At 40.2% G+C, this 230,686-nt stretch carries 189 protein-coding genes, 1 tRNA gene and 1 pseudogene (1 of these 191 cut by a window edge); 109 read left to right on the top strand and 82 right to left on the bottom strand.

Going from position 1 to position 230,686, the window contains the following annotated elements:
- From QZ576_RS02255 to rimK, 6 genes and pseudogenes are all read left to right on the top strand, one after another.
- Nucleotides 1-136: the end of a hypothetical protein gene (locus QZ576_RS02255; RefSeq protein ID WP_297093766.1), read on the top strand. Its footprint begins 209 nt before the window's first position; the window shows 136 of its 345 coding nt (coding positions 210-345); its start codon lies off the left edge, out of view; it ends in the stop codon at nucleotides 134-136.
- Between the two features lie 10 nt (nucleotides 137-146).
- Complete coding sequence (locus QZ576_RS02250) at nucleotides 147-497, top strand: thioredoxin family protein (protein ID WP_297093765.1); 351 nt, start codon at nucleotides 147-149, stop codon at nucleotides 495-497.
- A gap of 14 nt (nucleotides 498-511) precedes the next feature.
- Nucleotides 512-931: an OsmC family protein gene (locus QZ576_RS02245; RefSeq protein ID WP_297093764.1), complete on the top strand. Its 420-nt coding sequence runs from the start codon at nucleotides 512-514 to the stop codon at nucleotides 929-931.
- A 4-nt stretch (nucleotides 932-935) separates the two neighbouring features.
- Nucleotides 936-1,358, top strand: coding sequence for a thioredoxin (gene trxA / locus QZ576_RS02240; protein ID WP_297093763.1), 423 nt, complete (start codon nucleotides 936-938; stop codon nucleotides 1,356-1,358).
- Nucleotides 1,359-1,818: 460 nt separating this feature from the next.
- Nucleotides 1,819-2,223 (top strand): annotated as a pseudogene (locus tag QZ576_RS22525) (ATP-dependent zinc protease); the annotation flags it as partial.
- A gap of 63 nt (nucleotides 2,224-2,286) precedes the next feature.
- On the top strand, nucleotides 2,287-3,201 hold the full coding sequence (rimK, locus tag QZ576_RS02235; RefSeq protein ID WP_367270438.1) for a 30S ribosomal protein S6--L-glutamate ligase: 915 nt from the start codon (nucleotides 2,287-2,289) through the stop codon (nucleotides 3,199-3,201).
- Between the two features lie 81 nt (nucleotides 3,202-3,282).
- On the opposite strand, the gene QZ576_RS02230 is transcribed toward rimK, so the two are convergent.
- The 4 genes from QZ576_RS02230 to QZ576_RS02215 are packed head-to-tail and all read right to left on the bottom strand — an operon-like array spanning nucleotide 3,283 to nucleotide 7,447.
- The gene (locus tag QZ576_RS02230) at nucleotides 3,283-4,155 is read right to left on the bottom strand and encodes a glycine betaine ABC transporter substrate-binding protein (RefSeq protein ID WP_297093761.1); all 873 of its coding nucleotides are present in this window, start codon (nucleotides 4,153-4,155) and stop codon (nucleotides 3,283-3,285) included.
- 25 nt (nucleotides 4,156-4,180) lie between these two features.
- Nucleotides 4,181-5,041, bottom strand: coding sequence for a proline/glycine betaine ABC transporter permease (locus QZ576_RS02225; RefSeq protein WP_297093760.1), 861 nt, complete (start codon nucleotides 5,039-5,041; stop codon nucleotides 4,181-4,183).
- Between the two features lies 1 nt (nucleotide 5,042).
- Nucleotides 5,043-6,287 (bottom strand): glycine betaine/L-proline ABC transporter ATP-binding protein, encoded by a 1,245-nt coding sequence (locus tag QZ576_RS02220; RefSeq protein WP_297093759.1) that lies wholly within the window; start codon nucleotides 6,285-6,287, stop codon nucleotides 5,043-5,045.
- Nucleotides 6,288-6,298: 11 nt separating this feature from the next.
- Entirely contained in the window at nucleotides 6,299-7,447 is a 1,149-nt protein-coding gene (locus tag QZ576_RS02215) for a hypothetical protein (RefSeq protein WP_297093758.1), read from the bottom strand.
- 617 nt (nucleotides 7,448-8,064) lie between these two features.
- On the opposite strand from QZ576_RS02215, the gene QZ576_RS02210 reads away from it, so the two are divergent.
- Nucleotides 8,065-9,333 (top strand): DUF418 domain-containing protein, encoded by a 1,269-nt coding sequence (locus QZ576_RS02210; RefSeq protein WP_297093757.1) that lies wholly within the window; start codon nucleotides 8,065-8,067, stop codon nucleotides 9,331-9,333.
- A gap of 15 nt (nucleotides 9,334-9,348) precedes the next feature.
- Here QZ576_RS02210 and QZ576_RS02205 read toward each other — a convergent pair whose 3' ends face one another.
- On the bottom strand, nucleotides 9,349-10,485 hold the full coding sequence (locus QZ576_RS02205) for a sorbosone dehydrogenase family protein (RefSeq protein WP_297093756.1): 1,137 nt from the start codon (nucleotides 10,483-10,485) through the stop codon (nucleotides 9,349-9,351).
- A 234-nt stretch (nucleotides 10,486-10,719) separates the two neighbouring features.
- On the opposite strand from QZ576_RS02205, the gene QZ576_RS02200 reads away from it, so the two are divergent.
- The 3 genes from QZ576_RS02200 (at nucleotide 10,720) to QZ576_RS02190 (ending at nucleotide 13,630) form a co-directional block, all read left to right on the top strand.
- Nucleotides 10,720-10,908: a hypothetical protein gene (locus tag QZ576_RS02200; protein ID WP_297093755.1), complete on the top strand. Its 189-nt coding sequence runs from the start codon at nucleotides 10,720-10,722 to the stop codon at nucleotides 10,906-10,908.
- A 2-nt stretch (nucleotides 10,909-10,910) separates the two neighbouring features.
- A complete protein-coding gene (locus QZ576_RS02195; protein WP_297093754.1) occupies nucleotides 10,911-12,083 on the top strand; it encodes a serine hydrolase in 1,173 nt (390 codons plus the stop codon).
- A 146-nt stretch (nucleotides 12,084-12,229) separates the two neighbouring features.
- Nucleotides 12,230-13,630, top strand: a complete 1,401-nt coding sequence (locus QZ576_RS02190; protein WP_297093753.1) for a Gfo/Idh/MocA family oxidoreductase — start codon at nucleotides 12,230-12,232, stop codon at nucleotides 13,628-13,630.
- Nucleotides 13,631-13,712: 82 nt separating this feature from the next.
- Here QZ576_RS02190 and QZ576_RS02185 read toward each other — a convergent pair whose 3' ends face one another.
- Entirely contained in the window at nucleotides 13,713-15,098 is a 1,386-nt protein-coding gene (locus QZ576_RS02185) for a T9SS type A sorting domain-containing protein (protein ID WP_297093752.1), read from the bottom strand.
- Nucleotides 15,099-15,806: 708 nt separating this feature from the next.
- On the opposite strand from QZ576_RS02185, the gene QZ576_RS02180 reads away from it, so the two are divergent.
- The gene (locus QZ576_RS02180; protein ID WP_297093751.1) at nucleotides 15,807-16,727 is read left to right on the top strand and encodes a CPBP family intramembrane glutamic endopeptidase; all 921 of its coding nucleotides are present in this window, start codon (nucleotides 15,807-15,809) and stop codon (nucleotides 16,725-16,727) included.
- Nucleotides 16,728-16,861: 134 nt separating this feature from the next.
- On the opposite strand, the gene QZ576_RS02175 is transcribed toward QZ576_RS02180, so the two are convergent.
- The gene (locus QZ576_RS02175) at nucleotides 16,862-18,550 is read right to left on the bottom strand and encodes a hypothetical protein (RefSeq protein ID WP_297093750.1); all 1,689 of its coding nucleotides are present in this window, start codon (nucleotides 18,548-18,550) and stop codon (nucleotides 16,862-16,864) included.
- Nucleotides 18,551-19,048: 498 nt separating this feature from the next.
- Here QZ576_RS02175 and QZ576_RS02170 point away from each other — a divergent pair, with 498 nt between their 5' ends.
- The 11 genes from QZ576_RS02170 (at nucleotide 19,049) to QZ576_RS02120 (ending at nucleotide 37,193) form a co-directional block, all read left to right on the top strand.
- On the top strand, nucleotides 19,049-21,130 hold the full coding sequence (locus tag QZ576_RS02170) for a prolyl oligopeptidase family serine peptidase (protein ID WP_297093749.1): 2,082 nt from the start codon (nucleotides 19,049-19,051) through the stop codon (nucleotides 21,128-21,130).
- A 134-nt stretch (nucleotides 21,131-21,264) separates the two neighbouring features.
- A complete protein-coding gene (locus QZ576_RS02165; RefSeq protein ID WP_297093748.1) occupies nucleotides 21,265-21,642 on the top strand; it encodes a hypothetical protein in 378 nt (125 codons plus the stop codon).
- Nucleotides 21,643-22,052: 410 nt separating this feature from the next.
- Nucleotides 22,053-23,060 (top strand): alpha/beta hydrolase, encoded by a 1,008-nt coding sequence (locus tag QZ576_RS02160; RefSeq protein ID WP_297093747.1) that lies wholly within the window; start codon nucleotides 22,053-22,055, stop codon nucleotides 23,058-23,060.
- Between the two features lie 339 nt (nucleotides 23,061-23,399).
- Nucleotides 23,400-26,645, top strand: coding sequence for a S41 family peptidase (locus tag QZ576_RS02155; protein ID WP_297093746.1), 3,246 nt, complete (start codon nucleotides 23,400-23,402; stop codon nucleotides 26,643-26,645).
- Nucleotides 26,646-27,273: 628 nt separating this feature from the next.
- Entirely contained in the window at nucleotides 27,274-28,443 is a 1,170-nt protein-coding gene (locus QZ576_RS02150; protein ID WP_297093745.1) for an aminopeptidase, read from the top strand.
- Between the two features lie 122 nt (nucleotides 28,444-28,565).
- Nucleotides 28,566-28,937 carry a hypothetical protein gene (locus QZ576_RS02145; protein ID WP_297093744.1) on the top strand — a complete coding sequence of 124 codons (372 nt, stop codon included), beginning with the start codon at nucleotides 28,566-28,568 and terminating at the stop codon, nucleotides 28,935-28,937.
- Nucleotides 28,938-29,111: 174 nt separating this feature from the next.
- Complete coding sequence (locus tag QZ576_RS02140; protein ID WP_297093743.1) at nucleotides 29,112-29,432, top strand: serine hydrolase; 321 nt, start codon at nucleotides 29,112-29,114, stop codon at nucleotides 29,430-29,432.
- Between the two features lie 794 nt (nucleotides 29,433-30,226).
- Entirely contained in the window at nucleotides 30,227-32,077 is a 1,851-nt protein-coding gene (locus QZ576_RS02135) for a helix-turn-helix domain-containing protein (RefSeq protein WP_297093742.1), read from the top strand.
- Nucleotides 32,078-32,242: 165 nt separating this feature from the next.
- Nucleotides 32,243-32,671, top strand: coding sequence for a hypothetical protein (locus QZ576_RS02130; protein WP_297093741.1), 429 nt, complete (start codon nucleotides 32,243-32,245; stop codon nucleotides 32,669-32,671).
- A gap of 37 nt (nucleotides 32,672-32,708) precedes the next feature.
- Complete coding sequence (locus QZ576_RS02125) at nucleotides 32,709-33,965, top strand: right-handed parallel beta-helix repeat-containing protein (protein ID WP_297093740.1); 1,257 nt, start codon at nucleotides 32,709-32,711, stop codon at nucleotides 33,963-33,965.
- A gap of 510 nt (nucleotides 33,966-34,475) precedes the next feature.
- The gene (locus QZ576_RS02120; RefSeq protein ID WP_297093739.1) at nucleotides 34,476-37,193 is read left to right on the top strand and encodes a hypothetical protein; all 2,718 of its coding nucleotides are present in this window, start codon (nucleotides 34,476-34,478) and stop codon (nucleotides 37,191-37,193) included.
- A gap of 111 nt (nucleotides 37,194-37,304) precedes the next feature.
- Here QZ576_RS02120 and QZ576_RS02115 read toward each other — a convergent pair whose 3' ends face one another.
- The 9 genes from QZ576_RS02115 to mnmE all read right to left on the bottom strand — a co-directional run bounded on the left by QZ576_RS02115 (nucleotide 37,305) and on the right by mnmE (nucleotide 45,241).
- Nucleotides 37,305-37,958 carry a hypothetical protein gene (locus QZ576_RS02115; protein ID WP_297093738.1) on the bottom strand — a complete coding sequence of 218 codons (654 nt, stop codon included), beginning with the start codon at nucleotides 37,956-37,958 and terminating at the stop codon, nucleotides 37,305-37,307.
- Between the two features lie 14 nt (nucleotides 37,959-37,972).
- A complete protein-coding gene (locus tag QZ576_RS02110; protein WP_297093737.1) occupies nucleotides 37,973-38,872 on the bottom strand; it encodes a relaxase/mobilization nuclease domain-containing protein in 900 nt (299 codons plus the stop codon).
- The gene (locus QZ576_RS02105; RefSeq protein ID WP_297093736.1) at nucleotides 38,869-39,213 is read right to left on the bottom strand and encodes a MobC family plasmid mobilization relaxosome protein; all 345 of its coding nucleotides are present in this window, start codon (nucleotides 39,211-39,213) and stop codon (nucleotides 38,869-38,871) included. Before QZ576_RS02105 ends, QZ576_RS02110 begins: the two co-directional genes overlap by 4 nt.
- Nucleotides 39,214-39,316: 103 nt before the next feature.
- Nucleotides 39,317-40,390, bottom strand: coding sequence for a DUF6371 domain-containing protein (locus tag QZ576_RS02100; protein ID WP_297093735.1), 1,074 nt, complete (start codon nucleotides 40,388-40,390; stop codon nucleotides 39,317-39,319).
- Nucleotides 40,391-40,402: 12 nt separating this feature from the next.
- Entirely contained in the window at nucleotides 40,403-40,774 is a 372-nt protein-coding gene (locus QZ576_RS02095) for a helix-turn-helix domain-containing protein (RefSeq protein ID WP_297093734.1), read from the bottom strand.
- Between the two features lie 102 nt (nucleotides 40,775-40,876).
- The gene (locus QZ576_RS02090) at nucleotides 40,877-41,575 is read right to left on the bottom strand and encodes a hypothetical protein (RefSeq protein WP_297093733.1); all 699 of its coding nucleotides are present in this window, start codon (nucleotides 41,573-41,575) and stop codon (nucleotides 40,877-40,879) included.
- Nucleotides 41,576-41,580: 5 nt separating this feature from the next.
- Nucleotides 41,581-42,681, bottom strand: a complete 1,101-nt coding sequence (locus QZ576_RS02085; protein ID WP_297093732.1) for a site-specific integrase — start codon at nucleotides 42,679-42,681, stop codon at nucleotides 41,581-41,583.
- A gap of 2 nt (nucleotides 42,682-42,683) precedes the next feature.
- Nucleotides 42,684-43,589: a helix-turn-helix domain-containing protein gene (locus QZ576_RS02080; RefSeq protein ID WP_297093731.1), complete on the bottom strand. Its 906-nt coding sequence runs from the start codon at nucleotides 43,587-43,589 to the stop codon at nucleotides 42,684-42,686.
- Nucleotides 43,590-43,843: 254 nt separating this feature from the next.
- Nucleotides 43,844-45,241, bottom strand: coding sequence for a tRNA uridine-5-carboxymethylaminomethyl(34) synthesis GTPase MnmE (gene mnmE / locus QZ576_RS02075; protein WP_297093730.1), 1,398 nt, complete (start codon nucleotides 45,239-45,241; stop codon nucleotides 43,844-43,846).
- Nucleotides 45,242-45,383: 142 nt separating this feature from the next.
- Here mnmE and glf point away from each other — a divergent pair, with 142 nt between their 5' ends.
- The 6 genes from glf to QZ576_RS02045 all read left to right on the top strand — a co-directional run bounded on the left by glf (nucleotide 45,384) and on the right by QZ576_RS02045 (nucleotide 52,123).
- Nucleotides 45,384-46,505 (top strand): UDP-galactopyranose mutase, encoded by a 1,122-nt coding sequence (gene glf, locus QZ576_RS02070; RefSeq protein ID WP_297093729.1) that lies wholly within the window; start codon nucleotides 45,384-45,386, stop codon nucleotides 46,503-46,505.
- A 26-nt stretch (nucleotides 46,506-46,531) separates the two neighbouring features.
- The gene (locus QZ576_RS02065) at nucleotides 46,532-47,503 is read left to right on the top strand and encodes a hypothetical protein (protein WP_297093728.1); all 972 of its coding nucleotides are present in this window, start codon (nucleotides 46,532-46,534) and stop codon (nucleotides 47,501-47,503) included.
- 39 nt (nucleotides 47,504-47,542) lie between these two features.
- Nucleotides 47,543-48,280 carry an NAD-dependent protein deacylase gene (locus tag QZ576_RS02060; RefSeq protein WP_297093727.1) on the top strand — a complete coding sequence of 246 codons (738 nt, stop codon included), beginning with the start codon at nucleotides 47,543-47,545 and terminating at the stop codon, nucleotides 48,278-48,280.
- 200 nt (nucleotides 48,281-48,480) lie between these two features.
- Nucleotides 48,481-49,227: a 3-oxoacyl-[acyl-carrier-protein] reductase gene (gene fabG / locus QZ576_RS02055; RefSeq protein WP_297093726.1), complete on the top strand. Its 747-nt coding sequence runs from the start codon at nucleotides 48,481-48,483 to the stop codon at nucleotides 49,225-49,227.
- A gap of 64 nt (nucleotides 49,228-49,291) precedes the next feature.
- Complete coding sequence (locus tag QZ576_RS02050; RefSeq protein WP_297093725.1) at nucleotides 49,292-50,161, top strand: PfkB family carbohydrate kinase; 870 nt, start codon at nucleotides 49,292-49,294, stop codon at nucleotides 50,159-50,161.
- Nucleotides 50,162-50,212: 51 nt separating this feature from the next.
- Nucleotides 50,213-52,123, top strand: coding sequence for a SpoIIE family protein phosphatase (locus QZ576_RS02045; RefSeq protein WP_297093724.1), 1,911 nt, complete (start codon nucleotides 50,213-50,215; stop codon nucleotides 52,121-52,123).
- A gap of 46 nt (nucleotides 52,124-52,169) precedes the next feature.
- Here the strand turns inward: QZ576_RS02045 and QZ576_RS02040 are convergent, their stop codons facing one another.
- The gene (locus QZ576_RS02040) at nucleotides 52,170-54,698 is read right to left on the bottom strand and encodes an ATP-dependent Clp protease ATP-binding subunit (RefSeq protein ID WP_297093723.1); all 2,529 of its coding nucleotides are present in this window, start codon (nucleotides 54,696-54,698) and stop codon (nucleotides 52,170-52,172) included.
- Between the two features lie 265 nt (nucleotides 54,699-54,963).
- On the opposite strand from QZ576_RS02040, the gene gyrA reads away from it, so the two are divergent.
- Both gyrA and QZ576_RS02030 read left to right on the top strand, forming a co-directional pair.
- Nucleotides 54,964-57,477 carry a DNA gyrase subunit A gene (gyrA, locus tag QZ576_RS02035; protein WP_297093722.1) on the top strand — a complete coding sequence of 838 codons (2,514 nt, stop codon included), beginning with the start codon at nucleotides 54,964-54,966 and terminating at the stop codon, nucleotides 57,475-57,477.
- A 109-nt stretch (nucleotides 57,478-57,586) separates the two neighbouring features.
- Complete coding sequence (locus tag QZ576_RS02030; protein WP_297093721.1) at nucleotides 57,587-58,762, top strand: lipopolysaccharide assembly protein LapB; 1,176 nt, start codon at nucleotides 57,587-57,589, stop codon at nucleotides 58,760-58,762.
- 501 nt (nucleotides 58,763-59,263) lie between these two features.
- Here the strand turns inward: QZ576_RS02030 and QZ576_RS02025 are convergent.
- Nucleotides 59,264-61,432 (bottom strand): DUF349 domain-containing protein, encoded by a 2,169-nt coding sequence (locus QZ576_RS02025; RefSeq protein ID WP_297093720.1) that lies wholly within the window; start codon nucleotides 61,430-61,432, stop codon nucleotides 59,264-59,266.
- Nucleotides 61,433-61,844: 412 nt separating this feature from the next.
- Here QZ576_RS02025 and QZ576_RS02020 point away from each other — a divergent pair, with 412 nt between their 5' ends.
- Nucleotides 61,845-62,276 (top strand): hypothetical protein, encoded by a 432-nt coding sequence (locus QZ576_RS02020; protein ID WP_367270437.1) that lies wholly within the window; start codon nucleotides 61,845-61,847, stop codon nucleotides 62,274-62,276.
- Nucleotides 62,277-62,297: 21 nt separating this feature from the next.
- Here QZ576_RS02020 and QZ576_RS02015 read toward each other — a convergent pair whose 3' ends face one another.
- Nucleotides 62,298-63,689 carry an aminopeptidase P family protein gene (locus tag QZ576_RS02015; protein ID WP_297093719.1) on the bottom strand — a complete coding sequence of 464 codons (1,392 nt, stop codon included), beginning with the start codon at nucleotides 63,687-63,689 and terminating at the stop codon, nucleotides 62,298-62,300.
- Nucleotides 63,690-63,986: 297 nt separating this feature from the next.
- On the opposite strand from QZ576_RS02015, the gene QZ576_RS02010 reads away from it, so the two are divergent.
- A complete protein-coding gene (locus tag QZ576_RS02010; RefSeq protein ID WP_297093718.1) occupies nucleotides 63,987-64,709 on the top strand; it encodes an AAA family ATPase in 723 nt (240 codons plus the stop codon).
- Nucleotides 64,710-64,775: 66 nt separating this feature from the next.
- On the opposite strand, the gene QZ576_RS02005 is transcribed toward QZ576_RS02010, so the two are convergent.
- Nucleotides 64,776-66,239, bottom strand: coding sequence for a family 16 glycoside hydrolase (locus QZ576_RS02005; protein WP_297093717.1), 1,464 nt, complete (start codon nucleotides 66,237-66,239; stop codon nucleotides 64,776-64,778).
- A gap of 127 nt (nucleotides 66,240-66,366) precedes the next feature.
- Nucleotides 66,367-67,923, bottom strand: a complete 1,557-nt coding sequence (locus QZ576_RS02000) for a M81 family metallopeptidase (RefSeq protein WP_297093716.1) — start codon at nucleotides 67,921-67,923, stop codon at nucleotides 66,367-66,369.
- Nucleotides 67,924-68,274: 351 nt separating this feature from the next.
- On the opposite strand from QZ576_RS02000, the gene QZ576_RS01995 reads away from it, so the two are divergent.
- Complete coding sequence (locus QZ576_RS01995; RefSeq protein WP_297093715.1) at nucleotides 68,275-69,516, top strand: radical SAM protein; 1,242 nt, start codon at nucleotides 68,275-68,277, stop codon at nucleotides 69,514-69,516.
- A 146-nt stretch (nucleotides 69,517-69,662) separates the two neighbouring features.
- Here QZ576_RS01995 and QZ576_RS01990 read toward each other — a convergent pair whose 3' ends face one another.
- The 8 genes from QZ576_RS01990 to QZ576_RS01955 all read right to left on the bottom strand — a co-directional run bounded on the left by QZ576_RS01990 (nucleotide 69,663) and on the right by QZ576_RS01955 (nucleotide 79,911).
- Nucleotides 69,663-70,997, bottom strand: a complete 1,335-nt coding sequence (locus QZ576_RS01990; RefSeq protein ID WP_297093781.1) for a nitrate/nitrite transporter — start codon at nucleotides 70,995-70,997, stop codon at nucleotides 69,663-69,665.
- Between the two features lie 316 nt (nucleotides 70,998-71,313).
- On the bottom strand, nucleotides 71,314-72,699 hold the full coding sequence (locus tag QZ576_RS01985; RefSeq protein ID WP_297093714.1) for a serine hydrolase: 1,386 nt from the start codon (nucleotides 72,697-72,699) through the stop codon (nucleotides 71,314-71,316).
- 121 nt (nucleotides 72,700-72,820) lie between these two features.
- Nucleotides 72,821-73,249, bottom strand: coding sequence for a VOC family protein (locus QZ576_RS01980; RefSeq protein WP_297093713.1), 429 nt, complete (start codon nucleotides 73,247-73,249; stop codon nucleotides 72,821-72,823).
- A 41-nt stretch (nucleotides 73,250-73,290) separates the two neighbouring features.
- Nucleotides 73,291-74,652, bottom strand: a complete 1,362-nt coding sequence (locus QZ576_RS01975; RefSeq protein WP_297093712.1) for a DUF6055 domain-containing protein — start codon at nucleotides 74,650-74,652, stop codon at nucleotides 73,291-73,293.
- Nucleotides 74,653-74,837: 185 nt separating this feature from the next.
- Nucleotides 74,838-75,176 carry a heavy-metal-associated domain-containing protein gene (locus QZ576_RS01970; protein WP_297093711.1) on the bottom strand — a complete coding sequence of 113 codons (339 nt, stop codon included), beginning with the start codon at nucleotides 75,174-75,176 and terminating at the stop codon, nucleotides 74,838-74,840.
- A 42-nt stretch (nucleotides 75,177-75,218) separates the two neighbouring features.
- On the bottom strand, nucleotides 75,219-77,441 hold the full coding sequence (locus tag QZ576_RS01965; RefSeq protein WP_297093710.1) for a TonB-dependent receptor: 2,223 nt from the start codon (nucleotides 77,439-77,441) through the stop codon (nucleotides 75,219-75,221).
- 102 nt (nucleotides 77,442-77,543) lie between these two features.
- Complete coding sequence (locus QZ576_RS01960; protein WP_297093709.1) at nucleotides 77,544-78,041, bottom strand: hypothetical protein; 498 nt, start codon at nucleotides 78,039-78,041, stop codon at nucleotides 77,544-77,546.
- Nucleotides 78,042-78,258: 217 nt separating this feature from the next.
- Complete coding sequence (locus QZ576_RS01955) at nucleotides 78,259-79,911, bottom strand: Zn-dependent hydrolase (RefSeq protein ID WP_297093708.1); 1,653 nt, start codon at nucleotides 79,909-79,911, stop codon at nucleotides 78,259-78,261.
- 301 nt (nucleotides 79,912-80,212) lie between these two features.
- Here QZ576_RS01955 and QZ576_RS01950 point away from each other — a divergent pair, with 301 nt between their 5' ends.
- Nucleotides 80,213-81,088 (top strand): SDR family oxidoreductase, encoded by an 876-nt coding sequence (locus QZ576_RS01950; protein ID WP_297093707.1) that lies wholly within the window; start codon nucleotides 80,213-80,215, stop codon nucleotides 81,086-81,088.
- Between the two features lie 162 nt (nucleotides 81,089-81,250).
- On the opposite strand, the gene QZ576_RS01945 is transcribed toward QZ576_RS01950, so the two are convergent.
- From QZ576_RS01945 to QZ576_RS01930, 4 genes are all read right to left on the bottom strand, one after another.
- Entirely contained in the window at nucleotides 81,251-81,988 is a 738-nt protein-coding gene (locus QZ576_RS01945) for a hypothetical protein (protein ID WP_297093706.1), read from the bottom strand.
- A 49-nt stretch (nucleotides 81,989-82,037) separates the two neighbouring features.
- Nucleotides 82,038-83,546: a RagB/SusD family nutrient uptake outer membrane protein gene (locus QZ576_RS01940; RefSeq protein WP_297093705.1), complete on the bottom strand. Its 1,509-nt coding sequence runs from the start codon at nucleotides 83,544-83,546 to the stop codon at nucleotides 82,038-82,040.
- 36 nt (nucleotides 83,547-83,582) lie between these two features.
- A complete protein-coding gene (locus QZ576_RS01935; protein WP_297093704.1) occupies nucleotides 83,583-86,804 on the bottom strand; it encodes a SusC/RagA family TonB-linked outer membrane protein in 3,222 nt (1,073 codons plus the stop codon).
- Nucleotides 86,805-87,193: 389 nt separating this feature from the next.
- Complete coding sequence (locus QZ576_RS01930; protein WP_297093703.1) at nucleotides 87,194-88,078, bottom strand: hypothetical protein; 885 nt, start codon at nucleotides 88,076-88,078, stop codon at nucleotides 87,194-87,196.
- A gap of 205 nt (nucleotides 88,079-88,283) precedes the next feature.
- Here QZ576_RS01930 and QZ576_RS01925 point away from each other — a divergent pair, with 205 nt between their 5' ends.
- Nucleotides 88,284-88,751: a DUF4268 domain-containing protein gene (locus tag QZ576_RS01925; RefSeq protein WP_297093702.1), complete on the top strand. Its 468-nt coding sequence runs from the start codon at nucleotides 88,284-88,286 to the stop codon at nucleotides 88,749-88,751.
- A gap of 37 nt (nucleotides 88,752-88,788) precedes the next feature.
- On the opposite strand, the gene QZ576_RS01920 is transcribed toward QZ576_RS01925, so the two are convergent.
- The 3 genes from QZ576_RS01920 to QZ576_RS01910 form a co-directional block, all read right to left on the bottom strand.
- Nucleotides 88,789-89,166 carry an SRPBCC domain-containing protein gene (locus tag QZ576_RS01920; protein ID WP_297093701.1) on the bottom strand — a complete coding sequence of 126 codons (378 nt, stop codon included), beginning with the start codon at nucleotides 89,164-89,166 and terminating at the stop codon, nucleotides 88,789-88,791.
- 78 nt (nucleotides 89,167-89,244) lie between these two features.
- Nucleotides 89,245-91,233: a DUF3078 domain-containing protein gene (locus tag QZ576_RS01915; protein ID WP_297093700.1), complete on the bottom strand. Its 1,989-nt coding sequence runs from the start codon at nucleotides 91,231-91,233 to the stop codon at nucleotides 89,245-89,247.
- Between the two features lie 124 nt (nucleotides 91,234-91,357).
- The gene (locus tag QZ576_RS01910; protein ID WP_297093699.1) at nucleotides 91,358-91,816 is read right to left on the bottom strand and encodes a CYTH domain-containing protein; all 459 of its coding nucleotides are present in this window, start codon (nucleotides 91,814-91,816) and stop codon (nucleotides 91,358-91,360) included.
- Nucleotides 91,817-91,891: 75 nt separating this feature from the next.
- Between QZ576_RS01910 and QZ576_RS01905 the strand changes: the two genes are divergently transcribed.
- Entirely contained in the window at nucleotides 91,892-92,446 is a 555-nt protein-coding gene (locus QZ576_RS01905) for an HDIG domain-containing metalloprotein (RefSeq protein WP_297093698.1), read from the top strand.
- Between the two features lie 78 nt (nucleotides 92,447-92,524).
- Nucleotides 92,525-95,185 carry a DUF5686 and carboxypeptidase regulatory-like domain-containing protein gene (locus tag QZ576_RS01900; protein ID WP_297093697.1) on the top strand — a complete coding sequence of 887 codons (2,661 nt, stop codon included), beginning with the start codon at nucleotides 92,525-92,527 and terminating at the stop codon, nucleotides 95,183-95,185.
- Nucleotides 95,186-95,240: 55 nt separating this feature from the next.
- On the opposite strand, the gene QZ576_RS01895 is transcribed toward QZ576_RS01900, so the two are convergent.
- Entirely contained in the window at nucleotides 95,241-95,792 is a 552-nt protein-coding gene (locus QZ576_RS01895) for a 1-acyl-sn-glycerol-3-phosphate acyltransferase (protein WP_297093696.1), read from the bottom strand.
- Nucleotides 95,792-96,460 (bottom strand): B3/4 domain-containing protein, encoded by a 669-nt coding sequence (locus QZ576_RS01890; protein ID WP_297093695.1) that lies wholly within the window; start codon nucleotides 96,458-96,460, stop codon nucleotides 95,792-95,794. Before QZ576_RS01890 ends, QZ576_RS01895 begins: the two co-directional genes overlap by 1 nt.
- A 346-nt stretch (nucleotides 96,461-96,806) precedes the next feature.
- Here QZ576_RS01890 and QZ576_RS01885 point away from each other — a divergent pair, with 346 nt between their 5' ends.
- A complete protein-coding gene (locus QZ576_RS01885) occupies nucleotides 96,807-97,328 on the top strand; it encodes a DUF4251 domain-containing protein (RefSeq protein WP_297093694.1) in 522 nt (173 codons plus the stop codon).
- Between the two features lie 51 nt (nucleotides 97,329-97,379).
- Here the strand turns inward: QZ576_RS01885 and sfsA are convergent, their stop codons facing one another.
- A complete protein-coding gene (gene sfsA / locus QZ576_RS01880; RefSeq protein ID WP_297093693.1) occupies nucleotides 97,380-98,072 on the bottom strand; it encodes a DNA/RNA nuclease SfsA in 693 nt (230 codons plus the stop codon).
- A gap of 27 nt (nucleotides 98,073-98,099) precedes the next feature.
- Complete coding sequence (tsaD, locus tag QZ576_RS01875) at nucleotides 98,100-99,128, bottom strand: tRNA (adenosine(37)-N6)-threonylcarbamoyltransferase complex transferase subunit TsaD (protein ID WP_297093692.1); 1,029 nt, start codon at nucleotides 99,126-99,128, stop codon at nucleotides 98,100-98,102.
- Between the two features lie 183 nt (nucleotides 99,129-99,311).
- Here tsaD and QZ576_RS01870 point away from each other — a divergent pair, with 183 nt between their 5' ends.
- From QZ576_RS01870 to QZ576_RS01825, 10 genes are all read left to right on the top strand, one after another.
- Nucleotides 99,312-103,685 carry a translocation/assembly module TamB domain-containing protein gene (locus tag QZ576_RS01870; RefSeq protein ID WP_297093691.1) on the top strand — a complete coding sequence of 1,458 codons (4,374 nt, stop codon included), beginning with the start codon at nucleotides 99,312-99,314 and terminating at the stop codon, nucleotides 103,683-103,685.
- 145 nt (nucleotides 103,686-103,830) lie between these two features.
- Complete coding sequence (gene nhaD, locus QZ576_RS01865; protein ID WP_297093690.1) at nucleotides 103,831-105,210, top strand: sodium:proton antiporter NhaD; 1,380 nt, start codon at nucleotides 103,831-103,833, stop codon at nucleotides 105,208-105,210.
- A 149-nt stretch (nucleotides 105,211-105,359) separates the two neighbouring features.
- Complete coding sequence (locus QZ576_RS01860; protein ID WP_297093689.1) at nucleotides 105,360-106,052, top strand: MotA/TolQ/ExbB proton channel family protein; 693 nt, start codon at nucleotides 105,360-105,362, stop codon at nucleotides 106,050-106,052.
- A 10-nt stretch (nucleotides 106,053-106,062) separates the two neighbouring features.
- Nucleotides 106,063-106,470, top strand: a complete 408-nt coding sequence (locus QZ576_RS01855) for a biopolymer transporter ExbD (RefSeq protein WP_297093688.1) — start codon at nucleotides 106,063-106,065, stop codon at nucleotides 106,468-106,470.
- Between the two features lie 7 nt (nucleotides 106,471-106,477).
- On the top strand, nucleotides 106,478-107,563 hold the full coding sequence (tolA, locus tag QZ576_RS01850) for a cell envelope integrity protein TolA (protein WP_297093687.1): 1,086 nt from the start codon (nucleotides 106,478-106,480) through the stop codon (nucleotides 107,561-107,563).
- A gap of 135 nt (nucleotides 107,564-107,698) precedes the next feature.
- A complete protein-coding gene (locus QZ576_RS01845) occupies nucleotides 107,699-108,622 on the top strand; it encodes a YitT family protein (RefSeq protein WP_297093686.1) in 924 nt (307 codons plus the stop codon).
- Nucleotides 108,623-108,758: 136 nt separating this feature from the next.
- Nucleotides 108,759-110,222: a sodium/proline symporter gene (locus QZ576_RS01840; protein ID WP_297093685.1), complete on the top strand. Its 1,464-nt coding sequence runs from the start codon at nucleotides 108,759-108,761 to the stop codon at nucleotides 110,220-110,222.
- Nucleotides 110,223-110,326: 104 nt separating this feature from the next.
- On the top strand, nucleotides 110,327-111,121 hold the full coding sequence (locus QZ576_RS01835) for an SDR family NAD(P)-dependent oxidoreductase (RefSeq protein ID WP_297093684.1): 795 nt from the start codon (nucleotides 110,327-110,329) through the stop codon (nucleotides 111,119-111,121).
- Nucleotides 111,122-111,232: 111 nt separating this feature from the next.
- Nucleotides 111,233-112,306, top strand: a complete 1,074-nt coding sequence (locus tag QZ576_RS01830) for a VOC family protein (RefSeq protein WP_297093683.1) — start codon at nucleotides 111,233-111,235, stop codon at nucleotides 112,304-112,306.
- 84 nt (nucleotides 112,307-112,390) lie between these two features.
- Complete coding sequence (locus QZ576_RS01825) at nucleotides 112,391-113,596, top strand: L-serine ammonia-lyase (RefSeq protein WP_297093682.1); 1,206 nt, start codon at nucleotides 112,391-112,393, stop codon at nucleotides 113,594-113,596.
- Nucleotides 113,597-113,598: 2 nt separating this feature from the next.
- On the opposite strand, the gene QZ576_RS01820 is transcribed toward QZ576_RS01825, so the two are convergent.
- Nucleotides 113,599-114,321, bottom strand: a complete 723-nt coding sequence (locus QZ576_RS01820; protein WP_297093681.1) for a beta-L-arabinofuranosidase domain-containing protein — start codon at nucleotides 114,319-114,321, stop codon at nucleotides 113,599-113,601.
- Nucleotides 114,322-114,591: 270 nt separating this feature from the next.
- Between QZ576_RS01820 and QZ576_RS01815 the strand changes: the two genes are divergently transcribed.
- The 6 genes from QZ576_RS01815 to QZ576_RS01790 all read left to right on the top strand — a co-directional run bounded on the left by QZ576_RS01815 (nucleotide 114,592) and on the right by QZ576_RS01790 (nucleotide 120,990).
- Entirely contained in the window at nucleotides 114,592-116,007 is a 1,416-nt protein-coding gene (locus QZ576_RS01815) for an MATE family efflux transporter (protein ID WP_297093680.1), read from the top strand.
- A gap of 23 nt (nucleotides 116,008-116,030) precedes the next feature.
- Nucleotides 116,031-117,092, top strand: coding sequence for a ribosome small subunit-dependent GTPase A (gene rsgA / locus QZ576_RS01810; protein WP_297093679.1), 1,062 nt, complete (start codon nucleotides 116,031-116,033; stop codon nucleotides 117,090-117,092).
- Between the two features lie 59 nt (nucleotides 117,093-117,151).
- Complete coding sequence (locus QZ576_RS01805) at nucleotides 117,152-117,628, top strand: DUF4199 domain-containing protein (protein ID WP_297093678.1); 477 nt, start codon at nucleotides 117,152-117,154, stop codon at nucleotides 117,626-117,628.
- Nucleotides 117,629-117,634: 6 nt separating this feature from the next.
- A complete protein-coding gene (locus QZ576_RS01800; RefSeq protein ID WP_297093677.1) occupies nucleotides 117,635-118,231 on the top strand; it encodes a DUF1801 domain-containing protein in 597 nt (198 codons plus the stop codon).
- A gap of 84 nt (nucleotides 118,232-118,315) precedes the next feature.
- A complete protein-coding gene (locus QZ576_RS01795) occupies nucleotides 118,316-119,350 on the top strand; it encodes a DUF2891 domain-containing protein (protein WP_297093676.1) in 1,035 nt (344 codons plus the stop codon).
- 23 nt (nucleotides 119,351-119,373) lie between these two features.
- A complete protein-coding gene (locus QZ576_RS01790) occupies nucleotides 119,374-120,990 on the top strand; it encodes a M1 family metallopeptidase (RefSeq protein WP_297093675.1) in 1,617 nt (538 codons plus the stop codon).
- A 100-nt stretch (nucleotides 120,991-121,090) separates the two neighbouring features.
- On the opposite strand, the gene rplT is transcribed toward QZ576_RS01790, so the two are convergent.
- From rplT to thrS, 4 genes are all read right to left on the bottom strand, one after another.
- Nucleotides 121,091-121,435 carry a 50S ribosomal protein L20 gene (gene rplT / locus QZ576_RS01785; RefSeq protein WP_045033027.1) on the bottom strand — a complete coding sequence of 115 codons (345 nt, stop codon included), beginning with the start codon at nucleotides 121,433-121,435 and terminating at the stop codon, nucleotides 121,091-121,093.
- Between the two features lie 135 nt (nucleotides 121,436-121,570).
- Nucleotides 121,571-121,768 carry a 50S ribosomal protein L35 gene (gene rpmI, locus QZ576_RS01780; protein ID WP_038562273.1) on the bottom strand — a complete coding sequence of 66 codons (198 nt, stop codon included), beginning with the start codon at nucleotides 121,766-121,768 and terminating at the stop codon, nucleotides 121,571-121,573.
- Nucleotides 121,769-121,848: 80 nt separating this feature from the next.
- Entirely contained in the window at nucleotides 121,849-122,406 is a 558-nt protein-coding gene (gene infC / locus QZ576_RS01775) for a translation initiation factor IF-3 (RefSeq protein WP_297093780.1), read from the bottom strand.
- A 24-nt stretch (nucleotides 122,407-122,430) separates the two neighbouring features.
- The gene (thrS, locus tag QZ576_RS01770) at nucleotides 122,431-124,380 is read right to left on the bottom strand and encodes a threonine--tRNA ligase (RefSeq protein ID WP_297093674.1); all 1,950 of its coding nucleotides are present in this window, start codon (nucleotides 124,378-124,380) and stop codon (nucleotides 122,431-122,433) included.
- A 428-nt stretch (nucleotides 124,381-124,808) separates the two neighbouring features.
- On the opposite strand from thrS, the gene QZ576_RS01765 reads away from it, so the two are divergent.
- The 6 genes from QZ576_RS01765 (at nucleotide 124,809) to QZ576_RS01740 (ending at nucleotide 134,559) form a co-directional block, all read left to right on the top strand.
- Nucleotides 124,809-125,114, top strand: coding sequence for a chorismate mutase (locus QZ576_RS01765; protein WP_297093673.1), 306 nt, complete (start codon nucleotides 124,809-124,811; stop codon nucleotides 125,112-125,114).
- Between the two features lie 2 nt (nucleotides 125,115-125,116).
- Nucleotides 125,117-126,067: an aldolase catalytic domain-containing protein gene (locus tag QZ576_RS01760; RefSeq protein WP_297093672.1), complete on the top strand. Its 951-nt coding sequence runs from the start codon at nucleotides 125,117-125,119 to the stop codon at nucleotides 126,065-126,067.
- A 324-nt stretch (nucleotides 126,068-126,391) separates the two neighbouring features.
- On the top strand, nucleotides 126,392-128,596 hold the full coding sequence (locus QZ576_RS01755; protein ID WP_297093671.1) for a S9 family peptidase: 2,205 nt from the start codon (nucleotides 126,392-126,394) through the stop codon (nucleotides 128,594-128,596).
- Between the two features lie 261 nt (nucleotides 128,597-128,857).
- On the top strand, nucleotides 128,858-129,991 hold the full coding sequence (locus tag QZ576_RS01750) for an efflux RND transporter periplasmic adaptor subunit (protein WP_297093670.1): 1,134 nt from the start codon (nucleotides 128,858-128,860) through the stop codon (nucleotides 129,989-129,991).
- A 9-nt stretch (nucleotides 129,992-130,000) separates the two neighbouring features.
- Nucleotides 130,001-133,168 carry an efflux RND transporter permease subunit gene (locus QZ576_RS01745; RefSeq protein WP_297093669.1) on the top strand — a complete coding sequence of 1,056 codons (3,168 nt, stop codon included), beginning with the start codon at nucleotides 130,001-130,003 and terminating at the stop codon, nucleotides 133,166-133,168.
- Between the two features lie 17 nt (nucleotides 133,169-133,185).
- A complete protein-coding gene (locus tag QZ576_RS01740; RefSeq protein WP_297093668.1) occupies nucleotides 133,186-134,559 on the top strand; it encodes an efflux transporter outer membrane subunit in 1,374 nt (457 codons plus the stop codon).
- A 44-nt stretch (nucleotides 134,560-134,603) separates the two neighbouring features.
- Here QZ576_RS01740 and QZ576_RS01735 read toward each other — a convergent pair whose 3' ends face one another.
- The 4 genes from QZ576_RS01735 to QZ576_RS01720 all read right to left on the bottom strand — a co-directional run bounded on the left by QZ576_RS01735 (nucleotide 134,604) and on the right by QZ576_RS01720 (nucleotide 138,287).
- The gene (locus QZ576_RS01735) at nucleotides 134,604-135,479 is read right to left on the bottom strand and encodes a hypothetical protein (protein WP_297093667.1); all 876 of its coding nucleotides are present in this window, start codon (nucleotides 135,477-135,479) and stop codon (nucleotides 134,604-134,606) included.
- A gap of 92 nt (nucleotides 135,480-135,571) precedes the next feature.
- Nucleotides 135,572-136,642 (bottom strand): hypothetical protein, encoded by a 1,071-nt coding sequence (locus QZ576_RS01730; protein WP_297093666.1) that lies wholly within the window; start codon nucleotides 136,640-136,642, stop codon nucleotides 135,572-135,574.
- A gap of 68 nt (nucleotides 136,643-136,710) precedes the next feature.
- Nucleotides 136,711-137,439 (bottom strand): alpha/beta hydrolase, encoded by a 729-nt coding sequence (locus tag QZ576_RS01725; RefSeq protein ID WP_297093665.1) that lies wholly within the window; start codon nucleotides 137,437-137,439, stop codon nucleotides 136,711-136,713.
- A gap of 14 nt (nucleotides 137,440-137,453) precedes the next feature.
- Complete coding sequence (locus tag QZ576_RS01720) at nucleotides 137,454-138,287, bottom strand: hypothetical protein (protein WP_297093664.1); 834 nt, start codon at nucleotides 138,285-138,287, stop codon at nucleotides 137,454-137,456.
- A 141-nt stretch (nucleotides 138,288-138,428) separates the two neighbouring features.
- On the opposite strand from QZ576_RS01720, the gene QZ576_RS01715 reads away from it, so the two are divergent.
- Both QZ576_RS01715 and QZ576_RS01710 read left to right on the top strand, forming a co-directional pair.
- Complete coding sequence (locus QZ576_RS01715; RefSeq protein WP_297093663.1) at nucleotides 138,429-139,109, top strand: hypothetical protein; 681 nt, start codon at nucleotides 138,429-138,431, stop codon at nucleotides 139,107-139,109.
- 66 nt (nucleotides 139,110-139,175) lie between these two features.
- Nucleotides 139,176-141,797 (top strand): DUF5916 domain-containing protein, encoded by a 2,622-nt coding sequence (locus tag QZ576_RS01710; RefSeq protein ID WP_297093662.1) that lies wholly within the window; start codon nucleotides 139,176-139,178, stop codon nucleotides 141,795-141,797.
- Between the two features lie 153 nt (nucleotides 141,798-141,950).
- Here QZ576_RS01710 and QZ576_RS01705 read toward each other — a convergent pair whose 3' ends face one another.
- Nucleotides 141,951-143,129: a S8 family serine peptidase gene (locus tag QZ576_RS01705; RefSeq protein WP_297093661.1), complete on the bottom strand. Its 1,179-nt coding sequence runs from the start codon at nucleotides 143,127-143,129 to the stop codon at nucleotides 141,951-141,953.
- Nucleotides 143,130-143,383: 254 nt separating this feature from the next.
- Nucleotides 143,384-145,996, bottom strand: a complete 2,613-nt coding sequence (locus tag QZ576_RS01700; protein ID WP_297093660.1) for a glycoside hydrolase family 3 C-terminal domain-containing protein — start codon at nucleotides 145,994-145,996, stop codon at nucleotides 143,384-143,386.
- Between the two features lie 171 nt (nucleotides 145,997-146,167).
- Here QZ576_RS01700 and QZ576_RS01695 point away from each other — a divergent pair, with 171 nt between their 5' ends.
- The gene (locus QZ576_RS01695) at nucleotides 146,168-146,680 is read left to right on the top strand and encodes a YkgJ family cysteine cluster protein (RefSeq protein ID WP_297093659.1); all 513 of its coding nucleotides are present in this window, start codon (nucleotides 146,168-146,170) and stop codon (nucleotides 146,678-146,680) included.
- A gap of 11 nt (nucleotides 146,681-146,691) precedes the next feature.
- Nucleotides 146,692-147,111 carry a DsrE family protein gene (locus QZ576_RS01690; protein WP_297093658.1) on the top strand — a complete coding sequence of 140 codons (420 nt, stop codon included), beginning with the start codon at nucleotides 146,692-146,694 and terminating at the stop codon, nucleotides 147,109-147,111.
- 59 nt (nucleotides 147,112-147,170) lie between these two features.
- On the opposite strand, the gene QZ576_RS01685 is transcribed toward QZ576_RS01690, so the two are convergent.
- The 3 genes from QZ576_RS01685 to QZ576_RS01675 all read right to left on the bottom strand — a co-directional run bounded on the left by QZ576_RS01685 (nucleotide 147,171) and on the right by QZ576_RS01675 (nucleotide 148,830).
- On the bottom strand, nucleotides 147,171-147,392 hold the full coding sequence (locus QZ576_RS01685; protein ID WP_038562297.1) for a DUF2795 domain-containing protein: 222 nt from the start codon (nucleotides 147,390-147,392) through the stop codon (nucleotides 147,171-147,173).
- Between the two features lie 94 nt (nucleotides 147,393-147,486).
- Nucleotides 147,487-148,044, bottom strand: a complete 558-nt coding sequence (locus tag QZ576_RS01680) for a cob(I)yrinic acid a,c-diamide adenosyltransferase (RefSeq protein ID WP_297093657.1) — start codon at nucleotides 148,042-148,044, stop codon at nucleotides 147,487-147,489.
- Between the two features lie 84 nt (nucleotides 148,045-148,128).
- The gene (locus QZ576_RS01675) at nucleotides 148,129-148,830 is read right to left on the bottom strand and encodes an ABC transporter ATP-binding protein (protein ID WP_297093656.1); all 702 of its coding nucleotides are present in this window, start codon (nucleotides 148,828-148,830) and stop codon (nucleotides 148,129-148,131) included.
- A 237-nt stretch (nucleotides 148,831-149,067) separates the two neighbouring features.
- Here QZ576_RS01675 and recG point away from each other — a divergent pair, with 237 nt between their 5' ends.
- Nucleotides 149,068-151,170, top strand: a complete 2,103-nt coding sequence (recG, locus tag QZ576_RS01670; RefSeq protein ID WP_297093655.1) for an ATP-dependent DNA helicase RecG — start codon at nucleotides 149,068-149,070, stop codon at nucleotides 151,168-151,170.
- A gap of 48 nt (nucleotides 151,171-151,218) precedes the next feature.
- The gene (locus QZ576_RS01665) at nucleotides 151,219-152,214 is read left to right on the top strand and encodes an aldo/keto reductase (protein ID WP_297093654.1); all 996 of its coding nucleotides are present in this window, start codon (nucleotides 151,219-151,221) and stop codon (nucleotides 152,212-152,214) included.
- Here QZ576_RS01665 and dat read toward each other — a convergent pair.
- The 9 genes from dat to QZ576_RS01620 form a co-directional block, all read right to left on the bottom strand.
- Nucleotides 152,211-153,044 (bottom strand): D-amino-acid transaminase, encoded by an 834-nt coding sequence (dat, locus tag QZ576_RS01660; RefSeq protein WP_297093653.1) that lies wholly within the window; start codon nucleotides 153,042-153,044, stop codon nucleotides 152,211-152,213. The genes QZ576_RS01665 and dat overlap by 4 nt on opposite strands.
- 125 nt (nucleotides 153,045-153,169) lie before the next feature.
- Nucleotides 153,170-153,484 carry an RNA-binding protein gene (locus QZ576_RS01655; RefSeq protein ID WP_297093652.1) on the bottom strand — a complete coding sequence of 105 codons (315 nt, stop codon included), beginning with the start codon at nucleotides 153,482-153,484 and terminating at the stop codon, nucleotides 153,170-153,172.
- A gap of 286 nt (nucleotides 153,485-153,770) precedes the next feature.
- Nucleotides 153,771-154,484 (bottom strand): tRNA threonylcarbamoyladenosine dehydratase, encoded by a 714-nt coding sequence (locus QZ576_RS01650; protein ID WP_297093651.1) that lies wholly within the window; start codon nucleotides 154,482-154,484, stop codon nucleotides 153,771-153,773.
- 46 nt (nucleotides 154,485-154,530) lie between these two features.
- A complete protein-coding gene (locus tag QZ576_RS01645; RefSeq protein WP_297093650.1) occupies nucleotides 154,531-155,220 on the bottom strand; it encodes a TatD family hydrolase in 690 nt (229 codons plus the stop codon).
- A gap of 31 nt (nucleotides 155,221-155,251) precedes the next feature.
- Entirely contained in the window at nucleotides 155,252-155,899 is a 648-nt protein-coding gene (gene elbB, locus QZ576_RS01640; RefSeq protein ID WP_297093649.1) for an isoprenoid biosynthesis glyoxalase ElbB, read from the bottom strand.
- A gap of 77 nt (nucleotides 155,900-155,976) precedes the next feature.
- Entirely contained in the window at nucleotides 155,977-156,894 is a 918-nt protein-coding gene (gene metA, locus QZ576_RS01635; RefSeq protein ID WP_297093648.1) for a homoserine O-succinyltransferase, read from the bottom strand.
- A gap of 151 nt (nucleotides 156,895-157,045) precedes the next feature.
- A complete protein-coding gene (locus QZ576_RS01630; RefSeq protein WP_297093647.1) occupies nucleotides 157,046-158,347 on the bottom strand; it encodes an O-acetylhomoserine aminocarboxypropyltransferase/cysteine synthase family protein in 1,302 nt (433 codons plus the stop codon).
- Nucleotides 158,348-158,392: 45 nt separating this feature from the next.
- On the bottom strand, nucleotides 158,393-159,745 hold the full coding sequence (locus QZ576_RS01625; RefSeq protein ID WP_297093646.1) for an ACT domain-containing protein: 1,353 nt from the start codon (nucleotides 159,743-159,745) through the stop codon (nucleotides 158,393-158,395).
- Between the two features lie 334 nt (nucleotides 159,746-160,079).
- Complete coding sequence (locus QZ576_RS01620; RefSeq protein ID WP_297093645.1) at nucleotides 160,080-160,640, bottom strand: zinc ribbon domain-containing protein; 561 nt, start codon at nucleotides 160,638-160,640, stop codon at nucleotides 160,080-160,082.
- A 352-nt stretch (nucleotides 160,641-160,992) separates the two neighbouring features.
- On the opposite strand from QZ576_RS01620, the gene nhaA reads away from it, so the two are divergent.
- The gene (gene nhaA, locus QZ576_RS01615; protein WP_297093644.1) at nucleotides 160,993-162,315 is read left to right on the top strand and encodes a Na+/H+ antiporter NhaA; all 1,323 of its coding nucleotides are present in this window, start codon (nucleotides 160,993-160,995) and stop codon (nucleotides 162,313-162,315) included.
- Between the two features lies 1 nt (nucleotide 162,316).
- On the opposite strand, the gene QZ576_RS01610 is transcribed toward nhaA, so the two are convergent.
- Together QZ576_RS01610 and QZ576_RS01605 are read right to left on the bottom strand one after the other, a co-directional pair.
- Nucleotides 162,317-162,919 carry a hypothetical protein gene (locus QZ576_RS01610; protein ID WP_297093643.1) on the bottom strand — a complete coding sequence of 201 codons (603 nt, stop codon included), beginning with the start codon at nucleotides 162,917-162,919 and terminating at the stop codon, nucleotides 162,317-162,319.
- Between the two features lie 247 nt (nucleotides 162,920-163,166).
- Nucleotides 163,167-163,240: transfer RNA gene (locus QZ576_RS01605), tRNA-Arg, on the bottom strand.
- Between the two features lie 182 nt (nucleotides 163,241-163,422).
- On the opposite strand from QZ576_RS01605, the gene QZ576_RS01600 reads away from it, so the two are divergent.
- Both QZ576_RS01600 and QZ576_RS01595 read left to right on the top strand, forming a co-directional pair.
- A complete protein-coding gene (locus QZ576_RS01600) occupies nucleotides 163,423-164,598 on the top strand; it encodes an MFS transporter (protein ID WP_297093642.1) in 1,176 nt (391 codons plus the stop codon).
- Nucleotides 164,598-165,218 (top strand): HAD family hydrolase, encoded by a 621-nt coding sequence (locus QZ576_RS01595; protein ID WP_297093641.1) that lies wholly within the window; start codon nucleotides 164,598-164,600, stop codon nucleotides 165,216-165,218. Before QZ576_RS01600 ends, QZ576_RS01595 begins: the two co-directional genes overlap by 1 nt.
- Here QZ576_RS01595 and QZ576_RS01590 read toward each other — a convergent pair.
- Nucleotides 165,215-165,997, bottom strand: a complete 783-nt coding sequence (locus QZ576_RS01590; protein WP_297093640.1) for an MBL fold metallo-hydrolase — start codon at nucleotides 165,995-165,997, stop codon at nucleotides 165,215-165,217. The genes QZ576_RS01595 and QZ576_RS01590 overlap by 4 nt on opposite strands.
- Before the next feature lie 70 nt (nucleotides 165,998-166,067).
- On the opposite strand from QZ576_RS01590, the gene QZ576_RS01585 reads away from it, so the two are divergent.
- Complete coding sequence (locus QZ576_RS01585; RefSeq protein ID WP_297093639.1) at nucleotides 166,068-166,769, top strand: SAM-dependent methyltransferase; 702 nt, start codon at nucleotides 166,068-166,070, stop codon at nucleotides 166,767-166,769.
- Between the two features lie 7 nt (nucleotides 166,770-166,776).
- Here QZ576_RS01585 and QZ576_RS01580 read toward each other — a convergent pair whose 3' ends face one another.
- The 4 genes from QZ576_RS01580 to QZ576_RS01565 are packed head-to-tail and all read right to left on the bottom strand — an operon-like array spanning nucleotide 166,777 to nucleotide 170,020.
- Nucleotides 166,777-167,844 (bottom strand): NUDIX domain-containing protein, encoded by a 1,068-nt coding sequence (locus QZ576_RS01580; protein ID WP_297093638.1) that lies wholly within the window; start codon nucleotides 167,842-167,844, stop codon nucleotides 166,777-166,779.
- Between the two features lie 20 nt (nucleotides 167,845-167,864).
- A complete protein-coding gene (locus tag QZ576_RS01575; protein WP_297093637.1) occupies nucleotides 167,865-168,401 on the bottom strand; it encodes an FKBP-type peptidyl-prolyl cis-trans isomerase in 537 nt (178 codons plus the stop codon).
- A gap of 60 nt (nucleotides 168,402-168,461) precedes the next feature.
- Nucleotides 168,462-168,977: an FKBP-type peptidyl-prolyl cis-trans isomerase gene (locus tag QZ576_RS01570; RefSeq protein ID WP_297093636.1), complete on the bottom strand. Its 516-nt coding sequence runs from the start codon at nucleotides 168,975-168,977 to the stop codon at nucleotides 168,462-168,464.
- Nucleotides 168,978-168,988: 11 nt separating this feature from the next.
- The gene (locus QZ576_RS01565) at nucleotides 168,989-170,020 is read right to left on the bottom strand and encodes a bifunctional oligoribonuclease/PAP phosphatase NrnA (RefSeq protein WP_297093635.1); all 1,032 of its coding nucleotides are present in this window, start codon (nucleotides 170,018-170,020) and stop codon (nucleotides 168,989-168,991) included.
- Nucleotides 170,021-170,151: 131 nt separating this feature from the next.
- Between QZ576_RS01565 and QZ576_RS01560 the strand changes: the two genes are divergently transcribed.
- A complete protein-coding gene (locus QZ576_RS01560; RefSeq protein ID WP_297093634.1) occupies nucleotides 170,152-170,583 on the top strand; it encodes a nucleoside-diphosphate kinase in 432 nt (143 codons plus the stop codon).
- 171 nt (nucleotides 170,584-170,754) lie between these two features.
- Here QZ576_RS01560 and QZ576_RS01555 read toward each other — a convergent pair whose 3' ends face one another.
- The 3 genes from QZ576_RS01555 to QZ576_RS01545 form a co-directional block, all read right to left on the bottom strand.
- Complete coding sequence (locus QZ576_RS01555; RefSeq protein ID WP_297093633.1) at nucleotides 170,755-171,651, bottom strand: D-hexose-6-phosphate mutarotase; 897 nt, start codon at nucleotides 171,649-171,651, stop codon at nucleotides 170,755-170,757.
- Between the two features lie 165 nt (nucleotides 171,652-171,816).
- On the bottom strand, nucleotides 171,817-172,107 hold the full coding sequence (locus QZ576_RS01550; protein WP_297093632.1) for a DUF721 domain-containing protein: 291 nt from the start codon (nucleotides 172,105-172,107) through the stop codon (nucleotides 171,817-171,819).
- Nucleotides 172,104-173,210, bottom strand: coding sequence for a DNA replication/repair protein RecF (locus QZ576_RS01545; protein WP_297093631.1), 1,107 nt, complete (start codon nucleotides 173,208-173,210; stop codon nucleotides 172,104-172,106). The genes QZ576_RS01550 and QZ576_RS01545 overlap by 4 nt, the downstream gene beginning before the upstream one ends.
- A gap of 181 nt (nucleotides 173,211-173,391) precedes the next feature.
- On the opposite strand from QZ576_RS01545, the gene QZ576_RS01540 reads away from it, so the two are divergent.
- The 26 genes from QZ576_RS01540 to QZ576_RS01415 all read left to right on the top strand — a co-directional run bounded on the left by QZ576_RS01540 (nucleotide 173,392) and on the right by QZ576_RS01415 (nucleotide 203,359).
- Entirely contained in the window at nucleotides 173,392-174,078 is a 687-nt protein-coding gene (locus QZ576_RS01540; RefSeq protein WP_297093630.1) for a tetratricopeptide repeat protein, read from the top strand.
- A gap of 96 nt (nucleotides 174,079-174,174) precedes the next feature.
- Nucleotides 174,175-174,660, top strand: a complete 486-nt coding sequence (gene ribH, locus QZ576_RS01535) for a 6,7-dimethyl-8-ribityllumazine synthase (protein ID WP_297093629.1) — start codon at nucleotides 174,175-174,177, stop codon at nucleotides 174,658-174,660.
- Nucleotides 174,661-174,709: 49 nt separating this feature from the next.
- Nucleotides 174,710-175,279 (top strand): AraC family transcriptional regulator, encoded by a 570-nt coding sequence (locus tag QZ576_RS01530; RefSeq protein ID WP_297093628.1) that lies wholly within the window; start codon nucleotides 174,710-174,712, stop codon nucleotides 175,277-175,279.
- A gap of 242 nt (nucleotides 175,280-175,521) precedes the next feature.
- Nucleotides 175,522-176,781, top strand: a complete 1,260-nt coding sequence (locus QZ576_RS01525; protein WP_297093627.1) for a permease — start codon at nucleotides 175,522-175,524, stop codon at nucleotides 176,779-176,781.
- A gap of 92 nt (nucleotides 176,782-176,873) precedes the next feature.
- Nucleotides 176,874-177,245, top strand: a complete 372-nt coding sequence (locus QZ576_RS01520) for a hypothetical protein (protein ID WP_297093626.1) — start codon at nucleotides 176,874-176,876, stop codon at nucleotides 177,243-177,245.
- Nucleotides 177,246-177,322: 77 nt separating this feature from the next.
- Complete coding sequence (locus QZ576_RS01515; protein WP_297093625.1) at nucleotides 177,323-181,171, top strand: efflux RND transporter permease subunit; 3,849 nt, start codon at nucleotides 177,323-177,325, stop codon at nucleotides 181,169-181,171.
- Between the two features lie 156 nt (nucleotides 181,172-181,327).
- Nucleotides 181,328-182,539: a TolC family protein gene (locus tag QZ576_RS01510; protein ID WP_297093624.1), complete on the top strand. Its 1,212-nt coding sequence runs from the start codon at nucleotides 181,328-181,330 to the stop codon at nucleotides 182,537-182,539.
- Between the two features lie 2 nt (nucleotides 182,540-182,541).
- Nucleotides 182,542-184,296 carry an efflux RND transporter periplasmic adaptor subunit gene (locus tag QZ576_RS01505; protein WP_297093623.1) on the top strand — a complete coding sequence of 585 codons (1,755 nt, stop codon included), beginning with the start codon at nucleotides 182,542-182,544 and terminating at the stop codon, nucleotides 184,294-184,296.
- Between the two features lie 33 nt (nucleotides 184,297-184,329).
- Complete coding sequence (locus QZ576_RS01500; RefSeq protein WP_297093622.1) at nucleotides 184,330-184,704, top strand: heavy-metal-associated domain-containing protein; 375 nt, start codon at nucleotides 184,330-184,332, stop codon at nucleotides 184,702-184,704.
- A gap of 202 nt (nucleotides 184,705-184,906) precedes the next feature.
- Nucleotides 184,907-185,296 (top strand): DUF302 domain-containing protein, encoded by a 390-nt coding sequence (locus QZ576_RS01495; RefSeq protein ID WP_297093621.1) that lies wholly within the window; start codon nucleotides 184,907-184,909, stop codon nucleotides 185,294-185,296.
- A gap of 85 nt (nucleotides 185,297-185,381) precedes the next feature.
- Entirely contained in the window at nucleotides 185,382-185,819 is a 438-nt protein-coding gene (locus tag QZ576_RS01490; RefSeq protein ID WP_297093620.1) for a hypothetical protein, read from the top strand.
- A gap of 146 nt (nucleotides 185,820-185,965) precedes the next feature.
- Entirely contained in the window at nucleotides 185,966-187,513 is a 1,548-nt protein-coding gene (locus tag QZ576_RS01485) for an efflux RND transporter periplasmic adaptor subunit (protein ID WP_297093619.1), read from the top strand.
- Nucleotides 187,514-187,525: 12 nt separating this feature from the next.
- Complete coding sequence (locus QZ576_RS01480; RefSeq protein ID WP_297093618.1) at nucleotides 187,526-190,633, top strand: efflux RND transporter permease subunit; 3,108 nt, start codon at nucleotides 187,526-187,528, stop codon at nucleotides 190,631-190,633.
- Nucleotides 190,634-190,774: 141 nt separating this feature from the next.
- The gene (locus QZ576_RS01475; RefSeq protein WP_297093617.1) at nucleotides 190,775-191,953 is read left to right on the top strand and encodes a TolC family protein; all 1,179 of its coding nucleotides are present in this window, start codon (nucleotides 190,775-190,777) and stop codon (nucleotides 191,951-191,953) included.
- A gap of 392 nt (nucleotides 191,954-192,345) precedes the next feature.
- Nucleotides 192,346-193,689, top strand: coding sequence for a TolC family protein (locus QZ576_RS01470; RefSeq protein WP_297093616.1), 1,344 nt, complete (start codon nucleotides 192,346-192,348; stop codon nucleotides 193,687-193,689).
- A gap of 13 nt (nucleotides 193,690-193,702) precedes the next feature.
- Nucleotides 193,703-194,794 (top strand): efflux RND transporter periplasmic adaptor subunit, encoded by a 1,092-nt coding sequence (locus QZ576_RS01465; RefSeq protein WP_297093615.1) that lies wholly within the window; start codon nucleotides 193,703-193,705, stop codon nucleotides 194,792-194,794.
- Between the two features lie 12 nt (nucleotides 194,795-194,806).
- On the top strand, nucleotides 194,807-198,064 hold the full coding sequence (locus tag QZ576_RS01460; RefSeq protein ID WP_297093614.1) for an efflux RND transporter permease subunit: 3,258 nt from the start codon (nucleotides 194,807-194,809) through the stop codon (nucleotides 198,062-198,064).
- A gap of 1 nt (nucleotide 198,065) precedes the next feature.
- The gene (locus QZ576_RS01455) at nucleotides 198,066-198,377 is read left to right on the top strand and encodes a hypothetical protein (RefSeq protein WP_297093613.1); all 312 of its coding nucleotides are present in this window, start codon (nucleotides 198,066-198,068) and stop codon (nucleotides 198,375-198,377) included.
- A 40-nt stretch (nucleotides 198,378-198,417) separates the two neighbouring features.
- Entirely contained in the window at nucleotides 198,418-198,600 is a 183-nt protein-coding gene (locus QZ576_RS01450; protein ID WP_297093612.1) for a DUF2892 domain-containing protein, read from the top strand.
- Nucleotides 198,601-199,006: 406 nt separating this feature from the next.
- Nucleotides 199,007-199,582: an HdeD family acid-resistance protein gene (locus QZ576_RS01445; protein WP_297093611.1), complete on the top strand. Its 576-nt coding sequence runs from the start codon at nucleotides 199,007-199,009 to the stop codon at nucleotides 199,580-199,582.
- A gap of 179 nt (nucleotides 199,583-199,761) precedes the next feature.
- Nucleotides 199,762-200,082 carry a NifB/NifX family molybdenum-iron cluster-binding protein gene (locus QZ576_RS01440; RefSeq protein WP_297093610.1) on the top strand — a complete coding sequence of 107 codons (321 nt, stop codon included), beginning with the start codon at nucleotides 199,762-199,764 and terminating at the stop codon, nucleotides 200,080-200,082.
- A gap of 5 nt (nucleotides 200,083-200,087) precedes the next feature.
- Nucleotides 200,088-200,315: a DUF5320 domain-containing protein gene (locus QZ576_RS01435; protein WP_297093609.1), complete on the top strand. Its 228-nt coding sequence runs from the start codon at nucleotides 200,088-200,090 to the stop codon at nucleotides 200,313-200,315.
- A gap of 15 nt (nucleotides 200,316-200,330) precedes the next feature.
- Complete coding sequence (locus tag QZ576_RS01430) at nucleotides 200,331-200,672, top strand: NifB/NifX family molybdenum-iron cluster-binding protein (RefSeq protein ID WP_297093608.1); 342 nt, start codon at nucleotides 200,331-200,333, stop codon at nucleotides 200,670-200,672.
- A 156-nt stretch (nucleotides 200,673-200,828) separates the two neighbouring features.
- Nucleotides 200,829-201,692 (top strand): ATP-binding protein, encoded by an 864-nt coding sequence (locus tag QZ576_RS01425; RefSeq protein WP_297093607.1) that lies wholly within the window; start codon nucleotides 200,829-200,831, stop codon nucleotides 201,690-201,692.
- 1 nt (nucleotide 201,693) lies between these two features.
- Nucleotides 201,694-202,563 carry an ATP-binding protein gene (locus tag QZ576_RS01420; RefSeq protein WP_297093606.1) on the top strand — a complete coding sequence of 290 codons (870 nt, stop codon included), beginning with the start codon at nucleotides 201,694-201,696 and terminating at the stop codon, nucleotides 202,561-202,563.
- A gap of 10 nt (nucleotides 202,564-202,573) precedes the next feature.
- Complete coding sequence (locus QZ576_RS01415) at nucleotides 202,574-203,359, top strand: MBL fold metallo-hydrolase (protein ID WP_297093605.1); 786 nt, start codon at nucleotides 202,574-202,576, stop codon at nucleotides 203,357-203,359.
- On the opposite strand, the gene QZ576_RS01410 is transcribed toward QZ576_RS01415, so the two are convergent.
- Nucleotides 203,356-204,732: a hypothetical protein gene (locus QZ576_RS01410; protein WP_297093604.1), complete on the bottom strand. Its 1,377-nt coding sequence runs from the start codon at nucleotides 204,730-204,732 to the stop codon at nucleotides 203,356-203,358. The two genes, QZ576_RS01415 and QZ576_RS01410, sit on opposite strands and share 4 nt — an antisense overlap.
- Before the next feature lie 296 nt (nucleotides 204,733-205,028).
- Here QZ576_RS01410 and QZ576_RS01405 point away from each other — a divergent pair, with 296 nt between their 5' ends.
- On the top strand, nucleotides 205,029-207,317 hold the full coding sequence (locus QZ576_RS01405) for a patatin-like phospholipase family protein (protein WP_297093603.1): 2,289 nt from the start codon (nucleotides 205,029-205,031) through the stop codon (nucleotides 207,315-207,317).
- A gap of 13 nt (nucleotides 207,318-207,330) precedes the next feature.
- Here the strand turns inward: QZ576_RS01405 and QZ576_RS01400 are convergent, their stop codons facing one another.
- Together QZ576_RS01400 and QZ576_RS01395 are read right to left on the bottom strand one after the other, a co-directional pair.
- The gene (locus QZ576_RS01400; protein WP_297093602.1) at nucleotides 207,331-207,684 is read right to left on the bottom strand and encodes a hypothetical protein; all 354 of its coding nucleotides are present in this window, start codon (nucleotides 207,682-207,684) and stop codon (nucleotides 207,331-207,333) included.
- Nucleotides 207,681-209,498 (bottom strand): hypothetical protein, encoded by a 1,818-nt coding sequence (locus QZ576_RS01395; protein WP_297093601.1) that lies wholly within the window; start codon nucleotides 209,496-209,498, stop codon nucleotides 207,681-207,683. Before QZ576_RS01395 ends, QZ576_RS01400 begins: the two co-directional genes overlap by 4 nt.
- A gap of 243 nt (nucleotides 209,499-209,741) precedes the next feature.
- Between QZ576_RS01395 and QZ576_RS01390 the strand changes: the two genes are divergently transcribed.
- Both QZ576_RS01390 and QZ576_RS01385 read left to right on the top strand, forming a co-directional pair.
- Nucleotides 209,742-210,611 (top strand): nucleoside phosphorylase, encoded by an 870-nt coding sequence (locus QZ576_RS01390; RefSeq protein WP_297093600.1) that lies wholly within the window; start codon nucleotides 209,742-209,744, stop codon nucleotides 210,609-210,611.
- Between the two features lie 2 nt (nucleotides 210,612-210,613).
- Nucleotides 210,614-211,486 (top strand): transglutaminase-like domain-containing protein, encoded by an 873-nt coding sequence (locus QZ576_RS01385; RefSeq protein WP_297093599.1) that lies wholly within the window; start codon nucleotides 210,614-210,616, stop codon nucleotides 211,484-211,486.
- A 201-nt stretch (nucleotides 211,487-211,687) separates the two neighbouring features.
- On the opposite strand, the gene rny is transcribed toward QZ576_RS01385, so the two are convergent.
- From rny to QZ576_RS01370, 3 genes are all read right to left on the bottom strand, one after another.
- Complete coding sequence (gene rny, locus QZ576_RS01380; protein WP_297093598.1) at nucleotides 211,688-213,241, bottom strand: ribonuclease Y; 1,554 nt, start codon at nucleotides 213,239-213,241, stop codon at nucleotides 211,688-211,690.
- Between the two features lie 94 nt (nucleotides 213,242-213,335).
- Complete coding sequence (locus QZ576_RS01375) at nucleotides 213,336-213,638, bottom strand: cell division protein ZapA (protein ID WP_297093597.1); 303 nt, start codon at nucleotides 213,636-213,638, stop codon at nucleotides 213,336-213,338.
- A 4-nt stretch (nucleotides 213,639-213,642) separates the two neighbouring features.
- On the bottom strand, nucleotides 213,643-213,936 hold the full coding sequence (locus QZ576_RS01370; RefSeq protein ID WP_297093596.1) for a hypothetical protein: 294 nt from the start codon (nucleotides 213,934-213,936) through the stop codon (nucleotides 213,643-213,645).
- Between the two features lie 343 nt (nucleotides 213,937-214,279).
- Here QZ576_RS01370 and QZ576_RS01365 point away from each other — a divergent pair, with 343 nt between their 5' ends.
- The 6 genes from QZ576_RS01365 (at nucleotide 214,280) to QZ576_RS01340 (ending at nucleotide 224,735) form a co-directional block, all read left to right on the top strand.
- On the top strand, nucleotides 214,280-215,977 hold the full coding sequence (locus tag QZ576_RS01365; protein ID WP_297093595.1) for a M23 family metallopeptidase: 1,698 nt from the start codon (nucleotides 214,280-214,282) through the stop codon (nucleotides 215,975-215,977).
- Between the two features lie 15 nt (nucleotides 215,978-215,992).
- Nucleotides 215,993-217,066 carry an anhydro-N-acetylmuramic acid kinase gene (locus QZ576_RS01360; protein WP_297093594.1) on the top strand — a complete coding sequence of 358 codons (1,074 nt, stop codon included), beginning with the start codon at nucleotides 215,993-215,995 and terminating at the stop codon, nucleotides 217,064-217,066.
- A gap of 117 nt (nucleotides 217,067-217,183) precedes the next feature.
- A complete protein-coding gene (locus QZ576_RS01355) occupies nucleotides 217,184-218,365 on the top strand; it encodes an aminotransferase class V-fold PLP-dependent enzyme (RefSeq protein ID WP_297093593.1) in 1,182 nt (393 codons plus the stop codon).
- A 77-nt stretch (nucleotides 218,366-218,442) separates the two neighbouring features.
- On the top strand, nucleotides 218,443-220,131 hold the full coding sequence (locus tag QZ576_RS01350; protein ID WP_297093592.1) for a C69 family dipeptidase: 1,689 nt from the start codon (nucleotides 218,443-218,445) through the stop codon (nucleotides 220,129-220,131).
- Between the two features lie 162 nt (nucleotides 220,132-220,293).
- Nucleotides 220,294-220,641, top strand: coding sequence for a 50S ribosomal protein L19 (gene rplS, locus QZ576_RS01345; protein WP_297093591.1), 348 nt, complete (start codon nucleotides 220,294-220,296; stop codon nucleotides 220,639-220,641).
- 842 nt (nucleotides 220,642-221,483) lie between these two features.
- Nucleotides 221,484-224,735, top strand: a complete 3,252-nt coding sequence (locus tag QZ576_RS01340; RefSeq protein ID WP_297093590.1) for a S41 family peptidase — start codon at nucleotides 221,484-221,486, stop codon at nucleotides 224,733-224,735.
- 245 nt (nucleotides 224,736-224,980) lie between these two features.
- On the opposite strand, the gene QZ576_RS01335 is transcribed toward QZ576_RS01340, so the two are convergent.
- The 3 genes from QZ576_RS01335 to QZ576_RS01325 all read right to left on the bottom strand — a co-directional run bounded on the left by QZ576_RS01335 (nucleotide 224,981) and on the right by QZ576_RS01325 (nucleotide 226,303).
- Nucleotides 224,981-225,328 (bottom strand): translation initiation factor, encoded by a 348-nt coding sequence (locus QZ576_RS01335; protein WP_297093589.1) that lies wholly within the window; start codon nucleotides 225,326-225,328, stop codon nucleotides 224,981-224,983.
- A 1-nt stretch (nucleotide 225,329) separates the two neighbouring features.
- Nucleotides 225,330-225,710, bottom strand: a complete 381-nt coding sequence (locus QZ576_RS01330) for a hypothetical protein (RefSeq protein ID WP_297093588.1) — start codon at nucleotides 225,708-225,710, stop codon at nucleotides 225,330-225,332.
- An 83-nt stretch (nucleotides 225,711-225,793) separates the two neighbouring features.
- Nucleotides 225,794-226,303 carry a DUF6702 family protein gene (locus tag QZ576_RS01325; protein ID WP_297093587.1) on the bottom strand — a complete coding sequence of 170 codons (510 nt, stop codon included), beginning with the start codon at nucleotides 226,301-226,303 and terminating at the stop codon, nucleotides 225,794-225,796.
- A gap of 34 nt (nucleotides 226,304-226,337) precedes the next feature.
- Between QZ576_RS01325 and QZ576_RS01320 the strand changes: the two genes are divergently transcribed.
- From QZ576_RS01320 to QZ576_RS01310, 3 genes are all read left to right on the top strand, one after another.
- Nucleotides 226,338-226,916: a HupE/UreJ family protein gene (locus QZ576_RS01320; RefSeq protein ID WP_297093586.1), complete on the top strand. Its 579-nt coding sequence runs from the start codon at nucleotides 226,338-226,340 to the stop codon at nucleotides 226,914-226,916.
- Nucleotides 226,917-227,062: 146 nt separating this feature from the next.
- Entirely contained in the window at nucleotides 227,063-229,384 is a 2,322-nt protein-coding gene (locus tag QZ576_RS01315) for a M1 family metallopeptidase (protein ID WP_297093585.1), read from the top strand.
- Nucleotides 229,385-230,118: 734 nt separating this feature from the next.
- Entirely contained in the window at nucleotides 230,119-230,619 is a 501-nt protein-coding gene (locus QZ576_RS01310; protein ID WP_297093584.1) for a hypothetical protein, read from the top strand.
- The last annotated feature ends 67 nt before the right edge of the window (nucleotides 230,620-230,686 follow it).

Genomic DNA, 230,686 nt, shown 5'->3' with positions numbered 1-230,686 from the left:
GATTGGAATTTTCACCTCAGAGAAAATGAATTTGTTTGTTGGTGTTCCTATGGTTTCGGCCGAGCAAATTATTGAGGCCTATAGTTGTGGAAAATTAGAATCGGATAAAAATATTATAACAGAAATAACAAATTAAAACGAATACGATGAAACTATTAAGAACAGGATTACCCGAAATAGAATCGGCAGCAGAATTGGAAAAAGTACTGGCAGAAAACGAGAATGTAATGGTATGTTGTGGCCGCATGGGCCCAATGTGTTTCCCGGTATACAACGTTATGGAACGCCTGGAGAAAGAGCGTAGCAACGTAAAATTTATGGTTATGGCTTTTGATAATCCGGAGGCTGCGCTAATTCGTAATGCGCCTGAGTGCAGTGGTTTTATGGGACTTCCGTTTACCATGTATTACAAAAACGGGAAAGTGGCCAAAGCGACTACAAGTATTCAAACACAAGATCAGGTTACAGCCATTCTCGACGAGCAGTTCGGTAACTAAAAAACGATTCAATTATGGCAAAACAAGAAGTAAAAGTTAGTTGGAAAGATAAAATGGCTTTTGAGGCCGAGGTAGACGGACACAAAATAATGCTCGATGCTGCCGAAGCAGTTGGTGGCGAAGATCAGGGACCACGCCCGAAACCGCTTATGCTTACTGCACTTGCCGGATGCACGGGAATGGACGTAGTATCTATTCTGAAAAAAATGCGTGTTGAGTTCGAAGATTTCGATGTAACTGTTGAAGGAGACTTGACCGACGAGCATCCGAAACAGTATTATAAAATGAATGTTATCTATACCTTTAAAGGTAAAGATCTTCCTTTGGAGAAACTAAAAAAAGCAGTTAGTTTGTCGGAAGAAAGATATTGTGGAGTAAGTGCGCTTTACCGAAAAGCGATTGAAGTTACTTCTGAAATTAAAATTATAGATTAAAGTTATGTCGACTACATTAATTGTAATTGCTGTTGTTTTGGCCGCTTTGGTGGCGCTAATTGCAGTAAATTATTTTCGAATGAAGAATGCCAAACCGGTGGCAAACAGCAAACGAATTAAAGTGCTGAATAATAAAAACTTTAAAGCGGCAACAAAACGCGGAGTTGTGTTGCTCGATTTTTGGGCTCCCTGGTGCGGACCATGCAAAATTATTGCACCTACATTAAACGAAATTGCCGACAGCCAAACCGATTTTATGGTGGCAAAAGTTAATGTAGACCACAACCAGCAGCTGGCACAAAAATTTAAGGTGCGCAATATTCCAACCATGCTGATTTTAAAAGACGGAAAAGAAGCCGGACGTATTGTTGGTGTAAAAACCAAACGTACCATTATGAAAGAGGTTGATGCTGTAATGGCAGGATAATTAGAAAATAAAAAACCACATATACAGAAAGCTGCTTAGCATTATTTGATAAGTGGCTTTCACTTTTTTAGCGCCTTGCTCATGTTTGGTTCAGAAAAGCTGATGATGGCTAGGCAATTTTGCCCGCATTTTCAAACCTTTTAATAGCTGAAATTAAGACAATTATTTGCTTTTATCTTCTGCAGATGCACTATTTTTGCAGCACAATTTAGAACACAAAACAAATCACAGATAGAGTCGCTTTCTCGACTAATTTACAAGCCTGAAATTTTTCAGGCTTTTTTTATGCCCAAATATTTCCTGTAACACATACTATCACTTTATTCAACATATTTTTTTTGTAACTGCTTTTTGATGTGTTTGCCGCATGAAAAAGATATTTATATTGCAGCGCTTAACTAAACCAATAAAATTTCAATTTGAGGCTACAAAAAAGCCTTATAATTAGTATTTTAGAAAAATGGATACAGAAAAAATAATTATTGGTAGTGAAGAGTGGTGCGGTTTGCCGCAATTAAATATTCCGGGAGTAAAAGCCCGGATCGATTCGGGGGCAAAAACTTCAGCACTGCATGCAGTAAATATTAGTCAGTTTAAAAAAAATGGTCAGCCGTGGATCAGTTTTGATGTGCATCCGCTGCAAAAAGATGGAAAAACAACCATTCATTGCGAGGCGCCATTGTTAGACAAACGAAAAGTAAAAAGCTCGAGTGGCAATAGCGAAGTCCGCTTCGTAATAAAAACGGTATTGTCGATCGCAGGTGAAGCGTGGGAAATTGAGGTTACGCTTACCAACCGCGACTCGATGGGTTACCGAATGCTGCTGGGGCGGCAAGCCATGTCGGGTAAAATACTGGTCGATCCGGAAGAATCGTTCCATTTGGGTGAGCTTTCCAAAGAGCGAATTGCATCGTTTTACTTTACAAATATTACACGCCCCACAGGCTTAAAAATAGGATTGCTGGCCAGTAATCCGGATTTGTACAGTAACACGCGAATTATGGAAGCCGGGCAGGAACATGGCCACGAAATGGAGTTTCTGAACCTTAAAGATTGTTACATAAAACTGGATGGTAAAAATCCGGAAATGCATTACCGTGGCGGACGGGTTTTAAATGAGTTTGATGCTATTATTCCGCGAATCAGACCAAGTGCCACTTTTTACGGTTGCGCACTTACGAGGCATTTCGAAGCAATGGGCGTTTATACACTCAATTCTGCATCGGCAATTACCCAATCGCGCGATAAATTGTATGCTTTGCAGCTACTCATTAATAATGGATTGCCAATTCCTACAACCGGCTTTGCCAATTCTCCGCTCGATACCAACGAATTGATACAAATGGTTGGCGGTGCGCCGCTAATCGTAAAACTGTTGGAAGGTACACAGGGGAAAGGAGTTGTTTTGGCCGAAACCAAAAAGGCTGCTGAGAGTTTGATTAACGCCTTTAAAAGCCTTCGTGCAAATATTCTGGTGCAAGAGTTTGTAAAAGAGGCCGATGGTAAAGATATCCGTTGTTTTGTGGTAAACGGGAAAGTGGTGGCAAGTATTATGCGGACTGCAGCCCCGGGCGAATTTCGTGCAAATATTCACATGGGAGGAACAGCATCGATTACCAAAATTACTGCTGAAGAACGCCGTATAGCAATTCTTGCTGCAAAAACCTTAAACCTGAAAGTTGCTGGTGTAGATATTATCCGTGGTAAAAACGGACCGCTGTTGCTGGAAGTAAATTCGTCGCCGGGCCTTGAAGGAGTAGAAGGCGCTTCGAATAAAGATATTGCCGGCAAAATGATAGAAGCTGTTGAGCGGGACTTAAAATACCATAAGAGAGCTATTTAAGCCGCTTTCGTTGGAAAAAAATGGCAGGATAGAAAATCTATCCTGCCATTTTTTGTATAAAATTTTGCGATCGAACCGGTTTTAGTTAAACCAGCCGTCGATCATTGTTTTGTTCGCATCGTAATATTGTTGCGCACCAGCTTCTTCACCAGCGTCCGAAATTTTACCCATCAGATCGTAAAGCTGAGCTTCTTCAAGGTTAAAGTTTTTAAAGAAAGTACCTGCTTTTGGCATATCTTCGGCAAAACCTCTGCGCGAAATAATTGCACAAACATCTTTTGGGTAAACACCTTTTGGATCGTCCAAATATTTCAAATCGTTTTTAGCCCACTTAAAGTGTGGTTTCCATCCGGTAACAACAATCCACTCGTCGTTTTTAATGGCTTTCTCAAGGCTGGCAACCATTGCCGGACCACTCGATGTAATTTGCTCGAAATCCAGACCATACGCTTCAATGGCTTTTTCAGTGTTGGCATGAATACCAGCACCACTACCAATTCCGATAATCTCGCCATCGAATTTGTCTTTGTTGGCGTTCATTTCCTCAATAGAGTTAATGGTTACATACGAAGGAACTACTAAACCTGTTGTACCGCCACTAAATGATTCACCCAATTTTACCAGTTTATCGCCATAATCGGCCCAGTAATCTTTGTGTGTATTCGGCAACCACGCATCCATAAAAACGTCACCTTTTGAATTGTCTTTTGATAATTCGCCGTAGATCAGTCCAGGTTCCAGATTGGTTAATTCCACCTCAAAACCATTGGCTTCAAGTGCCACCTTCGCCAGGTGAGTAAAAGCAATTCCTTCAGCCCAGTTGGGGTAAAGAATACTTACTTCCTTTTTTTGTTCGTCACTCGATTTTTTCGATCCGCTGTTTGAGCACGAAGTAATTGCAAACAATAGTGTTGCAGCAACAAACAGAGTTCCTAATTTTTTTACGTTCAGCATAATATAATTTTTTAAGATTTATAATTTATTTTTTTGCAACAGCCTGCGTAATACGGTCGAGAATAATGGCCAGCACCACAATACCAAGTCCCGATTCGAAACCTTTGGCAATGTCGTTTTGCTGAATTCCCTGGTAAACAATGCTACCCAAACCTTTTGCACCTACCATCGATGCAATTACAACCATCGACAGGGCAAGCAGAATTACCTGGTTTACACCGGCCAGAATAGTTGTTTTTGCCAGTGGCAATTGAATTTTAAACAGAATTTGTTTGTCGGTGGCTCCGAAAGCATGACCGGCCTCAATAACATCTTCAGGCACATTTCGTATTCCCAGACTTGTTAAACGCACCGCCGGCGGCAACGAGAAAATTACCGTTGCGATAACTCCCGGCGTATTTCCAACGCTAAAGAAGAAAATGGCAGGAATAAGATAAACGAATGCCGGCATGGTTTGCATAAAGTCGAGAACTGGCCGGATAATGGCATTGGCCATGTTACTGCGTGCCGCCCAAATTCCCAGAGGAATACCAAGCAACAAAGCAATAAGCGTGGCAACAATTACCAGTGTTGTTGTTTGAATGGCTTCTTTCCAGTAGCCCATTGCCCAAATCAGCAACAAACCAAGAACAACAAACAGTGCCAGGCTTGCGCCTTTTTTGAAACCTTCTTTTTTAAAGGCCAATTTACCGGCGTTTGCATAGTAAGCACCAAAAGTTACAAGGGCAATAATTACAATGAAAGGAATGGCCAGAAACGTGTCGTTTAAGAAATCTACCGTCCATGAAATTACATCATCGATAGCTCCCCAAAGACCTGAAAGGCTTTCTTCCAGTACGTTAATTCCCTGTTCAATATATTTTCCGAGGTCTATTAATTTATCCATACTATAATTCGTTAGCTTGTTCTTTCAATTTTATCACTTCTTTTTTCTCGAAGCGGGTAGCCTCAATAATCAGCGAGGTTTGTGTAACCAGGCCGAGGAATTTCCCTGTTTCTTCTTCAATTACCGCCAGCGGGTGCCTGATTCCGGTAATCAGTGGTAGCATTTCTTCAACTGTGTAGTGTTTGTAAACACTTGGTACGTTTGTGTTTATTACCTTTTCAATCGACTTGGCCTGTTCTTTTTCAAGCTCCAAAACATCCTGTAGCCAAACATGACCAAGGAATCTTTTGTGCTCATCAACAACCGGCAACTGATCGACAGCGATAGAACGCATTTTTCGAACAGCACCTTTCGGTCCGTCTTTGTGAACTTCAAGAGCAGTATGCTTTTTAAACATTAAAGTCTCGGCAGTAATAATCGTTTTCCGGTCTACTTTCTCAACAAAGGCCTCAACATATTCGCTGGCCGGGTTGGTAAGAATATCCTCGGCAGTACCAATTTGCTCCACCACACCATCTTTCATAATGGCAATGCGGTCGCCAATTTTAATGGCCTCGTCGAGGTCGTGCGTAATAAACACAATTGTTTTGTGCAGTTTATCCTGAATTTCAAGCAGCTCGTCCTGCATATCTGATTTAATCAGCGGGTCGAGTGCCGAGAATGCTTCGTCCATTAGCAGCACTTCCGGATCGTTTGCAAGTGCACGGGCCAAACCAACGCGCTGCTGCATACCGCCTGATAATTCGGCCGGATATTGCGCTTCGTATCCTCTTAATCCAACGGTTTCCAGTGCTTTTTTCGCTCTTTCGTCGCGTGCTTCTTTTTCTTCGCCACGAAGTTCGAGACCAAAACCTGCATTCTCCAGAATAGTACGGTGGGGAAGAAGTCCAAATTTTTGGAAAACCATACTCATTTCCGTTCTTCGCGTTTCCAGTAATTCTTTATTGGTATCGCGGGTTATGTCGTGATCATCGAAAATTACTTTCCCTGCCGTAGGCTCGTTCAAGCGGTTTAAGCAGCGAATTAAAGTCGATTTTCCACTACCCGAAAGTCCCATGATCACAAAAACTTCCCCTTCTTTTATTTCGAAACTTGCACGATTTACACCCACGGTGCACTTCGTCTTTTTCAGGATCTCTTCCTTCGAAACACCTTGTTCCAATAACTTCAGTGCCTCTTGTTTGCGTTTGCCGAAGATCAGTGTCAGGTCTTCAACCTTAATTTTTGTTTTTCTATTATCCGACATGATCAAATCAATTAAAAATAGTAACCAATGTTAATGTTGAAACGGGTTTCCCACTCGGCATCAGGTGTTCCGGCTGCCAGACCATTTGTCCATGCCGGCCCGATCCACGGGTGATCTTTTCCCTGCGCCAAATCAACGTATGTGTAAACGTTTCCGGCAGTTACCAAAACTCCCGTAATATTCATAAAACTGTCTTCGTACGAATCATTGGCCTTATCCATGTACCCAAAATCGTTGTAAAACTGCAGGTTCGAAATTGGTCCCCATTCAACCGGAACAGAGTAAGCAGGCCCAATGGTGTACGTTGTAGCTTCCGAAGCCACTAAATATGGTGCTCCGTAGGCGGTCATTGCCAAACCTTCGCTATCCTGATCGGCAGGATTTTCCGGGTTCATTTTATATTTCGTAGCCTGAACTTTCAAATTGAAGTTTCCGGCATTTAACTCGTAATGCGCTGCAATTGCATAACTGTCTCCGGTTTTCTCGGTGTCGAGGTTGTAAAGGCCGCCGTACTGCGCAGAAACTCCCAGCATATGATTGGTGTTACCCGACGCAAATTTTCTCGCCACCTTCAGGTTTACCTGGTTTACTTCTTTATTTCGGTACAAACCATCGGCCGACGAACTAACATCGTACGAGTAGCGACTGTCTGAAACATCGGAACCACTTCCAAAACGAAGCTCTTCGGCATTTTTAAAGAATGCGATGGCATACATCCAGTTCTCGTCGTTGTGGGTGTATTTTATCCCCATGTCGTGATCGTCCTCTAAACCAACGTAGTAGTTAATACCAAAAAACCAGTTGTGCGAGTTGTACTGAGTAATCCCGAAAGGCACCTGCGTTAAACCAATCTGAAGGTTATTTTCGGGGGTAAAATCGTACCCAACCCAACCTTGTTTTAGCATACCACCGCCAAAACCTTCGGAATACATCCGGTATTCAGCATTCAGTTTTACGCCTTTGTATTTGGCTTTTGCATTCACTCTGAAAACATCGTAGCCAAAATCGCCACCTCGGTTTTTCTGACCTTCTTTCCACGATGAAAGATTGTAATTAAAACGAAGGGCACCACCAATTGTAACCTCAGGTTTTTCCTGTGCAAACAAATTTGTGGCAAACAATAAAATAATGAAAAATAATGAACTAAATTTTCGTAACATATAAATTAGTTTAGTGAAAAAATCGGTAAAACAGGGAAGGGGGAAGAGAGAAATTAGAGTAGTGTTACAGGAGGGACAAACCTGTCGGATCGCATCTCATAGGCCATTTTGATAGCCATAAATGCCCGCTGATTATTTTGTTTGTATGTTTTTATACGTCTTCTAATCATGCGCCGCAAAAATAGAACTATCAATCGTAATAGCCTGTCCTTTATTGCCCTCCACTTGTTAATATAATGTATTGTTAACATCATTTCTGTACGAACATTTTCCAAATCGGAAGAAAATTATGCTACAATACAAAAGTGCTATTGCCTGGTAATAAGCTATTCAAACTTCAGTAATAATGACTGTTTTGGTCGCTCATCAATGGGAACGAACTGCTTTAATTCCTATAATCAGTTATTACCAGACTCAATTAAGTTTCTACAGAAAGCAACAGCCAACGAAGCTTATTGTTTTATTCCCGTTTTTCCGACAATAGATTAATATTTATTGAAAAATGAATGCTAAGTTGAACATTTTCCCTGCGTTTGGTTTATTATCGTTAAATCGAATAAAACGACAGAGGAAATTAAACGATGTGGACGGCTGTCGATCTATTTTAAAGAACACGCATGACAACAAGAATGGAGAACGAAAAAGCAAATGCGCCAATAAGTAAACAAAACCGCATTGAATACCTTGACTTGATCAGGGGGATTTCAATTTTTGGGATTTTGATTGTAAATCTTCGGTGGTTCTCACTTTATACACCCGGTTTTAACGGTATTTTTACTTTCCCCGAAATTGATCATGTAGTGCGCACGCTGCAGTACATTTTTATTGAAGGAAAATTTTATTCGATGTTCAGCCTGCTTTTCGGCTGGGGGATTGCCATTCAGATCGAACGCTCGCGAAAAGACGATGCGTCAACGGCTGCGTTTATCCGACGCCGACTTTGGTTTATGCTGCTTCTGGGCGGAATACACTTGTTTTTTATCTGGGAAGGCGACATTGTATTCATGTACGGACTGGCCGGATTTATACTGGTGGCACTGCGCAATTATTCGAACCGAACATTACTGACTACCGGTATTCTCTTGCTTCTGTCGCCAATTGTACTTTATTTCCTAAAAATGCAATTCTTGTGGCTCAACTGGCCGTCGGATATTTTATACGAGGCCGGCGAAAAGGTTTATCAAATGCAGGGATTAATCGATCAGGATACCAGCAGAACCCCGGTTTTAAGCGAAACGAAAAATATTTTTTCCATAATCGGAATTACATGGGCCGATGCACCTTATCGGTTTGCATACCTGTTTTTTGTAAGTCGTATTCCAAAAGTACTGGGAGCCATGTTAATTGGTTTTGTAATTGCCCGAACCGACTTTTATACAAAAGCGATGCAGCATAAAAAGAAACTGTTGTGGATTTTTGTTGTCGGTACACTGGTTTTTGTTCCGCTAAACGTTGTGCTTTTTCTGTTTGTAAAAAACGAAGAAGCCTTTTACGCGTTACAGTCGGAAGGTTTATATTATACCATTGTATATTCGTTTACCGTATTTCCGCTGGCCATTGTTTACATGATCGGGCTGGCTTTAGCGTTCGAAAAACCATGGATACATAAACTATTTAAACCGGTGCTTCCGGTCGGACGGACAGCTTTTAGTAATTACGTTGGGCAAAGTCTTATTGGTATTATTCTGTTTTATGGAATTGGTTTTGGCTGGGCCGAACAATTTGGTCCGCTGGCCTGGACAATATTGGCAGTAGTTATTTTTACCGGGCAGGTAATTGTCAGCTCCATATGGTTGAAATACTTTCGTTTTGGTCCACTGGAATGGATTTGGCGTAGTTTTACTTATGCCAAAATACAACCGCTGCGTGTTGTGGCAAAGAAGTAATTTAACAGGAGTAAATTAATCGTTGGAGTAAGTGATGTTATAAATTGTACCCGATGCATCGTCAGAAACAAGGATTGAACCATTGGGCATTTGAATCACATCCACAGGCCGTCCCCATGGACTTCCGTTTTGCATCCAACCATCGGCAAACGTTTCGTACGATGTCGCCGAATTACCATCCAACTCTACACGTGTAAGTCGATAACCAATAGGTTTTGAACGATTCCAGGAACCATGTTCCGCAATTAAAATACTATTTCTGTATTCATCTGGAAACATATCGCCGGTGTAAAAAAGCATGCCTAGTGCCGCCACATGTGGCCCCAAATCCTGTACCGGAAGGTTAAACTCGTCGCAGTTACGCTGGTCGCCAAATTCAGGATCTGAAATTCCTGAACCATGACAAAATGGATAACCAAAGTGCATGCCGGCCTCCGGAGCTCGGTTTAGCTCGTCGGGCGGCAGATCATCACCCATCCAATCGCGGCCATTATCGGTGAACCATAGTGTCCCGTCCTCAGGGTGCCAGTCGAAACCAACGGTATTTCGGATTCCGTGAGCGAAAATTTCATGATTGCTGCCATCGGGATTCATACGCGTAATTGATGCGTATATTTCATCGTCAGAAAGGCAAATATTACACGGTGCGCCAACGGGCACGTACAGTTTGCCATCGGGGCCAAAAGCGATGTATTTCCAGCCATGATGACCATCTGTAGGGAAATTGTCGCTAACAAGAACCGGATCAGGCGGCGAATTGAGATGATCTTCAATATTTTCGAATTTCCATATTTTACTGATTTCGGCTACATAAAGATCGCCATTCAAAAAAGCCACTCCATTGGGCTGATTCAAATTATTGGCAATTACAATTACCTGGTCGGCCTGGTAATCCTGATCTTTATCTATTATCGCATAAACATTTCCGGCAGTTCTTGACCCAACAAACAGCGTTCCTTTATCGCCCAATACCATCGATCGGGCATTGTCCACATCGTCGGCATAAACATGAATTTTAAAACCATCGGGTAAATTGATTTCCGGTACGGTTTCATAATCGGGCAATGCTGTTTCTGTTTTGTCGGATGAAGTACACGCCAATGTTGCGATAAAAATAAAAAGGAGTAGGGCTAAATCTTTCAAATGTTTCATAGTGCGAAATCGTTGTTTATTAATATAAACAGGAAAAGCATAACGATGTTTGTTTTGCCTTTTTTGAGCGTCTAAAATCACATCCTGCAACATAATTAATGGTGATGCTTCATAATTTATATCTCCTCACGAAACTTCATATGGTTTGACGCATAAATTATTGGTGCTGCGTCGGCGTTTGTCGGACCTTTACATCAACAAAAATTAACAACATATTATTAAAAACTGTAAATCATGAAAACAAAAAAGAAAAACGAAAACAAAGCTAGCTGGTTTACCGGAGGAACAACGATGATTGGATTGGGAGTAGGATTTATCTTATTAAAATATTCTGTGATGTATTTTCTGGCAGCACTATTAATAGGAATAGCTGTTGGTTTGGTGGTTACGCCATTTTTACCTGTAAATAAAAGTGCAAAATAATCATGAAAACACGAATTGAAATAACAGGAATAGCGATCATCTTTTTTGTTCTGGCCGCTGCCAGCTGTAACAGCACGAGCAGAAACTACAACTACAAAGTTCCGGAGCAAATAAAAGATGGGCTACAAGTTGAATCGCTGGGAATATCAGGCATTGATTCAACTCTGATAATTGATGCGGCAGAACGCATTGAGAAGGGGAAATACGGAGAAATACATTCGATGCTGATTTACAAAGATGATAAGTTGGTTTTTGAGGATTATTTCGAGGGACATAAATACCAGTGGGATGCACCGGGGCATAAAGGTGATTATATTACCTGGGATGCAACTACGCCGCATGTTCTACAATCGGCCAGCAAAAGTTTTGTGTCGATATGTTTTGGAATTGCCATTGAAAAGGGATTTATCGAAAGTGTTGATCAGTCGATTTTCGATTACCTGCCAAATTACCAAAACTATAATGCTGACAATAAAAACTATGTAACGATAAAAACCCTGCTAACTATGACATCGGGCTTTCAATGGGATGAATGGAGCGTTGCATTAAGCAGTACGCAAAACGATGCCATCGGTATTTATTTTTCCGAAAAAGATCCCGTTGAATTTGTACTGGAGAGACCTTTAATTGCTGTTCCCGGAACATATTTTACCTACTCGGGTGGCGACATGCAAATTCTGGGTGAAATTCTAAAGAATGCAACGGGAATGAATATTGACGAATTTTCGGAGAAGTATTTATTTGAGCCACTCGGAATTGAATCGAATGATTGGTGGTTAAAATTTGGAAACGGCGCAATCAGTACCGGCGGAGGTTTAAAACTCACTCCGCGCGACATGCTAAAAGTTGGCGTACTGTTTTTAAACGATGGCGTTTGGAACGGTCAGCAGATTATTTCAAAAGAGTGGGTAGAAAAATGTGGTCATCCATTTGGGCCGAATTATGGCATTAAAATCCCGGGAGAAGATTTGGGAACTGTTGGATACGGTTACACCTGGTGGACTAAACAGTACGAAGAATATGGCCGTATGTACTGTGCTCTTGGCTGGGGCGGACAGAAAATTATGGTTTTCCCGGATTTAAATGCGGTGGTTGTGTTTACCGGTGCTAACTTCAAATCGAAAGTAAAGCAAAACCGAATTCTTGAAAATTTCGTTTTACCTGCGCTTCAATGAGGATTTGAATAATCAGAAAACAAATAGCTCAAGACTTGTACTTTTCTTCTATCAGAATCTTTTATAACTTTGGTAGTAAAGTATAGACCGAACCTGAGAAATCAGGTTTTCGGCATTTTAAACTAACTAATACTAATATCTGAGTAATGAAAAGTAAAAGTCATTCATCGCGACGATCGTTTATTAAAAATACGGTCCTCGGAACAGCCCTCGTTTCCACCACTCCAACAGTTTTAGCCAATTCCTACAGCCAGCGGGTCATGCTGAAATCAAGAGAATTTGAACCGGTTCAGTTTTCGGCCAACGACCAGGTTCAATTGGCATTGATAGGAGCTGGAATACAAGGAATTTACGATACAACTTCGGCGCTTCGTGTTCCCGGCGTAAAATTGGTAGCTGCCTGCGATTTATATACAGGTCGTTTGCAGCGTGCGAAAGAGTTATGGGGCGATCATATTTTCGTAACCCGCGATTATCGCGAAATTCTTGATCGTGACGACGTTGATGCCGTCATCATTGCAACTCCCGATCACTGGCACATAAAAATCAGTACCGAGGCCTTAAAAGCCGGAAAGGCCGTTTATTGCGAGAAACCGATGGTGCAAAACTTCGACGAAGGTCATCCGCTGATTCAGGCCTGGAAAGATTCGGGAAAGGTGATGCAAATTGGAAGTCAGGGCATGTCGTCGCTGGGTAACGAAAAAGCAAAGCAGTTGTACGAAGATGGTGCGATTGGCGAAATTGTAATGCTCGACATGTTTAACGACCGTTATTCGGCTGAAGGTGCCTGGCAATATCCAATTCCGCCTGATGCCAATCCTGATACTGTTGATTATGACACATTCTTAGGACGCGCGCCTAAAGTTCCTTTTGAACTCAAGCGTTTTTTCCGCTGGCGAAATTACAAGGATTACGGAACCGGAGTTGCCGGCGACTTATTTGTACACGCATTTTCCACTTTGCACTATGTAATCAGCTCAAATGGTCCGAACAGGGCTCAGGCAACCGGCGGTTTGCGCTACTGGGACGACGGACGTGACGTTCCTGATGTATCCATTACACTTTATGATTTCCCGCAAACGAATACACATGCTGCTTTTAATGCCGCTTTCCGTGTAAATTTTATTGCCGGAAATGGTGGTGGCGGCGGTTTTCGCCTTGTAGGAACTGAAGGCGAAATGGAAATCGGATCAAACAGTGTAAAACTCATTCGTTCGAAACTGAACATGAAACCGCAGAGTTATTCGTTGATCGCGTACACCGAAGAGATGCAAAAGAAAATAAAGGAAGAGTACGACATGAAATACCTCAACGAAAGAAAAGCGGATCTGAATCTTGGCGAGACCACTTACGAAGCTCCACGCGATTACAAAGGTGCTCATTACGATCACTTCTATAATTTCTTCCAGGGTGTTCGCGGACAGAAGGAAATCGTTGAGGACCCGGTTTTCGGATTGCGTGCTGCCGGCGCAGCTTTGCTGGCTAACGAAAGTTATTACAATGCTAAACCGGTACTTTGGAATCCGGATACTATGAAGTTGGGATAAAGTCTTTATTAATTTCCGATTAAAAAAGTGCATTTCGTTGATGAGATGCACTTTTTGTTTTGATATAAGGTGATATCTAGTTTTAGTGTTGAATTACGACTTTCCCATTTTGAACAGTGCCAGCTAAAACCAACTTGTAACAATAAATACCATTTCTTAATGATTCTGTTGAAACTTGATTACAATCATATAGGTTTTGAACAAGCACTACCTTCCCATTTATATCAAATAGATAGAAGACGGCCCGTTCTCCTGATGAAAAATTATTGATATTGAGCGAATTGGAGGCTGGATTTGGGAAGATGTGGATTTGATTTATAGGTAAATCAGAAGTGGTTCCTGTAACTGTATGATTGGAGTAAAAATATGAGGTTTGATATGTAATATCGGAATTATAATCCTTGTGTATCTTTTGAACTAATTGATTATTGAACAAACGACTATCAATCTTTAGTTCATGTGGTAATATAAGCTCATTATACTCGTACGATAAATTGTACCACCATTCGTATTCTTCATAAAGATGCCAGGTACTTGTTGCATCACTTTTACCATAAGCTTTTTTCAAAACCTCATTGCTATTTGAGTCGTATTTATGTTCAACCTTGCTATAACCAGCCCAGTTATTAGTGGAGTTACTCCAATAAGATATAGCTTCAAGGATAATATTTCCGCCTGAATCATATGAGTATTCTGATTTATTTTGAAAATTCCACTTATCCAGTGAAGCATCCCATCCATACTGCTCATTTAATATTACATTTTGAAAAGAGTCGTAAGTAAATTTGTTTTGCATATCATAAATCCATTTTTTGTTTTGCTCATCCCAGAAATAATGAATATTAAATGTGGAATTTCCAATTGAATCATATTCAATAATAGATTTGTCTAGACCAATCCATTTATCGTTTTGGTTATCCCACCAGTAATGCATCATTGATGTTTTATTGCCAGTAGAATCATACGTGAAATCATATTTTTGAAAAAAGCCCCAACCGTTCGAAAGCCAGGCATATTCTATTTGAGAATCCTCATTTCCAGACTTATCATATTTGTATTCAATTTTGCATAACTCATGCCAATCAGTTCTATTTCCAAAAATATGATCAGATACCGTCCGCCACAAGTAAGACTCTGTCATTGAGATTCTTCCAATTGAGTCATAAGTGATTTGAGCCATCAAATTTCGATGCCATTCATTTGTTGCATCATCCCATGTATACCTAATTCTAGCCGTATCTTTTTCGTTTGAATCATAAAGAAATTCTGTTTTTAAACGATCCTCGTTCTGATACTGAACTGTAATTTCTATTATACTATCCAGTCCTTGTTTATCTATTTGTAATGACTTTATTTCAATACTATTATTTAACAAAAATATGCTGCTTTTTTGAGCTAGAATGTTTATTGAAATAATGCATAAAAAAAAGGTAATGATTATTCTAGTATGCTGGAGTTCTATTTTCATTTGATTTTTTCGGTTCTTTTGCGAAATATAGTTAACACACTTTTACTGTGCCTGTTAATTCAAATTTGGTTTTACAAATAAATTTTTACGAGCAAGACAGTATAAAGTTATATTTCTTCTTGTATTTGTGCGTGTAGAGCTTTAATTCTAAATCTTGCTCTTTATGCTATTAAGTCAAATGAGAAAAGTTTGAATCTCAAAGTTTTTGGAATCCAACATTCAATTGAAACGTTTGATTAGAGAGGGTTTATTTTGTATCGTTACTTTCCGATACAGAAGATTTAAATCACTTATAACTAAAGCATTAAAGAGTTTTGTGTACAAATACGAATCAAACAAAGCGCTTAACTGATTGACTGACAGGTGGTTGCTAATTTCTCCTTTGATTTCTGCAAGGTATTACATTTTTTTAAGTATCCTACAGTAGAATTAATTTTCAAAAATTGAACTATTTAATCTTGACTCTTTTATAATCTGCCTTTAACAATCCTTAATATTAGCTGCCCTGGCATAGGTGTTACTTTGGTAGAAAAATGTTAACATGGATGCAAATTCATTGCTTGATAACATATTGATTTTATGGAACAAATGATGTAAATTGATTAAAATTGTCAACTAATCTTCATGAACAGATTATTCAAATCGTATAAAATTTGGGGATTCATTTTAATAACCTTTTCATTCACTTTCATTTTTTGGTTTTTAATAATGATTCCTATTATTCCTAAGGATATTAAATTTGGGTTATTCTTATTAGGGGGCTGTGGTCCTTTGGTGGCAGGTTACCTGATGCAAATAATAAATTCTAATGCCAAACTAAACATTGGTCTTAACAGGATTTTTTTAATTGTAGCCACTGTTTCCACAATAGTCATAATTTTTCGATTATACTTGATAAAATTCGGGATGCCTGATACAGGAGGATTTTTTCCAACTTTGAATGAAATAAGTGCAGTAGGCTATTTCATTATTATCCTTAGTGTATTAATTCTCAGCATCAATGCAGGAAATGCGGTAAATCAGAACATTAAAGAGAATTATATACAATCATTTCTCTTCAATAGAAGATTACTCAATTGGTATCTTATCGCCTTTTTTGTATTTCCAATCATTTTTATAATTAGCTACTTTATTGGTAAACTTATTAATGCTCCAACAACTGACTACATTATCAAATCACCACCCTCACACATGCTTATTGGAGTATTAGCTGTATTTTACTTTTTTGGAGGTAATGAAGAATTTGGATTTCGAGGATATTTACAAAAGGAGTTGCAGAAAAAGATTAGTCCTCTGGTTACAGCGTTGATAATTTCAATTCTTTGGACTTTCTGGCATTTACCCCTTTATTACAATGGAATTTATTCAACAAATGGGATTAGCCTCATTCTTCCAAGACTGATTTTTACATTACCAATGAGTGTTATTTTTGTATGGTTTTACAATAAATCGTCATATTCAATATTGACTGTTATGATATTACATGCAATGATTAATAGCAGTTCTGGAATAATTGGCAATTCAGAATTAATTGCAATTATTCTGTATTCAATTTTATCTGTAGTATTAATTATTGAAAGTAAAATGTGGAAAAGAAAAAGTTTTGATTTTGTTTACAACGTAAATTAAAAGGTCACCAATCCTGGCAACCTTTTATCTTCTTTTTTTAGTGGCATTTTTTATGCATGTATATCCAAGTGAGAATACTCAACTATAAGGATACATTTAAACAAAAAATCGGTCTACTTGTCCTCTTTTTTTATTTAAACATCAAAGTTTTCCCATTTAGTTTTTGTTTCAGACATTAACTTTTTGAATCTTTCATCACCTCTTATATTAGCTAAAGAAGGATCATATACATTTAAGTATGGGTAATTGATGAAATTATTTTCAACAGCGTTGTTTAACCATTTTAACGCTATATCTTTTCTATCGGCTAGCGAAAGGAATGAAGCTAACCAGTAGGAGATCTGGCCATCTCTTAGTGCTACCCTTTTTATTTCTTCAGTTAGGTATTCATCAATTTTCTGGAAATCTTTTAGGATCGAGTATTTAAGAATGGCTGAAAGTTTACTAAAAGTATGCTCAGGATAAAATCTAAGCATTTTTTCAATTATTTCAAGCGAGCTCTTATTTGTGCCATTTAGCATATAAAACATCGCTAAATGAAATAGATATAAAATATTTAATGGATCTATCTTTTCAATTTTAAGGAGCGTCTTTAAAGCAGATTTAAAATTACCGTTGTAATAGAATTGATAGGCAAGCATTAAATATGACATGTGATTGAGAGGATCAACCTGATTGAATCTTTCAACAAGTGCTCCGATTTTGTCCATTTTTCCAACCATCATGTAGCCATGCGAAAGCCATAAAAGTATTTCTGGATTATTTGATTCTTGCTCATAAGCTAATGTTAGATGCTTAATTCCATCTTTTTTGTTTCCTTTAAATTCGGTATAGATTAAGCCTGTTAACATATGTCCTTGTGCTGAATTTGGATCAATTTCAAAGAGCTTTTGAATATATTCATCAACCTTGTTTATATATTCTGGTTTGTTTACCATATTTACTAATTGAAAATAAACGCTACCAATTCCAGCGAGTAATATTTTATTCTCACCTATTATTTCTATTGCGTTGTTCAATAACAGGAGGGCTTCATTCAATGATTTTTCATCTCCCCTCCATATTTTATCTACTGCTTTTCTGTAGACTTCATAAGCATTAATATTTTCGATTGGATGATTCTTAATCTCATTTAATTCGCCATCGCTTAATTTCAACTTTAATGCTTGGGCAATTGAAGTTGATACATCCTCCTGAATAACAAAAACATCTTCAAGATTCTTATTGTATTTCTCAGCCCATATATGTGTGTCAGTATGAGCATCAATCAACTGGGCAACAATGCGTAGGTTGTTTCCTGATTTCCGAACACTACCTTCCAGTACATACCTAACATTCACTTTGGCTGCAATTTTCTTTAGGGTTTGTTTTGAACCTTTAAAAGTCATAGCAGAGCTACGTGATATTACAAGTAGATCGTTAATATATGAAAGGTCTGTGATAATCTCTTCGGTTAACCCATCGCTGAAATATTCCTGCTCTTGGTCTGAGCTTATATTTTCAAATGGAAGAACAATAATTGATTTTTCTGATACTGTTTTAACCAAGCCAACCAGAGGTGTTTCTTTAGGTGCTGTTTTGGTAATTCCTTTTAAAGAGACATCAAAAATCCATGATAAAATAATGACAAAAGGGAATCCAATTAGTAAAAGTATAGTAATTACAGTATCAAACCATGGAGGAAGATTTAACGAGCTTTCAAATAAATTTGCAAGTTGAAGAAGGATAAATGCTGTTGTGGCGTAAACAATGATTACAGCAACAACTTTTCTTCGTCTTAATTCCTGCCAGAATTTGGCTAGTTTGTTAGGATGACCACCCATTTAAATTGGTTTGTATAAATATAGTTGATAATTGAGTTAATTACAAGAAGTTACCAACTCAAGATTAGTTTGGAAGCTATGAGGGTGTCTCTGTTTCAGTTGCTTCATTAATTAGGATATGCGAAAATCTTTTATGATTGCGCGAGCGATGATTCAGATGAGTGTATTGGATAAGTTATTCTTTGTCTTTAGAAGAATGTGACTAGGTAGCAATAGTAGGTCCAATACCCAGCCAGGAATAGAGCATTCGTTCAATAAAGACCCCTTTCTGAATCTTTTATTATCAGTTTTCGTAATTGAATAGAAAATCAAATTCTGTTAGCTTATAAATTAAAGCAAAGAATCTCTTGCTAATATACAATGTTCTTTAGATCGAATTTAGACAACAATAGACTTAATAGTATCAACTTACAACTGTAGAGTATTATAGAATGTTAGTTGCACTGCAACTACCGTATACCTTAGCTGCAAGCATAATAACCAATTAATAAATTACTCATGAAAAAAACACTATCAATCCTAACCTTTGCAATGTTTTTGCTAAATGTTCTTTTACTGAAAGCACAGGAAACCGATGATCCTTATTTATGGCTCGAAGATATTGAGAGCGTACAGTCCTTGGAATGGGTAAAAGCGCAAAACAGTGTCTCTGAAAAAACTTTTAAAGAAACGCCTTTGTTCAAATCCTTGAGCGAAAAGTTTCTGAATGTTTATAATGATGAAGAAAAAATTGCCATCCCAAATCTAGTCGGTAAATATGTTTATAATTTCTGGCAGGATGCGCAAAACGAACGTGGTGTTTGGCGCCGGATGCTGAAAGAAGATTACGTAGCCAGTAAAACCAACTGGGAAATTGTTCTTGATCTTGATGAGCTTTCAAAAAACGAAAATAAAAAGTGGGTTTTTGGAGGTGCAATTTGGTTCGAGCCCGATAATAATTTATGTCTGTTATCGCTTTCCGACGGCGGAACAGATAAAAGTGAATTCCGGGAATTTGATGCAGTAAAAAAAGAATTTGTTAAAGATGGTTTTTTTATTCCGGCATCTAAAGGCCAGGCCACTTGGATAGATATAAACACATTGCTTATAGCCACTGATTTTGGAGCTGGTTCTTCGACTCTTTCAGGCTATCCCCGAATTGTTAAGAAATGGAAACGCGGCACTACAATTGCCGATGCAAAAACAATTTTAGAGGCTGACTCCACAATAGTGGCATTGTGGCCATTTTCTTTTTACTCAAATAGTAAGCAACACGTAGGATTAATAAAAGCAATTACTTTTTACGAATCTGAAATTTATTATATACAAGAAAACGAGCCTAAAAAATTGAGTAACCCGGTTGATGCTGAAATTCATGGGTTTTATAACATGGAACTCATGTTGGCTCTTCAATCAGACTGGGAAGTTGATGACAAGACCTATCCATCAGGAGCTTTGGTAAGTATCGACATGGATGATGATTTAAAAGGGAAAATGAATGTTAAACTTATTTATATACCAGATGATAAATCAAGTATCGTTTCCATGAGCACCTCAAAAGATTTTATTATTGTTAATATCATGGAAAATGTCCAAAATAAGCTGATTAAGTACCGCTTGATTGATGATAAATGGGTAGGTGAAGAAATTACAGAATTACCTGATGTTGGAGGTATTAATCTGATTTCCTCCGATAACACAACCAATGATTACTTTTTTAGGTTTAGTAATTTTATTACTCCGTCTACCTTGTACTATGCACAAAATGAAAAAATACAAAAATCAACACAACTTAAAAGTTATTTCAACACATCGAACCTGATTGTGGAGCAAAATTGGGCCACCTCAAAAGACGGAACAAAAATTCCTTATTTTATTGTTCATAAAAAAGACCTGAAGTTGGATGGTAAAAATCCGTTGCTAATAGATGCTTATGGAGGATTTAACATTTCACGACAGCCTAATTACAGTGTAACAGTAGGACTCGGTTGGTTGGAGCAGGGAGGAACTTATGTTTTAGCTAATATCCGTGGTGGAGGAGAATTTGGCCCTTCATGGCATCAGGCAGCTGTAAAAGAAAAGAGGCAAAATGCCTATGATGATTTATTTGCTGTTTCTGAAGATCTAATTACAAGAAAAATAACTTCACCTGAACATTTGGGTCTATTTGGTTGGAGCAATGGTGGCTTATTAACCGGAGTTGCCTTCACCCAAAGACCTGATTTATACAAGGCGGTAATTGTTGGTGCTCCATTACTCGACATGAAAAGGTATAACAAATTACTTGCGGGGGCAAGTTGGATGGGTGAATACGGTAATCCAGATAAACCGGAAGACTGGGCTTATTTGAAGAAATATTCACCTTATCACAATCTGTTTAAAAATAAAAATTATCCAAAAGTCTTTTTTATAACTTCAATAAAAGATGATCGGGTACATCCTGGACATGCAAGGAAAATGGCTGCAAAAATGGCGGACATGGGACATCCATTTTTCTATCATGAGACAATTGAAGGCGGACATGGAGCTGCTTCGACAAATAAACAACAGGCAGAAATGCAGGCAATGATCTATACCTATTTGAATATGATGCTGAATTAGCAATAAATTTAATTGCTGGTAGATATAGTCAGTTACTAACAAAAGATTGTAGATTATTTTGATTGAGTTAAATGCCAGAAGCTGACACGCGGTATAGTTATGCCAGATAGAAGTAATAATTAAAACTCAAAATCATGGGAAAAAAAGGCGAAGAGTCATACTTAGAGGTGTATCCAGCATGGGCGTGGTCTTTATTAACGTTCTTTTTATCAATTATACTTCTTTTTATAGTCAGTGGGTTCCATGACTTTTTTGAAATAGTAGCATATACTTCGTATATTATTTTAATTGCCATTGCCTGTTTTTTTATCTGCAGGGCACACCCCGAAAGTGTTTGGTATACTCCGGTCATTTGCAATTTATTGGCTATCATTTCTATATTAGTGTTTGTTTTTAGAGAATTTGAAACATTATCAGAATTGATGTTTTGGGTGAGTAATTTTGTGGTGTCAGTAGTAGGAGCAATCGTTGGTGCAAAAATTGGAAGACGTAAATCTAATAAAGCAGAATAATTGATTTGAGTATTGCGATAAAAATTCTATCCTACAAGTAATATAAACCAATTACACTTATTATAAAGGTTCAAATAGTTCCTCAATCTGAACCAACTATAAAAGCATTTCAACTAAGTTGCAATAGTAGGTGCGATACTTGGGTAAGAGTAGAGCATTCGTTCAATAAAGATAATAGCTGAACCATTTGGGGTTTATTCATAAAACCAATTTGGGGTAACCTTAAGCCATTTTAAAATCTGTGCAAATTTCAGATAACTATATCCATGTTCGTCCTTAATCTCCACCAGATTTTCAGGTTGTTTGCTTTAAATAATCCAATGCTTTATAATTTGATAATTTCTCTAATATTCAGTATCTTACATGTGCTTGTCTGGCAATAATAAAAAACTATCGTTAAGATCAACATTATGAAAAAGAAAAGCATTTTTCTGAGAATATCTGTTCTTATTATAATTGGCGTTGTTAGCATGAATTTAACGTTAGCGCAGGATGTCAACGATAAGATTAAAGTGGAACAATATTATCAAAATCTTGGAGGTGTTGAACAATATATTGAAATTATGAAAACCTCAGATTCGAATCCTGTTTTATTATGGATTCATGGGGGGCCAGGGTTTCCAGATATACCCATTTTGAGATACTTTAATAAAGAAATTTCCAAGAATCTCACATTAGTTATTTGGGAGCAAAGAGGAGCTGGGAAATCATATCTAAAAAACCCGAATCCGGGTGATATGAGTACGGCACAAATCGTAGAGGATGGTCTTGAATTGGTTGAAATATTGAAGAAGAAGTTTTCAAAGGAAAAAATTTATTTGGCTGGAAATTCATGGGGTAGCATCATTGGCCTAAAAATGGCTCAGGCTCAACCTCAAAAGTTCCATTCCTATATTGGAATTTCACAAGTTATAAACAGCAAAAGGGGAAGAGAATTAACGAGAGATTGGCTCAGAGAACTTGCTTTAAAAAAAGGAGACTCAACTACTATTGCTGTGCTTGATAGTCTGGATGAGAAATCAATCACGAATGATCTCCAAGCATTAATGAAAGAATCTGAATTAGTTGCAAGATACAATGTGCACAACCAAGATGTCGAAATCCAAGTTGTAAAGGCAAGGTCATATTATGATGATTACAAATTAGAAGACATGATGAAAGGAGCTTTTTTTTCCATTGAGTTTCTAATTAATGATTTAACAGATATAAATTTTGATAATTTAACTGAACTTGACATACCTGTTTATCTAATCCATGGAAGAAATGACTGGACTTGTCCGACTTTGCTGGATAATGAATGGATTGAAAATTTGAGTGCGCCCAAAAAAGAAATTATTTGGATGGAAAACTCTACTCATGGCCCACCGATGGAGGAACCAAAATTGTTTAACAAGATTTTGATTGATTTATTACAGTAAATTGAATCTAACGCAGTACATGAATTCATAGCAATACAGATACACGAACCAAAGGATTCTTATTCTGAACGTTATAATTTGGGTTCAAAAAGTTCCCAAGTCGAACTAACTATAAAAGCATGTTGATTAGTTTGCAATAGTAGGTGCAATACTCGGCTAGGAGTAGAGCATTCGTTCAATAAAGACCAACGATGAACGCAGTAGGCGTTCGATTTTGGTCGCATGTTTAAGTGATCTGGGAGCTCTCAACCCGGCACGGAAGAGTTTTTTAATAAATATTGTAACCTATTAAATTGATTATGAGTAATGAATACTAATTATCTCAGAAAACTTATACCTATGAAATTAAAATTCTTCCCAACAATCGTATGTATTATAATTTTTAGTTTTAACAGCCTATCCCAGAATGAGCCGCTATGGCTACGTTATCCAGCTATTTCGCCTGATGGTTCAACTATTTTATTTAATTACAAAGGCGATATTTATAAAGTTTCGTCATCAGGAGGTATGGCAATTCCACTTACTTTAAGTGAAAGTTACGAATATTCTGCGGTATGGAGTAAAGACGGGGAAACCATTGCCTTTGCTTCTGATCGTTATGGAAACTTCGACATTTTTAAAATGCCTGCTAAGGGAGGAGAAGCTAAACGATTGACCTTTCATTCGACCAATGAAAAACCGAGTAGCTTTAGCATCAACAATTCCGAAATTGTATTTACAGCCTTAAGACAGGACCTACATACTAACGTACAGTTTCCAACCGGAGTAATGCCTGAGTTATATAGTGTTCCAGTGACTGGAGGAAGGATTAAACAAATAGTAACCACACCTGCCCATGATGCAACCTTTAGTCCAGATGGCAATAAAATTATTTTTCACGACCAGAAAGGATATGAAAATGACTGGCGAAAACATCATACTTCGTCGGTTACGCGTGACATTTGGGTTTATGATATAGTAAACAAATCATATAAGCAGTTGTCGCATTTTAATGGAGAAGACAGAAACCCTGTTTTTTACGACAACGATAAATTCTATTACCTAAGCGAAGAAAGTGGCTCATTCAATATCCATAAAAGTTCATTAAGCCAACCGGATATTAATGAGGCTATTACCACATTTAAGAGTCACCCAGTTCGTTTCCTAACAAGTTCTAAAAACAATACACTTTGCTTTAGTTATCATGGAGAGGTTTATACTTTAAAAGAAGGGGAAGAGGCAAAAAAGGTCAATGTAACTATCGCTTATGATGGAAGAGGAAATATTGAAAAAAGAATACCTGTTAACAACTTTACTGAAGCCAGGTTATCGCCCAACGGAAAAGAATTTGCCTATGTTTTTCGTGGTGAAATTTTTGTGAGCAGTATTGAAAATGGCACTACCAAAAGAATTACCAACACAGCCCGGCAGGAAAGAAGCGTGAGCTTTAGTCCCGATGGTAAATCCCTAATTTATGCTGCTGAATCAGATAGCAGTTGGAATATTTATACCAAATCTCTTATTCGGGAAGAAGAACCTTACTTCTATATGTCAACCATCCTGAAAGATGATGTTGTTACTGCAACAATAGAAGAAGAATTTCAACCTGAATATTCACCAGATGGGAAAGAAGTGGCTTACCTTGAAAACAGAACAACCTTAAAAATCATCAATATTGAATCGAAAAAATCAAGGGTGGTTCTTCCTTCAAGTTATAATTACTCCTATTCCGATGGTGACCAATATTTTACCTGGTCGCCTGACAGCAAATGGTTACTGGTGAGCTTTGGCCCGAAAGAAAACATATTTCAGCGAGAAATCGGATTGATAAATGCCTCTGGAAAAGGGGAATTAAAAAATTTAACACGAAGTGGCTATCAGGAAGTAGGCCCCAAATGGGTTATGGATGGCAAAATGATGCTATTTGGTTCTACACGAGAAGGAAACAAAACAGAACAGGGAGGAACCGGTTCCGGTAATATTTACGGTCTCTTTTTTACAAAAGCAGCATTCGATAAATTTAATTTGAGCAAGGAGGAAGCTGAGTTAGCAAAAGAACTCGAAGAGAAGGAGAAAGAAGACAAGGAAAACAAAGACGATTCTATAAAAGCTAATAAAGGGAAAGATGCAAATAAAGACAGTGAAGAAAAAGTTGAGGATCTTAAATTTGATTGGGAAAGTCTATTAGACAGGAAAACAACGTTAACAGTTCATACCTCGAATCTAAGTGATTGGCTACTTTCTAAAGAGGGCGATAAATTATTTTATATGACACGTTTTGAGGGTAAAAACAATCTGTGGACCACCGATTTAAAAACAAAAGAAACCAAACTCTTTTCAAAAATAAACGCTGGTAGAACATCCATGGAATTGTCAGACGATGGCAATTTCATTTTTATTCTGGCAGATGGTAAGCCAATGAAAGTTGATGTGAAAGATGGAAAAAGTAAATCGATTAAAACTTCAGGAGAAATGGTTCTCCAAACCGATAGGGAAAGAGCATATATTTTTGAACATTGCTGGCGACAGGTGCGTGAAAAGTTTTATGTTCCCGATCTGCAGGGAGTTGATTGGGATTTTTACTATTCTGAATACAAAAAATTTCTGCCATTTATCAATAACAACTACGATTATGCCGAATTTTTAAGCGAAATGTTAGGAGAGCTAAATGCCTCGCATACAGGTGGAAGATATCGACACGATGTACAGAATGGAGATCAAACCACTTCGCTGGGAATTCTTTATGATTATTCGCATTATGCTGATGGCTTAAAAGTTGCGGAAGTACTTAACGGCGGACCTGCCGACAAAGCGGCTTCAAAAATAGCAAAAGGTAATATTATTGAAAAGATTGATGGAAATGTTTTGTCGACTAATTTAGATTTCTACCAATTTCTTAACCGAAAAGCAAAAAAGAATACTCTCTTAGACTTGTATAATCCTGAAACCGGTGAACGCTGGCAGGAAGTGCTTAAACCAATTTCGTTGAGCGAAGAAAATGAATTGTTATACCAACGTTGGGTAAAATCAAGAAGAAAAGAAGTTGAAAAACTTTCAGATGGCCGCCTGGGATATGTCCATGTGCGTTCGATGAATGATGCCAGCATGAGAACGGTTTATGAAGATGCATTAGGAAAACATATTGGAGCAGAAGCTCTTGTGGTAGATACTCGTTTTAATGGCGGAGGAAACCTGCACGATGTATTGTCTGATTTTTTAAATGGAAAAAAATATATGGATATCATTCCTCATGGCCAGCATATTGGCTCGCAACCTCGCAACCGCTGGACAAAACCATCTATTGTAGTCATGGGAGAAAGTAACTATTCCGATGCTCACTTATTCCCGGTTGCCTATAAAATAAAAGATGTAGGTAAAAATTTAGGAATGCCGGTACCAGGTACGGGTACATTTGTTTGGTGGGAAGGCCAGATTGATCCAACAATTGTTTTTGGTATACCAATGGGGGGATGGAAACCGCTTAACGAGCCGTTTTTAGAAAACAATCAATTGGAACCAGATATTAAGGTTGCAAACGAGCCTGATAAAATGGCTGCAGGGCGCGACCAACAAATAGAGGAAGCTATAAAAGAACTGCAAAAATAGGCACTGTTTCATAAAAAACAGTAACCCATAAATATAGGAATAAGGTTCGCATCGTTTTTAATATAGACAAAAATTTGTGCGAAGTTTTACATTTTTTGTATCGTCCTTTAGGCGGTAACTAAGTGGGCATACATAAAATGGCTTTAGCCTTTAATTTTATTTTAAAAGCTAAAGCCGATTTATTCTGCCATAATTAATCGCCAAGCTAAAGCATGGCGCAAAAAGGTTAAAATAGTTTCCAATCTGAACCACCTATAAAAGCATTTCAACTAGGTTGTAATAGAAGGTGTGATTCTTGGTTGATACCGACCTATTTTGAATCAAGAAAATAATTCGATATATTTAATACGCATTTGGGAATTCATCCCATATTGTGTGTTTGGGGGTTAACATTTAGGAAGGAGACTATTGAGTCTCCTTTTTTCATTTTTTCAGAGGATTTTAATTTCATAAACTTCTCAGGGGAAAATCCGGCTCAAATAATGAAAAATATAGCATAAAGATTTGATTGTCTGATGTATATATTACAATTTAAATTGATTCTCTAGATGTTATTTCGTAACTTCTCTATTCTTTTCCCAATTTCATTTGTGATTACCAGTTAATTATAAACCAAAAATTAACTGCTATGTATAAATACTGTTTTCTCATTGTACTATGCATGTCCAGCGTGTTTTGTTTTTCACAGGAAGAATTATCTTATGTTACGCCAACTGATAAGATGGCAGATGTTCTAATCAATTATTCATTGGAATTACAGCCTCATGAAAGAATTGCGATTTTTACACAGTCAGAGGCTAATGAACTGAATATCGCATTATATAGAGAAGCTTTACTCGCAGGTGCTTATCCAGTAATTATTTGTGAGATTCCCAGCTCGAATGAGATATTTTACACCTACGCCAATAAAGACCAATTAGCTTATGAAGAAGATTATTTCCTTTACATTATAAATAACTTCGATGTTTTATTGAATATTGGAGCTACCTCAAATACCAAAAGTCTAAATAATGTAAATCCTGAACTTTTTCAAATTACTGCTAATGCCAATAAGAAAGTGACAGAACGGTTTATGGAAAGAGACGGTAATAACGAGCTTCGATGGTGTTATGCTACTTACCCAACTGATGCTCTTGCTCAGGAGGCAGAAATGGGCACAGTTGAATACAAAGAGTTTGTTTTTAATTCATGTAAACTCAACACTCCAGACCCTGCCCAATCATGGGAAGAAGATTCAAAACGACAACGTGAATTATCTGCCTGGTTAAAGGGGAAGGATAAAATAGAGTTAAAAGGACCCGAAATAGACCTTTCGCTTTCAATAAAAGACAGGGCATTTCTTGTAGCTGATGGAAAACTAAATTTTCCTGACGGAGAAATATATTGCTCTCCTATTGAAAACTCTGCTAATGGGTGGGTAAAATTCAGTTATCCAGCTATAGTGATGGGGAAGGAAATTAGAGATTTAGAATTGTGGTTTAAGAATGGCAAAGTTGTAAAGTGCAAGGCTTCAAAAGGTGAAGAATTATTTTCTGAGATGTTAAAAACAGATAAAGGTGCTAATGTTCTAGGTGAATTAGGAATTGGAACAAATTATAGTATTAAACGATTTACTAAAAATATGCTTTATGATGAAAAAATTGGAGGAACAATACATTTGGCGGTGGGTAATGGATTCCCTGATTCTGGTGGAAAAAATGTGTCATCAGTCCATACTGATATGGTCTGTAACATGAAATCCAGTGAAATTATCGTAGATGGGGAACTATTCTATAAAGATGGTGAATTTCTCAAATAAAGTCCTTTCTTCTTTAACTTAAAGAACACGATAAACGAATTATATTCTCTTGTAAAACAAGTTAATTAGCTATTTGAATTATGATTCTGTATCCTATATAATAAACATCAAACTCAACCTTAATGAAAAGATTAGTGCCTTTACTTATTGCTATCATGTGTATGCAGATTGTCTCAGCACAGAAAAAGAAGATGAAAGAAGATGAAAATGTTTTTGGCAAATACCAAATAACTGTACTTGATTCTCCGAGAGGTGACACAAAAGCAACTCTCAAAATATGGAAAAACGATGATGGAGAAGTTGAAGCGGAGTTTGTTGAAAATGGGAAAAAAATGCTAGCTGATAAAGTTGAAATTACTGGTAGTGAAATATACATTGAAAGATATTCTGAACAAGTAATGTATAACGAGGAGTGGGATTTGAAAGTTGAAGGTGATAAAATTTCAGGATATGGAAATTCTGAATTTAGAGTAACTGGTTACCGTATTAAATAAAATTAACCACCATCTCAGGCAACCTTACATTCCATTTTTTAATAGTATTTTTTATAATAACAAATATAGGAAAAACCTTCTCAATAAAAATATAATTAATTGAGTATGAGTAGTTTTGGGTTGTGATCCAGGGGGTTGTTCCGTAACTTAAGAATATAAACGAAATAAAGAGGTATGAAAGCTAAATCTTATTGTAATCCAATGAAATTAGGAAGTGTGTTACTTTTCCTTTTCTTTTTAATTACCACTGTTTCTTCCGGTCAAAGCAAGAAGGAAAAACTAGATGAATTAATTAAGTTATATTCAGAGTACGATAAGTTTAATGGTTCCGTTCTTGTTGCAGAACATGGGAATATTATTTTTAAGAAGGGGTATGGATTAGCCAATATAGAATGGAATATTCCTAATGCTCCAAATACAAAACACAGATTGGGATCCGTTACTAAACAATTTACTGCAATGTTGATTATGCAGTTAGTTTGGCCAAGAAATTAAGGGTAAAAAGCTAGAGGAATAATTATCTGAAATAATTATGAAAAGGTTACCATTACTGGCAATCTTTTATTCTTCTTTTTCAGTGGTATTTTATTCTGCTTGCATAAAAGCTGTCTTGCCCACCAATATAATAATAGTGCTAACGACTTGTCACAAAATAACTAAAATACAAAAACAATTAGTAAATAAAGGCAATTAGAAGAAACGTTTTATGAACATTATTCCGAATGATTATCCACCGGAATAAGGCTCATATTCCAAATCGTAAACACTCAAAAATCAATTTAATCCGAATTGCAAAAGGAATCGGAATAAACGGACGATGATAATCGAAGCGGGGGAGGCGCGTTAATAGTCAAGTGTTTTTACCGCTGTTTTGCAATGAATTTTCCTTTCGAAGTATGAGAAAGGTGTATTCATGCAAAAGTATAATCGTTTTCAAAAATTCTTGACTATTCATGCGCGGCGTTTATGCCGAAGTCTTTTGCAACCGCAGGCTTGTTTGGATTAAATTGAATACTTTCGTTTGTGATTTGGAATCACCTTTAAATTGAATGATGCACAATTTTATGAAGGCCCATATTGTATTGGTCAAAAGTTCATTATGATAATAAGTTTCATTTCACCCCAAACTACGCAAGTCGTTAATGTCCAAAATATAACATTCTGACAATTCATGTCAAACTATCCAGTTTTTCAATTTTATTTTCAAATATTGAATCAGAAAAATATCTCAATATTTTGTAAATTTGATTATTACAATTGTATAGTGAACAAAAGTAAGAATCTAGATAATGGGTAATTTATCATCAAAAGATAATGAATTCTTAAGTCAAGTTTATCAGAACATTGATGAAAACCTTGGTGATGAGTTATATACTGTTGAGAAGTTGTCTGAAGCTATGAATATAAGCCGTTCGATGTTGCACCGCAAACTCAAACGGTTAATAGGGAAATCAGCCACTGAAATAATTACAGAAAAACGGTTAGATAAAGCAAAAGATCTACTTGAAAAAAGCAACCTTACATCAGCAGAGATTGCCTATAAAACTGGATTTAACAGCCCTAGTTATTTCAACAAGGTTTTTAAAAAACACTATCAAATTTCTCCTGGCGAGGTGCGAAAGGGGAAGAAAGTGGTGATTAGTCAGCAGTTTGGAGATAAAACTAAAGTCAGAAGAAAAATAAAATGGTCGGTATTAATTTTCGTTTTTGTTTTATTGGCAACTTTTTTTACTTGGGCAGGACTTCATTTTTTTAAAGGAGAAACCGATCGTTCCGAAATTTCAATTGCCATTCTTCCTTTTGACAGTTTAAGTGAAATTGAAAACACACAGTATTTTGCCGATGGTGTGATGGAAGATTTGCTGAACCGCTTGTCAACCATTAAAGAAATAAAAGTGATTTCGAGAACATCGTCTGAAATGTTTCGTGATAAAGGAGAAAAAACAGTTCCTGAGATTGGGAAACTACTTGGGGCCAGTCATGTGGTGGAAGGTTCGGTTCAGCGGGTGAAAGACAATATCAGGATTTCAATTCAGCTAATTGATGCCAAAACCGACAACCACGTTTTATCGAAACAATACGACCGGAATTTGTCCGATTTTTTCAGCATTCAAAGTGAAATTGCCAGTAAAATTGCTTCTGAATTATCACTTGCTTTAACAAATACCGAATTAGCTAGTTTGAAAAAGGAAGAAACAAAAAGTGTACAGGCGTTTGAACTTTACAGATTGGGGCGTTTCCATTCCTCAAAACGAAGAGTAGAAGAGCTTCTAAAAGGAATTGAATATTACGAGAAAGCACTTGAAATTGATACTGAATATGCCCAGGCATACGCAGGATTGGCAGATAATTATTACCTGTTAACATTATATAGTCCTGATGATCGAAAAGCCAGGTTTAATAAGTCGAATGAAATGGCAGAAAAAGCTTTGGAGATTGACCCGGACTTGGCTGAGGCACATACAGTAGTCGCAGATATAAACAAGACATACAAACGAAAATGGAAAGAAGCGGAAAAAGAATTTCAAAAAGCATTGGAGGTTAAACCCAATTATTCAACTGCTCATCAGTATTATGCAGAACTTTTAAGCATTCTAGGGCGAAATGATGAAGCCCGGGAGCATATTGACAAGGCAATGCAGCTAGATCCGTTTTCCATAATCATTAGGTATCAAAGTGCTCGTTTCTATTACGATATGGAACAATTTGATGAAGCATTAAAAGATATACAAGTGTGTCTTGACCTGGATAGTGAGTTTATCCGTGCACTTAGCCTTGAATTTGATATATACCTTGCCTCAAAAAACGATTTTGGAGTTTTGGAATGTATGAGAAGATCAACCGATATAATTGGTTTATGGAGCAAAGAACAAGTTGACAGTGTTTATCAAGCAGGAGGTATCGACGAAATCAAAAGGTGGGTTACTTCGTTGCAGAATTTTGAACCTAAATGTACGAAGGCGATTTTTTATGCTATGCTAGGAGAGTATGAAAATGCTATGGATATGCTTGAAATAGCGTATGAAACTGGATATTTAGGAGCAACGTCTACCACTTTTCTTGAATATAAACCACTGCGGTCCAATCCCCGTTTTATGGCTATCCGTGAAAAAATGGGTTTGCCACAACTGGAGCCATAGTCAAATCAGAAAAATTCAACCAAAGTACAACTTTCAACATTTCTGCCCCAGAATTTACAAGCATTTGCAACCAGCTTTCTATGTACTGCCATTGGGGTTTTTAGAACTTGAATATGGATTAAGTCATATTAAATCCGCATTGTTTAACCTAAAAAATTTAATAAAATGAAAGCAAAAGTTTTTCTGTTGGTATGCCTTTTTATTGGTATGGCAACTGTTTCGATTCCGGCTCAGGATAAGGCAAATAATGCCGATCAGAGTTGGAAGATGAGTTCTTTCTGGTCGCCCGTTGTTTGTGACGGACAGTTAGTAGATATTCTTTCAGGTGGTGAAATAACAGTACATACTGTGTTTAAAACATTTAAAAATGGTTCTATTCTGGCTAAAGAAATTATCCAGATAAAGGGAACTGTAGAGAGCGAATCGGGTGAAGTATTTAAAATTAAAGAATTTGATAAATGGATTAAAACTGATCGCTGGGTAGGCTACTGGACATACAATTTAATTGGCGACCAGGGATCGCATTACATTGGGACACTATACCTTGACTACGGTACAGGCATGATTACCGTTGGTAAAACGGTTTGTAATTAGTGAAATGAGAAATTTTTAACCTTTAAAATCTTGAAAAATGAAATCGATTATAAAACTATTGTTTTTTGCTGCTTGTATTGGTCTAATTGCAAGCTGTGAAAAAGATGAGATGATCCCGGATCAAAACGATCCAATTCTGAAAAAGGCTGTTAAATTAATGGTTCAGCCCTGCTCTTCGGCTGATGTATTGACCAAAGCTGAAACCGACTGGCAAAACATTAGCGAGGCACTGCAAAATGCAGAGCCGGGCACGACGGTGCAACTGGCTGCCGGAACTTTTTACCTACACAAAAGTGTTGTTTGCTGGGATTTCAACGGAATACTAAAAGGTGCAGGAATGGGTAAAACCATTATCAGAACGGCACCGGGGATGGTATTCGACAGAACCGACAGTCCCCCAATAAATTGGAAATTGGAATCAAATGACGGGGGATTTATGTTTTGTTTTCCTCACCAATACAATACAGAAATTAGAACAGTTACGGTTTCAGATTTGGCTATTCAGGTGGATGAACCCTGTACTCCTTATCTTCGTTGGAAAGGAGAAGCTAAGGAAATGGAATTTAATTCGTTGCAAGCCATCAATGTTCACTATGTAAACCTAGACAACGATATGGAAAATCCTATTAATCTGAATGTTTGTTATAAAAATATTGCCATAATGGGTGATAAAGATGAAAAGTACAATTATAACAACTTTAGCGTTTTTTACGGGCTTGCCGCCTTTGGTTATTCAAGCGGAACATTTGAGGCTAAAAATGTAATGGTTGAAAATGCCAGCGGGTGCATAGCTCCCAGTGCTTTCTACCATGAGAATGCATTGGTGACTGTGAAAAACTCACATTTAAAATCGTGTCAATTTGGTGTCTTTTCTTTCCTAAACCATAGTTGGACAATCTTGGATAATGAGATTAAAGATGCTTGGAGGCCAGTTGTTCTTCTAAAAAGAAATGCCTGGGGCGTATCTGTTGATGGACCTGATGGACATTCAATTATTAAAAATAATTCCATCCAGTTTACCGGAGATCTGGGTATGGGTATTCAATTTGTGAGTAATGTTGAAGTGAAGAATAATTCTATCCAAGGTAGTGGAATGTATGGAGGAATTGCTTGTATTGTTGGTAATAACTGGGTAATCAAGGACAATGACCTTTGTGAAGTTACTGCACCCACAATACTATTAAATAATGTCAGAAACTCTGAGATTAAAAACAACTTCAATCAGGTTATTTTTGGACCTAGTGCTACCGAACCCACAAATATAATTGGCGAAGGATATGAATGCAATGAATAACAATAATTTCAAACATGAAATTAGAAAAACTGTAGTGGGAACCAGACCATTTATGATTTAATCCATTGGTTCTAGAAAACAAAACAGTTTCCCTCCGTTGTTTCGGTAACGGAGGTTTTTTATATGTTTTCACAAGCTGGCTCGTATCGGCGATTCGTGTCTGTCTTGCTTCACAAAAACAAAAGAATTAGAAATTACTTTTTTGTGTAGTGCATATAGGTTTTACGGATTTTAAGTTTTAAAATTTTGATTCTTTGTTTTCAATAAAAAGACACCAATTATAATTTGGCACCAGTGGCGTTTCAAAAAAGACTTGTGTTGAACCTTATGTAATAAGTTTTCGTAATTCAATAGAAAATCAAATTCTGTTTAAGCTTATAAATTAAAGCAATAAGTCTCTTACAAATATTAAAAGTTCTTTAGTTCGAATCTTGTACTATAACTATTAGAATAACAACGACGTGTAAAATTGTTTACAATTTTCAGATACTTATTTTTAAAACCAACGTTATGAAAATCGACAAATATTTCGTTACAATATTTATTTCATTTATCGTATCATTCAATATTGTAGCCCAAGAAGTTGGTAGTAATACATTTCAGGGGCCATTTTACAAAATTTTTCAGGAAACAAAAGAATGTGTATTAATCAAGCCTACTGCTGAAATAGATTCTGCAACATCAAGTTTCTTTGATATTTTTATTGATAGATTGAGCAACCAAATCCAAAGCTCACAGGTTGTTGCAGATTCTCAGGCTATTAATATGGATTTGAGTAATCAGAATGTTTTTACAGTGGGAAATCAAGATAATAATCTATGGATTAAGGATAACCTTCACTATTTTCCTTTCCAGGTTTCAAATACCCAAATTATAACAGACATCAATTACAATGGCACAGACATGCTGTTAACCAGTTGTATGCCGAATCCGGGCAATAACTTCAAAGGTTGGTTTTTCATACTTGGACAAACGAATAAGAGTTACTATTGTTTAGATACTGAGGATAATGGATTTGTATTAAGCGATTGGGCTGTTTTGGATACAACCGGGGCTATTGCATCAGGTAATTATCTAAAAAACGAAGACCGCTGGGAATTCCCCCCTTTCAAGGATGTTGATTATTCTGATAGCGCCAGGTGGATTTGGTATCCGGGAGATTTTGGAATTTTCCTCAATAAAAAAACATCCTTACTCAGGAAAGAACGAAACCAAATTTATCCTCCCTTGTGGCGTGTTGATGCACCTTATGGTAAAGTTTTATTCTCCAAAGAAGTTACGGTAAACAGGCCGGAAACCATTTCAATATACGCCGATGGTGATTTCACGCTAATGATCAACGGTGATCGAATTTATGATTTTGATCCCGAAAAAGTCCTAATTCCTGCAGGTACACACACTCTTCAAGTTGAAGTCGTAAATTATAAAAGTTTACCCTCGCTCCTGATAAAAGGCAAAACCGTAATAACCGATACCTCGTGGAATGCTAGTTTTGGTTGGCGCTTCAAACAGAATACACCAGGAGTCTGGACTTTTAACAAGCCTGACAAACCTCCGGGAGAATTCAGCTTATTAGAAAAAGAGATTGAACCTCTTAATTTGCAACGTAGTGACACCTCGGTTTTTGTCGATTTTGGACAAGAAACTTTTGGACGCGTTATATTGAAAGACATTAAAGGAAAGGGGAATATCCTAATCGTTTACGGCGAATCAAAAGAAGAAGCCCTTGCAGGTAAAATTGCAGAAACCTGGGAAACAAGAAGCATTGATTTTACTTCTCCAACCAATGACACGCTACCTGTACCAATGGCTTTTCGATATGTAAATATTCAACCTGATAGTGGAATAAGTATAGGTAATGTTTCTCATTTATACGAATATCTACCGATAAAAAAGAAAGGCACATTCGAGTGTTCTGATACTATACTAAACCAAATATTTAATGCATCATCAAGAACACTTGAATTGAACACCCGTGAATTAATGACAGATGGTATTAAACGTGACAGATGGTGCTGGTCGGGTGATGTGTTTATTGGCCTTCCATTAAATTATTACCACTATTTTGATGAAGATATTGTACGCCGTTCACTTATAGCTCTTAGGGGGCACGATCCAGTCATACATCACATAAACACCATACCGGAATATACTTTTTACTGGTTTATAAACAATTACAACCATTTCCTTTATACAGCAGATACCAGCTTTATTTATGCAAACTTCGATAATATGAAATCTATGATGGATTATTGTTTAGAAAAAACAAATGATGATGGTTTTTTTGAAGTAGATTGGAGTGTTGATTGGGTATTCATCGATTGGAGTAAAATCAGACCTGGTTATGGGATAATTTCCCTTGAGCAGGTGCTGTTTTGGAAAAGCCTTAGTTCGATGGCTGAAATGGCAAATATCATCGGTAAAAAAGAGGAAGCTGTTGTATACGATTCATTAGCATTCCGGTTAAAACCAAAAATTAAAGAAACACTTTGGAATGACAGCCTTAAAGGCTTTGTGCACCATGTCGTTGATACGGTTAAGGAAAAGGACAAAATGGAACAAAGTCCTTATAATCCCACTCTGGTAACGAGGTATGCAAATTACTATGCGCTTTTAATGGATTTGCTTGATGACCGGGAAAAATTACTGGTGAAAGAGCATGTGCTTTTAAACGATTCGATACCGGAAGTGAAAGCACCATTTCATAGATATTTTGAATGGTCTGCCCTTTGCGAAATGAACGAACATGAATATGCTGTCAATAAAATGATAGAGTATTGCAAGGGAATGCTGGAACTTGGCGCAACCACTTTTTGGGAAGATTTTGATTCCAGCCTTGCAGGCGCAAATCATTATAGATGGAGCGGACGACCGTACGGTAAAAGCCTCTGTCACTTGTGGAATGCAGGCCCTATTCTTATCACTGGTAAGTATATAGCCGGAATACGGCCATTAGAACCTGGATATACATCGTACCTTGTTGAACCAAACTTATCTGGTTTAGATTGGTTTGATGCATCGGTTCCGGTTAAACACGGATTTGTAAAAGTTTACATGGATAAAAATACCATTAAATTAAAAGCAGATATGCCAAATGGAATTTGTCGTTTCAGGTCTTCAAAAAAACCACAATCATCCGTTGGTGAAATTGTTAAGGTTGACAATAATTTATATGAAATTGTAATAACTGATAATATCGAATATCAAATAACATATAAACCGATGTAGATTATACACATCATGGTATTTATGCCGAAGTCTTTTGCAACCGCAGGCTTGTTTGGATTGAATTGAATACTTTTGTTTGTGATTTGGAATCACCTTTAAATTGAATGGAGTTCATTTTGGCAAGCTTTCATCAAAAGAATTTGCAGGTTCAGGATTGGTTACATTTCCTTTGTCCTTAAGCCCTTTTTTAACATTCAATTCGTATGTTTCCACAGCTTTTCGAATGTCATTTATAAATTCTTTGTCTCGCTTAATATGAAACACCGTTTCCATATTTCTCAAACCTATTGAATCAATTCCCTGAAGTGAGTTAATATATCTGTACTTCAGGTCATTATTCATTAGTCTTACATTTTGAATTTTTAGGGCGCCAATACACAACAGGAGCAATACAAATACAGTAGTTGATCCAATCTTCCATATTTTCAGCTCGCTGACCGCAAGGTTCCTTTTTTTCTTTTTAGGGAAACATTTTAAACTTTCGATACTTGTTTCTAACTGTTTAATACGATTTGTAATGTCAGATTTAGTTAGCTGAATTTCTGAGTTAGTCGTATCAATTTTTTTTTGAAACGAGATTTCTATTATCCGTTGGATTTGATTCAAAAATGTATGGGCCGAAACAAACTTCTGCCGTTCCTCTTGTTTTGGAGTATCTTCTTTAGGCTTTTGATCAGTGTTGTTGTTTCCCATCTCTTTTTCAATTGTTGATAGCCTCTTTTTGATTTCCTCAAACATGGCTGCTATTAAACTATTGTTACTCATATTCAATTATTTAATTACCTGCTTAATCCTCGATCCCCGTTTTTTCGCTTTTTCCTCAGATTTACAGAAGAACTATGGTTTTCTCTGTCAATATGCCTGTATTTATATGCCGATAATGATAGATCTACTAATGGATTCATTTCACGTCCACGGCTATATTTTGTATTGATGCGGGATTCGCGCGAAATATTTTGCTGTATTTGCCTGTTTATTTTGGAGAAACTAAATTGCCGGTCAACTTTAGAACCATTGAATTTGAAGTTGTTTTTTGTGAATATTATTCCCTGAACCTCGCCTGTACGCCCTTTATATTTAAAAGAAGTTTGTATTCCTTGTTCTTTCAAGGCTTGAATCAGAGCGTTCCATGACTTACAATTAGGTACAACCTCTTTTAGTGTATTGTATATTTCATATTTGGTTTTATCCGGCTCTCGCAGACGGTGTTCTTTTACATTCTCTTTTCCTTTCGCGAAATAGAGTCCGAAATCAAAAGTCAGGTCCTTACAGATCTTTTCGCTTCGAAAGCGATCATTTTTATCTGAAATGGTTTTGCCTTGATTATTTACTCTGTTAAAGACCAGGTGAACGTGTGGATGCTCCTTGTCATAGTGGCGAACGATTATATATTGGGTGTCTTTAATGTCCATTCTCTTCATGTAATCGTGAGCAATTTCCACTATTTTAGGATTACTAAGGTTGTCCTTGTCCTGCGCAGAAAAATCAAGAGAAATATGACCAACCGTTTTGGTCACTCTGGGATTCAGGTTTGTCTGTTGGATAAAACTCTGAATAATAGCTTTGGAGTTTTTGGTTCTAACTCCATCTGTGGAAAGAATTTCGGCTGCCTTCTTTTTGTCAAGTACATATTCCACCGCTCCTTTAAAACCTTTTCCTTTGATAATTTTTGCGATCATTTAATTTTGTCAATGATTTTGTCAATCTCACCAGCTAAATACAGATACTCTGTTCTGGCGTTTTTGTATCCTCCCGCATTAGCCTTCTTAGCTATTTGATTTAGATTGTTAGCCATTCCGCAAAGCTTTCTGATATGATCGTTCAGCTCAGGTGTCAACCTTTGAATAATCGTGCATGAAGCAATAGACTGTCGGATAATCTCACTCATGGATGTTTTGGCTTCTGAAGCTTTACCTTTTAGCGTATAATATTCTTCAGTTGACATCTTCAAACTGACGATATAAGTTTTCTTTTCGGAGACAATTTTTGTGGGTCTACCACCTTTTTTATAACTGTTCATTTTCTTCTACTTAGACCAGCGGGATGCAGAAGCAAGGGTTTTGGTAATACCAAAACATAAACTTGCTTCGCATAAAACTGACAGGGTATTAGCGTTTGAGGCCTTATAATTTCAGTTGTTTTCGTTGAGAGAAATTCAAGGTGATTTCCTCCTTCAGACTATCGTCCGGCACTAGTTCAAACTTTTTAATCAGCAATTTTAAAGCTGGATTTTGCTTTATCATTTGCTCTGTAATGTACCTTGTCTCCGGTGTTAGTTTTTCGATTAAATAGTCTGCAATATCGTAACCAGCTGGTAATTTTTCAGTCTTACTTAAGCCTTCCAAAAAGTCAGAAATTCGAATGTCGATGCCATATCTTTTCATTAGTTTGGCTTTTCTGTACCATGTTTTGAAAGCACCCTGATCAGGAAATAAAACCACTTTCTGATCTGATAGGATTTTAAAATTACTGGTATTCAGACTTCCATATTTTCCACCGGAAGCAATCCAACGGTAATCTTTTAAAAAATGGGCAGCAATTACAGCACTTTTTTCACTTTCTACTATTCCAATTGGTTTCGAAATATCTTCTTTAAGTAGGTGTTCGCCGAAAAAACACTGTTTGAGTTTAAAATCTTCGTGCTTAATTCGGAAATGTACCCAGGAGATGTGATTGAACGGATGTTTTATCCGTTTCCCTGTTTTGGGTGAGTATTGCATAATTTTACCGGTGCGAATATTTCCGTTGGAATCCACTTGCCAAAATATTGTTGCCCCATCCCATATTTTAGAAGTTCCAAGTTTGTACTTCGCAAATAGTTCCAGAGCTGCAGTTTCCCCAATTTGTGAACATAGAAACTGAAACAGATTATTATCCTTATAGGATCTTTGGCTTTGGTATAATAGATCATTATCGATAAAACTTATCGCCTGAATGGTTTCTGGAGCACTGTTGGAAGGGAGGGAGGTTCCACGTGTTTTAGGTAAAATGTAATTGTTATCCTGAAAGTATTGACTGGGCGTATAATGATAGCCGCATTTTTCTTCACGGTTACACCTCCCAACATTTTTGGGAAAGGTAATCTGCTTTTCTGTATCAATATATCTAACAAATACATTCTTCTTATTACAAGCAGGGCATGTATGTCGTGTTGAAGCTCCTTGATATGGTTCAAGTTTAAATCTAAAAGTATTCATCTTAGCTGGTGTTTATCGTTTTTTTGAAAATGGAATGGAATAGTCTTCTGAGAGAACTTCAGGTGTCATTATTGCAGGAATATGCGAATGAATACAGGCCGAACTATTTTTCCGGCCTGTATTTATCCATTCCAATAATTCATCCTCATAGAAATAGAGCTTCTTGCCACTTTTATAGCAGGGAATGCTTCCTTTTCGGACAAGAGTATAAACTGTTGATTTGGCTTTCATAAGAATTTTACAAGCCTCATTGATCTCGATTGGCCTTTTCGGAATATCCGGCCTTTGGATTTCTTCGATCAGATTTCTTAACTGCGTTACTTCATGAATTAGAAAGCCTACAGCTTCCGGTAACTTTTCGAATGTAATTTCATCTTTACACATGGCAACTGTTTTTAATTGTTTGTGTACAAATGAAAAAGGTGTTTTACAGGTGCCTTTAAGTCACCAAAAAAACACCATAGAAACACCGGAGATCGAGAATGTTTAGTTGCTGAGTTTATACTTGATTGGAATATTACAGTTGCTGTCAGGAATTCTCAGTTTTTTCTTGATTGTCTTTATTTCACTGACTTCCTGAAGGGTAGGGGCAAACACCATTTTAAGGAAATGGGAGATGGATAGTTGGTCTGTTAATCGAAAATGGTTCCAAATATTCCACCCATAATGATAGATGTCGTTAACCTTTAATTGCTTGTCAACTTTTATTGGTTGTATCGATTTTAATTCTTCACCATTTGAATACATTTCTACAAATGTACACAGTCTTAAAAGTTCAGAATCTGATGCATACGGAGCAAAAACTTCTTGGGAATATTGGAGAGCTTGTTTTAATAATTTTTGCTTTTTCTGATCTGATGTTTCCTGAAATGTTTCGCGTATTTCATTTGTCGGGACGTTGTTGGGAATATATTCCAAACCTGCTTTTATCTCATTATTAGCAGATTCTTTTCTCTCAAATACTTTAGAAGAAATTATCCGGGGTAGCAAAAAATTATCGATCAGGCTATTAATACTGATATACACAGCCACTGAAAATACAACGACAATTAAGAAAACGATATTCGCTGTAAATAAATCAAGTTTAGTTAATAAGCAGAAATACCTTGTTAATGTCGCCAAAACCAAAATGGCACAGCAAACAAGAAGAATAAGAATAATATTTTCCGGTTTCTTAATCGTCATAGAAACTATTTTAAACTAATCTTGTTGGCAGACTCCCGTTTCTTTTCATTAACTAAATCGGCATAAATCTGAGTAGTTGAAACGTTTTTATGAGTTAGCATTTTAGAAACGGTGTAAATATCTGTGCCAAGAGCTATCTGTAAGGTGGCAAAAGTATGTCGGAAACAGTGAAATGTTATCTTCTTCTTTATTCCGGCCGAGGCAACCCAATTCTTCAACGGTTGAAAAGTCATGCTTCTCTCCAGATCTTTAAAAACTCTTCCATTACTGCGTTTACCGCATAATTGCAGCGCTTCATTGCTTAGAGGTAATGTTGTTTCCGTATCGGTTTTTTCGGTTTTTAACCGCATACAAAATTCGCCTTCGGATGCTGGAATAATATTATCCCATCTTAAGTTTAAGATATCGCTGATCCGTAATCCGGTCAAACACGAGAATAATGAAGCAGATTTCAAAACAGATATGTCGCAAGGAGTTGCTGCAAGCGTTTTGAGTTCTTCTAATGTCAGGTATTCAATTTTGGTATCGACAGTTTCAATGCTTTCCAAAAAGTCGTTTATATTCTCAAATATTAATTTGTCCCGATAAGCCAGTTTTAATAGTGCCCTATATGTTGAGAAATATGAAGCTGCAGAGTTTTGAGAAATGGGCAATTTTGTATGTTTTAGCTGTTTTGCACTCAGTAGATATGACCTGAATTTTCTACTTAAATCAACCGTTATGTCCTCAAATAAGCATTTGCCATTCACGAATTTCTCAAAATGAGCATATACCATCATCCACTTCTGATCTTTCTTTAGGGCAATTTTGTAGAAGTAATCTAAAAAGTCTGCTTTAAGTTTATGCTTGTCCAGAAATCCAAATTGATCATTTATTAGCGATTGTACCCTGATTGCTCGAATACCTTCAGCTTTGTTCAGTACTTCGCGGTTGTATTCCTTCTCAAGCTCTGTTCTTGGCTTTTTGTAAATGTATATGCCGAGAAACTCTCTGCGTGTCAGTTTCATCGTATACGGATTCCTTATAGCAGGATAATAATCCAAATAAAGCGATAATCTTCCTTTTGAAATCGCACGTTTTCTTAAAGTAACTTTTACACAAGCCATAATTATTCAGTGTTTGTTGGTGAAAAAATTCTGTCTAACTCATCTTTTGCAATCTTTATGTATTTTCCTTCTTTGATCTTATCGATATTATTTCGCTTTATCAAGCCATACAGACCGTCTCGGCTAATGTTGAATTTTTGCATTGCCTCCTGGACAGTATAATATTCCATGAATGATTGCTCACTAAGACCTCGTGCAACTAGAATATGTTTCTTTGAATAGAGCACCGATAATCCTTCCTTTTTCTTAGGAATCTGATGTCTTGAAACTAGGGTGTAAGCTGCTGATGTGGTAATTGAGAATTCTGTACAGATTTCGGGAATACTTATCCACTCCGTTATTTCTTTATGGTTTGCGTCTCCTTTGCGTTTAAAAAATTTATCGATATGAAGCTTGTTATAATAGCTTCTTCCATTTTTTACAATTTTAGGAATATTGTTTTCCCTAATAATTTTATATACCCAGCTATCTTTTACTTTAAAGGTTTCTTTAATTTCAGAAATCGAATAATATTCAGGAGGCAATTGTTTTATTTTTTCAGGAGGAATATTTCTTACCATTGCCTTTTCCATCATATCGTCAATGTCGGTGCGTTTTACAAGCATGATTCTTGACGAAATTTTAGATACAGGTAGCTGTCCTGAATGAATTAGTTTATAAATGGTTTGTCTGCTCAATCCCAGATATATGCCAACCTCATTCACTCGCAAGAAGTCTTTTGAGCATATCTCATTATAAGAAGGTATTCTTCGAGAAATCAAACTGGTATTTTTTTGCTTCTCAATTTTTTCCTTTCTCTGTTGATCTTTATATGCTTGATTATTGCATCTATGAGAACAGTATTTTGTAGTTGTTTTTTGTGCTGTAAATTCTTTATTGCACCATAAACAATGTTTGCTTATTTCCATTTCGTCCTTCTTAAAGTATCCATTTATTGTAATCTATCGTAAACCAATACATATTACTGCATATAAACTACACTACTTTGCAATTTTTCATTTTTCAAGTTAAGAATATTTGTAGAAAAATACAAATGAGGTACAAAAATGAGCAAAACATTAAGGAATTTTGACTAAAAGCTGAAATTGCCTCCAAGTACACTGAAAAACAACACTTTGATTGATAGGTATTTGTGTGTTTTGGTGATTAAAAATATATGAATTTACTTGCCGATACAGAAATTCTTAAAAATATGCCCCAGAACCTCTTCTGTGCCAACCTCTCCGGTAATTTCAGCAAGATAATGCAAACATTCGCGAATATCCTGCGCAAGGAAGTCGCCGGTAATTTGCATGTCAAGGCCATTCAAAACACGTAATATTGCTTCATGTGCATTTTTCAATATTTCGTAATGACGTGCGTTGGTAACAATTACATCTTGTTGTTCGGCTTCCTCCATATCAATGGAATGGCTCATATAATCGATCAGTTCTTCCAGGTTTTCCTTTTGTTTGGCTGCAATGAAAACCGCTTTTTCGTTGTCGGTGAGTTCCATTACCTCAATTTGCTGAATAGTGTCGCGTAAACCGGAATCGATTTTATTGGCCACAATAATCAGCGTCTGATGTGGGGCAATTCGTTCGCGGATCTTCTGAATGCGGCTTTCCACAAGTGGGTAGGGATTATTGGTATCAACTACCAACAGAACCACAGTTGCCTGTTCTAATTTACTGTAACTTCGCTCAATCCCCAGGTTTTCAATATGATCTTCAGTTTCGCGAATACCGGCTGTATCGAAAAATCGAAAAGCCGTTCCGCGAATATTTACCACGTCTTCAATTACATCGCGCGTAGTTCCATGAATATCAGAAACAATTGCGCGGTCTTCATTCAATAACGCATTTAACAGCGTTGATTTCCCCACATTAGTTTCGCCAACAATAGCCACAGGAATTCCGTTTTTAATGGCATTTCCCAATTGAAACGAATCCTTTAGTTTTCGTAACAACTTTTCAATTTGCTCGGTTAGTTTGTGTAAAGCTGTCCGGTCGGCAAATTCCACATCTTCTTCACTAAAATCCAACTCTAGTTCCACCATTGCAGTAAAATGCAAAAGCTGGTCACGCAAAGCACTAATTTCTCTCGAGAATCCACCACGCATCTGGTTCATGGCCAGTTTATGAGCAGCAGCATTGGACGATGCGATAACATCCGCCACACCTTCTGCCTGCGAAAGATCCATTTTCCCGTTCAGAAATGCCCGTTGTGTAAATTCGCCAGGCAATGCCAATCGGGCTCCGTTTTCAACCAAAACATTCAAAATTCGCTGCTGAATATACACCGATCCATGACAGGATATTTCGATAATATCTTCGCCGGTAAACGAATGTGGCGCACGAAACAACGCAATAACCACTTCATCTATGGTTTCGTTGGCTGAAACTATTTTTCCAAAATGAAGAGTATTTGCAGCCTGATCGGCAAGTGATTTCCCAACTTTCGGACTTTCGTAAACCTTATCGCATATGGAAATGGCATCGCTACCGGAAAGACGGATTACTGCAATGGCTCCAACTCCCGGAGAGCTTGATATGGCGCATATTGTTGACTGATCGAGCATAATTTATTCTAAAAAATGTTGGCACAAATATATGGATAATTAAAGTGTTTTGGCTTTGTTGATTTATGTTATCATAATTTTTGAATAATCATTTAGGCATTTCCTTTCGCATTTATTACATTTGAATCCTCAAATACAGACAATGATGCCTAAAAACACTTATGATTTCCTAATTGTTGGAGCTGGATTATTTGGATCGGTGTTTGCCGCCGAAATGAAAAAAAGAGGCAAAAAATGCCTGGTAATAGACAAACGAAAACATGTTGCCGGAAACATTTACACCGAAAAACGAGAGGATATAAATGTACATGTGTATGGTGCACATATTTTTCATACCAGCAATAAACGGGTTTGGGATTACGTAAACAACCTCGTGGAATTTAACCGCTACACGAATTCTCCGGTGGCGAATTATAAAGGCCGGCTTTACAATCTCCCTTTTAACATGAATACTTTTTACCAGTTATGGGGAGTAACAACGCCCGAACAAGCCAGGCAAAAAATTGAAGAACAACGCGAAGCTTACAAACACATTCAAAATCCGAAAAACCTGGAAGAACAGGCGCTGGTACTGGGAGGTAAAGACATCTACGAGAAGCTGATAAAAGGATATACCGAAAAACAGTGGGGAAGGCCTGCTTCTCAAATTCCGGCTTTTATCATCCGCCGACTTCCTTTTCGTTTCACGTTTGATAACAACTATTTTAACGATCTATATCAGGGAATTCCGATTGGTGGTTACACTAAATTAGTGGAAAAACTGTTGGAAGGAGTGGAAGTTAGAACAGGCGTTAATTTCTTTGAAGACAAAACCAATCTGCTGGCATTAGCTGATAAAATCGTATTTACAGGAAAAATTGACGAGTATTTTGATTTTCAGTTTGGGAAGTTAGAATACCGAAGTCTGCATTTTGAGCATGAAATACTGGAAACAGAGAATTTTCAGGGAAATGCGGTTGTGAATTACACCGATAGAGAAGTGCCGTATACACGTATCTTAGAGCACAAACATTTTGAATTCGGGCAGCAGAAAAAGACTATCATAACACGCGAATATCCGCATGAATTCTCGAAAGACAATGAATCGTATTACCCGTTAAATGATGAGAAGAATCAAGCGATCTATGAAAAGTATTTAAAATTATCGCAAGAGAAAGACAATATAATTTTTGGTGGCCGTTTAGCAGAGTTTAAATACTATGATATGCACCAGGTTATTGAAAAAGCATTAGACAAAGCAGAACAAATTATCTCAGAAAACTAATAACTCCCCAAAAACACTATTTTTTTATGGACTTAACGCCTTCCTCAAATATTTATATTGCCTGTAAACCACAGGCTGCCACCGGAGGTCCGGAGCTTCTTCACCAGTTAGTAGCCAAATTAAATCAATCCGGTCATAAAGCCCGAATGTTTTATTTGAAAAAAATGGACGATCCGATTCATCCGAACTACAAAAAGTACATCGATGACTATGTATTTGAAATTGAAGATGATGCCAACAATATTCTCATTGTTCCGGAGACGCGTACATTTGAATTATATAAATACAAAAACATTCAAAAAATTATTTGGTGGCAAAGTGTAGACAACTATTATGTGTCGAAAAAACGGCTGAAAAACCGGGTGCTTGCTGCTTTTGGGGTAAAGAAATTTTTCAATATTGAAAACCCAAAACACCATAATACGATCGTCCATCACCTGGTACAATCGAAATATGCCGAGCTGCATCTAAAGCAATATAATATTGACAGCTGCTCATACCTCACAGATTATATTCGGGAAGATTTTATTTCAAAATCAAAAACAATATCAAGCGGAAAGAAAGACGATATTGTGCTTTACAACCCGCGCAAAGGCAAGAAATTCACAAAAAGAATTATCGAAGCTTACCCAGAAATAGAATGGGTTCCGCTAGTTAATTTAACGCCGGCACAGGTTGCTGACAAAATTGCAACAGCTAAAGTTTATATTGATTTTGGCAATCATCCCGGAAGAGACCGTTTTCCGCGCGAAGCAGCAGCTTTGTATAATTGCGTGATAACCGGAAAGCAAGGCGCTGCAAACAACCAGGTAGATATTCCGATTGATGATGAGTACAAGTTTGATGATGACGAACAGCAAATAAAACAAATTGGCGATAAAATTAAAGAATGCATTGAGGATTACGATGTTAAGATAAAACATTTTGAGCCGTACCGGAAAGCGATTGAAAAACAGGAAGAAATTTTTGAAGAAGAAATTAGAGAAATTTTCGCCTAATGACGACATTTGAATATATTTATCGAAATTCATTAAGTCATGGAACTGCTTCTAAAAGAATCAGCAAAAATAATTAAGGAATCAAAATTCACCATCGCTTTTACCGGCGCCGGAATTTCGGTTGAAAGCGGGATTCCGCCATTTCGTGGCGAACACGGACTCTGGAACAAATACGATCCGCAGGTGCTTGATTTGGGGTATTTCCTGAATAACTCTGAACGCAGCTGGTTGTATATTCGTGAAATATTCTACGATTTTTTTGCTGAAGCGGAACCCAACGATGCACACCGGGTGCTGGCAAAAATGGAAAGTAACAAACTGTTAAACGCTGTTGTTACCCAGAATATCGACAACTTACATTACGAAGCCGGAAGTGAGACCGTTTATGAGTTTCATGGCAATTCAAAAAAACTGAAGTGTTTAAAATGCGGACAAGTTTATGACGCAAAGGATATTGATTTCGAGAATATACCACCAAAGTGTAGTAAGGATGATGAAATACTAAAACCCGACTTTATTTTCTTTGGCGAAGGAATTCCGCACGATGCATATTCTGATTCGTTCGCAGCGGCCGAAAAAGCTGAAGTCTGTATTATTGTTGGTTCAACGGGCGAAGTAACACCGGCATCGTATGTGCCACGAACTGCTAAACAAGCCGGAGCTACAATTATCGAAATCAACCCCGATGAAACCATTTTTACTTCAGCAATCACCGATATTCATTTAAAAGGAAAAGCTGCCGAAGTTTTAAATCAGCTGGGCGAATTATTGTTTTGAACTTTTCAACCAAATGTTTGAAGTTTATTGTCGCGAGGCATATACTTTGACTGGAAAACAATTAATCTGCGGATCATTTTCGGTATAACTTGAAGAAAATTTATATTTGCGCTACGAAAACAAATAGGGTAACTTCGGTTTTAGCCCGACAATTTCTTGACAGGCTAAAATTGTTACCACTTTAATTAAAAAATAAACAAATGAAATTACTTGAAGGAAAAACAGCGATCATTACCGGCGCTTCTCGCGGTATTGGTAAAGCAATTGCTGTAAAGTATGCACAGGAAGGGTGCGATGTTGCCTTTACCGATCTTTTTGAAGATGACAATATGAAAGCCACGGAAGAGGAATTAAAAACTTATGGTATAAAAGCCAAAGGGTACGCTTCTGATGCAAGTAATTTTGAAGATACCGACCGTGTTGTAAGCGAGATCGTTAAAGAATTTGGCCGTATCGATGTATTGGTAAATAACGCAGGTATTACCAAAGACACTTTGTTGATGCGAATGACTGAAGACCAGTGGGATGCAGTTATTAACGTTAACCTGAAATCGGTATTTAACTTTACAAAAGCAGCTCAGCGCACCATGCTAAAACAACGCTCAGGTTCAATTATCAACATGAGTTCGGTTGTTGGAGTTAGCGGAAATGCAGGTCAGGCGAACTACTCGGCATCAAAAGCCGGTATTATCGGGTTTACCAAGTCGGTAGCACGCGAACTGGGTTCTCGTGGTGTTCGTTCAAATGCCATCGCACCTGGTTTTATTATTACTGAAATGACCGGTAAAATTCCGGAAGATGCACGTAAAGCATGGGAAGCTTCAATTCCATTAAAAAGAGGTGGAACTCCGGAAGAAGTAGCAGGTGTTGCAACATTCCTTGCTTCTGATCTTTCATCGTATGTAAGCGGACAGGTTATTACTGTTTGTGGAGCAATGAATACTTAAAAAACGTTATAAAATACAAGGAAAGCTGTCTGAAAGGGCAGCTTTTTTTGTTTCTTTGTGTTAGATGAAACACAGGGCCATATTTGTAGGACTCACTACAATTGATATTCAGTATTTTATAGATGAGATTCCGGTTGCCAACACCAAAATTAAAACCGACATTCCGGATATTTTAGTTGGCGGACCGGCAACTAATGCTGCTGTTGCATTTGCCTATCTGAATAAAACGGCAACGTTGGCCAGTCCGGCTGGTCTCAATGCTTTTTCCTCATTTATCGATCAGGATTTGAACAGTGTTGGGGTCGATCATTTTGATCTGGCTTATGGTCAGGATTTCGAAACAATTTTGGCTACTGTATTAACATCAAAAAATGGCGACAGAACCATTGTTACACATAATCCTACCGTAGTTAAAAGTACAATTTCGCCGCAAAAACTGATAGATCTGGTAGAGCCACAGGTTTTGCTTATTGATGGTTTTTACCCGGAATTCAGTCTTGAATGTGTGCGAATTTGTAAGGAGCGAGGAATACCTGTAGTTTCTGATTGTGGCAGCTGGAAACCGCAGTTTAACGAGCTTTTAGACTATATTGATATTGCCATATGCTCAGCCGACTTTATGCCACCCGGTTGTAAAAACAGTGAAGAATTATTTGATTTTATGGCAGCAAAAAACGTAAAATCGGTGGCCGTTTCAAACGGAGGATCTGCAATTGAATATGTATCGAACGAGAAAAAGGGGAGAGTTACAGTTCCAAAAGTGAAGGTAAAAGACACACTTGGCGCGGGAGATTTTCTTCATGGTGCTTTTTGCTACTATTTTCTTGAAAGTGCTGATTTCGAAAGAGCTATAAAAGAAGCAGCTTTATTGGCTTCGTTTACCTGCAGTTTTGAGGGAACGCGGAAATGGTTAAATTTTGATCATAATGCCTGACATCTAAAAAATAATCCGTAAATTGTTTTAATCGGGAACAGTAAAAGAATAATGTTAAATAAATCAATTGCATATCGATTGAGTGTTTATATCTCCCTGGCAGTAATAGGGGTATTTATTGCTTTTATTGGTATATTTTTTCTTTTCAATCAAACACTTATAAAAGAGAGTGTAAAGAATAAGGCGATGTCGCAAAGTACGCATGTAACAAGTCAGGTACAGCGTTACATTGTTACTACTTCGGAGGTTACCGGAAATATTGCCGACCAGGTTATTTTTTACGGACAACAAGATCATGCTGATTTATTCATTCAAAGTCTCGTTAATAAATATCCATTTATCAATGCCATTTATGTAAAGATTGATTCAACAGTTACCGACTTGCCGTATTGGAGCTATTTCACATACAGAGACGGTGATTCGACAGTAATACAACGGGGGAGTGGCAATATTTCTTCGTGCGCGAATGAGCAGGTTCAGTTTCAGAAACTGATGAAACAGAAAGTCGAAGGTTGGTCGGAACCCTATTTATGCGACCGAAACAATACGGTTGTTGCTGCCTATTGTGCTCCAATAATTTTAAAAAACTCATCAGGACTAGAAAAACGTGTTGGCGAAGTAATTTGCGAAATGTCAATAAATGAGCTGAATAAGCAGGTGAACAGTTTAAAAATAGGAAAAGGAGGGTTTGCTTTTCTGATGTCGCAAGATGGCATTTATATTACACATCCTGTTACCGAATGGATACTTAACCGCAGTATTTACGATATAAATGAAAAAGTTCTGCGCGAAGATATTAAAACTAGAAACGACCAGGTACTTTCAGACACAAAACCTGGAACATTAATAGCCTATCCCGAATTATTTGATTTCGAAAAGGCCTTGGTTTATTATGTTCCTATTCAGCAAAATGGTTGGGTTTTGGTTTCGGTTTTACCTTACAAAGAATTGTTCGAACCTTTGTACTTGCCGGTACTTCAGATGTTGTTCTTCTCGGTTCTGGGAATTCTGATCATTTATTTAACGGTTACTTACATTATCAACCGTCAGATTAAACCACTGAGTCTGGTTACCAAGCAGTTAAAGCGTTTTAGTAATTTAACCGGGCCGTATAAAGATATTCCGGATAACGAAGTTACTCAGGTAGCGGAGAGTTTGAATTACATGAAATCGTGGTACGAAAAATACCTGCAAACTCAATCCGACGAGCAAAAGAAAAAGCTGCAACGCCAGGAAGATATGAATCAGGCTTCCGAAATTCAGCAAAGTTTTATTAAATCAATTTATCCGGCTTTTCCCGACCGTACTGATATCGATATTTATTCCACTTATCAACCGGCCAGAGGTGTTAGCGGCGACTTGTTCGATTATTTCTTTATCGATGATGAGCACATGGTTCTAACAATGGGGGATGTTTCGGGGAAAGGTGTTCCGGCGGCATTTTTTATGAGTGTTGCACAAACAACAATTAAAACAAATGCCTTGGAACCAAAAGCGAATTTAATTGTAGAAAAAGTTAATAAAGAGTTGTGTACGAGCAATCATCATCAGTTCTTTCTGACATTGTTTTTAGGTGTTCTAAATGTAAAAACCGGCATCTTAGAATATTGTAATGCAGCCCACACTCCGGGTTATATTTTAAATAAAGATGGGGTAGTAACAGAATTGGCACAGTCGCACGGACTTCCGCTGGGACTTTATCCCGATAAATCTTATAGCTCAGCAAAAATCCAACTAAATGCGAATGACACCTTGGTTTTATACACCGATGGTGTTACCGAAATGCTAAACGAAAACCATGTTCAGTACGGTAATAAGCAACTTGTTGAGAACCTGAAATCGCTATCAGGACAAGGCCCCAAAGAAATGGTTGAACGTTTAGAAAAGAGTTTCAAAATGTATATGGGGCATGCTCCTCAAACTGACGACATTACGATGCTGATCCTTAATTACAAAGCATAAAAAAAGGAGGTTTTCACCTCCTTTTGAAATTTATCAGTTTCGTTTCTTATTCTTTCAGCGCTTTTTTATTCGATAAAATGCGCATCTGAAGTTTTTCATTCTTCTTATCAAAACCAACCGAAATTGTATCTCCTTCGGTAATCGATGCCTTGATAATTATTTCGGCCATTTCATCTTCCAGGTACTTCTGGATAGCTCTTTTTAATGGTCGTGCACCAAACTGAGGATCGTAACCTTTCTCGGCAATAAAATCTTTTGCTGCCGGAGAAATTTTCAGCTTATAATTCAGTGATTCAACACGTTTGTACAAACCTTCAATTTCGATGTCGATAATGCTGTGAATATGTTTTTTCTCCAGTTGGTTAAACATCACCACATCATCAATACGGTTCAGGAACTCCGGAGCAAATGCTTTTTTCAGTGCTTTCTGAATGATGTATTTTGTATGCTCATTTTCCTCTTCAGGCGTTTTAGCCGTTGCGAAACCAACACCTCGACCAAAGTCTTTTAATTGACGCGATCCGATATTCGATGTCATAATGATAATCGTATTCTTGAAATCAACATTGCGTCCCAAACTATCGGTTAAACGTCCTTCGTCCATCAACTGAAGCAAAATATTAAATACATCAGGATGCGCTTTCTCAATCTCATCGAGCAATACAACAGAGTACGGCTTACGTCTTACTTTTTCGGTCAACTGGCCACCTTCTTCGTAGCCCACATATCCCGGAGGCGCTCCAACCAATCTCGATACAGCAAATTTCTCCATGTATTCACTCATGTCAATACGAATCAGCGAATCCAGATTGTCGAACAAATAAGTAGTTAAAACTTTTGCCAACTGGGTTTTTCCAACACCTGTAGGTCCAAGGAATATAAATGTTCCGATTGGGCGGTTTGGATCTTTCAGTCCCGCGCGGTTACGTTGAATTGCTTTAACAATTTTGGCAATTGCCTCGTCTTGTCCAACAACCTTGCCTTTCAAGTCGTTGCCCATGTTCATCAGGCGTTTTCCTTCGGCCTGCGCAATACGCTGTACCGGAATTCCTGACATCATAGCAACAACCTCGGCAACTTTGTGTTCATCAACCGTTTCACGATGGTTCAACAGATCTTTTTCCCACTGTTCTTTTGCATCTTCCAAAAGAGTGAGCAGGTTTTTTTCTTTATCGCGATAGTTGGCTGCCAGCTCAAAATTCTGACTTTTAACCGCCGCAATTTTATCATCTTTGGTTTTCTCTATCTTTTCTTCCAGCTTAACAATGTTATCCGGAACGTTGATATTTGAGATATGAACACGCGAACCAGCTTCGTCAAGTGCATCGATGGCTTTGTCCGGTAAATAACGATCGGTAATATAGCGTGCGGTTAATTTCACACAGCTTTCAATCGCTTCCGGCGTAAAGGTTACGTTGTGGTGATCTTCGTAACGTTCCTTAATGTTATTCAGAATTTCGATGGTTTCGTCAACCGAAGTAGGGTCGACCATTACTTTCTGAAAACGACGTTCCAAAGCACCGTCTTTTTCAATTTGCTGACGGTATTCATCCAGCGTAGTAGCGCCAATACATTGAATGTCGCCACGTGCCAAAGCAGGTTTTAACATGTTGGCCGCATCCAGCGATCCGGTTGCGCCACCGGCACCTACAATGGTATGAATTTCGTCGATAAACAAAATTACATTGTTTACTTTCGAAAGCTCATTCAAAATAGCTTTCATACGCTCCTCGAACTGTCCGCGGTACTTTGTACCCGCCACAATCGAAGCAATATCAAGGCTTACAACGCGTTTGTCGAATAATATTCTCGATACTTTTTTGCCCACAATTCGTAGTGCCAATCCTTCGGCAATGGCTGATTTACCAACGCCCGGTTCTCCAATTAAAATTGGGTTGTTCTTTTTGCGTCGACTCAGGATTTGTGCCAGTCGCTCAATCTCTTTCTCGCGACCTACAATTGGGTCAAGACTGTTTTCTTCTGCCAGTTTGGTAATATCAATACCAAAGTTGTCGAGTACAGGTGTATCCGATTTGGCGCCGGCAGCTTTTTTCGAGCTTTGTCCGCCCGATGAAGGGCCTTTTCCAAAACCTTCGCCCGGCTCATCGTCATCGCTTTCAGGGAAATCCGATTTCGCTTCAGGCTGCTGGTAGTCTTGCAATTGCGACTTAACCATGTAGTAATTAATACCCAGTTCAACGAGCATTTGAGTTATCAAACTGTCGTTGTCTTTTAATATAGCCAGCAACAGGTGGCCGCTATTGGCCGTTGCACTTTTAAACGATCGTGCCTCCAAATAAATCAACTTCAACGTCTTTTCAGTCGATTTCAGCATAATCAAATCAGCTTTCTGATTTATATCTTTATCTGTGCGTACCTTGCTTTCGATTAGTTGTTTTACTTCAACCAGGTCGACACCCAGGTTTTCGAGAATATCAGTAGCAGTACCTTCGCCTTCTCTCAAAATTCCCAAAAAAAGATGCTCCTGGCCTATATAATCATTCCCCAAACGAATTGCCTCCTCCCGGCTATATCCGATAATGTCTTTAATTCTTGGTGAAAATTGTGAATCCATATATAGTCTCCTTTTTATCTCGGTTTAACAAATACTATTCCTAAAAGGTTGAAAGACTAAATTAAATAAATTTTGAAGCTGGGAAGTATCGAAATGGCAGAAGTTATCAAAGGTAACCTAAACATCATGAATAATTGTCAGTTGAAATGTTAATATCTTCTTGTCAAAAGTATGTAAAACACTACTAGATATGCGTGTTACACGAATGATTTTACTATTTTTGTGGGTCTTTAAATAGTGATAATTTATTTTGAAAGGAGATATAATGACAGAAGGTGAAAAGATTATCAGAATAAACATTGAGGAGCAGATGAAATCTGCCTATATTGATTATTCAATGTCGGTAATTGTTTCGCGTGCATTACCCGATGTACGCGATGGTTTTAAACCGGTACACCGCCGGGTTTTATTTGGTATGCACGAACTTGGAATTCTTTCCAATCGTCCGTATAAAAAGTCGGCCAGGATTGTTGGTGAGGTGCTTGGTAAGTACCACCCGCACGGCGACTCTTCAGTTTATTTTACCATGGTACGTATGGCGCAACATTGGTCGTTGCGTTACCCAATGGTCGATGGTCAGGGTAACTTTGGTTCTGTTGATGGCGACAGTCCGGCAGCAATGCGTTATACCGAGGCTCGTATGTCGAAGATTTCGGAAGAAACTTTGGCCGACCTGGACAAAAATACTGTTGATTTCCAGCCTAACTTCGATGAATCGTTGGGTGAGCCTACAGTTTTACCAACAAAAATCCCACAGTTGCTTGTAAATGGTGCTTCGGGTATTGCCGTTGGTATGGCTACAAACATGCCACCACACAACCTTAGCGATGTTATTGACGCTACAATAGCTTATGTAGATGACAATGACATTGAAATGGAGCAGCTTATCGAAATAGTGAAAGCTCCCGATTTTCCAACCGGAGGTATTATTTACGGTTACCAGGGCGTAAAAGATGCCTACGAAACCGGTAAAGGCCGAATTGTTATCCGGGGTAAAGCGCACATTGAAAACGAAGGTGGCCGCGAGAAGATCGTTGTAACCGAAATTCCATACATGGTTAACCGCGCAGAAATGATTCAGAAAACTGCCGACCTGGTTAACGAAAAGAAAATTGAAGGAATTTCGAATGTAAACGATGAGTCGGACCGCGAAGGTATGCGAGTTGTTTACGATTTGAAACGCGATGCAATGAGCAACGTGGTTTTAAATAAACTATACAAATACACTCAGCTGCAAACTTCGTTTAGTGTTAACAGTATTGCACTGGTTCATGGTCGTCCGAAGATTTTAAATTTAAAGGAACTGATCAAACACTTTGTGGATCACCGTCATGAGGTTGTTACTCGCCGTACGCAGTACGAATTGGAGCAAGCCGAAAAGCGTGCTCATATTCTGGAAGGACTTATTATTGCCAGCGATAATATCGACGAAGTAATTGCAATTATCCGCGGGTCTTCAACTCCGGAAGAAGCACGAAACAAATTGATTGAACGATTTGAACTGAGTGAGGTTCAATCGCGTGCAATTGTTGAAATGCGATTGCGTCAGTTAACCGGTCTTGAACAAGACAAACTTCGTAAAGAATACGACGAAATTATGGCGCAGATTGAACATTACAAAGCCATTCTTGCCGACGTAAACTTGCGAATGGAAATTATAAAAGAAGAATTGCAGGAGGTTAAAGCGAAATACGGTGACGAACGTCGTACTGAAATTGTTCCAAACGCCGAAGAATTTAACCCTGAAGATTTTTATGCCGATGAAGAAATGGTAATTACCATCTCTCACTTAGGTTATATAAAACGTACGCCACTTACCGAGTTCAGAACTCAGGGCAGGGGAGGTATAGGTTCAAAAGGAAGTACCACCCGCGATGAAGATTTCCTTGAGCACATTATTATTGCATCGATGCATAACACTTTATTGTTATTCACCGAAAAAGGAAAATGTTTCTGGCTGAAAGTGTACGAAATTCCGGAAGGAACAAGGGCTTCAAAAGGTCGTGCAATTCAAAACATGTTGAATATTGAGTCGGACGATCAGGTGTTGGCATTTATTAAAGTGAGAACACTGGCCGATCAGGAATTCATCAATAATAACTACATTATTCTTGCTACCAAAAAAGGTATTATCAAGAAAACAACGTTAGAAGCGTATTCACGTCCGCGCCAAAACGGAGTTAATGCAATTACCATTAAAGAAGGCGACCAATTACTGGAAGCTCGTTTGACAAATGGTAATAGCGAAGTTATGCTGGCTGTGCGCTCGGGTAAGGCAATTCGTTTCAACGAAAGTATTGTTCGTGCAATCGGTAGAACAGCATCCGGAGTTCGCGGAATTACACTTGGCCATGAAAATGATGAAGTAATTGGTATGGTTTGTGTAATGGATGAAAATGAAGACATCCTGGTAGTTGCCGAAAAAGGATATGGAAAACGTTCTAAAATTGATGATTACCGTGTAACAAACCGTGGTGGTAAAGGTGTAAAAACACTGAATATTACCGAAAAAACAGGCGAGTTGGTTGCCATAAAAAGTGTTTCTGATGATAATGATCTGATGATTATTACACAAAAAGGAATAACCATTCGTTTAGCGGTTAACACAATTTCAGTACTCGGACGAGCAACACAGGGAGTACGAGTTATCAATCTGAGAGAAGACGACAGAATTGCGTCGGTTGCCCGAATTGCTGTTGAAGAAGAAGCTTCGGAAGATGTAACTGACCAGAATACTGAAGGCGTTGATAATGAAGAAAATAACTTAGAACAAGAATAAATTATTGATTATTTGTACTGTTATTTTGATAAAATTTGAAAAGATATATTTTTGTGGCCTGTAAGAGGGACTATTAATCGAAATTTTAAAATTTTAAATAAGTATAAAAATGAAAAAAACTATCATTCTTCTAGCCTTGGTTTTTTCTGTTTCTGCAGTATTTGCACAGAAAGGAAAAGTAACCAGTGCTCAGAACCTTAAAGACTCAGGAAAATTAGATAAAGCGTTGGAGGCCATTGCTGAAGCAACTGATCCTGCAAACGATAAAGCCGAAAAGTCTATTCCATGGCCAAAAACATGGGAAGTAAAAGGCGAAATTTATCAGGCAATTTTTGCAAGCCAGGACGAAAGTGTAAAAGCTTTAAGCGATGATCCGTTAACAGTAGCGTTAGAGTCGTACAAAAAAGCACTTGAGCTTGATGATAAAGACAAGTTCTCGAAAAGTGTAAAAATTAAGTTAACATTGTTAACTAACGACTTAACAAATCAAGCTGTTGAAGCATTCAACAACGACGATTACGAATTGGCATTGAAATCTTTTGAGCAAATCCTTGAGGTTCAAGATATTCCGGTTGTAAAAGAGGATAATCCTGGTGCAGTTGATACTGTAATTCTATTCAACTCAGGTTTGGCTGCTTACAATGCTCAGAATTACAATAAAGCTGTTCAGTACTACGGAGAAGCTGCTAAATACGGCTACAACGGTGCAAGAACTTATGCTTTAATTTCTGATTCGTACATTCAAATGCAAGACACTGTAAATGCGTTAAAAGCTGTTCAGGAAGGATTTGAGAAATATCCGGATGACAATAACGTATTGACAAGCATGATTGACTTGTACATGAAAATTGGTAAAAACGAAGAAGCATTGAAATACCTGGATATGGCGATTGAGCAAGATCCTAACAACGTTACTTATTATTTTGCCAAAGGTGCTTTGTACGAAAAATTTGGTGAAGAAGAAAATGCTGTAGCAGCATACGAAAAAGCTTCTGAAATTGATCCAACATTCTTTAATGCATATTACAACTTGGGCGCACTTTACTACAATAAAGGTGTAAAACAAATAGAAGTAGCTAACGCAGTTCCTGCTAACGAAAACGAAAAATACGAAGCTGAATTGAAAAAAGCTGACGTATGGTTTGAGAAAGCACTTCCATACATGGAAAAATGTCGTGAGATCAATCCAGAGGATGAAATGACATTGGAATCGTTAAAGAACTTGTACTACCGTATGAAGAATATGGACAAGTACAACGAGATTCTTGAAATCTTAGGACAATAAGATATTATAAGAAAGGAGGGAAATTCTCTCCTTTTTTTATATTCATATAAATAACATAATATCAACTATAAGACAAGTGTGTATATCGTTTATTTTGGAATACCTGGCATGTTACGTCCAATCCGTCAGCTGGCGGATGGTTTATATAAAATCAGTTATCGAGGTTTTAGTCCGATAACGGCAAAGATTTTATGTAAAAGTTTATAATAAGTCTTTCCAAATCATTTATCTCTTAAATGTAAGTCCGTAGTTCCGAATAAAATTTACTCTGTAGATACTTTAATTAATTCTGCTAATCATCCCAAATCTGCAATTAGAATAACCGTCACAGATTTATCTATAGAAATATCAAGTCTTAATATCCCGCCTCAAAATTTTAATATTCCGGACAATTACACACAAATTTATTTTTACGCGATTCTCAGCGACTTAAATTATTTGATGTATGGACATAAAAAAAGCCGGTAAAACCGGCTTTTCAATATTGTATAAGAATACTCTTTAGTCATTATCCATTTCGTCAATCACACGAATCTTGTCTTTCAGCAACTCAATCTTCTGCTTGGTCACTTCAATTTTCTTTTTCACATCTTCGATCAATGATTCCGCATTTTTCGATTTAGCAAAGAATCCAATGTTATTATCCAGCAGCACTAAGTCATTTTCCAGCTGCTTCATTTTGTTCATGTACTTATCGCGTTCCATGCGCATTTTATTTTGCCCACGCGACGATTCAGAGAACGACGACATTTTATTTCTGAATTTCAACAGATTTCGTTTTTCATCATCCAGGTTAAGATCGTCAAACAGTTTGTTGATTGCATCTCTGAACTGTACTTTAATTTCGTCTTTCTTTTTAAACGGAACATGGCCAATTTCTGTCCATCTGCGTTGGAAAGCTTTTAACGATTCCAAATTCTCGTCGGTGTCTTCAATCGGTTTAAAGTTTTTAACCTCTTTAATCAGGTCTTCTTTTAACTTCAGGTTGTCTACCTGCTCGGTATCGACATCAGAGAAATGCTCCGATTTTTTATCGAAGAAAAAGTCGCAAGCTGCACGGAAACGCTTCCATAAAACATCGGAATGTTTGCGTGGCACCGGACCAATTTCTTTCCATTTTTTCTGGATATTTATAAAGTCCTGCGTTGTTTTTTTCCAGTCTTCACTGTCTTTCAGCGATTCTGCCTGAACACACAGATCCGTTTTTAACTGCAGGTTATTCTGCTGTTCTTCTTTGTTTTTAGCGTAAAATGCACGCTTGGCATTAAAAAATGCATCGCAGGCCGTACGGAAACGCTCGTAAATTTTGTTGTTATCTTTTCTTGGTGCAAAACCAATTGTACGCCAAACTTTCTGTAATTCAATAAGTTGTTTCGATCTTTCGTCCCATTCTTTATGGTTTGCAATCTCATCCTTAATGATGTCCTCAGCTTTTTCGCACAGTGCAGTTTTGGCTTCCAGGTTTTTCTTTTGCTCCACTTTTCGATTCTCGAAAAACTCCTGGTGTTTTTTATTGATTTTGGTTGTAGCCGCTTTAAAACGCTCCCAAATATCGTCTTTCTGCTCACGCGGAACCGGCCCGATTTCGCGCCATTGTTCGTGGTATTTCTGAAGCGTATTAAATGCTTTCAGAATCGATGGCTCTTCAACCAGCAACTCTTCTGCCCTTTCGCAAAGTTTAATTTTTGCTTCCAGGTTCTTCTTCAGATCCAGGTCGCGCAGTTCGCGGTTGATCTTAATATAATCGTAGAAATTCTCAACGTGGAAGTGATACGTATCCCACAAATTTTTCATTTTTGATTGTGGAACCAAACCAATTTCACGCCATTCGCGTTGAAGATCACGAAATTCGTTAAAGGTTTTATTGATCGATTCTTCGTTATTGATCAGGCCTTTAATCTTTTCGATTACATCATATTTTTTCTGCAGATTTTCCTCTTTTTCTACCTCAAGCTGTTTGTTGTGCTCGATACGAATATGGCGGTATTTCTTTAGCAGATCTTTAATGTCTTTTTCATAAGGATCTTCTTCTGCTTTGAATTCCTCTTCAGCACCGCCATCAGCAATAAATTTCTTTTTATCTTCCTCGATGCTTTCGTTCAGATTCTTATAAAACACCGCTTTAATGGTGTCAATTTCTTCTTTTATGTTGATATCACTATCTCCTTCAAGTACGTCGCGAAGTGCATTAACAAGCTCTACCTGAGTATGTTTTGAATAATCGACCGGCTCTCGTTTTTCCGGTTTCTCTTCTTTTACAGGCTCAGCTTCTGCTTTACTTTCCGTTGTTTCCTGCTCTTGTTCTGCTGTTGTATCTTCCGATTCCTCTTGTGTCTCTTCTTCCTCTTTTTCTTCAGAAACAGTTTCCGAAACTTCAGATGAATCAGTTGTACTTTCTTCTTCTGATTTTGATTCGGGCTCCGACTCACTCTCCGGTTCTTCAGCTACTTCAGCTTTTGGCTCTTCTTTCGCAGTTTCTTCCACAGGTTCTACCGGCGGCTGTTCGGGTGTTTTTTCCTCAGTTGGTTCAACACTTTTTTCATCCTCAACAGTATTCGGTTCTTCCGATTTTGCAGCTTCTTCCGAAGTCGGTTTAACTTCAGAATTCTCAAGGTCAGTATTCTCCGCACGCTTTAACTCTTCCGAGTTTTTTAGATCTTTAGGTTCCATTTACATTATTTTTACATCGTATTTCAACGATTTTCATGATATCATTCACCTACGAAAATAGGGAAATCCCCATTAATACTCAATTAATCAGAGAAAATAATATTTTGTGAATTTTATAGCAATTGGTTTTCAATTGGTTAGCCACTACTTTTTTGCGCCTTTATAGAGCTAATATCTTCTGTACGAGCCTTTTTTAGTAGGATTTCAACTCTTCAGTTATCCTTTTATCCATAAAAAGCATTTCGAATACTTGAATCACTTAATTCGTTTAAGAATATGTTCTGAAATCATGTTTCTAAACATCGTTAAAAGCTTATCTATTAAGACATAAGACATTTTTATTGTGTGAGAATTATAGTAAATTACGTTTTTCAAATAGAAACAGACACCAACTTAAATCTAAAATAATGGGATAAGCATTTTATTCTTAAGCAACAGAAACTCGTGCAGAAGCCAAATGGCCGAAGCGATACTTCGAAACTATAACGATGACAATATCCGAATATACTCTGCTGGATTAGATCCTGTTGATCATGTAAGCTCAATTGCAATGGAAGTGATGGGCGAAGCAGGCATTAATCTGGAACAAAGTGTGCCTCATAGTTTTTCAGAATATGCCGACATGGATTTTGATTACCTGATAACTGTGGGCGAAGGAACTACTGAGGAGTTAAAGATTCCGAAAGTAAATTATAAAAGGAAGCTGCATTTGGGTTTTAAAAGTCCGTACAAAGGTGCCAAATCGCAGGAGGAAATTCGGGAAAGATGTTGTGCCGTGCGCGACGAGCTGTTATCGGAAATGGATTATTTCTACCACCGGATATTAAAAAAAAGGCATCCATAAATATGAATGCCTTTTCTCGTTTTATCCTTGTTGAACGATCTTTTCAACTTCATCCGGTTCAATCGGAACCCGCTCCCCTATTATTTCGCTACCTGTTTCGGTAACCAAAATATCATCCTCTAAGCGAATTCCGCCAAAATCGCGGTATTCATTTACTTTGTCAAAGTTTATAAAGTCTTTGTTTATGCCTTCGGCCTGCCATTTGTCAATCAATGCCGGAATAAAATAACAGCCCGGTTCGTTGGTGATTACAAATCCCGGTTTCAATCGTTTTCCCAAACGTAAAGCTGCTGTTCCAAACTGATCGGCCGGTCTGATTTCATCATCATAACCCACATAAATCTGCCCCAGATCTTCCATATCATGCACATCCAATCCCATCATGTGTCCCAATCCGTGCGGGAAGAACAATGCGTGAGCTCCGGCAGCAACTGCTTCTTTTACATCGCCTTTTATCAATCCTAATTCTTTTAATCCGCCGGCAATTACTTCCGCTGCAGCCAAATGAACAGATAAATAAGTAACACCGGGTTTGGTGAGTTCTGTTCCCTTATTATTGGCCGCCAAAACGATCTCGTAGATTTCACGTTGTTTGCTGGTGAATTCGCCACCTACCGGGGTAGTACGCGTAAAATCGGATGCATAATGAAGTAATGATTCTGCACCGGCATCGCATAACATTAAACGGCCTTTTTCAAGCGTTTGCGAATGATCGTGGTTGTGCAAAGTTTCGCCATTTTGCGAAAGGATGATCGGGAATGATGCCATTCCACCACCGGCAAATGAAATTCCTTCCATTGTTCCGGCAATTTTTTGCTCCCAGGTTCCGGGTTGCGCCATGCGCATTGCCGCTACGTGCATTTGATAGCCGGTTGCACAGGCTTTTTTAATTTCTTCCACCTCCTGAGCTTCCTTAATTTCACGAATGGAAATAATGGCTTTAATAAGCTCCAGCGAAGCATGATTTTGAACCGACAACGAAGAAATACCGGTTAATTTCTCCAGCAAAATCTTATTCTCACCACGGTATGCCGGAAGAAAATGAATTTTACGGTTCACATCCATCGCTTTTTTAACCACATCAAAAAGCTTTGCAAATGGCGCGGTTTTGGTAATTCCCACTTTGGCGGCATTATCTTTTAACGGAACCTGTGGTCCCATCCAAATGATGTCATCAATCTCAACATCATCTCCAAAAATGTATTCATCACCACTTTCAAAATCAATTACTCCGGCCAGCCCGGGAAAATCAAGACCAAAGAAATACAGGAAAGAACTATCCTGGCGAAAATGATAGGTATTATCCAGACAATTCATTGGTGATTCGCCGTTTCCAAGAATCAATCCAATACCTTTTAAGCCTTTGGATTTCAGTTTATTTCTACGATCGGTATAAGTATTTTTGTCAAACATATTGTGCAGTTTTATAAAAATTTCACGAAGATACTATTTCTAAAATTATTTAGAACGAATAAAAATTTAATAGAAGTAAAAGATACTTTTTCGGGTTCGGAATAGAACTGATACTTGTCACAACGCAAAATACCGTCTGGCAAACATTTCATTATCTGACAGTTAAAATGAGTGACAATTGAAATTCAAATTAATAAAGTTGTAAAACTCCATTTTGCTTTGCACTAAATTCACTGATAAAAACATAACATGTTTACCATAATTAGCGTAATCCAGAATACAACAAAGCTTAAGATTATGGGAAATTCATTGATGAACTATCTTAACAGCCGCCTAAAAGAGGAAAGACCTCACGAATTGGGCAGGATGAGTCATGCAGGACCGGTGATTACCATCTCGCGCGAAGTGGGCTGTAATGGTCTTGTTTTGGCAAAATTAATTGCCGAACGACTCAATAAAAAGCTCGCAAAAGGCTCGTGGAGCGTATTAAGTAAAGAGATATTTTATGAAAGCGCAAAAGAGCTTGATCTGGATCCGGAAATGGTGCGGCAAACCTTTAAAAAGACCGACCGCTATGTTTTTGAGGATATTTTAAAAGCCTTTCGTGAGAAGCGTTATAAAAGTGAAGAGACGATAATAAAAACGGTAAAAGAAGTGGTTCGCACACTGGCAGTTGATGGTTATTGTATTATTGTTGGACGTGCCAGCCATATTATTGCCAGCGACATTAAAAATGCGTTGCACATCCGTTTAACGGCTCCGCTGGGTTATCGGATCAACACGATTATGACGAATAACCGGCTGAACAGGAATGAAGCAGTTTCGTTTATCGAAAAGGTTGAAAAAGAGCGAGCGGCATTCCGCAAAGCATTAAAAGAAAGTAACCTGCATGAGGAATTTTTTGATCTTACAATAAACCGCGGATCATTTACTAACGAACAGGCGGTTGACCTCGTTGAATTTGCCGTTGAGAGTAAAGGTATTCTGCATGAATTCAGCCCCAGAATAGAGTTTCATTAAACAATAGATATTTCCCATAAAAAACGGGTAAGATCAATGTGGTCTTACCCGTTTTTCATTTTTGATTTATCCTGTAATTTTATCGGGTAAACCTTTAACGTTTACCGGTTTTTCAGCATCCGGTTTGGGTTCAAACATATCGTTTGGCGTTAATTCACACTCCTCTAACATTTGAAGGCAATATTCCAGCTCTCCAAGGTTTTTAGTGACATTATTCGTTCCGAAAGAGAACTTAATCCCTGCTTCTTTAGCCATTTTTATCATCTCGGCATTTGGTGTTTTATAACGGGCATTTATTTCCAATGCAATTCCGTTATCAGCCAGAACTTTTACTACACGTTCCATGCGCTCTTTTGTCCATAGTTGTTCGTATTCCGGCATCAATTCATCCGGCAATACTGTTGGATTTACGTATATATCAACTGGCTCTTGCGAGAAAATAGCTTCAATTTTTTCCACGAGGTCGTCCATAAACTGTTGCTTTTCGTCTACCCAAACTTCTTCCGGAATCCAGATACGGTTTCGGCGGCCTTTTTTATCCGTAAAAGTCATGGCATCGGTAAATACATAGTCGAATTTAGCCACAGCTTCCGGCGAAAACAGTGTCACCCACTCGCGGCCTTCAGCTTGCATTCCTTTATAAGTTGGGCTGCCTTTTACTTCTTCCATATATGCGTACAACGATTCATCGTCAGTAACCGGAAAATACAGGCCACAGTTGGGTGCAACTCCGTAATTTATTCCCAAACGTTGCGAATTCTCCACCAGATCATCAAGCGTTAAACCACCCTTTAAATGCACGTGATAATCCACCAACGGGAAACCGGCGTACATTAATTTGGTAACTTTTGTATCCCAATCCTTATCTACTTCTGCTGGTGTCGGTTCTGCTTCAGGAAGTGCTTTTACACGGATATTTCGGTAATAAGTTGTGCTCCCAGAATCATGAGCCTGCAAAGCAAATGTTCCGTGGCTTAATTTGGTGTTTTCGCCACCATTCCATCGCCACGGATTTTCAGGCTCGATATATTCGTTCACTTTAACATCGTTGACAAAAACCTTTACAACGTTTTCCACTACTTTAATGCGCATTGTAAACCACTCGTTATCTTCGGCCAGCGGATAATAAACGTTGCGCACATTGTAAATGCTTCCGGTTTTTCGGCGCTCAGGATATTCCACCGAACCGCGGTAGGAATTATTTACCTGTATTTCGTAACCTTTTGACGGCCAACCTTCTTCCTGATATTCGGTATGGATAAATACGCCCGAATTTGAATGTTCCTGCGCTTTTATTTCTGCTTCAAATTCAAAGTTTTTAAAATCACCGTTGTAAAACAGGTGCGAACGCTCTCCTGCACATTTTATCATACCATCTTCAACGCTAATACTTTCAGGGTTTTCGCCGGCTTTTTTCCAGCCATCCAGAGTTTCGCCATCAAATAGGGTTTGCCACTCTCCCACCGGAACTTTGGTTTGGCAAGCGGTAAAAAAGATTAAGATAATTACAGGGAAAAATAACTTTCTCATGGGTATTGGTTTAGATTATTATTGGTTCTTAAAACTAAAGAAAAAATCGTTAGCAGAATAGCGATTGACAATTAGTTTTAAAAATAAAGGCGCTTGCACCAAATGTTACAAACGCCTTTATTGATTTTTACTCATCAGCCAGTGGAATCAGCCGTGCCGAGAGATCCGGATCGGCCATGTCCTTATCCAAGGGGAACATCGGACGATGAATACGTTTGTAACCCAGTCGTTCCAAATCCTGATCAACACCACCCGGAGTTAGTGCCATTAACCAACCGGCTCGCATATTGTATAGCTCCGGAACCAGGTAACCAATTTTTACAACTACAATATCCGATTCGCGTGGATACAAACTCAAATCAGTAAAATCAGTTTCGTGGTGATAGGGTTTCCGCTTTTTGGTCACGATCACATCAACACTGCCCACATTAATTACCACTTCGGTTTCAGCATAACGATCGCCCTCTTTAATGGCTTCTACCCTGCCTGTTAATTCAATGGGGCCGCAATAACGGTCATCAACTTCGGCGCCAACCATACCGGTAACTGTTTCGCCAATACCGGCTTCAACAGCTTTGGCAACAAGATCCGGTCCGGGGATAGAGGCATATATTAGCGATGGTCCGTTTTTCTTTTTGAATTCTTTCCGTTGAAGGATTTCGTTCAATGTCCAGGTAACATCGCCGGCACCTCCAGCCGTTGGATTGTCGCCCATATCGCTGATGATAAATGGTTTTTCTTTGAAAGCAATTGCGCGGTCCAAACATTCGTCCAACGAAGCCACCGGAGCTACAAATTCAAACTGGTTGCGAACATCCCAAAAGGCTTGAGCCAGTTCTTCTGCTGATTTTGTTACAGCTTCTTCGTCGTCGCCGTAAGCCATAACCACCGCACGGTTGCGAGGCTCGTCGGCCCATGCGTAGCCAACCCATATCGCTGCATCAATAACGCCTTCGCGCGCTGCTGCCGGGGCAACTTTTGCATATAAGCTTTTTCCCGGTTCTATGCGGGTACTTGTCTTTTCGCCGGGCAATAAAATAGGAACCGGAATCCAGGCTTTATATTTTGGTTTGCCTAAACCGCTCTCCAAACGGTCGAGAAGATTAGTCAGGGCACGTTTCTTCGAATCGATAGCATCTTCGTGCGGAGCCATCCGATAACAAGTGATCATATCGCTGTAATGTGCCAGTCGTTCGCTTACATTTCCATGCAAATCCATCGATGTCGATATCAGCACATCGTCGCCTATTACTTTACGAATTCGTTCGAGAAAATCGCCTTCCGGATCATCCAAACCAACCACGCTCATTGCCCCGTGAATATCAAAAAACAAGCCATCGTAGGGCATATTTTCTTTTAACCGGTCCAACGTTTCACCAACCAATGTTTCGTATGCATCGCGGGTTACAATCCCTCCGGGCAGTGCATGACCACGCAAAGTTGGGAACCACTCTGCACGTTTACGCGTAGCTGCCGTATCGTCCATAAACGGATAATAGGTGAATATCTCATCTCCGCGACGTGCCTGAAACGCCTCAATGCCCGATTGTGCAGGCGAAAAGGTGCTCGATTCTATGGCCAATCCGGCAATGGCAACTCGCGGAAGTTTGTTTTCTTTTTTCTTCTTACATCCCACAGTAAAAACCATGGCGGCAATCAATAATCCGAAAAGAATTCGTCTCATATCTTTCTAAAATTTTTAAATAATCATACAATAAAACAAATTTATGCAGAAAAGTAGTAATGAAAATGCGATTATTCAGAATTTTTAGAAGACAGGTTTTTCGGGAAAATTAGAATTCTGCTTAATAATATTTTTTGTGGTTGACATTTCTATTTTGAATTTGTCTACTTTTACTGCATCTAATCAGGATAAATGAAAACAGACATCAAAATACAATCGAACAGAACGGTAAATCGCGACCGGAAAAAGATGCTCATGTTTTTATACATATTTTCCGAGCTATAAAATTTTCATTTCATATCGCCCCCATATTTTAATTCAATAACTATTTATTTGATCGTTCTTTTTGAAATGAAAACATACTATAACTGGCTGAATCAGCTGGTTAACAGCAATAAGTCTGCTTTTTCGGAGTGGACAAACCTGAGCTGGTTAAACAGTTATTCTGCCCATGAAGCGCAGGAGAAAAAAGTAACTTTACTGAAAAAAGCTGAAAATATTTTATTTAAAGGCACCAAGCCGTATTACAAACAAATATCAAACGGGTGCAAACTTTGCGGCCTTGGTCAGTGGAGCTGTTTGTTCATTACCGGAAAGTGTAACGCCTCGTGTTTTTACTGCCCCACATCGCAGCAGGAAGACCATTTGCCAACCACCCAAAACCTGAGTTTTGCCGATCCATCGGCATTTGCAGAATACGTGAATCATTTTCGGTTTAAAGGTGTGAGTTTTAGCGGCGGCGAACCGTTGCTGCAGTTCGATCGCACACTTGATTATCTAAAGCAGGTGCGACGGAAATGCAACCCGGAAACTTACGTTTGGATGTACACAAACGGAATTCTGGCCGAAACACAAAAGTTCAGGAAACTGGCCTCTGCAGGAATTAACGAGGTTCGTTTTGACATAGGTGCCACTGCATTTCGATTGGATAAAATTGCAGCGGCAAAAGGAATTGTTCCTGTAATAACCATCGAAATTCCGTCAGTACCCGAGGAGTTAGAGCGTTTAAAGAAAATGTTACCCGAAATGGTAAAAGCAGGCGTATCGAACCTGAACTTGCACCAGTTGCGCCTTACTCCACACAACGTAAAACAATTGTCGAAACACAATTACACCTACATTCATGCTGAGCAGCCTGTGGTTTTAGAGTCGGAACTGGCGGCATTGGAGTTAATTGCTTATGCTCATGACCATTCAATAGATATTGGTATAAATTACTGTTCTTTCCATTTTAAAAACCGTTTTCAAAAGGCAGGATTTCGCAACAAAGTAGCCACCGCATTGGCTGACGATGAAGATTTGCTCACGCAAAACGGCTATATCCGACGTTATGATGGTACAGGAATTGGCTACGATTCGATACGGATTTTTGATGTGAAACCCGATCGATTGGCGGTTCAGGAATTTCAGCTAAAGAGCAAAACCTACTATTATTCGCGCCAGGTGGTGATGAATACAGTAGCAATTGACACAGCCACGAAAGACAAAATTGACAGGTTGCTGGAGGCCGAACCTAATGAAATACCGAACGATCCGTTGCTGTTCAGAATTTGGCAACTGGAATATATTGAGCGAGGATTAAGGGAATACTAATGAATTGTTTTGATTCCCTAAAATTACCTTAATGAAGAATCGATGGTTATTTCCATAATTTCAAAAACTACTGTAGGTAAATACCCTTAACAGCTATCTATCAATAATTTGTCTTCAAAAGAAAGTTTGTGAGTTGCGGTAAATATTTAAGATTCAGCCATGTATTTATCCTGCGGATTATGCGCTTTAAAACTAAGAACAGCAATTACCATGATAATTCCGAGCAAGGCATAAATGGCATACGAATAACTTCCCAGATGCGAGTGCGACAAGCTAAATACGATTGGTCCTAAAGCGCTAAAGAAAACGATGATGGCCATTACAAAACCGGTGATTTTCCCCAGGTGGTTGCGGCCATAAAAACGAGGCCAGGTAACACTTAACAGCACGTTGTACATACCACTTGGAATACCGCTACCAATTATAAATGCGTAGTAATAAAATCCGGTATTTATATTGGCCAATGCGACTAAAGCCACTACCATTCCGGCCAGCATCAGGTAAAGCAGATACTGCAGTTTTATGCGGTCGCTAATCCATCCTCCAATAAAAGCCAGCACAACCGAAATCATCGATATGGGAATAAACACCGATAACGCGTGCTCTTTGTCGATTCCAGCCTCGCCAAAAACCGAAACCAGGTGGAATACATACCCCGTAATAAACATAGCATAAATGGCTGATGGCAATACAAACAACCAAAAAGTCAGTCCGCTGCGGGCCTCTTTAAGCGTGAATTGTTTAAACGGTTTTATAATGACATCATGTTCCTTGTTTCCGTGTTTCTCACCATCGGGAATTTGGTCACAGTCTTCAGGATTATCTCGGAAGAAAATAAAGACAAACAGGAAGAACCCAACACCGATTCCCATTGCCATAAGTAACCAGGCCCAGCGCCACGAAGTTCCTTCAATCAGCAGATCGAAACTTAGTGGAGCTATTGAAAATCCGAGCGACACAAATACCGAGGAAATACCGTTTACCAAGCCCCTGCGGGCAATAAACCACTTCATCAGCATATTACGCGAAACCATTGTAATTACACCTTGGCCAGAGAACCGCAGCATAAAAAAGAATACAATACACGTTGCCACTGCCACGCCTACAAAAATATTGGAATTCTGTGGAACAATGGCTTTTATAATCCGGTCGGACTGGCTGAATAACACCAGAACAAATCCCAGCGTTAACGCTGCAGCCATTCCAACCCAGCGTGCGCCATATTTATCGTAAAGCGTACCTGCATAGGTAAGAATAAACGAACTTCCGATGGTGCCAAACATATAAGCCGTACTGATCTGATCACGACTAATGCCAATGTTATCGATCAGGTAATCGGTAAACGTAGAAACACCAGTTGTTTGTCCGGGCGCACTGCACAACACACCAATGGTGGCGGCAAATAAAATCACCCAACCATAGAAGAACGGCACTTTTGATGGATTGAACGGGAAGTTGTTGTATTTCTGTTTGAGCTTCATCACTACAAAGCTACTTATTGATTAATAGCAATTCGTACAATATGGTATTTATTTTTGAATGGTAATGATTTGTTATTGGAGGCTGAGCGATTGAGGGACTGAAGGACTGAAGAATTGACAAACTGATAAATTGCAGAAGTGTATTTGTAAGATTTGTCTTTGGCCCCGGTGTTACTCTGTGACTTCTCCGTGAAACTCTGTGGTAAAATTAGAATTGCTAAACGGTCTCATGATGCCCTGCTCGTACCTTATAACTTGAGACAGATCTCTCGCTTCGCCTCGAGATGACAGCTATACTCAACTTTTGCCTTTACATTTATTTTAGCAAATACAAATACTTCTCAACACCGGAAGTTATTGCCCACGAATCAAATTCATAATTGTGCCCGGTGGTAACAATTACAGCATCAAGTGATGGAAAAATATAAATAAACTGGCTGCCAAATCCGTTAGCCCAAACGCAGGCGTGCTCCTCTCCTGCTGATTTTAGAGTTAGGTTCCACCATTGGTAAGCGTAGTCATCGCCCGGAATATTCGTGTGCGTTTTAAAGCTCGTCGATTGTTCTATCCATTTTTCGGACACAACTTGTTGTTCCTTGAATTTTCCTTTATTCAGCACCAGCATTCCGATTTTTGCTAATTCTCGCGGCGTTATTTCCAGCGAACCGGCCATACACGGATATCCGTTTTGTTTTTCAATTTCCCAGTTATAATGTGTTATGTGTAAAGGTTCAAACAAATATTTTTTGGCAAACTCATCGGCATACATTCCGGTTTTCTTTTTAAGAATGGCACCCAGCAACTCTGTATTTCCACCATCGTATTGAAATTTGGTTCCCGGTTCACAATTCAATTCGCGCGACAGAATTGTGGCAATACGATCATCACTTAAATAGAGTTCTTCGTCGTTTGGTAGTAAACCGGAAGTCATGGTTAATAAATGTTCCAGAGTAATCCGTTTGTCAAAATCAGGCGCTTCCATGATCGCCGCGACGGGCTCATTTAAATCAGTGATAAATCCGTTGTCTGCTGCAATTCCAATCAGTAGCGATGTAATGCTTTTTGTTGTTGACTCAGCCTGGTGAAGCGTATTTTGCCCATAGCCATAGAAGTATTCCTCACAGATCAGCTGATTATTCCTTATTAGCAAAAATGAGTTAAGCCGGCCATAATCGCCGTTTACAATTTCAGGTAATAGTGAATAGATAAAAAGCGAATCGCCTTCACTTCCAAAAACTGAGACCGGCAAAAGATCATCCAGTCGATTCGGAGTTTGACAATGATACTTGTAATCTGCTTCATGACAGCCAGCAATAGCATCGGTTAGAAATTGGGCTACATCATCATTTTTTACCAGTTTTACCGAGTCGAAAGGTTCTCCCTCACACGCAAAACCGCCATGAATTGTATTTCCTGTTTTTTCGCCCAAATAAGTGCAATTCCAATTTGGCACAAAAAAGCGAATAGAATTACCTGCAATCGTCAAGCTGTCGATTTGAAATCCCGAATCATAAAGTCCTTTATGAGTCCAGTAGCCTTTTGCGGAAGAACTATCGGTATTTACAATTTCAACGTAGAATTTCTTGTTGGGATCTTCGGGATGCGGCCCTTCCCAAAAACCGGAAAAAGAAGTGTTGGCTTTATTGGATGAACAAGCAGCACAAAGTGCAACAATTACAAATAAACTAACAAACCTGAACATGGCTGTAGAATTTGGTTTTATTCAAATTTAGCCTTGTTTTTACAGGAATGCAACATTGGATGACGAACTACCAGAAAAGATGTATAAAAGGCTAAAAACCTTCGATAAACGATTATTGAGGCTATTCTGCTTTCTGACAAACCACCTCAAACTTGATCCCGTCAGGAGCTTTAAAGAAAACCGCATAATAATTCTCGTGATACTCCGGATACAAACGTGGTGCACTTACAATATCCGCATTCATTTCCACTAATTTGGAATATACAGTATCCACTTCTTTGCGCGACTCAGCTTTAAATGCCAGATGATGGAGTGCTCCAGGTCGGCGCCGGTGAACAGTGTCGTCCTTTAACGATTCTCGTGGCGAAGTGAGTGCAATACAAAGATTCGGATGCGAATATTCAACCACGTGCTTGTCGTGCGAAGCAATGTAAGCCGACGTTTTCTTTTCGAGTGAAAATCCCAGCAATGGCAAAAACTGATCGTAAAACGAAACGCTTTGTTCCAGGTCTTTAACCGTAATTTCAATGTGGTCGATAATAGGTTGCATGGTTTTTATTTACAAAGATGTGAAATAAAAACTATCCAGTTCTATCCAATTACCGAGGCGGCGAGTGTTGTTCCTTCGAGTTTAATTTGGTATGGCCAGTTTTCTTCAGGTGTCTCTTCTGCATCATTTCCCCAGCGCATAACAATTGGCCAATGCTCTGTTGGCGCTCCCATTACTACCAACCACAAATACTCCGTATTTTCAGGAACGGTAAAACCTGAGCTGCTTTCATTCGCATTTTGCATTTCGCCATAAACCCGGCTGCCATCTTTTAACGAAGCCACAAAACCGTATCGCCAGCCTGCTTTATCCACTTTTACAGCGTTAAAACCATCGGCACCGGCAATTCCTTTAAAATCCAAAACCACTTCAGTCCCAGTTTCAGGAACGTTTAACTGAATTCCGTTATACCCGTAGTTTTGAGGACAATTTTCAGCTGTTATTTTGTACCAACCATCATCTGCAGGCACTAATTTGCTTTGGTGCTGATTAGCGTATTGATGAGCAACTTCCTGAACTCGATCGAGATCCCAGGTAATAAACCGGCGCGAAGCATCAAACATTTCATCGTTAAATGTTTCCTGGTCGATTTCTGTCAAACGTTTATAAGTCATCACCGGATCGTCCTTTTCCTGTGTTGCGCGATACAATTGGCCCAAAAACTCTTTGCCGTGAATCTGCGACCAGTATTCCAGCACATACGGCGAATGATACATATTGATCGGATGTAAATACGTATAATTCGTTTGCTTCATAAAATCTACCAAGTGGTAGTTCTCAAATGTCATCCATTCGGGATAAACCTGCCACAACATGTATTGCGCCGACATCTCCATAATCGGTCCGCGTGGTCCTGTTCCGGCGTCAGCACTCGAAATATATTGAAAAGAATGCGCCAGCTCGTGCGCCAAAGCTCCATACGGTTTCTTATTGATTCGAACAGCGGGTGTCCATAGCATACCAATCTTGTCTTCTTCCCCGCCACCAAAGGCAGTCGCTTCATCGCCACCAAAAACAATGATCAGCATTTTATATTTGTCCGAAAGCGAATTTCCTTTCTCAACAATCTTCAATTCATCAACATAGTAGTTGTAAAAACGCTCGCATTCCTCAATTGCTTCTTTCGGATCAAAACGTTTGGTTGAGTCGGGATTGGCCATCGGGTCATCGCCATATTCTTTATGCCAGAAAAGTGCAAAATTATCGCTCTCGATCATGTGTTTGTTACTAAATTCACTCTCCGGATTTGTGAAGTCGTTGTTTTCCGGAACTTTATAAATGTTCTGAGGAATATAAAGCTCTTTTTCAATTTTAGGTTCGTTGCTACATGATTGGAAGATTGCAGCACAAACGCACAATAAAAACGCTATCGACTTACCGGAAATGAATTTTTGTTCAGACATAATTTTACGAATTTGAAGTGAAAAGTACGAAAAATTTGACATAGACAACCAGTAAAATGATTTCATAATTAGCGCATTATGACTTTTGTTAGCCTATTTTTTCATGCATAAAAAAACGCCGTTCTAAATCGAACAGCGTTTTCTACATCTTAATCAGGCGATTATTTTCTTTCCTAATGGAACTGTTACTTATTTTCTTTCGTTTCAGCTACAATTTTCTCGTACTCTTGTTTGGTAATCTTATCAGCTTTGTAACCTTTCTTTTCGATGGCTTCGGCCAGATTATCATCCGTATTCTTGCCGTCTTTGTATTCCACTAAAATGGTATTTGAGACGTGATCAATTTTCAGATCTTTCACCCCTTTTTCAAATTTCAGGTATTCTGTAACTGTTTTCTCGCAGTCGGCGCAGTCCATGTTGCTTTTAAAGCAAACTACTTTGTTCTCTTTTTTCTGTGCGAATGTTTCGTTACCGGCAAAACCGATAAACATTGCCATTGTAAATAATAAAATCAGTTTTTTCATCTTGTTCATTTTTTATGCATCAAGCATTTCGCTTTTAGCTGGTTATTCATAATTCAAATTAAAACGTAATCCGAGGTAGATTTTTCTACCCATTGTTGGCCCCCAAATATTAGTGGCACTGAAATTCTCACCAAACGGATCGTCGGTTCCTTCAATCGGATTATTTTGTGTGAAATCAGTTAAATTCTCAACGCCAAGGTAAATATTCCAGTAGCGGAAATATTTGGTGACCTGGGCATTCATAATCGTATAGGGCGAAAATTCAAAAAAGTCTCCGGCGATATTTGCCCGATCCATCCACTCTTCATGAACACGTGGAATTCGTCCGCCACCATTAAACTGAATGGTGTAATCGAACATCCACTTCTTCAAATTGGTGGTGTAGTTCAGGTTGATCAATCCTTTGTAATCGCTGGTTAATGGCGCATCTTTTAATTCGCCGCCAATGGTTTCTTTGATGTCGTTTACACGGTAAGCCAGCAACATATCCAGGCGCTTTACTGGTTGCCAGCGCACATCAAACTGAAGACTATTAGCATAAGCCTTTTCAGTAGAAGGTAACAGGTATATAAATTCAGAAGACGTTTCCCTGTCGACTACTAATTTTTGCTGAAATTCGGTGCGAAAGAACTCGGCATTGATACTCAGGTCGCGATCCAGTAATTTATAATTCTGTATAAAAGCAAAACCAAAGTTCCAGGCTTCTTCCTGAATGGCATCATCGGTCCAGCTAATTGGACGCGAGTTAGCCAGCAAAAATGTATTTTCTGAAATTACATTTGCAGTGCGGTAGCCTTTTCCGGCACTTGTACGAATGGTATAATGATCGGCAAACTGGTAACGGAAATGCATACGAGGCGTAACAAAATTCCCAAAAATGTTATGGAAATCGGCACGAATACCTGCCATCAGTGTTAGCTTGTCGCTGGGTTTAAAAGTATATTCGGTAAATATTCCCGGAACTTTTTCGGTGCGCTGTACATCCTGATTGTATAGCATTTCATTAAAATCGTCGTAAATAAAACTTGCGCCGCTATTTAGCACATGAATTGCCGCTATATCGAGATCCTGAGTGTAAACCAGGTTGCCGTAAAAACGTGTTTCATCGGCATCGTAACGCGATAAGCCGTAATACGATTTGGTTTCATGACGGGCGAAATTGGTAAGAATTGCCAGTGCACGATGATTATCTTTCGACACAATTCCCGACTTAAAAAATGCATCCACGCGGTTGGTTTCAATATTTACACCATACGGATTATCTACAGAGAGAATCATATCACTATTGGCACCAACCTGGCCTCCCATTCTGTCGTTCCACAACAACGTAACTCCGGCCTGTGCCATTGCTCCTTTGTGGTTGTTGTATTTCCAGCGGTTGGCCACCTCAAAAGTGCTCGACAGCGGGGAGTCAAGAAAACCGTCGTGGTTATGATCATTCTCCTTCGACAAGTCGCTGGCATGCACAAAAACACCGGTTGTTAGCGTATCGCCTTTTACTTTAATGTTTGTGTTCCCGTTAAATTCGTAACGGCCTTCATTATTGGCAAAAACATTCAGAAAAAGTTTTTCCTGGCTGTCCGGCTTTTTTAATTCCGCATTAATTTGCCCGGCAATCGATTCGTAACCATTTAACACCGAAGCCGCTCCTTTCGAAACCTGGATGGACTCCAGCCACGGGCCGGGAATATAAGTTAATCCGAAGGTAGTTGCCAAACCACGCAATGCAGGCATATTTTCCACCTGAAGCTGCGAATATGTTCCGTCGAGTCCCAACAATTTAATTTGCTTGGCTCCGGTAACGGCATCGCTGTAACTCACATCAACTGAAGGATTGGTTTCAAAACTTTCGGCGAGGTTACAGCAGGCAGCTTTGTGTAACTCGGCCCCGCTAATATTTTCGGTCTGTATGGGATTAATTACCGACAAATACGTTCCCCGATCCTTTTGAATCACCGTTACTTCTTCCAATTCAAGATTGGGTTGAAGCACCACTTCCAACGGATCATTATCGCGCACATGAACGGTTTGCGATTCGTAACCAACAAAACTAAAAACAAGCTTATTTCGCCCCGATCGGTTTTCAATATTAAAGCTCCCGTCGGGCATTGAGGCAGTACCTTCGCTGGTACCTTCCCAAACCACATTCACTCCCGGAAGCGGCTGTTTCCCGTTATTATCATCTCCAAAAACCACACCCGAAACAGACTGCGCTTTCGAGAGAAACGGAAACATTATAAATAATAGTAATATGTATTTCTTCATTCTTCTTAAGATTATAATTCAAGGCATGCAACCTCGACTGATCATCGAAATGCATCATTTTTTGTTGTAAACACAGTCCTTTTCTGTGCTACAGAACAAATCTTAAGCTAACGAAGGGATTTTGAGTTGCTGAATATGAATAAGGTAATCCAGTGTGGATGTTATCCGGGGCGGAGGATCAGCGTAAAAACGTTTGTTTAGGTTGTCATCGGCATCGGTTGTCAGCTCCTCGAGAATATCGGAACTGAATACTGTTAATTCAACTGGTTGAACGGCTACGAACTTCACGGCATCATTAACTGCCTTATCCATCAGTTTCATAAAAATCGATTCGGGCGCTTCACATCCGCAGGCGTCTGAATGGTTTCCTTTTGGTTGGCACTCATGACATTCGCCTTCGGAACAGGCCAATTCATTATTCGCCAGATCGTGTTTATGGTGTTGATGAAAATCGGTTTCGCAGGTTTCCGGTTTTACAATAATACTTGTGTAATCCTCTCCGGAACAAGCGCAGTAGCTTTTGTACAGCACAAATCCGGAAGTTGACAACAAAAAGATCGCTCCCAGAAACAAAACCGCTATGTTCTTTAATTGAATCACGTTACAAATATAACCCTGAATGCACCGAAATAGTTGTTAACGGGGAGTTAAACCCGGCAAAGAATAAGTTGGCAGTAAAAGAAGAAGTTGTCACCCAAAAGCTCTTGGTTACGTCATCCTGAACTTGATTCAGGATCTTCAATTCTGTCTTAACAGATTCTGAAATGAATTCAGAATGACGTTCTTCACTACTTTTTTAGACAACCTCCTTATATTTTTAGAGTCCTAAAACTTCTGCTCCTTGTTCAAAGACGATATCACGTGGAATACCGGCCTCTCCTATTCTGTCCAGATCTTTTTGAAGTGCTTCGCGAATAAAGCCTTTTTCTTCAATGATCTGTTTGGCGGTTTCGTAGTCGCCATCGCCCTGAATCTTCAGAATAGTTTCCGATAGGTTCATCATGGCGTCTTTCATTTTTTCGTAATCAACACGATAAGTTCCGGTGGCTTCGTCGCGTGTAAAAGCTCCCATTTCCTGGAAGTAATAAAAACGCATCATATTTGCTTTGCCGTGCGCGCTGGCAGCGCCGAAACGTACCGAACGGAAAATGCCGGCCATGAAAGTTACGAAGTTGTCCATCATATCTTTTTCGCCCAACTCGCCCATTTCGTTCAGCTGGTAAACGCACCACAAACCTAAAATATCGGCTTTCCCTTCTTCAATCGAAGTGTAGGCGTCTTTTAAGGCTTCGCGAACCGTTGTGCTCTGATCAACAGTATTTCCCAATCCAAGACCGTGCGCCACTTCATGAAACATAGTGTTTTCAAAGAACGCATCGAACTTCACATGCTGGCGCTGATCTTCAGCAATTAACAAATCTGCAATCGGCACTAAAATTTTATCGAATTTAGCCTGCATCGAATTTTTCAACTGTAGTTTACGACTACCTTTTGTTTCGCGAACCTCTTCGTCGTTTGGAAGGTTGATGGCGATGGTTTTGCTTCCGGCATTACAATCGCCGGCGTAATAAATAGCATCGTAAACATTCATATCCGAATCAACTCCCGGAGTTTCGTTTTTGTATGGCTGCTCGCAAGGCAAGGCTTTTTGCAAGCCCGGCAGCAACGCAGCATATTTCTCCAGTCGCTGACTCCAATCTTTATCTTTTATCAGGATAAACGATTCGTGAGCTGCTTTGTATCCATAAAGCTGGTCCTCGTAATTTTCAATTGGTCCAACGATAAATTCGATGGTGTTGTTTTTCATTTCCATCCAGGCAACATCGCTGGCATAATAATCATCAGTAAGCAATGCTTTAGAGCGTTCCTCAAGATATTTCTTCAGCCCGGCATCTTCTGCCAATTCAGCAGCTTGCAATAAAAGGTCTGCCGCCTTTTTAATTTCCTTTTCGAATGCGATGTGGTATGGAATAGATTTCAAAGCCCCCTCTTCGTCGCGGCGTATCAAAGTATACAGACTTGTTTTTGTATCATCGTCCCAGGCTTCAAATTCTTCTTTGGTCATGTCCGTAGGATAGAAATTTGCACCTGCAGGTTTCTGATCGTACCCGGGTAAAAATGGTTTGTTAGCATCTAAACGTTCCCATGGACCAAAATTTAGCTTTATAAATTTCAGGGTGTATTCATCCCAATTCTGGTTTAACAATTCATCTTTATCGCCATATGCTTCCTGCCAGTAAATGTCGTTCATTAATTTGGCGGCTTCGAGGAGAATCGGCAACATTTGCTTTTCATTCTCGGTTAGCACGCTTAAATCGGTGGTTAATTTAAACGATACAAATTCGTCGGCCTTCTTTTTTATTTCCGGATTCACTTCCATTTTTGTGTTTTGTTTTGCTTCTTTTTTAGTGTTTGTAGAACAACTAAAGAATAGAGTTGTTGCTATAAACAGCATGAATATTCGTTTCATAGGTAACAGTTTTTATTTGCTTCCAAAGCTAAAAAAAGCAGCTGCTATATGAAATAGTAGAACGCAGCTTTTCGCGATTAACATTCATATTTTCGAATGTTATTGAACAAAATTCGATGAGAAAAGTTAAAAAAGCAGACTTAACAGCTGAAAAATGACCATTCGTGAATAATTTATTTAAACTGAATTAACTTTGCACGCGTAATTTCATCTGCATGATTTTATCGGTTCGGATGAATTTCGCATGTTTATAATCATTGTCGTGTATGCTAATGGCATACTCGTTTCATAAAAACTAATTATGAGTAACAATCTATTAAAAGGAAAAAAGGGAATTATTTTTGGGGCGTTAAATCCCGATTCAATTGCCTGGAAAGTGGCAGTAAGAGCACACGAAGAAGGAGCCACAGTAACATTATCAAATACCCCGGTTGCCATTCGTATGGGTGAGACAAATCAACTGGGAGAGCAAATTAATGCTGAAGTGATTGGTGCCGATGCAACCAATGTTGAGGATTTGGAAAACCTGATCACAAAATCAATGGAAGCTTTAGGTGGCAAAATCGACTTCATTTTACACTCTATTGGTATGTCGCCAAACGTAAGAAAGGGACGCCACTACAGTGATTTGGATTATAACTACCTCGACAAAACCCTCGATGTATCTGCGGTGTCTTTTCACAAAGTACTTCAGGTGGCACGTAAAATGGATGCCATTAACGAATGGGGATCGGTAGTTGCCTTGTCGTATGTTGCAGCTCAGCGTTCGTTCTTTGGCTACAACGACATGGCTGATGCCAAAGCGTTGCTGGAATCGATTGCGCGTAGTTTCGGTTATATTTATGGACGTGAGCGTAACGTTAGGGTAAACACCATTTCGCAATCGCCAACCATTACCACTGCCGGAAACGGAGTTAAAGGTTTCGATCGTTTGTTGGACTTTTCGGAAAGAATGTCGCCACTTGGAAACGCAACCGGTGATGAGTGTGCCGATTACTGTATCACACTATTCTCTGATTTGACGAAAAAAGTTACTATGCAAAACCTTTTCCACGATGGTGGATTCTCGAATATGGGAATGAGCCTGCGTGCGCTTGAACAGTACGAAAAAGGTTTAGATAAAATATGTGCGTGCGATAGTGAAAAGCCTCACGCTGATGAACATCGCTACGACTAATAAAAACAAAGAGATTATAGAGAAGGCCGTTTCGTTTTGAGACGGTCTTTTTTTTGCTGTAAATAAATTGAGCAGGTGACTTGAAGTCACCTGCTCAATTACTAAAATAAAGAAGCCGCTTCAAATTAATGAAGCGGCTTCTTCTATATTGTTCTAATGAACTTATTTCGTTAATGTAAAATCAACTGAAGTTCCAGCGCCATAGTCACCACCAATAGTAGTTACTTCAGCTCCATTACTTATTATAGTAATAGAACCAACAGTTTCATCTTCTGAAGCAGTTAATCCATCTCCATAAGCATCAACTACTGTAAAAGTGTATTCACCATCAGGCAAACATGCTTTTTCTGAAGCACTTGCAGTTCCATCAGAATAACCAGAGCCAGCCATTACAACAGTTTCCGAGGCATCTGTAACTTGCCATGCACATTCGCTAGCCCAGTCGTCAAACAGAATTTTTACGTATGTTTCGTTTTGCTCGCAAAGCTGAGTTACTGATAACACCATTGCATCGCCTTTATAAACACCGGTTTCAACTTCCAGGTTTAATACAATATCAACACCTTCACCAATGTTTAAATCAGTTAACCCGAGAACAAAAGATCCGACATTTGAATTAGCAGGAACAGTTACTGTTGCCGGTACACTGTAAGCTGCAGCATCGGCAGTTGTAGATTCCAGATCAACAGTTATGTCAAAAGTTCTGTCCGTTCCTATAATTTGCGTTGTATAAACAAAAAGTTCATAGTCGCTAGAACCATCAATTACCACTCCCAGGTCCATTGATGTGGCCTCGAAAGTTACATAGTTCAGGTCCGTTGTTTCCGGCATACCAGTTTCGCAACTGTTTAATAAGAAAACAGAAGCAACGAACAGGAATAAATATTTTATGTTTTTCATATTCTTTTAATTTTTCTGATTAATATAATCTGCTAAGCAGAGTAAGTTATTACTTATTACCAGAATCCATAAGTGGGTTGTTCTGAATCTCTTCAATAGGAATTTCAAAAGTCAACCTTGGATCGTTGTAAGGAATTGATTCTCCTTGTAACGATAAGTGGTTTGACCCTCTTACAGTAGTTGCTTTATTACGTTTCATTGCCAGGTAGCTTTTACCTTCACCCCACAATTCGATACGTGTTTGCAGGTAAATCTCATCTTGTAGAGCCTGACCTGAAAGTCCGTCGATATAGCTTGCATCAGCCATACGATGACTTACAACCTCTTTTAAGCTTGCTCTTGCAGCTTCATCTTGTCCAAGTTTTGCACTAACTTCGGCATTTAACAAGTACATTTCAGCCACGCGCATGTATACATAGTCAGTTTCAATGTTACGTTGTGCCCCAGTAGTTCTGTCAGCAGGATAAAACTTATTAAAAGGGATCAGGTAGTTTGAAGAACTCGGGTCAGGATAAAACTGGCCTTTTCTTATGTCGTTATCTGGTATCGAATTGTAAAGTCCAATATCCATCGATTTTTTATCCCCTGCCATCTGGTAGCTATAAGTAAAAATATCCATCTGGCCCCACCATGAAACAAGGTCTAAGCCGTTATCTAAAGTAAGGTCAACACCCCATATCCATCCCGGAGTACTTACATCTCTAAAACCACCAATAGATGCATCGCCGGTGTAAACAACTTCGGTTGAATCCATAAGTGTAAAACCACCATTACTGATTACATCTTCTGTCATGCTTTTGGCTTCCGAAAGTTTTTCGTCGCCCATTGAAGCATAAACGTAGGCCAATAATCCTTTAGCAACAAATTTATTTACCTGGTGTTTACCAGTTCTGGTGAAGTTCTCCAATAAAGAAATTGCATCAGTAAGATCACTTTCCATTAAAGCAAAAACTTCAGCAGTTGTACTTTTAGCCTGGTTTGGCTGCGATGGATCGGTGTAAATAGGAAGAATTTCTTTTGATGGCTCATATTCTAATGCATAGAACTGAGTTAAGTAGAAATAACAGTAAGCGCGTAATGCTTTGGCCTGTCCCATCAAGTGTTTGTTCTCATCGTTCTCAGGTATTACATCGTTACCACCAAGTGTAGCAATAACAGTGTTAGCTGAACGAATTAGACGGTAATAATAACGCCATGGTTTATAGTTGGTGTTATTAGTATAATCCACTGTTTCTGTCAATTCACAAGTTCTGCGATACCAGCCATAAGCACTTGCTGATAATGCCATATCGCTTGACAAAAAGTCACTAAAGATATCATAACCTTTTTGACCAAAATCGTCATGATCAAGATTTGTTCCTCCGGTACCAGTTTCAAACATAAGCGTATAAATACCGGCAACACTACCTGCTACCACATCCGGGTTATTTTCAGCTGCCTCAGCTACCTGCTCAGCAGATAAGAACTCGGTTGGCTGAACCTCCAGAAAATCGTCTCCACAGCCGGTTATCCCAACGAATAACACCGCTATGAGTGATAATATATATATTCTTTTCATAATAATTTTCATTTTATCTAATTTCAAAATCACTTCTTAGAATTTTACGTTTAATCCCATAGTATACGTAGTCAACGGGTTGTAAGTATACCAGTCAGAAGTACCTGTTTCCGATGTTGCCGGGTTAAAACCGTCACGAGCACTTAATAAGAACAGGTTATCACCTGATACAAATAGAGTTAATCCTGTTATTCCCCATTGTTGCACCAATCCTGAGAAATCGTATCCCAAACGTAGGTTATTTAAGCTTAGGTAATCAGCTTTAGTAATAAAACGTGTTGATGAGCTTGAAACGTTTGTATCATAACCACTTGACAAACGAGGAACGTCAGTAACGTCACCAGGTTGTTGCCATCTGTCGTAAATATCGGTCGACAAGTTGTTGCTACCCACCTGGTCGTTATCCATCAAAGCAGCATAAACAAAGTCGTATGAATAACCACCAAGGCTATACAGGAATTGAGCGCTTAAAGTGAATTTCTTAACTGAACCATTAATACGGAAAGCACCACGTACTTTAGGAATAGAAGATTTTCCTACGTATTTGTTGGTTGCTGCAGAATAAGATTTTGTTGTAGTTGAACTAATCTCATGATCAGGATTATCGTGCTGATATTCGTATAACGAAGTAATTGCTTCGCCTGCATCCACAGCACCGTTACCGTTCGCATCGTAATAATTCTGTATCCACATTCCAACACCGTCAGCAGGGTCTACACCGGCCCATTCTCTTGTGTAGAAATCAAATAATGAATGTCCTTCTGCACGACCAAAACGACCAGAAATGTCCAAAACTTTTGGAAGCTCTGTTGCAGGGTCGATTGGCATATCGATGATTTCGTTATTCAACATTTCACCATTCAAGGTAATGTCTAATGTATAATCAGAATGACGTAAAATATGACCTGTAAAATCGAATTCGATACCACTGTTACGCAAACGACCATCGTTAACAGTAATCATGGCATAACCTACTGAAGGTCCAACTCTTCTGTCGAATACCAGGTTATCGGTATTTTTCATGTAGTAGTCAATCGATCCGTCAACATACTCACCAATTGCGAATTCGATACCGGTTTGGAACATTTTTGAAGTTTCCCAGGTTAAATCCGGGTTACCAACTTCGTTTTCCGAAATTGAGATTTCATCATCCAGGTTACTTACGTTATAAGAGATGATACCAGGGTAGAATCCAACACCTTGCTGCTCTCCAATAACACCATAACTGGCTTTTACTTTTAAATAATCGATAGCTGGCACATCTGCCATAAACGATTCTTCAGAAACAACCCATGATGCACCAACAGAACCAAAGTTGTCCCATTTGTTATCGCCAATAAAACGAGAAGTTCCATCGCGACGTACAGATGCCGACAAGTAGTAGCGGTTCATGTAGTTGTAGTTAACCTGACCAAAATAACTTTCAAGGTTTACTTCATCAGTATAAGAAGTTGGAGGAGAAGAAACAATAATAAAGTTGTTTAAGTCATCAATATCAGGGTGAACTGCTTTTGATTTACTTGCAGTATTTCTTTTTCTTTCCCAAAAGTTTGCTTCGTGTGCAGCCAACGCTTCAATTGAGTGCTCGCCAAACTCAGTGCGGTAACGCAAAAGGTTCAACACATTGTAGGTAAACATTTGAATATCTCTTTTGTAAATAGAACCACCTTGTCTTGCAGCAGAACCATAAAATGGATTGTTCAGGTTATTATATTTTTCCATATAATACTGAGCACCAAAAGTATTTTCGAAAGTTAAACCATCAATAATTTTAATGTTGGCAGAGAAATTACCTGTTGCCTGATGACGATCGGTACGAGACATATCGTAATGTGCATCGGCAATTGAGTTGGTTAACGAACCGAATCCGCGATCTTCACCGTAGTCATATTGATGACCTCCAAAAATAGGATCTTCGATAAAATCACCGTTTGCATCGCGCGAGAAAAGCGGATAAATCGATGGAATGTTATCGGTAAACCAGAAAATACTACCCGAGTCTTCCGACTGACCATTGTTATTTGTTTCAGTTAACGCATAAGTCATACGTGCCGTAGTTGTTAACCATGGCTTAACTTCTGTTTCCAGGTTAATAGCAGCATTGATACGTTCGAAATCTGAGTTGATGATATAACCAACATCTTTTAAATAACCTACTGATGTAAAATATTTGGTTTTTTCGCTACCACCACGGAATGTAATGTTAGCCTCAGTGCGGTTTGAATTTTGGAAACCGTAATCTTCCCAATCTTCAGGATCATACAATCTTGATACTCCTGAACGAACCTGACCAGTAGTAGGATCAATAAGCTGGGATACATCAATATCTCCGTTGCTATCAAAAATATTCCACATGTTGTATTTTGAATTGATACCGCTACCGCTAAACAGGTTAGCATTAGCATATGCAGCCGGATCAGCTTGTCCTGTTGCTACTCCCCTGTTATACATTGACTCCCATGAAAGAGCAATATATTCTTCAGGCGATTGAATTACCTGGTGACGAGCAATACCGCTTACGTTTACACCGTATTTCACATCGGCTTCGATAATACTTTCGCCATCCATACCTTTTTTGGTTGTAATTAAGATTACACCGTTTGCTCCGCGCGAACCGTAAATAGCTGTTGCAGTTGCATCTTTCAGGATGGTAGTTGATTCAATATCGTTAGGGTTAAGTGCATTCAATGCTCCTGAATATGGAACACCGTCTACAACATATAAAGGATCGCGGTTACCGTTAACAGAACCAAATCCCCTGATACGAATGGTGGCGGAAGAACCTGGCTGACCAGAAGTGTTGATAACACTTACACCAGCAACCTCACCAGATAATGACTGAGAAACGTTAGAGATTGACTTACTCTTTATGTTCTCGCTTGAAACCGTTTTGGCACTACCCACAAACGATTGACGTGTTGCAGTACCATAACCAACTACTACAACTTCATCTAAACCAACAAGGTCAGCGTTCATTACCACGTCAATTGTTGAGCCAGTAATCTCAACTTCCTGCGTTTTCATTCCCACAAAAGAGAAAATCAACGCAGCGGCATCACTTGGAACTTCCAGCTGATATACCCCATCAAGATTTGTAACTGTACCAATTGTGGTACCTTTAACACTTACTGAAACACCCGGTATTCCCATATCATCATCGGCACTGGTTACAGTACCTGTGATACTTTTTACCTGTGCTTCAGCCACAAGCACGCCAAACAAGGCAATGCCCAATAGCATTAGCGCAATTTTTTTCATAGAATAAAAATTTATAAATATTAGTAAATAACTCACTCCCATTAATACTCGGCACAAATTAGATAAAAAAAAATCACATTTAACAAATTTTTACAATAATATGTATTTGAGTAATGATGCTCTTATTTTTTACTTCTTCCGATCTAAATTCTTCTTAACTAACTGTTAACCGATCTTTTAGTCTTTATAACACTCTTGACAAATTTAAGTAAACAGTATCAAATGTAAGTGACTTTTGTCATTTATAACAGCCTTAAACACATTTTTTGATAAAAAGTTTTAATATTATTTAACAATTATTCAAATTGTAAATTAAATTCAATAGAAACACATCAGTGTGTTCATTTTTTCATTTAGCGCTGCACAAACCAACTCACATAGAATTTATGTTAGTTATTTTTTAGGAATTTTCTTTTCTCGCGCTTTGTCATTTCCATACCTCTAATCAACTCTGGATGAAATACTTTGTATGGCTTTAAAGAATTCATAATTTCTGCATCCCCACTATTATTTATTACAAATTGCGGAATAACAAACGCTAACTTTTTGGTAAATAATGAATCATGAAAGATGAGTACCACCAGCTCCCCGCTATCATTGATAATCTCTCCTATTTTTTGTCCGGCAAATACTTTTTGTCCCACCACAAGTTGCTCAGGATCGAACTGAACTCCATTATAACAAATCAAAGTTCCGTCGTCGTGTAACAAAGTAATACTTTTTGTCCAGGTATGATACCAATAGCGCGAATCTCCTGTTCTTGAGTCGCCCACAACTTCGGCAACAACACCGTTTCGGCTGGCAAAAACGGCATCTCCCGGTTCTGCCTTGAAACCTGTCGCAAACCACGATTCCAATGTTTCTTTTCCCCAAAAGCCATCAATGTTTTTCACATCAAAAACCGATACGTTTTTACCTTCTTTTAGCGGAATTAAATACGGAAAATTGAGATCTACATCAGCAGTTGGATTCGACCGAAAGGTTTCAATATCATAATTAAAGCGCGGAATTCCGGCATCAAGATCGCGCTGCAATGTAAAGAGGCTGTTGAAACCCGGCGCAACTTTCTTTATGTAAGGTAGCGGTTCGTTAAACGTGGTATTTTCAATGTCGGCAAAATTAATATGCAGGTACATTGGCACTTTTGCATTGTTCGATGCACTAAAAATGCAATCGCCAACAGAGTTGTAATTTGCCTGTACTTCAACATACTGCGCCATTGAAATACCGGCCATGAATATAAAGTTTAACAAGAGTAGAATTTTGTGAATCATAGATCGCGTGTTTTATAAATGATAAAAGTAAAAATTAACCCGGATAATTCATTTGATTTTAGCAATAGTCATGTTTCTCCGGGGTAATCCCGACTTAGTTGGGTCCATTTTTGAGTGTCAAAAATGGGTACAAAACTTCGTTGCTTTAAACTATTTTGCTATTTGTGATGAATAATGCGGATTAAATTTAGTTTACCTTTGGCGCATGTATTCAAAAGAGGAATTGCGACAATTGAAAATTGATTTCTGGCAACTGTTTGACAAGCGCTGCAGTGTGCATCCTGAATTAAAATACAGGAAACGGAAATGGGTGCTTCATAAAACCAAAATTAAGGGAGTGGCATTACGTTTTGATGTTACCCGCGAAGATGCGCTGGTAATTCTCGAGCTAGGTATCAAAAGCGAAAACAAGAGGCTGAAGGCTTATGAATTTCTGGAAAGATACAAACCGGTTATTGAAGACGGTTTTGAAGATGGTTTGCAATGGGAGTTTTTCCATGAGCGTGAAGACAGCGGAGCAGAAGTGTGCCGGATTTTCACACGATTGGAAGGTGTCGATTTTCATCGTCAGAACCAGTGGCCCGACATCTACAATTTCTTTATTGAAAACATGCTAAAACTGGAAAGCAACTTCCTTGACGTTAGAGACCTTTTGCAGGAGGAGCTGAAGTAAAACGCATCCGATAAGCTATCGGCAATCTGCTTCCTGGCTAAATAAACAATTCGTTGAGTGCTCCAAAATAATCTTCATCCCAGCCTTCCGAGATATTGTCAAAAGCTTCGTCGGGAATATTGGTGTGGCGCAACTCAATGCTTGTTCCTTTTTTGTGCGGATGTAGTTTTATCGTCACCAGCGAATCTTCTTCCTCTTCACCAAAAAACCACTTCTGAACGATCTTTTTATCTTGCTCAAACTCCACATTCACACCAGAAATACTGCCGTTCCATAACGAAAATTCAGAATTCGGCTCCAATGGCATAACAGCGGTTTCACCGGTCCATATTTCAAGCATATTTTCGTTGGTCAAAGCATTGTAAACGTCTTTCGGATCGGCGTTTAAAGTATAGTAGCGTTTTAAATCTTTCATGAGCTTGTCTTTTTATCAAAAGTAACTTTTCTTTTCTTAAATGATTTGCGGTCTCAACAAAAAATCAGATAAATGCGGTTAACGAATTCGGTGCGTGCGCATCACCTTCTTGTTAATTTTATAGGTGAAACCGATGGTGAAGAACTCTTTTATCTGCAGTTTCGCTTCTTCACCGCTTTTGTTGCCATCGGCATCGTAAATCGGGAATTTTACATCGTCATCGTAAATAAAGTGGAACATTAAACGCATATCGATGTATGAGTTTAACTGCATTTTAAAGTTGTTCTCCCAGTTTAAGTCGAATTTCTTAAACGGATCTTTATAGTTGATGAACATCTTGTATTTTGTTTCATACGAAATGTCATCGGTTATTTGCCTTTTATAGCTTAAATCGGCGTTTAAACCCGGTTCCCAAAATGCTTTGCGTCCCTCGTCGATACTAAAGCTTGTCTGATCAACCAATGCCGTATCGCGTACGTAAACATTTTTCATGGTTAACGGCGACAAAAACAACGACAGATTTTTGTTCGGCTTGTAATCCAAACCAATCTTTAAATACGTTGTTGCAGGAGCCATAAAAGCAGAAAGCACATCCGGATTATCCGCTTTCGGATACTTATATCCTCTAAATATCTGGGTGTTAAAATTCAGCTCGGCACTGTAGTACCATTTTTTAAATGCACTTAATCCGTAACGTGATGTAATTTCAAATTTATCATCATTCTTTTGCAACTCCGATTCATCACCACCCGGCCTGATCCAGCCATTTCTGAATTCTCCCGAATTTTCCCATTTTACCTTACCGTCTTTGCGCGAATAATTGGCAAAACCCTTCAACACCATTAATGTAGCCAGTGAGCTTTTACCCCCTTTTTTCCAGTTGTCAAGATAGGTCTGGGTAAGTCCAATACTTCCGTCACCACCGATATTCCAGGGGGTTTCAAGCTCGTAACTTTTTCCTACACTCTTAAATTTATTGTAGTTGGGTTTCAGGCTTTCGAAGTCAAAATCTTTGGTTTGTTTTTCTTTAAACCGCGAGAAAGTTACTCCATCGTCGATTAACATTTGCACCGTGCGTTTATCAGTATTTTTTACCATCACGGCCAACGAATCGTTCTGCTCATTTTTCAACCAGATGCGCGAATAACGTTCGGCTCCGTTTTGTAATAAAATATCCTCTTTTTCGCCATATAAGTTTATTAACGACAGGCGTGTGGTATCAATATGGTCGGCATAAGTCATCAGCACATTTAAAACCGCTTTTATCGAATCGTTCACCTGGGCAACTACTTCGTCGTTGTAATTTTTTAAAACGTAGTAGTTATTCAGTTTTACCTCGTCTTTGTAACGTTTTATGCGATATTGCAGGTTTTCATTGTATTTCTCGGCACGGTATACACTTACAATCCTGCTAATGTAATCGGCCTTAACCGAGTCGTTATAAAACACCCTTTTTTCTTCGATGTAATCTCTCCGAAGACTGTCGCGGCGAACCAGCTCATTAAACATGTCGGGGGAGTTTAAAATCGAATCGGGAATCACTTCCGGTATATACAATTCTTCCGGGAAAGTATAAACGGAATCAGCAAAAAGCCTCATTCCCTCGCCTTCAGGCACCTGCCTTACTTCGTTTTCAGCTTCACGAATTATTGCCGGCGGCACAGTTATATCTTCAGGTTTTACACTTGCCCGGTATTCCGATTCAATTATCTGAACCTCCATTTGCTGGTCGGCATATGGTACAAATCCCGGCACACTGAGACTGTCTTCAACATTTTCGGGCAAACGCATAACGTAATTCCCGTTAACGCGCATCGTGTCGTTCAGGTTTTTAATAATCTGGTCGAGCGACTCATCTTCGATAAAATGCAACAATGCATCAACATCGGTGCCCACCTCCTTTTTAACAACGTGCCAGTTGTTATTTTCAATAAAATAGCTTCTTAAAACCTGAATATTATTACGCAGCAATTCCTCTTCAATTACAGAGTTTTGCGCAAATAAAAGTTTTGAAAAGCCGGTAAATAATAGAATAAATAAAAAAATCTTCCCTTTTTCTGAGAACATATACACTGTTTTTAGCTTTCGGATAAAACGCAAAAATAATACCATTGTTATGTTATCCTATATTTTAAATCTCTAAACAATTAACACCCGACTTTTAATATCCTTAGTCTCAAAAATTTAATACTTACCATGTTGTAAACGGATGCTCCGACAACCACGCATTAAAATACCGATGATCGGCGCTCACCTCCTGAGTTACCCATTCTGGCAGCTCAATTTTTTCATTTTCATCGTTAAGTTCAACTTCGGCCAAAACCAGACCGGCATTTTTATCTTCAAAAACATCAATTTCCCAAGTCATACCATTAATTTCCTCCACGTAGCGTTTTTTCCGAACAGGAAAATCATGACACAATTTCATTAAAACCTCAGCTTCGTCAACCGGAATTTCATATTCCAGTTCTATGCGCGAAATTCCCTGCGTTTTGCCTTTTATCGTCAGCCAAGCTTTATCGCCTTTAATGCGCACCCGCACTACCCTTTCTTTGTCGGTCGACAGGTATCCCTGAACAATCGGATTTCCCGAATCTTTTGGGCACCACATTTCAGTATCAACAAGAAATTTTCGCTCGATTTCAATCATGATAATAAGTTTAGTTGTTTTAACCGGCACAAATTTATCACTATTTTTAATGCGGTGAACATTTATATTTTGAATATGATTACAAGAGACGAAGCCCTTGAAATGTTGAAATCGAATGTACAGGCTGAAAATATGCTAAAACACAGTCTGGCGTCGGAAGCGGTAATGCGTGCAATAGCGAAGCACCTGGGTAAAAACGAAGAAGAATGGGGCATCGCAGGTTTGTTGCACGATATTGACGTGGAGATTACAAACGCCGATCCTTACACGCACGGACCATACGCCGAAAAGCTGCTAAAAGGAAAAGTTACCGATGAAATGCTTGATGCAATTGTTATGCACAACGAAGTAGCAACCGGAAAAGAGCGCACTACCGAATTTCAGCATGCACTGGCAGCCGGCGAAACTATTACCGGATTAATAACGGCCACTACGTTGGTTTATCCTGATAAAAAACTGGCAAGCGTTAAAACAAAATCGGTTACAAAACGAATGAAACAAAAAGCTTTTGCAGCATCGGTAAAGCGCGAGAATATTTTGGAGTGCGAAAAAATTGGAATTCCGCTAACTGAATTTGCCGACTTAGCAGTTAATGCAATGCGTACGATCAGTAACGATCTGGGGTTATAGCAGTAAATACTTTTTAACAATAAATATTTTAACGGGATCGTTTTTTTCTTTTTCTTGCAACTGAAACAGAATTAAGCCATGTATACCCAAAAAATCTACCAATCAAGCGGCAGAAAACTGTCCGTTTTTTTAACCTTACTATTATTTACTGCCCACTTTTTTGCCAGCGGGCAGGTGCTTTCCGGACGTATTCTGGATGAACAAAAACAACCGGTGCCCTATGCAACCATTTATATTTCGGAAACGCGGCAAGGCACAACATCAAACACCAACGGCGATTTTAGCTTCAATTTGCCAAACGGTACTTTCCATTTAACTGTACGCTCGATGGGCTACGAAAAGCAGGAGAAAACGGTGAGTCTGCAAACCGACAGCTTGTTTTTACCCATTACTTTGCTCGCTCAGAATTTTGAACTGGCCGAGATTAAAGTGTTTCCAGGAGATGAAGATCCTGCCTACTTTATTATGCGGAAAGCCATTGCCAAAGCGCCCTATTACCGTAAGAAAATTAAACATTACGGCGCCGATCTTTATATCAAAGCCAATTTTGCTTTTAGTAATATTCCGAACCTGATAAAAAAGCAGGAAGTGGAAGACGGCCGCAAATTCAAAGATTACTTTAAAGAGAATGTAACCTATGTAATTGAATCGCAAAACCGAATTACTTACGATTATCCCGACCAATATAACCAACAGGTAATAAGCAAAAAAAGCTCGATCATCGGTTTCGACGAGCCACCGGTGATGGGACTGATGACAGCCAGTTTTTACGACGAGCGCCCCAACGAAGTGGTTTCTCCGCTCTCGGTATTGGCGCTAAAACATTACAACTTTGTTTACGAAGGATTTATTACGCTTGGCGATTACGATGTGTTTAAAATTCGCGTGACGCCAAAACGAAAAAGCGACGAACTGGTTGAAGGTTTTATTTATATTGTTGACCGGCTTTGGTGCATTTACAACCTCGATTTTAGTTCCAGTTTCGAGTTCTTTAATTATCACATAAAACAACAGTTCGAAAACCTTGACAACGAAAACTGGCTGCCGGTTTCGCACAATATTACAGGCGATTTTGGAATGCTGGGGCTGCGGGGGAATTTTTATTATGGCGCGTCGGTTAAGTACGATTCCATTGTAAATAATTATTCCAACATACAATACGAAAGCTCTGAAATTGCCGAACAAACAAGTACCGAAGAAGTTAAGCGGGAACCCGGGGAAAAAGAACAAAAACTGGTTAGCGAGCTCAATAATTTGAATGCCAAAGAAGAATTGAGCAATGCAGATGTTAAAAAAGTGGCCCGCCTGAACCGCAAGATTTTAAAAGAACAATACCAGGATTCGACAATTGTTGCACAGGATTACGGCAGTTATCAAATTTCGGAGAACAACGATTCGCTGCGAACTGCAATTGAATGGGACACGGTAAGAAGTATCCCGTTAACGCAGGCCGAGATTGAAAGTTACCGAATGGCCGACTCCTTAAAATTGCAGGAAAAAGGCGCTTCAACCGATTCTGTTCCGGGAGATAATAATACTAAACGATTTCTTGGCCGGCTTATGGCGGGTGCTTACGATATCTCGAAAGATTCGACCATTCGTGTGAGTTACGATGGTTTGCTGTCGCCGGTGAATTTTGATTTTAACGCGGTTGACGGTTATAAATACCGCCAGGAATTTCGCATCCGTTTTTTGGTCGATTCCACAAAGCGAATTTACGTTACTCCGCAATTGGGTTATGCATTTAACCGCAAAGCACTATTTGGCAGCGTAAACACACAGTTTGTAAATTTCCTGGCAAACAGAAACCAACTCAGTCTTTTTGCAGGAAAACAAAGCAGCGATTTTAAAGACGGATTCGAGGCAATGACTCCAGCTGTAAATGCCATTAGTTCGTGGTTTTTTGGTGAAAACTACTTGCGATTGTATGAAAGCGAATTCTTACATCTCGGTTTTTCACAACGTTTTAAAACAAATTTCAGGTTTTATGCCAACGCCGCATACGATCATTTTCACCCGCTTGAAAACAATATCTCATTCCCGCTTTCTGATTATAAAGATTTTGAACCAAACCTCCCCGGAAATCTAACAGCCGACAATCCCGCTCTTGCCGAGCAAGAAAGCTTTAGCTACGGTCTGGGTTTGGATTTTCGCAAGCGCCAACGAAAACCATGGCTCGAAGAATCGCCCTTTTTGTTTATCGATGATTTTTATGAATTCAGCTTGTCGTTCAAAAGAGGTATTCCCGATGTTTTTGGTTCCAGCGCTGATTTTAGCCGGATTGATTTCTCGGTTCGTCAACAGGCCAATATAACACCAAGTACCGGTATTGACTGGAGAATAAATGCGGGTCATTATTTTACGGCCGATCAAATGCATTTTTCGCAATACAAACATTTTCGCACTACCGAAATTCCGATTATGATGCGGCCTTTTACTCACCGATTTCAGTTGGTTAATGATTATGAAATTAGTACCAACGACAGCTACCTGAGTGTTATGACCGAATATAAATCGGAATACTTGCTGCTACGTTACTTCTCGGTTTTCAACAAAAGAACCTGGAGCGAAAGTCTTCATTTAAATTACCTTACTACGCCGGAATACAACAATTACTGGGAAGTTGGCTACAGTTTGAATAACCTGTTTTTTGCAGGTAATTTGGGCGTTTTTGCAGGTTTCAGCGAAAGAGATTTTGAAAGTGTTCAGGTTAAACTCAGCATTTCTGCTTTTGACTAGAAGAATCGGAAATAGTAGCTTTTCAATCCAATAAAAGCTACTATTTCTTTTTCGGCTAGTAATCGGTTGTAAACAGCTCCGGAAATTTTCCTTTAATTCCTTTTTCGCGGTAAAAATCCTTCATGCGTTTAATATCGTCCTGTGCATTGTCCGACAGTTCAAATGGCTCGCCAACCGAAATTTCTTTTCGTCCCCAATCGAAATAGCCCAAATACACCGGGATACCAGTTTCCTTAGAAATAATATGAAATCCGGCTTTCCAGCGTTTGTTCAAACTTCGTGTTCCTTCGGGCGTTAGTGCCAAATGAATACGCTCTCTTTTATTAATGAGTTGAATGGTTTGGCGAATTACGTTGGCCCCTTTCGAGCGGTCGATAGGCAGGCCTCCCATTTTCCGTACAAAATAACCCAATGGCCAAAAGAAAAATTCCTTTTTAATAAGAATGTTTGCTGTGGCTCCTTTTGAGGTGTAAAACAAATAGGAGATCACAAAATCCCAGGCGCTGGTATGTGGCGCTCCAATAATGATACATTTATTTACCGGAGCCGGCCCTCCAACAACAGTCCAGCCCATTCGCTTGAGCAAAAATTTACAAATTCCCTTCATTATATTGCTTGTATAGTTTTTAATTCAAAGTTAGTGGCTCCGGCATACTTTTTTAAAAGTTGTTGAGCCTGATTTGTGGCATTTTCAAGGGTATCGATAGCTTCGTAGGAGATAATTATCATCAAAAAACGTTTTGTTTGTTCGGTAACACAAGTCCGAACCGAATCGCTTGTAGGTGTTCCAAAAGCGCCTTTTGCATCTCTGAACACCGGCATAAATTCAATATTCAACTCCCCTCGCCCGATTCCTTCGTATGGTTCGTCTTTTTCGCCAATACCAAAAGTAATAGCACCGTCAATTGTATCGGCATCGTACCCACCGATTGAAAATCCGCTTGAAATGGATACCAAATTCAGCTGATCGACCACATTATTTACCTGGTAAATTTCGCCACGCTTTAAAACCCGTCGCAATAGCGCTTCGGCCGACAAACGGTAGCGAGCAGGATCTTTTCCACATTTTTTATAAGCTCTTCGCGATGCAGCGATTGCCGGCATCTTGCTTATTTCTTCCACACGCAAACTTTTGTTTAGCTCTTCGATCTTTGATTCAATTTCTTGCCAAAGTTCGCCATTTTGTTCCTGAAATTGCACATCGCATTTAATGCACGACAAAACAACGTCAGGTACTTTTTCGGCCAATTCATTGCTAATGCTTATGCTTTGCATGATTTTTATCAGTAATTATATTTTTTATTATTCAAATTTATCCTTTTTAATTTTTTACAAAAGTCGTACTTTTGTAAAGAATGAATAAACAGAAGCATTTGTTCTAAATTTTATTGAATTGTTGCAAAGAAAAGAACTTTTGTTTTCGATGCCAACTGTTTCGAAAAATACACGTTGCAATGCTTCGGAAATTTGAATTCAATTGAAATTTTTCAGAAATCATATAAAATGATTTTATTTAGTTAAACTGCACGAAAAGGGGTATATTTTATATCCCTTTTTTCTTTCTTATAATCCGTTGATTTTGCGGCATATTTTTTGTACTTTGTAAGGAAAAATTGGTATCATGAAAAAGATAATATTGTTAAGTTTTCTGATTTTTTCGATTGTAGCAGTGCAAGCGCAAGACAAGAAACTTACACGAAAAGAGAAAAAAGCACAGCGTGAAGCGATGCTTACCGAACAGACAAAAAAGCTTGTTGCAGCCAACGCCTGGCAATTTAATGCAACACAAATGCTTCCGTCGAGCGGAAGATCCCGTACATTATCAACACCTTACAATGTTGTATTGAAAGACGGTGAAGTAGATTCTTACCTTCCTTATTTTGGACGTGCTTATTCGGCAGATTACGGATCGACAGACTCGCCCATGATTTTTGAGGCTCCAATTAGCGATTATAGTGTTGAGGATGCAAAAAAAGGTGGTTATACCATTAAGTTTAGCGCAAAAAACAAAAATGACAATGTAGAGTACACCTTTGCGGTAAGTGCAAACGGGTCGGCAAGTTTACGGGTAAACAGCACCAATCGACAGTTTATTTCGTACCAGGGAGACTTGGTGCCGATTGAAGAAAAAGAGAAAAAGTAGAATTTCGGTTCTGAATATAGGAAGCCGGGACACTAAAATGTTCCGGCTTTTTTATAGCTCAAAAGGTAGTTTTTTGCTTAAAGTAATTTCTGTTGGCGTTACTTTGGCTTGCATCGGAAAAATTTCGACGCCGGCCGTTTGTGCTTCTTTTAACAATTCGGCATACGCAGGATCGATTTCTTTGGCAGGTGCAAAAATCTGTACATCGCTACGCTGAATAATATAAAGCATAACTGCGCGCATTCCCTGCTTCTTAACTTCCATTAATGTTTTTAAATGTTTCTGCCCGCGTGTTGTAACAGCATCAGGAAATAAGGCGTATTCATTTTCTTTCATCGAAACGTTTTTTACTTCCACAAAACATTTCTCCTGCTCATTTTCCGCATAAACATCAAAGCGCGAATCACCGAATTTCACTTCGCGTTTAACGGTTGTGTATCCGTCGAGCCCCGGAATTTCGCCATTCGAAATGGCTTCGAATGCCAACTTATTCGGATTTCCGGTATTAATGCCTACCCAGTCACCGTTTATTTTTATCATTTCCCAGGTAAACTTTGTTTTTCGCTTCGGGTCGTCAACCGGCGTAAGATAAACCTCTGCCCCATTTTCAAGGCAACTTTTCATCGATCCTGAATTGGTGCAATGCGCCACAACAACTTCACCTGTATCCAATTCAATGTCGGCCAAAAAACGTTTGTAACGTTTTATCAGCTTTCCATGAACCAGCTCTTTTTCAAATTTCAAAACGAGTATTTTCTTTAGAAATGAAGTTTACAATTGAGTGCGTGCAAACGGAACGGCATCCTGCCCGGTAAATTCTTTGTTCAAATATTTGTAATATCCGGTAATGGCAATCATAGCTGCATTATCCATGGTGTATTCAAACTTTGGAATAATCAGGTTCCAGCGGTGCTTTTTGGCATTTTCCTGCAGTGCATTTCGAAGTCCCGAATTGGCAGAAACACCACCGGCAACGGTAATTTCATTAATTCCTGTTTCGCGGGCTGCACGTTTTAGTTTGCTCAGCAAAATCTCAATAATAGTATGTTGCAACGATGCACAAAGATCGGCCAGATTTTCCTCCACAAAGTTTTCATTCTCTTTCAGGTTGTCGCGCAAAAAGTACAGGAAATTGGTTTTTAAACCACTAAAACTGTAATCTAAGCCCGGAATTCGTGGGCGCGAAAATTCAAAACGAAGCGGGTCGCCTTCTTTCGCCAAACGATCGACATGCGGACCACCCGGATAAGGCAAACCCATTACTTTCGCACATTTATCAAAAGCTTCTCCGGCAGCGTCGTCAATGGTTTGCCCAATTACTTCCATATCTAAATAATCGCGCACAAGTATAATTTGCGAATTACCTCCGGAAACCAGCAAACACAAAAACGGGAATTTCGGCGGATTAAATTCCACACCATTTTCTTTTATAAAAAGTGCGAGCACGTGTCCCTGCAAGTGATTCACCTCAATCAATGGTATTTTCGAAGCCAGCGAAAAACCTTTGGCAAACGATGTTCCTACCAACAACGATCCCAATAAACCCGGACCACGCGTAAAAGCTACGGCCGAAATTTCTTCACGATTAATGCCTGCCCGCTTCATGGCCAGATCGACCACCGGGATAATATTTTGCTGATGCGCACGCGATGCCAGCTCGGGTACAACACCTCCGTATTCTTCATGAACTTTCTGCGAAGCCACTACATTCGACAGTATTTCGCCATCGCGAATGATGGCAGCAGAAGTATCGTCGCACGACGATTCGATACCCATTATTATAATTCCTTTATCAGCCATATAAATCTTCCCTTTTTTACGTTATTAAAACAAGATAAACGCTGTTGGGTTTATATCTTTGCACTTATTAAAAATAAATAGTTAACAAAACGCCTAATCCTTTTCATTGTTATTGCTCGAAATGGATTATGTTCGTTCTAAATTTGCAAAACTATTAAAAAAGGCTGGAAAATAATCATTGTTTTGCTGGCAGCATTTATAATGTTGCTGGGCGGGACTTTTGTGCTTATTCAAAACAGCTGGGTGCAAACGCAAATCACAAAGAAAATTGCCAAAAATCTGTCGAAAGATCTGCATACCAAAATTACTATTGGGAAGGTTGACATTGGCTTTTTCAAACGAATAACCTTGAAAGATGTTTTAATTGAAGACCAACTTGGCGACACACTGATTTACAGTAAGCAAATAAAAGCGAGAGTTGATACGCTTAAGTTTAAACACAGGCAGGTTGTTTTGAAAGATCTTGATCTTGAAAATAACCGAATATACGTTTCGAAAGATACCGCCAACGTTTTTAATTTTGGTTTTCTGATAGAAGAGTTTGGCGCCAATCCTGAAAAGGACACGCTAAATCCCTGGACTTTTGCCTGCCGTGCATTCAATTTTAAAGACATGCAAATTCGGTATGTCAATAATGAAAACAAAAGTCATCCGATTTTGGACACCCGAAATTTAAATCTGAAAGTTTCGAATTTTTACTCTTTCCGCGATTCAATTGCATTCCGCATTGAAGATTTAAGTGTGGATGCCGGCCCAAATTTGCACCTTAAACAAGCCGCTGCCGATATTACAAACGTTGGCAAAGTACTTACCATCAATAATTTCAATATGGTAAGTAACAACTCATCGGTTACCAATACCGATATGCGTTTTGAGTTCTACAGTGTTAGCGACTCGATGAACCGCAGTTTCGATATGGATATTCAAATTGCCGACTCTGAAATTGGTATGCAGGAAATTGGAGCAATGATTCCGTCGCTAAAAGGAATGCGCGAAAAAATAAAACTTTCGGGCATTATTTACGGTAGCCTGAACGACTTAAAGGGGAAAAACCTGTACCTGCAAACGGCAAATGAAACCAACGCACTGCTCGATTTTTACGTAAACGACCTGCTCGATCCGGCCAACATGTATTTGTTTCTCGATCTGAAAAATTCAAATACAACTTTTGAAGACATCAGTAGTATTCGTCTGCCAAACAGTGCGCCGAATAACTACATCCGTTTTCCTGAAAGTTTTTACGAAGCCGGTCAGCTCCGCTTTAGAGGGAACTTTAGTGGTTTCTTATCCGATTTTGTAACCTTTGGTACGCTGGAAAGCGAAATGGGCACACTAACCACCGATATTTTGGTGATGCCCGAAAAAGAAGGTCAAATTTATTACCGGGGAAATCTCTCAACGACAAACTTCCAATTGGGCGAACTTTTCAAACAAGATCAGTTAGGAGCAATTACTTTACAAGGCTCAGCCGACGGGCAATTCAACAAAACCACCGAGGCAGTTTCGGGCATATTTAAAGGTACTATCGACTGCATTCAATATAACAACTACACTTATCAGCACCTGTCGATCGATGGAATTTTACGCGATAAGATGTTCGATGGTTTGCTCGAAATCCAGGATCCGAACCTCGATTTTACTTTTATTGGCGAGCTTGATTTGAATAACACAATTCCACGATTTGATTTTAATCTGAACCTGCGGCACGCTTACACCGGCAACCTCAATTTTACGCAAAACTTTCCGGCAACAAACATGGCTTTTCAGATGGAGGCCAATTTTACCGGCGATGCGATTGACAATATTAACGGGATGATCTCGGTAAAAGAAGGTTATTACACCAACCGAAACGGCGAGGTAAACCTGGAAGGGATCGAGTTTCGTGCCAACCAGGAAGATGGCAAGAATAAATTGCGTATCGAATCGGATTTTCTCGACGCTGAAATTCTGGGCTCCTATAACTTTAAGAATATAAAAAACAATTTCTTGCAGTTGGTTAACCACTATGTTCCGGCGGCAAGAATTCCTGTCGAGCCTTCAACCACCAACGCAAATAATTTTGACTATAACATTAATGCCAAGGAAGTTAATCCACTGGTAAATATATTTATTCCGGGTTTGGAGTTTGAAGGTCCGTTTTTATTGTACGGAAAAATAAACGCACAAAGGAACGTACTTCGCTTAAACGGAAGTATTCCGGGAATAAAATACAACGACAACTGGGCGCGCGATGTATATATCGGCAATAACTCGCTGAACGGCCGTTACAACTCCAAATTCAGAATTGGTGAACTGTACCAGAAAAACGGTCTTACTCTTTATAATTTTACGGTTGATACAAAAATTGCTGACAATGTGCTCGACAACGTAATATCGTGGAGTAATTTCGACGAGCTGACCTACAGCGGAGCACTTCGAACACAAACAAAATTCTCGTATTCCGACTCTACCAAACACCGACATATTGATATTTACGGTCAACCATCGCGCATTTATGTGGCCGATACACTTTGGTCGGTGAATCCGTTTTATGCCAGCATTGATTCCACATCGATAGAGGTCGAAGGATTTAAAATCCAGCATGCAGATCAGTCCTTCGCCATCGATGGCAGCATGACAAATAAAAAAGCAGATGTGGTTCGGCTCGAAATGGAAAATATCGATCTGACCTACCTTGACAAATATTTCGACAGAACGATTGACCTTAATGGGAAAGTAAATGGGTACTTTGGTTTCTCCCGTTTGTTTAACGAGCCTGTTGTTTTGTCTGATTTGAGAATCGACAGCCTGACCTATAAAAACGAATATATGGGCAACATTTTCCTGTCGAGCCAGTGGGATCAGGAAAACTCTGAAATAGACTCTGAATTAAAAGTCATTCGCAACAACAAAACAAACTTTCATGCAGCCGGGTCTTACATACCATCGGCCGGAGACCTAGATTTTGACATTGAAGTTGACAGTGCTTCGCTGTTGATTTTATCGGCTTTTATGCGCGAGAACTTTTCTAATTTCCAGGGGGTAGCATCGGGCAAAGTAAATCTTGGCGGAAATGTAAACGGCATCCTGTTAAATGGTGCGCTTTATGGCTCCGATGCCGGCTTAACCATCGACGCTACGCAGGTTCCTTATCATTTTTCCGACACGGTTTATTTTAAAGATCGGAGCATAATATTTGATAATATCACCGTTTATGACGACCAGAACAATACGGCCCTTTTTGATGGAGAAATTACACAGCAAAACTTTCAGGATATGACTTATAACCTGAATTTCCAGTCACAAAAAATAAAAGCACTCGATACCAAACAGAAGGACAATGAACAGTTTTACGGTGTGGTTATGGCCAATGGCGGCATTGAAATCGAAGGACAGGCAACGCGTGTAAACCTGACCTGTTTTGGAACTACGCTGCCCGGCACCGACATTAAAATATCGATGGAAAGCCAGAGCGACCTGAAACAATACGACTTTCTGGAGTTTGTTAAACCGGATGAAAAGAAGGAAGAATCGGCTTTTTTCACCAATAGCTCAACCCGCGATGATGGCGGTTTTAATTTAAGTATTACCGTTGAAGCCACTCCCGACGCTGATGTTCAGCTGATTTACAATTCGCAGATTGGCGACGTTATTCACGCAAAAGGCGAAGGAATTTTGCTTTTTGAAATGGACGACGAAGGCAACATGAGCCTTTCGGGAAATTACAATCCAACCGAGGGGGATTACCTGTTCACCCTGCAAAATGTGATGAACAAACGCTTTTCTATCGAACCGGGCGGTTCTATACTTTGGTCGGGCGATCCGTATAACGCGGTTGTTGATCTGCAGGCTATTTACAAGTTAAAAGCCTCGTTGTACGACCTGCTTACCAACTACCAAAATACCTCGCAAACCAACCGGGTTCAGGTGGAATGTGTAATTAATCTTCAGGACGAGCTGATTAATCCAACTATTGGTTTCGACATCAACTTCCCGAATATTGAAGAACCATTGCGAGAAGAATTGCAACAATTCTTTAAAACCGAGGAGGAAATGAACAAGCAGATTCTGTCGTTGATCGTTCTCGGAAAATTCTACACGCCGGAATATTTGCGCGGTACTTTTGAAGCCCAAAACCCAAATATGATCGGCACAACGGCCAGCGAAGTATTCTCGAACCAACTGAGTAACTGGCTTTCGCAAATTGATGAAGACTGGGATATCGGTATCAACTATCGCCCCGGAAACCAGGTTACCAACGACGAAATTGAGCTGGCACTTAGCACGCAGATCTTTAACGACCGGGTTACGCTGAATGGAAACATTGGGAATAATACTAATCAATACGGCGGCACCAATAACAATAGTAGCCAGATTGTTGGCGACTTTGAAATGAGTGTAAAACTGGTACGCAGCGGAAAAATTCTTTTTAAAGTGTACAACCGCTCGAACAACAACCTGATTTACGACACCGCGCCTTATACGCAGGGAATTGGTTTGTCGTTTAAAGAGGAATACAATTCGATTGATGAGATAATCGCAAAATTCACCAAACTTTTTAAAAAGAAAGAGAACTAAAGTTTACCTTCTTTTTCAGTCATAAAGAATCAATATAAATATTTAGAAATCATTAAAAAAACTGACAGATTTCCTTTGCAGATGTTTTACTTAAGGTAATTTTGCAGTTCTTTGATACAAAAACTTATACCTAAAATTATTTACTATGTTTATATTAATGGTTGTTGTATTTGTTCTGGGCTATGTTGCCATAGCGCTGGAGCATCCTCTTAAAGTCGATAAAGCTGCATCGGCTTTAATTATTGGTACATTATGCTGGGTAGTATATGTACTCGGTGCTGAAGGTATTTTACACCTCGGTTTCAGCCCGGCCTGGGAGGCTTTCCTGGCAGCTCACCCCGATTCGCACGGCTTACATGCTGCACACGAATTTATTGTTGAATCGGAAATTATCCATCACTTAGGCGAAATCAGTGAAATTTTATTCTTCCTGCTTGGTGCAATGACAATTGTTGAAGTTGTTGACCAGCACGAAGGATTTAAAATTATTACCGATAAGATAAAAACCACCAATAAAGTAAAGCTCCTTTGGATATTGAGTTTGCTTACCTTCTTTATGTCGGCATTGCTCGATAACCTTACTACAACAATCGTTTTGGTTGCATTGCTTCGTAAACTGATCGACGACAAACAAACCCGCTGGTTTTTTGCCAGTATGGTAGTTTTAGCTGCCAATGCCGGTGGTGCGTGGTCGCCAATTGGCGATGTTACCACCATTATGTTGTGGATTGGCGGACAAGTTACAGCAGGTACAATTATTATGAATGTTATTCTGCCTAGTTTAGTTTGTATGGTTGTTCCGTTGGCTATCCTTTCGGTTACCATGAAAGGAAATGTTCAGCGCCCTGCAATTGATGAAGACGAAGTGGAATACACTACTGAAAAAGAACGGATTCTGTTCCTTGTTTTAGGTGTATCCGGTTTGTTGTTCGTTCCGGTATTTAAAACCATTACCCACTTGCCTCCTTATATGGGAATGTTACTTTCGTTAGGCCTTTTGTGGGTTGTTGGCGAAATTGTACACAAAGACAAACCAAAAGAAATTAAAGACAAATTAAAAGTTACTGCTGTAATTCAGCGCATCGATGTACCAACCGTATTGTTTTTCCTCGGAATACTTTCGGCAGTTGCAGCGCTACAATCAGCAGGACACTTAAATATCCTTGCAACTTATCTCGACGAAAAACTGGGTAACATTTACCTGATCGACCTTGCAATTGGTGTGCTGTCGTCGGTTGTTGATAATGTTCCGCTGGTAGCAGGTGCGATGGGAATGTATCCGATTGCCGATGCCGGAGCTGTTGGCTACCAGGCCTCTTTTGTTCAGGATGGCGCTTTCTGGGAATTCCTGGCCTACACAGCCGGAACCGGTGGCAGTATGTTAATTATTGGCTCGGCTGCCGGTGTTGCTGCAATGGGATTGGAAAAGATCGATTTTATCTGGTACCTGAAAAAAATTAGCTGGCTGGCTTTAATCGGCTATCTGGCAGGTGCTGCGGTATACTTTGTTATGTTTGGCCTGTAATATCAAAAAACAGTTGTTCATAACTAACTGAGATACGACTTACAGAGCAAACAAAACGGGCAAAATATTACTTATTTTAGCGAGGTATAATATTTAAGGTTATACCTCGTTTTTTATTTTAAGAATTGTAAAAAAATAATTGGATAAACATGTTTAACTTATTGATGATTCAGGCTGATCTTCCACAAGAGTTGGAAGCTGTGGCAACCGAGCCGGAAGGCATTTCAACAAAATTTATAGATCTGGCTATAAAAGGTGGATGGATTATGATTCCGATTTTATTTTTGTCGGTAGTAGCCGTTTACATCTTTGTGGACCGTTATTTTGCGGTAAAAAAGGCGGGAAGATTTGATTCGAGTTTACTTGAAAAAATAAAAGTTTATATCACATCCGGAAAAATCGATTCTGCCGTGGCATTGTGTCGCAGCAACCCAAATCCGGCATCGCGTATGTTGGAAAAAGGAATCAGCCGGATTGGACGTCCGCTAACCGACGTAAATGCAGCCATCGAAAATGTGGGTAACCTCGAGATCTCGAAACTGGAAAAAGGACTTCCTGTTTTGGCATCGGTAGCCGGAGGAGCTCCGATGATCGGATTTCTTGGCACGGTTATGGGAATGATTCAGGCATTTTACGATATGTCGAACGCCGGAAACAATATTGATGTAACGCTGCTTTCAACCGGTATTTACCAGGCAATGGTAACTACAGTTGCCGGATTGATCGTTGGTATTATCGCCTATTTCGCCTACAATATTTTGGTATCGAATGTTGAAAAAGTGGTTTTTAAAATGGAAGCTACCACTTCTGAATTTATGGATCTGTTAAACGAACCGGCATAACCTGTAGTAAATGGCACTAAAAAAGAGAAATAAAGTAAACGCTTCATTTAGCATGTCGTCGATGACCGACATTGTATTTCTGTTGCTTATTTTCTTTATGGTTACTTCTACCCTGATTGCGCCAAATGCACTGAAATTGTTGCTTCCGCAAAGTAACAATCAAACAGCTGCCAAGCCAATCACAACCATATCGATTACATCCGATTTGAAATACTATATCAACGACGACAACAAGCTTCAAAGCGTAAAATTTAGCGAGATTGAGCCGTTTTTAACCAATAAGTTTGGTTCGGGCAACGACGATATTTTTATTTCGTTGCACGCCGATCAATCTGTTCCAGTTAACGAAGTGGTTAAAATAATGAACATTGCCCGTAAAAATAAGTATAAAATGATACTGGCAACATCGCCTGAATAGTAGAAGAATGATAGAAAGAGAGGAATATAGCGAAAAGAAAAAGGGGCTTGTTGGAACGATTGTTTTTCACACAATTGTACTGATATTATTGCTCGTACTTGGCTTTTTTACGCCACTTCCTCTGCCCGGAGAAGAAGGAATTCTGGTTAATTTCGGAAATTCAGAAAATGGATTGGGCGACCGCGAACCAAGTCCGGCGCGCCGACAACAACAAACTACTCCTCCACCTCCGCAAACTGCACAAAAAAAATCAACGCCACCACCGGCCGAACAAACACCTCCGCCTCCGGTGAAAACTTCGGAACCGGAACCTGCCGAGGAAGTTGCCATGACACAGGTCTACGAAAAAACAGTAGCCATTGAAGCGGCCGAGAAAAAGAAAAAAGAAGAAGAGCGCAAACGTCAGCAGGAGCTGGAAGAAAAAAAACGTAGAGAACAGGAAGAGCTAGACCGCAAAAACGCTGAAGAAACGGAGCGAAAGCGTTTAGCTGAAATTGAGCGCAAAAAACAAGAAGAAATAGAACGCCAGCAACGCGAAGAGGCTGAAAGAATCGCCCGCGAGGAAGCCGAACGCAAAGCACGTGAAGAGGCAGAGCGCCAACGCAAGCTGGAAGAAGAAAGAAAAATAGCTGAGATCAACTCGCGCACACAGGGTGCATTTGCCAACAGTGGCTCCGGAAGTGGCGGTGTAGGTAACAGCGACGGAAAAAGCCAGGGAGTAACATTCCCCGGAGGTAACCAGGGCGTGCCAACCGGCGATCCGAATGCAACAAATTATGGCGAAGGCGGCAGTGGCGGCGGAAACCAGGGAACAGGCGCTGGAATTTCATTCGATCTTGGCGGACGTTCTGCGATATCGTTGCCAAAACCTGAATATCCGGGTAACGATGCCGGAATCGTGGTTGTAAAAGTTATCGTTGACAAAAACGGACGAGTTACTTCGGCAGAGCCAGGAGTTCGTGGTACAACCATTGCCAATAAAGCATTTTGGGACGAAGCCAAACAGGCCGCGTTAAAAGCTAAATTTAACGTCGATCAAAATGCAGCTGCATTCCAGCAGGGAACAATTTCGTATCGTTTCAGACTCGATTAGGACTGAGTCACGAGTTACCAGTATCCAGTATCAAGAATCTAGAATCCAGTATCGATTTCATCATCAATCTTTGCTGACAATTATCTGTTTTTTAATCCATTAAAATTGTGTTCTTTTGCGGAAAATTTCAGCACAATGGCATTTCTGACAAAAGACAAAATTTTCAGCAAAAAGTGGATTCAGGACAATCTGCTTTTAGTTTCAGGCTCATTTATTTTAGCCGCAGCTTTTGTATTTTTTGTTACACCGCATAAAATCGTTCCGGGTGGAGTTTATGGAATTGCCATTGTTGTGCACTACTTAACCGAAGGTGTTTTCTCTTTCTGGCCCGACGGAATTCCGGTAGGTACCTTTGCGCTTTTGATCGACATTCCATTGATTATTGCCGGAATAAAAATTCTCGGTCCCCGCTTTGGAATTAAAACCATTACAGGATCGGTATTAACCGCTGTTTTTACCGACCTGCTCACCATGATGCGCCCGGATGCAAATATTCCTCTGGTTGATGATATCCTTTTATCGTGCCTGTTTGGAGGCGTTTTAATGGGATTCGGACTTGGTTTGATTTTTAAATCGCGCGCTACTTCCGGCGGATCGGATATTATTGCCATGATCATTGGAAAATACACGCACCTGCAAATTGGCAGACTGATGATTTATGTTGATTCGGTTATCGTATTTTTTGGTTTGCTCGCATTCCGTGATTTTGCGATCCCACTCTACTCATTAATCGTAATTTACATTTGCGGAAAACTGATTGATACAGCACTTGAAGGTGCGAATTACAACAAAGCACTTCTGATTGTTTCGCGAAAACATGCGGAGATAAAAGATAAATTATTGGTTGATTTAGAGCGTGGAGGAACTTATTTGAACGGCGAAGGCATGTTTACCGGCGAGCAAAAACGAATTATCTACACGGTTGTTAGCCGCCGCGAAGTTGCCATCCTTCAGGAATTTATAAGTAAAATCGATCCCGATGCATTTATTACGGTTATGGATACCAAGGAAATACTTGGCGAAGGATTTCAAAGCTTAAATCAAAAAGTTAACAATTAGACTATTTTTATCGCCAAATCCCCTCTCCTTTTCAAATTAGCAATCAAAAAGATTTTCATGCATTAAATTTTGCGTACAATTGCTACAGTGCTTTTTCTTTTTATCTTTGGGCACTTCATTACAATTCTGCAAAATTATGATTATAGTTTTTGTTGCTTACCTGGTTATTTTAATTGGTATTGTAGCTTACTCTGCACGTCGGTCGAAAACGAACAACGACTTTGTTCTTGGCGGTAAAAAAATCTCCGGTTTTTCACTGGCTTTATCCGAACGTGCAACAGGCGAATCGGCCTGGTTACTTTTAGGATTAACCGGTCATGCATATGCCGAAGGAATGGCGTCGTTGTGGGTGGCTTTAGGTTGTGTCAGCGGAATTCTGTTTTTATGGATCTTTCTGGCCGAGCCACTGCAAAAACTTACCGATAAAACAGGTGCTTTAACGGTTCCAAGTTTGTTTTCGGCTAAATTTAAAGGTACGCAACGAAGTTTTGGAATTCTCTCATCACTCATTATCATATTCTTTTTTGTATTGTACATAGCAGCACAATTCAGTGGTGCCGGCAAAATATTCAACGACACCTTTAAAATCGATCCTTTCTGGGGAATGGTAATTGGCTCGGCGCTGGTTACATTATATACCATGTTAGGTGGGTTTATTACCGTTGTGGCTACCGATGCATTTCAGGCAGTTTTAATGGTAGTTACTTGTGTTGTTCTGCCAATTATTGCACTCGGAGTTGCAGCAACTAACAATATTCACGTGGCGGAAGCCATTTCGCAGGCCAATTATCTCGTGCCTCAAAATATTGATTCGGTGAAACAGGCGACCGGCGGTTTGCTTATTTTAAACGGATTAAGCTGGGCATTTGGTTATACCGGACAGCCACAGTTACTTACACGAATGATGGCCATGCGCAGCCAGAAAGAAACACAACAAAGTCGCGTGCTGGCAATTATCTGGACTCTGTTGGCTTACGTTGGCGCTTTTATGATTGGTATAATCGGTTACCAATTGGTGCAAAATGGCATTTTGGGAGACGCAGCTGCTTCAGTTGCCAGCGATTCAGAAAAGATATTACCAATAATGGTAATGACGCTTTTAAATCCAATTCTTGCCGGTATTCTGCTATCAGGAGCCGTTTCGGCAATGATGTCGACAGCCTCTTCGCAATTGATGGTTGTTTCATCATCAATGACAGAAGATTTCTACCTGCACGTTACTAAAAAGCAGATTGAAGAAAAACGAATGTTGTTTCTGAATAAAATACTTACGCTTGCTGTTGGATTGGTTGGTTTTGTTTTGGCTATCACAATGGAAGATACGGTTTACGGACTCGTCTCATACGCATGGAGCGGTATTGGCGCCTCATTTGGCCCTGCCATTGTATTACTTATTTTCTGGAAAAGATTGTCGAGAGCCGGTGTTTTTGCCAGCTTAATTACCGGAACTTTATCAGCCGTAATATGGAAAACCTGGCTGGTTGATGTCACCGGAATTTCGGAACGACTGGCCAGTTATCTCCTGGCATTTTCAATGGCTGTTTTGTTTAGTTTCCTATTCCCTGAAAAGGAAAAAGGATCGGAGCCGGAAGGAATTTAACAATCTTAACGATTTTTAATTTTAACGCAGTAAAAATAGGCCTTATTCATTTTGTCTGGCTGAATATTCTGCTATCTTCGTGGCACGCTGAAAGTATGTAGTAAATGGATTTTTCGGGAAAGACAATTTGGATTACAGGAGCATCATCGGGCATCGGTAAAGCGGTGGCAATCGAGTTATCATCGAACAACGTAACACTCATTCTTTCAGGCAGAAAAGAAGAGGCCTTAAAAGATACCGAAAAACTCTGCATAAAAAATGGCTGCCAAACCGTTATTCTTCCTTTCGATTTAGGTAATGAACAATCGATTGAAGAAGCGGCCCAATTCATCCAGGAAAATAACATTCAAATTGATGCGCTTTACCAGTTTGGCGGCATAAGCCAACGTTCATTTGTGGCCGAAACTCCGGTTAGTGTCGACCGTAAAATATTCGAGGTAAATTTTTTCGGAACGATTGCCTTAACCAAAAAGGTTTTGCCGCAAATGATTGAAAATGGCGGCGGACAAATTGCAGTTACATCGAGTATTGTTGGTAAATTTGGATTTCCGTATCGTTCATCGTATTCGGCATCGAAACAAGCTTTACACGGCTATTTCGAAAGTTTACGGGCCGAGAACGTGAAAAACAACATTGCTGTATCGGTGATCATTCCCGGACGTATAAAGACGAACATTTCGGTGAACGCGATCAATAAAGACGGAAAAACACATGCACAAATGGATGCCGGCCAGGACACAGGAATGTCGGCCGAAAAATGTGCAAAAGTGATTTGCAAAAAACTGAAAAAAGAGAGAAAAGAAATATTGGTAGGTGGTTCAGAAGTTATAATGGTACACATCAGGCGCTTTTTGCCGTGTTTGTATTATTACATGGCTTCGCGCGTAAAACCGCTGTAAACTATAAGTATTTAGTAGAAATGAAACGAGCATAACAAGAGTTGCTTTAATAGGCGGAGGATGAATATGCGAGTTACATGAGTTACCGTAAAAATCAACAATTGTAAACGAATGAAAGCACAAATAAACGGAATCCAGCAATTGGGAGTTGGTGTTGAAGATCTTCAGGAAGCATGGAAATGGTATCGCGAACATTTCTCGATGGATATTCGAATGTTTGAAGATGAAGCCACAGCAGAGTTGATGCTGGCACATACAGCAGGAAAAACGCGCGACAGAAGAGCTGTTTTGGCGCTTAATATGCAAGGTGGCGGAGGTTTTGAAATATGGCAACATACCGGGAAAAAACCTGAACCCATCAATTTTGAGATTCAGCTGGGCGATTTGGGCATTAACATCGGGAAAATAAAAACCGAAAATGTACAGGCTGTTTACGATAAATTTAGTGCTTCGAAACTCAATCTGCTCACTCCTATTTCGAAAGATCCGGCTGGTAACGACCACTTTTTCATGAAAGACATTTACGGAAACATGTGGGAAATTAAAAACCAGGAAGGTGTTTTTCGTAAAAAAGAAAAGTCGTTAAGTGGCGGCGTATTGGGAACGGTTATCGGTGTAAAAGACATGGACACCAGCCTGAAAGTTTACCAGGAAATTCTGCAGTACGACGAGATTGTTTATGATGAAACCGGCGTTTTTGAAGATTACAAAGGTATCCCGGGTGGTGACAAAAAATTCCGTAGAGTTTTATTGCGTCATTCTGATGTAAAACAAGGCGCATTCAGTCCTTTCTTTGGGCAGTCGGTTATCGAACTGATACAAGCTTTCGATTACGAGCCAAAAGACATTTACGAAGGAAGAATCTGGGGTGATCCCGGTTTTATCCACCTTTGTTTTGATATTAACGGAATGGATCAATTCCGCGAAAAAGCAAAAGCCATTGGTTATCCGTTCACGGTTGACAGTGCGAAAGCGACCGAATCGTTCGACATGGGTGAGGCGGCCGGAAATTTTGCTTATATACAGGCTCCGGAAGGAACTTTGATTGAGTTTGTAGAGACCCATAAAATACCAATTGTCAAAAAAATTGGTTGGTACATCGATCTTCGGAAACGAGGCTACCACCCTCTGCCAAAATGGATTATGAATATGTTCCGTTTTATGCGGGTTAAAGACAAGAAGTAGACAAATAGCAGGGGGTTTACAAGCTGCTAAATATCATTGACTACAACAATTTCTATTCTTTTATTGAATCACTGAAGTAGAAGTATGGAATCGATAAAGGAAATCTATAAAATTGGACACGGCCCTTCAAGCAGTCATACGATGGGGCCTAAAAAAGCTGCCGAAAGGTTTCTGGCAGAAAACAAAGATGCTGATCATTTTGAGGTAACGTTGTACGGCAGTTTAGCAGCCACCGGAAGAGGTCACCTCACTGATTATGCCATTGAACAAAGTTTTGGCATTCGTCAGTTACAAATTAACTGGGAACCTAAAACTTTTCTTCCCGGACATCCGAATGCCATGTGTTTTAAAGCTTTCGACAATGAGAATAAGTTGTTGAAGGAATGGACTTGCTACAGCATTGGCGGTGGTGCAATTATCGATGATTATACCGAAACCGAAACCGTAGATGTGTATGAACACACCACTATGGCTGAGATATTGGACTGGTGCAACCGCAACGGAAAAAGTTTTTGGGAATACGTGGCCGAGTTTGAAGAACCGGATATTTGGGATTACCTGGAAGAAGTGCGCCAAGTGATGTTCGAAAGTATTAAACGAGGTTTAAAAACCGATGGTGTTTTGCCGGGCGGTTTAAAACTCCCCCGAAAGGCACAGAGTTTTAACACAAAAGGACACAATTTTGCAACACCTTTTAAACGACGCTCGCAACTGTTCTCCTATGCATTGGCGGTTATGGAAGAAAATGCTGCCGGTGGCAAAATAGTGGCTGCTCCAACCTGCGGAGCAAGTGGCGTTCTTCCTGCCATATTAAAGTATTTTCAAAAAATTCATAAAAGCGATAAAACAACTATTCTTCGGGCTTTGGCAACTGCCGGAATAATCGGAAACCTGGTAAAAACAAATGCTTCTATTTCGGGCGCTGAAGTAGGTTGTCAGGGCGAAGTAGGAACGGCCTGTGCTATGGCATCGGGAGCTGCAACACAAATGATGGGCGGAACTATTTACCAGATCGAATATTCGGCAGAAATGGGCCTCGAACATCATTTAGGATTAACCTGCGACCCGGTAGCCGGATTGGTACAAATTCCGTGCATCGAACGAAATGCATTTGCTGCCGAGCGAGCAGTATCGCACAATAATTACGCATTGCTAACTGATGGGCGCCACCGTATCAGTTTTGATGAAGTAGTTGAAACGATGTACAAAACCGGAATTGATTTACAAAGTAAATACCGCGAAACATCGGAAGGCGGGCTAGCTATTTTTGATGCCTTGCCAAACTGCTGATTTTATTGATTAGGATAATTTTCAATTGGTAATTCAATTTCAACCACATCGCCTTGTTTCCATTTTTTTGCAATTACACAGTAACTGCCCGGCTCGGTGAAATATTTTACATTTTTCACGATCACACTCGTTCCTTCAGCCCATAGCGGAATTCGTATGTACAACTCGATGTAACAATTTTCAGCTTTGTCGAAATGTAGGCGTACACTACCCGACTCCGGATAAGTGGTTTCCTGACGAAAAGAAACATCGCCACCAAGCGAATGCTGGTAGTTAATTTCTGCCGGTTTAAACAGGTTGACGTATATGTAATCTCCATTTTTAGTAAGCACAAAAGGTTCTATATAATGCGTCATCTTTTCGTTTGCAGAAATATTTTCCACTTCCTGCGCATATTTTGCCTCACCGGTTAATTCAAGCAACAACCCGTTAGTTTCAATCCAGGCAGGCAATGCCGGACTATCATAAATGGCTTTGTTTTTATTTGCATAAAATTGATCATAACTGGCTTTAAAAGCCTCTAAATCAAAGGCTGAATCTTGCTCTTCAAACTGGTTTACAAAAGTAAAAAGTTCTTCAAAAGGCCCGTAATTACTATTATCTAACTGTGTTACAGATGTATTAGCATTTGAAATGCGCTCCGACTTTTTTACTGGAAATTGATCTTTGTAATTGCACGAAACAAGTACAAAAAATAGAAAAACATAATACAGTTTAGGATTCATTTGTAGTTACTTTTCAGGTTATAAACGTTAGTAGAATAGAAGTGTTCAAACAGATGGCAAGTAAAAGTTTATTGAAATTTGATTTGTTTTATAAGAATTAATTTCCATAACTTTGTCACACTCAAAATAAAAGAGAACTAAAAATGAATATCTCAATAAATATTACCGTCACCAATTGCCGACCGTTCTAGGTTGGCCAAGAGAGATTATTCAATTAGTTTATTCATTTATTTCCATACTTTTATAATGTTACGCAAAAGAGTAAGTGTTTTGTCTTTACAAAAACTAAAAGACATTGATTTTAAAGAACTCTGGATCGATGTAAAAGAAGCAATTGGCGGTACAGAGCGCGATTTCACCGAGAGTAGTCTTGGCAAAGCCATTTTTATTTTGGCAGTTCCTATGGTACTTGAGATGATCATGGAATCGGTATTTGCCGTAGTTGACATCTTTTTTGTTTCGAAACTGGGCGCCGATGCAGTGGCAACGGTTGGCCTCACCGAATCGGTAATGACCATTGTTTACGCTGTTGGAATGGGACTTAGCGTGGCTACCACTGCGCTTGTTTCACGACGAATTGGCGAGAAAAACAATAAGCAGGCCGGCGTTGTGGCGTTCCAGGCCATGATGGTTGGTTTTATATTTTCTGTTTGTATTGCCATTCCAGGCGTTCTATTTGCCGGCGAATTTTTAAAGCTAATGGGAGCCACCGATTCCATGGCTGCCGAAGGTTACCTCTTCCCTGCCATTATGTTTGGCGGAAACGTGGTAATTATGTTGCTGTTTATTATTAACGCGGTATTCCGTAGTTCGGGCGATGCAGCCATTTCCATGCGGGTAATGTGGCTGGCTAATATTATCAATATTATTCTAGATCCATTGCTGATTTTTGGTATTGGTCCTTTCCCTCAACTTGGACTTGCAGGGGCAGCTATTGCCACAACAACAGGGCGCGGTTTGGCTGTTTTGTACCAGTTTTACCTTTTGTTTGGTGGTCATCACCGCATCCGGTTGTACTGGCACAGTTTAAAAATCCGTTTTAATGTAATGCTGAAACTGGTGAAAATATCCGGTGGCGGAATTTTGCAGAACCTTATTGCAACATCGAGCTGGATTCTGCTGGTTCGTATTATTGCAGTTTCGGGCCCTGAAGCGCTGGCCGGTTATACCATTGCCATCAGGATAATCATTTTTGCATTGTTGCCTGCCTGGGGATTGAGCAATGCAGCATCAACACTTGTTGGGCAAAATCTTGGTGCCAATCAACCTGAACGTGCCGAACGATCGGTGTGGATCACCGGATACGTAAATATGATCTTCATGGGATTTATGGGAATAATACTGGCTGTTTTCCCTGAGTTCTGGATAAAGCTGTTTATCGGCGAAACGGCAGTTGTTCACAATGGTACACTGGCACTGCGCGTGATAAGTTTTGGGTTTTTGTTTTACGCGCTCGGAATGGTATTGATGCAAGGTTTTAACGGAAGCGGCGATACAATTACCCCTTCAAAAATCAATTTTATGAGCTTTTGGCTTTTCGAGATACCATTGGCTTATATTCTGGCAATTGTGCTGAATATGGGCTTGTTTGGAGCCAGCTTGTCGATTGTTATTGCCGAGTCGTTTTTAGCAATTACTGCCTTGTATTTGTTCCGAAAAGGCAAATGGAAACTAAGAAAAGTGTAAATTTATCTGTTAAGTCTTTTATCATGAAACAACAACTTCCTGAAACGATTGAAAATTATATAAATCAGAATGGTCTTCCCATTACTGAACTGGCACGGGTTATTACTGTGCACAAAGAACGATACATTATTCAGAGCGAAACGTCGGTTTTGAAGGCTGAAATCACGGGAAACATCAGGTTCGCGGCTCAATCTGCAGCCGATTTCCCAACTGTTGGAGACTGGGTGCGTTTTATGCCAATGGACAACGAGAATGCGATTATTCTTGAAGTTCTGCCCCGTTTTTCGAAACTTGAGCGCCAGGCCATCGGTAAATACGGCGACGTACAGCTTATTGCCGCCAATGTTGATGTGGCGTTTATTGTACAAGCTGTTGGGCACGATTATAATCCGAACCGTTTGGAAAGATACTTATCCGTTTGTTACGCCGGAAAGATCCAACCGGTTTTGGTACTCTCAAAAACTGACTTGGTTGAAGAAAGGGAGTGTAAAAAGCTAATTGATGACGTTAAAAAGCGAATCAAGAATATTAAAACAATTGCTTTAAGCAATGAAACAAAACAGGGTTTGGACCTTCTAAAAAATGAACTGGAAGCCGGTAAAACCTATTGTTTCCTTGGCTCATCGGGAGTTGGCAAATCAACAATCATTAATCACCTGCTGAACAGAGAAGCGCTCGAAACCCGATCGATAAGTGAAAGTACCAGCAAAGGCCGGCACACCACCAGTCATCGCGAGTTGTTTGTGCTGGAGACCGAAAGTATTGTGATTGACACACCGGGAATGCGTGAGTTGGGAGTTACAGACTCGGCCGATGCCCTGGAAATGACTTTTGATGCGATTTCAGATTTGACTTCTGATTGTAAATTCAGCGATTGCAGTCACACTAACGAAAGTGGCTGTGCTATGCTGTCAGCTCTTGAAAGTGGTGAATTAAGCGAAGATGCCTACGAAAATTATCAAAAACTGAAGCGCGAGCAAGAACATTTCAGTAGCACGGTTTACGAAAAAAGGCAGCGCGACAAAGAGTTTGGCAAAATGATAAAATCGGTGCTGAAGGAGAAAAAGCGTTCAAAACCCAGGTAGTTAATGAACAAAATGTCCTTTTAATTCATTTTTAAAGTGAAACCAAAACTTATTTATCGATGAAAAAATTTGCAATTGAGATTAAATGGGCCATTTTGTTTGCCGTCGTTCAGCTGGTATGGATGTTTGGAGAACGACTTGCCGGACTTCATGATGAGAACATATCAAAACACGCCATTGCAACCAACTTCTTCGCATTTGTGGCCATTGCAGTTTATGTGGTTGCACTGCTCGACAAACGAAAGAATGATTTCGACGGCAAAATGACCTGGATTCAGGGTTTTATCAGCGGTTTGATCATTACTTTGGGAGTTACAATTCTTACTCCCCTCACCCAATACCTTACCGTTGAAGTGATCACTCCTCATTATTTCGAAAATATGATTCGTTATGCGGTTGAAAACGGCTTGCAAACGCAGGAAGAGGCAGAAGGTTATTTTAACCTGAGAAGTTATATGATTCAAAGTGTTCTTACAGCTCCGATTATGGGATTGGCAACTTCTGCAATTATTGCCATTTTCACCCGGAAAAAATAATGAGTTATGCCGAGTGCACGAACAGTTGACGAATATATTCTGAATGCCCAATCAAGGCAGGATATTTTAATGGTACTGCATGATTTGCTAACTTCTACAGAACTTTCGGAAACCATAAAATGGGGAGCGCCGTGTTACACCATTAATGGGAAGAATGTAATCGGGCTGGGAGTTTTTAAAGACTACGCGGCTATTTGGTTCTTTCAGGGTGCGCTGTTAAAAGACGAAGCAAAAGTGCTTATTAATGCGCAGAACGATAAAACAAAAGCATTGCGACAGTGGCGTTTTTTGTCGGTTGACGATATTGACGCAGAATTGATTATTGCCTATGCAAACGAAGCCATTTCTAATGAAAAGCAAAATAAGAGAGTCAAGATCAACCGCAATAAAAAGCTAATTATTCCGCCCGAATTAGAAGAAGCACTTAATCGGGACAATCACCTAAAGCTTTCATTTCAGGAATTTTCGCCTGGCAAACAACGCGAATTTGCTGATTATATCGCACATGCAAAACAGGCAAAAACCAGACTGTCGAGATTGAATAAGATCATCCCGATGATTAATAATAACATCGGTTTAAACGATAAATACCGCAATTGTTAATGGTTATTGAGAATTGTTTTTAATTTCATGAGATCAAAAATTTGATGAATAATGAAATTACAGTTTTCCCTAATATTTTTATTTATGACCAGTCTGCTTTCGGCGCAAACGTCAAAACTCAGCTTCGATGAAAAGAAAGCCGAATACCTTTATCATTTTGCCTACGAATGTATCGATCAGGAATACCCGAATAAAACCGGGCATGTTTTGGGCGACGACAGTTACCTGCAGCCTCCGCGTGTTATGCACCCGGCTTTTTATGGCTGTTTCGACTGGCACTCGTCGGTGCACGGGCACTGGACACTGGTAAAAATACTAACTGAATTCCCGGATTTTAAGTACCGCAATGAGATCATTAAAAAGCTAAAGAAAAATATTACCGAAGAAAACATTCTCCAGGAAGTTGCTTATTTCGACGATGAGCACAACACCACTTACGAACGCACTTATGGCTGGGCCTGGTTGCTAAAACTCGACGAAGCCTTGCGCGAATGGAATGATCCGGTTGCACTGGAATTACAGGCAAACCTGTCGCCACTAGTTGATCTGCTGTCGGATAAATTTGGCGAATTTTTGGACAAACTGAATTACCCTATCCGAATTGGCGAACACAGCAACATTGCATTCGGGATGTCGTTTGCCTACGATTGGGCAAAAAAATATGATACAGAACTGGCCATTCAAATTGAACGAAAAGCAAAAGAGTATTACATTACTGATTGTGATTGCCCACTTACCTGGGAACCCGGCGGTTTCGATTTTCTTTCGCCTTGCCTGCAGGAAGCTTCGATAATGCTAAAAGTATTACCCGAAAAAGAGTTTAATGAGTGGCTAAAAAAGTTTCTTCCTAAGTTTGAAAAACATCCTGAAAAGTTCCTTGAGATAGCAAAAGTTACCGATCGCAGCGATGGCAAACTCGCCCACCTCGATGGGTTAAACTTTAGCCGTGCCTGGTGCTTATACGAAATGGGATACGCCTTACAGAACCAGCAATTGATTGATTTTGCTGACGCCCATTTCAACTACAGTTACGAAAAAATGGATTCCGGCGAATATGCCGGCGCACACTGGCTGGCATCGTTTGCTACCTACGCATTAATAAAAAGTCACAATAAATAAATCCGGAGTCAACTTACGTTACAATGAATAGTACAAAATTTAGCTTTCTGCTGCTCTTTTTAAGCAGCTTTGTTTTTTCATCTGCCCAAAACCATCAATCGCGTTTTGAAAAAATTGATGTACAACACTACAAGTTTGAAATCCATTTAAACGATACCACAAACCATATTGAAGGTTTTGCTACTATTTCAACTAAATTTCTTCAACCGAGCAACGATATCACGCTCGATTTAGTTGATAACACAGGAGACAACGGCATGTTGGTTCATTCGGTAAAAAAGGATGGTAATGAGCTTGAATTTAATCAGGCTCACAATAAACTTGGTATCCATTTAAACGAACAAGCACAAACGGGCGACGTAATCGATTTCACAGTTGCCTATTCCGGTATTCCAGCCGATGGGTTGATTATATCAGAGAATCGCTACGGAGATCGTACATTTTTTGGCGATAACTGGCCCGATCGTGCACAGAACTGGCTTCCATGTGTCGATCACCCTTCGGATAAAGCCACTTTAGAATTTCTGGTTTATGCTCCGGCGCATTACGAGGTTATTGCTAACGGTTCGCTTGTCGAGAAAAAAGAACTTGAAAATTCAATGGAATTCACCCACTGGAAAGAGGATGTTCCGCTTTCGACCAAACTAATGGTAATTGGCGCGGCCGATTTTGCTGTTGGAAACAATCAAGAGTTTCAGGGAATTCCTGTAAGTTCATGGGTATTTGAAGAGAATAAAACAAAAGGATTTCTAAATTACCAATACGGCACAAAAGCGCTTGAATACTTTTCCGAATTGATTGGTCCCTACTCCTATGAGAAACTGGCTCATGTACAATCAAAAACGCGTTACGGCGGCATGGAAAATGCCAGCTGTATTTTTTATTTCGAGAATTCGGCCATAAGCGATCGTATCCCGGAGCAGTTGTTTGCACACGAAGTGGCTCACCAGTGGTTTGGGAATTCTGTTACCGAGCAAAACTGGCATCATGTGTGGCTCAGCGAAGGATTTGCCACCTATCTTACCCACCTTTATGTACAGCACTTTTATGGCGACGAACAATTTAAAGTAGGACTAAAACAAGATAGAGAACGGGTTATAGGTTTTTCAAAACAGAAATATGCACCGATTATCGATACAACTGTACAGGAATATACCCGACTTTTAAATGCCAATTCGTACGAAAAAGCCGCCTGGTTTTTACACATGCTGCGAAATAAATTAGGCGATGACACTTTCTTCAAAGGATTGCAGAAATATTATCACGATTACAGGAACAAAACCGCGCTAACGAAAGATTTTCAATCGGTTATGGAATCTGTTTCGGGTAAAGACCTTGATCGTTTTTTTAATCAGTGGTTGTGGAACGCCGGCCATCCGATTATTAAAGTTTCGTGGGGCACAGAAACCACTGGAAAACAAATAGACGATCAGCAAATTCTAATTCAACAAGGAGGTAAACAACTTTTCAGTTTTCCGCTGGAAATGAATGTTCTTTACGAAGATGGATCGGTGGACCTGCTTACTGTAATGGTTGACAAAACAAAAAGAACGCAGCAATTTCAGGCAAATACAACTTCTGGAATTAAAGATATTATCATTGATCCAAATGTGAAATTACTATACGAACTGGCACAATAAATAGGGTTCGTTCTAAAACTTAAGCAAATTTCAGGGCATAAAAAAAGTCCTGACGAAACCGTCAGGACTTACAATGTATTTCACCTAAATAATAAAGTCTTTATTTTACTTTTTCTACGATTGCTTTGAACGCCTCAGGTTGGTTCATAGCCAAATCGGCTAGTACTTTCCTGTTAATTTCAATGTCGTTCTTTTTCAACAATCCCATGAATTGTGAATACGACATTCCTTCCAATCGTGCTGCAGCGTTAATACGCTGAATCCACAATGCACGGAATGTTCTTTTTTTCGCTTTTCTATCGCGGTACGCAAACTGTTGACCTTTTTCCCAGGTATTTTTTGCAACCGTCCAAACGTTACTACGTGAACCGAAATAACCTCTAGTTTTTTTCAGTAATTTTTTTCTTCGGGCACGTGATGCTACATGATTTACACTTCTTGGCATACTTTTTACTTTTTTGATAATCGGCGCTCTCCGTCAACCGACGGAAATACTTTAAAGCACAATTATCTGGTTTTTAACTTTTTTTACCTCTCTCAATTAAAAGGTTTAATAAAGATCAATCCGTCAACCGACGGATTACTTCATGCACAACAAAAGTTTAACGTTGCTTTCGTTTGTCTTATCGATTGTTGTCCAATAAGTCAAATTACGCTTACGTTTTGTACTTTTTTTAGTCAAAATGTGACTTTTGTAGGCGTGCTTCCTTTTAATTTTACCACTTCCGGTTAATCTAAAACGTTTTTTAGCACCGGAGTTCGTTTTCATTTTTGGCATAATTCCTACTAATTAAAATGTTATCAAAGAACTTTATTATATATGGTTTAACACCATGAAACAAGCTTCGTTACCGAAACTTATTTCTTTTTAGGTGAAATAAACATTGTCATTCTCTTTCCTTCCAATTTTGGCAATTGCTCTACCGTTCCCCATTCTTCTAATTCTGTTGCCAGTCTCAGCAATAGAATTTCGCCCTGGTCTTTAAATAAGATCGAACGTCCTTTAAAGAATACAAACGCTTTTACTTTTGCCCCGTCCTGAAGGAATTTTTCAGCATGTTTCAGTTTAAACTGGAAGTCATGCTCATCAGTTTGCGGACCAAAACGTATTTCTTTTACCACAACTTTTGTGGTTTTTGCTTTCATCTCCTTTTGTTTCTTTTTCTGCTGATAAAGAAACTTCGAATAATCAATAATCTTACAAACCGGCGGATCGGCTTTTGGTGAAATTTCTACCAAATCCAACTCCATCTCGTCTGCTAATTTTAGTGCATCACGTAAGGGGTAAACACCTTGTTCTTCGATGTTATCACCCACTAAACGTACTTGTGGCACCCTGATCTTGTGATTTATCCGGTGTTGTGGTTCCTGCTCTCTACGTGGCTGGAATTTTCTTCTCGGACCTCTTCTTTTAATAGCTATAATGCGTTCCTCCTTAAGTTAGTTATACAATCCTGATAATTGATCTCTTACTTCTTTATTTATAAATTCAGCGAACTCCTGTGTTGTCATCGTTCCTTTGTCGCCTTCGCCTTGTCGGCGTACAGCAACTGAATCCGACTCTGCTTCTTTTTCTCCAACAATCAGCAAATAAGGAATTCGTTTCAATTCGTTGTCTCGTATCTTCCTACCAATCTTTTCGTTACGATCGTCAACGACGGTGCGAATATCGGAAATATTTAGAGAATTTGAAACTTTTTTAGCATAATCGTTATACTTTTCGCTAATAGGTAATATTACCACTTGCTCTGGTGTAAGCCACAATGGGAACTTACCTGCGGTGTGCTCAATTAACACAGCCACAAAACGTTCCATCGATCCGAACGGTGCGCGGTGAATCATTACCGGGCGGTGACGGTTGTCGTCGGAGCCAATGTATTCCAGTTCAAAACGTTCGGGCAGGTTGTAGTCTACCTGAACAGTTCCCAGCTGCCAGCTACGTCCCAGTGCATCCTTAATCATAAAATCAAGCTTTGGACCATAGAATGCAGCTTCACCAAGTTCGGTTACCGTATTCAATCCTTTTTCCTCACAAGCCTCAATAATCGCTTGTTCTGCTTTATCCCAATTTTCAGGCGATCCGATATACTTTTCAGGTTTATTCGGGTCGCGTAACGAAATCTGTGCAGTATAATTTTCAAAACTCAATGCTTTGAAAATGATGAAGATAATATCGATTACCTTCTTGAATTCGTCTTTTACCTGGTCAGGACGGCAGAAAAGGTGTGCATCGTCCTGAGTAAAGCCACGAACACGTGTCAAACCGTGCAACTCACCACTCATTTCGTAGCGGTAAACCGTTCCGAATTCTGCCATTCTAACCGGCAGATCTTTATACGAACGTGGCCACGCTTTATAAATCTCGCAGTGGTGTGGACAGTTCATCGGTTTCAACAGGTACTCCTCTCCTTCTGCAGGAGTGGTAATCGGCTGAAACGAGTCCTTTCCGTATTTTTGAAAGTGACCGGAAGTTTTGTACAACTTCACATCGCCAATATGCGGTGTAATTACCTGCTCGTAACCGTATTTCTTTTGTACCTTTTTCAGGAAGTTCTCCAGCTGCTCGCGCAACTGTGCTCCTTTGGGCAACCACAACGGCAAACCTTGTCCAACCGATTCAGAAAAGGTGAACAATTGCATTTCCTTACCGATTTTTCGGTGGTCGCGTTTTTTTGCTTCTTCCAGTAATACGAGGTATTCTTCCAGCATTTTTGCTTTCGGGAAAGTAACACCGTAAACACGGGTAAGCATTTTATTTTTTTCGTCGCCACGCCAGTAAGCACCTGCAATAGCCGTTAATTTAATGGCTTTTATGTAGCTGGTGTTTGGCAAGTGTGGCCCACGGCATAAATCAGTAAAATTTCCCTGGTTGTACAAGGTTATCGTTCCATCTTCCAGTTCGCTGATCAGCTCCTGCTTCAACTCATCGTTCTTATCGGTGAACATCGCCAAAGCATCGTCTTTCGAAATATCAGAGCGAACAATGTCGTTTTTCTGACGTGCCAGCTCAAGCATTTTTTGCTCGATTTTTTGCAGGTCTTTTTCCGAAAGCACTTTTCCTTCTGGAAGATCGATATCGTAATAAAATCCCGTATCAACAGTTGGACCAATACCAAATTTGGTACCCGGATAAAAAGCTTCAATGGCTTCAGCCATTAAGTGAGCTGATGAATGCCAGAATGTTTCTTTTCCTTCTCTGTCGTCCCACGTGTGCAGTTTTATTTTGGCATCGTGGTCAATTTTCCGCGATAAATCCCATACTTCGCCATCAACCGAAATCGACAGCACATCCTTTGCCAGGCGGTTCGAGATCGATTTGGCAATCTCTAAACCACTAACAGGCTCCGCAAACTCACGTACACTGTTGTCAGGAAGTGTAATTTTTATCATTTTACTGTTACTATTTTTTGTCTCAAAATTGCTATTGAAATCTATCTGTTATTTTTAATCGTGTAATTCAAATACAGTCAGAAGTTTTCATATTAAAAATCTTCCTCTGCAAACCTAAATTACTTTTGCGCGGCAAAGATAATCAATACATTGATACTAGAAAGAATCGAGCCCCTGCATGTTAGGCAATTGTAACGTTTTTTCAACACTCGGCTGTTAAATGCCAGATTAACTAAAAGTTGTGACCTACTATCGAATGTTATTCAACGTCGAAAGCAACTTTCAATTTGCAACATTTCTATCAAGAACCTGTTTAAATTAATACTAAATGAGCATTTTTAATTATACATTAATGGAATTGTAGGCATTTTATTGATTTCTTTGTGGCAGACAGCAATAAAAATCGATAGATTATAATTTTTTGAAATATGGGGTTTAAAGATCCGGAAGATTGTCAATCGCTGGAAGAACTTAGAACTGAGATTGACAAAATTGATGAACATATCATTTTACTTTTTGCCGAGCGGCATAAATATGTGGAAGCCGTTGTTCGCTTTAAAAACGATAAAGACGCAATTATTGCACAGGAACGGAAAGATGCAGTGATTCAACAGCGCAGAGATTGGGCAGAATCGAAAGGACTGAATGCCAACGTTTTTGAGCAGATTTACACGCTTTTGGTGGAGAGTAACATTAACCACGAAATGGATTTATTAAAATTGAAAAACAGCTAGCAATGTATAAAGCAGATATAAAAGTAATGGATTGTACAGTTCGCGACGGCGGGCTGATGAACAAGTGGCAGTTTAGCGACGATTTCGTGCGTGGTGTTTATAAAGGCTGTGTTGAGGCCGGTGTTGATTACATGGAAATTGGCTACAAAAGCAGCGAATCGGCTTTTTCGAGAGACGAAGTTGGTCCGTGGAAATTTTGCGACGACAAAGATCTGCGTCGTGTTATTGGCGATAACGACACCAACCTAAAACTTTCGGCAATGGCCGATATTGGCCGGATTGCTCCGGAAGATATTCCGCCGGCAAACGAAAGCCTGATCGACATGATGCGCGTTGCCTGTTACTGTCACCAGGTTGACAAAGCCATTTGGCTGGCCGAACATTGTATGGACAAAGGTTACGAAGTTACCATTAACCTTATGGCTGTATCGAAAGTAAATGAATCCGATCTGGACGAAGCGTTGGCCGACCTTGCGAAATCTCGCGTACCGATTATTTATGTGGTTGATAGTTTTGGTAGTTTGTACTGCGAAAGTATTCAGAATCTGGCAAAAAAATATGCTGCTGCACTGCCCGGAAAAGAGTTAGGAATTCATGCGCACAACAATATGCAACTGGCTATGTCGAACACCGTTACATCGCTGATTAACGGCGTTACCATGCTTGATGCCACACTTCTTGGAATGGGACGCGGTGCCGGAAACTGCCCTATCGAAATTCTCATCGCATTCCTAAAAAACCCAAAATACCGATTGCTTCCGTTGCTTGAAGCGATTCAAACACATGTAAAACCATGGCAGGAAAAAATCGACTGGGGCTACCACATTCCTTACCTGATTACCGGAGCCTTAAACGAACATCCACGAAGCGCCATGCAATGGATGGATTCGGAAAAGAAAGATGACTTTGTTTCGTTTATGAAAGAAATGCACGATTACGAACTTTTGGAATAGAAATATATTTGGATTAAAGCGAAGAAGGATGCATCCGTAACTGACAGCTACAAGGATCGCATCCTTTTTTTTATCCAATATCATCGTAAAAGTTGATGTTACTGAGCGGCGACAAGGAAATTAACCATGAATTTTTATATTTCCTTACGGCGACAAGGAAATTGACCATCGATTTTTATGTTTACGAGCAGCGCGAACCAAATTGACCAATGTATTTCTTCGCGCCGCACCGAGACGAGCTTTTTAATTTCTGATATTCTTTAAAAGTCATTGAGCATTGGATGAACATTTTTCTATTTTTGTTCACCATACAAAAGAGATAACATGAAGAAACTGCTTATTTTATTGGTCACATTTTTAACCGTTTTTACGGTACAAGCGCAACAGACGCAAAAAATTACACTAGAAGACATTTTACAAAAAGGTACTTTTCGGGCACAGTCGGTTTACGGACTGCGTTCGATGAACGACGGAATCCATTACACTACAATGGAGCAACAAACCCAAATTGTAAAATACAGCTATCAAACGGGCGAAGAAGTTGAAGTGCTTTTTGATATTACCAAAGTAAAAGATGCCCCCATTTCGGCATTCTCGGCATACGAATTCAGTGATGACGAAACCAAAATATTGCTGACAACCGAACGCAAGCCGATTTACCGCCGCTCATATACGGCAGAGTTTTATGTATGGAATTCGGTTACCGAAGAGCTAACCCAACTTTCAGATAAAGGAGCACAGCAACTGGCAACTTTTTCACCCGATGGCAATTACATAGCCTATGTACGCGACAATAATATTTTTATCAAGAATTTACGATTTGGCAGCACACATCAAGCAACTAGCGATGGAAAATTTAACGAGATTATAAACGGAGCTCCCGACTGGGTTTATGAAGAAGAATTTGGTTTTAACAAAGCTTTTTGGTGGTCGCCCGACAGTAAATTTCTGGCCTACATTCGATTCGACGAAACTGAAGTGCCGGAATTTTCAATGCCAATGTATGCCGGAGCAGCACCAACGCTTAGCGACAATAAATTGTATCCGGGAGAATACACTTTTAAATACCCGAAAGCCGGGGAGGCCAACTCTAAAGTTGAGGTTTATTCGTACGAAGTGAAAACAAAAATTGCCATTAAAGTTGATATTGGCGAAAAGACAGATATTTACGTTCCGCGCTTAAAATGGACACCCGATGACAACGAATTGGTTGTAATGCGTTTAAATCGTCATCAAAACCAAATCGATATTTTATACGCCAATCCGTTTACCGGCGACACACGAAATTTCCTAACCGAAAAGAACGACCGTTACATTGCTGAGAATTTCCTGGATGCATTTACCTATCTTGAGGATGGAAATTTTGTCGTACAAAGCGAGCGCGATGGTTGGTCGCATTTGTATTTATACGACAAACAAGGTTTTGAAATTGCCAAACTTACCGAAGGCGATTATGATGTAACCGATTTTTATGGCTACGATGCCGACAAAGAACTTTACTACTACCAGGCTGCGGCCGAATCGCCTTTGCGCCGCGAGGTTTATTACGTTAGCCAGGATAAAGAAGAACAAGGAAAACTATCGACACTGGAAGGTACAAACCGCGCTGTTTTTAGTACTAATTTCAAATACTACATTAATTATTACAGCAGTGCAAAAGTGCCGAATTACATTACTTTGCACGACAATAAAAAGGGCGAACAAATACGCTTTCTGCAAGACAATACGGTATTGAAAAATACTATTAAAAGCATGCAAATTCCACAAAAGGAATTTTTCACTTTTACGACTTCTGAAGGAGTTGAGCTGAATGGCTGGATGTTAAAACCAAACGATTTCGATGCATCGAAAAGATACCCTGTTTTTATGACACAATACAGTGGTCCGAATTCGCAAAGTGTTACCGACTCGTGGGGAGGCGTAAGTTGGAACGAATACCTTGCACAGGAAGGTTTTCTGGTGGTTTGTGTCGATGGCCGCGGAACAGGTGCCCGTGGCGAAGAGTTCCGGAAAGTTACCTACATGCAACTGGGAAAATACGAATCGGACGACCAGGTGGAAGCAGCAAAATATTTAACCACCCTGCCCTATGTTGACACTGAAAATATTTCGATTTTCGGATGGAGCTACGGTGGATTTATGACCCTGCTAACACTTGAAAAAGGTGGCGATCTGTTTAAAGCCGGTATTGCAGTTGCTCCGGTAACCAGCTGGCGTTTTTACGACACGGTTTACACTGAGCGTTTCATGCGCACTCCGGAGGAAAACCCGGAAGGTTACGACGATAATTCGCCGCTTTCTCACGCAGGAGATATAAAAGGACATTTATTAATTGTACACGGAACTGCCGACGACAATGTGCACGCACAAAACACCTATGAAATGACGGAGAAAATGGTGCAGGCAGGCGTGCAGTTCGATATGGCAATGTACACCAATCGTAACCACGGAATTCGCGGTGGCAACACAAGTATGCACTTGTACACTAAAATGGTGAATTTTCTGAAAGATAAATTGATGGATAAATAAATATCTGTAATCCATTTACGAAAAAGGTTTCTGAACTGTCAGAAACCTTTTTTTATGCCTTTAATCGAACAATGCCTGACAATGATTAAAACGCAGCATCGATAACATCAACGCTACATAAGAAGAATACCGGATTATATTTCCGCCGACTATTTTAAGCTAATGAGAATCATCCATCAATAAAAATTCCAAGATATTACTTAACCATAATAACCAGAAATGTTTTAACTTGTAAGCAAACTATTATCTAAAACCATTTTTATGAAAATTTTATTGATTGTGATTGCAGCAACTTTGCTCGTTTCATGTGCACAAAAGCAGCAAAGCCAGGCACCTTCACTACAAGTTAAAGTAGTTGATGTTGTTCAAAAAGATGTTGTTGAAAAAGTTGATTTTGTAGGTCAGGTTTACGGCTACCAGGACATTTCCATAAGAGCCCGGGTAGCGGGATTTCTTGAAGGCATTCATTTTAGCGAAGGACTTCCGGTAAAAAAAGGTCAATTGTTGTACACAATCGATGCGCAACCGTATGAGGCAGAAGTGGCGGCGAAACAAAGTCAGTTGGCCGAAGCAAAATCGCAATTCGCTAAAGCACAAAGCGATTTAAACCGCTATAAACCTTTGGCAGAAAGCAATGCGGTTAGTCAGGCCGATCTTGATGGCGCACAGGTACAATTTGAAGCGGCAGAATCGCAGGTAAAAGCGGCTGAAGCAAATCTTGAAATTGCTCAAATTCAACTGGGATATACAAAAGTTTATTCGCCAATTAATGGGATAATTGGCAAATCGATTGCCAGAGTAGGTGATTTAGTTGGGCAAGCGCCACTGGTAGTACTAAATACAGTATCGAAAACTGATGTAATTCACGTAGATTTTTTCTTGCCCGAGAACCAGTATTTGCAAGTGGTAAATTATTTAGGCGGTACCGAACAATTGTATCAGGAAAGCGAAGAACATTCAAACGTTCTGGAATTGGTTTTAGCTGATAATTCGATTCACAAATATAAAGGGGCGATAAATTTTATCGACCGTGGAGTTGACAGTAAAACCGGAACCATTCTTATTCAAACACGCTTCCCTAATCCTGATTTGCTTATTCGGCCGGGACAATATGCAAAAGTTCGAATTCCATTACGACATCAAAATGCGATAGTGATTCCTCAAAAATGTGTGAAAGAACTGCAGGGACAATATTCAGTGTTTATTGTTAACAGCGATAATAAAATTGAGACAAGACAAATTGTTTCGGGTGGTAAAGTTGGCGATATGTGGCTCATAAAAGAAGGACTGAAACCCGGCGACAAAGTACTGATTGAAGGTCTTCAGAAGGTACGGAATGGAATGCCGGTTGTGGCTGAAACAGTTGAATTTAAAAGTCAGTTCGCAAATCTTTAAACCACAGCTATGTCAGATAATAAAGGAAATTTCTTTGTACACCGGCCAATAGTTGCAATGGTAATCGCCATTGTAATTGTTATCGTCGGCTTTGTAATGCTCAGTGGTTTACCAATTGAGCAATATCCGAACCTCACTCCTCCTATCGTTCAGGTTCGTGGATCGTACACCGGAGCCAACGCGCTTACTGTTGAAGAATCGATGGCTACTCCGTTAGAGCAGCAAATTAACGGTGTTGATAACATGATTTACATGAAATCGACCAATGCGAACGACGGAACCATGAACATTCAGATTTCGTTTGATGTGGGAACCGATCCGGATATGAACACGGTATTGGCACAGAATCGTGTATCGGCTGCATCGGCGAAACTTCCGGAATCGGTAAAAAAACTTGGTGTTACCACTGAGAAGTCACTACCCAATGTTTTAATGTTGATTGCATTGACTTCTGATGGTCGTTACGACCAGGATTTTCTGGGAAACTACGGATTGATAAATATTAAAGACCAGCTGGCGCGCATTAAAGGAATCGGGCGTGTAAATGTAATCGGAGCCTCGGATTATTCCATGCGTATTTGGGTAAAACCCGACCGTTTGGCAGCTATGGAACTCACAATTCCTGAAATATTAAATGCGATCAACCAACAAAATGCGGTTGTTCCGGGAGGTAAATTCGGAGCAGAACCATCTCCTCCGGGAACAGAATTTACTTACACCGTTCGTATGCCTGAGCGTTTTAACTCGCCTGAGGAATTTGGAGAGATCGTAGTTCGTACACAGTCCGACGGATCGCAGGTACGACTGAGAGATATTGCAGAGATTACTTTAGGTGTAGAAACCTACAGCGCCTTTACCCGAATGAATGGCGAGGCCTGTTCAATAATCGCACTTTACCAGGCACCGGGCTCGAATGCTACTGAACTGGCTAGTCAGATTCGTGAAGAAATTGAACGGCTTTCAGGTTCATTTCCTGAAGGAATAAAATATGACATTTCGTTGGATACCACCGCAGCAATTACTGCAGGTATAAATGATATTGTAGAAACCTTGATCATTGCATTGATTCTGGTAATTCTTGTGGTGTTTATCTTCATTCAGGATTGGAGGGCAACACTTATTCCTACAATTGCAATTCCCGTTTCCTTGGTTGGAGCCTTTATTTTCTTTCCACTCCTGGGTTTTACGATTAATGTATTATCATTGCTGGGATTGGTGCTTGCCATCGGTATTGTGGTTGACGATGCCATTGTTGTTGTTGAAGCCGTTCAGGTGAATATTGCAAACGGTATGGAGACAAAAGAAGCAACACTCGATGCCATGCGAAAAGTATCGGCACCGGTTGTGGCAACCACGCTAGTTTTGGTAGCTGTGTTTATTCCGGTTGCAGGTATGGCCGGAATTACAGGACGATTATATCAGCAGTTTGCGATTACGATCGTGGTTTCGGTAATTGTTTCTTCGGTTAACGCACTTACGCTGAGTCCCGCCCTGGCATCACTGTTACTAAAAGAACCAAAACCTTATAAAGGTCCATTGGGATGGTTTTTTGGTAAGTTCAACAAATGGATGGGCAAATCAACCGAAGGTTACATGAAGCTCACAAATATCTTCACCCGAAAGCTCAAACGTGGTGTTGTTTTCATTTTGGTAATTACCGTAGGAATGGCCGTTTTCGGGAAATTGGTTCCGGGTGGTTTTATTCCGGCAGAAGATATGGGTTACCTCTTTATTAACATGCAATTGCCCGATGCTGCATCACTGCAACGTTCGGATGTTGTTGCAAAAAAGATTGAAGGTATTCTGGAAGAATATCCGGAAGTTGAATATGTTACAAATGCTACAGGATTTAGTATGTTATCAGGAGCAATGGCAACAAACACCGGTTTTATGTTCGTTGCTCTTCGTAATTGGGATGAACGTGAAAAAACAGCCGCTGAACTTATACGCGAGATCAACATTCGACTGGCCACAGAAATAAATGCTGCACAAGTTTTTGCTTTTGGTCCTCCTGCCATTCCTGGCTTAGGGAACGGATCAGGTTTTAGCATCATGCTACAAGACCGAGGCGGAAACACGCCTGATTACCTGGCCCAAAATGCTGCCTTGTTTATGCAAGCCGCCAATGCCCGTGAAGAGATTGCAAATGCGTTTACCACTTTTCAGGCTAACGTTCCGCAACGTTATTTAAATATCGATAAAGAAAAAGCACTCAAAATGGGCGTTTCGCTCAACGATTTATATACCACAGTTGGAGCATTTATGGGTGGAGCCTATGTAAACGACTTTACCCGCTTCGGACGACTATATAAAACATACATTCAGGCCGAACACGAGTACCGTGTATCAGAGAAAGACATAAACAGTTTCTTTATAAAAAACAATAACGGAGATATGGTTCCTCTGGCTACCCTCGCCACAGTTGAACCAATTTCGGGGCCGGAATACACCAACCGTTTCAATTTATATCGTGCGGTGGAAGTTACCGGTGCTCCTGCACAAGGTTATACATCAGCACAGGCAATGAAAGCGCTGGAAGAAGTTGCAGCTGAAGTGCTGCCTGCCGACATGGGCTACCAATGGAATGCCATGTCGTACCAGGAAAAACAAGCTTCCGGATCGCTGGGAGTTATCATGATCTTCTCCTTGCTTTTTGTATTCCTGATCTTATCTGCACAATACGAAAGTTGGTCGTTACCATTCAGTATTTTGCTGGGAACACCATTTGCCATTTTTGGTGCTTTGTTCGCACTATGGTTAGGCCGCCTGGGAAGTCCTACTTTCGAGAACAACATTTTTGCGCAGGTAAGTTTTGTAATGCTGATTGGTATGGCTGCAAAAAACGCGATTCTTATCGTTGAGTTTGCAAAAGAAGAATTTGATAAAGGAAAGAGCCTGTTTGATGCGGCTATTGAAGCTGCCCGCTCACGTTTCCGTCCAATTCTTATGACTGCCTTTTCTTTTATTCTGGGAATTTTCCCATTGGTAGTTGCATCCGGTTCAGGTGCTGAAGCACGTAAAGTTATGGGACTGGCACTACTTGGAGGAATGAGTTTGGCGACTCTACTCGGAGTTTTCTTCTACCCCATGTTATTCGTATTTATCGGAAAAATTGCCGGGTATGAAAAGAAACGCGAAGCAAAAGAGGTAACAGCACAGAAAAAGAAACAGAGCTAATCTTAAAGATGATGAAAATGAAACGAAATAAAATATACAGTTTATTGAGTGTAACATTGCTGCTTATTGTGAGCAGCTGCATGGTTGGTCCGAAATTTCAGCAGGTGGAGATGCAGACTCCGGAAAATTATCGTTTTCAGAATAGTGAGGCGACAGAAGCAGATACCATAAACTGGCAGGTACTTTTTAATGACCCGGTATTGGCCGATCTGATCGACTCGGCACTGGCAAAAAACCTCGACCGTTTAATGGCTGTATCAAGCATAAACGAAGCCCGTGCCTACCTTGGCATGGCCAAAGCCGATCTTTATCCGCAGTTTTCTTATTCAGCATCATTCGCTTATGGAAATACACAGGCTCCTGCCCTTTCGGCAATGTCGTCGCTTACAGCAACTACAAACCTGAATTGGGAGCTTGACTTTTGGGGCAAATACCGTAGAGCTACAGAAGCGGCACAAGCTGATTTACTGGCTTCGGAATATGGGTTACAAGCCCTGGAGTTGAGTTTAGTTTCGCAAGTAGCCATTTCGTATCATACGCTGCTCGATTATAAAAACCGACTGGCAATTGCAGAAAGCACGCTTGAATCAAGAAAGGAGTCGCACCGGATTATCAGGGAACGTTTCGAGAAAGGTATCGTTCCGGAGATCGATCTTAACCAGGCACAAATACAGGAAGCTACTGCGGCTGCAGCGATTCCGGTTTATCAGCGTTCAATCGCTTTTACTGAAAATGCACTTAGTGTTTTAATCGGGCAAAATCCGGCACCGATAATAACTGAAACAACTATTGAAGAGCTTCAGTTACCTGGTCCTGTTCCAACAGGATTGCCGTCGGAATTACTGGAGCGGCGCCCGGATATTCTTCAGGCGGAACAAATGCTTAAAGCACAAAATGCCCGTATCGGTGTGGCTCAAGCAATGCGTTTTCCATCAATCAGTTTAACAGGACTGTTGGGTATTGCCAGCGCCGACTTGGCCGATTTTAATTCGGATGACGCTTTTATTGGTTCAGCCGGTGCCGATCTGTTTGGACCGATATTCCAATTCGGGAAAAACAAACGCCGCGTTGAAGCACAACGGGAAGTAACCGAGCAAATGAAATACAACTATGAAAAAGCTGTACTTTCGGCTTTTCGGGAAACGGAAGATGCGTTGATCTACATTACCACATTGGCCGATGAACTAAAATTTACACGTCACCAATTGGAGGCATCGCAAAATGCGGCTGAACTTTCGCGTCAACGCTATGATGGCGGTGTTACCAGCTACCTGGAAGTGCTTGATGCTGAACGTGCTCTTTTTAATATCGAATTGTATTATTCCGAGCTTTTACAAAAAAGTCTTGAAGCCAATATAAACCTTTACAAGGCACTTGGCGGAGGATGGTAATTCCTCAAAAAAAATGGCTGCTAATCAATTAGCAGCCATTTTTTTTACTTCATATAGTTCTTATAGTATTCCGTTTTGTCCTCGTCGCCAAACCGGGCATAAATATTTGCCAGATAACCGGCGTATTCTTTTCCGGGATTTAGCTTCCAAAGTTTATTTAAATAAGGTAAAGCCTTTTTGAAATCGGCAGTTACCAAATCAAGTTCTTTTAAAAGCGTATTGTAGTTTTTGCGGGTTTTGTTCGCATTATATTTTGCCATCTCTCGCTCGTAACGGTTTTGTCCGGCCCAGTAATATTTTTTGGCGTTCCATTCCAAAGCCTCCAGATGCTCCGGATTTTTTTCGAGTAATACTTCAGCTAAACTGTCGCAAACGGCTTCGTTTTCCAATGCTCTATTTACTGCAAAATAATTATCAAGGTTCGCCTCACTATTTTTCGATGCACTATCCATTGTTTCCCAAACTGCCAGTGCTTTATCGTTGGCATCAATTTCGGTGTAAATGGCCAGTAAACGTGCATTTACTTCATCGTTGTCAGTTCCGTAATTTTCAGTGATGTATTCCAGTGACGACAATTCTTTCGATAAGTTATCCTGCTGCTGATAAATGGCTGCCAGCGTTTGGTACATCTCGGCATCGGCATAATTTTTATAACGCGCCTGATCGAACCAACTGATTGCCTGCGCAGCGTTGTCGGCTTTAAATGCCGTTTTTGCAGCCTGAGCAAAATCCGAACCTGCAACCTCTTCAATTGCTGTTGCATCGAAATAACTCGCCCAGGCCGCTAATGCCTGCGAATAATTTCCTGTTGCTTCAAAATTTGTTGCTTCCGTTTTTTGGGTGGTCAATACTTTTGGTGCTCCGCACGATGCCAGAAAAATTGCCATCACGGCTCCCCACAATAATTTGTTTTTAGCCATAGTTTTTAAATTGAAGTGCCAAAACTAAGGATTTATTCCAAAACCACTCGTTTCGACTTCTCCATTCAAACAAAAAACAAGATTGAGATAATTTAGTCAGACTTCTTGCTGGCAATATTATTTTCAGCCATTTCAAGCAAAGCATCCTGAACCACAGGATTGGTAAGCACATAGTCGTGCCCCATACGCTTCATATCTTCTTTTGTGATTAATGACTTGATATTCGACATTTTTACAAAGTCAGGTAATTCATCGGGATTTTTAGGACCCTTGTTTCCAATGCGATTCTTCAGGTGAGCCAAACTCGACATTTTTAGTAAAATATCTTTTGAATTAACAACCAAACGCACTGAATCAGCCATTTCACCAAGATTATGAAAAGCCTTGCCTTCTTCAAAAACATTGCGCGGAGCAACACTTCCTACAAATACGATACTATTATACGTTTTTACGAGAGGAATATTCTGTTTGTCTCGTTCGAGAATATAACTTCGAAACATTTCGTTTGCCATCGACGAAAAAAGAATGCTTATGGTAATGTCTTTGGGATGAATTTCCCAAAATTCCGTATCCCCCATAAACTCATCGAGCATGTGCTGAAATATGGCAAAATCGGCTGCCCCCCGTTTCGACACACGCAGCGCACTATAATACTTATAAACTTTGTCTTCCGTTCCCCATGCAAAAACAGTTATTGAAGCCTGATGGAAAAGCGAATCACCGTAGTTTGTTTTTAAACGATGCATGTATTCATGTATCTGTTTATCAAAAGTTTTCCCGTATCCGCCAACAACAATATAAAAGTTCTTGATTCCTTTTTGTATACGATTATAATCGTATATATCGTACATAATATTGTGCTTTAACTTTTCGGTCGGATATTTATCAGAAAGATTAACGGCCCTTAAATTTAATCCAATGGAATCGGTGTTGTAATTGTAATTACAGAAATAAAGTGTGTTAGTTTGTTGCGTACTACTGTTTTTAAATGTGTATGAATTGTCAGCATTAACTTCTATCACACGGTTGGTAAAAAACGAGACAACATTTTTATCATCCTTTTTGCCCACTTCAAAGATAGTTGTTTCTATCTGTGCTATCACTTGTGTTGGCAAAATAATGCTTGCTAAAATAAATGTCAGGAGTTTTAAAGTATTGTGCATAATCGAATATTTCTGTTTCTGATGGTAAGTTAAGGAAAACCAAAGAAGAATCCGAGAAGCAGGGCAATTTATTCTTTCATAATATTATTTACGATTTCGCTGATGAGTTCGCCACGTGTTAGCACCATCATGTGCGAACCATCTTCAACCAGGTAATCGTATTGAACAAAACGAGGAGGCAATGTCTTGTCCAGGTCACCATGAATATGAACGATTTTATTGTTGTAGCTTTCTCGTTTCCAGGTTAAGATCATCGTTGTTGTTCGTTTCAAAAACTTAGGATCTTTATTGCGCAACATACTTTTAAAAGTTGCTTTGTCTTTGTTTCTGTCGGGTTCTACAATAGGTTGTAAAATTCGTGCTCCTGCTTTTATTGCAAATCCCGGTACTACCCAATAAACAGGCACTACCTTTTGAAAACGATAGCGCCCCGGAAATTCCTTCCTGCTTTTTGCACTCGAAATAACTATAACCTTTTCGGGATGCAGACAATCGGCCATTTCGGTTGCCAGCATCCCGCCTAACGACACGCCGATTATCGAAAAAGTTTCGGTGGTGTCGATCTGTTTCGCCAGTTCGCGGGCAAAAGTTTGCATATCCCACTCTTTATCGGGTGTAAAATAATCGATGTTTTTTACCTGAAACGCCGTGTCGAGCTTTAGGTTTTTATACAAACGAGCGTCGGCTCCCTGCCCCGGAATTAGATAAACCGTGTGTTTTTGTGCCGATACCACTGAAAATGCTAACAGCAAAAAGCATACTACCAAACTCGTTTTTAAGTGCCCGTTAAAACTCATGCGAAATCCGTTTTTTACCGGGCAAAAGTATTGAAAAATTCTTCAGTGTCTTTCATATCCTGCAATCCCAAAATCCAGCAAACTTCTGAAAGATCAGAAAAATCGAGCCCGCCACTGGCAACAGCCTCATTATTGTACCGGCCATCTTTACCGTTGTATTTTAAACCGATTTCAACCGCCAGTTTCCAAAGGCTCAAAAGCTCGGTATCTTTTACTTTCGTTTTCCAATCGTTGTAGCCCGGAGTACGAAAACCCGGAGTACCATTTCCTTCTACGTTTCCATCGGGTATTTTATGGTAATTGCTGTTTGCTTTCACAAATGCCAAACTGCTCGCCGATGTCACTTCTTCATTCCAGTCGCTGTGTTGCACAATATGAATTCGCTCGGCAGTATTTATTTCCGGAGTAGACATTTGAATCGCTTTTATAAACTCCGACGAAAAATCAGATTGTCCGGCTTCTGCAATCCAGACATTTCCTCCTTTTTGCAAACACTCGAGTACTACATTTTTCATCCGCTCAACGGCCTTTGTTTTGTTTGCATCTGCATCGGTCCAGTTATCCTCAAAAGCCTGCTGAAAAAGCTTGTTTGGCGGTACATATAGTCCTTCCTGAATGCCGTAAGTTCCGGCAACTGCAAAGTAATTGATCGCACTAAATTCCGGAGATGAAAGCAAGGTTTTAAAAGCCGCAGCCGAATGAATATCGTCGACATCGGTTTTGCAATCGAACTGCATCACCAGCAAGTCCTTTTCAATATTAAAACGTTTTTCCTGTTCCAGTTTGTTGGTCCATGAAAAACAAGAAGTTGAAAGAATTAGGAAAATAAAAATGTAAGCTCGTATCATAATTTGGATTTCTCGTTGGTTATTTGGATTTTTGATAAAGCTACTCAATATATAAAAATCAATACCGGTTTTGAACAAAAATAATAGCAGTCCATTATTGTTAAAACATAATGTGTTATTTAATTAACCACACCAAAATGAATGGAAGAAATAAACACGATATTCCTTTTCGGAATTAAAATTGACGAGCCTATTGTAACACTCACCGACCTTCTTGTTTCGGTGTTGTGTTTCATTTTTGCCTACAAAATTCACAACAATAACAGATCAGAAAAAGTATTTACCTATTTCAAACTATATTTCCTGATAATGGGAATTGCCACGGCTTTTGGAGGATTGATCGGTCACGCTTTTTTGTATCATTTTAATTTTTACTGGAAATTACCCGGCTGGATAACCAGTATGTTTTCGATAATGTTTGTTGAGCGGGCCGCAATTGAACACACCCGTATTCAACTCTCAAAACAGATCGTTAAGATTCTCAGCATCCTTAATATCATTGAGTTCCTTACCTTTTTAACATTAACCATCGTTACCCTCAATTTCTTCTTTGTTGAATTTCATTCCGGCTACGGTTTAATGTTTGTTGTGCTCTCGCTCGAAGGATTTTTATACGTTAAAACACGTAACAAAGCCAGCAAATTTATTTTGATTGGAGTTGCTTTTGCAGCTGTTGCCGCTTTATTTTTCATGAATAAAATTTCCATACATCAATGGTTTAACCACATTTCTGCAAGCCACGTTTTAATGGCTGTTGCGGCCTGGTTTTTCTATTTGGGAGCAAGTAAAATCAATATGCAAACGAATCATGTGAACAGATAATCGGAAAAAATCAAAATAATCTGTAACACATCTCTGATTTGGCAGTCTTATTGAAAAAACTATTCAATGAAACTTGCGACTGTCCTCTTATTCTTTGTATTTATACAAACCATATCTGCACAGGAAAAACGAACTTATACAGCTACAACCGCCGAAAACCTGAACATCACGGTTAATGGCGTTTTTGATGAACCTGAGTGGCAAAATGCGAATTGGGAGAACAACTTCATTCAGCACGAACCCATCGAAGGCGAAGCTCCAACCAAACAAACAGAATACGCTATTTTATACGATGCCAATAATCTTTACGTGGCAATACGATCGTTGGATGATCCTGACAGCATCTCGATGCGAATGACACGTCGCGATGAAACGGAAGGTGATCTTGCCGGTTTGTATATCGACTCGTATAATGACAAACGAACCTCGTTTGCCTTTGTGGTTTCGGCGGCCGGAGTACGGTCGGATATGGTAAGTACCAACGATGGCGACAACGAAGACAACACCTGGGATCCCATTTGGTATGCAAAAACATCGCTTACTAAAAACGGGTGGAATGCCGAAATGCGAATTCCCCTCACCCAGCTTCGGTTCGATGAAAACGACGAACAGATTTGGGGACTGAATGTTTTCCGCTATATTTTCAGGGAAGATGAACTTTCATCGTGGCAGCCAATGAAGCGCGAAACAGCCGGTTTTACTTCGCAGTTTGGCATTTTGCGGGGAATTGAAAATATTAAACCACAAAACTCGCTGAATGTAACTCCATACATGGTTGCCCGCACCGAACGTTTTGAAAAGGTACCTGAAAATCCTTTTTTGGAATCGGGAAAATCAAATGGTTTTGATGCGGGTTTAGATGCCAAAATCGGCCTGACCAACTACCTGACAATGGACCTCACCATCAATCCGGATTTTGGGCAGGTTGAAGCCGACCCTTCGCAGGTAAACCTGAGTACTTACGAAACTTTTTTCAGGGAAAAACGCCCGTTCTTTATCGAGGGAAATAATATTCTTTCGTACAAACTGGCATTTGGCGATGGCGATCAATCAGCCAATAACTTATTCTACTCGCGCAGAATCGGACGTCGCCCTCATTACTCGCCGGAATTAAATGATAATGAATATGCCGACAACCCTGATTTTACGCGAATTTTGGGTGCTGCAAAAATCACCGGAAAAACAAAAAATGGCTGGTCTGTTGGAGTAATCGAGAGTGTTACTGCCAAAGAAAAAGCTGAAATTAAAGGATTATCGGACAACAAAAAGCAGGTGGTTGAACCTTTAACCAACTATTTTGTGGGAAGAGTTCAAAAGGATTTTAACGAGGGAAATACCTACCTCGGAGGAATGCTTACCGCCGTAAACAGAAATATTAATGATGAGCATCTGAAATTCCTGCATAAAAGCGCCTACACCGGTGGAGTTGACTTTGTGCATAAGTGGCACAACAAAGACTGGTTTGTTGACGCCGGAGTTTATTTTAGCCGCGTTGAAGGCAGCGAAGAAGCGATTCTCAATACGCAAACATCTTATTCGCGCACTTATCAAAGGCCCGATGCCGATTATGTAACGCTCGATTCAACGCGAACTTCACTTTCGGGTACCGGAGGAAAATTCACCTTAGGTAAAACAGGAGGAAGGCTGAAATTTGCCGGAATATTTAGTTGGAAATCGCCGGGTCTGGAAATTAACGATATTGGCTACACTCCCGAAGTTGACGACATTATGCAAGCCTTTTGGGTGGGATACCGCTGGTACGAGCCCTTCTCCATTTTCAGAAATATGAATCTAAATTTTAACCAGTGGACCAATTATGATTTTGGTGGCAATTTGTTAGGTGCCGGAGGCAACATAAATGGCCATGTACAATTCAATAACTTCTGGAATGCCTTTTCAAGTATAAACATTAATGGCGAGCAACTTTCACACTCAGCACTTCGCGGTGGTCCTTCAATGAAACTTTCCGGTAACCATAGTTTTTATGCGGGAATGTTCTCCAATCCTCAGAAGAAATTCACATACGGAGCCGATGGAGGAATGAACTGGAGTAACGAAAATGGATTCTACTCAAGTAAAAGTTTTGAGGTAGAATTTGGTTATCGCCCTGTAAAAGCCATGCAAATTGAAATTAGTCCGGAATACGGCGTAAGCGACAATCAGCTTCAATATATTACGCAGCAAGATCACCAAAACGACAAACGTTACATCATGGGATCGATACAACGCAAAACATTCAGTACCTCAATTCGCATAAATTATAATGTTACGCCGGATCTGACGGTACAGTTTTGGGGACAGCCGTTTATAGCAACGGGCGATTACGATGCCTTTAAATATGTAACAGATAGTAAGGCAGCGGATATAAACGACCGGTTTGCACTGTATTCGGGTGAACAGATTACTTACGATGCCAAAAACAGTGTTTATAACATTGATGAGACAGTAAATGGCCAAACCGACTATAGTTTTAACAACCCCGATTTTAATGTAAAAGAGTTTTTGTCAAACCTGGTAGTTCGCTGGGAATATCGTCCCGGATCGATGCTCTACCTGGTGTGGTCGCAAAACCGTGGATGTTACGATAATATGGGCAAATTCGATTTTGCCAACGACATAACTGATCTCTTTGACGAGAAACCACATAATGTCTTCCTGGTTAAATTTTCGTACCGTATTGGAAGATAATTTACTATGCGAAGGGTAATATAACCTGAGTTCGGTTCTAATAAAAATAGCTAAAACTGTGAGTTATTTTGGAAGTGAATTCAGCTAAAAAAAAGGCGCAGCTAATTGCTGCACCTTAATGTACCAATCGGGGTTTTCATTTAATTATTTTATTTACATATGCGCAATTGGATCATCAGTTCCATCAGGATCGTCAATTACATATCCATCTGTTGACAAATGTCCGCCGGTTGCAAGTAACAATCCGCAAACGTGAGGTGCAGCCATTGAAGTGCCGCTCATAGTTGCATAACCGCCACCTTTATAACAAGACAAGATGTTTACTCCGGGAGCACAATAATCAACATGGTCTCCATAATTTGAGAAATAAGCCCAAACATCATTGCTGTCCATTGCAGAAACAGTATAAAGATTAGCTCCCTCTGCTCTTGCAGGCGAATGATTATCAGCATCATCCGATTCATTTCCTGCAGCAAGTGCCACGTATATGCCTTGAGCTCCAAGATTTTCTACTACAAGGTCAATAGGATCATAAACACCACCACCTAAACTCATATTCGCAGCATCACCGGCTACTGCATTCGCAGCAACAAAATCAACACCGGCAATAATTACCGAATAAGCTCCGGAACCTTTTCTATCCAAAACTTTAACAGGAACAACGGTAGCGCCTGCTGCGACTCCTACAACACCATAATCGTTGTCAATTGCTGCAACAATACCAGCACAGTGTGATCCGTGTCCATTATCATCATCCGGAGTTGTAGTTCTGGTTATAAAAGTAGCGCCGCTTGCTGCATCCACGTTTAAGTCTGGGTGATCCAAATCAATACCTGTATCGATTATCCATGCTTTATTCGGTCCGGAGTAGGTAGTAGTACCAACTCTTGTAATTCCGTAAGGGATCGTTTCAGCCGGTGGATCAGCAGGATCGGTACCCGGTTTTTTCAATGTCACCATTTTGTCGGCGTAAACACCGGCAACACCTTCAGCAGATTTCAGGGCGTTGGCTTCTTTTTCAGTGATATTTACAACAACACCTTCAATTGCCTGGCTGTAAACCATTTTAGGTTCTCCCAAGTTTATTTGGGCTGCGTTGCTGATTTTTAGTGCTTTTGTTGCCACTGCAAGATCTGCCTCGGCTTTCGTTTTATAAGCAGATTTTAAGTTAGAGGATTCGAGCAATACGATATATTGCCCGGGGATTACAACTTCAGAATGAGTTATAAACTCCACCTGATCGGGGTTTGTTACAGAAATCTCATCCGTTTTTTCACAAGAAACAATTACAATGGCCAGCGCCATTACAATTAATACTAAATACTTTTTCATGATTAATAAAGGTTTTAACAATTAAACAGCGATTGGTTTTACATAAATTTATGACATAATTTCATTATTTCCTAGACATGCCCTAATCCTAAAGCAATTATATGTTCATTATTTTGACAAATTGCCAGTAAAACCAATACTTTTAATACAGATAATTTTTCTCTATTAAAAACTCCTTCCTGATAGAAGAGCATACAAAAAGGCCTGCTAGTCAATTATTAGCAGGCCCTTTTAACTAAAAATATATTTTTATGCTAATCTATTAAAGTATTCTTTCCTTTTAGTTCTATTGTTTTTGAAATTACATTAATTCCCTTTCCTTCAGGCTGACTACCTCCAATAAAAAGTGTAAAATCACCCGGTTCGATAACCCGTTTATCATCGGCGCCAATAATGGAAAACTGACGAGGTTCCAAAACAAATTTCACGTTTTTTGTTTCGCCCGGTTTTAAAGCAATCCGCTCAAAACCTTCCAGCTGGTATTTCGGACGCAGTGTTGAAGCGACCAGGTCTTTTAAATACAACTGCACAACCTCTTCGCCTGCTACATTCCCGCTATTCGTAACTTTTGCACTAATTTCTACAGCATCGCCAATTTTTGCCTTTTTAGCCAGTTTTACATCCGAATACGAAAATGAAGTATAACTCAAACCAAAGCCAAACGGATAAAGTGGCTCGTCGTTGAAGTACTTGTAAGTGCGGTTTACCATATCGTAATCTTCGAATGGCGGCAACTGATCAACCGACTTATAATAGGTAACCGGCAGACGTCCCGCAGGGTTATAATCGCCCATCAACACATCGGCCACAGCGTTTCCGCCCTCCTGCCCCGGATATCCGGCCGTAAGAATTGTCTCCAGATTTTCGTCGGCCCAGTTAACTGCCAGCGCACTTCCGTTAAGCAAAACAAGAATTACAGGTTTGCCAGTAGCTTTAACAGCTTTCATCAACTCACGTTGCGTTTCCGGAAGTTTTAAATGCGTGCGGTCGCCTCCTTCAAAACCATCAACTTCCAATTGCATTTCTTCTCCTTCCAAACGTTGAGAAAGGCCAAGTACCAATACAACAGCATCGGCTTTTTGAGCTGCCTCAACAGCTTCCTGCTGCAGATTTTGGTTTGGAATGGCCCACAACAATTTTGCGTCGCCATCGCCATGATCATTAGCATACTCGTACACAAATTTGTATTTTTTACCGGCCTCCATTTTCACTGCTTTCTCGTGATGAAAAGCATGATGTTCGGAGTTGTGACCAAGTATCTTTTCTCCTTCCAACCAGATATCTAGTTTTGGCATTCCCCAACAGCCAATTCTGTACTCACCTGAAACTTGCGGAACAATGTAGCCTGTCCAACGCACACTAAAATCATCGTCGTTCATATCAGGAGTTGGCGCATCAGCTTCCCAGTAAAAATTTACGTTTTCATCGATTCTGGTAAACACCGGTTCGCCTTCCAGTTTGGCATTGTTGAAATATTCACCTTTTACACCTTGTGTACCATTTTCAGTTTGCAAAAACACTGATGGAATTGCGTGCAGATTACTAACTCCTTTTGCCAGGTGACTTCCTTCGGCATATAAAATTTTGGTGTTCGGTAACTTATTTTGTAATCCTTTTAAAACTGTCACCGGATTTTTGGCAATTCCATTGTAGTTTCCAACCAACGACTCCCAGTTATCGGCATTTGGGCCAATAACAGCGAGCGTTTTAATGTCTTTTGAAAGTGGTAATGTTTCGTCCTGATTTTTCAATAAAACAATACTTTTGCGGGCCGCTTCCAATGCCAGCTCATCATTTTCTTTTGATGCATTTACCGAAAATGGAATTTGTGCATAAGGCACGTCTTCATCCGGATCGAACATACCCAACTTAAAACGTGCTTTAAATATGCGTTTTACAGCAACATCAATCTCGTCTTCAGTAATCAAGCCACGTTCAACAGCTTCGGTTAGATGACGGTATGAATTTCCACAGTTTAAATCGGTACCAGCTTTAACAGCCACTGCGGCTGCTTCGGCAGCATCTTTTGAAAATCCCTGGTAAGTGTAAAAATCAGAGATTGCCCAACAGTCGGAAACGATGTAACCATCAAATCCCCAGTCGTTGCGCAAAATGCCATATAACTCGTCGCTGGCACAACACGGAAAACCGCGAAACTGGTTGTACGCTCCCATTACCGAGTATGCACCGCCGTCTTTCACCAACATGCGAAATGCCGGTAAATAGGTTTCGTGCAAATCGCGTTCGCTTACCAGCGCATTAAACTCGTGACGCAATGGCTCGGGACCTGAATGAACCGCATAGTGTTTTGCAGTAGCCACAACTTTCAGGTATTTTGGATCATCACCCTGAAGCCCTTTAACAAACTGAGTTCCTAAAATTCCGGTGAGGTGCGGATCTTCTCCATAAGTTTCGTGCCCACGTCCCCAGCGTGGATCGCGGAAAATATTAATGTTTGGCGACCAAAACGTAAGTCCCTGGTAAATGCCTCGTTTATCTCGACGAACAAACTCATGGTGTTTTGCACGTGCTTCATCAGAAATGGCAACTGCCACCCGGTTTACCAAGTCGGCATCCCACGATGCAGCAATACTTATCGATTGCGGAAAAACCGTTGCGTAACCAGCCCTGGCCACTCCGTGTAAACATTCGTTCCACCAGTTGTATTCCGGCACTTGTAAACGATCAACCGCTTTTGAAGTATACTCCAATTGATCAACTTTTTCCTGCAGGGTCATTTGCGACACCAGCAAGTCAACACGCTCGTCCATCGGAAGCGATGGGTCTAAAAAATCGAGATTTTCATTTTGTGCAAATACAGAAAAAGCACAAAAAATTAGGATTAGGTTTAGAATTGATTTTTTCATGTTATAAATTGCTATTCTGTTCTATTCTGTAGCTAAACGCAAATATACGACTAATTGATCGATTTACTTTCTAAAAAAAGACACTTCTCTTTCAAAGCCAGATAAATTTCGCAATTCCAGCCATTTGTTTTGATTGTTTACCTTTGCAATTACACAAACAATTGAAAACAGATGGATTATACAGCATACAAGACATTACGAAACAACATTGACCAATTATCGGAAAAACTGGAAAAACAACACCAAAAGCATATGAAATGCAAAGCAGGCTGCGACCTGTGTTGTATGGATTACAGCATTTTCCCAATTGAATTTCACAACATTGTTGAGGCGCTAAAAGAACGTAAGGATAAACCGACCTTCAATACCGACAAGGATGAAGCAAGTTGCATTTTTCTGAATAACCACAAGTGCGAAATTTACGCTGATCGTCCAATAATCTGCCGGACGCACGGTCTGCCATTGTTATATATGAATGAAGACAATGGCTGGGAATTATCAGCGTGCGAATTGAATTTCACCGAATTTGATATGGAAGAATTCACGGAAGAAAACACTTTCCCGCAAGATAAATTCAACAGCAAATTGTATTTGTTGAATAAAGAATTCATCGCAAAAAACAAGCTAACAGATTATGGAGAGTTTGATTTGATTCCAATAAAAGAATTGGCAAAACATATTTAAAACCTTGGATTATGAAACGAAATTTAGTACTTGTATTTTTAACCCTGCTTTGCAGCGTGGCAATAGCAACCGATAACAAAACGATGGAAGAAAATAAAAATAAATTAGCGGTGCTGTGGACCAGCGGCGATCCGGAAGTAGCAGAAAAAATGGCGTTTATGTATACCTACAATGCCAAAACGCAAGGTTGGTTCGACGAGGTTGTTCTGATTATTTGGGGTCCATCGGCAAAATTAACGGCCGAAAACGAAATGATTCAGGACTACATTAAAAAGATGCAGGAAGCCGGCATAAAAACCGAAGCCTGTTTATACTGCGCAAAAATGTACGAGGTCGACGAAAAGCTGGCCGAACTGGGTGTTGATGTTAAAGGTATGGGTGTTCCGTTATCCGACTATTTAAAAGACGGTTGGAAAACTTTAAGCCTGTAAAAAAGGATAAAAAAAACATCCGCCTTCAGACGGATGCTTTATATACTATCATTTGATTGTTAGTATTCATCTTCGTTAAAAAAGAAATCATCCTTACTCGGATAATCCGGCCAAATATCCTCAATACTTTCGTACATCTCACCTTCGTCCTCAATCTCTTGCAAGTTTTCAATAACTTCAAGTGGAGCGCCCGAACGTATCGCGTAATCAATTAATTCGTCTTTTGTTGCCGGCCAAGGTGCATCTTCTAACTTCGATGCTAATTCCAGAGTCCAATACATGTGTCTACAGTTTTATGTGGTTAAACTCGATTTTTTACTTTGGCGCGAATATAGCAAAAAATAGATACGAAAAAACTTTCCTGAAAAAAAAATATCAATACTGCCAGGTTGTTTCGTCAATCCCTTTATCATGAGCGAGTTTTCGGGCCAAAGCAAACAGATAATCCGAAAGCCGGTTAATATACTTTATCAATTCGGGTTGAACAGGTGTTTGTTCTGAAAATTCAACGATTCGGCGCTCCGCTCTACGGCATATCGTTCGTGCCATATGACACTGAGCTGCTGACAGTTCTCCTCCCGGAAGAATAAAATTGCGCAGTTCGGGCAAGGTTTCATGATATTCGTCAATTGCTTTTTCAAGCACTTCAATATCTTCATTTTTAACAATAAGTTGCGCGGTAAACTCCTCTCCTTTTTCATCCGAAGCCAGTCGCGAACCGATGTTGAAAAGTTTATTCTGAATTTTTAGCAGTAAATCTTTCACCGCCGGATCAATTTCGAACGATCGGATAACGCCAATACAGGCATTTAATTCATCAACTGTTCCATAACTCTCCAAACGCAAATCGTATTTTTTCACACGGCTGCCACCAACCAATCCGGTAGTTCCGTCGTCGCCGGTTTTTGTATATATTTTAAAATCTCCTGACATGTTACTTCTTTTGTAAAGTGAAAACATAAAAAATCCCGAGATGTTTACCATTCGGGATGTAATATCGTAAATGACCTTACAAAGTTAATAAATCGGATTCTCATTAATTACATCCGACTCAACTTCTCCGTCTTTTAATCGAATAATACGATGTGCGTGCTCGGCAATATCTTCTTCGTGTGTTACCATAACCAGCGTGTTCCCTTTTCGGTGAATTTCAGCAAAAAGTTTCATAATTTCTTCCGATATTTTTGAATCGAGGTTACCGGTTGGCTCATCGGCCAACAACAAAGCCGGCTTATTTACCAGCGCACGGGCAATTGCCACACGTTGGCGCTGACCACCCGAAAGTTCATTGGGTTTGTGTTCCATACGATCTTGCAAACCTACATCAACCAAAGTTTCTTCCGCCATTTTCTTACGCTCTGCTTTGCGCTTTCCGGCGTAAACTAGTGGAAGCATCACATTTTCGAGAGCAGAGTTACGTGGCAACAGGTTAAATACCTGGAAAACAAAACCGATTTCCGAGTTTCTGATTTCTGCTAAATGATCGTCCGACAAGCTGCTCACATCTTTTCCGTTCAACACGTAAGTGCCGCTGGTAGGCGTATCTAAACAGCCAATAATGTTCATTAAGGTTGATTTCCCCGAACCCGAGGCGCCCATAATAGCCACATATTCGCCTTTGTGAATATCAATAGAAACCGAACGGAGGGCGCGAACTTCCTGCGTTCCAACTTTATACGTTTTTACAATGTTCTCTAAATGAATAATTTTTTCCGGCATAGCTTTGTTTTATGTATTTGTAGTATTTTTTCTGTCACATTACACGTAATAAACGAATCGATGATAAAAATATGATTTTCCGAGCGGTTAACGGCCGGAAATAGCATTTTTTAAGAATTATTATCATAAGTATCTTTTCGCTTGGTAACAAAAACTGTACCCAACAGTTAATTATTTTTGAATATTTCGTCACAAATCACTGTTGCTGCACTTTGTGTGAATATGTATATTTGCTGCATGCCAGAATTTCTCGATCAGGAAATAAAATTTTTACCCGGCGTGGGGCCAAAACGTGCGGAAATTTTATTCAAAGAACTGAAAATAAAAACCTTCAGAGATTTGATTTATTATTACCCGTACAAATACATCGACCGCACCAAATTTTATAACATTTCCGACATCAGTACCGAGATGGCATACATTCAGGTGAAAGGCGTTCTTCGCTCGATGGAAACCGTTGGCACCGGAAGCAAACAGCGACTTGTGGCCCGTTTTTCGGATAGTACCGGCACCATGGAATTGGTTTGGTTCAGGGGAATAAAATGGCAAAAGGAGCAACTTCGCATTAACAAAACTTACATTGTTTTTGGCAAACCGGCCTTGTTTAGCGGCCGCATTAGTGTGGTGCACCCTGAAATGGAAACCGAGCAGGAAATGCAATTGAAGCCGATCGGGCTTTTTCAGGGGCATTACAACACCACCGAGAAAATGAAAAAACAGTTTCTCACCTCGAAAACCATTAACAAATTTCAACTCACGTTGCTGGGATTAGCAAAAGGAAAAATCAGAGAAACGCTGCCCGAGTACCTCACAAGCGAGCTAAAGTTAATGCCACTTGAGCAGGCACTATCGGCCATTCATAAACCGGAAAAACCAATTGAGCTTAAAAACGCCACCTTCCGCTTAAAGTTTGAAGAGCTGTTTTTTATTCAGTTGAAAATACTGGCGCTAAAGCATAATCGTAATCAAAAATTTAAGGGATTTCACTTTGAAAAGGTTGGCTTTAATTTCAATACGTTTTACGAAAAATACCTACCGTTTGACCTGACCAACGCACAAAAAAAAGTGATTAAAGAAATCAGGCGCGATGTTAACGGCACATCGCAAATGAACCGTTTGCTGCAGGGCGACGTGGGAAGTGGGAAAACGCTGGTGGCATTAATGACAATGCTTTTGGCTATGGACAACGAATTCCAGAGTTGTTTAATGGCACCTACCGAAATTCTGGCTCAGCAACACTATCAGTCCATTTCACGAATGCTGGATGGGATGGGCGTGAATGTTGGGCTTCTTACCGGATCGACAAAAGCCAAACAACGCCGCGAATTGCATGCCGCACTGCAATCGGGCGAAATGCAGATTGTAATTGGTACACACGCTTTAATTGAAGATACAGTTAGTTTTAAGCGACTGGGACTTGTAATCGTCGACGAGCAACATCGTTTTGGGGTAGCCCAACGGGCAAAACTCTGGAAAAAGAACGATCTGATCCCGCCACACATTTTGGTTATGACGGCCACTCCTATTCCGCGAACACTGGCTATGACTGTTTATGGTGATCTTGAAGTATCAATAATTGATGAATTGCCACCGGGACGAAAACCGATACAAACCATGCACTTTTTCGAGAACAGAAGAGCGCAGTTAAACCGTTTCTTAAAACAACAAATAGATAAAGGCACACAGGTTTATATTGTTTACCCGTTGATTTCGGAGTCGGAAAAAATGGACCTGAAAAATTTGGAAGAAGGTTATCGTCATATTTCGGAAACTTTCCCCGATTACAAGATCAGCATGGTGCACGGGAAAATGAAACCCAACATTAAAGAAAATGCCATGCAGGCTTTTAAACGTGGCGAAACGCAGATTATGGTTGCCACAACTGTAATTGAGGTGGGTGTTGATGTTCCAAATGCAGCAGTTATGGTAATTGAAAGTGCCGAACGTTTTGGTCTCTCGCAGCTGCACCAGTTACGTGGCCGCGTAGGAAGAGGCGCCGAACAATCATATTGTATTCTGATGTCGTCGTATAAAATCAGCACCGAAAGCCGCAAGCGACTGGAAACAATGGTGCGCACCAACGACGGTTTTGAAATTGCAGAAGTTGATATGAAACTACGTGGTCCGGGCGATTTGGAAGGTACACAGCAAAGCGGTATGGGCTTCGACCTGAAAATTGCCAACCTCGGAAAAGATGGTGAGATTCTTCAAAAGGCCAGAAACATTGCCAACGATATTCTCGACGACGATCCGTTTTTGCAAAAAGAGCAAAATCAACTACTTCTTAAAAATCTGTTATCATCAAAGGATACAAGCTTCGACTGGAGCTCGATAAGTTAAATTTTATCCCTAACTTCCCGGGACATTGTCACCCGAAAAGTTAAAATCATGGATAAAGTACAGTTACCTGCATCAGACGTAAAAATTACACCAATTACTTTTGGAGCCTGGGCCATTGGCGGATGGTTTTGGGGCGGAGCCGAAGAAAAAGAATCAATTAAAGCCATTGAAGCAGCTATCGCAAACGGCATGACAACCATCGATACCGCGCCGGTTTACGGATTTGGGCAAAGCGAGGAGTTTGTAGGTAAAGCCATAAAAGGCAAACGCAGCAAAGTTGAACTGCTAACAAAGTTTGGGTTGGTGTGGGACCGGAAATCGGGGCATGTACATTACGAAAAGACTTTTGACAACGAGGGAAACGAGGTAAGTTTGTATCGTTTGGGCAGAAAAGAAAGCATAATAAAAGAGTGCGAAGATAGTTTACGGCGACTTGGCACCGATTATATCGATCTTTATCAGCAACACTGGCCCGACAGTTCTACTCCGGTTGAAGAAACCATGGAGGCATTAGAAATATTGAAAGATCAGGGGAAAATTCGTGCCGGTGGAGTTAGTAATTATTCGATGGGCGAAATGGAAAAAGCAGAAAAGTATTTTAAACTTTCATCGAACCAGGTTCCGTACAGTATGGTTAACCGTAAAATTGAAGAAGAAGTGGTGCCGTACTGTATTGCTAACGATAAAGCAATAATTGCCTATAGCCCGCTGCAAAGAGGCGTTTTAACCGGCAAAATTACTGCCGATTATAAATTTGCAGAAGGCGATCATCGCCCGACTACACCGTTTTTTAAGGAGCCAAATTTGTCGCGAATTAATACATTTTTGGATAAAATAAAACCGATTGCTGAAGCCAAACAAGCAACATTAGCACAACTGGTTTTAAACTGGACCATAAACCAACCGGGTATAACTTGTGTACTTGCCGGTGCCCGCAATGAAAAACAGGTATTGGAAAACCTGAAAGCTGCAGCATTAAACATTTCGGATGAAGAGTTTACTTTCATCCGAAACGAGCTGGAGCAACTTGTACTGGAAATCTAAGTCAACTCAAAAAACAGCTTTTGCAATAAACGTGTTATTTCGCCTGGTTTTCCGTTGCCAACCAATTTGTCCTCGATTTGCACAACAGGACAAATTTCACTACCCGTACCTGCGATAAAAACTTCGTCCATTTCGTAAAGTTCTTCTTGCGAGTACAAGCGTTCCTCAACTTGGATGTTATTGGCAGCACACAGTTCCATAATTACTTTTCGGGTGATGCCCGGCAAAATCAGGTTCGATAAAGGTCGCGTAACCACAGCACCATTATTTACACAAAGCACGCTTGAATGTGTTGCTTCTGTAACCTTTCCATCGCGAATTAAAATACACTCTCCGGCCCCGCTTTTGTGCGCTTCGTTATAAAGCATTGTATTGGGCAACAACGAAACCGATTTAATATCGCAACGCTGCCAGCGAATATCGTCGCGGGTAATCACTTTTATCCCATTCTCCAGCTTTTCGCTTGCTGAAGGCAGATCAAAAGCATAAGCATAAACTGTTGGTGCAATTTCAGCGGGGAAATTATGCGAACGTTTGGCTGTTCCACGCGAAATTTGCAGGTAAATTCCGGCATGTTTATCAAGCATATCGTTTTTCTGAATCAATTCCATAAAAACAGCCTCGAGGTTTTCAGTATTGTAATCAATACTAACTTCCTTTAAACTGCGGTTTAACCGATCCAAATGATCTTGATAACGGAAAGCCTTGCCATTGTAATATTTGGCCACTTCGTAAACACCATCGGCAAAAAGGAATCCGCGGTCATTTGGTGAGATCTTTGCTTCGTCGGATGCTATAAATTCTCCGTTCAGATAAACGATATTGCTCATAATTTTAATCGGGTTGAATTGAATCTCAAAAATAGAAAAAGTTTGAATTCTGGTCTTATAAAAACAAAAAGGGATTCAATAAATTGAACCCCTTTTCTATATTATCAAAAAATTCTTTTCTGATCCTAGTAACGGTCACGACGTCCGTAACCACCACCGCCACCACGGTTGTAACCACCGCCACCACGGTTATTGTTTTCGCGAGGTTTTGATTCGTTAACTTTGATGTTACGACCTGCAACCTCAGCGTTGTTCAATTCTTCGATAGCTTTGTTAGCTTCTGCATCGTCTTCCATTTCAACGAAACCGAAACCTTTGCTTCTTCCAGTAAATTTATCCATGATAATTTTAGCTGAAGCAACTTCACCATACTCTTCAAAAATTTCTCTCAAATCTTCTTCGCCCAAATTGAAGGGCAAATTTCCAATGTAAATGTTCATTTTATACTATAATTTAAAGTTAATATATCCATCTTACTGATCACCAGAAGAACCAATCAAAATGTATCACGTCCTGGTGTTACTTTAATACAATATAAAAGAAGCTTTATTTACGATTGAAATAACGTCGGGAAAAACACAAGAGAGATAAACTGTCCGGTTTACTAAATATCAATAAAAAAAGACCAAAATGCTAATTGCCAGACTTTTCTAAAAATTAACAGCCCAAAGGTAATCCTTTATTCGAACTAACAAACTAAAATTAACATATTTCTTAAACATACGTTTATTCCGCAATCAGATCGCGAATTACCGCGCTGGCAATGAAGCCTCCAAACAGCGGCGGCATGTACGAAATGGTTCCTACAGTCGATTTTTTATTCCGGCCTTCCTCAATGCGAACGGCAGTTTCGTCGATTTCTTCTGAAGAAAATACCACTTTTACTCCCTTTTTAACTCCGAGACGCCCTAACCGTTTACGCATCATTTTAGCCAGTTTGCAATTGTAGGATTTTTTGATGTCGGTGATCTCAATTTTCGACGGATCCATTTTACCTCCGGCCCCCATCGAACTAATTACACGAAGCTTTAGCTGCAGTGCATGATAAACCAAAAACACTTTAGGCGAAAGTGTATCGATGGCATCAACAACATAATCAAAAGGCGCACTATTTAAAAGATCGATTGTCTGCTGGTCGCGAATGTATTCATTTACAATTGTCAGTTCCAGCTCGGGATTTATATCCATAAAACGTTTTTCCAGAATTTCTGCTTTTGGCTGCCCCTTTGTACTTATAAGTGCCGGTAACTGGCGGTTTCGGTTACTATCTTCCACCACATCGCCATCAACAATGGTCATTTTTCCAATTCCGGCTCGGCACAATTGTTCTGCCGCATAAGCTCCAACTCCACCTAAACCAACCACCAGAACATTTGCGTTCTTCAATTTGGCCAGTTTTTCTTCTCCCAATAATAACTCAGTTCGTTCTAACCAATGCATTACCTTTAAAACTAAATTTTCGTGGGGCAAAGAAACAAAATTGTGCTTAAATTTTCCCGGGTATCAGCGAATTTTCTATCTGGTTGAAATTCTTCCACACCGCTTCTTTTAGCACTTCAACCGGCATTTCTTTTAAAGCGGCTGCCTGCTCGTAAATGGTGTCGACATTTAAATCCAACTCATCCGTTTCGAAAAATATTTTATTCAATGGAAGGTATTTAAATGATTTCACAGCTTTTGAGCCTTCTCTGAAAAGATTTTTACCAAACGAGAACAGGAATCCTTTATCCTCAAGTTGCTTTGTTATTTCAAGGCTTCCGTTGTATCCGTGCATGATCCAGGGCATGGCAGGATTCATTTTTTTTCGCAGTGCAATTACCTCATTCATCGCTTTCACACAATGAATAATCAACGGATATTCATACTCCTCGGCAATAACGGCCTGCGCTTCAAACACCCGAAGTTGTTCGATAAAATCACCGCCATTAATTTTGTCGAGGCCGGCTTCTCCAACAAAAATCACATGATCGAATTCAAGCGCTTCCTCCACCATTTGCAGCGCTTCGTTGTTTTCCTGTTTACTGCCAATGTGCCACGGATGAAGACCGACCGAATAAAAATTACGCCCGTTGAAAGCCGCAAATCCATCGCCCGGAAATATATTTTGTACTGTTATCGTTTCAATTTCTTTATGAAACGGATGTGTGTGAATATCGATATAGGGAATTGTACTCATAAACCAATTTTGTTAGCTAAACTCTTCTCAATTACGCCATCTCCAGCATTTTAGCAACCACATTTGAAGCGCCGTCAGCAATTTGTGTGATAGTTGCATCAAGCATATAACAAGGAGTTGTAATCACTTTGTATTTCTCGTCGACCACAATTTCGCCGTGGGTTGTGGTAACGTGTGTGGCCCCCAGCGTTTCCAGTGCATCGGCAGTTCCTTTGTCCTGACCGATGGTAAGTTTTACATCTCCTAAAACTTTGGCGATTATTGCCGGAGAAATGCACAGTGCTCCAACAGGCTTTTCTGCTTCAACAGTAGCTTTTATCGCTTTCTCGACATCAGGATTTACTTTACAATCGGGTCCATCAAAAGCGAAAGTGCAAAGGTTTTTGGCAGCACCAAAACCACCGGGAAAAATAATAGCATCATAATCGGCAGCTCTGTATTCCGACAATGCCTTAATATTACCACGCGCAATGCGGGCAGCTTCTACCATCACATTGCGGGTTTCCGGCATTTCTTCACCCGAAATATGATTAACCACATGCGCCTGATCCACATTGGGAGCAAAACACTGGTAAGCCGCACCTTGTTGCGCGATGGCCAATAAAGTTAATGTGGCTTCGTGAATTTCGGCGCCGTCATAAACACCATTTCCGGCTAATACTACTGCTATATTCTTCATTATTCCTCTGTTTTAATGTTTGTATTTCAAAGTTACAAGATAAAAAGAGAAACAGAAATTACAATTATGATCAGTTCTTAACTTATCTGCTCCAGATCGTACGGTGTTTCCTGGTAAACGTAGTAATTCAGCCAGTTTGAGAACAATAGATTTGCCGTTGATTTCCAACGCATAACCGGAGTTTTCGACGGATCATTATCCTGATAGTAATTTTTAGGAATTTCTATGGGTAGATTTTTTGCTACATCGCGTTTATACTCTCCATCGAGTGTGTTGCGCGAATATTCCGAATGCCCGGTGATAAACAACTGTCGGCCGTTTTTGGCTTTTACAATCGACACACCCGCATCATCCGAACAGGAAATTACTTTTAGCGCATCCACTTTCTCAACATCTTCCTTACGTATCTCGGTATGACGTGAATGCGGAATAAAAAAGGCATCATCAAATCCTCTGAAAATTGGCAGGGTATTGTCTGACATACGATGCTCGAAAACGCCAAACATTTTTTTGTCGAGCGGGTATTTTGGCACCTTGTAATAATGATACAAAGCCGCCTGTGCCGCCCAGCAAATAAACAACGACGAAGTAACGTGGTGCTCGGCCCAGTCAAGGATCTCCTTCATTTCGTCCCAATAGGTTACTTCCTCAAAATCGAGCTGTTCAACAGGCGCACCGGTAATGATCATACCATCGTACTTTTTATTTTTCAGTTCATCAAAAGTGTCGTAAAACTCACTCATGTGTTCCGATGGCGTGTTCTTTGGCGTATGCCCTTTTATTTTCAGAAAGTCGATTTCAATCTGCAAAGGAGAATTGGATAACAAACGAAGCAAATCTGTTTCAGTTGATATTTTCAGCGGCATCAGATTTAAGATCACAATTTTTAGTGGTCGAATATCCTGGTGCGATGCCCGCGATGAATCCATTACAAAAATATTCTCCTCGCGAAGAATTTCAATTGCCGGTAATTTGTCGTTTATATTTAATGGCATTTTATAGTCGTTTTTTTTTCGAAACAAGCGGACCAGTTTTTTCAATCTCCCGCTTCGTTTTTTTTGAGTTCGTGCAAAATTAACCAACATTCCGAAGTTGGAAAATATTTATTCACCTGCTGACCCTGAGTCAGCAGGTAAATTGTTCTGTTTATACTTTTGCAAGAGCTTGCTCAAAGTCGGCAATAATATCGTCGATGTGCTCCAGACCAACACTCACGCGCAACTGAGTTGGCGTTACACCGGCTGCTGCCTGCGCTTCTTCCGACAATTGCTGGTGGGTTGTAGCTGCCGGCTGAATGATCAATGTTTTTGCATCGCCAACATTAGCGAGGTGACTTACCAACTCCAGATTATTAACCACATTGTTCGCTGTATCTTTATCACCTTTTACATTGAATGATAATACGCCACCGGCACCTTTTGGCAAATATTTTTGTGCGTTGGCATACGATGGGCTGCTTTCCAGTCCCGGGTAATTTACGCTCTCCACTTTCGGATGTGCTTCAAGCCATTTGGCCACCGCTAGTGTGTTTTCCACGTGACGATCCATTCTTAACGATAGTGTTTCCAGTCCTTGAAGAAGCAGGAATGAATTAAACGGACTGATTGCCGATCCAAAATCACGCAGTCCTTCAACACGCGCTTTTATGATGAACGCAATGTTTCCGAATGGTCCGTCGAAATTAAATACATCCCAGTATTTCAATCCGTGATAACCTTCTGAAGGCTCCGTAAAACCAGGGAATTTACCATTGCCCCAGTTGTAAGTTCCGGCGTCAACAATTACACCGCCAATGCTGGTTCCGTGGCCGCCAATCCATTTGGTAGCTGACTCTACAACAATGTCAGCACCGTGCTCGATCGGACGGAACAAATAACCACCGCCGGCAAAAGTGTTGTCAACAATAAACGGGATATCGTATTTTTTGGCCACCGCTGCAATCGCATCAAAATCAGGAATTACAAACCCCGGGTTTCCAATGGTCTCCAGGTAAATGGCCTTTGTATTTTCGTCAATCAGTTTTTCGAACGATGCAGCTTCCAAATCTGCTGTTAAACGAGCTTCAATTCCCAGTCGTTTAAAAGTAACTTTAAACTGGTTGTAGGTTCCGCCGTACAAATAAGGCGATGAAACAATATTGTCACCAATATCCAGGATATTATTCAATGCAATAAACTGTGCTGCGTGTCCCGAGGCCACAGAAAGTGCTGCCACTCCCCCTTCGAGCGCTGCAACGCGTTGCTCGAACACATCCGACGTTGGATTCATGATACGTGTGTAAATGTTGCCAAATTCTTTTAAGGCAAACAGATTGGCCGCATGATCGGCATCGTTAAACACGTACGACGATGTTTGGTAAATAGGCACAGCACGCGAGTTGGTTGCTGAATCGGGTTGTTGGCCTGCATGTAGCTGCAGTGTTTCGAAATTTAATTTTTGTGTAGTCATGTTGTTATAATTTTTTGAGTTAGAAACTTGTTACCCCTAAATCCCCTAAAGGGGACTTACTCCTCTTTCAAGGATCTGTTGGGTTAGAAAAAAAGCGTTATAAATTTCGCGTACACTTTTTTCTTTGTCGGATTCCTGCACCACCAAATAGCTTACCAGGTCGGATGCGCCGGAGCCGCTTAGTATTACATTAATTTTATTGTTGGCCACCGCAGCAAATATCTTGGCCGACACGCCATAAGCCTGTTGCATTCCGTGCCCTACAATGCCGATCAGTGCCACGTCGTTCACAACCTTGATATCAGTAACAGCCGAAAAGCCCAATTTGTGCACGAGTTTTAATGCTTTTGCACCATTTTCTTTGCTTAGAATAAAATTGATGGACGTTTGCGAAGTAATCACCGACTTAATGTTTAGCCCGGCATCGTTTAGCTGGTTGGTAACTTTTGCCAGAATACCAGGTTTTAAACCAACGCCCGGTCCATCAAGCTTTAGCAGCGAAATATCGTCGGTGCAGGCTACGCTTTTTACAATCTGCTTTTCAATGTAAGTCTCGGTGTTGATGATGGTTTCAACTTCGCCATCAGCTGTTTCCGGACTAAGCACCTTAATCGGGATGTGAGAGTGCTCCAGTGGTTCCACGGTTCGCGGGTGAAACGAATAGTGCTCGAAATATGCCAACTCACTGGCCTCGGAATATGTGAGGCGCTTAATGATCTCGGGATTTTCGATAATCTCAGGTTTCGCCCGCTGAAAATCGTTATCAAGCCCCCAAAGTTTTAAGGTATCAATTCCGAGTTCTTTGGTAAGAAATGCTGCCGTATAATCGGCTGCCGTTTTACCGGTTCGTGCCAGTTTTTTGTTTTCATCTATCCCAAAAGTACCGGGGATCAGGTAAACACCAGCTTCCAGGTTATTGAGTTTAGCCGTATCAACCGAAAGGAAAGTTGCATTTCCAAAATCGGACGACACCTGAAAATCAATGTCTTCAGGATGTAAAATACTTGCTTCGTTCCAAAGCGACGACAGAATCTCAACCGACAATTTTTCGGCAAAACTCAACACCTGGTCTTTTAAACCGTGCGAATAATCACCGATAAGCCCAATTCCTTTTAGTAAACCTACCAACTGTTTGGCTAGGTTTGAATACACTTCTGATGGCTGTTCATCAACTGTACCGATATAAAATCCGTAAATCTCGTTCAGTAATTCCTCTTCATCCAGCTCTTGCAAAAATACCTGTTGCAGATTATACTGAATAAGCTCGAGCAATTGGGGAATGGCCGAAACCACCACATAATTGCGACTGTTGCTGCCTGCTAAAAAGGCTTTTAAATTTTGTAATGCTATTTGGTTGCCAATATGGCTTCCACCAAATCGAATAACATTATCCGACATAAAAATATTTTTTTGAAATTTTGTTTGTGTAATAAACGCTTGTACGGAATGCCTTCAAACAACGATTAACCATCGAATGAAGGCTATCGCATAGACATAAACATAGACGACATAAACATTGCTCCGCAACGGATTGCTGCGATAGAAGAAGTAGTATTTCTTTTGTCAATGTTCATTCTTGCCGAATTTGTTTAACGCAAATATAAATTGATTTTTGATAAATGCAAGCTTATCTGGATTGATTTTAGATAAAGTTTACATTGAAAAAATGTAAGCATCCGATCGTTAACTTTTTCAAATTATGAGGGCTGATTCTTTCTTTTTCGAGTTTTACCTACTCGTTATATTGCTCAGGCCCAACCGAAATTTTGGTTACAAATACCCCATTCTTATCCACATATTTGTAGTTCATGGTTACCTGGTTAACACGGAATAATTCCATATCGGGATTGGTTTTAATATTGTTGGTTATTTGCGGTTTCAGGAACGCTTCAAAACTGCTGATATCAATCGAGTCTTTTACCAAAGTCATTAGCGAATAGTTGTACTGAAAAGTATTATTGGGCATTGCCGCAGCATTGTCGAGGCGGGTTTCGGCATCAACCATTAAGGGGCAGGCTTCGTTTAATTCGCTGGCAGTTTTCATTAAAACCTTATCGAAACTAAAAACACGTTGCATCAATTGCTGCACTACAAAAAAGGCAACTACAAAAGCGACCACACTAACAAGTGCAACGATCAACTTCTTTTTGGGTGAATTTTTTGTCTGTTTAACCACCGGCTGTTCTATGGTTTCTTTGGACTCAACTTTTGGGAGTTCGTAGCCACAATAGCGGCAGTATTTGGCATTGGTTTTATTGTCTTCGTTACAATGCGTGCACTTAACCAGTTCCATTTTTCGGATTAATTATTGATCGGTTTTTAATTGTTTTCTTCGGGAGCCAATGTAATAATATTTTCGATAAGAGGATTTATGTTTAAAGAATATAAACGGACTAGAAATTCGTAAAATTTCCCCTCCAATAAATTAGAAACTCTAACAAGTGCATACTCGTAAATACAAGAAAAACGAAAGGTTCTGATAAAACGATTGATGTATGAACTTAAAAACTTAACTGATTTTATTGACCGCAGGAATTTCCGTTATTCTTGTTTTATGGAGTTTCTCTTATAGGATACAATGGAATTAGATTTAAACGAAGCTCATAAATTTATTAAGGCAACGTTGGAGACAGAAAACTTAATGAATGATGGAGATAAAATTTGATCCGTTACGCCGGTTTATAAAGATTAAATCACTGAGCAGCATTTGTATGCTTTTGGCTGCCATTGCGGCGCTCATTGTCTCCAACACCAACCTGCATACCTATTATCAACAATTTTTAGAACTGGAATTTCTAATCGGTTTTCGCGAATTCCATATATCAAAATCGGCACTGGAATGGATTAACGACGGCTTAATGACCGTTTTCTTCTTTGTAATCGGGCTGGAGATAAAACGCGAGTTTCTGATCGGAGAACTCAGCACGGCGCGAAAAGCCATTTTGCCCATTGTAGCTGCCATTGGTGGAATGATCTTTCCCATTGCCATATTTTTTCTGCTGAATTACGGCAAAGAAGGTATGCATGGCTGGGGCATAACCATGGCCACCGATATTGCTTTTTCGTTGGGTATTTTAGGCATTCTCGGAAAGCGCGTACCGTTTGGTCTCACCATATTTCTTGCAGCGTTTGCCATTATCGACGATCTGGGCGCGGTTATGGTAATCACATTCTTCTACAGTTCGCTGATTTACTGGCAGCTGGTTGCCATTGCACTGGTTTTATTACTTGCGTTATCGCTCTTGTCTGTCAGAAATTTTTATTCCCGATACATTTATATTCCTGTTGGTATTGCTATCTGGCTCCTGTTTTTGGAGTCGGGCATCCACCCCACCATTGCCGGAGTTCTTTTTGCATTTACCATTCCTTCGCATCGAAAAAAAAGACTGGTTGACGTAATTGCGAAAGGGAAAAATGCCCTCAATGAATTGTCGCAATTGATAGGAAAAAAGGTAGTGGAATTTAAAAACCATAAAACCGCCATCAATATTTTACACAAGATTACCTCCGAGATACAGTCGCCTTTGCAACACCTGCAAAACCGATTAAGTACCGTGGTTTCCTTTTTAATTATTCCGCTATTTGCTTTTGCCAATTCGGGCATTAATTTCATTGGCGAAGAAAGTGCTTTTACTCCGTTATCGATAAGTATTGCTGTGAGTTTGGTTTGTGGTAAAATAATCGGGATCAGTTTATTTACCTGGCTGGCGGTAAAACTTAAAATAGCCGTTCTGCCAGAGAATGTCGACTTCCGACAGATATTTGGATTATCCTGTTTGGGCGGCTTCGGTTTTACGATGTCCATTTTTATCTCCAACCTCTCTTACGAGTCGGTTCATTTACAAGATTCATCAAAATTGGGAATACTTATCGGTTCGCTGATTGCCGGTATAAGTGGCTATTTTGTTATTCGCTATGCGCTAAAGAAAAGTGCAATTCCCGGAAATATCAGTAACGAAATACCTTGATTTAATCCGAGGTATCATTATTTTTTCCGTTGTTATTTTCATCATTCTGCATCTTTTTAAATCCCCGATCTAAAAGTGTTCTGAAACGACTTGGATCGTAACTTATCAGAAAACAAAAAAGCGAAACAATACCCGCCAAACGAGCGTACTGATCTTGTGTTGGAGCCGTTAGTGCTGCTTCGTCTAACACCAAAACCCCGGAAAGCATCAATAAGTAAATAAACATGCCTCGGAATACGCCCGACATAATCGGGCTGGTTTTATCGCTTGGTATTTCCACTTCGCCATTTTTGGTAACGTGTAATTTGGCAATTCGCGAAACCGCACCAATCATTCCTGCGAATACGCATAACATCAACAGGTTTGATGGTGTGTACGAAAAAAGAACAACAAACCATGCTTTAAACAAACTTGGCTCATTGCCAATTAGCGATAAATCTTGTACCTCACCTGTAATTACATTTCGGTATGGCTCTGAATTGATAAGTATTCCGCTAATAAAAATTACGAGCCAAATAACTACGATTGTTATCCCAAAGATTACTTCAAGAGGTTTTAATCCGGTTCTGCAATCCGATTCCTGTGGTTTACTTTTTTCTGTCATGATGTAATGGTTTTAGTTAATAAAATCCGGTTGGCACATCACAGAAATAATTAGGAGTAGATAAATTATTATCAAAAAGCAAGTACAATTTACAAAACAATAGATTGAATTACAAGAATATACAACATTCAACCATTGCCTTTTATTGATAAATTATGATTATATTAATTGAGAACATGAGACGGGATGACCATTTCTACCAAATAAAAAAACGACTGTAATCAAAAGATTATCAGTCGTTTTTTAGTACTCCGGACGGGATTCGAACCCATGACCTACTGCTTAGAAGGCAGTTGCTCTATCCAACTGAGCTACCGGAGCAGCCTTATTTTGCGCTGCAAAAGTATAAATCTAAACGCAAATAACAAATACCAAATCTGAAATTATTCAAATTGCCGAACATTTCAATCACCAATACTGTTGTTTTGTCCAATAAAAACTATTCCATTCCCCGGTAAAACTAAGCAGAGTTAAATGTAAACACTATTTTTGCGCCTGATTTAATGACGAATTTCAGTAAGAACATACCGCGCCTTTACGTAATAAAAATCTCGAAATGGTTTAATATGGTAATGCCCATTATGTTGCTTTTTTATAAAAGTAACGGACTGGGATCGTACGAATTATTTGTGCTAAAAGCCATTTATTCGGTTGCCGTGGTTGTTATGGAAATCCCCTCGGGATGGATGGCCGATGTATGGGGGCGCAAAAAAACACTTATTCTTGGAAGCATTTTAGGAAGTCTTGGCTTTCTTATCTACAGTTTTTCCTATGATTTCTGGGCATTTGTTGCAGCTGAAATTGTACTGGGCATAGGACTTTCGTTTATTTCGGGGGCAGATTCGGCCTTACTTTACGATAGTTTAAAAGCCGATAACAAAACTGACAAATATACTCGTGAAGAGGGGCGAATAACCTCTGCCGGAAATTTTGCAGAAGCCATAGCGGGTGTGGTTAGTGGCTTACTGGTTTATTTTAGTTTGCGAACACCATTCTATTTTCAGTTTGGAGTGGCAGCCCTGGCAATTCCTGCGGCATTTACACTAATCGAACCTAAAGTACATGCAGTGGAGCATGTGCATTCCATCAGGAAATTGGTTACGAATATCAAAAACTCATTGGTTTCGAACACGAACCTTAGAGTTGCCATATTGCTATCAGCGCTTACCGGAACGGCCACGCTTACCTTTGCCTGGTTGGTACAACCCTTTTTTGTAGCAATTGGTTTGCCGGAAGAGTTGTTTGGTATATTTTGGACAGCCCTGAATTTAAGTGTAGGCATTTCTTCGGTTTTCGCCTATAAAGTTGAATTATTTTTGGGTAAACGCCGGTCAGTTTTAGTTGTTATTGTTTTACTGTCATTAGGCTATTTCTTTGCAGGAATCTCTATCTCCTACTATGGTTTTGTGTTCCTATTCCTCTTTTATCTGGTGCGCGGTTTAGCCACTCCTATCCTCAAGAATTACATTAACCTTTACACCGATAGTGAAGTGAGGGCAACCATGCTTTCGGTCAGGAATTTTATTATTCGTATGGCTTTTGCCGGCATTGGGCCACTGCTGGGATGGATTACTGACAATGTGAGTTTAAATAAGGCATTTTTACTGGCAGGGATCATATATATCGTTGCAGCAACGGCTGTTTCGTTGCCATGGCTACGAACAAAAAAAGAAGTATAATGAATAAAACGGTATTGATATTCGATCTTGATAATACGATTTATCCCGTTAGTTCGATAGCTGAAAAGTTATTTGAAAAACTTTATGCTGTTATTGAAAATAGTGGCGAATACAAAGGAGACCTTGAAGCTATTAAACTGGAAATACAACGTACTCCATTTCAGAAAGTAGCCAATACATTTTCATTTAGCGAGCAGTTGCTGAAAGAATGTATGGAAGTACACATCAACCTGACTTACGATGACCCGATGCAGTATTTCCCCGATTATGAAATTGCGCGAAAACTGCCACAAACAAAGTTTCTGGTTACGTCGGGTTTTAGCAAACTGCAGCACAGCAAAATCGATAATCTGGGCATTCGTAGCGATTTCGAAGAAATTATTATTCTCGACCTGCAACAATCAAACGATACCAAAAAGGATATTTTTAGACAGCTTTTGGAAAAATACAACTTACCAAAAGAAGAAGTGTTGATAGTTGGCGATGATATTAAATCAGAAATTCAGGCCGGCAAAGAACTCGGAATCGACACGGTTATTTATGATCGTTTAGAAAAATATACCGAGCTGGATAACTCCAATAAAATTGAGAATTTTGCTGAACTCGTGATGTTTCTTTAGAGTTCCAGTTGTAATCCATCATAAGCCAGAAAAACATTCTCCGGCAGTTCTTGCATCACATCGTCGTAGCGTCCCAAAGCGTGACTAATGTGTGTAAGATAAGTTTGCTCAGGTTTAATCTTCTCCACAATTTCCAGAACTTCTGCCAGGTTAAAATGCGACAAGTGCTTTTCTTTTCTCAGGCAATTTATGATCAGGATTTTGGTTCCTTCAACTTTCTTCAATTCACTGTCTTCAATAAAATTCGTGTCGGTTATGTACGTTAAATCGCCCACACGATAACCATAAACCGGCAATTTATGGTGCCAGCAACGAATCGGCACAAACTCAACGCCATCAACAGCGAACGGCACATCATTAACTTCGTGCAATTCCATCTTCGGGATGCCCGGATATTTAAAGGTGGCAAACACATAATTAAAAATGCGTTTGATGGCTTTCTGAACCCGTTCTTCAGCATAAATCTCCATGTGATTCTTTTGCACCCAGTTGTACGACCGGATATCATCCAAACCAAAAATATGATCGACGTGCTCGTGAGTCAACAAAATTGCCCTAAGCGTTTTCACCTTTTCGCGTAACATCTGCTGGCGGAAATCAGGTCCCGCGTCAATCACAAAATTTTTATCGTTAATGTTTAACAGTAATGAAGATCGCAGCCGTTTATCTTTATTGTTGGTTGATGTACAAACGTCGCAGTCGCAGGCCACAACCGGCACTCCTTGCGAAGTGCCGGTTCCGAGTAAAGTTGCTTTTATTTTTATTGAAGGATTTGCCATTTCGGGCAAAATTAACAAAACCAATTGTCAAACAAGTATAATCACTACTTTTGCAAAAATCTTTTAACGAATGGCAACACTTTATCTCGTACCAAATGTTTTGGCCGATGGCGACTGGCAAACCGTTTTACCTGCACAGGTAGAACCGATTTTAACCAACACTAAATATTTTATTGTAGAAAATATTCGTACTGCACGACGCTTTATGAAACAGGTGAACCGCGAGATAAATATTGACGAGTGTACATTTTACGAGATAAACAAACGCACGAATGCCGCCGATCTGCCCCGCTTTTTAATGCCCATAAACGAAGGACATAATGTGGCAGTACTTTCCGAGGCAGGTTGCCCCGGTGTAGCTGATCCCGGTGCCGATGTAGTAAAAATTGCCCATAAAAAAGGAATAAAAGTTGTGCCGATCGTTGGACCTTCGTCAATTCTTTTGGCATTAATGGCCTCAGGAATGAACGGGCAGAATTTTGCATTTAAGGGATATTTGCCCGTTAAACCTCAGGAACGGGTAAAAGAATTACAATCGCTGGAAAGAACTATCAAGAGCAGCCGGCAAACGCAAATATTTATCGAAACACCATACCGAAATAACCAACTGGTAAGCGATATTTTAAAAGGTTGCTCACCATCTACTTTATTTTGCATAGCTGCCAATATTACCGGCGAGAATGAATTTATTCAAACTAAGTCTATTCAGGATTGGAAAAAAGCCGGCGTACCCGATTTACACAAACAACCGGTAATCTTTTTGTTGGGGTAAAAATTTCTCAGATTAGTTTGAGCTCCTGAAGTAATCGGAACTCCAACTCGAAATTTGGAGTAAAAACATCCTTTCCAAGGTTTTTCTCCACCTGGTTTTTAGTCCAGAAACGAAGTTCTTCCACTTCGTCAGACTGGATGCCAAAACCTTTATAATCGTAGGTAGTAAACAGGTAAATCAATTCTGCTTCCACTTCCGATTCCCATTTGTACACTTTCTGCAGTTTTGCTGAAAATTCTTTTAACCCGATTTCCTCAAAAACTTCTTTTTTAAGCGCTTGTTCCAAAGTCTCTCCGGCGGAAATATGACCGCCGACAGCTGTATCCCATTTTCCGGGCTGGATAAGTTTACCGGCAGGACGCTTTTGAATAAGGATGCTTCCGTTGTTATTCATTACATGCAAATGCACCACCGGATGTAATAATTTGCTTCCATTATGCACCTGGCTGCGCGGTGCCTGACCGGTAACTTTTCCCTGTTCGTCAACCAGTGGCACCCACTCTTCGTTTGTAAGTGCCTTTTGTTTTTGTTTCTGACGCAGAAACTCGTATAAAAAATAAACGCCAAAAATAATATAGAATAAACCTCCGCTGATAAAAGCCCAGGCTTCTTTGCTCATAAAAAAGGCCGAATAGAACACCAAAACAGTATGCACCAAAAAGATAAAGAACAGGCTCTTCATGCTTTGTCGCATTTGCTGCATTTGGGCGGTGTTAAACTCCACATCTTTCATGTAGCGTTGCCCCATCAATCCAACTATATTTACGTTTGAGAATGCAGAAATGGCCAGAACAGCCACCAGGATCAATTCGATCAACCCGGGTTTCAGCTTAAAGAAAATATCGTTATCGAGCAGAATGGAAACGCCGCCCAGAACCACCAGCAATAAAGTATCGAAAAGCACAAATTTCTCGAATCGCTTTTCTTTAACGGCAATCCAGGCCATTTCGGCCACACCTACGCCTATAGCAACAAAAAGCCCGATTTTAGTCCCCCATATTTCATCAGCAGCGATGAAAACAAACAGAGGAATAAAACCAGGCAGTAATTTTTTAAATAATTGTGCTCTGTTCATAGCAAACAAAGAGCGAGAGATTATTCTTCGTCGGTAGGAACTTCAAAAGGAATAACCTTATAAATTTCTACCTCCATTAAAACCGTTTGAAAAGCTCCGATAGCATAACCGGAACCACTCTGACCATAGGCCAACTCTGAGTTGATAACCAGACTTGAACGTGTTCCGGGCTGCATATAGGTCAATGCTTCTTCAAGCCCCTGAATCGATCCTCCGGCACCAACAGTAACCTGATAAGGTTCGTATCGGTGTCCGTCGAGATAACCGTTTGTTTCGTCAACCAAAACACTGTCAGGACCATCAACTAATGACCACGTGGCATAAAATAGCTGAACCTGATCGCCAGCTTTTATGGTGTCGCCTTCGCCAGTACCCGGTTCATTAAAATAATAAAGACCAGATGCCGTAGGTTCCGCTCCCGGGTGTGCAATTGCCATGTAATCATCTAACAACGCCAATTCATCATCCCTCATTTTTTGGTAATCAATTCCGTCGTTGCAGGCAAAAAAGGCAACAGCCCCTAACATCAATAAAATATATGATACTGTTTTCTTCATCTGATCTTTAATTATTTCTATCTATAAAATAGTGTGATTCAACTTAAATTCGCTGCAAATTTAATTAAGTGGTTTTATTTCTACCATTTCTACCGAAAAAACTATCGTAGTATTTGGCGGAATGTTTCCAGCGCCGGTTTCGCCATAGCCTAATTCCGATGGAATAATTAAAAATGCAGAGCCTCCTTCATCAATAACGCTTACTCCGTCGGTCCAGCCAGCAATCGTTCCTTCACCATTCTCGCCAACGTAACCTAAAACAAACTCCCAGGTATCATCCCAGGTCGAATCGAAGATGGTACCATCCATAAAACTTCCGGTATATTTTACTACACAGGTATCTCCTTGCTGAGGGAAAATACCGTTTCCAATCGAATCGGTAATGTAATAAACCCCCATGGCTGTTGTATCAATATCCAATCCCCTGTTTGCGAGGGTATCTAAATATACTTCTAACATTGCAGCTTCTTCAGCTTTTGTTGGCGGAACATACGGTTCTGATTCGTCCATACACGACACAACTGTAACTCCGATAATAATCGCCAATAAAAATCTTGTAACTAATCTCAAATTCATTTTTAACATTTTTAAATTGTTGTTTCCAACAACTGATGCTTATACTCGGGTAAAAGTTGCGTGAACTTTAATAAAGTTTCTTCAAAATTTAATTCCGACTCCCCTCCTGCAGCATTCAAATGCCCGCCACCATTGAAATGGCTCGATGAAAATTCGTTTGCAGGGAAATTTCCTTTTGAGCGAAAAGATGCTTTTACATATTCATCTTTTTCGATAAACAGTGCGCTGAAAATAATATTTTTTATCGACAGCGGATAATTTACAAACCCTTCGGTATCGCCGGGCTGAAAATTAAAACGCTTCAATTCTTCTTTACTTATACTTATTACTGCAGCCCGGTATTCGGGAAAAACCTGCATTTTATCGTTCAGGCAGAATCCGAGCAATTTCATTCGGTCGGCTGAAAAATTATGAAATACTGCCGACTGGATTTTATCCGTTTCAATATCGTGGTTCAACAATTCCGAAACTACCTTAAACGTATTTTTTGAGATATTGTGACTAAACCCACCGGTGTCGGTCAAAATACCCGTGTAGAGAGCCTCGGCTGCTTTTTGCGAAAAGTACGAACTGAAGCCTGTTTCGGCCAGCACATCAAAAACCAGTTCGCATGTTGAGCTGTACGAAGTCTCGGAAACCATAAAATCGCAAAAATCTGTTGGGTACGGATGATGATCGATCAATACCTTTTTCCTCTCAAATTCGAGAATTTTCTTTTCCAGTTTTCCGGCACGCGAAGCTTCGTTAAAATCCACACAGATCATTGCATCTGCCTGTTTCAGCCAGCTTTTAGCTTTCTTTTTGTCTTTGTCGTAAATAATTACCGGAACATCCGACGAAAACCATTTCAGAAAAACGGGATAGTCGTTTGCCGACAACACTTTAACCTCGTGTCCAAAATCGGCAAGTACCTGGCCAAGTCCAAGGGCCGAACCAATAGCATCGCCATCCGGATTTTCATGCGGAATAATTACCAGCTTCATTTTCGAAGTTGCAAGCAATGCTTTAATCGATGTAATAATCTCTATGTCAGTATTTTTCAAAATATTCAAAAATTAGAATTGGCAAAGATAAAAAATCTTATCTCGCTGTAAAACCGATATTTCTCAATTTTTGTTAATATTGTATAACACAAGCTATTATTATAATTTTAACTAACTCTAACAACATTAACATGGCTGGAAACAGGACTTTTACAATGATTAAGCCCACTGCAATGAGAAAGAATTACGAGGGCGCAATTTTAAAAATGATAAACGATGCCGGTTTTAAAATTCGTGCGATGAAACTTACGCGCATGTCTACAACTCAAGCCGGTGCTTTTTACGAAGTTCACAAAGGAAAACCGTTCTACGACAAGCTGGTGCAGTTTATGAGCTCGGGACCAATTATTGCAGCCATTTTGGAAAAAGAAAATGCCATTGAAGATTTTCGGAAACTGATTGGAGCCACTAATCCGGAGAATGCAGAAGAAGGCACCGTGCGAAAAATGTTTGCATGCAGTGTTACCGAAAATGCCGTTCATGGCGCCGACAGCGATGAAAATGCTACACGCGAAGCCGACTTTTTCTTTTCTACTTTCGAACGTTTTTACGACTACGAATAGAATATTTATGAGAATCAAGGGTTGAAGTTAGATCTCAGCAAAATCCTTGGTTTTACCTCTTATCCTAAAGGATGACCAAGGATTTTCTCTCTTTCATCCTTTAGGATCGAGGTAGAAAAGGAAGAAAATCCAAACTCCCAATACGTATTTTCAACCCTTGATTCTCGTTGTTTATTCAACACTTATTACAGCTGTTGTTTCGTGCGATTCCCCCGGAGCCAGATCGATCTGATCGTTGATCTTGTTCACCGTTTCCAGACACACAAAAGTTTCGTATCCATCGTTTGGCATGTCATCCATTTGAGCACAGGCTTCCGCTCCGGGATTCCATACCGTTGAACATTTACTTCCCTCTTTAACAATTCGGATGCTTCGTTTAAAATACGGATCGTGAATGATACAATCGGCTTTCGTATCGAAATAATGCCTTGTTGTAGCTTCCTTCACTTCCAGCAATTCTTCTTCCTGAACGTAACGATTGCCGTCCAACTGATTTTCGTAGTGCGTATTTTCCAGTCCTGCAATTTTTATGTTCTCGATAGCCGACAAATTGAAGTAAGTGTGCAGTGCCGATGTGTACGAAATTGTTGCCTCAGAAGGATTGCTAACTTTTAAAGTAACCGATAATGAATCACCGATTTCAAAGATCATTTCAGCAATAAACTCATGGGGCCAGTAAGCTTTTGTTTCTTCCGACGATTTTAGCTGCATGGAGACGTAAGTCTCCCCTTTTTCCATTGTATCTACTTCGGTAACTTCCCACATCGATGTTCGTGCAAAACCGTGTTGTGGCAAAGCCGAATCGCTTGCATGCGGGCCAAACCACGGAAAACAAACCGGAATACCACCACGAATTGCTTTGCCTTTTTCGAAAACGCTGTACGGGCTCATCCACAAAACATCGGTGGTTCGCATGGGCCTGAAACTGGTAATTTGCGCGCCGTACAAGCAAATATCAGCCTCAGCATATTTATTTGTTATGGTTATAAAAGGCAGATCGCCGTCGAGTTCCATAAAACCAACTTCACCTTCAACTCCAAATTTTTCGTTTAATTCGTCAATATCCATAGTTTGTTTAGTTATTCCGTTTTAATTAAAACTATCATTTTTTTGTGTCAAATAAGAAAACTTTGAGAACAAGGCTTGCGTTTTTTGAAAATCAAGGAGTTTAATTTCGTAAATGACTGTTTTCAGAAAACGTGTAACGCAGTTATCGATGTTTTCTTATTGGCACTATTTAAATACAATTCGTGTAATCATCTCTTCTCCGGCATTCTCATTTATTCGTCGGCAAATTTCTTCGCGCATTAAAAACAGTTCGTTTTTAACCACTGCAGAAGTTATTTCAACATATAAAATCCGGTTGCGGATGTAAATATTTCGGGTGTAACGCGCAATGGTTTTTCCGAGCAGATTTTCCCAGCCCTGAACAATATCCACTTCTTTCAGCTTCCGCTCCATGCGGTTTTCTTCGATATACTGTTTTAAAACCTCGCTTAACGATTGTGTATTACTTCGTCTCATTGTGCCAGTTCTACTTTTCCGTTTTCTACTTTAAAAATACGATAATCGGCATCCATTTTTTTAATTATAGTGTCGAGATGCTCGCGATTGGTATCTGTCAGAAATATCTGTCCAAACTGTTCGCCCGCCACAGCTGTAACTATTTGCTCCACCCGGTGCTGATCCAGTTTGTCAAAAATATCGTCCAGTAAAAGGATCGGATTTATGCCCGAAATCTCTTTTATAAACTCGAATTGTGCCAGTTTCAATGCTACCAGATAGGTTTTTTTCTGTCCCTGCGAGCCCAGTTTTTTTATCAGGTAATCGCCAATTTTTAACTGCAGATCATCTTTATGAATCCCCACTGTTGTGTATTGCACTACCCGATCTTTTTGCAACGAAGCTTTTAGCAGCGTTTCCAGATTCGAATCATACAAATCCGACTGATGCACCAACTCCACTACTTCGTTTCCGCCCGATATATAATTATAGTAGCGTTGAAAAACCGGAATCAGCTTTTCTACAAATCGTGTCCGTTCCTCGTGAATGCGTGTTCCGTATTCCACCAACTGATCGTCCCAGATTCCCAACAGTTCTTCATCGAAATAACGATCGCTGGCAAATTGTTTCAGCAGGTTATTCCGCTGCATCAGCGCCCGGTTGTATTTCAAAAGATCGTCGAGGTAAGTTTGGTTGTATTGCGAAATTACACCGTCCATAAATTTTCGGCGCTCGTCGCTGCCCCCTAAAATTAGGTTTACATCCGACGGCGTGATCATCACCAAAGGCAACAAACCAATATGTTCCTGCAACTTTTTATAAACCTTTGTATTTCGTTTAAACTGCTTTTTCTGCCCTTTTTGCAGCCCACAATTAATCGTCTCTTTCGATTCCATCCGGCTGTAATTCCCGTTCAGCATAAAAAAACTCTCCTCGTGATTGATATTCAGCTGATCGGTGGCATTAAAAAAACTTTTGCAAAACGACAGGTAATAAATAGCGTCGAGCATGTTGGTTTTCCCGGCACCGTTCTTACCGATAAAACAATTCAGTTTGGGCGAAAATTCAGCCTTAACCTCCAGTATATTTTTAAAATTTACAATTGAAATCTCTTCAATATGCATTAGCTGTTTCTTTGTATTCGTTCGTACAAAACTAAATAAAAACGCTGCACATTTCTGAAATGTTGACAAAAAGGACTTAATAACACAACTATGTTGATTATTCTGGAAAATAAAATAAGCATTGGTTTATCTGTTTTGAAAAAAAAGCTATTTTTGCGGCACAATTTTGAAAAAGAGAGAAATGGCAAAGAAGAATGTAGAGCAAGCCGATAATTTACAGGAACTTGAAAGTGCGTTAACAAAAACGGAACAATTTGTTGAAGATAATTCGAAAATCATCAGCTATGTAGTTGGTGGAATTATTATAGTTGTTGCCGCTTACCTTGGTTTTAACAAGTTTTATGTACAACCAAAAGAAGACGAAGCTGTATCGCAAATGTTTATGGCCGAGAATTATTTCGAAAAAGATTCGTTTAATCTCGCTATCAACGGCGATGGGAACTACTTAGGTTTCCTTGATATTATCGACGATTACGGAATGACAAAATCGGCTAACCGTGCAAAATACTACACTGGTATTTCATATTTGTATATGGGACAGTACGAAGAAGCACTGGATTATTTAAATGATTTTAAAACCGACGATTTATTGCTGGCTCCGGTTGCCGAAGGTGCAAAAGGCGATGCTTACCTTGAATTGGGTGAGACCGACAGCGCGCTGAAACAATACAAAAAAGCTTATTCAGTTACCGATAACGAATTAACAACTCCGGTTTATATGATGAAAGCAGCTAACCTGCTGGAATCGATGGATGAGTTGGAAGATGCACTGGCGTTGTACGAAGATATTAAAGCGGAATATCCGCAATCTTCGGAAGGCACAAATGCCGACCGTTACATTGCCCGCATCAAAACAAAATTGAATTAAAAAGAATTCAAACGATAGTTAAACCCCTCTTCGGAGGGGTTTTTTGTTTGTATAAACATTACTTTTGCTTTATCAGCAATACAAAAAGACAGAATTATGGCAACAAAAGATTTATCAGCATACGATATTAATTCGGTACCATCAGCAGAAAACATGCGTTTTGGCGTGGTAGTGGCCGAATGGAACTGGGAAATTACATCGGCATTAGGAAACGGCGCTGTTGACACCTTAAAAAAACACGGAGCCACTGACGAAAACATTTCGGTAAAATATGTTCCCGGAACTTTTGAGCTTCCTTTGGGCGGACAGTATTTTGCAGAATTGGATAACGTTGATGCTGTTATTCTGTTGGGTTGCGTTATTCAGGGTGACACCCGCCACTTCGACTACATTTGCGAAGGTGTAACTCAGGGCACAAAAGATTTGAACCTGAAATACAACAAACCGTTTGTTTTTGGTGTTTTAACTACCAACAACGAACAACAGGCGCTCGACCGTGCCGGAGGTAAACTGGGCAACAAAGGCGACGAAGCTGCTGTTACTGCCATTAAAATGGTAGCGCTGCAACAATCGTTTAAGTAGTTAAGGGAAACTCCCCTTTCTCATTGTTTGAGCATTTAAATGCAACTTAATGAAACAGGTTCTGCACATAAAAAATATGGTTTGTAACCGCTGTATAAAAGTGGTGAAAGAAGAACTTGAAAAGCTCGACATTCAGATTGAAACGATCGAACTGGGCAAAGTTGGTATTGCTGAAAGTCTGGATAAAGACCAAACCGAAGAAGTGCGCTCAGTTCTGAACGACAATGGTTTTGAGTTGATGGATGATAAAAAAAGCCAGTTGATCGACCGGATAAAAACCATTATCATCGAAAAAACACATTACTCAAACGACGAAAAAGAGCCGGTTAACTTCTCGGAGTTGATTGCCGGAGAAGTTGGTCACGATTATTCGTACTTGAGTAAGTTGTTTTCATCGGTAGAAGGAATAACGATTGAGAAATACATCATCAATCAAAAGATTGAGAAAGTTAAGGAGTTGCTGGTTTACGGCGAGCTTACTTTAAATGAAATATCGTATCAACTGGGCTATAGCAGTGTTCAGCACTTGTCGAACCAGTTTAAAAAGGTTACCGGATTAACGCCTTCACACTTTAAAAAACTGAAGGAAAACAAACGAAAACCGCTTGACGAGGTATAACTTGCTCATTTCAAATAAAGCCTTCATAATTTATTCACTCGACAATTGATTCTCTCTGAGTACCCCATTCCTTAAGGGAGCAGAGACAATCAATTCGCTTCCGCCAACTGGCGGATTGGGTTAAACGAATTGATATTCATTGCTAATCGGATAAAACCCCAAAATATTATAAATCATTTCCAAAATCGTGTAAACAAAATCTCCATTATCCTGCTTTACTTTGTATTGTAAAATTCAATAGAATGCAAGCAGGACAATACATAGTAAAGTTTTTAGGCGATTTCGCTACTATTTTGGGTGAAATGGCACCCTATCTTTTACTGGGATTTTTCTTTGCCGGACTTTTGTATGCGTTTATTCCTCGCGAGAAAATAGACAAGTATTTTAATGGTTCACCATTTCGCTCATCTGTTTTTTCATCATTACTCGGAATACCGCTGCCGTTATGTTCTTGCGGAGTAATTCCTACCGGAGCGGCTTTATATAAAAATGGTGCGTCAAAAGGTGGAACTGTTTCATTCCTGATTTCTACGCCACAAACCGGTGTAGATTCTATTTTGGCAACGTTTTCGCTTATGGGATTACCATTTGCTATTATTCGTCCGATTGCCGCATTAATTACCGGAATTTCAGGAGGTTTAATTACGAGTGTAATCACAAAAAATGAACCGGTGCAGCAGCACGTCGCAGATACTGTCTCAAAACCGAAATCACTTGGACAGAAAATCAAGGATGTTTTTCGTTACGGTTTTGTAGAGTTTATTCAGGATATCTCAAAATGGCTGATTATTGGTCTGGTTTTAGCCGCCATTATTTCAGCTTTGATACCCAACGATTTCTTTGAACTTTTAAACCTGTCGCCAATTTTGCAAATGCTGCTAATTTTGGTGGTTTCGGTTCCGTTGTACATTTGTGCAACCGGCTCAATTCCGCTGGCAGCCATCCTTATTTTAAAGGGTGTAAGTCCGGGAGCAGCTTTTGTTCTGCTTATGGCCGGCCCTGCAACCAATGCAGCTACAATTACTATGATCGGTAAAGTTTTGGGCAAAAAAAGCCTGTTTACCTATCTCGGAACTATTATTATTGGTGCCTTAGGATCGGGATTGATTATTGATTACCTACTGCCCGTACAGTGGTTTACCGAAATTACACAACAACATTTAGGTCACGACCATGGAACTCACCTGAATTGGTGGCAAATTGCTTCCGGAGTTTTACTTCTGGGACTGATCATAAACGGTTACATCCAGCGATACCGGACTCCAAAAGAACAATCTGAAACACAAATAAATTACAATAAAATGAAAGTAGAAACGATTAAAGTTGAAGGAATGACTTGCAACCATTGCAAGGCTAACGTTGAAAACAACCTGCAAAAACTGGCGTTTGTAGACAGCGCAGTAGTAAATCTTGCTGAAAAAACGGTGACTTTAGAGGGCGACAACATCGACCTTGATAAAGTAAAAGAAACTGTTGAATCGATTGGCTACAAAGCTGTATAACCCAAGCATGTTAAAGCTTTGTTAAACGGTTGTCCAAATCGTTTAAACCTTTAGTTTTGTAAAACGTTTATTTAGTGAAGTAGTAATTATTAATGATTAGAAAACTCAGCCATATTATTTTAGCAACCCTTTTGTTGGCCACAACAATGGGATTCGCTGTGAGCAAACATTATTGCCACAGTTCATTGGTTGATGTTTCAATTTTCGCCCAGGCAGATTCATGCTGCGACGATGGCGGATGCTGTACTAACGAAAATCATTTCTACCAGGTTAAAGAAGATTTTTCGGCACCTGTAATTTCTGCAATTCCGGTACTTGCTGAAATTGATGTTATGCATCAAACGCTGCTTGACCCTGATATTCTTATCCCCAACGAATTAACTGAAGAATTCGAATTAACAAATGATCCTCCTCCACCAACGGTGAGGGAATTCCTTGCTGAGGAGCAATTATACCTTTTATGAAATTATTATGATAAATTATCCGATCATGACTGCTCATGATCTCGATTTTCTATTGTATAATTTCATAGCAAAAAGGTATGCTAAATAAAATCATAAAATTTTTCCTTGAAAATAAGCTGGTTACAATACTGGTTTTGATCCTCCTTGTAAGTTGGGGAATAATCACATCACCGTTTGGCTGGGACACAGGAGTGCTGCCAAAAGATCCGGTGCCGGTTGACGCCATTCCCGATATTGGAGAAAACCAGCAAATTGTCTTTACCCAGTGGATGGGACGTTCGCCTCAGGACATTGAGGATCAGATTTCATATCCATTAACAACTTATTTGTTGGGTATTCCGGGTGTTAAATCCATTCGTAGTTCATCCATTTTCGGATTCTCAAGTATTTACATCATTTTTGATGAAGATGTAGAATTCTATTGGTCGCGTTCGCGGATATTGGAAAAGCTGAATTCATTGCCTTCAGGACTTTTGCCTGATGGTGTTCAGCCCGCCCTTGGCCCCGATGCAACAGCGCTCGGGCAGGTTTACTGGTACACCATTGAAGGGCGCGACAAAGATGGTAATCCAACCGGAGGCTGGGATTTACACGAAATCCGAACCGTGCAGGATTTTTTCGTCAAGTATTCGTTGAATGCTGCTGAAGGAGTTTCCGAAGTTGCTTCCATTGGTGGTTTTGTGCAGGAATACCAGATCGATGTAAATCCCGATGCGTTAAAAGCTTACAACATTCCGCTGCACAAAGTTATGCAGGCAGTTCAGAAATCGAACCGCGATGTGGGTGCAAAAACCATTGAAATTAACCAGGCAGAATACCTCGTCCGCGGATTAGGTTACATTAAAAATGTTGAGGACATTGAAAAAGCCGTGGTTGCGGTTCAGGACAATGTGCCGATTCGCGTAAAAGATATTGCAGTTGTTAGTCTCGGACCATCAACGCGACGTGGTGCACTTGATAAAGACGGTGCCGAAGTTGTTGGTGGTGTTGTGGTTGCCCGCTACGGTGCAAATCCGCTGGAGGTAATCAACAATGTAAAAGCAAAAATTGCTGAGATCGCACCCGGTCTTCCTAAAAAGACGTTGGACAATGGAGTGGAAAGCCAGCTAACCATCGTTCCGTTTTACGATCGTTCAACGTTGATTCATGAAACGCTGGGAACGCTGGAAGAAGCGCTGTCACTCGAAATTCTGATTGCCATTTTAGTGGTAATTGTTATGGTGCTGAACCTGCGGGCTTCGTTCCTGATTTCGAGTTTGCTGCCGATTGCGGTACTTATGGTTTTTATTGCCATGCGCTACTTTGGTGTTGATGCCAACATTGTGGCACTTTCGGGTATTGCCATCGCCATCGGAACCATGGTTGATTTGGGTATTATCCTCTCCGAGAACATTATAAAACACATTGAAGAAGCGCCACCCGGACAAAAACTGATTACAACCGTTTATGACGGTGCGGCCGAGGTTAGTTCGGCCATTTTAACAGCTGTTTCTACAACCATTGTAAGTTTTATTCCGGTATTTACCATGCAGGCTGCAGAAGGAAAACTTTTTGGGCCATTAGCATTTACCAAAACATTTGCATTGGTAGCAGCGCTAATTGTCTCACTGATATTTCTACCGGCATTTGCGCACTGGGTATTTGGCGCAAAAATCAAGAAGAAAAATATTGTACGCTGGCTGAACATTGCCATTATTCCCGCAGGTATTATTGCTATTGTTGCCGGGTATTTATGGGCCGGAGCCATCCTTATCGCCTTTGGTATTTCAGGATTACTCAACCAGGTTTACGGTGAAAAAGCGGTGATTACGACAGAGGATTCCACATTCGTAGCTTCCTTGAAAAAATTTGGTCTGCTTGTTCTGAAACACGCCAGTATCATTATTTCGGTAGTTGCCGTTGTTTGGTTGTTGGCTAAATACTGGCTGCCGCTCGGCGCTTCAAGAACGATCGTAACCAACTTCATTTTTGTCGGCCTGCTGGTCGGAATAATTTTGGGAGCCTTTCTGCTTCTCGAACATTTCTACAAACGCATTTTAAGCTGGTGTCTGGATCATAAAGTGGCATTTTTACTTATTCCATCGTTCCTAATCCTTGTCGGAATCACTTCATGGATGGGTTTTAACAACCTGTTTGGCTTCGTTCCGAAAGGTTTTGACAAAGAAGGTTGGAACGTACGAACTACTAAAGTTTGGTCCACGCTGGCACATTCTTTCCCCGGAATTGGCAAAGAATTTATGCCGTCGCTGGATGAAGGAAGCTTTTTGCTGATGCCAACATCGATGCCCCACTCCGGTATGGCCTACAACCAAAAAGTGGTTGGTCAGCTCGATATGTTGCTAACCAACATCCCTGAGGTCGATCTGTCGGTCGGGAAAATGGGACGTGTTGAATCAGCACTCGACCCGGCACCGATTTCGATGTATGAAAACGTGATCAACTACAAACCGGAATACATGTTGAATGAAAAAGGTCACCGTGTACGATTTAAAGTAGATAAAGAAGATCGTTTTGTATTGACGAACGGTGAGAAACTCAACAACGAAGAGGCATTGCAACGTGGAATTACCCGGGAAGATCTGATCCCGGATGATAAGGGAAATTTCTATCGCAACTGGCGCGATAAAATAAAATCGCCCGACGATATCTGGACCGAAATTGTAAACGCAACAAAAATTCCGGGCGTAACGTCGGCGCCAAAACTGCAGCCGATCGAAACACGCTTGGTGATGTTACAAACCGGAATGCGCGCCCCAATGGGAATTAAAGTTTACGGACCGGATCTGAATACCATTGAAAATTTTGGAATTCAACTGGAAGATATCCTGAAAACGGTTCCTTCGGTTAAAGCACAGGCTGTTTTTGCCGACCGGATCGTGGGAAAACCCTACTTACTTTTTGATATCGACCGGGATAAAATATCACGCTACGGCTTGAATGTGGAGGATGTTCAGCAAACCATTGAAACGGCTGTTGGCGGAATGAAAATTACGTCCACCGTTGAAGGACGCGAACGTTTTCCGGTGAGAGTACGTTACCCCCGGGAATTACGCGATGATCCGGAATCGCTGGGAAAAATCCTGATGAAAACACCAACCGGAGCACAAATTCCGCTGAGCCAATTGGTACATATCCGATACCAGCGCGGTCCACAAGCAATTAAAAGTGAAGAAACGTTCCTGGTAGGTTACGTGCTTTTCGATAAAAACGAAGGGTTCTCGGAAGTTACCGTGGTAAACGATGCACAGAAAGTGATACAGGACAAAATTGATTCGGGAGAATTGACAGTTCCGGCCGGGATTACCTACAAATTCTCGGGAAGCTACGAGAACCAAATCCGTGCTGAAAAAAGGCTGTCGATCATTGTACCGATTGTACTGGTCATCGTTTTTCTGATTTTGTACTTCCAGTTTAAATCGGTCTCCACATCTCTGATGGTTTTCTCGGGAATTGCCATGGCATTCAGCGGAGGATTTCTGATGATCTGGCTTTACGGACAAGGCTGGTTTATGGACTTTTCGGTGTTTGGCACCAATTTCCGCGATCTCTTCCAGATGCACACCATTAACCTGAGTGTGGCGGTGTGGGTAGGATTTATTGCGCTGTTCGGTATTGCTACCGACGACGGCGTGTTGATCGCCACTTACCTCGATCAGAGTTTCGAACGCAACCGTCCGCAAAATCTGAAAGAAGTGAGAGCTGCTGTAGTTGAGGCCGGTTTACGAAGAATTCGCCCGGCACTGATGACAGTAGGAACCACCATGATTGCACTGCTGCCGGTACTTACTTCTACCGGACGTGGTTCCGATATAATGATCCCGATGGCAATCCCGTCGTTTGGGGGAATGGCCGTGGCACTCATCAGCATTTTTGTTGTGCCGGTATTGTACAGCTTCAGGGAAGAACGAAAAATTAAAAAACAGTAAGTCATGCGAAGAAAAAGTATAATAAATACCAATTGGCGAATAAATTCTTCAGCGATTCAGCGTTCAGACTTCGACTTCGCTCAGTCTGACAGTCACAGTGAGCGTAGTAGAACTGTGTTCAAGTTTAGAATAAGTAATTTTCTCCATTCTACTGCTGTGATCTTATTATTGACGTTGTCCTTCGCGGCAAACGCTCAAACGCTGGAAGATTATTTCCAAATCGCTGCCGAAAATAATCCGGGACTGCAAGCTCAATACAAAGACTTTGAGGCTGCGCTGCAAAAAGTACCGCAGGTAAGTTCCTTGCCCGATCCTACGTTTTCTTTCGGTTATTTTATTTCGCCTGTAGAAACACGTGTGGGACCGCAACGCGCCAAGTTTTCGTTGAGCCAGATGTTCCCGTGGTTTGGAACTTTGGAAGCTCAGTCTGATGCTGCTTCGTTAATGGCCGATGCCAAATACCAGGCATTTCTTGATGCACGCAACCGACTTTATTACAGCGTTTCGGAGGCGTATTATCCGTTAATTGAGTTGAACCGGCTAAAAGCAATTGAGCAGGAAAATATCGAAATCCTACAATCGTATAAAACCATTGCCAACTCCAAATTCAAAAACGGTGTTTCGCCAATGACCGATGTTTTGCGGGTTGATATTATGCTGAAAGATGCACAAACCAATCTTAGTATTCTGACTAAAAAGGAAAAGCCATTGCTGGTTACCTTCAACAACTTGCTCAACAGAGAAGAGAATGAAGCTGTACTTGTTCAGGATTCATTAGTAGTAGAATCGTTGCCTGAAAATTTCAGGAGAGATTCTTTGCTGACCAACAATCCGATGCTCGACGCAATCGATCTGAAACAACAAGCCAGTGAAAAAAGTGAGCTGGCTGCGCAAAGACAAGGCTTACCGAAAATGGGTGTTGGGCTTGATTATGCAATCGTTGGAAAACGCACGGATATGGAAGTGGAAGACAACGGGAAGAACATATTCATGCCTATGGTTTCGGTTAGCATTCCAATTTTCAGAAAAAAATACCGGGCAGCCGAAAAAGAGGCGCAACTGATGCAGGAAAAATATTCCTACCAAAAAGAGGAAACCATCAATTCGCTTACCTCAGGATATGAATCTATTTGGTTTCAAATTCAACAGCAAAAAGATTTAATCGATTTGTATGACGAGCAAATTCTTGAATCCAATCAAACGCTGAACTTGTTGTTTAGCGCCTATGGAAATTCGGGAAAAGATTTCGAAGAGGTACTTCGTATGCAGCAGCAACTGCTTAAATACGAAAAAATGAAGGCCATGGCAGAAACGCAATATCAAACCGCTTTGGCAAAACTAAATTACATCACGGCAAAAACATATTAACGATGAATACGAACAGAAAAACAATACTAATAGTGCTGTCAACACTGGCAATTGGCTTGTTGCTGGGATGGTTGATATTTGGAGGCTCAGAGGCAAAAGTTACCGAAGAACACCAGCATGAACACAGTGCCGAAGAAGCGGCCGGAGAAACAATCTGGACCTGCTCGATGCACCCGCAGATTCGACAGCACGAACCCGGCGACTGCCCCATTTGCGGAATGGATTTAATTCCGCTGGAAGAAGAACAGAATGGTAAAATTGATCTGAATGCAGTGAGTATGTCGGCCACAGCAATGCAGTTAGCCAATATTCAAACAGCCATTGTTGGCGCTGCAGAACCGCTAAAAGTGGTACGGCTCGATGGAAAAGTTCAGGAAGATGAACGGCTGATTTTTTCACAATCGTCGCATATTCCCGGCAGGATCGAAGATTTGTTGGTGAATTTTACCGGCGACTATGTGAAAAAAGGACAGGTGATCGCTTCGGTTTATTCGCCCGATTTGGTAACCGCTCAGGAAGAGTTGTTTGAAGCACAAAAGATTAAAGAATCGCAACCACAGCTTTTCGCAGCTGCCAAAGAAAAACTAAAAAACTGGAAACTCACCGACGAACAGATCAACCAGGTTTTAGCGTCAGGAACAGCGCAGCAGACATTCGATGTAAGGGCTGAAGTTTCGGGTTATGTAACGCAGAAAAAGGTGAATACCGGCGATTATGTGCGCAGAGGGCAAACGATATACGAGATTGCTGATCTATCAAGAATCTGGGTGCTTTTCGATGTGTATGAATCGGACTTGCCATGGATTAAAAAAGGCGATAAGGTGACTTATAACATTGAGTCGTTACCCGGCGAAACATTTGAAGGAACGATCGAATACCTCGATCCGGTTATCAATCCGAAAACAAGAGTTGCCAAGGCGCGGGTTGTTCAATCCAACAAAGGATTAAAGCTGAAACCAGAAATGTTTGTATCGGGAAAAGTGGAGGCAAAACTGCCACAAACCGATGCAGTTGTGGTGCCTAAAACCGCTGTTATGTGGACCGGCGAACGTTCGGTAGTGTACGTGAAATCAGAAACCGAACAGGGTGTATATTTTAACATGCGCGAGGTGGATCTTGGCCCGGCCCTTGGCGAAAGTTACGTTATTGAAAATGGTCTTCAAAAAGGCGAAGAAATTGCGGTAAACGGCACTTTTAGTATTGATGCGGCAGCACAGCTTGCCGGCAAACCGAGCATGATGAGCCCAGCTTCAGAAAAGAGTGAGGGCTTCACTCAAAGTAAAACCCTCACTACTACTCCAAAGGAAGTTGATCCAACATTTGTAAAACAGCTTACCGCATTTTACGAAGCTTACCTGAAAATGAACGAGGCTTTTATCGCAACAGATGCAGCCAAAGTAAGTGCGGAAGCAAAGAACACATCTGCAGCTCTTGCAAACGTTCAAATGGAATTACTAAAAGGCGATACACACATGGCGTGGATGGATCAGCTAAATATTCTAAAACCATCGTTACAAAAAATTGGCAACAGCACCAACATCGATGAGCAAAGATTAGAATACGCCACATTTAACCCGGTGTTCTACCAAAGCCTGAAGATGTTCGGGCTGGATAACGAAACAGCTTATTACCAGTTCTGCCCCATGGCCAACAACGACCAGGGAGCTTTCTGGTTAAGCGAGACAAAAGAGATCCGAAATCCCTATTTCGGAGATATGATGCTGAGTTGCGGGGAAACCCAAGACACGATAAAATGAAATTCAATTTATTAACCATTAAAATTTAATACGATGAAAACAAAAGTTTTAAGTTTAGTAGCCCTATTTATGATGGGTGCATTTACCGTTTTTGCAGGAAATAAAACGGAGAAAATTAAAGTGTACGGAAACTGTGGAATGTGCGAAAACCGCATCGAAAAAGCTGTTAAAGCAGTTGATGGTGTTTCGAAAGCAGACTGGGACAAAGAAACCAAAATGCTGGAAGTTACTTTCGACGATGCAAAAACCGACATTCACAAAGTACACATGTCTGTTGCAGCTGTTGGGCACGACACCGATATGCACAAAGCCAAAGACGAAGTTTACGACAAACTTCCAGGCTGTTGTAAATACGACCGCACTGCAGAATCCAAAATGGAAGAAGGACACGAAGGACATATGCATTAATTTTTTATTGAACTAAAAAGCGAGGGTTTCATAAGTTTGTGAAACCCTTTTTTTGTGGTCTGACTTCACAGGTTGTAGTAGAATTTCTACAAACAAATGTCAACTATTTAGCGACATGCCTCGTAAACAATACGCTTAGCAAACCTGTTAAAAATGGCATGGTTTTATAAGCCTATTAAGCAACACTTTAAGATTTATTATTATGAAGTACTATATTGAAACAACCATTGAAACGGACTTTGATTCAGCAGTAGAAAAGGTAAAAGAAGAACTTAAAAAAGAGGGATTTGGAGTATTATCAGAAATTGATATCCACGAAAAACTAAAAGAAAAACTGGATGTTGATTTCAAAAAATACAAAATACTTGGCGCCTGTAATCCACCAAAAGCTTTTGAGGTACTGAAAGCCGAAGAACACATTGGCTTAATGCTTCCTTGTAATGTTGTAGTGCAGGAATCATCGCATTCCAACAAGATCAATGTATCTGCTATCGACCCGGTTGCCTCGATGATGGCGGTTAACAATGCTGCTATAGAACCAATTGCTCATGAAATAAAAGATAAACTTACAAAAGTTATCAGGCAACTGTAATTTTTGCAAAAGTTGAACAAAAGCCCCCATTCTGCAACTTTTTATTATTTTTGCTTTCCTCGGAAGAGAACTGAACGATTAGAGCTTGAAGAAAACTATAAATCATATCGGAAGTTTTTTACTGATTCTTGCAGGAGCAATCATACTGTCGCATGCGTTTATTCCGCATCATTTGCACAACGGGCAGGCAGTTATCGAAACATCCGAATGTCAGTGTTTTTATCACCATCACGAGACATCAGCTCAAACGGCAAGTTGTACGCACGACCACTCTGAAAGTGAATCGACCGACTGCGCACTTCACAACCTGCTGGTACTTCCGGGAAAGCAAATCAGAGCCGACCAGCCACTAATTATTACCACGCTGCAAGACTCCTACTGCTCGTTGCTAATTACCGGCTTGTTTAATGCCGATTTAAAGATAACCGAAAGCAACTGGCAGTATCACATCGACGGAACCATTCCCCTACCCACAAACATTTACACTTCCACAAAAGGGCTTCGCGCACCTCCTGTAGTTTAATTTTCCCGCCCCAACACTTTTCAGATTCGATTGAATCGAAATCCAATTATTATTTGGAAAATTAAATAGCATTAATAATGAAACGAGTCCCGAAAAATCTGGACGAGTTCCATCTTATTCCATAGAAAACAAATAATTTTAATAAGATGAAATTGAAATATTTATGGGTGGCCACAATAGCTTTTCTGTTGTTTTCATGCCATCAAAACTCAACCCATAATAGCGAAGCTGAACATGATCACGAACATGAAGCTGAAGCGACCGAAAGTGAACACGAACACGAGAAAATACAGTACACCGCGTACAGCAGCGATTTTGAATTGTTTGCCGAAGCCGACGGAATGGTAAGCGGCGAGCACGCTGATGTACTGGCACATTTCACATCGCTTGAGGATTTTAAGCCGCTCGATGAATCGGCGAAAATTACGGCCAAACTTATTGTAAACGGAAAAACCATTAGCAAAACACTGGATGAGCCTGTTAAAAAAGGAATCTACAGTTTTGAATTGGAACCGGGTACAACAGGCGAAGGAAGTTTACATTTTGTGATTGAAACCGGAGGCAATCATTATGAAATAGCCATCGACGATGTAGACGTTTTTGCCAGTGATGAAGAACTGGAAGCACATCACGATCACGGAGATGAACCATCTGCAGTAAACGCTACTGTTTTTACAAAAGCACAGTCGTGGAAAATTGATTTTGCCACTGCTTTACCACAGCAACAGGAATTTGGGCCGGCAATTAAAACAGTGGCAAAAATTGAACCTGCACGTGGCGAAGAAGAGATTATTGCGGCAAAAGCTTCGGGATTGGTAATCTTCTCGAACAACAATTTGGTTGAAGGAAAACAAGTAGCCAACGGCGAAAAACTGTTTACGATTTCTTCCAGCGAAATGGCGGAGAACAACTTTGCCGTTCAACTGGCAGAAGCCAAAAGCAATTTCGAAACCAGTAAAGCGAATTTTGAGCGAAAATCAGAACTGGTAAAAGATCTTCTGGTGTCGGAACAGGAATTGTTGAATGCAAAGAATACCTACGAAACCAGTAAAGCCGTTTACGAAAATCTATCGAAGAACTTCAATGAATCCGGTCAAATGGTGAAAAGTAAAATGAGTGGTTTTGTAAAACAGATCTTTGTCAGCAACGGGCAATATGTGGCTGCCGGCCAACCTTTGGTGAGCATCACGCAAAACAACAAACTGCTGCTTACCGCGCAGGTACAACAGAAATATCTTTCGTATTTGCCATCGATAAATACGGCAAACATCACAACCATGCACGACAATAAAACTTTTACGTTGGAAGAGCTGAATGGCAAAATTCTTTCGTATGGTAAGTCGGCAAGTGATGATTCGTACCTGTTTCCGGTGAGTCTTGAAATAGCAAATCATGCAGGTTTTGCTCCGGGAACTTTTGTTGAAGTATTTCTAAAAACAATGACGAATTCACAAGCGATTACAGTTCCGAACAGTGCGTTGCTGGAAGAACAAGGCATTTACTATGTTTTTGTGCAGGCAACACCCGAAATGTTCGAAAAACGCGAGGTAAAAATTGGCGGAACGGATGGTTTACAAACCGAAGTGGTTTCTGGATTAAGCGCCGATGAGCGAATTGTAACACAAGGTGCAATGCAGGTAAAACTGGCAAAATCAACCGGAGCTCTGGATCCGCATGCCGGGCATGTTCACTAAAAGACAGACACTATGATTAACAACATTATAAAGTTCTCGCTGAACAACAAATACCTGATTATTTTGTGTTCGGTGGTGCTGGTGGTGTTTGGGATATACACGGCAAAAAACATGGATATCGACGTGTTTCCCGACCTTACAGCGCCTACCGTAATTGTAATGACCGATGCACACGGCATGGCTCCCGAAGAGGTGGAGCGCCTGGTTACCTACCCTATTGAAACGGCGGTAAATGGTGCAATGGGTGTACGGCGGGTGCGTTCATCATCTGGACTGGGCTTTTCATTTGTATGGGTCGATTTCGATTGGGGAACCGACGTTTACAAAGCACGCCAGGTAGTAAGTGAAAAATTGATTACCGTGCAGGAAGCAATGCCCGAAAATGTGGGTGAACCAATTCTGGCACCACAGTCGAGCGTAATGGGCGAAATATTTTTTATGAGCCTGCAAGCCGACTCTACTGACCTGATGACGCTGCGTTCAATCGCGGAATGGGATATTCAACCGGTGATTCTGGCAACAGGCGGCGTCTCGCAGGTTACCATTATTGGCGGCGATTATAAACAGTACCAGGTGCTGGCCGATCCGTTAAAAATGAATTTTTACGGCGTCTCTATCAACGAGCTGGCCAATGCGTGCCGTGAAATGAGCCAGAATTCAACGGGTAAAATCGTTCGCGAACATGGCAATGAATATGTGGTTCGCGGTGTTGCCCGTACCTCAAATCCCGAAGAACTGGGAAACACTTTCGTAAAAACGGTAAATGGCAAACCAATTCGGGTAAACGATGTTGCCGAAGTGAAAATTGGCAGTGCCGTAAAAATGGGTTACGCTTCACACAATGCGAAAAAGTCGATTATAATTTCGGTTTCGAAACAACCAAAAACCAATACGCTTGACGTTACTGAGAACATCGAACAAAAGCTGGAAGCAATGAAAGCTACGCTGCCGCCCGATGTAACTATTAATACTAAAATATTCCGGCAGGCCGATTTTATCGAGACCTCGGTAAATAACGTGCAACGTGCGCTGTTGGAAGGTGCAGTTTTGGTTATCGTTATTCTGTTTTTGTTTTTAGGAAGTTTCAGAACGACGGTGATTTCGCTGCTTGCCATTCCGATTTCTTTGCTGGGATCGGTAATTGTATTGAATATTTTCGGTCTGAATATCAACACCATGAGTTTAGGTGGAATGACCATCGCCATTGGCTCCCTGGTTGACGATGCGATTATCGATGTGGAGAACGTATACAAACGTCTCCGGCAGAATTTCCAGCTACCAAAAGGTGAACGACAAAGCGCGTTCGCAGTGGTTTACGAGGCCTCAAAAGAAATCAGGGCGTCTATTTTAAATGCAACACTGATCATCATTGTTGCTTTTATGCCGCTCTTTTTCCTTTCGGGAATGGAAGGCCGCATGCTAAAACCACTCGGTATTGCCTACATTGTTTCCTTGTTTATGTCGCTGATCGTGGCCATGACGTTGACTCCGTTACTTTCGAAAATGATGTTGTCGAGCGACAACTATTTATTACGAAAATCAAAAGAAAGCTGGCTGGCACGAAATCTTACTGTGGGTTATGAGCGTTCACTGATTTGGGTGCTGAACCACAAAAAAGTAGTGGTATTCCCAATTCTTGGTTTGTTTGTGGTTTCACTGTTTATTTTCTCAGGTTTCGGACGTAGTTTCCTACCCGAATTTAACGAAGGAGCATTAACGCTCTCGGTAATCACGCAACCCGGAACATCACTGCACGAAAGCGACAAACTGGGCGAGCTGGTTGAAACTGAGATGCTGTCAATTCCCGAAGTTAACAGCACTGCCCGACGTACCGGACGTGGCGAACTGGACACGCACTCGCAAAGCACCAACAGTGCCGAAATTGATGTGAATTTTACGCTTAACGACCGCGAACTTGAAACATTTTTACACGATGTGCGCAGCAAACTTTCAGGAATTCCTGGAATTGCATTTACCGTTGGTCAGCCTTTGGGGCACCGCATCGACCACATGCTTTCCGGAACGCGTGCGAACATCGCCATTAAACTGTTTGGCTCCGATTTAAACCGGATGTTCCAAATGGGCAATGAAATTAAGTCACACATTGTTGACATCGACGGGCTGGTAGACGTAAACGTTGAACAGCAAGTTGAAATTCCGCAAATCCAGATTCGTCCCAATCGTGATATGCTGGCCTTTTATGGCATTTCAATTCACGAATTCAACGAATTTGTAGACATCGCACTTGGCGGTGAAAAAATGGCCGACATTTACGAAGGACAACAAACATACGATTTGCTGCTGCGTTACAAAACAGATTACACCGACCAGCTGGAAGGCATAAAAAATGCGCTGATCGACACGTACGACGGGAAAAAAGTACCAATAAGTGAAGTGGCAGAAGTCGTTTCTGCAAGCGGACCAAATTCCATAAGTCGTGAAAATGTAAAACGTAAACTGGTGGTTTCGGCAAACGTTGCCGGTCGTGATTTGCACAGCGTTGTAGAAGAGATAAAACAAAGCGTAAACGAAAATATCGACTTACCTGAAGGCTACCGCGTTGAATACGGCGGACAATTTGAAAGCGAAGAAAAAGCTTCGCGGATGTTGCTCCTAACATCGATTGCTGCGCTTTTTGTGATCTTCCTGCTTTTATTCCAGGAATTCAAAAACTTCAAACTGGCAGGTATCATTTTACTGAACTTACCACTGGCACTGATCGGAGGTATTTTTGCCATCATGCTAACATCGGGGATGTTGAGTATTCCTGCAATTATTGGTTTTATCACACTTTTTGGTATCGCTACCCGAAACGGAATTCTGTTGGTGTCGCGTTATCAAAGTCTGGAGCAACAGGGCGAAAAATTGTACGACACCCTGGTACATGGCTCAAAGGACCGTTTGTTACCCATTTTAATGACGGCGTTAACGGCAGCTCTTGCCCTGATTCCGCTGGCAGCCAATGGCGACTTGCCGGGTAACGAAATTCAAAGCCCGATGGCACAGGTAATTCTGGGAGGTTTGCTCACATCAACCATCCTGAATATTTATGTGGTGCCAATCGTTTACTATGCCTTAAGCAAAAATGGAAACTCAAAAAAGAAAGATAATGTCCACTAATTACTCGAATTGTACGAAGACTAAAATCACCCCCAGCCCCTAAAGGGGAGCCGAAAAAGTCCCCTTTAGGGGATTTAGGGGTAATTGAAACAAATGGTTTTTTTATTAAACGTGTAATTTTTGGATAAAAAATAGTATAAAATGAAACAACTGATATTCACAATTATATCGATTCTGACTCTTAGTCAATTTGTTTCGGCGCAAAACAGCATCGAAACATTGCTGACGGAGATTGAGAATAATAACACTACCCTTTCGGCGCTCCGAAAAACTATTGACGCTGAAAAAATGGGAAATAAAACAGGTATTCAACTGCAAAATCCTGAAGTGGAATTTCATTATTTGTGGGGCGATCCGTCGGCCATTGGAAACCGCACCGATATCAGCGTTCAGCAGTCGTTTGATTTTCCGTCGGCTTATGCCTACCGCAACCAGATTGCGGACATGAAAAATGAACAGGCCGAGCTGGAATACAAAAAGCAGAAGATGGATATTTTCCTTCAGGTGCGACTGATTTGCTCTGAACTCACCTATCAGAATGCGCTGCAGGAAGAATACCAAAATCGACAGGAAAATGCCAGCCAGATTGCAAAGTCGGTTGAAACAAAACTGAATGCCGGAGAAGCCAACATTCTGGATCAAAACAAAGCAAAAGTGACGCTTTTGAATACAGAAGCTGAACTTCGTCATATTGAAATTCAACGACAAACGCTGCTGCAACAGCTGGCTACATTGAATGGTGGTAAGGCTGTAGAATTTAAAGAGACGACTTTTCAAACCGTTCCGATCGATAACGATTTTGAGCAGTGGGCATCACAAGCTGCTGTTAACAATCCGGTGCTGGCCTGGCTAGAACAGGAAATTGCCATTTCCGACAAAAACACGCAATTACAAAAGGCGCAAAGTCTACCCAAACTAAATGCGGGTTATATGAGCGAAAAAGTAGTTGGAGAGCATTTTCAGGGAGTTACAGTGGGCGTATCAATACCCTTGTTTGAAAATAAGAATACGGTGAAATATGCGCAGTTAAAAAACGAGGCTGCCCAACATCGTGAAACCGATGAAAAGCTGCGTTTTTACAACGAAATGAAAACTTTACATGCCAAAGCCATCGCCATTCAGCAAAACATCACTCAATTTCGTGAGCAACTATCGTTGCAAAGCGATTTGGAATTGTTGCGTAAAGCACTGGATAAAGGCTCGATTTCGCTTACCGAGTATTTATTTGAACTGACGGTTTATTACGACAGCCTGGAAAAATTGCTCGATATGGAAAGAGAATTAAGCATTACCACGGCACAATTACTGATTTACAGTTAATAACCATTTTATAAGGATGTCATCTTTTTAACAAGGTGACATCCTATTCCTATTTCCCCCCAAATACGAACTTCTCGCCTACTTCAACAGACTTACAACCTCAACCCAAATCCGGTTAACATTGAAATAATGTTCACTATCAGCCCTTAATTTATCCTCTAAATCAATTTTATCGCTTCATAGAATTAATTTATCATTCCATAGTAACTATAAGAATCAGAATACGTTACTAGAATTAATCTTTACATAAATTTTGGAATGCTAATATGCACACAAATCAACTACCTAAAATCCTAATAGATTTCAAAAATGACACATCAATTATTTATATATCTATTTATATAGATATTTAGATTCTATAACATATATTTGCAGCGAAAAAAGAATCAAAAATGATTACTAATATGTCAACACAAAAATTCAATTACCTATTATTATTGCTGTTATTAACGCCGGCAATATTAAAGGCACAACCAAGACCATTAAGTTTGAGCGAGGCCCTTACTCTGGCTGAAGAAAACAATCTTAATGTGAAAAGTGCCGAAGCCCGTGTGGAAGCCGCACGCGCCCGCTACCGAATGACAAACTCTGTTTTTTTACCGGGAGTTGAAGCGAGTCACACCGGAATGTCAACCAACGACCCGCTAAATTCCTTTGGTTTTAAATTAAAACAGGAGATTGTAACGCAAGAAGATTTTAATCCTGATTTGTTGAATGATCCGGGAAGTATCGAAAATTTTCAGACTAAAATAGAGCTGCAGCAGCCCTTGCTGAACCTCGACGGAATATACGCCCGTAAGGCCGCCAAAAATCAATTGGATGCTTTGGCATTTCAGAACAACCGGGTTAAACTCAACATTAAATACGAAGTAAAAAAAGCTTACTACATGTTGGAGCTGGCCGAGTCGTCGGTTGAGGTTTTAGATAAATCAGTAGCTGTAGCAGAAGAAGCTTTACGATTAACAAAAAACAATGCCGCCCAGGGATTTGCCAAAGAAGCAGATGTTCTGGAAGCCTCTGTTCGGGTTGAAGAACGCAAGAATCAGTTACTGGAAGCGCAAAACCAGCGACAAACTGCCAACGACTTTTTGGCTTACTTATTAGGCATGGAATTCAGTGAAGTAATTGAAACTACCGATTCGCTTATTCAACCGCCAATGCAGGTGATTATCGACCGCAATTCAGTAAATCTGGAAAGCCGTTCTGACATGCTCGCCTACCAAAAACAAATTGAGGCCGGCGAAAACATGGTTAAATCGAATAAAATGAAATTTGTTCCTCGCCTGAATGCTTTTGGAGCTTTTGAATGGAACGATGAATCGTTGTTCGGAACTTCAGCTAATAATTATATGGTTGGAGCATCATTAAGCTGGAGCTTATTTAGCGGTTACAAAAATGCAGGCGCTATTCAACATGCAACCGCACAATTGGACGAAGCACGAATTAACTACGAAGATTACCTGTCTCAAAGCCAAATTGAAATCAATCGTGCAACCCGCAAAATGGAACTGAATTATAATCGTATCCAATCGAGCAAACTGGCAAAAGATCAGGCGCAGGAATCCTTACGAATCCGGACAAATCGTTTTGAGCAAGGATTGGAAAAAACTGCCGACTTGCTGATGTCGGAAGCCCTCACCTCACAAAAAGAATTAGAATACATTCAATCAATTTATAATTACAAGCAAGCCATTTTCGAGATGGAATTGCTTATCGAACAAGATATTAACGAATAACGCCATATTTAAAATGAAAACACTAGTACAAAAATCAAAATTCATAGTTGCAATTGCATTGGTATCGATAATTGCAATCTCGTGTGGTAACAAAGAGAAAGAGCACACCACGGCGTCGCAAGAAAAAGTTGCAGCACAAACTGCCGTTGCCAACCTTGCTGATTACCCGGTGGTACATAGTTTTTCGGGCAAATTAGAGGCCGACAAACAAAGTAATCTAAGCACCCGTATTATGGGGCAAATTCAGCGTATTTACGTAAAACCTGGTCAGAAAGTTAATCAAGGCGATCTGTTGATCCAGATCAGAAACCAGGATATTCTGGCTAAAAAAGCACAGGTTGAAGCAAGCAAAGTAGAAGCAAGCACTGCTTACGAAAGCGCTGAAAAAGACCTGAAACGTTACGAAGCGCTTTACGAAGCAAACAGTGCATCGGACAAAGAAATGGACGACATGCGCACCCGTTACGACATGGCCAAAGCACGTTTGGCAGCCGTTGAACAAATGGAAAACGAAGTGGAAGAAAACATGCGTTATGCATCGATTCGCGCACCATACAGCGGTGTTATTACAACCAAATTCGTTCAGGAAGGCGACATGGCCAATCCGGGAATGCCTTTATTGAGCATGGAAAGTCCATCGCAATGGAAAGTTATTGCACGCATCCCTGAAGCCGATATCGCAAAAGTTCAGTTGAACGATGCAGTTAAAGTAAAATTCACTGCTGCCGGAATAGAACTGGAAGGAAAAATTATCGAGATAAATCCATCAACAACAAATACCGGCAACCAATACAGCGCAAAAGTTTTGGTTACCGTTCCTGAAAACTGTACTGCAAAATTGTACAGCGGAATGTACGCCGAGGTATTGTTTGAGTATGGAACACAAAAACGCATCCTGGTTTCAGAATCAGCTTTGATCCACCGTGGTCAGCTGGTTGGGATTTATGCTGTTGGTCAGTCGGGAAATGCCTTGCTACGCTGGGTAAAAACCGGTAAAACGTTCGGCGACAAAATTGAAATCATCTCAGGCTTAACCGATGGAGAACAATATGTTGTGTCGTCTGACAGCAAACTTTTTGACGGAGCACTAATTGCTAACAACTAAGAGAGAAAAAAAATGAAAACAGGATTTGCTGGCGGAATAGCCAAACAGTTTATAAACTCAAAATTAACGCCGCTGTTGATGGTCGCTTTTATGGCGATCGGGATCTACAGCTCGTACCTGACTCCCCGCGAGGAGGAACCGCAAATTGATGTACCAATTGCCGACATCCTCTTCAGCTACCCGGGAGCCAGCCCGAAAGAAATTGAATCCCGCGTAATGCAGCCGCTCGAAAAAGTGGTAGCCAATATTCCGGGAGTTGAATATGTATACTCCACCTCAATGCCGGGTCAGGCCATGCTTATCGTTCAGTTTTACGTAGGTGAAGATATCGAACGTTCGTTGGTAAAAATGTACAACGAAATTATGAAGCACATGGACCAGATGCCGCATGGAACAAGTTTGCCTTTGGTAAAAACACGTTCTATCGACGATGTGCCGGTGTTGGGACTAACTTTCTGGAGCGAAAATTACGACGACTACCAGTTGAAACGAATTGCTCAGGAAGTAAATAACGAAATTGAACAAGTTACCGATGTATCGGAAACAAAAGTAATTGGTGGTCGCTCACGTCAGATCCGTGTGATGCTGAACAACGGAGCGATGGCCCGCTACAATGTTGATGCATTGAGCATTGCTCAGAAAATACAGACTGCCAACCAGCAATTCAACACAGGTGCTTTTAACAAAAACGATGTGGAATACCTGGTTGAAGCCGGTGAATTTTTACAAACTTCCGATGATGTTTCCAACCTGGTTGTTGGCATCCACAACGGAAGCCCGGTTTACCTGAAACAAGTTGCCGAAATTCTTGATGGTCCGGAAGAGCCAATTCAGTATGTTAATTTTGGTTACGGAATGATGGACGAAAAGAAAAATGAATTTGCAGGCGAATATGGAGCTGTTACCATTTCAGTAGCGAAACGTCGCGGCGCCGATGCGATGAAAGTTTCTGACCAGATTCTGGAAAAAATCAGCCATCTTGAAAAAGACCTGATTCCGTCTGACGTGCATGTTGACGTTACTCGTAACTACGGAGAAACTGCGTCGCACAAAGTATCGGAACTGTTGATGCACCTTGCCGGAGCAATTATTGCCGTAACCTTTGTGGTAATGCTTGCCATGGGCTGGCGCGGCGGACTGGTAGTTTTCCTCTCGGTACCGATTACCTTCGCATTAACGATGTTTAGCTACTATTTCCTTGATTACACCTTGAACCGGATTACGCTTTTTGCACTGGTTTTTGTAACGGGTATTGTAGTTGACGACTCGATTATTATTGCCGAGAACATGCACCGGCACTTTAAAATGAAAAAATTACCGTTCATTCAGGCAGCTTTACGCTCGATCGATGAAGTAGGAAACCCAACAATTCTGGCTACTTTCACTGTTATCGCAGCCGTGTTACCAATGGTTTTCGTTTCAGGTTTAATGGGACCTTACATGAGCCCGATGCCAATTGGAGCGTCCATTGCAATGATCTTTTCATTGCTGGTAGCATTAACGATTACACCGTATCTGGCATTCCGTTTATTGAAAGTTGTTGAGAAAGACGACAAAGTAAAAAAGGCATTCAAACTGGAAAATTCACCGATTTATAAGATCTATTATAAAACGATGCAACCGATGTTGGAGTCGCCATGGAAACGCTGGACTTTTATCGGTACTATCACATTCTTCCTGTTGGCTTCAATGACTTTGGTTTATTTCAAAATGGTAGCCGTTAAAATGCTTCCATTCGATAATAAAAACGAATTCCAGGTAATTATTGATATGCCTGAAGGAACTACGCTTGAGCGAACTGCAGCCGTTACAAAAGAACTGGCAGCATACATCGCTCAGCAAGAAGAAGTAATGAACTACCAGTCGTATGTGGGAACTGCTTCACCAATGAACTTCAACGGTTTGGTTCGTCACTACGATTTACGCAGAGGTTCTAATGTTGCTGATATTCAGGTAAACCTTACCGACAAAACAGAGCGTAAAGCGCAAAGTCACGACATTGCAAAAGCCATGCGTCCGGGTATTCAGCAATTGGCTAAAAAATTCAATGCCAACGCAAAAGTTGTTGAGGTTCCACCGGGCCCACCGGTACTTTCAACACTGGTAGCTGAAATTTACGGACCGGATTACGACGAGCAAATTGAAGTGGCTCGCCAGGTAAAAGAACTGTTTGCCAATACTGCCGATGTGGTAGATATTGACTGGCAAATGGAAGACGACCAGGTGGAATACAAATTCAACGTATTAAAAGAAAAAGCGGCGCTGGCAGGCGTATCAACACAGCAGGTTGTAAACAGTGTTGCGATGGCTCTTGGCGGTCAGGAAGTGACACAACTTTACGCAGAGAAAGAACATGAGCAGGTTGGTATAGCATTGCGTTTTTCAGAAGATGAACGCTCGAGCATTGAAGACCTGAAGAAAATAAACATCATGAGTATGACCGGCCAAAAAGTGGCGCTGGGTGATGTGGTTGAGATAAAAGAAGAAATTCAGGACAAAAGTATTTACCGCAAAAACCAGAAACGTGTAGTTTATGTAACTGCCGATATTGCAGGAGCACTGGAAAGTCCGGTTTATGGAATTCTGGATATGAGTAATAATCTTGACAAAATCCAGCTACCTGAAGGTTACACTCTGAATGAAGAGTTTACACAACAACCTTTTGTTCAGGATAATTACAGCCTGAAATGGGACGGCGAGTGGCAAATTACTTACGAAGTATTCCGCGATTTGGGAGCTGCATTTGCAGTGGTTCTTTTGGTAATTTACATGCTCATTATCGGATGGTTCCAGAACTTTACGGTTCCGTTTGTAATGATGGTTGCCATTCCTCTTTCGTTGGTTGGAATTCTTATCGGTCACTGGCTGATGGGTGCATTCTTTACAGCAACTTCAATGATCGGATTGATTGCGCTGGCGGGAATTATGGTCCGAAACTCCATACTGCTCATCGACTTTATAAATCTCCGGCTTAAGGACGGAGCGCCGCTAAAAGACGCGGTAATTGAGGCAGGAGCAGTACGAACCACTCCTATCCTTTTAACTGCCGGAACAGTTGTAATTGGTGCAGTGGTAATCTTATTCGACCCTATTTTCCAGGGATTGGCCATTTCGCTGATGGGTGGAACAATCGCATCTACATTCTTAACGCTGGTAATTGTACCGCTTATTTATTACATGACTGAGAAGAAAAAATACCCGGTAGAAGAAGCTCCGGTGGCTGAAACTCCAAAAACTGAAAATAACTTAACTAACGAGGAGGAAAATTAAAATGATGAAATTTGTAATTATTCAAAGCGCCGAAGCTTACCATCACGAGCTGGAGCAAATCTTTCGCGACATCAAGATTAATTCATACAGCGAGTTACCTGTAGATGGTTTTATGGAAAGCGCCGATGGAAATTCTGATATTTCCAATTGGTTTGGATCTTCGAAAAATCCTTACCGCTATTTCATTTCATTTACTTTTTTAGAAGAAGACAAAGCAAATGAACTCCTTGAGCGAATAAAAAGGTTTAATGAAGAAGCTGAAGGAATTAGCCCGATAAGTGCCTTTATTTCAGCAATTGAAAAATTTGTTTAATCACCTATTTAAAAATTAAAAACAATAAAAATAGATTACGATGAAAGAGAGAATAGTACGCGCAGTTGCAGGAATATTTGTGTTGACAAGCATTCTATTGGCCATATTCGTTAATATTTACTGGCTTGGCCTGGCAGGTTTTGTTGGATTGAATTTATTTCAATCGTCAATTACAAAATTCTGCCCATTGGAACTTATCCTTGAAAAGGCCGGAGTAGAATAGCTCTGCAATAAAATGCGTAACATAAAAGGTTGTCTGTATCAGGCAACCTTTTTGTATTTATTATAACGTGAGTTCAGGATAATCTATCAGTCACAGAAAGTTATAAGTGCATTAGATTTTGACTAAAAAAGATGCACGAATAACGGGTTATTTGAAAGATTTCTTAGTCAAAAGATGATGTGCTTTTGAACTTTCCTTGAAAAGGCTTTGAAAATTTTCACATATACCGCTCCAAATTTTATTGCATTATCCCTATAGTCCTGCAAAAATTTGGTTTGCCCATGCAAAAATTTTCTAAAGCTGTGACGATATCTTACCCAAACTCACGTTATAAAATAATTCTTTGGTAACTTCCAGTAATTTCCCCTAACTTGTAGCTCTTACCAACTCAAATAAAATCGTAGAAATGACAGACAGCACAAACAAAAAAGTTGCCGAAAGCTTATGGAAACTCATAATGGCCCGAGGCGTAACCCTTGTGGTTGTAGGCTTAGTATTACTCTTGTTCCCTCAGGCAACGCTTACAACGCTAATTTTTATACTCGGTATTTACTGGCTTATTGATGGAGTTGTTACTCTTTACAACACCTATAAACAAAAAGATGTCAGAAAAAACTGGTGGTGGGGATTAATTACCGGAGGACTAGGAATAATTGCAGGATTAATTGTCGTTTTAAAACCATTTTCGAGCACTGTACTTACCACCTCATTTTTAATGTGGTTTTTAGGATTGGTTGCTTTAATAAATGGTATTACCGGAGTTGTTGCCGGAATTCGAATAAAAAAATATAACACCGGTGAACGCTCAATGATCTGGGGAGGAATATTTTCAATTATCCTTGGTATCATTCTTATTTCATCGCCTTATACATCGGCTCTGGTAGTTGTAAAAGTGATGGGATCCTTCGCCATTTTTGCAGGAATAATAACCATTTTACTAGCTAATCGTGTGAAAAAGAAAGCACAGGACTTTAAAGAATAATAGAATATTCTTTTTTCAATTAGCAGGAAAATGCAAAACCGGATATCAATTAAGGTTTTGCATTTTTTTTGTGTCTTTCCGAATTGTAAATATATCACATTTAATAAACATTTGTTCGTTTAAATTCTTGTTTAAATAAAATATTTGAACTAATTTTGTAAAGAACATATGTTTATGATATGAAAACAATAATTACTTCATCCGGAGACAGCGTAGACGCTAAATTTGATTTACGATTTGGACGTGCAGGTTGGTTTTGTGTGTACGATAAAGAAAGCCACACCACCAATTTCATCGAAAACAGTTTTAAAAATTCAAATGGAGGAGCCGGAACAAAGTCTTCGGAAATGGCAGCAGAATTAGGTGCAGAACAAATCATCTCGGGTCATTTTGGACCGAAAGCCAAGGATATGTTGGAGAAATTCCACATCCAAATGATTGAATTAGATGATGAAGAACTGAATGTGAAAGATGTGATTTTAAAAATTGAAAACAATTAGAAACAATGCCAGGATTAGACAAAACCGGACCAGTGGGACAAGGAGCCCAAACCGGCAGAAAACAAGGAAGATGCAACACCGCATTAAGTGAAGAACAGTTTGCCAACTTTGGAAGGCGTGGCGGAAGAGGATTCAGATTTAGATTTAAAGCTGATGAAGACATGCCACAACAAGGTTGGGGACGCGGAAAAGGAAGAGGACGTGGCCGTGGTTTTGGCCGTTTAGAAAATTAATAATTTGAAATAAGCATGAGAAAAAAAATTGCTGTTCCTGTTGATGAAAGCGGGATTTTAGACGGACATTTCGGACACTGCAAATATTTTGCACTGTTGGATGTTGAGGAGACAACAATTGTAAACGAAGAACGGGTAACTCCCCCACCTCACGAACCGGGAGTGTTGCCAAAATGGTTAGCCGAAAAAGGAGTTACCGATGTGCTGGCTGGCGGAATGGGACACAAGGCCATTCAAATTTTCAACTATAACGATGTAAATGTTTTTGTTGGTGCACCGCAACTGGCTGCAACTGAATTGGTACAAGGCTATCTGCAAAAAACGATTGAGTTTACAGCCAATTACTGCGATCATTAATCAGCGGCTCTAAGAGCAACCTTCATAAAAAACAATACAATAGCGTAACAGAATAGAGCGCATTTCTGAGTCGTTTTTCATAGTCGCTCAGAGTTAGCTACTAAATCGTTATTCCCCGGGGCCTCACTCCGGAGAATTTTTTAAATACTATTGAATATGCAAATTGCCATAGCAAGTGGTAAAGGAGGTACCGGAAAAACAACCGTTTCGGTTAACCTGTATTACTTCTTATCTCAAAAGTATAACAACCGGGTACAATTAATCGATTGCGATGTGGAGGAACCAAACGATTTGCTTTTCTTTCCTCAAGCGAAAAAAGAAGTAGAGAAAAAGGTTTATACTACCGTTCCTGAGATTGATAAAAACAAATGTACGTTTTGTAAAAAATGTGTTGATTGGTGCGAATTTAATGCAATTAGCATCGTTAAGAAACTACAGTTTGCAGAAGTAAATTACGAGCTTTGCCATTCGTGCGGCGCTTGTTTTGAGGCTTGTTCGTTTGATGCGCTTACCCCGATTCAAAATCCGCTGGGCAGCATTTCAGATTACCAGACAAACTTTGGCGCCGGCGTAGTTGAAGGACGCCTCGAAATTGGTTCTGCCATGCAAACAGCATTAATTAAAAATGTGAAAAAGCAAGCTGATTCAAAACAACATATTACCTTGCTTGATGCACCTCCCGGAACAAGTTGCCCGGTTGTTGAAACCGTGGCTACAGCCAATTACGTAATTCTGGTCACCGAACCCACTCCGTTTGGCCTGCACGATTTTAAAATAACGGTTGAGTTGCTCAAGGAAATACAGAAACCATTTGGCGTAATTGTAAATAAAGCCGGTTTGGGGAACGACGCCATTTATCAATTTTTAGAGGCAAACAACATCCCGTTATTGGGTAAAATACCATTTTCAAAAGCGTATGCCGAAAATTATTCTCGGGGCGAATTGTTTGAAAAGATCCCTGCAGTAGTGGAAAACGCCTATCATTCTATCATCAGCAAATTGGCATCAATAATCAATTAAAATGAAAGAGATAACAATACTGAGCGGAAAAGGTGGTGCCGGAAAAACGAGCATTGCAGCGGCATTGGCTTCGTTAGCCCCAAACGCGGTATTTTGCGACAACGACGTTGATGCTGCCGATTTGCATTTGATATTAAAACCTGATATCAAAGAAACGCATCCATTTGATAGCGGCTCACTGGCTTTTATCCATCAGGAAGAGTGTACCAACTGCGGAATCTGCAAGGAAGCTTGTCGATTTGAAGCGATTTTTACTAACAACGCTGGTTATCCGGAAGTCAATCCCTATCAGTGCGAAGGCTGTAGATTGTGTGAACGACTTTGCCAGGTCGGCGCTATTCGTACAACCCAAAACCTGAACAACCAATGGTTTGTTTCCAACACTCGTTTTGGAACAATGGTACACGCCAAAATGGGCCCCGGCGAAGAGAATTCGGGGAAACTGGTAACGAGAATACGGGAAAAGGCAAAAGAACTGGCCCGGGAAAATAAGGCGATGTTTATTATCAACGACGGTCCTCCGGGAATTGGCTGCACTGCCATTTCATCCATAACCGGAACCAGCTCAGTTTTACTGGTTATCGAGCCAACAGTTTCCGGCTTACACGATGCAAAACGTTTGGTGAAACTGGTTAATTCGTTCCAGGTTCCTATCTATGCCATCATCAACAAACACGACATAAATACCGAATTTACGGCAACTGTGGAGCACTACTTAAACAATAACAACATTCCACTCATCGGTAAAATTCCATTCTCAGAACTGTTTGTTGAATCGATGTTACACGAAAAATCGTTGGTAGAATATGCGCCGGATCATCCAATAAGTTTAAATTTAAAAACCATTTGGGAAAAGATCAGTGATAATTGAATTCAGAAACATGCTAACAATCTCTATTTTAACCGATAATACCGCCGGCGGGCAATTTCTGGCAGAGCACGGACTCTCCTACCTCGTTGAAATCGACGATGAAAAGATTTTGTTCGATACCGGTCATTCTGATGTGTTCTTGAAAAATGCTGAAAAACTAAAAATCGATATTGAAAAGGAGGTAAAAAAGGTAGTTCTGAGCCATGGCCACTGGGATCACGGAAACGGATTAAGGTTTCTGAAAAACCTTACGTTAATCACACATCCGGCCAGTTTTTCAAAACGTTACCGCAAAGCAGACCACACAACTGTTGGATTGGATCTGACCACAGAAGAGATTGAAAAACAGTTTACCCTTCAGGAAAGTAAAACCTCGCTGCAACTTACCAGGAACCTCTTCTTTCTGGGCGAAATTCCAAGAAATAATGATTTTGAGAGCCAGTCGACAAGCTTTGAATTTGCAGATGGATCGGATGATTTTATTCCTGATGATTCAGCTTTGGCCGCCATTATAAATGATGAAGTGGTTGTGATTACCGGATGCTCGCATTCAGGCATTTGTAATATTTGTGAACACGCTAAAAAAGTTACGGGAGTAGAAAAGATAAAAGCTGTAATCGGTGGTTTTCACCTGAAAAAGCAAGACAAACAAACTTTAAAAACCGTTGAATATTTCAGGCAAAATCAGGTGAAGAAACTTTTACCATCGCATTGCACAGCACTTCCGGCACTGGCACTTTTTCATTCATCATTTAAAATTGAGCAGGTAAAAACGGGAATGATCTTTCGATTTTAATAGGCCTGTTGAAATACAATCTCACTGATTCCGGCCACTTTTCTATTTTCCGGATCAACATAAATACGCACGGTCAATCTGCGATCAGTAACTTTCACCACTTTTTCCGATGTCCATTTTTGCTCCCCTGCTGCCAGGTTGTAAGTAGCGGCTTCAACTCCTTCTAATTCTATTTTTTGCCACGACGGCAGTTCTACGTCACCAACCTGCGCCCGCACCCGGTAAACACCGTTTCGCACATTAATTTCGTAGTCAAAATAATTTTTCGGATTGCGACATTCTGCTTTAGAGGTCCCGAATAATACTTTCTTTAAACGGGCATTTCCGTGTGTGCCTTTGGTGCAGAACATTACTTTATCCGCAGTATTCCAGTCGCCTAACTGCCAGCCCATTCCTGCATATTCTTCAAAAGCAAGCAGGTTCTTTCTGTTACCGTTAAACTGCGGCGGTTGAGCAAAATCCACTTTCCCGCGGGTAAACGATTTCGTAAAATTAAAAGTGTTTTTAAAGTACAATTCGTAAAGCTGCGGGAAAAAATTTACACAATTGGCGTATCGGTTTTTGTAATCAGGAATGGCATCACTTTGTACTACTGCCAACTGCAGATAACTCCAGTTTTCATCTCCCCAAATCGTTCCCAAAAGCTCTCCCTGTCTCACTTCCTGGTCTTCTTTTACCTGCACAGTATTCGCAAATAAATGATCGTAAACGTAATAAATTGATGGATTCGAGTTGCTCTGTAAAAGTATACAAGCCGCCATGCTATTGCGACCGTCCTTTTGGTCTTCTACCCAAATGACTTTACTATCTTCCATGGCAAGCAACCAATGTTTTTGAATTCCCCGGGCATCGGTTAATGCAATTCCAATTCCCTCGTTCGATTTCGCTGCACCACTGCTATTACAATCGTTACCCTGGTACGAAAACATATGATTATCCTCATTCAGATTCCAGTTAAAACCGTCATTATAACTCACCGGAAAACTAAACGAATCAAGAGATGTCATGTGTTTTTTGTTATCAGAAATACAAACCAGAGCATCCTTTTTTAATAATCCGTGCACCGCTTTATTCGAAGCCAGGTTTTTCACATTCCGGTTATCAGCAACAAAAACACGCACTAAATTTATACTAACGGGCAAACTTCGCCGGCTAACTTTCAGCTCAATCGTATCATTATCAACACTCAGCGTGTTATAGTGGTTTTTAATATCGAGCAAAACCACATCAGTGCCTTTAAACTGCACAGTGTCGCCGATATTCATATTGTAATAATTGCAGTTTCCCCATGTAAAATCGGGTTCGGTTAACGGCTGTGCCTGCCCCAAAAAACAAAACCAAAGAAGTATAAATATGCTAATTAGTTGTTTCACGCGTTAACTTTTAATCGAAGCCAGTTATCATTTGTATATCAAAACACTTCAAACCGGTTTTACCCTGAAAAGCAATTTAAGAATTCAGGAGCGAAAACCGCTCTTTAACAAAACTATTAATAAAAGTACTGTTTAGGAAATTATGATACACGAAAGCAACCTCTGCGAGTATTTTTCTGTCTTTATTAGAAAAACAGCTGAATTTAATCAGTTTTTAATAAGATTTAGGAATAAGCGTATTTAACATACACTTGTTTTTTAGTAATTTTGATAGCGTTCAGAAAACAATTGACCCTATGAATAGATCGCTACTTATTATCCTGTTATGTACTTTTACGGTTGTACAGAGCAATGCGCAGTCGGTTGGGCTTGTGCTTAGCGGCGGTGGCGCCAAGGGAATGGCCCATATTGGCGTGATCCGGGTCTTGGAAGAAAACAACATCCCAATCGACTATATTTCAGGAACTTCAATAGGTGCGATTGTTGGCGGTCTTTATGCTGCCGGTTATTCAACCGACGAGATGGAAGAACTTTTTAAGTCGGATGATTTCTATTTCTGGTCGACCGGAAAAATTCAACGCGAATACCGTTATTATTTTAAACGTCAGGAAGACGATCCGACATGGGTGCAACTGCGCGTAGCCAAAAAAGATGAAAAAGTTAAAATTCTGCCACCAACCAATATAATCCCCGGCGAACAGATGGATTTTGCTTTTATGGAATTAACAGCAGCAACCAGCGCCGCCTGTAATTACGATTTTAACCAGTTAATGGTGCCTTATTTTTGTATTGCCGCCGACGTAAACAACAGCAAGCCGCTGGTGTTGCGCGATGGTGATCTAGGAAATGCAATGCGGGCGTCAATGACAGTTCCTCTCTATTTTAAACCCATTGAAATTGATGGAAAATTGTTGTTCGACGGAGGTCTGCTGAACAACTTCCCTACCGACCACATGAAAGAGATTTTTAACCCGGATATTATTATCGGGCATAAAGTTGCCGACGATGTAAAAGCTGCCGACGCCGACGATGTTATGCGTCAAATCTCGAACATGGTTATGCGCCCAACTAATTTCGAAATTAAACCATCAGATGGAATTTTGCTGGAAACAAAATTTGAAAATGTTGGTCTACTCGATTTTAATAAAATTGATACGGTTTTGGCTCGCGGAGAACAAACTACACTGGCCAAAATAGATAGTATAAAACAACTGATAAAACGTCGTGTCCCCAAAGAAGAAGTTCAGGCAAAACGCGATAGTTTTAATGCTCGGAAACCGGAACTAAACTTTCAAAACATTCAGGTTGAAGGTGTTAGCGACCCCATGCAACGTCAATTTATCATCCAAAGTATTAAACACCGGAATAACGTTGTATCGTTATCCAGCTTAAAAACCGAGTATTTTAAACTCGTAGCCGATGAACAACTGAAGTCCATACAACCGATTACGCGCTACAATCCCGGCACCGGTTATTTCGACCTGCATTTAAAAGTAGAGCCTGAAAAACGCCTTGATTTGAGTATTGGCGGTAATATTTCTACTAAACCCATTAACCAGGGATTTGCTGCCATTAATTTCAGAAGTTACAACAGCAGAGCGTATTCGCTTCATTCGAACATTTATTTCGGACGATTTTACAGTTCATTTAAACTGGGTGGCCGCATCGATTATCCGACTGCGCTACCTTTCTACCTCGAGTCGTATTTAACTTTTAACCGGTGGGATTATTTTTCGTCGAGTACGGAGCTGATTTTTGAGGACGTACACACGCCATACATTATTAAAGATGAAACCAACTTCAGGCTGGAAACCGGTTTTCCGTTGGGCTTACACAGTAAAATTTATGCAGGATTGGCTTATTCGTCGGCAAGCAACGATTTTTACCAAACCGATGAATCGGAAGAAGGAAATACGCCCAACAATTCAAAATTCAATGCATTTGTATCGAAGATTGGTTTCGAGAATAACTCACTGAACTACAAGCAGTACGCAACAGAAGGCGCTCACCGTGGAATTGATGGCAGATTTGTAATTGGCGAAGAAAAATACACAGCAGGAAGTATTACCCCCTACTCTACAAAATTTTTCAATCACAATTATTTTCAGCTTCATGCCCACTCGTTACGCTATTTTTCGTTGGGTGAACATTTTGTGTTGGGTACACACCTCGAATCATTTTTAAGTTCAAAAGGCTTGTTTCAAACCTATCGATCAACGAAACTTTCGGCCCAGGGATTTACACCCTCGCCACATAGCAAGTCCCTGTTTATTAACGAATTTAATTCGAATAATTATTTGGCAGGAGGATTAAAAGCCATATTCAAATTCTCGCCCGATTGGCATCTTCGCGTTGAAGGATATGGATTTTGCCCCATTCACGAAGAGTTGGAACAACCGGATCTTACAGCTATTAAAAGTGATGATTTTATCAATAATTATTATCTACAGGGACTGGCGGCTTTGGTTTATCAAACCGGAATTGGCCCGGTGAGCCTCTCGTTTAACTATTACGAAAAGAGCAATACCAACCTTTACGTCACGCTGAATTTTGGATACATCTTATTCAACAAACGAGGTTTGTAAGTCAAGACATAGATTAACTACGAAGGTGATTTTCAATCCCTGAAGGTAGCTCAAACGACAGTTCAACTACCCCGCAAAATTTACCGTTTTCCATCCACGGCTTTTGGGTAATTACCTTTTTAATGCCATTCTTTTCGGTGGTGTATGTATTTTCTGTGGGCGTGGCCAGCATTTCGCGTAGTTTGCTTTTCGATGGTTCAGGATGACAATCCAACAGATTTGTTCCCATCAACTTCTCACCACCGTACTTTTCAAACTGACGAATGGAAAAATCATTCATATAAACAATTATCCCTTCAGTATCGCAAACCGTAATCGCTCCACCAAATCCATCCATCCAGTTTACGTCACAATCTTTCAGCGTCATTTCTTACGATAGCATTTTACCCATTCAACATCAAAGCTGGCTGATGAACCAGCCAATTTATCAATTACAAGACTTGAAGCATTTAACTCCAAAGGTTTATTTAAACCGCTGCTGTTCAGCTGAAGAACCTCCTGTTCATTGATCTTCCAGGTATAAGTTGCACCCGATTTCTCAAGCGAGAAAATATAAGCTCCTTTTTTCAGGTTATTGATTTCCAGTCCTTCCGAAGCAATTTTGCCACTTCCGTTCATGGTGTAAATTCCAAGAATATTTTTTGCTCCCATTTCAACCAGGTTTACACGCGGAACATTGCTGCCATTGGCAAGGAAAAATGAACTGGCCACCTGTTTTACCGGGTTAAAGAAAATCTTGGCTTCTACAATTCCGTCTTCGAATTGATAATGCTCACCCGAACTTATCATTCCCGAAGTGTAATCGAAATCAGCCTGTACAAAACCGGCAGGCATTTGCCAAACCATTCCTTCCTTGCTTTCTTTTTTCACCTGGATGCTCAGTTTATTTCCTGTCTGAATGTTGGCACCATTAGTGAAAACACTTAAGTCGCCTGGCATAGCGTAGTTTTGGCCCAAAGTTTTCGAAGCCGTTAACGAGCTTGTCATCCACTTGGCATCGTCCAGTTTTTTATCCGAAAATGAATCATCAAATACAACATCCCAGTTTTTGTAAAAATCAAAATCAGTGCTGTCTTTGTATTTGAAATATTTTACAAATTCCGGTTTCTTTTTGTCAGTTTCGTATTGCTTGAACTTCTCGGCGTCTTCAGTCTTTTCCCAGCGTTTTTTGTCTTCCAGCCACGCTTTTTGCTTTTTGTAGTCGTCCGATTCAATCAACTCTTTCAACTCGTTATATCGTTTTAAATCAAACGATTCTTTAACATCGAGGTAGTTTTTATAAAGTTTCGACTTCTCGTATTTCAGCACAAAAGTAACTACTGAATCGCTGGCTAATTTCTTGTAATCGGTGTATTTTTTGTAGGCTTCGCTTTTTTCAAACTTCTTCTTGTCTTTTAAAAAGGCAACCTTCTTTTTAAATTCTTCGGTGTTAACCTGTTCTTTTAATTCATTGTACCGAACAAGGTTGTGACTTCCGCTGATCTCGTGATACAACTTCAGTTTTTTTGATTTCTCGAACTTGAAATAGTTTACAACTGCCGAATCCTTGCTCAAGCGATTAAACTCTTTTTTCTTTTCGCTATCGCTTACTGCCGCCGTTTTTAACTCCTTATATTGCTTCATTTTGTCCGAAGCTTCAAAAGCCTTGTGTTGCTTCAGTTTTTCCGAACCTTCCAGCTCGTTATACGCTTTTATACCGGCCGATTTTTCAAGCTTTTTTAATTCTTTTAAATGCTTCTCTTCTGCCGATCCTTTAAAAACCTGAGCTTTAATTTCCTTTTTGTCCTTTTCAAAATCGCCGTCTTTCACATATTCTTCCAATGAATAAAAATCGGCAAGTTTCTGCGATTCTTTTTCTTTCTCATAACGAGTCAAATCAGCAGAACCTTCAACTTTGAAATAGTTCTTTATGCGCGACGCTTTTTGCAAACGTTGAAATTCTTTTAATTGCTTTTCCTCTTCGCTTCCTTTAAACGATTGTCCTTCAACCGCCTTCTTTTTCGAAGCAAATTCACTGGAAGTGACATATTTTTCCAACCCTAAAAATGCTTGCAGCTCTTCTGAATTTTCTGTTTTTAAAAACTCAGCGTAATCGTCGGCTAATTGCTTGCGCTTTTTCTCGATTACCTCAACCGACTTGATTTTGCCTGTAAGTTGCAGTGAAAAAATTTTAAATGACATCTGGTTTGCTATTAGATTCGTATTTCTATCAAAAATAAAAATTTAATGGGTTTTTTAGTATTAAAACGTAATATTCTGGGGATTTCTCCAAATTTTAGTCATTCTGTTTAACATATATAACGTTTTTAACAAAATCACAGATTAAAAACAAAAGCTTCGTTCTTAGATGTTTATATGTTTTCCGCGCTGCCATTGGTGTTCCATGTTATTTTAAATAGATTTGGTCGGATAATAAAAGCGAACATGATTAAACACTCGGAACTAATCCTGAATAACGATGGGAGTATTTTCCATTTACATTTAAAACCTGAAAATATTGGCAGGCAAATCATTCTTGTGGGCGATCCTGCCCGCGTTGATACCATTGCCGGTTTTTTCGACAAAATTGAATTCACGTTACAAAATCGTGAATTTAAAACGATAACAGGATTTTATAAGCAAAAGAAAATCTCCGTTATTTCAACCGGTATCGGTACCGACAATATAGATATTGTATTAAACGAACTGGATGCGCTGGCCAATATCGACCTGGAAACACGAAGCGTAAAAAAGGAACTGAGTTCGCTTGATATTGTTCGTATTGGCACGTCGGGAGGATTACAGACCGATCTTCCGGTAAACAGTTTTGTGGTTTCTGAAAAGTCGATTGGTTTCGACGGTTTGCTGAATTATTACGCCAACCGAGAGCAGGTTTCCGATATGGAGTTTGAAGCTGCTTTTCGCAAACACACACAATGGAGTGATTCGCTGGCAGCACCGTACACCGTTGATGCCGGACAAAATTTACTGGATAAATTTACGGATGAAAAGTTCAAGAAGGGCGTAACCATTTCAGCTCCGGGATTTTATGCTCCGCAAGGCCGTGAATTACGTTTGCCTTTGGCTTTCCCGCAATTGAACGAGTTGATTGAAACATTTTCGTACAAACATTTGCGCATTACCAATTTCGAGATGGAAAGCTCGGCTATTTACGGCCTGTCGAAATTAATGGGGCACAACGCGTTAACAGTATGTTTAATTATTGCCAACCGCGTAACGCTAACCGCCAATGAAAACTACCGCGACGAGATGAAAAAACTAATAAAAGCAGTACTCGATAACTTAAGTAATTAAGCATGAACCAGGAAAAACTTGATGCATTGATTACCCTCCTTGACGATCCTGACGCAACCGTTTTCCAAATGGTTCAGCAGGAATTGCTAAAAGAAGACGAAGAAATCATTCCGGCTTTGGAAAAAAAGTGGGAACAAAGTTTTGACGAGAACAGTCAGAGCCGCATTGAGAATATCATTCAAAGTCTTCAGTTTAAAAGAACGTTTAGCGGGTTAAAAAACTGGATCAATCAAACGCCGGGAACACAAGATCTTTTTGAAGGATTTTGTGCGGTGGACAAATTTCAGTACCCCGATTTGAATCCGTTAAACCTGACTTTAAAAATCGAGAACCTGCGTAAATCAATCTGGCTGGAACTGAATAATTCGTTGACACTGCTTGAAAAGACTACCATATTAAACCACTTCATTTTTAATTTGAATGGTTATTCGGTGAACTTGAGCAACCCCGATTCGCCACAAAATTGCTTTTTAAACCAGATACTGGACACCAAACGTGGCAATCCTGTTTCGATGAGTATTTTTTATACCATCATCGCACGCGCCATCGAACTCCCCGCTTATTTGGTTGATTTTCCAAAAAATCCGCTGGTGGCCATTGTTGATGCAGAACTGGCACAAAAAGTACACGGATCGACACGTGATACGGAGGTGCTTTTTTATATCAATCCTTCGAATAAAGGTTCGATTACCAGCCGCAAAGAAATTGATTACCACCTGAAAAGAAACGAATACCAACCGATAAGAGAATATGCCGAGCCAAAACCGGATGTTTTGTTTATACAACGTTTGGTAGAATCGATGCTTGAGGCGTATAATGCGGTTGGTTATACCGAAAAGGAAGAAAAGATAAAACAGTTGCTTAGTTTGTTTTAGTGTGAAGTCAAGCATACTTCTTCTGTTCGTCATGCTGAATTTATTTCAGCATCTTTCGAAGAACATTAGATTCCGAAACAAGTTCGGAATGACGTGCCCGATACTTAGTGGTTGACTTGACACTCGTGGCAAAATTTTAGGCATAAAAAAACTTCGACCATTTGGCCGAAGTTTTTTTTATAGCTAATAAAGTTGTATTTCTTACTTCGCGTAACTTACTGCACGGGTTTCCCTGATTACAGTAATCTTAATTTGTCCCGGATAAGTCATTTCATCCTGAATACGTTTCGAGATATCGTATGAAAGTTGTTCAGTATCCTGATCAGTTAATTTCTCAGAACCAACAATTACACGTAATTCTCTACCCGCCTGAATAGCGTATGTTTTCAATACTCCCGGATAAGAAAGTGCCAAATCTTCAAGGTCTTTCAATCGTTTAATGTACGACTCTACAACCTCACGACGGGCACCCGGACGAGCACCTGAAATAGCATCACAAACCTGAACGATCGGTGCAAACAATGATTGCATTTCCACTTCGTCGTGGTGAGCACCAATAGCGTTGCAAATATCCGGTTTCTCTTTGTATTTCTCGGCCAGTTTCATACCGAGAACTGCGTGTGGCAATTCCGGCTCGTCATCCGGCACTTTTCCAATATCGTGTAACAGTCCGGCGCGTTTTGCTTTTTTAGGATTTAATCCCAGCTCCGATGCCATTGTAGCACAAAGGTTAGCTACCTCACGCGAGTGCTGCAGCAGGTTTTGTCCGTACGACGAACGGTATTTCATTTTACCTACCAAACGAATCAACTCAGGGTGTAAACCATGAATTCCAAGGTCGATGGCAGTACGTTTACCGGTTTCAATTACTTCTTCGTCAACCTGTTTTTTCACTTTCTGCACCACTTCTTCAATACGTGCAGGGTGAATTCGACCGTCGGTTACCAGCTGGTGTAATGCCAGGCGGGCAATCTCGCGACGTACAGGATCGAAAGCTGAAAGCACAATCGCTTCCGGAGTATCGTCAACAACGATTTCAACACCGGTAGCTGCTTCAAGTGCACGAATGTTACGGCCTTCGCGACCAATAATTCGTCCTTTAATCTCGTCGCTTTCGATGTGAAAAATAGTAACAGCGTTTTCAATAGCCGTTTCAGTAGCCACACGTTGAATCGATTTTACAACGATCTTTTTGGCTTCCTTATTGGCTGTTTGTTTCGCCTCTTCCATTATTTCGTTAATGTATGCAACTGCCTCAGTTTTGGCTTCTTCTTGTAACGATTCTACCAACTGTTCTTTTGCATCATCAGCCGAAAGTCCTGAAATCTGCTCCAGTTTTTCAAGGTGCTGTTTGTGAACTTTGTCAAGCTCCTCCGATTTGTTTTCTACACGCTGTAATTGAGTGTTCAAATTCTCGCGAATAGCTTCCACTTCACGACGTGTATTTTCAAATTCCTTTGTTTTACGATTCAACTCATCGCGACGTTGATTTAACGTTGTCTCGCGTTGTTTGTAACGGTTTTCCTCTTTCGCCAGATGCGAATTCTTTTCGTTAATGTACTTTTCGTGTTCCGATTTTAACTGCAGAAACTTTTCTTTAGCCTGCAATATTTTATCTTTTTTAATCACTTCGGCCTCGGCTTTTCCTTCGCCAAGTATCCGATTCTTTTTCGCCTTCAGGGCCTTATCCCACACCAGATAAGCTAAAGCGCCTCCTACTATAAACCCTGCGGCTACTCCTATTATTATTTCCATACTTCAAATAATTAGTTACTAAAAAACCCGTAATAAACCAGGTCCTCGTTAGAACCGGCCTAATACGGGCTTTGATTATTTATGTATTCAGATTCTATTTCTCTTCCTTTTCCTTAAGAAAGTCGGAAATATCATCCTTTATATCCTTTATATCATCGACAAATTGAGAGTAATCGCGGCTTTGTTGCTCTTCAGTGTAACGTAGTGCCACCTGAAATGCGGTCATTGCCATAATATCCTGATTGTCGTTATCCTGAAACATCTTTCGAAATGACGAAATTGTTTCTTCAACAATCTTTGCAGCTTTTCGGTATCTCTCTTCTTCGTCGCGATTGATGTTTAGAGGGTAAACCCGTCCATCAATCTTAATATGTATTCTAAAGTCTTTATCTTTCAAAACATTACCTGTTTAGTAATGCGATACATTTATCAATCTCCCGTATCAAAAAATCAATTTTCTGTTTCGCTTCACCGTTTTCATCTCGTTCTGATAAAATCCGGTTGGCTACTTTCAGTTGCTCGTAACTCCGACCTAATTCGATCTTTTCATGCTCCATTAATTCAATTTCCTGCTTCAGGTTCTCTACCTGTTTACTCAGCATTTTATTTTTCTGTTCCAATTCGTTGTATTTTTCGAACAGTTGCTTTGTATTGCGCTTTAAATCATTAAGTAGCAAGTGATCCTCTTCGGTCATTTTAGCTGCATTTCGCGAACAAAGTTAACTTTTTTTCCTGATTGTAAAAGGAAATCAAATCGATTGCATTCTTTTTATGCTAACAAACCTATGTTAGTTGTTTTCTTATACTGAATAAAGATTCTTGGACAAAGTTGAAAACAAGACTTGCAGCCGTTATAAATTAATTAAATTTGGTGCCTCCAATTAACCCGGATAATTCATTTGATTCTAGCAACAAACATGATTCTCCGGGTTAATCCCGACTTAGTTGAGTCCATTTTTGAGTATCGAAAATGCACACGAAACATTGTCGCATTGAACTGTTTGGTGAGTGGAGATAAATAATACGGATTAAACAACGATGAGAACATTTTTTACACCTCTTTTTCTTTTTTTAGCCTTGTTTGGAATGGCGCAACAACGCTATTACACCGATCCGGTGAAGATTCCGTTGCTGCTAAGCGGAAGTTTTGCCGAGCTGCGCAGCAATCATTTTCATTCGGGCATCGACATAAAAACACAGGGCACAACAGGCCTGCCGGTTTATGCTGTTGCCGATGGATATATTTCGCGGATTGCTGTTTCGCCAACGGGTTACGGGCACGCGCTTTATATCAATCACCCAAACGGTACCACTAGCGTTTACGGGCATTTAAATTCATTTAGTACTGAAATTGAGAAATATGTAAAAGACAAACAATACGAGCAACATTCTTTTCGGGTCGACCTCCAAATTCCGTCCTACCTATTTCCTGTAAAGCAGGACGAAGTAATTGCCAAAAGCGGTAATAGTGGAAGTTCGGGCGGGCCGCATCTGCATTTCGAGATTCGGGACACACCAACGGAAGAGCCGCTAAATCCTTTAAATTTCGGTTTTCCGGTGAAGGACGATATCGCTCCAAAGATATTTTCCGTGTTGTTGGTTCCGCTTTCCGACAGTGCACACGTGGCTTATTCTGCAACTCCCAAAAGTTATCCGGTGGTTTTTTACGATGGCAAATACCACCTTAAGAATAATCCAACCATTCCGGTTTGGGGAGAGATAGGCGTTGCCGTGCAAACGAACGACTATTTTAACGACACTTATAATAAGTGCGGTATAAACCTGCTACGTATGTCGTTGAATAATGAGGAGCAGTTCTCGTTTACACTCAATCGTTTTTCGTTTAGCGACACGCGTTATTTGAACAGCCATATTGTTTACGGCCAATATAAAACTGAAAAACGCCGTTATATTAAAACATGGATCGATCCTGGTAATAAACTGCCAATTTATACGCACAACGGCTCAGAAGGACACATTATTCCAAATAATGAGCAAAACGGATCTATTGAAATAGTACTGCAGGATTCGTATAAAAACACGTCAATACTTGACTTTTCGATTGTTGGAAAAAAAGCTGCCGTTGCGCATGATTCGATTAAAGGTGAGCTATTTGCTTACAACAAAACCAACATTTTTAGCAACGATTCTGTACGAATAGAAATTCCTGCGGGAGCTTTGTACTCCGATTTTCGTTTCGAATACCGTACCGAACCGGCTTCCGACCAGTTTTATTCCGATTATTATTTCCTCCACAACAATACGGTTCCATTGCATACAAATGCAACAATTGCTTTGCGCACAAAAGGGCTACCGGAGAACTTACAGTCGAAAGTTATTATGGCCTACGTTCATCCGGTAACCGGAGAATTCAGTGTTGCAGGCGGCCGTTACGAAAACGGCTGGGTAACAACAGAAACGCGTAATCTGGGTGTTTACGCCGTTACTGTCGACACGATTCCTCCGGAAATAACGCCTTTAAGTATTGCGGACAATAAACTAACGGAGTCGAGCCGGATTCGTTTTAAAATCAAGGATGATCTTGCGGGCATAAAAACCATTGAAGGTTTACTTGACGGGAAATGGGCACTTTTTGAATATGATCCGAAAACAGCAACAATTACCCATTATTTCGACAAGGAGCGTTTTGAGTTGGGTAAAAACCACACCTTCAAATTAACAATTACCGACTATCGAAATAACAATGCAGTTTATGAAACTCACTTTTGGAAGTGATAAAATGATCAGATTATGAAAAATTCCGGGGAGAGTAAAAATACAATTAAGGCCATTGGAATGATGTCGGGCACCTCGCTTGACGGATTAGACATTGCCGCTGTTGAATTCGAAGAGCACAACAATAAATGGTCATTTAAGTTACAGGAAGCCGAGACTATTTCGTACACTGCAGAGTGGAAAGAACGACTAGAAACGGCACATACACTTTCCGGAACTGACCTAACAAAACTAAACGCAGAATACGGATTATTCCTTGGCGAACAAGCCCGTCACTTTATCGACAAAACAAAATTCGCAGCAGACCTGATTGCCTCACACGGCCACACCGTTTTTCATCAACCTGAAAATGGTTTCACCCTTCAAATAGGTAGTGGAGCCCACCTCTCTGCAAAAAGTGATTGCCTTACAATTTGCGATTTCAGAACCGGTGATGTGGTTTTAGGTGGCCAGGGAGCACCGCTAGTACCGATTGGCGACAGCCTGCTTTTTTCGGAATACGATTACTGTCTTAACCTGGGTGGTTTTGCCAATATTTCATACGATAAAAATGGAACACGTTTGGCTTTCGATAATTGCCCGGTGAACATTGTTTTAAATCCGCTGGCTGAAGAATTTAGTCTGCCTTACGATAAAAACGGCGATCTGGGACGTAATGGAAAAGTTGATGAAACGCTGCTGAAAAAATTAAATGCACTCTCCTACTACCACCAGCAGCCACCAAAATCGTTGGGACGCGAATGGATCGAAGCTGAGTTTCTGCCAATTTTGAATGAAACAGATTTGAACACACGTGATAAGATGCGCACCATTTACGAGCATATTGGTATGCAAATCACAAAAGATTTGTCGGGCAAAGGAAAAATGTTGGTAACTGGCGGCGGCGCCTTTAACGCCTTTTTAATTGAAAGGATGCAGGCATTAACAACAATTGAAATAGTTCTTCCCGAAGCGGATCTCATTGATTACAAAGAGGCCATCGTATTTGCATTTATGGGCGTGCTTCGCCTGAAAGAGCAGGTAAACTGTCTGGCATCGGTAACCGGGGCACGAAAAGACAGTTGCGGCGGTGTGATCTTTTTGCCTTAAGTCCGGCTTCATCACAAGCTTTACATATTCTACAACAGGGAAGTTCATTTTCAGACAAATATCATTCTTCGCTATTCCCATTCCTCCTAACTTGCCCTTGAACTTAAAACTTTGAACATGAACTCAGATCCTGCAAAAAGAATTTTCGATATTCAGCAATTTGGCGAATTTGGCGGCGTAAACCCATCAATAACCGATTCATCAACTTACACTTTTCTGGAAGGCGAAACCATGGAAGAGACATTTCTCGGCCACATGGAAGGTTGTTTTTTATACTCGCGCCACTGGAATCCGAGCAATAAATACCTGGCCGATGCGCTAGCCGCAATGGAAGGCACCGAATCGGCATGGATCACATCATCAGGAATGGCTGCCATCACCTGTTCCATCTTACAACTTTGCAAGTCGGGCGACCACATTATAACCAGCGTAACCACTTACGGCGGCACTTATGCGTTTTTGAAAAACTGGCTTCCCAAATACAACATTGAGGTTTCGTTTGTCGACATTACCAACCTTGAGCAGGTGAAAAATGCTTTACGCCCTAACACCAAAATCATTTACACCGAAATGGTAACCAATCCGCTGCTTCAGGTTTCGGATATTCCTGAATTGGCTAAAATTGCCCACGACCATCAGGCAAAAATAATGGTCGACAATACTTTTACTCCCATGATATTTTCGCCGGCTCAATTGGGCGCCGACTTTGTGGTGTACAGCATGACCAAATTCATAAACGGCAAAAACGATTGTGTGGCCGGTGCAATTTGCGGCTCGAACGAATTTATCAGCCAGCTGTCGAATGTAAACGACGGCACGGCAATGTTACTGGGGCCTGTCCTCGATCCTTTGCGTTCGTCGAGCATATTAAAGAATCTGCACACCCTGCACCTTCGTATGAAACAGCACAGCAAAAACGCCTTATATGTAGCCACAAAACTCAAAGAACTGGGAGTAACAGTTAAATACACAGGCCTTTCTGATCATCCGCAATATAAACTGCATACCCGCTTAATGAACAAAGAATACGGTTACGGAGGAATGTTATCGATCGATCTGGAAACCGAAAAACACGCCAATGAAGTGATGTTTAAAATGCAAGAGGCCAACATTGGCTATCTGGCGGTTTCGCTCGGATATTTCCGCACGCTGTTTAGCTGCTCGGGGCACAGCACATCATCAGAAATTCCTGCCGAGGTTCAAAAAGAAATGGGATTGTCTGACGGTTTGGTACGTTTTTCTGTTGGTTTAGACAACGATATCGAGGAGATTTTTAAACGCATAAAAAGTTGCCTGTAATACGAGGTAAAAATCATTAGCCAATTTTTTCATTTCATTATCTTTGCCTCATTGATTGAAATAAAACAGACTTAAAAATGAGGAAGATTAGGGTTGTAGGAATGCTTGTTCTGGCATTCATTCTTTTAAATCAGCAGACATCAAATGCTTGTACAAATTTTTTAATTTCAAAAGGCGCTACTATCGACGGATCAACGATGATCACATACGCGGCCGATTCGCACACGCTATACGGCGAGTTGTATCATCAACCGGCAGCCGATCACCCCGAAGGTGCCATGCGTAAGATTTACGAATGGGACACCGGCATTTATTTGGGTGAAATTCCGCAACCGGCGCATACATATGGTGTAATTGGCAATATGAACGAATTTCAATTGGCCATTTCGGAAACTACTTTTGGTGGACGTAGCGAGTTATCGAGCCAGCCGGGTGCTATTATGGATTACGGCAGTTTGATTTATGTAACCTTGCAGCGCGCCAAAACAGCCCGCGAAGCCATTGAGGTGATGACCAGTCTTGTTGAAGAATTTGGTTATTACAGCTCGGGCGAATCGTTTTCAATTGCCGATCCTGAAGAAGTGTGGATTTTGGAAATGATCGGTAAAGGACAAGGCGAAAAAGGCGCCGTTTGGGTGGCACAACGTATTCCCGACGGTTTTATAAGCGGACACGCCAACCAGGCCCGCATTACAACTTTCCCTTTAAACGACTCAAAAAACTGCCTGTATTCTAAAGATGTAATTTCGTTTGCCCGCGAAAAAGGTTGGTTCATGGGCACCAATAAAGATTTTAGTTTTTCTGATGTTTATGCACCGGTTGATTTTGGTGCCGCACGTTTTTGCGATGCCCGTGTTTGGGCCGGTTTTAACAAAGTTGTTGGCGGAATGGATGAATACACCGAGTATGCAAAAGGAAATGTAGAGCAAGGTGGCGAAAATGATTTCGCAACAAACCGTTTGCCGTTGTGGGTAAAACCCGATAAACAACTAAGCGTTCAGGATGTGATGGAAATGATGCGCGATCACTTTGAAGGAACAGAACTGGATATGACACAAGATTTGGGAGCCGGACCTTACGGACTACCCTACCGCTGGCGCGGACTAACATGGGAAGTTGATTCCGTTGAATACTGCAACGAACGTGCAATTTCGACACAACAAACCGGGTTTTCGTTTGTAGCTCAATGCCGCAATTGGTTGCCCGATCCAATTGGAGGAATCCTGTGGTTTGGCGTTGACGATACTTATTCAACCTGTTACGCCCCCATGTATTGCGGGATCACTGAAATTCCCGAGTGTTTTGCAGTGGGCAACGGCGATTTGCTAACTTACAGCGAAACATCAGCTTTCTGGACTTTCAGCCAGGTGGCCAACTACGCCTACCTGCGTTACAACGATATGATTAAGGATGTAAAAATCGTTCAGCGTCAACTGGAAGATAAGTTTGTGGCTTTTGTTCCCGTAGTTGATCAGGCTGCCGAAACCTTGTACAACACTACAAACGAAGCTCAGGCACGAAAATTTATTACTGAATTTTCGGTTAACGAAGCCGAAGGTATGACAGAACGATGGAAAGAACTTTATCATTACCTGGTTGTTAAATACACCGACGGAAACATAAAACGCGAAAGTAACGGCGAGTTTGTACGCACCGAAACAGGTATGCCTGCAACGCCTATTTTTGCAGGGTATCCGGAGTGGTGGTACAAGGCTGTTGTAAACGCTACCGGCGACCATTTTAAAGTAAAAGGCAACAGCCATTAAAAGAAAAGTGTGTTTTCGGACTGAAAACCAATCAAATAATTGAAAATAAAGGGCGAAAGTGTTTGAGGAATTGAAAAAAACACTATTTTTGCAGCCGATTTAATGCAATCTCTGTTTTGCAACGACGCGGAATACATTGCCAACTTATTAAAAATTAAGAAAATGGACTTAGTTAAATTAGTAGAAAAAGAATTTGAGGTGGAAGTTAACCACCCAAAGTTCAGTGCAGGTGATACCATCACTGTTAGCTACAAAATTAAAGAGGGTAACAAAGAAAGGATTCAGAAATTCCGTGGTGTTGTTATCCAGGTACGCGGAAGAGGAAACACCAGAACTTTTACTATTCGTAAAATGTCAGGAAACATTGGTGTTGAGAGAATCTTCCCAATTAGCTCTCCTTTCATCGAGAGTATTGAATTGAACAAACGTGGTAGCGTTCGTCGTAAGCGTATCTTCTACTTACGCGGCTTAACAGGTAAAAAAGCCCGTATCAAAGAAAAAAGATTCTAAGAATTGCATCGCAATACTGAAAAGGTCTCCGTTTAGGAGGCCTTTTTTTGTGCTTTCCCCTCTCCTGAAATGCATAAATCAAATTCATAGAATACTTCAGTCATAATTACTCGAATAGTGAAATAAAAGATGCACTCGTAAATCCGGTGAATTACGATTGTAACTGTATATTTTTATAATTGCTGCCGCAGGCCTTCATTTTTGTCTTGACACAAAAACGAAGAAAAAAAGTCAAGACTGCTTTTGGCCCTTCCCCTGCGTTTTCATAAAACCTAAGTTCGGACGGGTGATCTCCTCGATTCCTCGGAGCTTCCCGCTCTCACTAAGGTTTCATTTCAACTCCGGGCAACGACCAAAAGAGGCCGGATCCACTTATGCATTGCTCGTAGAACTGATAAGTAACCTCGAAGCTTCGGCCTCGGCCGGTGAGCCGGAAAACAAGCAGTGTCAGTGTTAAAAAATTACTGATGTTTGAGGAGGCACGACGAGTTTCAGGAATTTTAGCTGGCATTGCGTAGCTTTTCCGAGGGAAGCGGGCGCAGCCTTGAGTTTTTTGTTTACTTATTGTCTCAAGACAAAAAAGTAAAATCCGCCTGATAAGGCAAAAAGCAAAGTAACATCGGCAGCATTATACAGATGCTCAAAAATTTTCTCCTTGATTTGCCAATATGATATCAAAGAGCTATTCGGGTAGTTCCGCTTCTCCTAAAAAATTCATAACTTCAAACTGTAATCAATTATTCGATGAACCTACCAATACCATAGGTCATTGAACAATATGTACATCAACTGACTTTCACATCGTAGTAAATGAATCATTTTAACATACAAATACCAGTTCTATGAAATTCTTAACATCCTTTATTCTGCTGATGTTCGTTGTTACAACCTTTGCCAGTGCGCAAGGAACACGATTACTTCGTCAGCCCACAATTTCTGCAGAAAGTATTGTTTTTGTTTATGCCAACGACCTCTGGAAGGTTGACCGTAACGGAGGCGATGCCATTCGTTTAACCACCAACGAAGGTCAGGAATCGAATCCTCATTTTTCGAACGATGAAAAATGGATTGCCTTTTCGGCGCAGTACGATGGCAATACCGACGTGTACGTAATTCCTGCCGAAGGAGGATCGCCAAAACGATTAACCTGGCATCCCGACGCCGATGTTGTTCAGGGCTGGACACCCGACGGAAAAGTTATGTTTCGCTCGGGAAGAGAAGCACGCCCAACACAAACAAGCAAGTTCTTTACCGTATCGATGCAAGGCGGATTGCCAAAAGCACTTGATATTCCGCGCGCCGCATTTGGCGAACTTTCTCCTGACGGAAAACAGATCGCCTACATTCCCATTACTTTTTGGGACCCTGAGTGGCGCAACTATCGTGGCGGACAGGCAATGCCCGTATGGATCGTGGATATGAAAACCAAGGAGCTCATTCGTACTCCGCAACCAACAAAAGAACGCCACCTCGATCCAGTGTGGTTCAAAAACAAAGTTTTCTACTTGTCGGAGCGAGATTACGCCAGCAATATCTGGTCGTTCGATCCGAAAACGAAAGCAGAACAGCAACTCACCCATCAGGCACAATTCGATATTAAAAGCCTCGATGCCTGCAAAGATGCCATTGTTTACGAATGTGGTGGCTACCTGCATTTGCTAAATCCGGAAAACGGCGATGACAAACAACTTGCGATCAATGTAAAAGGCGATATGAACTTTGCCCGCGAACGCTGGGAATCGGTTTCTGCCGGAAATCTCACCAATCCAAATATTTCGCCAAATGGCAAACGAGCAGTGTTTGAGTACCGTGGCGAAATCTTTACCGTGCCAAAAGAAAAAGGTACATGGAGAAACATTACCAACACATCGGGAGTGGCCGACCGCTACCCGGTTTGGTCACCTGAAGGAGATAAAATTGCCTGGTTTAACGACGCCGGCAATGAATATAAACTGGTTGTAGCCGATCAGTTTGGTCAGAACCAAAAGACATATGCACTTGAAAATCCTACCTTCTATTTCCGCCCCGAGTGGTCGCCCGATGGAAAAAGAATAACCTACACCGATACCGATTACAATATTTGGGTAGTCGAACTCGAATCGGGAGTGGTTACAAAAGTAGGCACCGATATTTTTGCACATCCAAACCGGGAAATGCAACCAGTTTGGTCGCCCGACAGTAAATGGATTGCGTATGCTCGCCAACTGAACAGTAGTTTTAAAGCCATTTTCGTGTACAATGTAGAAACGAAGCAAACGCTTCAGCTAACCGATGGAATGGCCGATGTGTTAACACCGGCGTGGGATGCGAGCGGTAAATACATGTACATCCTGGCCAGTACAAATTATGGTTTGGCAACCGGCTGGCTCGATATGAGTTCTTACGATCCGGATGTTACAAGAAGTTTGTATTGCATCGTTTTATCGAAATATGAAGCCTCGCCTATTCTGCCAACCAGCGACGACGAAGAAGTAAAAAAAGAAGACGAGGAAAAGGAGAATGGTGAAAAAGAAGAGGAAAAAGAGGATGAGATAACGGTTTCCATCGATATGGATGGAATCTCGGAGCGAATTGTTGCACTGAACATGCCCGCCCGAAATTATATGGGGCTGGTTCAAGGTCCCGAGAAAACTGTGTTTGTAGCCGAGTCTGTTCCTAACCAAAGTGGTTTAACCATTCATAAATACGAAGCAAAAGACAACAAAGCCGAAGAGTTTTTAACCGGTGTTAGAAATATGGTAACGTCTGCCGACCGAAAAAATGTTCTTTATCGCAAAGGCAGTTCGTGGGCGATTGCAGACACCGGTGGTAAACCCAAAAACGGCGACGGAAACCTGAAAACGGATATGAAGATCAAGATCGTTCCGTCGGAAGAATACCAGCAAATGTTTGATGATTCGTGGCGTTTTATGCGTGATTTCCTTTATGTTGACAATGTGCATGGTGCACCCTGGGACAAAATTTACGACTGGTATTCGCCAATGGTAAAACATGCCCGCCACCGCACCGATATGAACTACATTATCGACATGATCAGCGGCGAAGTAGCGATCGGTCACTCGTATGTTGCAGGTGGCGATATGCCCGATATCGACAGGGTACCAATTGGGCTGCTCGGCTGCAATTTAGTGGAAGAAAACGGTTACTACAAAATTGCAAAAATATACAATGGAGAAAGCTGGAACCCGGATTTTAAAGCACCGCTGGCTGCTCCGGGACTTGATGTAAAAGAAGGTGATTACCTACTTACCGTAAATGGCGAGGAAGTGAAAGCACCAATTAATCCTTACAGTCTTTTCGAACAAACATCGGGGCGCCAAACGCTAATTAAAGTGGGCGCTACAACTTCGATTGACGATGCCAGAGAAATTACCGTTGAGCCGGTTTCAAGCGAACGCAACCTGCGCTCCATAGCTTGGATTGAAGACAACCGCCGAAAAGTAGATGAATTGTCGGGCGGAAAGCTGGCTTACGTTTATTTGCCAAATACCGGAGGTGGTGGTTTTGCCTCGTTTAACCGCTACTACTTTGCACAGCAGGACAAAAAAGGTGTTGTGCTCGACGAGCGTAACAACGGCGGTGGTTCGGCAGCCGATTACATGATCGATGTAATGAGCCGCACACTGCTTGGTTATTTCAATAGCAAAGCAAACGATAACCGTCCGTGGACAACTCCGATGGCTGGTATTTGGGGACCGAAAGTGATGATCATTAACGAACGTGCCGGCTCGGGTGGCGACCTGTTACCGTACATGTTCAAAGAAAAAGATCTTGGGCCGTTAATTGGTACCAGAACCTGGGGAGGACTAGTTGGCACCTGGGATACACCGCCGCTGATTGATGGCGGACGCATTGTAGCACCACGTGGCGGTTTCTTTGATGTTAATGGCGAATGGGCCGTTGAAGGAGAAGGAATTGCTCCCGACATTGAAGTAATTCAGGAACCAAAACTTATTTTGCAGGGTCGCGACCCACAATTGGAAAAGGCTGTGGAAGTTGCCCTTGACAAGCTAAAAGGAAATGAATTTCAGCTAAAACCTGAACCGGCTGCACCGGTTAGATGGAAACGCCCTGATGGTTTTAAAGCCAACTAAATGGCATAAAAAAGCCCCGTTCTTCGTAATAAGAACGGGGCTCTTTATTTTCATTTAATACCCTTCCTCTTATCCTTCCCTGCACGCAAGGAAGGACGATTGGACAGTGGTTGTTCACATCCATGCATCAATTTATTTAAATCGTAGTTACCTGTGGAGGCTGATCGTCTTTCCCTTCAGAGAAGGGAGAGATAAGAGTGAGGGTAAGGTATTTAGAAATTAGTTCTGACTTCTTTATAGATTAATCAACCGCCTGATCGTTTAACCTTATAACCATCAGCTTTTAGCAGCTCAATAATTCGCTGGCAGAAATCGCCCTGAATAAGGATCTCTCCATCTTTAACAGTTCCGCCAACTCCACATTTCGATTTGAGTTTTTTACCCAGCTCTTTCAAATCATCGTCGGAACCAACAAATCCGGTTACCAGCGTTACCGCTTTTCCTTTTCGCTTTTTCTTATCCAACATAACCCGCAAATCTTGCTGGTTGGCAGGCAAAGTGTTCTCATCGTCCTGTTCATCTTTATCGTAGTTAAAATCAGGATTCGTAGAAAACACAACTCCTAATCGTTCTTTCCAGTCATTATTCGACATATTACCTCCAAATTACTATTAAACTTCCTGTAAAATAAGCCATCACCCAAAATCCGTATGCGGCTTTCGTATAAATGATATGATTTTTACGTGCCCTGCAATCGCGACCATCTGTAATATACTTTTTCCAACTCCATATAGTATCCACCAACATTACAACAAACGCTGTTGCTCCAAGAAAACCGTGCAAGGTAAATGGATTACCTTTCGATCCCAACATCATTAAACCAATGGCAACCATATCCAGCACCACACCTATCGATAAAAATGCTACCGCAAGTCGTCCAACAATTTTAAATCGTACCAACGAAATGCTTCCAATACCGTAGGCCAAAAATGAAAGAGTAATAACAAAAGCTCCAACAATTGCTAAAGGATTCATTATAATCGGTTATTATGAGTTGTAAAGTTAATTATATCTAGTTACTATTTAACCTAACATATAAATAGTACACGTGTTCAGCTTTAATCAAATTTTAAACGGCCGTTTGTATCACGTTTACTCAGCAGCAGGTTTTTTGTCTTGCCACTTTTAGTTACCTGCACAATATTGCTTTGGTCGCTAAACACATCGGTTAGCAAATTACAGTTTACCTCAATGTCGTTCAAATCGGCAATATTATCAATTTCCAAATACGTCCAAACCACATCTTTCTCCATCTCCTTCCCTACAAATGCGGGCTCAACATCTTTTTCGTTTACCTTAAAACGAATACTCTTTTTTAAATAATCGTAAATGTATTCGTCGGTGTGCGCATCTTCCTTCGCTTCGCCAATGTACAGTTTACTGTGCCCTTCTTCCGACAATCCCTCGATCAGATCGTCGACAAAAATCTTTACCGAAATTTCAAGTGACTGACTTTGCTCGTTGAAATTAACCTGGCAAATACTCACATAAAAAGGATGTGCGTTTGAAAAAAACACCCCTAAAAAAAGAAACAAAACCGGTAGAATTAATTTTTTACTTATTTTCATGCCCTTCAAATTATAGGGCAAAAGTAAAAATTTTATGAGTTTATTCGAGATGTACCTCAAATTGGGGTTCAAACACATTATTGACATTCATGGTTACGACCACATTGTTTTTGTTTTGGCGTTATGTGCCGGATACAATTTAACCCAGTTTAAAAAGATTTTTATTCTGATTACGGCTTTCACCATTGGCCACTCTATTACACTTGCTCTATCTACCTTAAAGGTGGTAAATGTTTCGTCCGATTTAATTGAATTCCTGATACCGGCCACCATTTGTGTAACGGCCATTGCTAATATTTTACCGTTTAAAGCCAAAAACAACCGGGTAGTTTATGTGCTCACCTTGTTTTTCGGTCTAATACACGGATTGGGATTTTCGAACTACCTGAAAGAATTACTCGGACGAGAATCGAATATTTTAACCCCACTACTGGCCTTTAACATTGGCCTCGAGCTTGGTCAACTATTAATACTTGCCATTTATTTTGCGCTGCTTTTTATTAGCGTTCAACTGTTTAGGTTAAGAAACGATTTCTGGCGCATTTTTGTATCGGGAATGGCATTCGGTATTTCAGTAATCTTAATGATAGACAAAGCACCGGCTGTTTTTTAGACTTTCGCTGTGTAACAAATCTAAAGCCATTACAAGCTTTTGTAAACAATTTGGATTTTTTATAGTAGAAATTACAATAAGTTAAAAGTATTGTTACTTTTGCTCACCTATCATTTTGGCATCGATATTAGACATTTTACAACATAATGAAAAAATTAGCACTTTTTATTACCTTTTTCGTATCGGCCTGTGCTGTTTCGTTGGCACAGGAGAACATTAACCTGAATAAGTTCAGGCAGTTAAAACAAGAGTTAGCAACGCCAAATGTTTACCGTACCGCATCGGGAGCTCCGGGGCACGAGTACTGGCAACAAAAGGCAGATTACAAAATGAGCATCAGGCTGGACGACGAAACCCAGCGAATTTATGGCGAAGAAACCATTACTTACCACAACCAGTCGCCCGACATTTTGAAATATTTATGGTTACAACTCGACCAGAATATGCGTGCAAAAGATTCGGACACTTACAAAACAATGACTTCAGGATTGAATCAACGTGTTTCATTTGGTCAGTTGAAACGCATGATGTACGATTTTGATGGTGGTTTTAAACTGGATTACGTGCAAGATGCCGATGGTAACGATTTGCCGGCAACCATTAACAAAACCATGATGCGCGTTGATTTGCCGGAAACATTAAAACCGGGTGAATCATTCACGTTTAAAGTAAAATGGTGGTACAACATTAACGATCGCCTTACTGATGGTGGCCGCTCGGGTTACGAGTATTTTAAAGACGAAGACAACTACATTTATACCATTGCACAGTTTTACCCACGTATGGCCGTTTATAACGAAGTGGAAGGCTGGCAACACAAACAATTCCTTGGAACTGGCGAATTCACACTGCCGTTTGGCGACTTTGAAGTAAGCCTTACCGTTCCTGCCGACCACGTTGTTGGAGCAACCGGAGTTCTTCAGAACACCGACGAAGTGTTGACTAAGGAGCAAATGGATCGTTTTGAAAAAGCAAAAGCCGATACTGAAGATCCTGTATTCATCGTATCGCAGGAAGATGCAGAGAAAGCCGAGAAAGGAAAAGTAAAGGAAGAAAAAACATGGGTATTTAAAGCCGAAAATGTGCGCGACTTTGCGTTTGCCAGCTCGCGTAAATTTATCTGGGATGCAATGGCCGTTAAATTTGGCGATCGCACCGTAATGGCTATGTCGTACTACCCAAAAGAAGGTAACCCGCTGTGGGAGCAATACTCAACACGCGTGGTGGCTCATACTGTTAAAACATATTCGAAATTCACTTTCGATTACCCTTACCCGATAGCTATTTCGGTACATACCGACCGCATTGGAATGGAATACCCAATGATTTGCTTTAACGGTGGCCGCCCCGAAAGCGACGGCACTTACAGCAAACGCACTAAATACGGAATGATCGGTGTTATCATTCACGAAGTGGGACACAACTTCTTCCCAATGATCGTAAACTCCGACGAACGCCAGTGGACCTGGATGGACGAAGGATTAAATACTTTCGTACAATTCTTAACCGAACAGGAATGGGAACCCGATTACCCATCGTCGCGCGGAATACCGGCCAATATTGTTCCTTACATGAGTGGCGATACCAAATTTATTTCGCCGGTAATGACCAACTCCGAATCGGTTTGGAGTCTTGGTAGCAACGCTTACGCCAAGCCAAGTACAGCACTTAACATTTTGCGCGAAACGGTTATGGGCCGCGAATTGTTCGACTATGCTTTTAAAGAATATGCACAACGCTGGATGTTTAAACACCCTACCCCTGCCGATTTCTTCCGCACCATGGAAGATGCTTCGGGAGTTGATTTAGACTGGTTCTGGCGCGGGTGGTTCTTTACCACCGACCACTGCGATATTTCGATGGAAAACGTAAAATGGTACCAGGCCAACACTCAGGATCCTGAGGTGGAAAAACCATTACAGAAAGCCACTGACGAAGAAGCCGGTATTTCAATTACTACTATGCGAAACAAAGCATTTGCCGAAGAAACTTACCGTGCTAAAAATCCGGAAGCTGCCGATTTCTATACTACTTACGACCAGTACAAAGTAACCAAAGAGGACAAAGAGGAATACGACAAGTTTGTAAAAAGCCTTAGCGATGACGAAAAAGAATTGTTGGGTGCCAACCTGAACTTCTACCAGATCGACTTTAAAAACCTTGGCGGACTGGTAATGCCGGTGATCCTGAAATTCGAATTCACCGACGGAACAGAAGATGTTCAGTATATTCCTGCCGAGATTTGGAGGAAAAACAACGAAGAGGTATCGAAAGTATTCATGTTTAGCAAAGAGGTAGAGCAAATTATTCTCGACCCTTACCGCGAAACTGCCGACACCGATTTAAACAACAACTACTGGCCTGAGAAAAAGCAGCCAACTCGTTTCGAACTGTATAAATCGAGATTTGGTGGTGGCCGATTCCCCGGTGGTGGCGAAAACCCCATGCAAAAAGCAGCAAAAAAATAGCCTAACCGCGATTTAAATAAATCAAAAAGGAAGCACTCGATTTCGGGTTTGCTTCCTTTTTTTGTTTTGCACCGTGGCTTTAGCCTGGTGTAAAAGTTGCAATGCTACAAAAGGGCTTTAGCCTTGAAATACCTAATTAAAGGCTAAAGCCTGTATACTTTCAATCCGCAATCACCGCCCTAAAGGACGGTGCAAAAGAAACCCAGGCTGCACTGTCCCTTTGGCGAAGAGGAGACTAAAGGGGGATTGATTAGATTGCTTCTCTCGTTCCTCGCTCGCAATGACAAAATTTGATCATATATCCGGCAGCGGACAATGAACTAAATAGTTCCGGTACGATAGTTTGATGTCCGCTGCCCTATTACCAGAACTAGCTTGTCATTACGAGCGTAGCGAAGTAATCTAATCCTCCGCCCGTCTACCGACTGCCACCTTCTCGATGCTGCTATTCGGAATGGCTCTTTTCAGAAAGGAGGATGGGTGCAAAAAAGGGATGTATATTTGAGAACTTATCATGCCCCCGTTAAAAACACAGACGGCTTTTGCCCAAAGTATTATTCCCGTTTTTACAGCTTATGTTTATAGCAAAAGAATTTTATTAATTTTAATGACATATTATGATAACGATTCTTGCACACCAGATAGAACGGTATATGATCAATAATCAATATGGATATAATAGATGTATAATCAATATTAACCTTGCATATACTTAGCATTAATATTAAAACTATATGAATAAACTAAAACCTTTCTATATTATTTGGATCATTTTCGGAATGGCAATATACTTTTCCTTTTTTCAAATTATAACTCTTTTTAAGGAAGCTGTACTTCAGGTTGCTATTAGACAAGATTTGAATGTATCAGTTATAAAATACTCAGAACTTATATTCTATGGAATAGTATGGCTAATCATCTTAGTACTATCCTTTCTTGTAATTAAAAATGCAAATGATATAAAAACAGATATTAATTACAAATCGCTAAAAATATGCCTCTTACTAACAATAAGACTTGGATTCATTTCTGGAATTATAAGATCAATTCTTGAAAACAATAAGATTGAGATACTAGAAGCATATTTCAAGCGTAATGGAGTTTGGTATGACGATATATCACCAAATTTCTACGCAGACAAAATATACCCTATCTTACTAATAGCAGTCACGTTACTTGTCGATTTCTTCATACTCACAAAAAAATTAGAGAAAAATACTAATGCTAACAATTAAGGTTCAGATGGCATGCAATGCCTAATCTGAACCGGGTGTTGACGCAAACCGGCATTGAAACGGGGAC

The organism is uncultured Draconibacterium sp. (genome assembly GCF_913060805.1).
Classification (GTDB): domain Bacteria; phylum Bacteroidota; class Bacteroidia; order Bacteroidales; family Prolixibacteraceae; genus Draconibacterium.
Note: the sequence above shows the minus strand (reverse complement) of the source record. Positions and strands in the feature narration are given on the sequence as shown.

Bases quoted from the DNA above. Each gene is read 5' to 3' on its own strand.
- QZ576_RS02250 (WP_297093765.1), top strand. From the start codon at position 147: ATGAAACTATTAAGAACAGGATTACCCGAAATAGAATCGGCAGCAGAA.
- QZ576_RS02245 (WP_297093764.1), top strand. From the start codon at position 512: ATGGCAAAACAAGAAGTAAAAGTTAGTTGGAAAGATAAAATGGCTTTT.
- trxA (WP_297093763.1), top strand. From the start codon at position 936: ATGTCGACTACATTAATTGTAATTGCTGTTGTTTTGGCCGCTTTGGTG.
- QZ576_RS02230 (WP_297093761.1), bottom strand. From the start codon at position 4,155: ATGCTGAACGTAAAAAAATTAGGAACTCTGTTTGTTGCTGCAACACTA.
- QZ576_RS02225 (WP_297093760.1), bottom strand. From the start codon at position 5,041: ATGGATAAATTAATAGACCTCGGAAAATATATTGAACAGGGAATTAAC.
- QZ576_RS02220 (WP_297093759.1), bottom strand. From the start codon at position 6,287: ATGTCGGATAATAGAAAAACAAAAATTAAGGTTGAAGACCTGACACTG.
- QZ576_RS02215 (WP_297093758.1), bottom strand. From the start codon at position 7,447: ATGTTACGAAAATTTAGTTCATTATTTTTCATTATTTTATTGTTTGCC.
- QZ576_RS02210 (WP_297093757.1), top strand. From the start codon at position 8,065: ATGACAACAAGAATGGAGAACGAAAAAGCAAATGCGCCAATAAGTAAA.
- QZ576_RS02205 (WP_297093756.1), bottom strand. From the start codon at position 10,485: ATGAAACATTTGAAAGATTTAGCCCTACTCCTTTTTATTTTTATCGCA.
- QZ576_RS02200 (WP_297093755.1), top strand. From the start codon at position 10,720: ATGAAAACAAAAAAGAAAAACGAAAACAAAGCTAGCTGGTTTACCGGA.
- QZ576_RS02195 (WP_297093754.1), top strand. From the start codon at position 10,911: ATGAAAACACGAATTGAAATAACAGGAATAGCGATCATCTTTTTTGTT.
- QZ576_RS02190 (WP_297093753.1), top strand. From the start codon at position 12,230: ATGAAAAGTAAAAGTCATTCATCGCGACGATCGTTTATTAAAAATACG.
- QZ576_RS02185 (WP_297093752.1), bottom strand. From the start codon at position 15,098: ATGAAAATAGAACTCCAGCATACTAGAATAATCATTACCTTTTTTTTA.
- QZ576_RS02180 (WP_297093751.1), top strand. From the start codon at position 15,807: ATGATTCCTATTATTCCTAAGGATATTAAATTTGGGTTATTCTTATTA.
- QZ576_RS02175 (WP_297093750.1), bottom strand. From the start codon at position 18,550: ATGGGTGGTCATCCTAACAAACTAGCCAAATTCTGGCAGGAATTAAGA.
- QZ576_RS02170 (WP_297093749.1), top strand. From the start codon at position 19,049: ATGAAAAAAACACTATCAATCCTAACCTTTGCAATGTTTTTGCTAAAT.
- QZ576_RS02165 (WP_297093748.1), top strand. From the start codon at position 21,265: ATGGGAAAAAAAGGCGAAGAGTCATACTTAGAGGTGTATCCAGCATGG.
- QZ576_RS02160 (WP_297093747.1), top strand. From the start codon at position 22,053: ATGAAAAAGAAAAGCATTTTTCTGAGAATATCTGTTCTTATTATAATT.
- QZ576_RS02155 (WP_297093746.1), top strand. From the start codon at position 23,400: ATGAAATTAAAATTCTTCCCAACAATCGTATGTATTATAATTTTTAGT.
- QZ576_RS02150 (WP_297093745.1), top strand. From the start codon at position 27,274: ATGTATAAATACTGTTTTCTCATTGTACTATGCATGTCCAGCGTGTTT.
- QZ576_RS02145 (WP_297093744.1), top strand. From the start codon at position 28,566: ATGAAAAGATTAGTGCCTTTACTTATTGCTATCATGTGTATGCAGATT.
- QZ576_RS02140 (WP_297093743.1), top strand. From the start codon at position 29,112: ATGAAAGCTAAATCTTATTGTAATCCAATGAAATTAGGAAGTGTGTTA.
- QZ576_RS02135 (WP_297093742.1), top strand. From the start codon at position 30,227: ATGGGTAATTTATCATCAAAAGATAATGAATTCTTAAGTCAAGTTTAT.
- QZ576_RS02130 (WP_297093741.1), top strand. From the start codon at position 32,243: ATGAAAGCAAAAGTTTTTCTGTTGGTATGCCTTTTTATTGGTATGGCA.
- QZ576_RS02125 (WP_297093740.1), top strand. From the start codon at position 32,709: ATGAAATCGATTATAAAACTATTGTTTTTTGCTGCTTGTATTGGTCTA.
- QZ576_RS02120 (WP_297093739.1), top strand. From the start codon at position 34,476: ATGAAAATCGACAAATATTTCGTTACAATATTTATTTCATTTATCGTA.
- QZ576_RS02115 (WP_297093738.1), bottom strand. From the start codon at position 37,958: ATGAGTAACAATAGTTTAATAGCAGCCATGTTTGAGGAAATCAAAAAG.
- QZ576_RS02110 (WP_297093737.1), bottom strand. From the start codon at position 38,872: ATGATCGCAAAAATTATCAAAGGAAAAGGTTTTAAAGGAGCGGTGGAA.
- QZ576_RS02105 (WP_297093736.1), bottom strand. From the start codon at position 39,213: ATGAACAGTTATAAAAAAGGTGGTAGACCCACAAAAATTGTCTCCGAA.
- QZ576_RS02100 (WP_297093735.1), bottom strand. From the start codon at position 40,390: ATGAATACTTTTAGATTTAAACTTGAACCATATCAAGGAGCTTCAACA.
- QZ576_RS02095 (WP_297093734.1), bottom strand. From the start codon at position 40,774: ATGTGTAAAGATGAAATTACATTCGAAAAGTTACCGGAAGCTGTAGGC.
- QZ576_RS02090 (WP_297093733.1), bottom strand. From the start codon at position 41,575: ATGACGATTAAGAAACCGGAAAATATTATTCTTATTCTTCTTGTTTGC.
- QZ576_RS02085 (WP_297093732.1), bottom strand. From the start codon at position 42,681: ATGGCTTGTGTAAAAGTTACTTTAAGAAAACGTGCGATTTCAAAAGGA.
- QZ576_RS02080 (WP_297093731.1), bottom strand. From the start codon at position 43,589: ATGGAAATAAGCAAACATTGTTTATGGTGCAATAAAGAATTTACAGCA.
- mnmE (WP_297093730.1), bottom strand. From the start codon at position 45,241: ATGCTCGATCAGTCAACAATATGCGCCATATCAAGCTCTCCGGGAGTT.
- glf (WP_297093729.1), top strand. From the start codon at position 45,384: ATGATGCCTAAAAACACTTATGATTTCCTAATTGTTGGAGCTGGATTA.
- QZ576_RS02065 (WP_297093728.1), top strand. From the start codon at position 46,532: ATGGACTTAACGCCTTCCTCAAATATTTATATTGCCTGTAAACCACAG.
- QZ576_RS02060 (WP_297093727.1), top strand. From the start codon at position 47,543: ATGGAACTGCTTCTAAAAGAATCAGCAAAAATAATTAAGGAATCAAAA.
- fabG (WP_297093726.1), top strand. From the start codon at position 48,481: ATGAAATTACTTGAAGGAAAAACAGCGATCATTACCGGCGCTTCTCGC.
- QZ576_RS02050 (WP_297093725.1), top strand. From the start codon at position 49,292: ATGAAACACAGGGCCATATTTGTAGGACTCACTACAATTGATATTCAG.
- QZ576_RS02045 (WP_297093724.1), top strand. From the start codon at position 50,213: ATGTTAAATAAATCAATTGCATATCGATTGAGTGTTTATATCTCCCTG.
- QZ576_RS02040 (WP_297093723.1), bottom strand. From the start codon at position 54,698: ATGGATTCACAATTTTCACCAAGAATTAAAGACATTATCGGATATAGC.
- gyrA (WP_297093722.1), top strand. From the start codon at position 54,964: ATGACAGAAGGTGAAAAGATTATCAGAATAAACATTGAGGAGCAGATG.
- QZ576_RS02030 (WP_297093721.1), top strand. From the start codon at position 57,587: ATGAAAAAAACTATCATTCTTCTAGCCTTGGTTTTTTCTGTTTCTGCA.
- QZ576_RS02025 (WP_297093720.1), bottom strand. From the start codon at position 61,432: ATGGAACCTAAAGATCTAAAAAACTCGGAAGAGTTAAAGCGTGCGGAG.
- QZ576_RS02015 (WP_297093719.1), bottom strand. From the start codon at position 63,689: ATGTTTGACAAAAATACTTATACCGATCGTAGAAATAAACTGAAATCC.
- QZ576_RS02010 (WP_297093718.1), top strand. From the start codon at position 63,987: ATGGGAAATTCATTGATGAACTATCTTAACAGCCGCCTAAAAGAGGAA.
- QZ576_RS02005 (WP_297093717.1), bottom strand. From the start codon at position 66,239: ATGAGAAAGTTATTTTTCCCTGTAATTATCTTAATCTTTTTTACCGCT.
- QZ576_RS02000 (WP_297093716.1), bottom strand. From the start codon at position 67,923: ATGAGACGAATTCTTTTCGGATTATTGATTGCCGCCATGGTTTTTACT.
- QZ576_RS01995 (WP_297093715.1), top strand. From the start codon at position 68,275: ATGAAAACATACTATAACTGGCTGAATCAGCTGGTTAACAGCAATAAG.
- QZ576_RS01990 (WP_297093781.1), bottom strand. From the start codon at position 70,997: ATGAAGCTCAAACAGAAATACAACAACTTCCCGTTCAATCCATCAAAA.
- QZ576_RS01985 (WP_297093714.1), bottom strand. From the start codon at position 72,699: ATGTTCAGGTTTGTTAGTTTATTTGTAATTGTTGCACTTTGTGCTGCT.
- QZ576_RS01980 (WP_297093713.1), bottom strand. From the start codon at position 73,249: ATGCAACCTATTATCGACCACATTGAAATTACGGTTAAAGACCTGGAA.
- QZ576_RS01975 (WP_297093712.1), bottom strand. From the start codon at position 74,652: ATGTCTGAACAAAAATTCATTTCCGGTAAGTCGATAGCGTTTTTATTG.
- QZ576_RS01970 (WP_297093711.1), bottom strand. From the start codon at position 75,176: ATGAAAAAACTGATTTTATTATTTACAATGGCAATGTTTATCGGTTTT.
- QZ576_RS01965 (WP_297093710.1), bottom strand. From the start codon at position 77,441: ATGAAGAAATACATATTACTATTATTTATAATGTTTCCGTTTCTCTCG.
- QZ576_RS01955 (WP_297093708.1), bottom strand. From the start codon at position 79,911: ATGAAACGAATATTCATGCTGTTTATAGCAACAACTCTATTCTTTAGT.
- QZ576_RS01950 (WP_297093707.1), top strand. From the start codon at position 80,213: ATGAGTAACAATCTATTAAAAGGAAAAAAGGGAATTATTTTTGGGGCG.
- QZ576_RS01945 (WP_297093706.1), bottom strand. From the start codon at position 81,988: ATGAAAAACATAAAATATTTATTCCTGTTCGTTGCTTCTGTTTTCTTA.
- QZ576_RS01940 (WP_297093705.1), bottom strand. From the start codon at position 83,546: ATGAAAAGAATATATATATTATCACTCATAGCGGTGTTATTCGTTGGG.
- QZ576_RS01935 (WP_297093704.1), bottom strand. From the start codon at position 86,804: ATGAAAAAAATTGCGCTAATGCTATTGGGCATTGCCTTGTTTGGCGTG.
- QZ576_RS01930 (WP_297093703.1), bottom strand. From the start codon at position 88,078: ATGATTCACAAAATTCTACTCTTGTTAAACTTTATATTCATGGCCGGT.
- QZ576_RS01925 (WP_297093702.1), top strand. From the start codon at position 88,284: ATGTATTCAAAAGAGGAATTGCGACAATTGAAAATTGATTTCTGGCAA.
- QZ576_RS01920 (WP_297093701.1), bottom strand. From the start codon at position 89,166: ATGAAAGATTTAAAACGCTACTATACTTTAAACGCCGATCCGAAAGAC.
- QZ576_RS01915 (WP_297093700.1), bottom strand. From the start codon at position 91,233: ATGTTCTCAGAAAAAGGGAAGATTTTTTTATTTATTCTATTATTTACC.
- QZ576_RS01910 (WP_297093699.1), bottom strand. From the start codon at position 91,816: ATGATTGAAATCGAGCGAAAATTTCTTGTTGATACTGAAATGTGGTGC.
- QZ576_RS01905 (WP_297093698.1), top strand. From the start codon at position 91,892: ATGATTACAAGAGACGAAGCCCTTGAAATGTTGAAATCGAATGTACAG.
- QZ576_RS01900 (WP_297093697.1), top strand. From the start codon at position 92,525: ATGTATACCCAAAAAATCTACCAATCAAGCGGCAGAAAACTGTCCGTT.
- QZ576_RS01895 (WP_297093696.1), bottom strand. From the start codon at position 95,792: ATGAAGGGAATTTGTAAATTTTTGCTCAAGCGAATGGGCTGGACTGTT.
- QZ576_RS01890 (WP_297093695.1), bottom strand. From the start codon at position 96,460: ATGCAAAGCATAAGCATTAGCAATGAATTGGCCGAAAAAGTACCTGAC.
- QZ576_RS01885 (WP_297093694.1), top strand. From the start codon at position 96,807: ATGAAAAAGATAATATTGTTAAGTTTTCTGATTTTTTCGATTGTAGCA.
- tsaD (WP_297093692.1), bottom strand. From the start codon at position 99,128: ATGGCTGATAAAGGAATTATAATAATGGGTATCGAATCGTCGTGCGAC.
- nhaD (WP_297093690.1), top strand. From the start codon at position 103,831: ATGTTTATATTAATGGTTGTTGTATTTGTTCTGGGCTATGTTGCCATA.
- QZ576_RS01860 (WP_297093689.1), top strand. From the start codon at position 105,360: ATGTTTAACTTATTGATGATTCAGGCTGATCTTCCACAAGAGTTGGAA.
- QZ576_RS01855 (WP_297093688.1), top strand. From the start codon at position 106,063: ATGGCACTAAAAAAGAGAAATAAAGTAAACGCTTCATTTAGCATGTCG.
- tolA (WP_297093687.1), top strand. From the start codon at position 106,478: ATGATAGAAAGAGAGGAATATAGCGAAAAGAAAAAGGGGCTTGTTGGA.
- QZ576_RS01845 (WP_297093686.1), top strand. From the start codon at position 107,699: ATGGCATTTCTGACAAAAGACAAAATTTTCAGCAAAAAGTGGATTCAG.
- QZ576_RS01840 (WP_297093685.1), top strand. From the start codon at position 108,759: ATGATTATAGTTTTTGTTGCTTACCTGGTTATTTTAATTGGTATTGTA.
- QZ576_RS01835 (WP_297093684.1), top strand. From the start codon at position 110,327: ATGGATTTTTCGGGAAAGACAATTTGGATTACAGGAGCATCATCGGGC.
- QZ576_RS01830 (WP_297093683.1), top strand. From the start codon at position 111,233: ATGAAAGCACAAATAAACGGAATCCAGCAATTGGGAGTTGGTGTTGAA.
- QZ576_RS01825 (WP_297093682.1), top strand. From the start codon at position 112,391: ATGGAATCGATAAAGGAAATCTATAAAATTGGACACGGCCCTTCAAGC.
- QZ576_RS01820 (WP_297093681.1), bottom strand. From the start codon at position 114,321: ATGAATCCTAAACTGTATTATGTTTTTCTATTTTTTGTACTTGTTTCG.
- rsgA (WP_297093679.1), top strand. From the start codon at position 116,031: ATGAAACAACAACTTCCTGAAACGATTGAAAATTATATAAATCAGAAT.
- QZ576_RS01805 (WP_297093678.1), top strand. From the start codon at position 117,152: ATGAAAAAATTTGCAATTGAGATTAAATGGGCCATTTTGTTTGCCGTC.
- QZ576_RS01800 (WP_297093677.1), top strand. From the start codon at position 117,635: ATGCCGAGTGCACGAACAGTTGACGAATATATTCTGAATGCCCAATCA.
- QZ576_RS01795 (WP_297093676.1), top strand. From the start codon at position 118,316: ATGACCAGTCTGCTTTCGGCGCAAACGTCAAAACTCAGCTTCGATGAA.
- QZ576_RS01790 (WP_297093675.1), top strand. From the start codon at position 119,374: ATGAATAGTACAAAATTTAGCTTTCTGCTGCTCTTTTTAAGCAGCTTT.
- rplT (WP_045033027.1), bottom strand. From the start codon at position 121,435: ATGCCAAGAAGTGTAAATCATGTAGCATCACGTGCCCGAAGAAAAAAA.
- rpmI (WP_038562273.1), bottom strand. From the start codon at position 121,768: ATGCCAAAAATGAAAACGAACTCCGGTGCTAAAAAACGTTTTAGATTA.
- thrS (WP_297093674.1), bottom strand. From the start codon at position 124,380: ATGATAAAAATTACACTTCCTGACAACAGTGTACGTGAGTTTGCGGAG.
- QZ576_RS01765 (WP_297093673.1), top strand. From the start codon at position 124,809: ATGGGGTTTAAAGATCCGGAAGATTGTCAATCGCTGGAAGAACTTAGA.
- QZ576_RS01760 (WP_297093672.1), top strand. From the start codon at position 125,117: ATGTATAAAGCAGATATAAAAGTAATGGATTGTACAGTTCGCGACGGC.
- QZ576_RS01755 (WP_297093671.1), top strand. From the start codon at position 126,392: ATGAAGAAACTGCTTATTTTATTGGTCACATTTTTAACCGTTTTTACG.
- QZ576_RS01750 (WP_297093670.1), top strand. From the start codon at position 128,858: ATGAAAATTTTATTGATTGTGATTGCAGCAACTTTGCTCGTTTCATGT.
- QZ576_RS01745 (WP_297093669.1), top strand. From the start codon at position 130,001: ATGTCAGATAATAAAGGAAATTTCTTTGTACACCGGCCAATAGTTGCA.
- QZ576_RS01740 (WP_297093668.1), top strand. From the start codon at position 133,186: ATGAAACGAAATAAAATATACAGTTTATTGAGTGTAACATTGCTGCTT.
- QZ576_RS01735 (WP_297093667.1), bottom strand. From the start codon at position 135,479: ATGGCTAAAAACAAATTATTGTGGGGAGCCGTGATGGCAATTTTTCTG.
- QZ576_RS01730 (WP_297093666.1), bottom strand. From the start codon at position 136,642: ATGCACAATACTTTAAAACTCCTGACATTTATTTTAGCAAGCATTATT.
- QZ576_RS01725 (WP_297093665.1), bottom strand. From the start codon at position 137,439: ATGAGTTTTAACGGGCACTTAAAAACGAGTTTGGTAGTATGCTTTTTG.
- QZ576_RS01720 (WP_297093664.1), bottom strand. From the start codon at position 138,287: ATGATACGAGCTTACATTTTTATTTTCCTAATTCTTTCAACTTCTTGT.
- QZ576_RS01715 (WP_297093663.1), top strand. From the start codon at position 138,429: ATGGAAGAAATAAACACGATATTCCTTTTCGGAATTAAAATTGACGAG.
- QZ576_RS01710 (WP_297093662.1), top strand. From the start codon at position 139,176: ATGAAACTTGCGACTGTCCTCTTATTCTTTGTATTTATACAAACCATA.
- QZ576_RS01705 (WP_297093661.1), bottom strand. From the start codon at position 143,129: ATGAAAAAGTATTTAGTATTAATTGTAATGGCGCTGGCCATTGTAATT.
- QZ576_RS01700 (WP_297093660.1), bottom strand. From the start codon at position 145,996: ATGAAAAAATCAATTCTAAACCTAATCCTAATTTTTTGTGCTTTTTCT.
- QZ576_RS01695 (WP_297093659.1), top strand. From the start codon at position 146,168: ATGGATTATACAGCATACAAGACATTACGAAACAACATTGACCAATTA.
- QZ576_RS01690 (WP_297093658.1), top strand. From the start codon at position 146,692: ATGAAACGAAATTTAGTACTTGTATTTTTAACCCTGCTTTGCAGCGTG.
- QZ576_RS01685 (WP_038562297.1), bottom strand. From the start codon at position 147,392: ATGTATTGGACTCTGGAATTAGCATCGAAGTTAGAAGATGCACCTTGG.
- QZ576_RS01680 (WP_297093657.1), bottom strand. From the start codon at position 148,044: ATGTCAGGAGATTTTAAAATATATACAAAAACCGGCGACGACGGAACT.
- QZ576_RS01675 (WP_297093656.1), bottom strand. From the start codon at position 148,830: ATGCCGGAAAAAATTATTCATTTAGAGAACATTGTAAAAACGTATAAA.
- recG (WP_297093655.1), top strand. From the start codon at position 149,068: ATGCCAGAATTTCTCGATCAGGAAATAAAATTTTTACCCGGCGTGGGG.
- QZ576_RS01665 (WP_297093654.1), top strand. From the start codon at position 151,219: ATGGATAAAGTACAGTTACCTGCATCAGACGTAAAAATTACACCAATT.
- dat (WP_297093653.1), bottom strand. From the start codon at position 153,044: ATGAGCAATATCGTTTATCTGAACGGAGAATTTATAGCATCCGACGAA.
- QZ576_RS01655 (WP_297093652.1), bottom strand. From the start codon at position 153,484: ATGAACATTTACATTGGAAATTTGCCCTTCAATTTGGGCGAAGAAGAT.
- QZ576_RS01650 (WP_297093651.1), bottom strand. From the start codon at position 154,484: ATGCATTGGTTAGAACGAACTGAGTTATTATTGGGAGAAGAAAAACTG.
- QZ576_RS01645 (WP_297093650.1), bottom strand. From the start codon at position 155,220: ATGAGTACAATTCCCTATATCGATATTCACACACATCCGTTTCATAAA.
- elbB (WP_297093649.1), bottom strand. From the start codon at position 155,899: ATGAAGAATATAGCAGTAGTATTAGCCGGAAATGGTGTTTATGACGGC.
- metA (WP_297093648.1), bottom strand. From the start codon at position 156,894: ATGCCATTAAATATAAACGACAAATTACCGGCAATTGAAATTCTTCGC.
- QZ576_RS01630 (WP_297093647.1), bottom strand. From the start codon at position 158,347: ATGACTACACAAAAATTAAATTTCGAAACACTGCAGCTACATGCAGGC.
- QZ576_RS01625 (WP_297093646.1), bottom strand. From the start codon at position 159,745: ATGTCGGATAATGTTATTCGATTTGGTGGAAGCCATATTGGCAACCAA.
- QZ576_RS01620 (WP_297093645.1), bottom strand. From the start codon at position 160,640: ATGGAACTGGTTAAGTGCACGCATTGTAACGAAGACAATAAAACCAAT.
- nhaA (WP_297093644.1), top strand. From the start codon at position 160,993: ATGATGGAGATAAAATTTGATCCGTTACGCCGGTTTATAAAGATTAAA.
- QZ576_RS01610 (WP_297093643.1), bottom strand. From the start codon at position 162,919: ATGACAGAAAAAAGTAAACCACAGGAATCGGATTGCAGAACCGGATTA.
- QZ576_RS01600 (WP_297093642.1), top strand. From the start codon at position 163,423: ATGACGAATTTCAGTAAGAACATACCGCGCCTTTACGTAATAAAAATC.
- QZ576_RS01595 (WP_297093641.1), top strand. From the start codon at position 164,598: ATGAATAAAACGGTATTGATATTCGATCTTGATAATACGATTTATCCC.
- QZ576_RS01590 (WP_297093640.1), bottom strand. From the start codon at position 165,997: ATGGCAAATCCTTCAATAAAAATAAAAGCAACTTTACTCGGAACCGGC.
- QZ576_RS01585 (WP_297093639.1), top strand. From the start codon at position 166,068: ATGGCAACACTTTATCTCGTACCAAATGTTTTGGCCGATGGCGACTGG.
- QZ576_RS01580 (WP_297093638.1), bottom strand. From the start codon at position 167,844: ATGAACAGAGCACAATTATTTAAAAAATTACTGCCTGGTTTTATTCCT.
- QZ576_RS01575 (WP_297093637.1), bottom strand. From the start codon at position 168,401: ATGAAGAAAACAGTATCATATATTTTATTGATGTTAGGGGCTGTTGCC.
- QZ576_RS01570 (WP_297093636.1), bottom strand. From the start codon at position 168,977: ATGAATTTGAGATTAGTTACAAGATTTTTATTGGCGATTATTATCGGA.
- QZ576_RS01560 (WP_297093634.1), top strand. From the start codon at position 170,152: ATGGCTGGAAACAGGACTTTTACAATGATTAAGCCCACTGCAATGAGA.
- QZ576_RS01555 (WP_297093633.1), bottom strand. From the start codon at position 171,651: ATGGATATTGACGAATTAAACGAAAAATTTGGAGTTGAAGGTGAAGTT.
- QZ576_RS01550 (WP_297093632.1), bottom strand. From the start codon at position 172,107: ATGAGACGAAGTAATACACAATCGTTAAGCGAGGTTTTAAAACAGTAT.
- QZ576_RS01545 (WP_297093631.1), bottom strand. From the start codon at position 173,210: ATGCATATTGAAGAGATTTCAATTGTAAATTTTAAAAATATACTGGAG.
- QZ576_RS01540 (WP_297093630.1), top strand. From the start codon at position 173,392: ATGGCAAAGAAGAATGTAGAGCAAGCCGATAATTTACAGGAACTTGAA.
- ribH (WP_297093629.1), top strand. From the start codon at position 174,175: ATGGCAACAAAAGATTTATCAGCATACGATATTAATTCGGTACCATCA.
- QZ576_RS01530 (WP_297093628.1), top strand. From the start codon at position 174,710: ATGAAACAGGTTCTGCACATAAAAAATATGGTTTGTAACCGCTGTATA.
- QZ576_RS01525 (WP_297093627.1), top strand. From the start codon at position 175,522: ATGCAAGCAGGACAATACATAGTAAAGTTTTTAGGCGATTTCGCTACT.
- QZ576_RS01520 (WP_297093626.1), top strand. From the start codon at position 176,874: ATGATTAGAAAACTCAGCCATATTATTTTAGCAACCCTTTTGTTGGCC.
- QZ576_RS01515 (WP_297093625.1), top strand. From the start codon at position 177,323: ATGCTAAATAAAATCATAAAATTTTTCCTTGAAAATAAGCTGGTTACA.
- QZ576_RS01505 (WP_297093623.1), top strand. From the start codon at position 182,542: ATGAATACGAACAGAAAAACAATACTAATAGTGCTGTCAACACTGGCA.
- QZ576_RS01500 (WP_297093622.1), top strand. From the start codon at position 184,330: ATGAAAACAAAAGTTTTAAGTTTAGTAGCCCTATTTATGATGGGTGCA.
- QZ576_RS01495 (WP_297093621.1), top strand. From the start codon at position 184,907: ATGAAGTACTATATTGAAACAACCATTGAAACGGACTTTGATTCAGCA.
- QZ576_RS01485 (WP_297093619.1), top strand. From the start codon at position 185,966: ATGAAATTGAAATATTTATGGGTGGCCACAATAGCTTTTCTGTTGTTT.
- QZ576_RS01480 (WP_297093618.1), top strand. From the start codon at position 187,526: ATGATTAACAACATTATAAAGTTCTCGCTGAACAACAAATACCTGATT.
- QZ576_RS01475 (WP_297093617.1), top strand. From the start codon at position 190,775: ATGAAACAACTGATATTCACAATTATATCGATTCTGACTCTTAGTCAA.
- QZ576_RS01470 (WP_297093616.1), top strand. From the start codon at position 192,346: ATGATTACTAATATGTCAACACAAAAATTCAATTACCTATTATTATTG.
- QZ576_RS01465 (WP_297093615.1), top strand. From the start codon at position 193,703: ATGAAAACACTAGTACAAAAATCAAAATTCATAGTTGCAATTGCATTG.
- QZ576_RS01460 (WP_297093614.1), top strand. From the start codon at position 194,807: ATGAAAACAGGATTTGCTGGCGGAATAGCCAAACAGTTTATAAACTCA.
- QZ576_RS01455 (WP_297093613.1), top strand. From the start codon at position 198,066: ATGATGAAATTTGTAATTATTCAAAGCGCCGAAGCTTACCATCACGAG.
- QZ576_RS01450 (WP_297093612.1), top strand. From the start codon at position 198,418: ATGAAAGAGAGAATAGTACGCGCAGTTGCAGGAATATTTGTGTTGACA.
- QZ576_RS01445 (WP_297093611.1), top strand. From the start codon at position 199,007: ATGACAGACAGCACAAACAAAAAAGTTGCCGAAAGCTTATGGAAACTC.
- QZ576_RS01440 (WP_297093610.1), top strand. From the start codon at position 199,762: ATGAAAACAATAATTACTTCATCCGGAGACAGCGTAGACGCTAAATTT.
- QZ576_RS01435 (WP_297093609.1), top strand. From the start codon at position 200,088: ATGCCAGGATTAGACAAAACCGGACCAGTGGGACAAGGAGCCCAAACC.
- QZ576_RS01430 (WP_297093608.1), top strand. From the start codon at position 200,331: ATGAGAAAAAAAATTGCTGTTCCTGTTGATGAAAGCGGGATTTTAGAC.
- QZ576_RS01425 (WP_297093607.1), top strand. From the start codon at position 200,829: ATGCAAATTGCCATAGCAAGTGGTAAAGGAGGTACCGGAAAAACAACC.
- QZ576_RS01420 (WP_297093606.1), top strand. From the start codon at position 201,694: ATGAAAGAGATAACAATACTGAGCGGAAAAGGTGGTGCCGGAAAAACG.
- QZ576_RS01415 (WP_297093605.1), top strand. From the start codon at position 202,574: ATGCTAACAATCTCTATTTTAACCGATAATACCGCCGGCGGGCAATTT.
- QZ576_RS01405 (WP_297093603.1), top strand. From the start codon at position 205,029: ATGAATAGATCGCTACTTATTATCCTGTTATGTACTTTTACGGTTGTA.
- QZ576_RS01400 (WP_297093602.1), bottom strand. From the start codon at position 207,684: ATGACGCTGAAAGATTGTGACGTAAACTGGATGGATGGATTTGGTGGA.
- QZ576_RS01395 (WP_297093601.1), bottom strand. From the start codon at position 209,498: ATGTCATTTAAAATTTTTTCACTGCAACTTACAGGCAAAATCAAGTCG.
- QZ576_RS01390 (WP_297093600.1), top strand. From the start codon at position 209,742: ATGATTAAACACTCGGAACTAATCCTGAATAACGATGGGAGTATTTTC.
- QZ576_RS01385 (WP_297093599.1), top strand. From the start codon at position 210,614: ATGAACCAGGAAAAACTTGATGCATTGATTACCCTCCTTGACGATCCT.
- rny (WP_297093598.1), bottom strand. From the start codon at position 213,241: ATGGAAATAATAATAGGAGTAGCCGCAGGGTTTATAGTAGGAGGCGCT.
- QZ576_RS01370 (WP_297093596.1), bottom strand. From the start codon at position 213,936: ATGACCGAAGAGGATCACTTGCTACTTAATGATTTAAAGCGCAATACA.
- QZ576_RS01365 (WP_297093595.1), top strand. From the start codon at position 214,280: ATGAGAACATTTTTTACACCTCTTTTTCTTTTTTTAGCCTTGTTTGGA.
- QZ576_RS01360 (WP_297093594.1), top strand. From the start codon at position 215,993: ATGAAAAATTCCGGGGAGAGTAAAAATACAATTAAGGCCATTGGAATG.
- QZ576_RS01355 (WP_297093593.1), top strand. From the start codon at position 217,184: ATGAACTCAGATCCTGCAAAAAGAATTTTCGATATTCAGCAATTTGGC.
- QZ576_RS01350 (WP_297093592.1), top strand. From the start codon at position 218,443: ATGAGGAAGATTAGGGTTGTAGGAATGCTTGTTCTGGCATTCATTCTT.
- rplS (WP_297093591.1), top strand. From the start codon at position 220,294: ATGGACTTAGTTAAATTAGTAGAAAAAGAATTTGAGGTGGAAGTTAAC.
- QZ576_RS01340 (WP_297093590.1), top strand. From the start codon at position 221,484: ATGAAATTCTTAACATCCTTTATTCTGCTGATGTTCGTTGTTACAACC.
- QZ576_RS01335 (WP_297093589.1), bottom strand. From the start codon at position 225,328: ATGTCGAATAATGACTGGAAAGAACGATTAGGAGTTGTGTTTTCTACG.
- QZ576_RS01330 (WP_297093588.1), bottom strand. From the start codon at position 225,710: ATGAATCCTTTAGCAATTGTTGGAGCTTTTGTTATTACTCTTTCATTT.
- QZ576_RS01325 (WP_297093587.1), bottom strand. From the start codon at position 226,303: ATGAAAATAAGTAAAAAATTAATTCTACCGGTTTTGTTTCTTTTTTTA.
- QZ576_RS01320 (WP_297093586.1), top strand. From the start codon at position 226,338: ATGAGTTTATTCGAGATGTACCTCAAATTGGGGTTCAAACACATTATT.
- QZ576_RS01315 (WP_297093585.1), top strand. From the start codon at position 227,063: ATGAAAAAATTAGCACTTTTTATTACCTTTTTCGTATCGGCCTGTGCT.
- QZ576_RS01310 (WP_297093584.1), top strand. From the start codon at position 230,119: ATGAATAAACTAAAACCTTTCTATATTATTTGGATCATTTTCGGAATG.